General features: G+C 58.5%; 225 protein-coding genes and 4 pseudogenes (2 of these 229 running past the window's edge). 93 read left to right on the forward strand and 136 right to left on the reverse strand.

Annotation, left to right across the window (positions count from 1 at the left end; translation table 11 throughout):
- The 15 genes from nuoG to QF010_RS08760 all read right to left on the reverse strand — a co-directional run.
- Positions 1 to 361, reverse strand: the 5' end (the start) of a protein-coding gene (gene nuoG, locus QF010_RS08690; RefSeq protein ID WP_429532907.1) for an NADH-quinone oxidoreductase subunit NuoG. The gene continues 2,354 nt to the left of window position 1, outside the view; only the first 361 of its 2,715 coding nucleotides appear in the window; the start codon lies at positions 359 to 361; its stop codon lies off the left edge, out of view.
- A 136-nt stretch (positions 362 to 497) separates the two neighbouring features.
- The gene (nuoF, locus tag QF010_RS08695) at positions 498 to 1,853 is read right to left on the reverse strand and encodes an NADH-quinone oxidoreductase subunit NuoF (RefSeq protein ID WP_008146041.1); all 1,356 of its coding nucleotides are present in this window, start codon (positions 1,851 to 1,853) and stop codon (positions 498 to 500) included.
- A complete protein-coding gene (gene nuoE, locus QF010_RS08700) occupies positions 1,850 to 2,347 on the reverse strand; it encodes an NADH-quinone oxidoreductase subunit NuoE (protein WP_008146039.1) in 498 nt (165 codons plus the stop codon). Before nuoE ends, nuoF begins: the two co-directional genes overlap by 4 nt.
- 2 nt (positions 2,348 to 2,349) lie before the next feature.
- A complete protein-coding gene (gene nuoC, locus QF010_RS08705; RefSeq protein WP_008146037.1) occupies positions 2,350 to 4,134 on the reverse strand; it encodes an NADH-quinone oxidoreductase subunit C/D in 1,785 nt (594 codons plus the stop codon).
- Between the two features lie 72 nt (positions 4,135 to 4,206).
- Positions 4,207 to 4,881: a NuoB/complex I 20 kDa subunit family protein gene (locus tag QF010_RS08710; protein WP_008146035.1), complete on the reverse strand. Its 675-nt coding sequence runs from the start codon at positions 4,879 to 4,881 to the stop codon at positions 4,207 to 4,209.
- Positions 4,882 to 4,891: 10 nt separating this feature from the next.
- Positions 4,892 to 5,305: an NADH-quinone oxidoreductase subunit A gene (locus QF010_RS08715; RefSeq protein ID WP_008146033.1), complete on the reverse strand. Its 414-nt coding sequence runs from the start codon at positions 5,303 to 5,305 to the stop codon at positions 4,892 to 4,894.
- A gap of 639 nt (positions 5,306 to 5,944) precedes the next feature.
- Positions 5,945 to 7,270 carry an isocitrate lyase gene (aceA, locus tag QF010_RS08720; RefSeq protein ID WP_033057066.1) on the reverse strand — a complete coding sequence of 442 codons (1,326 nt, stop codon included), beginning with the start codon at positions 7,268 to 7,270 and terminating at the stop codon, positions 5,945 to 5,947.
- Positions 7,271 to 7,779: 509 nt separating this feature from the next.
- On the reverse strand, positions 7,780 to 8,541 hold the full coding sequence (locus QF010_RS08725; RefSeq protein ID WP_429532908.1) for a secretin N-terminal domain-containing protein: 762 nt from the start codon (positions 8,539 to 8,541) through the stop codon (positions 7,780 to 7,782).
- 216 nt (positions 8,542 to 8,757) lie between these two features.
- The gene (locus QF010_RS08730) at positions 8,758 to 9,183 is read right to left on the reverse strand and encodes a GNAT family N-acetyltransferase (protein WP_033057062.1); all 426 of its coding nucleotides are present in this window, start codon (positions 9,181 to 9,183) and stop codon (positions 8,758 to 8,760) included.
- Positions 9,176 to 10,345: a ribosomal protein uL16 3-hydroxylase gene (locus QF010_RS08735; RefSeq protein ID WP_429532909.1), complete on the reverse strand. Its 1,170-nt coding sequence runs from the start codon at positions 10,343 to 10,345 to the stop codon at positions 9,176 to 9,178. Before QF010_RS08735 ends, QF010_RS08730 begins: the two co-directional genes overlap by 8 nt.
- 86 nt (positions 10,346 to 10,431) lie before the next feature.
- A complete protein-coding gene (purB, locus tag QF010_RS08740; RefSeq protein ID WP_027925117.1) occupies positions 10,432 to 11,802 on the reverse strand; it encodes an adenylosuccinate lyase in 1,371 nt (456 codons plus the stop codon).
- 126 nt (positions 11,803 to 11,928) lie between these two features.
- Complete coding sequence (gene hflD, locus QF010_RS08745) at positions 11,929 to 12,552, reverse strand: high frequency lysogenization protein HflD (protein WP_033057057.1); 624 nt, start codon at positions 12,550 to 12,552, stop codon at positions 11,929 to 11,931.
- Positions 12,549 to 13,694: a tRNA 2-thiouridine(34) synthase MnmA gene (gene mnmA, locus QF010_RS08750; RefSeq protein ID WP_008146022.1), complete on the reverse strand. Its 1,146-nt coding sequence runs from the start codon at positions 13,692 to 13,694 to the stop codon at positions 12,549 to 12,551. The genes hflD and mnmA overlap by 4 nt, the downstream gene beginning before the upstream one ends.
- A gap of 59 nt (positions 13,695 to 13,753) precedes the next feature.
- The gene (locus QF010_RS08755) at positions 13,754 to 14,200 is read right to left on the reverse strand and encodes an NUDIX hydrolase (RefSeq protein WP_033057055.1); all 447 of its coding nucleotides are present in this window, start codon (positions 14,198 to 14,200) and stop codon (positions 13,754 to 13,756) included.
- Between the two features lie 197 nt (positions 14,201 to 14,397).
- On the reverse strand, positions 14,398 to 16,623 hold the full coding sequence (locus QF010_RS08760; RefSeq protein ID WP_033057053.1) for an NADP-dependent isocitrate dehydrogenase: 2,226 nt from the start codon (positions 16,621 to 16,623) through the stop codon (positions 14,398 to 14,400).
- A 496-nt stretch (positions 16,624 to 17,119) separates the two neighbouring features.
- Between QF010_RS08760 and icd the strand changes: the two genes are divergently transcribed.
- Positions 17,120 to 18,376, forward strand: coding sequence for an NADP-dependent isocitrate dehydrogenase (gene icd, locus QF010_RS08765; RefSeq protein ID WP_010458895.1), 1,257 nt, complete (start codon positions 17,120 to 17,122; stop codon positions 18,374 to 18,376).
- A gap of 75 nt (positions 18,377 to 18,451) precedes the next feature.
- Here the strand turns inward: icd and QF010_RS08770 are convergent, their stop codons facing one another.
- Positions 18,452 to 18,730, reverse strand: a complete 279-nt coding sequence (locus QF010_RS08770; protein ID WP_429510553.1) for a cold shock domain-containing protein — start codon at positions 18,728 to 18,730, stop codon at positions 18,452 to 18,454.
- Positions 18,731 to 18,955: 225 nt separating this feature from the next.
- Here QF010_RS08770 and clpS point away from each other — a divergent pair, with 225 nt between their 5' ends.
- Both clpS and clpA read left to right on the forward strand, forming a co-directional pair.
- On the forward strand, positions 18,956 to 19,318 hold the full coding sequence (clpS, locus tag QF010_RS08775; protein ID WP_027925124.1) for an ATP-dependent Clp protease adapter ClpS: 363 nt from the start codon (positions 18,956 to 18,958) through the stop codon (positions 19,316 to 19,318).
- Positions 19,319 to 19,348: 30 nt separating this feature from the next.
- Positions 19,349 to 21,619: an ATP-dependent Clp protease ATP-binding subunit ClpA gene (gene clpA / locus QF010_RS08780; protein WP_033057050.1), complete on the forward strand. Its 2,271-nt coding sequence runs from the start codon at positions 19,349 to 19,351 to the stop codon at positions 21,617 to 21,619.
- A 249-nt stretch (positions 21,620 to 21,868) separates the two neighbouring features.
- Here clpA and infA read toward each other — a convergent pair whose 3' ends face one another.
- The 4 genes from infA to trxB all read right to left on the reverse strand — a co-directional run bounded on the left by infA (position 21,869) and on the right by trxB (position 24,668).
- The gene (infA, locus tag QF010_RS08785) at positions 21,869 to 22,087 is read right to left on the reverse strand and encodes a translation initiation factor IF-1 (RefSeq protein WP_002553999.1); all 219 of its coding nucleotides are present in this window, start codon (positions 22,085 to 22,087) and stop codon (positions 21,869 to 21,871) included.
- 111 nt (positions 22,088 to 22,198) lie between these two features.
- A complete protein-coding gene (locus QF010_RS08790; protein ID WP_033057048.1) occupies positions 22,199 to 22,906 on the reverse strand; it encodes an arginyltransferase in 708 nt (235 codons plus the stop codon).
- 57 nt (positions 22,907 to 22,963) lie between these two features.
- Positions 22,964 to 23,644: a leucyl/phenylalanyl-tRNA--protein transferase gene (aat, locus tag QF010_RS08795; protein ID WP_033057045.1), complete on the reverse strand. Its 681-nt coding sequence runs from the start codon at positions 23,642 to 23,644 to the stop codon at positions 22,964 to 22,966.
- A gap of 64 nt (positions 23,645 to 23,708) precedes the next feature.
- Entirely contained in the window at positions 23,709 to 24,668 is a 960-nt protein-coding gene (gene trxB, locus QF010_RS08800; protein WP_033057043.1) for a thioredoxin-disulfide reductase, read from the reverse strand.
- A gap of 295 nt (positions 24,669 to 24,963) precedes the next feature.
- On the opposite strand from trxB, the gene QF010_RS08805 reads away from it, so the two are divergent.
- The 6 genes from QF010_RS08805 to cysG all read left to right on the forward strand — a co-directional run bounded on the left by QF010_RS08805 (position 24,964) and on the right by cysG (position 32,616).
- A complete protein-coding gene (locus tag QF010_RS08805) occupies positions 24,964 to 27,366 on the forward strand; it encodes a DNA translocase FtsK (RefSeq protein WP_033057041.1) in 2,403 nt (800 codons plus the stop codon).
- Between the two features lie 65 nt (positions 27,367 to 27,431).
- Positions 27,432 to 28,055: an outer membrane lipoprotein periplasmic chaperone LolA gene (gene lolA, locus QF010_RS08810; protein WP_008154853.1), complete on the forward strand. Its 624-nt coding sequence runs from the start codon at positions 27,432 to 27,434 to the stop codon at positions 28,053 to 28,055.
- Positions 28,056 to 28,228: 173 nt separating this feature from the next.
- Positions 28,229 to 29,551 (forward strand): replication-associated recombination protein A, encoded by a 1,323-nt coding sequence (locus QF010_RS08815; RefSeq protein WP_008029505.1) that lies wholly within the window; start codon positions 28,229 to 28,231, stop codon positions 29,549 to 29,551.
- Positions 29,551 to 29,925: a fluoride efflux transporter CrcB gene (gene crcB / locus QF010_RS08820; protein ID WP_008154847.1), complete on the forward strand. Its 375-nt coding sequence runs from the start codon at positions 29,551 to 29,553 to the stop codon at positions 29,923 to 29,925. The genes QF010_RS08815 and crcB overlap by 1 nt, the downstream gene beginning before the upstream one ends.
- A gap of 15 nt (positions 29,926 to 29,940) precedes the next feature.
- On the forward strand, positions 29,941 to 31,221 hold the full coding sequence (serS, locus tag QF010_RS08825) for a serine--tRNA ligase (protein WP_033057038.1): 1,281 nt from the start codon (positions 29,941 to 29,943) through the stop codon (positions 31,219 to 31,221).
- A complete protein-coding gene (gene cysG, locus QF010_RS08830) occupies positions 31,222 to 32,616 on the forward strand; it encodes a siroheme synthase CysG (RefSeq protein WP_033057037.1) in 1,395 nt (464 codons plus the stop codon).
- A 169-nt stretch (positions 32,617 to 32,785) separates the two neighbouring features.
- On the opposite strand, the gene QF010_RS08835 is transcribed toward cysG, so the two are convergent.
- The 9 genes from QF010_RS08835 to QF010_RS08875 all read right to left on the reverse strand — a co-directional run bounded on the left by QF010_RS08835 (position 32,786) and on the right by QF010_RS08875 (position 37,685).
- A complete protein-coding gene (locus QF010_RS08835) occupies positions 32,786 to 33,787 on the reverse strand; it encodes a glutathione S-transferase family protein (RefSeq protein ID WP_033057034.1) in 1,002 nt (333 codons plus the stop codon).
- 90 nt (positions 33,788 to 33,877) lie between these two features.
- A complete protein-coding gene (locus QF010_RS08840; protein ID WP_033057031.1) occupies positions 33,878 to 34,879 on the reverse strand; it encodes a glycosyl transferase family protein in 1,002 nt (333 codons plus the stop codon).
- Positions 34,876 to 35,211: a TusE/DsrC/DsvC family sulfur relay protein gene (locus tag QF010_RS08845; protein WP_033057029.1), complete on the reverse strand. Its 336-nt coding sequence runs from the start codon at positions 35,209 to 35,211 to the stop codon at positions 34,876 to 34,878. Before QF010_RS08845 ends, QF010_RS08840 begins: the two co-directional genes overlap by 4 nt.
- Positions 35,208 to 35,501 carry a sulfurtransferase complex subunit TusB gene (gene tusB / locus QF010_RS08850; RefSeq protein ID WP_033057027.1) on the reverse strand — a complete coding sequence of 98 codons (294 nt, stop codon included), beginning with the start codon at positions 35,499 to 35,501 and terminating at the stop codon, positions 35,208 to 35,210. Before tusB ends, QF010_RS08845 begins: the two co-directional genes overlap by 4 nt.
- The gene (tusC, locus tag QF010_RS08855) at positions 35,501 to 35,863 is read right to left on the reverse strand and encodes a sulfurtransferase complex subunit TusC (protein ID WP_033057026.1); all 363 of its coding nucleotides are present in this window, start codon (positions 35,861 to 35,863) and stop codon (positions 35,501 to 35,503) included. The genes tusB and tusC overlap by 1 nt, the downstream gene beginning before the upstream one ends.
- A gap of 1 nt (position 35,864) precedes the next feature.
- The gene (gene tusD / locus QF010_RS08860; protein ID WP_008154829.1) at positions 35,865 to 36,257 is read right to left on the reverse strand and encodes a sulfurtransferase complex subunit TusD; all 393 of its coding nucleotides are present in this window, start codon (positions 36,255 to 36,257) and stop codon (positions 35,865 to 35,867) included.
- 89 nt (positions 36,258 to 36,346) lie between these two features.
- Positions 36,347 to 37,051, reverse strand: a complete 705-nt coding sequence (locus QF010_RS08865; RefSeq protein ID WP_033057024.1) for a YoaK family protein — start codon at positions 37,049 to 37,051, stop codon at positions 36,347 to 36,349.
- Between the two features lie 35 nt (positions 37,052 to 37,086).
- On the reverse strand, positions 37,087 to 37,416 hold the full coding sequence (locus QF010_RS08870) for a DUF6388 family protein (protein ID WP_033057023.1): 330 nt from the start codon (positions 37,414 to 37,416) through the stop codon (positions 37,087 to 37,089).
- Between the two features lie 20 nt (positions 37,417 to 37,436).
- The gene (locus QF010_RS08875) at positions 37,437 to 37,685 is read right to left on the reverse strand and encodes a hypothetical protein (protein WP_008154823.1); all 249 of its coding nucleotides are present in this window, start codon (positions 37,683 to 37,685) and stop codon (positions 37,437 to 37,439) included.
- Between the two features lie 160 nt (positions 37,686 to 37,845).
- Here QF010_RS08875 and QF010_RS08880 point away from each other — a divergent pair, with 160 nt between their 5' ends.
- The gene (locus tag QF010_RS08880) at positions 37,846 to 38,196 is read left to right on the forward strand and encodes a hypothetical protein (protein ID WP_033057021.1); all 351 of its coding nucleotides are present in this window, start codon (positions 37,846 to 37,848) and stop codon (positions 38,194 to 38,196) included.
- A 24-nt stretch (positions 38,197 to 38,220) separates the two neighbouring features.
- Here the strand turns inward: QF010_RS08880 and QF010_RS08885 are convergent, their stop codons facing one another.
- Positions 38,221 to 38,646, reverse strand: a complete 426-nt coding sequence (locus tag QF010_RS08885) for a GNAT family N-acetyltransferase (protein ID WP_033057018.1) — start codon at positions 38,644 to 38,646, stop codon at positions 38,221 to 38,223.
- A 151-nt stretch (positions 38,647 to 38,797) separates the two neighbouring features.
- On the opposite strand from QF010_RS08885, the gene QF010_RS08890 reads away from it, so the two are divergent.
- Together QF010_RS08890 and QF010_RS08895 are read left to right on the forward strand one after the other, a co-directional pair.
- On the forward strand, positions 38,798 to 39,235 hold the full coding sequence (locus QF010_RS08890) for a hemerythrin domain-containing protein (RefSeq protein WP_033057017.1): 438 nt from the start codon (positions 38,798 to 38,800) through the stop codon (positions 39,233 to 39,235).
- Between the two features lie 61 nt (positions 39,236 to 39,296).
- Entirely contained in the window at positions 39,297 to 39,890 is a 594-nt protein-coding gene (locus QF010_RS08895) for an NUDIX domain-containing protein (RefSeq protein ID WP_033057014.1), read from the forward strand.
- A 168-nt stretch (positions 39,891 to 40,058) separates the two neighbouring features.
- Here QF010_RS08895 and QF010_RS08900 read toward each other — a convergent pair whose 3' ends face one another.
- A complete protein-coding gene (locus tag QF010_RS08900; RefSeq protein WP_429532910.1) occupies positions 40,059 to 40,574 on the reverse strand; it encodes a methylated-DNA--[protein]-cysteine S-methyltransferase in 516 nt (171 codons plus the stop codon).
- 151 nt (positions 40,575 to 40,725) lie between these two features.
- Between QF010_RS08900 and ggt the strand changes: the two genes are divergently transcribed.
- On the forward strand, positions 40,726 to 42,453 hold the full coding sequence (ggt, locus tag QF010_RS08905; RefSeq protein WP_033057011.1) for a gamma-glutamyltransferase: 1,728 nt from the start codon (positions 40,726 to 40,728) through the stop codon (positions 42,451 to 42,453).
- A 252-nt stretch (positions 42,454 to 42,705) separates the two neighbouring features.
- Positions 42,706 to 43,239, forward strand: coding sequence for a cysteine hydrolase family protein (locus QF010_RS08910; RefSeq protein ID WP_429532911.1), 534 nt, complete (start codon positions 42,706 to 42,708; stop codon positions 43,237 to 43,239).
- Between the two features lie 30 nt (positions 43,240 to 43,269).
- On the opposite strand, the gene QF010_RS08915 is transcribed toward QF010_RS08910, so the two are convergent.
- On the reverse strand, positions 43,270 to 44,172 hold the full coding sequence (locus QF010_RS08915; protein WP_140894216.1) for a LysR family transcriptional regulator: 903 nt from the start codon (positions 44,170 to 44,172) through the stop codon (positions 43,270 to 43,272).
- Between the two features lie 147 nt (positions 44,173 to 44,319).
- Between QF010_RS08915 and QF010_RS08920 the strand changes: the two genes are divergently transcribed.
- Positions 44,320 to 45,819 (forward strand): purine-cytosine permease family protein, encoded by a 1,500-nt coding sequence (locus QF010_RS08920; RefSeq protein ID WP_429532912.1) that lies wholly within the window; start codon positions 44,320 to 44,322, stop codon positions 45,817 to 45,819.
- Positions 45,816 to 46,646 carry a nitrilase family protein gene (locus tag QF010_RS08925; protein ID WP_429532913.1) on the forward strand — a complete coding sequence of 277 codons (831 nt, stop codon included), beginning with the start codon at positions 45,816 to 45,818 and terminating at the stop codon, positions 46,644 to 46,646. Before QF010_RS08920 ends, QF010_RS08925 begins: the two co-directional genes overlap by 4 nt.
- A gap of 61 nt (positions 46,647 to 46,707) precedes the next feature.
- Here QF010_RS08925 and QF010_RS08930 read toward each other — a convergent pair whose 3' ends face one another.
- On the reverse strand, positions 46,708 to 48,237 hold the full coding sequence (locus QF010_RS08930; RefSeq protein ID WP_429532914.1) for a multiheme c-type cytochrome: 1,530 nt from the start codon (positions 48,235 to 48,237) through the stop codon (positions 46,708 to 46,710).
- Positions 48,238 to 48,624: 387 nt separating this feature from the next.
- On the opposite strand from QF010_RS08930, the gene QF010_RS08935 reads away from it, so the two are divergent.
- Complete coding sequence (locus tag QF010_RS08935; protein WP_429532915.1) at positions 48,625 to 49,551, forward strand: Gfo/Idh/MocA family protein; 927 nt, start codon at positions 48,625 to 48,627, stop codon at positions 49,549 to 49,551.
- Between the two features lie 73 nt (positions 49,552 to 49,624).
- Here QF010_RS08935 and QF010_RS08940 read toward each other — a convergent pair whose 3' ends face one another.
- The 3 genes from QF010_RS08940 to QF010_RS08950 are packed head-to-tail and all read right to left on the reverse strand — an operon-like array spanning position 49,625 to position 54,038.
- The gene (locus tag QF010_RS08940; RefSeq protein ID WP_033059938.1) at positions 49,625 to 50,953 is read right to left on the reverse strand and encodes a TolC family outer membrane protein; all 1,329 of its coding nucleotides are present in this window, start codon (positions 50,951 to 50,953) and stop codon (positions 49,625 to 49,627) included.
- A 1-nt stretch (position 50,954) separates the two neighbouring features.
- Entirely contained in the window at positions 50,955 to 52,295 is a 1,341-nt protein-coding gene (locus tag QF010_RS08945) for an HlyD family type I secretion periplasmic adaptor subunit (protein ID WP_429532916.1), read from the reverse strand.
- A 6-nt stretch (positions 52,296 to 52,301) separates the two neighbouring features.
- Positions 52,302 to 54,038, reverse strand: coding sequence for a type I secretion system permease/ATPase (locus QF010_RS08950; protein ID WP_033059940.1), 1,737 nt, complete (start codon positions 54,036 to 54,038; stop codon positions 52,302 to 52,304).
- A gap of 683 nt (positions 54,039 to 54,721) precedes the next feature.
- Here QF010_RS08950 and QF010_RS08955 point away from each other — a divergent pair.
- The 3 genes from QF010_RS08955 (at position 54,722) to QF010_RS08965 (ending at position 68,684) form a co-directional block, all read left to right on the forward strand.
- On the forward strand, positions 54,722 to 65,656 hold the full coding sequence (locus QF010_RS08955; protein ID WP_429532917.1) for a peroxidase family protein: 10,935 nt from the start codon (positions 54,722 to 54,724) through the stop codon (positions 65,654 to 65,656).
- Positions 65,657 to 66,007: 351 nt separating this feature from the next.
- Complete coding sequence (locus QF010_RS08960; RefSeq protein WP_429532918.1) at positions 66,008 to 67,474, forward strand: ArnT family glycosyltransferase; 1,467 nt, start codon at positions 66,008 to 66,010, stop codon at positions 67,472 to 67,474.
- A 514-nt stretch (positions 67,475 to 67,988) separates the two neighbouring features.
- Positions 67,989 to 68,684 (forward strand): tRNA (adenine(22)-N(1))-methyltransferase, encoded by a 696-nt coding sequence (locus QF010_RS08965; protein ID WP_429532919.1) that lies wholly within the window; start codon positions 67,989 to 67,991, stop codon positions 68,682 to 68,684.
- A 103-nt stretch (positions 68,685 to 68,787) separates the two neighbouring features.
- Here QF010_RS08965 and QF010_RS08970 read toward each other — a convergent pair whose 3' ends face one another.
- Together QF010_RS08970 and QF010_RS08975 are read right to left on the reverse strand one after the other, a co-directional pair.
- On the reverse strand, positions 68,788 to 69,195 hold the full coding sequence (locus QF010_RS08970) for a hypothetical protein (protein ID WP_082459189.1): 408 nt from the start codon (positions 69,193 to 69,195) through the stop codon (positions 68,788 to 68,790).
- A 262-nt stretch (positions 69,196 to 69,457) separates the two neighbouring features.
- Positions 69,458 to 69,883: a DUF2871 family protein gene (locus QF010_RS08975; RefSeq protein WP_429532920.1), complete on the reverse strand. Its 426-nt coding sequence runs from the start codon at positions 69,881 to 69,883 to the stop codon at positions 69,458 to 69,460.
- A 97-nt stretch (positions 69,884 to 69,980) separates the two neighbouring features.
- Here QF010_RS08975 and QF010_RS08980 point away from each other — a divergent pair, with 97 nt between their 5' ends.
- Entirely contained in the window at positions 69,981 to 70,661 is a 681-nt protein-coding gene (locus QF010_RS08980) for a TetR/AcrR family transcriptional regulator (RefSeq protein ID WP_429532921.1), read from the forward strand.
- 8 nt (positions 70,662 to 70,669) lie between these two features.
- On the opposite strand, the gene QF010_RS08985 is transcribed toward QF010_RS08980, so the two are convergent.
- The 4 genes from QF010_RS08985 to QF010_RS09000 all read right to left on the reverse strand — a co-directional run bounded on the left by QF010_RS08985 (position 70,670) and on the right by QF010_RS09000 (position 73,974).
- Positions 70,670 to 71,557: a DUF2950 domain-containing protein gene (locus QF010_RS08985; RefSeq protein WP_429532922.1), complete on the reverse strand. Its 888-nt coding sequence runs from the start codon at positions 71,555 to 71,557 to the stop codon at positions 70,670 to 70,672.
- Positions 71,558 to 71,583: 26 nt separating this feature from the next.
- Complete coding sequence (locus QF010_RS08990) at positions 71,584 to 73,053, reverse strand: DUF3300 domain-containing protein (RefSeq protein ID WP_429532923.1); 1,470 nt, start codon at positions 73,051 to 73,053, stop codon at positions 71,584 to 71,586.
- 162 nt (positions 73,054 to 73,215) lie between these two features.
- Positions 73,216 to 73,791: a riboflavin synthase gene (locus QF010_RS08995; RefSeq protein ID WP_429532924.1), complete on the reverse strand. Its 576-nt coding sequence runs from the start codon at positions 73,789 to 73,791 to the stop codon at positions 73,216 to 73,218.
- Positions 73,792 to 73,833: 42 nt separating this feature from the next.
- The gene (locus QF010_RS09000) at positions 73,834 to 73,974 is read right to left on the reverse strand and encodes a hypothetical protein (RefSeq protein ID WP_429532925.1); all 141 of its coding nucleotides are present in this window, start codon (positions 73,972 to 73,974) and stop codon (positions 73,834 to 73,836) included.
- Between the two features lie 130 nt (positions 73,975 to 74,104).
- On the opposite strand from QF010_RS09000, the gene QF010_RS09005 reads away from it, so the two are divergent.
- Positions 74,105 to 75,238, forward strand: coding sequence for an aminotransferase class V-fold PLP-dependent enzyme (locus QF010_RS09005; RefSeq protein WP_429510530.1), 1,134 nt, complete (start codon positions 74,105 to 74,107; stop codon positions 75,236 to 75,238).
- 98 nt (positions 75,239 to 75,336) lie between these two features.
- Here the strand turns inward: QF010_RS09005 and QF010_RS09010 are convergent, their stop codons facing one another.
- The 9 genes from QF010_RS09010 to QF010_RS09050 all read right to left on the reverse strand — a co-directional run bounded on the left by QF010_RS09010 (position 75,337) and on the right by QF010_RS09050 (position 83,555).
- A complete protein-coding gene (locus tag QF010_RS09010) occupies positions 75,337 to 76,230 on the reverse strand; it encodes a LysR family transcriptional regulator (protein WP_429532926.1) in 894 nt (297 codons plus the stop codon).
- A gap of 80 nt (positions 76,231 to 76,310) precedes the next feature.
- The gene (locus QF010_RS09015) at positions 76,311 to 77,366 is read right to left on the reverse strand and encodes an alpha/beta hydrolase (RefSeq protein WP_033059959.1); all 1,056 of its coding nucleotides are present in this window, start codon (positions 77,364 to 77,366) and stop codon (positions 76,311 to 76,313) included.
- Between the two features lie 65 nt (positions 77,367 to 77,431).
- The gene (locus QF010_RS09020; RefSeq protein ID WP_429533073.1) at positions 77,432 to 78,376 is read right to left on the reverse strand and encodes an alpha/beta hydrolase; all 945 of its coding nucleotides are present in this window, start codon (positions 78,374 to 78,376) and stop codon (positions 77,432 to 77,434) included.
- Positions 78,377 to 78,503: 127 nt separating this feature from the next.
- Complete coding sequence (locus QF010_RS09025) at positions 78,504 to 79,277, reverse strand: carboxymuconolactone decarboxylase family protein (protein WP_429532927.1); 774 nt, start codon at positions 79,275 to 79,277, stop codon at positions 78,504 to 78,506.
- 233 nt (positions 79,278 to 79,510) lie between these two features.
- On the reverse strand, positions 79,511 to 79,996 hold the full coding sequence (locus tag QF010_RS09030) for a (R)-mandelonitrile lyase (protein WP_429532928.1): 486 nt from the start codon (positions 79,994 to 79,996) through the stop codon (positions 79,511 to 79,513).
- 59 nt (positions 79,997 to 80,055) lie between these two features.
- Complete coding sequence (locus QF010_RS09035; protein WP_429532929.1) at positions 80,056 to 81,048, reverse strand: aldo/keto reductase; 993 nt, start codon at positions 81,046 to 81,048, stop codon at positions 80,056 to 80,058.
- Between the two features lie 25 nt (positions 81,049 to 81,073).
- The gene (locus QF010_RS09040) at positions 81,074 to 81,664 is read right to left on the reverse strand and encodes a flavodoxin (RefSeq protein ID WP_429532930.1); all 591 of its coding nucleotides are present in this window, start codon (positions 81,662 to 81,664) and stop codon (positions 81,074 to 81,076) included.
- Entirely contained in the window at positions 81,661 to 82,650 is a 990-nt protein-coding gene (locus tag QF010_RS09045) for an aldo/keto reductase (protein ID WP_429510523.1), read from the reverse strand. The genes QF010_RS09040 and QF010_RS09045 overlap by 4 nt, the downstream gene beginning before the upstream one ends.
- A 500-nt stretch (positions 82,651 to 83,150) precedes the next feature.
- A complete protein-coding gene (locus QF010_RS09050; protein WP_033059970.1) occupies positions 83,151 to 83,555 on the reverse strand; it encodes a RidA family protein in 405 nt (134 codons plus the stop codon).
- A gap of 142 nt (positions 83,556 to 83,697) precedes the next feature.
- Here QF010_RS09050 and QF010_RS09055 point away from each other — a divergent pair, with 142 nt between their 5' ends.
- The gene (locus QF010_RS09055; RefSeq protein ID WP_429510522.1) at positions 83,698 to 84,624 is read left to right on the forward strand and encodes a LysR family transcriptional regulator; all 927 of its coding nucleotides are present in this window, start codon (positions 83,698 to 83,700) and stop codon (positions 84,622 to 84,624) included.
- Positions 84,625 to 84,803: 179 nt separating this feature from the next.
- Here the strand turns inward: QF010_RS09055 and QF010_RS09060 are convergent, their stop codons facing one another.
- Positions 84,804 to 85,226, reverse strand: a complete 423-nt coding sequence (locus QF010_RS09060) for an MAPEG family protein (RefSeq protein ID WP_033059974.1) — start codon at positions 85,224 to 85,226, stop codon at positions 84,804 to 84,806.
- 81 nt (positions 85,227 to 85,307) lie between these two features.
- Positions 85,308 to 86,261, reverse strand: a complete 954-nt coding sequence (locus QF010_RS09065) for a diiron oxygenase (RefSeq protein ID WP_033059976.1) — start codon at positions 86,259 to 86,261, stop codon at positions 85,308 to 85,310.
- Between the two features lie 199 nt (positions 86,262 to 86,460).
- Between QF010_RS09065 and QF010_RS09070 the strand changes: the two genes are divergently transcribed.
- The 3 genes from QF010_RS09070 (at position 86,461) to yiaY (ending at position 89,748) form a co-directional block, all read left to right on the forward strand.
- Positions 86,461 to 87,417 carry an AraC family transcriptional regulator gene (locus tag QF010_RS09070; RefSeq protein WP_033059978.1) on the forward strand — a complete coding sequence of 319 codons (957 nt, stop codon included), beginning with the start codon at positions 86,461 to 86,463 and terminating at the stop codon, positions 87,415 to 87,417.
- A 156-nt stretch (positions 87,418 to 87,573) separates the two neighbouring features.
- On the forward strand, positions 87,574 to 88,320 hold the full coding sequence (locus QF010_RS09075) for a tetratricopeptide repeat protein (RefSeq protein ID WP_033059980.1): 747 nt from the start codon (positions 87,574 to 87,576) through the stop codon (positions 88,318 to 88,320).
- A 279-nt stretch (positions 88,321 to 88,599) separates the two neighbouring features.
- Complete coding sequence (yiaY, locus tag QF010_RS09080) at positions 88,600 to 89,748, forward strand: L-threonine dehydrogenase (RefSeq protein WP_033059984.1); 1,149 nt, start codon at positions 88,600 to 88,602, stop codon at positions 89,746 to 89,748.
- A gap of 108 nt (positions 89,749 to 89,856) precedes the next feature.
- On the opposite strand, the gene QF010_RS09085 is transcribed toward yiaY, so the two are convergent.
- Complete coding sequence (locus QF010_RS09085; RefSeq protein WP_033059985.1) at positions 89,857 to 90,261, reverse strand: DUF6632 domain-containing protein; 405 nt, start codon at positions 90,259 to 90,261, stop codon at positions 89,857 to 89,859.
- Positions 90,262 to 90,638: 377 nt separating this feature from the next.
- Here QF010_RS09085 and QF010_RS09090 point away from each other — a divergent pair, with 377 nt between their 5' ends.
- Both QF010_RS09090 and QF010_RS09095 read left to right on the forward strand, forming a co-directional pair.
- Positions 90,639 to 90,968, forward strand: a complete 330-nt coding sequence (locus QF010_RS09090; RefSeq protein ID WP_033060309.1) for a DHCW motif cupin fold protein — start codon at positions 90,639 to 90,641, stop codon at positions 90,966 to 90,968.
- A 95-nt stretch (positions 90,969 to 91,063) separates the two neighbouring features.
- Positions 91,064 to 91,636: an eCIS core domain-containing protein gene (locus QF010_RS09095; RefSeq protein WP_033059986.1), complete on the forward strand. Its 573-nt coding sequence runs from the start codon at positions 91,064 to 91,066 to the stop codon at positions 91,634 to 91,636.
- Here the strand turns inward: QF010_RS09095 and QF010_RS09100 are convergent.
- The 9 genes from QF010_RS09100 to QF010_RS09140 form a co-directional block, all read right to left on the reverse strand.
- Positions 91,605 to 92,315 carry a class I SAM-dependent methyltransferase gene (locus tag QF010_RS09100; RefSeq protein WP_050482844.1) on the reverse strand — a complete coding sequence of 237 codons (711 nt, stop codon included), beginning with the start codon at positions 92,313 to 92,315 and terminating at the stop codon, positions 91,605 to 91,607. The two genes, QF010_RS09095 and QF010_RS09100, sit on opposite strands and share 32 nt — an antisense overlap.
- Positions 92,316 to 92,364: 49 nt before the next feature.
- Positions 92,365 to 92,961: a cytochrome c3 family protein gene (locus tag QF010_RS09105; RefSeq protein WP_033059988.1), complete on the reverse strand. Its 597-nt coding sequence runs from the start codon at positions 92,959 to 92,961 to the stop codon at positions 92,365 to 92,367.
- A gap of 9 nt (positions 92,962 to 92,970) precedes the next feature.
- Positions 92,971 to 93,456, reverse strand: coding sequence for a nitrate reductase cytochrome c-type subunit (locus tag QF010_RS09110; protein ID WP_033059990.1), 486 nt, complete (start codon positions 93,454 to 93,456; stop codon positions 92,971 to 92,973).
- 11 nt (positions 93,457 to 93,467) lie between these two features.
- Positions 93,468 to 95,972 carry a nitrate reductase catalytic subunit NapA gene (gene napA / locus QF010_RS09115; RefSeq protein ID WP_429532931.1) on the reverse strand — a complete coding sequence of 835 codons (2,505 nt, stop codon included), beginning with the start codon at positions 95,970 to 95,972 and terminating at the stop codon, positions 93,468 to 93,470.
- Positions 95,969 to 96,229: a chaperone NapD gene (locus QF010_RS09120; protein ID WP_033059994.1), complete on the reverse strand. Its 261-nt coding sequence runs from the start codon at positions 96,227 to 96,229 to the stop codon at positions 95,969 to 95,971. The genes napA and QF010_RS09120 overlap by 4 nt, the downstream gene beginning before the upstream one ends.
- 37 nt (positions 96,230 to 96,266) lie before the next feature.
- The gene (napE, locus tag QF010_RS09125; protein ID WP_033059995.1) at positions 96,267 to 96,434 is read right to left on the reverse strand and encodes a periplasmic nitrate reductase, NapE protein; all 168 of its coding nucleotides are present in this window, start codon (positions 96,432 to 96,434) and stop codon (positions 96,267 to 96,269) included.
- A gap of 171 nt (positions 96,435 to 96,605) precedes the next feature.
- Positions 96,606 to 97,298 carry an arsenical resistance protein ArsH gene (arsH, locus tag QF010_RS09130; protein ID WP_429532932.1) on the reverse strand — a complete coding sequence of 231 codons (693 nt, stop codon included), beginning with the start codon at positions 97,296 to 97,298 and terminating at the stop codon, positions 96,606 to 96,608.
- Positions 97,299 to 97,310: 12 nt separating this feature from the next.
- The gene (locus QF010_RS09135) at positions 97,311 to 97,781 is read right to left on the reverse strand and encodes an arsenate reductase ArsC (RefSeq protein WP_008154752.1); all 471 of its coding nucleotides are present in this window, start codon (positions 97,779 to 97,781) and stop codon (positions 97,311 to 97,313) included.
- 65 nt (positions 97,782 to 97,846) lie between these two features.
- Complete coding sequence (locus QF010_RS09140) at positions 97,847 to 98,194, reverse strand: metalloregulator ArsR/SmtB family transcription factor (RefSeq protein WP_033059997.1); 348 nt, start codon at positions 98,192 to 98,194, stop codon at positions 97,847 to 97,849.
- 210 nt (positions 98,195 to 98,404) lie between these two features.
- Here QF010_RS09140 and QF010_RS09145 point away from each other — a divergent pair, with 210 nt between their 5' ends.
- Entirely contained in the window at positions 98,405 to 98,977 is a 573-nt protein-coding gene (locus QF010_RS09145; protein WP_429532933.1) for a hypothetical protein, read from the forward strand.
- A 24-nt stretch (positions 98,978 to 99,001) separates the two neighbouring features.
- Here QF010_RS09145 and QF010_RS09150 read toward each other — a convergent pair whose 3' ends face one another.
- Positions 99,002 to 99,301 carry a hypothetical protein gene (locus tag QF010_RS09150; protein WP_429532934.1) on the reverse strand — a complete coding sequence of 100 codons (300 nt, stop codon included), beginning with the start codon at positions 99,299 to 99,301 and terminating at the stop codon, positions 99,002 to 99,004.
- A 248-nt stretch (positions 99,302 to 99,549) separates the two neighbouring features.
- Between QF010_RS09150 and QF010_RS09155 the strand changes: the two genes are divergently transcribed.
- The 6 genes from QF010_RS09155 to QF010_RS09180 all read left to right on the forward strand — a co-directional run bounded on the left by QF010_RS09155 (position 99,550) and on the right by QF010_RS09180 (position 107,454).
- Positions 99,550 to 100,572 (forward strand): helix-turn-helix transcriptional regulator, encoded by a 1,023-nt coding sequence (locus QF010_RS09155; RefSeq protein WP_429532935.1) that lies wholly within the window; start codon positions 99,550 to 99,552, stop codon positions 100,570 to 100,572.
- Positions 100,573 to 100,721: 149 nt separating this feature from the next.
- Entirely contained in the window at positions 100,722 to 102,590 is a 1,869-nt protein-coding gene (locus tag QF010_RS09160; RefSeq protein WP_429532936.1) for an amidohydrolase, read from the forward strand.
- Between the two features lie 18 nt (positions 102,591 to 102,608).
- Positions 102,609 to 104,351: an amidohydrolase gene (locus QF010_RS09165; protein ID WP_429532937.1), complete on the forward strand. Its 1,743-nt coding sequence runs from the start codon at positions 102,609 to 102,611 to the stop codon at positions 104,349 to 104,351.
- Positions 104,352 to 104,461: 110 nt separating this feature from the next.
- Positions 104,462 to 105,202 carry a TorF family putative porin gene (locus QF010_RS09170; protein ID WP_429532938.1) on the forward strand — a complete coding sequence of 247 codons (741 nt, stop codon included), beginning with the start codon at positions 104,462 to 104,464 and terminating at the stop codon, positions 105,200 to 105,202.
- A 220-nt stretch (positions 105,203 to 105,422) separates the two neighbouring features.
- Positions 105,423 to 106,835, forward strand: a complete 1,413-nt coding sequence (locus QF010_RS09175; protein WP_429532939.1) for a purine-cytosine permease family protein — start codon at positions 105,423 to 105,425, stop codon at positions 106,833 to 106,835.
- A 160-nt stretch (positions 106,836 to 106,995) separates the two neighbouring features.
- Positions 106,996 to 107,454, forward strand: coding sequence for a GNAT family N-acetyltransferase (locus QF010_RS09180; RefSeq protein ID WP_429510500.1), 459 nt, complete (start codon positions 106,996 to 106,998; stop codon positions 107,452 to 107,454).
- A gap of 15 nt (positions 107,455 to 107,469) precedes the next feature.
- Here QF010_RS09180 and QF010_RS09185 read toward each other — a convergent pair whose 3' ends face one another.
- The 11 genes from QF010_RS09185 to QF010_RS09235 all read right to left on the reverse strand — a co-directional run bounded on the left by QF010_RS09185 (position 107,470) and on the right by QF010_RS09235 (position 115,787).
- On the reverse strand, positions 107,470 to 107,937 hold the full coding sequence (locus QF010_RS09185) for a phosphotransferase family protein (RefSeq protein ID WP_429532940.1): 468 nt from the start codon (positions 107,935 to 107,937) through the stop codon (positions 107,470 to 107,472).
- Entirely contained in the window at positions 107,889 to 108,329 is a 441-nt protein-coding gene (locus tag QF010_RS09190; RefSeq protein ID WP_429532941.1) for a hypothetical protein, read from the reverse strand. The genes QF010_RS09185 and QF010_RS09190 overlap by 49 nt, the downstream gene beginning before the upstream one ends.
- Before the next feature lie 107 nt (positions 108,330 to 108,436).
- Entirely contained in the window at positions 108,437 to 109,168 is a 732-nt protein-coding gene (locus QF010_RS09195; RefSeq protein WP_429532942.1) for a helix-turn-helix transcriptional regulator, read from the reverse strand.
- A 15-nt stretch (positions 109,169 to 109,183) separates the two neighbouring features.
- A complete protein-coding gene (locus QF010_RS09200; RefSeq protein ID WP_429532943.1) occupies positions 109,184 to 109,552 on the reverse strand; it encodes a DUF6124 family protein in 369 nt (122 codons plus the stop codon).
- A gap of 414 nt (positions 109,553 to 109,966) precedes the next feature.
- A complete protein-coding gene (locus tag QF010_RS09205) occupies positions 109,967 to 110,323 on the reverse strand; it encodes a DUF6572 domain-containing protein (RefSeq protein WP_429532944.1) in 357 nt (118 codons plus the stop codon).
- Between the two features lie 48 nt (positions 110,324 to 110,371).
- On the reverse strand, positions 110,372 to 110,728 hold the full coding sequence (locus tag QF010_RS09210; RefSeq protein WP_429532945.1) for a DUF6572 domain-containing protein: 357 nt from the start codon (positions 110,726 to 110,728) through the stop codon (positions 110,372 to 110,374).
- Positions 110,729 to 110,747: 19 nt separating this feature from the next.
- The gene (locus QF010_RS09215; RefSeq protein ID WP_429532946.1) at positions 110,748 to 111,941 is read right to left on the reverse strand and encodes an S-type pyocin domain-containing protein; all 1,194 of its coding nucleotides are present in this window, start codon (positions 111,939 to 111,941) and stop codon (positions 110,748 to 110,750) included.
- A gap of 168 nt (positions 111,942 to 112,109) precedes the next feature.
- Entirely contained in the window at positions 112,110 to 112,649 is a 540-nt protein-coding gene (locus QF010_RS09220) for a restriction endonuclease (RefSeq protein WP_429532947.1), read from the reverse strand.
- 127 nt (positions 112,650 to 112,776) lie between these two features.
- Positions 112,777 to 114,321 (reverse strand): endonuclease NucS domain-containing protein, encoded by a 1,545-nt coding sequence (locus QF010_RS09225; protein ID WP_429532948.1) that lies wholly within the window; start codon positions 114,319 to 114,321, stop codon positions 112,777 to 112,779.
- Between the two features lie 402 nt (positions 114,322 to 114,723).
- Positions 114,724 to 115,200, reverse strand: a complete 477-nt coding sequence (locus QF010_RS09230) for a phage virion morphogenesis protein (protein WP_429532949.1) — start codon at positions 115,198 to 115,200, stop codon at positions 114,724 to 114,726.
- Between the two features lie 287 nt (positions 115,201 to 115,487).
- Entirely contained in the window at positions 115,488 to 115,787 is a 300-nt protein-coding gene (locus QF010_RS09235) for a hypothetical protein (protein ID WP_429532950.1), read from the reverse strand.
- A gap of 5 nt (positions 115,788 to 115,792) precedes the next feature.
- On the opposite strand from QF010_RS09235, the pseudogene QF010_RS09240 reads away from it, so the two are divergent.
- A pseudogene (locus QF010_RS09240) lies at positions 115,793 to 116,284 on the forward strand (isochorismatase family protein); the annotation flags it as partial.
- Positions 116,285 to 116,521: 237 nt separating this feature from the next.
- Here QF010_RS09240 and QF010_RS09245 read toward each other — a convergent pair.
- Both QF010_RS09245 and QF010_RS09250 read right to left on the reverse strand, forming a co-directional pair.
- A complete protein-coding gene (locus tag QF010_RS09245; RefSeq protein WP_429532951.1) occupies positions 116,522 to 117,082 on the reverse strand; it encodes a lipid-binding SYLF domain-containing protein in 561 nt (186 codons plus the stop codon).
- Positions 117,083 to 117,337: 255 nt separating this feature from the next.
- Positions 117,338 to 118,240: a LysR family transcriptional regulator gene (locus QF010_RS09250; RefSeq protein WP_429532952.1), complete on the reverse strand. Its 903-nt coding sequence runs from the start codon at positions 118,238 to 118,240 to the stop codon at positions 117,338 to 117,340.
- Between the two features lie 106 nt (positions 118,241 to 118,346).
- Between QF010_RS09250 and QF010_RS09255 the strand changes: the two genes are divergently transcribed.
- Positions 118,347 to 119,726 (forward strand): MFS transporter, encoded by a 1,380-nt coding sequence (locus tag QF010_RS09255; RefSeq protein ID WP_429532953.1) that lies wholly within the window; start codon positions 118,347 to 118,349, stop codon positions 119,724 to 119,726.
- On the forward strand, positions 119,723 to 120,997 hold the full coding sequence (locus tag QF010_RS09260) for a glucarate dehydratase family protein (RefSeq protein WP_046052552.1): 1,275 nt from the start codon (positions 119,723 to 119,725) through the stop codon (positions 120,995 to 120,997). The genes QF010_RS09255 and QF010_RS09260 overlap by 4 nt, the downstream gene beginning before the upstream one ends.
- On the opposite strand, the gene QF010_RS09265 is transcribed toward QF010_RS09260, so the two are convergent.
- The gene (locus tag QF010_RS09265) at positions 120,981 to 121,295 is read right to left on the reverse strand and encodes a DUF7693 family protein (protein WP_429532954.1); all 315 of its coding nucleotides are present in this window, start codon (positions 121,293 to 121,295) and stop codon (positions 120,981 to 120,983) included. The two genes, QF010_RS09260 and QF010_RS09265, sit on opposite strands and share 17 nt — an antisense overlap.
- 49 nt (positions 121,296 to 121,344) lie before the next feature.
- Entirely contained in the window at positions 121,345 to 121,914 is a 570-nt protein-coding gene (locus tag QF010_RS09270; RefSeq protein ID WP_429532955.1) for an acyl-CoA thioesterase, read from the reverse strand.
- 105 nt (positions 121,915 to 122,019) lie between these two features.
- Here QF010_RS09270 and QF010_RS09275 point away from each other — a divergent pair, with 105 nt between their 5' ends.
- From QF010_RS09275 to QF010_RS09285, 3 genes are all read left to right on the forward strand, one after another.
- The gene (locus QF010_RS09275) at positions 122,020 to 122,985 is read left to right on the forward strand and encodes a GlxA family transcriptional regulator (RefSeq protein ID WP_429532956.1); all 966 of its coding nucleotides are present in this window, start codon (positions 122,020 to 122,022) and stop codon (positions 122,983 to 122,985) included.
- 38 nt (positions 122,986 to 123,023) lie between these two features.
- The gene (locus QF010_RS09280; RefSeq protein WP_429532957.1) at positions 123,024 to 123,413 is read left to right on the forward strand and encodes a c-type cytochrome; all 390 of its coding nucleotides are present in this window, start codon (positions 123,024 to 123,026) and stop codon (positions 123,411 to 123,413) included.
- Between the two features lie 98 nt (positions 123,414 to 123,511).
- Positions 123,512 to 124,573, forward strand: coding sequence for a sterol desaturase family protein (locus tag QF010_RS09285; protein ID WP_429532958.1), 1,062 nt, complete (start codon positions 123,512 to 123,514; stop codon positions 124,571 to 124,573).
- 64 nt (positions 124,574 to 124,637) lie between these two features.
- Here QF010_RS09285 and QF010_RS09290 read toward each other — a convergent pair whose 3' ends face one another.
- The 4 genes from QF010_RS09290 to QF010_RS09305 all read right to left on the reverse strand — a co-directional run bounded on the left by QF010_RS09290 (position 124,638) and on the right by QF010_RS09305 (position 128,276).
- Positions 124,638 to 126,353 (reverse strand): amidase, encoded by a 1,716-nt coding sequence (locus QF010_RS09290; RefSeq protein WP_429532959.1) that lies wholly within the window; start codon positions 126,351 to 126,353, stop codon positions 124,638 to 124,640.
- A 181-nt stretch (positions 126,354 to 126,534) separates the two neighbouring features.
- Entirely contained in the window at positions 126,535 to 126,963 is a 429-nt protein-coding gene (locus tag QF010_RS09295; RefSeq protein ID WP_429532960.1) for a nuclear transport factor 2 family protein, read from the reverse strand.
- Between the two features lie 146 nt (positions 126,964 to 127,109).
- Positions 127,110 to 127,682: a chorismate mutase gene (locus tag QF010_RS09300; protein WP_429532961.1), complete on the reverse strand. Its 573-nt coding sequence runs from the start codon at positions 127,680 to 127,682 to the stop codon at positions 127,110 to 127,112.
- 153 nt (positions 127,683 to 127,835) lie between these two features.
- Positions 127,836 to 128,276, reverse strand: coding sequence for a phage infection protein (locus tag QF010_RS09305; RefSeq protein ID WP_429532962.1), 441 nt, complete (start codon positions 128,274 to 128,276; stop codon positions 127,836 to 127,838).
- Between the two features lie 237 nt (positions 128,277 to 128,513).
- Between QF010_RS09305 and QF010_RS09310 the strand changes: the two genes are divergently transcribed.
- Both QF010_RS09310 and QF010_RS09315 read left to right on the forward strand, forming a co-directional pair.
- Positions 128,514 to 130,187 (forward strand): tetratricopeptide repeat protein, encoded by a 1,674-nt coding sequence (locus QF010_RS09310; protein ID WP_429532963.1) that lies wholly within the window; start codon positions 128,514 to 128,516, stop codon positions 130,185 to 130,187.
- 25 nt (positions 130,188 to 130,212) lie between these two features.
- A complete protein-coding gene (locus QF010_RS09315; RefSeq protein WP_429532964.1) occupies positions 130,213 to 131,058 on the forward strand; it encodes a helix-turn-helix transcriptional regulator in 846 nt (281 codons plus the stop codon).
- A gap of 45 nt (positions 131,059 to 131,103) precedes the next feature.
- On the opposite strand, the gene QF010_RS09320 is transcribed toward QF010_RS09315, so the two are convergent.
- Together QF010_RS09320 and QF010_RS09325 are read right to left on the reverse strand one after the other, a co-directional pair.
- On the reverse strand, positions 131,104 to 131,613 hold the full coding sequence (locus QF010_RS09320; RefSeq protein WP_429532965.1) for a YkgB family protein: 510 nt from the start codon (positions 131,611 to 131,613) through the stop codon (positions 131,104 to 131,106).
- A 190-nt stretch (positions 131,614 to 131,803) separates the two neighbouring features.
- A complete protein-coding gene (locus QF010_RS09325) occupies positions 131,804 to 132,166 on the reverse strand; it encodes a winged helix-turn-helix transcriptional regulator (protein ID WP_033060032.1) in 363 nt (120 codons plus the stop codon).
- Between the two features lie 113 nt (positions 132,167 to 132,279).
- On the opposite strand from QF010_RS09325, the gene QF010_RS09330 reads away from it, so the two are divergent.
- Together QF010_RS09330 and QF010_RS09335 are read left to right on the forward strand one after the other, a co-directional pair.
- Positions 132,280 to 133,014 (forward strand): SDR family NAD(P)-dependent oxidoreductase, encoded by a 735-nt coding sequence (locus QF010_RS09330; RefSeq protein ID WP_429510485.1) that lies wholly within the window; start codon positions 132,280 to 132,282, stop codon positions 133,012 to 133,014.
- 70 nt (positions 133,015 to 133,084) lie between these two features.
- Positions 133,085 to 133,684 carry an NADPH-dependent F420 reductase gene (locus QF010_RS09335; protein WP_429532966.1) on the forward strand — a complete coding sequence of 200 codons (600 nt, stop codon included), beginning with the start codon at positions 133,085 to 133,087 and terminating at the stop codon, positions 133,682 to 133,684.
- 149 nt (positions 133,685 to 133,833) lie between these two features.
- Here the strand turns inward: QF010_RS09335 and QF010_RS09340 are convergent, their stop codons facing one another.
- Positions 133,834 to 134,286: a winged helix-turn-helix transcriptional regulator gene (locus QF010_RS09340; RefSeq protein ID WP_033060036.1), complete on the reverse strand. Its 453-nt coding sequence runs from the start codon at positions 134,284 to 134,286 to the stop codon at positions 133,834 to 133,836.
- A 127-nt stretch (positions 134,287 to 134,413) separates the two neighbouring features.
- On the opposite strand from QF010_RS09340, the gene QF010_RS09345 reads away from it, so the two are divergent.
- Genes QF010_RS09345 through QF010_RS09355 form a run of 3 tightly spaced genes read left to right on the forward strand, consistent with a single transcriptional unit; the run spans position 134,414 to position 136,726 of the window.
- Positions 134,414 to 135,082 (forward strand): NADPH-dependent F420 reductase, encoded by a 669-nt coding sequence (locus tag QF010_RS09345; protein ID WP_429532967.1) that lies wholly within the window; start codon positions 134,414 to 134,416, stop codon positions 135,080 to 135,082.
- 52 nt (positions 135,083 to 135,134) lie between these two features.
- Positions 135,135 to 136,082: an SDR family oxidoreductase gene (locus QF010_RS09350; protein ID WP_429532968.1), complete on the forward strand. Its 948-nt coding sequence runs from the start codon at positions 135,135 to 135,137 to the stop codon at positions 136,080 to 136,082.
- Between the two features lie 23 nt (positions 136,083 to 136,105).
- Positions 136,106 to 136,726 carry an NADPH-dependent F420 reductase gene (locus QF010_RS09355; protein ID WP_429532969.1) on the forward strand — a complete coding sequence of 207 codons (621 nt, stop codon included), beginning with the start codon at positions 136,106 to 136,108 and terminating at the stop codon, positions 136,724 to 136,726.
- A 143-nt stretch (positions 136,727 to 136,869) separates the two neighbouring features.
- Here the strand turns inward: QF010_RS09355 and QF010_RS09360 are convergent, their stop codons facing one another.
- Entirely contained in the window at positions 136,870 to 137,364 is a 495-nt protein-coding gene (locus QF010_RS09360; protein ID WP_429532970.1) for a PaaI family thioesterase, read from the reverse strand.
- Positions 137,365 to 137,427: 63 nt separating this feature from the next.
- Complete coding sequence (locus tag QF010_RS09365) at positions 137,428 to 139,026, reverse strand: winged helix-turn-helix domain-containing protein (protein ID WP_429533074.1); 1,599 nt, start codon at positions 139,024 to 139,026, stop codon at positions 137,428 to 137,430.
- A 243-nt stretch (positions 139,027 to 139,269) separates the two neighbouring features.
- Here QF010_RS09365 and QF010_RS09370 point away from each other — a divergent pair, with 243 nt between their 5' ends.
- The 4 genes from QF010_RS09370 (at position 139,270) to QF010_RS09385 (ending at position 143,263) form a co-directional block, all read left to right on the forward strand.
- Positions 139,270 to 140,022 carry an SDR family oxidoreductase gene (locus tag QF010_RS09370; RefSeq protein ID WP_429532971.1) on the forward strand — a complete coding sequence of 251 codons (753 nt, stop codon included), beginning with the start codon at positions 139,270 to 139,272 and terminating at the stop codon, positions 140,020 to 140,022.
- A gap of 42 nt (positions 140,023 to 140,064) precedes the next feature.
- Positions 140,065 to 140,478 carry a cupin domain-containing protein gene (locus QF010_RS09375; protein WP_033060052.1) on the forward strand — a complete coding sequence of 138 codons (414 nt, stop codon included), beginning with the start codon at positions 140,065 to 140,067 and terminating at the stop codon, positions 140,476 to 140,478.
- A gap of 95 nt (positions 140,479 to 140,573) precedes the next feature.
- Positions 140,574 to 141,671, forward strand: coding sequence for an HlyD family secretion protein (locus QF010_RS09380; RefSeq protein ID WP_429532972.1), 1,098 nt, complete (start codon positions 140,574 to 140,576; stop codon positions 141,669 to 141,671).
- Positions 141,668 to 143,263 carry an MFS transporter gene (locus QF010_RS09385; protein ID WP_429532973.1) on the forward strand — a complete coding sequence of 532 codons (1,596 nt, stop codon included), beginning with the start codon at positions 141,668 to 141,670 and terminating at the stop codon, positions 143,261 to 143,263. Before QF010_RS09380 ends, QF010_RS09385 begins: the two co-directional genes overlap by 4 nt.
- An 8-nt stretch (positions 143,264 to 143,271) precedes the next feature.
- Here the strand turns inward: QF010_RS09385 and QF010_RS09390 are convergent, their stop codons facing one another.
- Positions 143,272 to 144,126, reverse strand: coding sequence for a LysR substrate-binding domain-containing protein (locus QF010_RS09390; protein WP_429532974.1), 855 nt, complete (start codon positions 144,124 to 144,126; stop codon positions 143,272 to 143,274).
- Between the two features lie 147 nt (positions 144,127 to 144,273).
- Between QF010_RS09390 and QF010_RS09395 the strand changes: the two genes are divergently transcribed.
- From QF010_RS09395 to QF010_RS09410, 4 genes are read left to right on the forward strand one after another with little or no spacing between them, the layout of a single operon-like run.
- Complete coding sequence (locus QF010_RS09395) at positions 144,274 to 145,326, forward strand: agmatine deiminase family protein (protein WP_429532975.1); 1,053 nt, start codon at positions 144,274 to 144,276, stop codon at positions 145,324 to 145,326.
- 4 nt (positions 145,327 to 145,330) lie between these two features.
- Positions 145,331 to 146,239 (forward strand): N-carbamoylputrescine amidase, encoded by a 909-nt coding sequence (gene aguB, locus QF010_RS09400; protein ID WP_429510474.1) that lies wholly within the window; start codon positions 145,331 to 145,333, stop codon positions 146,237 to 146,239.
- 1 nt (position 146,240) lies between these two features.
- Complete coding sequence (locus QF010_RS09405) at positions 146,241 to 147,344, forward strand: extracellular solute-binding protein (RefSeq protein ID WP_429510473.1); 1,104 nt, start codon at positions 146,241 to 146,243, stop codon at positions 147,342 to 147,344.
- Positions 147,345 to 147,373: 29 nt separating this feature from the next.
- Positions 147,374 to 148,498, forward strand: coding sequence for an agmatine deiminase family protein (locus QF010_RS09410; RefSeq protein ID WP_429532976.1), 1,125 nt, complete (start codon positions 147,374 to 147,376; stop codon positions 148,496 to 148,498).
- 38 nt (positions 148,499 to 148,536) lie between these two features.
- On the opposite strand, the gene phnE is transcribed toward QF010_RS09410, so the two are convergent.
- From phnE to QF010_RS09430, 4 genes are read right to left on the reverse strand one after another with little or no spacing between them, the layout of a single operon-like run.
- On the reverse strand, positions 148,537 to 149,304 hold the full coding sequence (phnE, locus tag QF010_RS09415) for a phosphonate ABC transporter, permease protein PhnE (protein WP_429532977.1): 768 nt from the start codon (positions 149,302 to 149,304) through the stop codon (positions 148,537 to 148,539).
- Entirely contained in the window at positions 149,301 to 150,128 is an 828-nt protein-coding gene (locus tag QF010_RS09420) for a PhnE/PtxC family ABC transporter permease (RefSeq protein ID WP_429532978.1), read from the reverse strand. The genes phnE and QF010_RS09420 overlap by 4 nt, the downstream gene beginning before the upstream one ends.
- Positions 150,122 to 150,919: a phosphonate ABC transporter ATP-binding protein gene (locus tag QF010_RS09425; protein ID WP_033060070.1), complete on the reverse strand. Its 798-nt coding sequence runs from the start codon at positions 150,917 to 150,919 to the stop codon at positions 150,122 to 150,124. Before QF010_RS09425 ends, QF010_RS09420 begins: the two co-directional genes overlap by 7 nt.
- Positions 150,916 to 151,767: a putative selenate ABC transporter substrate-binding protein gene (locus QF010_RS09430; RefSeq protein ID WP_033060072.1), complete on the reverse strand. Its 852-nt coding sequence runs from the start codon at positions 151,765 to 151,767 to the stop codon at positions 150,916 to 150,918. The genes QF010_RS09425 and QF010_RS09430 overlap by 4 nt, the downstream gene beginning before the upstream one ends.
- A 221-nt stretch (positions 151,768 to 151,988) precedes the next feature.
- Between QF010_RS09430 and QF010_RS09435 the strand changes: the two genes are divergently transcribed.
- Entirely contained in the window at positions 151,989 to 152,297 is a 309-nt protein-coding gene (locus tag QF010_RS09435) for a panthothenate synthetase (protein WP_033060074.1), read from the forward strand.
- A 55-nt stretch (positions 152,298 to 152,352) separates the two neighbouring features.
- On the opposite strand, the gene QF010_RS09440 is transcribed toward QF010_RS09435, so the two are convergent.
- The 5 genes from QF010_RS09440 to QF010_RS09460 form a co-directional block, all read right to left on the reverse strand.
- Positions 152,353 to 153,708 (reverse strand): ATP-binding protein, encoded by a 1,356-nt coding sequence (locus QF010_RS09440; RefSeq protein ID WP_429532979.1) that lies wholly within the window; start codon positions 153,706 to 153,708, stop codon positions 152,353 to 152,355.
- The gene (locus QF010_RS09445; RefSeq protein ID WP_429532980.1) at positions 153,684 to 154,349 is read right to left on the reverse strand and encodes a response regulator transcription factor; all 666 of its coding nucleotides are present in this window, start codon (positions 154,347 to 154,349) and stop codon (positions 153,684 to 153,686) included. Before QF010_RS09445 ends, QF010_RS09440 begins: the two co-directional genes overlap by 25 nt.
- A 95-nt stretch (positions 154,350 to 154,444) precedes the next feature.
- On the reverse strand, positions 154,445 to 154,882 hold the full coding sequence (locus QF010_RS09450; RefSeq protein WP_429510466.1) for a hypothetical protein: 438 nt from the start codon (positions 154,880 to 154,882) through the stop codon (positions 154,445 to 154,447).
- Between the two features lie 28 nt (positions 154,883 to 154,910).
- Positions 154,911 to 155,675, reverse strand: coding sequence for a COG4705 family protein (locus QF010_RS09455; protein WP_429510465.1), 765 nt, complete (start codon positions 155,673 to 155,675; stop codon positions 154,911 to 154,913).
- Positions 155,676 to 155,861: 186 nt separating this feature from the next.
- Entirely contained in the window at positions 155,862 to 156,548 is a 687-nt protein-coding gene (locus tag QF010_RS09460) for a response regulator transcription factor (protein ID WP_033060083.1), read from the reverse strand.
- A gap of 296 nt (positions 156,549 to 156,844) precedes the next feature.
- On the opposite strand from QF010_RS09460, the gene QF010_RS09465 reads away from it, so the two are divergent.
- Entirely contained in the window at positions 156,845 to 157,156 is a 312-nt protein-coding gene (locus QF010_RS09465) for a hypothetical protein (protein ID WP_429532981.1), read from the forward strand.
- Positions 157,157 to 157,189: 33 nt separating this feature from the next.
- Positions 157,190 to 157,870, forward strand: coding sequence for a class I SAM-dependent methyltransferase (locus QF010_RS09470; protein WP_033060087.1), 681 nt, complete (start codon positions 157,190 to 157,192; stop codon positions 157,868 to 157,870).
- 138 nt (positions 157,871 to 158,008) lie between these two features.
- Here QF010_RS09470 and QF010_RS09475 read toward each other — a convergent pair whose 3' ends face one another.
- Positions 158,009 to 159,385: a UDP-glucose dehydrogenase family protein gene (locus tag QF010_RS09475; protein ID WP_429532982.1), complete on the reverse strand. Its 1,377-nt coding sequence runs from the start codon at positions 159,383 to 159,385 to the stop codon at positions 158,009 to 158,011.
- A 44-nt stretch (positions 159,386 to 159,429) separates the two neighbouring features.
- Positions 159,430 to 159,501, reverse strand: a pseudogene (locus tag QF010_RS09480) (hypothetical protein); the annotation flags it as partial.
- 719 nt (positions 159,502 to 160,220) lie between these two features.
- Between QF010_RS09480 and QF010_RS09485 the strand changes: the two are divergent.
- The 7 genes from QF010_RS09485 to QF010_RS09515 all read left to right on the forward strand — a co-directional run bounded on the left by QF010_RS09485 (position 160,221) and on the right by QF010_RS09515 (position 167,293).
- Positions 160,221 to 160,445: a hypothetical protein gene (locus tag QF010_RS09485; RefSeq protein WP_082459192.1), complete on the forward strand. Its 225-nt coding sequence runs from the start codon at positions 160,221 to 160,223 to the stop codon at positions 160,443 to 160,445.
- Positions 160,442 to 161,413, forward strand: coding sequence for an NAD-dependent epimerase (locus QF010_RS09490; protein ID WP_033060090.1), 972 nt, complete (start codon positions 160,442 to 160,444; stop codon positions 161,411 to 161,413). Before QF010_RS09485 ends, QF010_RS09490 begins: the two co-directional genes overlap by 4 nt.
- Before the next feature lie 33 nt (positions 161,414 to 161,446).
- On the forward strand, positions 161,447 to 162,190 hold the full coding sequence (locus tag QF010_RS09495; protein ID WP_033060091.1) for a glycosyltransferase family 2 protein: 744 nt from the start codon (positions 161,447 to 161,449) through the stop codon (positions 162,188 to 162,190).
- Between the two features lies 1 nt (position 162,191).
- Positions 162,192 to 162,485 (forward strand): lipid-A-disaccharide synthase N-terminal domain-containing protein, encoded by a 294-nt coding sequence (locus QF010_RS09500; RefSeq protein WP_033060093.1) that lies wholly within the window; start codon positions 162,192 to 162,194, stop codon positions 162,483 to 162,485.
- Positions 162,486 to 162,552: 67 nt separating this feature from the next.
- On the forward strand, positions 162,553 to 164,010 hold the full coding sequence (locus QF010_RS09505) for an ArnT family glycosyltransferase (protein WP_429513077.1): 1,458 nt from the start codon (positions 162,553 to 162,555) through the stop codon (positions 164,008 to 164,010).
- A gap of 16 nt (positions 164,011 to 164,026) precedes the next feature.
- Positions 164,027 to 164,983 carry an SdiA-regulated domain-containing protein gene (locus tag QF010_RS09510; RefSeq protein WP_033060096.1) on the forward strand — a complete coding sequence of 319 codons (957 nt, stop codon included), beginning with the start codon at positions 164,027 to 164,029 and terminating at the stop codon, positions 164,981 to 164,983.
- A 372-nt stretch (positions 164,984 to 165,355) separates the two neighbouring features.
- Positions 165,356 to 167,293, forward strand: a complete 1,938-nt coding sequence (locus QF010_RS09515; RefSeq protein WP_429532983.1) for an LTA synthase family protein — start codon at positions 165,356 to 165,358, stop codon at positions 167,291 to 167,293.
- Positions 167,294 to 167,419: 126 nt separating this feature from the next.
- Here QF010_RS09515 and QF010_RS09520 read toward each other — a convergent pair whose 3' ends face one another.
- The 5 genes and pseudogenes from QF010_RS09520 to QF010_RS09540 all read right to left on the reverse strand — a co-directional run bounded on the left by QF010_RS09520 (position 167,420) and on the right by QF010_RS09540 (position 170,955).
- The gene (locus QF010_RS09520) at positions 167,420 to 168,223 is read right to left on the reverse strand and encodes a 2OG-Fe(II) oxygenase (RefSeq protein ID WP_033060100.1); all 804 of its coding nucleotides are present in this window, start codon (positions 168,221 to 168,223) and stop codon (positions 167,420 to 167,422) included.
- A 62-nt stretch (positions 168,224 to 168,285) separates the two neighbouring features.
- Positions 168,286 to 169,095: a glycosyltransferase gene (locus QF010_RS09525; RefSeq protein WP_429532984.1), complete on the reverse strand. Its 810-nt coding sequence runs from the start codon at positions 169,093 to 169,095 to the stop codon at positions 168,286 to 168,288.
- 277 nt (positions 169,096 to 169,372) lie between these two features.
- A pseudogene (locus QF010_RS09530) lies at positions 169,373 to 169,552 on the reverse strand (integrase); the annotation flags it as partial.
- Positions 169,549 to 169,983: a GFA family protein gene (locus tag QF010_RS09535; protein ID WP_429532985.1), complete on the reverse strand. Its 435-nt coding sequence runs from the start codon at positions 169,981 to 169,983 to the stop codon at positions 169,549 to 169,551. The gene QF010_RS09535 and the pseudogene QF010_RS09530, both read right to left, overlap by 4 nt.
- Positions 169,984 to 170,013: 30 nt before the next feature.
- Positions 170,014 to 170,955, reverse strand: coding sequence for a carbon-nitrogen hydrolase family protein (locus QF010_RS09540; protein ID WP_429532986.1), 942 nt, complete (start codon positions 170,953 to 170,955; stop codon positions 170,014 to 170,016).
- 103 nt (positions 170,956 to 171,058) lie between these two features.
- On the opposite strand from QF010_RS09540, the gene QF010_RS09545 reads away from it, so the two are divergent.
- Positions 171,059 to 171,742, forward strand: coding sequence for a winged helix-turn-helix transcriptional regulator (locus QF010_RS09545; protein ID WP_033060107.1), 684 nt, complete (start codon positions 171,059 to 171,061; stop codon positions 171,740 to 171,742).
- 93 nt (positions 171,743 to 171,835) lie between these two features.
- On the forward strand, positions 171,836 to 172,372 hold the full coding sequence (locus QF010_RS09550; protein ID WP_429532987.1) for a hypothetical protein: 537 nt from the start codon (positions 171,836 to 171,838) through the stop codon (positions 172,370 to 172,372).
- A 343-nt stretch (positions 172,373 to 172,715) separates the two neighbouring features.
- Here the strand turns inward: QF010_RS09550 and chrA are convergent, their stop codons facing one another.
- Complete coding sequence (chrA, locus tag QF010_RS09555) at positions 172,716 to 174,074, reverse strand: chromate efflux transporter (RefSeq protein ID WP_429532988.1); 1,359 nt, start codon at positions 174,072 to 174,074, stop codon at positions 172,716 to 172,718.
- Positions 174,075 to 174,377: 303 nt separating this feature from the next.
- On the opposite strand from chrA, the gene QF010_RS09560 reads away from it, so the two are divergent.
- Positions 174,378 to 175,076 carry an ion channel gene (locus QF010_RS09560; RefSeq protein WP_429532989.1) on the forward strand — a complete coding sequence of 233 codons (699 nt, stop codon included), beginning with the start codon at positions 174,378 to 174,380 and terminating at the stop codon, positions 175,074 to 175,076.
- Positions 175,077 to 175,104: 28 nt separating this feature from the next.
- On the opposite strand, the gene QF010_RS09565 is transcribed toward QF010_RS09560, so the two are convergent.
- On the reverse strand, positions 175,105 to 175,347 hold the full coding sequence (locus QF010_RS09565; protein ID WP_429510454.1) for a hypothetical protein: 243 nt from the start codon (positions 175,345 to 175,347) through the stop codon (positions 175,105 to 175,107).
- Between the two features lie 208 nt (positions 175,348 to 175,555).
- Here QF010_RS09565 and QF010_RS09570 point away from each other — a divergent pair, with 208 nt between their 5' ends.
- On the forward strand, positions 175,556 to 175,891 hold the full coding sequence (locus QF010_RS09570) for a hypothetical protein (RefSeq protein ID WP_429532990.1): 336 nt from the start codon (positions 175,556 to 175,558) through the stop codon (positions 175,889 to 175,891).
- A gap of 133 nt (positions 175,892 to 176,024) precedes the next feature.
- Here QF010_RS09570 and QF010_RS09575 read toward each other — a convergent pair whose 3' ends face one another.
- Complete coding sequence (locus QF010_RS09575; protein ID WP_429532991.1) at positions 176,025 to 176,525, reverse strand: GNAT family N-acetyltransferase; 501 nt, start codon at positions 176,523 to 176,525, stop codon at positions 176,025 to 176,027.
- A gap of 218 nt (positions 176,526 to 176,743) precedes the next feature.
- On the opposite strand from QF010_RS09575, the gene QF010_RS09580 reads away from it, so the two are divergent.
- Complete coding sequence (locus QF010_RS09580) at positions 176,744 to 179,641, forward strand: sensor domain-containing phosphodiesterase (RefSeq protein WP_429532992.1); 2,898 nt, start codon at positions 176,744 to 176,746, stop codon at positions 179,639 to 179,641.
- A 21-nt stretch (positions 179,642 to 179,662) separates the two neighbouring features.
- Here QF010_RS09580 and QF010_RS09585 read toward each other — a convergent pair whose 3' ends face one another.
- Positions 179,663 to 179,938 carry an META domain-containing protein gene (locus QF010_RS09585; RefSeq protein WP_033060116.1) on the reverse strand — a complete coding sequence of 92 codons (276 nt, stop codon included), beginning with the start codon at positions 179,936 to 179,938 and terminating at the stop codon, positions 179,663 to 179,665.
- Positions 179,939 to 180,120: 182 nt separating this feature from the next.
- The gene (locus QF010_RS09590) at positions 180,121 to 180,675 is read right to left on the reverse strand and encodes a TetR/AcrR family transcriptional regulator (protein WP_429532993.1); all 555 of its coding nucleotides are present in this window, start codon (positions 180,673 to 180,675) and stop codon (positions 180,121 to 180,123) included.
- 126 nt (positions 180,676 to 180,801) lie between these two features.
- Between QF010_RS09590 and QF010_RS09595 the strand changes: the two genes are divergently transcribed.
- Positions 180,802 to 181,458 (forward strand): DJ-1/PfpI family protein, encoded by a 657-nt coding sequence (locus QF010_RS09595; protein WP_033060321.1) that lies wholly within the window; start codon positions 180,802 to 180,804, stop codon positions 181,456 to 181,458.
- A 23-nt stretch (positions 181,459 to 181,481) separates the two neighbouring features.
- Complete coding sequence (locus tag QF010_RS09600; RefSeq protein WP_429510449.1) at positions 181,482 to 182,012, forward strand: DUF2867 domain-containing protein; 531 nt, start codon at positions 181,482 to 181,484, stop codon at positions 182,010 to 182,012.
- A 128-nt stretch (positions 182,013 to 182,140) separates the two neighbouring features.
- Here QF010_RS09600 and QF010_RS09605 read toward each other — a convergent pair whose 3' ends face one another.
- The 7 genes and pseudogenes from QF010_RS09605 to QF010_RS09635 all read right to left on the reverse strand — a co-directional run bounded on the left by QF010_RS09605 (position 182,141) and on the right by QF010_RS09635 (position 188,280).
- The gene (locus QF010_RS09605) at positions 182,141 to 182,821 is read right to left on the reverse strand and encodes a polysaccharide lyase family 7 protein (protein ID WP_033060121.1); all 681 of its coding nucleotides are present in this window, start codon (positions 182,819 to 182,821) and stop codon (positions 182,141 to 182,143) included.
- Between the two features lie 440 nt (positions 182,822 to 183,261).
- Positions 183,262 to 184,038 carry a lytic transglycosylase domain-containing protein gene (locus QF010_RS09610; protein ID WP_429532994.1) on the reverse strand — a complete coding sequence of 259 codons (777 nt, stop codon included), beginning with the start codon at positions 184,036 to 184,038 and terminating at the stop codon, positions 183,262 to 183,264.
- A 208-nt stretch (positions 184,039 to 184,246) separates the two neighbouring features.
- Positions 184,247 to 185,896, reverse strand: coding sequence for an arylsulfatase (locus QF010_RS09615; protein WP_033060123.1), 1,650 nt, complete (start codon positions 185,894 to 185,896; stop codon positions 184,247 to 184,249).
- Between the two features lie 335 nt (positions 185,897 to 186,231).
- Positions 186,232 to 186,663: a hypothetical protein gene (locus QF010_RS09620; protein ID WP_429532995.1), complete on the reverse strand. Its 432-nt coding sequence runs from the start codon at positions 186,661 to 186,663 to the stop codon at positions 186,232 to 186,234.
- Between the two features lie 60 nt (positions 186,664 to 186,723).
- Positions 186,724 to 186,912: pseudogene (locus QF010_RS09625) on the reverse strand (dienelactone hydrolase); the annotation flags it as partial.
- Positions 186,913 to 186,986: 74 nt separating this feature from the next.
- On the reverse strand, positions 186,987 to 187,727 hold the full coding sequence (locus tag QF010_RS09630; protein WP_429510445.1) for a Mut7-C RNAse domain-containing protein: 741 nt from the start codon (positions 187,725 to 187,727) through the stop codon (positions 186,987 to 186,989).
- Between the two features lie 127 nt (positions 187,728 to 187,854).
- Positions 187,855 to 188,280: a GNAT family N-acetyltransferase gene (locus tag QF010_RS09635; RefSeq protein WP_429532996.1), complete on the reverse strand. Its 426-nt coding sequence runs from the start codon at positions 188,278 to 188,280 to the stop codon at positions 187,855 to 187,857.
- A gap of 164 nt (positions 188,281 to 188,444) precedes the next feature.
- Between QF010_RS09635 and QF010_RS09640 the strand changes: the two genes are divergently transcribed.
- Both QF010_RS09640 and QF010_RS09645 read left to right on the forward strand, forming a co-directional pair.
- Positions 188,445 to 189,458 carry a response regulator gene (locus QF010_RS09640; RefSeq protein ID WP_429532997.1) on the forward strand — a complete coding sequence of 338 codons (1,014 nt, stop codon included), beginning with the start codon at positions 188,445 to 188,447 and terminating at the stop codon, positions 189,456 to 189,458.
- A gap of 3 nt (positions 189,459 to 189,461) precedes the next feature.
- A complete protein-coding gene (locus QF010_RS09645; RefSeq protein WP_033060128.1) occupies positions 189,462 to 190,415 on the forward strand; it encodes a sensor domain-containing diguanylate cyclase in 954 nt (317 codons plus the stop codon).
- Between the two features lie 75 nt (positions 190,416 to 190,490).
- On the opposite strand, the gene QF010_RS09650 is transcribed toward QF010_RS09645, so the two are convergent.
- The 4 genes from QF010_RS09650 to QF010_RS09665 all read right to left on the reverse strand — a co-directional run bounded on the left by QF010_RS09650 (position 190,491) and on the right by QF010_RS09665 (position 194,058).
- Positions 190,491 to 191,423, reverse strand: a complete 933-nt coding sequence (locus tag QF010_RS09650; protein ID WP_033060130.1) for a transporter — start codon at positions 191,421 to 191,423, stop codon at positions 190,491 to 190,493.
- 42 nt (positions 191,424 to 191,465) lie between these two features.
- Complete coding sequence (locus tag QF010_RS09655; protein WP_429532998.1) at positions 191,466 to 192,479, reverse strand: acyltransferase family protein; 1,014 nt, start codon at positions 192,477 to 192,479, stop codon at positions 191,466 to 191,468.
- Between the two features lie 338 nt (positions 192,480 to 192,817).
- Entirely contained in the window at positions 192,818 to 193,180 is a 363-nt protein-coding gene (locus QF010_RS09660) for a DUF6463 family protein (RefSeq protein WP_429532999.1), read from the reverse strand.
- Positions 193,181 to 193,419: 239 nt separating this feature from the next.
- A complete protein-coding gene (locus QF010_RS09665) occupies positions 193,420 to 194,058 on the reverse strand; it encodes a TetR/AcrR family transcriptional regulator (protein ID WP_033060135.1) in 639 nt (212 codons plus the stop codon).
- Between the two features lie 129 nt (positions 194,059 to 194,187).
- Between QF010_RS09665 and QF010_RS09670 the strand changes: the two genes are divergently transcribed.
- On the forward strand, positions 194,188 to 195,405 hold the full coding sequence (locus QF010_RS09670) for an MFS transporter (RefSeq protein WP_429533000.1): 1,218 nt from the start codon (positions 194,188 to 194,190) through the stop codon (positions 195,403 to 195,405).
- A 267-nt stretch (positions 195,406 to 195,672) separates the two neighbouring features.
- Positions 195,673 to 196,020 (forward strand): cupin domain-containing protein, encoded by a 348-nt coding sequence (locus QF010_RS09675; protein ID WP_429510440.1) that lies wholly within the window; start codon positions 195,673 to 195,675, stop codon positions 196,018 to 196,020.
- Between the two features lie 2 nt (positions 196,021 to 196,022).
- On the opposite strand, the gene QF010_RS09680 is transcribed toward QF010_RS09675, so the two are convergent.
- The gene (locus QF010_RS09680; protein WP_429533001.1) at positions 196,023 to 196,976 is read right to left on the reverse strand and encodes a LysR substrate-binding domain-containing protein; all 954 of its coding nucleotides are present in this window, start codon (positions 196,974 to 196,976) and stop codon (positions 196,023 to 196,025) included.
- 135 nt (positions 196,977 to 197,111) lie between these two features.
- On the opposite strand from QF010_RS09680, the gene QF010_RS09685 reads away from it, so the two are divergent.
- Together QF010_RS09685 and QF010_RS09690 are read left to right on the forward strand one after the other, a co-directional pair.
- Positions 197,112 to 197,852: an AzlC family ABC transporter permease gene (locus tag QF010_RS09685; RefSeq protein ID WP_429533002.1), complete on the forward strand. Its 741-nt coding sequence runs from the start codon at positions 197,112 to 197,114 to the stop codon at positions 197,850 to 197,852.
- Complete coding sequence (locus QF010_RS09690; protein ID WP_429533003.1) at positions 197,849 to 198,175, forward strand: AzlD domain-containing protein; 327 nt, start codon at positions 197,849 to 197,851, stop codon at positions 198,173 to 198,175. Before QF010_RS09685 ends, QF010_RS09690 begins: the two co-directional genes overlap by 4 nt.
- Positions 198,176 to 198,201: 26 nt before the next feature.
- On the opposite strand, the gene QF010_RS09695 is transcribed toward QF010_RS09690, so the two are convergent.
- Positions 198,202 to 198,858 carry an FMN-dependent NADH-azoreductase gene (locus QF010_RS09695; RefSeq protein WP_429533004.1) on the reverse strand — a complete coding sequence of 219 codons (657 nt, stop codon included), beginning with the start codon at positions 198,856 to 198,858 and terminating at the stop codon, positions 198,202 to 198,204.
- Between the two features lie 106 nt (positions 198,859 to 198,964).
- Here QF010_RS09695 and QF010_RS09700 point away from each other — a divergent pair, with 106 nt between their 5' ends.
- A complete protein-coding gene (locus tag QF010_RS09700) occupies positions 198,965 to 199,819 on the forward strand; it encodes a LysR substrate-binding domain-containing protein (RefSeq protein WP_429510436.1) in 855 nt (284 codons plus the stop codon).
- Between the two features lie 114 nt (positions 199,820 to 199,933).
- Positions 199,934 to 200,497: a histidine phosphatase family protein gene (locus tag QF010_RS09705; RefSeq protein WP_429533005.1), complete on the forward strand. Its 564-nt coding sequence runs from the start codon at positions 199,934 to 199,936 to the stop codon at positions 200,495 to 200,497.
- A 414-nt stretch (positions 200,498 to 200,911) separates the two neighbouring features.
- Here the strand turns inward: QF010_RS09705 and QF010_RS09710 are convergent, their stop codons facing one another.
- On the reverse strand, positions 200,912 to 201,184 hold the full coding sequence (locus QF010_RS09710) for a hypothetical protein (protein ID WP_429533006.1): 273 nt from the start codon (positions 201,182 to 201,184) through the stop codon (positions 200,912 to 200,914).
- A gap of 306 nt (positions 201,185 to 201,490) precedes the next feature.
- On the opposite strand from QF010_RS09710, the gene QF010_RS09715 reads away from it, so the two are divergent.
- Positions 201,491 to 202,087 carry a sce7726 family protein gene (locus tag QF010_RS09715; RefSeq protein ID WP_429533007.1) on the forward strand — a complete coding sequence of 199 codons (597 nt, stop codon included), beginning with the start codon at positions 201,491 to 201,493 and terminating at the stop codon, positions 202,085 to 202,087.
- Here the strand turns inward: QF010_RS09715 and QF010_RS09720 are convergent.
- Positions 202,039 to 203,100, reverse strand: a complete 1,062-nt coding sequence (locus QF010_RS09720) for a beta family protein (protein WP_429533008.1) — start codon at positions 203,098 to 203,100, stop codon at positions 202,039 to 202,041. The two genes, QF010_RS09715 and QF010_RS09720, sit on opposite strands and share 49 nt — an antisense overlap.
- Positions 203,101 to 203,328: 228 nt before the next feature.
- Between QF010_RS09720 and QF010_RS09725 the strand changes: the two genes are divergently transcribed.
- Positions 203,329 to 204,687 (forward strand): MATE family efflux transporter, encoded by a 1,359-nt coding sequence (locus QF010_RS09725; RefSeq protein ID WP_429533009.1) that lies wholly within the window; start codon positions 203,329 to 203,331, stop codon positions 204,685 to 204,687.
- A 136-nt stretch (positions 204,688 to 204,823) separates the two neighbouring features.
- Here the strand turns inward: QF010_RS09725 and QF010_RS09730 are convergent, their stop codons facing one another.
- The 5 genes from QF010_RS09730 to QF010_RS09750 all read right to left on the reverse strand — a co-directional run bounded on the left by QF010_RS09730 (position 204,824) and on the right by QF010_RS09750 (position 209,642).
- Positions 204,824 to 205,525, reverse strand: a complete 702-nt coding sequence (locus tag QF010_RS09730) for a VIT1/CCC1 transporter family protein (RefSeq protein ID WP_033060159.1) — start codon at positions 205,523 to 205,525, stop codon at positions 204,824 to 204,826.
- Positions 205,526 to 205,594: 69 nt separating this feature from the next.
- Entirely contained in the window at positions 205,595 to 206,566 is a 972-nt protein-coding gene (locus tag QF010_RS09735; protein WP_429533010.1) for an FAD:protein FMN transferase, read from the reverse strand.
- On the reverse strand, positions 206,550 to 208,730 hold the full coding sequence (locus QF010_RS09740) for a PepSY domain-containing protein (protein WP_429533011.1): 2,181 nt from the start codon (positions 208,728 to 208,730) through the stop codon (positions 206,550 to 206,552). Before QF010_RS09740 ends, QF010_RS09735 begins: the two co-directional genes overlap by 17 nt.
- A 25-nt stretch (positions 208,731 to 208,755) precedes the next feature.
- Positions 208,756 to 209,226, reverse strand: a complete 471-nt coding sequence (locus QF010_RS09745) for a DUF2271 domain-containing protein (RefSeq protein ID WP_429533012.1) — start codon at positions 209,224 to 209,226, stop codon at positions 208,756 to 208,758.
- A gap of 92 nt (positions 209,227 to 209,318) precedes the next feature.
- Positions 209,319 to 209,642 (reverse strand): PepSY domain-containing protein, encoded by a 324-nt coding sequence (locus QF010_RS09750; RefSeq protein WP_033060166.1) that lies wholly within the window; start codon positions 209,640 to 209,642, stop codon positions 209,319 to 209,321.
- A 132-nt stretch (positions 209,643 to 209,774) separates the two neighbouring features.
- Here QF010_RS09750 and QF010_RS09755 point away from each other — a divergent pair, with 132 nt between their 5' ends.
- From QF010_RS09755 to QF010_RS09770, 4 genes are all read left to right on the forward strand, one after another.
- Positions 209,775 to 210,434 carry a response regulator transcription factor gene (locus QF010_RS09755; RefSeq protein ID WP_033060168.1) on the forward strand — a complete coding sequence of 220 codons (660 nt, stop codon included), beginning with the start codon at positions 209,775 to 209,777 and terminating at the stop codon, positions 210,432 to 210,434.
- The gene (locus QF010_RS09760) at positions 210,431 to 211,774 is read left to right on the forward strand and encodes a HAMP domain-containing sensor histidine kinase (protein WP_429533013.1); all 1,344 of its coding nucleotides are present in this window, start codon (positions 210,431 to 210,433) and stop codon (positions 211,772 to 211,774) included. Before QF010_RS09755 ends, QF010_RS09760 begins: the two co-directional genes overlap by 4 nt.
- A 594-nt stretch (positions 211,775 to 212,368) precedes the next feature.
- The gene (locus tag QF010_RS09765; protein ID WP_429510425.1) at positions 212,369 to 213,016 is read left to right on the forward strand and encodes a hypothetical protein; all 648 of its coding nucleotides are present in this window, start codon (positions 212,369 to 212,371) and stop codon (positions 213,014 to 213,016) included.
- Positions 213,017 to 213,208: 192 nt separating this feature from the next.
- Positions 213,209 to 213,916: a phosphoribosyltransferase gene (locus QF010_RS09770; RefSeq protein ID WP_429533014.1), complete on the forward strand. Its 708-nt coding sequence runs from the start codon at positions 213,209 to 213,211 to the stop codon at positions 213,914 to 213,916.
- A 2-nt stretch (positions 213,917 to 213,918) separates the two neighbouring features.
- Here QF010_RS09770 and QF010_RS09775 read toward each other — a convergent pair whose 3' ends face one another.
- Complete coding sequence (locus QF010_RS09775; RefSeq protein WP_429533015.1) at positions 213,919 to 215,355, reverse strand: amidase; 1,437 nt, start codon at positions 215,353 to 215,355, stop codon at positions 213,919 to 213,921.
- Between the two features lie 129 nt (positions 215,356 to 215,484).
- Between QF010_RS09775 and QF010_RS09780 the strand changes: the two genes are divergently transcribed.
- Both QF010_RS09780 and QF010_RS09785 read left to right on the forward strand, forming a co-directional pair.
- Positions 215,485 to 216,390, forward strand: a complete 906-nt coding sequence (locus QF010_RS09780) for a LysR family transcriptional regulator (protein ID WP_429510422.1) — start codon at positions 215,485 to 215,487, stop codon at positions 216,388 to 216,390.
- Positions 216,391 to 216,429: 39 nt separating this feature from the next.
- Positions 216,430 to 216,951, forward strand: a complete 522-nt coding sequence (locus QF010_RS09785) for a hypothetical protein (protein ID WP_429533016.1) — start codon at positions 216,430 to 216,432, stop codon at positions 216,949 to 216,951.
- On the opposite strand, the gene QF010_RS09790 is transcribed toward QF010_RS09785, so the two are convergent.
- The 4 genes from QF010_RS09790 to QF010_RS09805 all read right to left on the reverse strand — a co-directional run bounded on the left by QF010_RS09790 (position 216,935) and on the right by QF010_RS09805 (position 219,912).
- The gene (locus tag QF010_RS09790; RefSeq protein ID WP_033060181.1) at positions 216,935 to 217,486 is read right to left on the reverse strand and encodes an NADPH-dependent FMN reductase; all 552 of its coding nucleotides are present in this window, start codon (positions 217,484 to 217,486) and stop codon (positions 216,935 to 216,937) included. The two genes, QF010_RS09785 and QF010_RS09790, sit on opposite strands and share 17 nt — an antisense overlap.
- Positions 217,487 to 217,523: 37 nt before the next feature.
- A complete protein-coding gene (locus QF010_RS09795; protein ID WP_033060183.1) occupies positions 217,524 to 218,075 on the reverse strand; it encodes a cupin domain-containing protein in 552 nt (183 codons plus the stop codon).
- Positions 218,076 to 218,144: 69 nt separating this feature from the next.
- Positions 218,145 to 219,260 (reverse strand): alcohol dehydrogenase catalytic domain-containing protein, encoded by a 1,116-nt coding sequence (locus QF010_RS09800; protein WP_033060184.1) that lies wholly within the window; start codon positions 219,258 to 219,260, stop codon positions 218,145 to 218,147.
- 70 nt (positions 219,261 to 219,330) lie between these two features.
- Positions 219,331 to 219,912, reverse strand: coding sequence for an amino acid synthesis family protein (locus QF010_RS09805; protein ID WP_150656150.1), 582 nt, complete (start codon positions 219,910 to 219,912; stop codon positions 219,331 to 219,333).
- Here QF010_RS09805 and QF010_RS09810 point away from each other — a divergent pair.
- From QF010_RS09810 to QF010_RS09820, 3 genes are all read left to right on the forward strand, one after another.
- The gene (locus QF010_RS09810; RefSeq protein WP_429533017.1) at positions 219,875 to 220,891 is read left to right on the forward strand and encodes a fumarylacetoacetate hydrolase family protein; all 1,017 of its coding nucleotides are present in this window, start codon (positions 219,875 to 219,877) and stop codon (positions 220,889 to 220,891) included. The genes QF010_RS09805 and QF010_RS09810 overlap by 38 nt on opposite strands.
- A 40-nt stretch (positions 220,892 to 220,931) precedes the next feature.
- Complete coding sequence (locus QF010_RS09815; protein WP_033060190.1) at positions 220,932 to 221,495, forward strand: VOC family protein; 564 nt, start codon at positions 220,932 to 220,934, stop codon at positions 221,493 to 221,495.
- Between the two features lie 100 nt (positions 221,496 to 221,595).
- A complete protein-coding gene (locus tag QF010_RS09820; protein WP_429533018.1) occupies positions 221,596 to 223,233 on the forward strand; it encodes a bifunctional 3-(3-hydroxy-phenyl)propionate/3-hydroxycinnamic acid hydroxylase in 1,638 nt (545 codons plus the stop codon).
- Between the two features lie 79 nt (positions 223,234 to 223,312).
- Here the strand turns inward: QF010_RS09820 and QF010_RS09825 are convergent, their stop codons facing one another.
- Positions 223,313 to 224,002: a GntR family transcriptional regulator gene (locus tag QF010_RS09825; protein WP_033060194.1), complete on the reverse strand. Its 690-nt coding sequence runs from the start codon at positions 224,000 to 224,002 to the stop codon at positions 223,313 to 223,315.
- Between the two features lie 465 nt (positions 224,003 to 224,467).
- On the opposite strand from QF010_RS09825, the gene QF010_RS09830 reads away from it, so the two are divergent.
- On the forward strand, positions 224,468 to 225,690 hold the 5' portion of the coding sequence (locus QF010_RS09830; RefSeq protein WP_429533019.1) for a DUF1302 domain-containing protein. Its footprint extends 430 nt past the window's final position; 1,223 of the gene's 1,653 nt are visible here — the first part of the coding sequence; the start codon lies at positions 224,468 to 224,470; the stop codon falls past the right edge of the window.

The following is a 225,690-nucleotide window of genomic DNA, read 5'->3' on the forward strand; positions in this document are numbered from 1 at the left end:
TCATCACCGTCATGTCTTGCAGGTGGCAGTGACCGCCTTCTTCACAGACCGGGCAGTCGTGAGGGTGGTTGGTCATCAGCCATTCAACGACGCTGGCGCGAAACACTTTCGCTTCTTCGTCGTCGATGGAGATCCAGCTGCCGTCGGTGGCGGGGGTCATGCAGGACATGACGATCCGACCACGCTTGTCGTTTTCGTCGGTGTACTGCTTGACCGCGCACTGGCGGCAAGCGCCAACGCTGCCCAGGGCTGGGTGCCAGCAGAAATAAGGGATATCGAGGCCTAGCGACAGACATGCCTGTAACAGGTTGTCTGCCCCATCGACTTCGAGCTCTTTGCCGTCTACGTGGATAGTGGCCATGGTTCAAAGTTCTTCGTTGGCCCGGTGTCAGCGGGCGTGGCTAATGGAATCTTGTTATTCGCGTGAATCAACACAGCCGCTTGCGGCGTCATCACACGAAAAGCTGCGGGCACGGACCCTTCGCTTTTTTAAGCGTTTACGCGCCGACTACGATCGGCCTTGCCAGAGGCGGGACGACGGCGCTGGTAGGCGCGATGCCGGCTTCGAACTCATGGCGGAAGTATTTGATTGCGCTGCCCAACGGCTCCACGGCGCCCGGTGCGTGAGCACAGAAGGTCTTGCCAGGGCCGAGGAAACCGACCAGACCCAGCAGGGTCTCGATATCGCCGGCTTGCCCTTCACCGTTCTCGATGGCGCGCAGAAGCTTGACGCTCCACGGCAAACCGTCACGGCACGGGGTGCAGAAACCGCAGGATTCGCGGGAGAAGAACTCTTCCATGTTGCGCAGCAGGGAAACCATGTTGACGCTGTCGTCCACCGCCATGGCCAGGCCGGTACCCATACGGGTGCCCACTTTGGCGATGCCGCCGGCGTACATTTGTGCGTCCAGGTGTTCCGGCAACAGGAAACCGGTACCGGCGCCGCCTGGCTGCCAGCACTTGAGCTTGTAACCGTCGCGCATGCCGCCGGCGTAGTCTTCGAACAACTCGCGACCGGTGACGCCGAACGGCAATTCCCACAGGCCCGGGTTCTTGACCTTGCCGGAGAAGCCCATGAGCTTGGTGCCCATGTCTTCACTGCCTTCGCGGGCCAACGATTTGTACCAGTCCACGCCGTCGGCAATGATCGCCGGCACGTTGCACAGGGTTTCAACGTTGTTCACGCAAGTCGGCTTGCCCCACACGCCAACGGCGGCAGGGAAGGGCGGCTTGGAGCGCGGGTTGGCGCGGCGGCCTTCGAGGGAGTTGATCAGTGCGGTTTCTTCACCGCAGATGTAACGCCCGGCGCCGGTGTGGACGAACAGCTCGAAATCGAAGCCGCTGCCCAGGATGTTTTTACCCAGCAGGCCTGCTGCCTTGGCTTCTTCCACGGCACGGTTCAGGTGCTTGGCGGCGGTGGTGTATTCGCCACGCAGGAAGATGTAGCCACGGTAGGTTTTCAGCGCGCGAGCACTGATCAGCATGCCTTCGATCAGCAGATGGGGCAGTTGCTCCATCAGCATGCGGTCTTTCCAGGTGTTCGGTTCCATCTCGTCCGCGTTGCACAGCAGGTAGCGGATGTTGATGGATTCGTCTTTGGGCATCAGGCCCCACTTAACGCCCGTGGGGAAGCCTGCACCGCCGCGACCTTTAAGACCGGAGTCCTTCACGGTCTGGACGATGTCGTCCTGAGCCATGTCGGCGAAAGCCTTGCGCGCAGCCGCGTAGCCGTTCTTGGCCTGGTATTCGTCGAGCCATACGGCTTCGCCGTCGTCACGCAGACGCCAGGTCAGCGGGTGAGTCTCGGCCGAACGCTTGATGCGGTTGGCTGGACCGAAGGAAGTCAGGGTCATACGTAGCCCTCGAGCAATTTGGCAACGCCGGCAGGCTGCACATCACCGAATGTGTCGTCGTCGATCATCAACGCCGGCGCCTTGTCGCAGTTGCCGAGGCAGCAGACCGGCAGCAGGGTGAAACGACCGTCGGCGGTGGTCTGACCCAGGCCGATGCCCAGATTGCTCTGGATTTCGCTGACGACCGATTCATGGCCACCGATGTAGCAGACCATGCTGTCGCAGACGCGAATGATGTGACGGCCGACTGGCTGACGGAAGATCTGGCTGTAGAACGTCGCCACCCCTTCAACGTCGCTGGCCGGGATGCCGAGGATCTCGCCGATGGCGTAGAGCGCGCCATCAGGCACCCAGCCACGTTCCTTCTGGACGATCTTCAGGGCTTCGATCGACGCCGCGCGCGGGTCTTCGTAGTGATGCAGCTCGTGCTCGATGGCCGAGCGCTCGGTTTCGCTCAGGGCGAAACGGTCTGTCTGGATAAGCGTGCTATTCATGCTTAGCGGTCCACGTCGGCCATAACGAAATCGATACTACCCAGGTACGCAATCAAGTCCGCGACCATGCTGCCTTTGATCACCGAAGGGATCTGCTGCAGGTGCGGGAAGCTTGGGGTGCGAATCCGGGTGCGGTAGCTCATGGTGCCGCCATCGCTCGTCAGGTAATAACTGTTGATGCCCTTGGTCGCTTCGATCATCTGGAAGGATTCGTTGGCCGGCATGACCGGGCCCCACGAAACTTGCAGGAAGTGCGTGATCAGGGTCTCGATGTGTTGCAGCGTGCGCTCTTTCGGCGGCGGCGTGGTCAGCGGGTGATCCGCCTTGTACGGGCCTTCCGGCATGTTGCGCATGCACTGCTCGATGATCTTCAGGCTCTGGCGCATTTCTTCGACACGCACGATGCAACGGTCGTAGGCGTCGCCATTGGCCGCCAGCGGCACTTCGAATTCGAAGTTCTCGTAGCCGGAGTACGGACGAGCTTTACGCAGGTCGAAATCGCAACCGGTCGAACGCAGGCCGGAACCGGTGACGCCCCATTCCAGGGCTTCTTTGGTGTTGTAGGCGGCGACGCCGATGGTCCGGCCACGCAGGATGCTGTTGTCCAGTGCGGCTTTCTGGTATTCGTCCAGACGCTTTGGCATCCACTCGATGAAGTCTTTTACCAGTTTTTCCCAGCCGCGCGGCAGGTCGTGAGCGACGCCACCGATGCGGTACCAGGCCGGGTGCAGACGGAAACCGGTAATGGCTTCGATCACCGTGTACGCCTTCTGACGGTCGGTGAACGTGAAGAACACCGGGGTCATGGCGCCGACGTCCTGGATGTAAGTCCCCAGGAACAGCAGGTGGCTGGTGATCCGGAAGAACTCGGCCATCATGATGCGGATGACGTCGACCTTCTCGGGCACCTTGATGCCGGCCAGCTTCTCGACCGAGAGCACGTACGGCAGGTTGTTCATCACGCCGCCGAGGTAGTCGATACGGTCGGTGTACGGAATGAAGCTGTGCCAGGACTGACGCTCGGCCATCTTCTCGGCACCACGGTGGTGGTAACCGACGTCCGGTACGCAATCGACGATCTCTTCACCGTCCAGCTGCAGAATGATGCGGAACGCACCGTGCGCGGAAGGGTGGTTAGGGCCGAGGTTGAGGAACATGTAGTCCTCGTTCGCCCCGGAACGCTTCATGCCCCAGTCTTCAGGCTTGAAGCGCGCGGCTTCTTCCTCAAGCTGTTGCTTGGCCAGGGTCAGGCTGAACGGGTCGAACTCGGTGGCACGGGCCGGGAAGTCCTTGCGCAGCGGGTGACCTTCCCAGGTCGGCGGCATCATGATGCGGGTCAGGTGCGGGTGACCGGCAAAGTTGATGCCGTACATGTCCCACACTTCACGCTCGTACCAGTTGGCGTTCGGCCAGATGCCGGTCACGGTCGGCACGCTGAGGTCGCTCTCGGACAAGGCGACCTTGATCATTACGTCACTATTACGTTCGATCGACATCAAGTGATAGAACACAGTGAAGTCAGCGCCGCTTGGCAGCCCTTGACGCTTGGTGCGCAGACGCTCGTCCACGCCGTGCAGGTCATAGAGCATGACGTACGGCTTGGGCAGGTTGCGCAGGAAGGTCAGGACTTCGACGAGTTTGGCACGGGCAACCCAAAGCACCGGCATGCCGGTGCGGGTAGGCTGGGCGGTGAACGCCTCGGGGCCAAAACGGTTGTTCAGTTCGACGACCACATCCTGGTCGTCTGCCTTATAAGGCGGGATGTACAGAGCACTGCCTGTAGTCATGGTTATTTATCGCTTTCGGTCAACGTAAAGAATGAAGCCAGGTTCTCGTTCTATAAAAGAAGCAGGTCTGGATCAGACTTCGTCGGGGCTGCGCAGGTTGGTGACTGCGATTCGCTGTTCGCGGCGCTGTTCCTTTTGCGAAGGCATCTCGGCGCGGTATACGCCTTGATCGCCGACGACCCAGGAAAGCGGACGACGCTCCTGTCCAATCGACTCTTGCAAGAGCATCAAGCCTTGCAGAAAAGCTTCAGGACGGGGCGGGCAGCCAGGCACGTAGACGTCCACGGGCAGGAACTTGTCCACCCCTTGAACGACTGAGTAGATGTCGTACATGCCACCGGAGTTGGCGCACGAACCCATGGAGATAACCCATTTAGGTTCGAGCATTTGCTCGTAGAGACGCTGAATGATCGGCGCCATCTTGATGAAGCAGGTACCGGCGATAACCATGAAATCCGCCTGACGCGGCGATGCCCGGATAACCTCGGCGCCAAAGCGCGCGATGTCGTGGGGCGCCGTGAAGGCGGTGGTCATTTCCACGTAGCAGCACGAAAGACCGAAGTTATACGGCCACAGGGAGTTCTTGCGCCCCCAGTTGATCGTGCCGTTAAGCACGTCTTCGAGCTTGCCCATGAAAATGTTTTTGTGGACTTGATCTTCTAACGGATCGGAAACGGTTTCCCGTTCGCCAATCGGATACTGCTCGTTAGGAGCATCGGGGTCGATCCTGGTGAGATTGTATTGCATTGCCAAAGCCTCATTGTTTCAGCTTCGCTTGCCGCTTAAGACGAGCTGCCGGAGCCCAGTCAAGGGCGCCCACTCGAAATAGGTAGACAAGGCCTGCCAACAGAATTGCTATGAAAACGAGAGCTTCGACGAATCCGGTCCAGCCGCTTTCGCGGACGGACACAGACCAGGCAAAGAGAAAAAGGGCTTCGATATCGAAGATCACGAAGAGCATCGCGACCAGATAGAATTTTGCAGAGAGCCGCAGACGGGCGCCACCTGTAGGCAGCATGCCGGATTCGAACGGTTCGTTTTTGCTGCGGCCCCAGGCTTTTGACCCGAGGAGGCTGGAGACGCCGAGCATGAAGGCACAAAGGCCGACGACGCCCAGAAGGAAAATGGCAAAGCCCCAGTTGTGGGCCATGAGTCCTGTCGCTTCGGGCATGCTGGTAATCCTTAACAGAGAGCAAAGGTCTCTGAGCTTGAAAAGAAACAAAGCAGTGACGATATGTCGCAGCAATCAATCCCGCTGATTTTATGGCACAACACCGTGCAAGTAAAATTCCTATAGCGAAATTATTTACAGGAATAAGGACATAGCGCACCTCCAAAACCCCGCAGCCCATGCGGTTCGGGCATTAGCCGGCATTTCATCAATTATGTTTTGTAGGGAATGTAACGAACATAGTTTCGGCTAAATGATAATCAATATTGTTTGTGGTGGTTTTTAAACTGTTTAACAGGTTAATGGGTGGGAAGTTGTCTTACATGCACGTAACAACAAGTAGTGAGCGGGGTCGTTTTACCTTCTTTTCCTGATCGAGAAAATGCTCTGGATCAAGGTTTTTCCCGGATTCACCGCTGACCACTGTGGGAGTGAGCCTGCTCGCGATAGCGTCCGGTCAGTCGAAACTGTGCTGCCTGACCGGACGCTATCGCGAGCAGGCTCACTCCTACAGGTTATGTGTTCGCTGAGGAAATCGCAGGCAAAAAAACGCCCCGAACCAGTCGGGGCGTCAGATGTGCGACGCTGCGGTTAGCTTTCTATTCGGTCCGCAACGGCCGTTTGCTCAGGCGAAGCAGATCAGTGGAACTGTTCTTCTTCAGTCGAACCGGTCAGCGCGGTTACCGAAGACGAGCCACCTTGAATCACGGTGGTCATGTCGTCGAAGTAGCCGGTGCCCACTTCCTGCTGGTGAGCCACGAAGGTGTAGCCCTTCGAAGCGTCAGCGAACTCTTGCTCTTGCAGCTTCACGTAGGCAGTCATGTCGTTGCGGGCGTAGTCGTGCGCCAGGTTGAACATGCTGTGCCACATGTTGTGAATGCCGGCCAGGGTGATGAACTGGTGCTTGTAACCCATGGCGGACAGTTCGCGCTGGAACTTGGCGATGGTCGCGTCGTCCAGGTTTTTCTTCCAGTTGAAGGAAGGCGAGCAGTTGTACGACAGCAGTTGGTCCGGGTATTCCTTTTTGATCGCTTCAGCGAAGCGACGAGCCTCGTCCAGATCCGGCTTGGCGGTTTCGCACCAGATCAGGTCGGCGTACGGAGCGTAAGCCAGGCCGCGAGCGATCGCCTGGTCCAGGCCGGCGCGCACTTTGTAGAAGCCTTCCTGGGTGCGTTCGCCAGTCACGAATGGCTGGTCGTACGGGTCGCAATCGGAAGTCAGCAGGTCAGCCGCGTTAGCGTCGGTACGAGCCAGGATGATGGTCGGAGTACCGGCAACGTCAGCCGCCAGACGGGCAGCGGTCAGCTTCTGTACAGCTTCCTGGGTAGGAACCAGTACCTTGCCGCCCATGTGGCCGCATTTTTTCACGGAAGCCAGTTGGTCTTCGAAGTGAACGCCGGCGGCGCCTGCTTCGATCATGCTTTTCATCAGCTCGTAAGCGTTCAGTACGCCGCCGAAACCGGCTTCAGCGTCAGCCACGATCGGTGCGAAGTAGTCGATGTAGCCTTCGTCACCTGGGCCTTTACCGGCTTTCCACTGGATCTGGTCAGCACGACGGAACGAGTTGTTGATGCGCTTGACCACGGTTGGAACCGAATCCACCGGGTACAGCGACTGGTCCGGGTACATCGATTCGGCGGAGTTGTTGTCCGCAGCCACTTGCCAGCCCGACAGGTAGATTGCCTGGATACCGGCTTTGACTTGTTGTACAGCCTGGCCGCCGGTCAGGGCGCCCATGCAGTTGACGAAATCTTTATCAGGACGGAAGGATGGCTTGGCGCCCTGGGTCACCAGGTTCCACAGCTTCTCGGCGCCCAATTTTGCAAAGGTGTGCTCAGGTTGAACCGAGCCACGCAGGCGGACGACGTCAGCAGCGGAGTAAGCGCGTGTCACGCCTTTCCAGCGTGGGTTTTCAGCCCAATCTTTTTCGAGGGCTGCAATTTGCTGTTCGCGTGTCAGTGCCATGGGGATAAACCTCGTCGCGTCTTTAATCGAAAGTGGTTCTGGGTGGACAATTCCTGCGTGCCAATTACGCATTTAAAGGGGCGTAAAAGGCTGCTCGCTGACCAGAAGCTTAGGCGGTCAAGTCGGATTCGGCGGGGGTGGCGACGGGATGAACGATGGGCTCGAGGGGAAGTGAGCAGGTAAGGGCGAACTGGCGAGCGCATTCGGGCGTCGTGGGCCTTGGTACGAACTTCAGTGTGGAGCCGGGTTACCTAATTACGCTTCCGTCCCTCGGGACAACTTCGTTCCAGTCGGCAACCTCGTCAAACACACCTTGTGGGCGGTACAGACACGAAGCGGCTCGCGGGGTAGGTGCGAACGGCGCCTCGAAGGCCCTTGCCAGGGCCCCTGATTAGCGGGAGCGAGGCCATCATGCCTTTGCTTTTTTGTATCGTCAAACGTTTTGTAGTGCTTTTTTTATGGCACTACATCTTTGGTCTAATACGACTAATCAGTCAGTTTTCGGTGGTTTAGTCCAAAGTATCGACTTTCACCCGCAGGGTCATGTCATCGCGGCCCTGAGTCGAGTAGCTGCGGGTCTGGCCCTGTTTATCGGCCTGAGTCTGGCGGTTTACGCCGGCCAGGGTGATCCATTCGCCCAGTCGTCCCGTGACAGTTGTGTCGGTACTTTGCACATTCACTACATCGGGACGTTCCTGGCTCATGCGGTCACGGTTTGTGCTGATCGCCAGGTGAACGATCTCCCCGGTGACGCTGGCGGTGACGTAGAAACCCTGGGTGACGTTGCGGTATTCGGTCTGGCTGCGCAGGTCGCCGTAGGAATCGGTCTGAGTGCTGGTGAGCGGAACGCTCTGGCCGACCTGGATCAGAGCCGGCGTGCCTTCGCTGGCCTGGATCTGCTGAATCCCGCCGTCACGGCTGTCGGTGCTGCGATTGATGATGCGAGTCTGGCTCGGTTTGGCGCCATTTACCGAGTAACCCTGATCGCCCTGGAAGTTGTTTTCGTTGGTGTCGACAGTGATCAACAGGCGTTTGGCGGCGACGTCGAGTTGGGAAATCAGGGCCTTAAGTTCGTCGATCTTGCGCTGATCGGCATTGACGATCAGCTGATTGCCGTAGGCGCTGACTTGGCCTTCCTTGCCGATGAAATTCTGCGCGATGGGCAGCATGTCGTCGCTGGTGCGGTAGTTCAGTGGCACGATCTCGGTGGCTGCAATGGCCGAAAAACTGCAGCTCAGCAGCAGCGTGATGAGCAGGGTGCGTAGGGACATATCCGTTATCTCCGACATCTTGAAGTGTTGATATTGCCAGTTTGTCGGCCCGGCGTGGGGCAAGTTGAATCGTAGACAGCAAAACGCCCCGGCATCCTAGGATGCCGGGGCGTTTCGGGGAGTTCTTCAGGGCCTCATCGCGAGCAGGCTCACTCCTACAAGGTCTGGCGTAATCCTTGTAGGAGTGAGCCTGCTCGCGATGGCCGCGCCGCGGTGTCAGGCTGAGTGACGCACCATGTCCACATGCGGAATCCCGGCTTCCAGGAATTCCTCACTGACCAGGCTGAAGCCCAGGCGCTCATAGAACGCCGTGGCCTGCACTTGCGCGCTCAACATCTGCTGCTTGAGCCCGCGCTTCTCGGCTTCACCGATCACCGCGTGCATCAGCGCATCGCCGACTTTCAATCCGCGCCAGTCTTTCAGCACCGATACCCGGCCGACGTGGCCATCGGGCAGCAGGCGGGCGGTGCCAATCGGAAAGTCGCCTTCGAAGGCCAGAAAATGCACCGCCGTCGCGTCATCAGCATCCCATTCCAGTTCGGGTGGAACGGATTGCTCGGCGATGAACACCGTCTCACGAATGCGCCGGATCTCGGCGTTGTCCTTTTGCCAGTCTGCGACACGTACGTGAATTTTATTCATCGGCAAACCCCAGGCTTCCTTGCTTGATCAGTTCGCACAGCAGGCCGCGACCGTCTTCGTCGGTCAGCCAGTCGCCGAGATTGTCGATGTGCAGCGCGTCTGCGGCGCAAATCATCTTCAGCAGCTCGCGCAGTTTGCCTGGCAGGTAACGGCTCTGGCCGCTGGCGAACAGCAGCAGGTCGTCATCGACTTCGGACCAGGCCAGGCGTGCGCTCGGGTTGCGGATCAGTACTGCGCCTTGCTCAAGGCTGGTGAGCAGGTCGTCTTCTTCGATCTCTTCCGGACCCGCCACCAGTTCCGGGTAGCGCGGCTCGGTCATGAACTGGCCGAACCAGGTCAGCAGCAGGCGCTCGTCGCTCATGTGCTCGGCCAGCAAGGCTTTCAGGCGATCGAGGGCGTCGTGCTGAATCTGATGTGGATCGACGGCAGGCAGCGCGTCGGCATCGGTATAACGCTCTTCGTCCGACAGAAACTGGCTGAGGAAGTCGGTGAAGTGAGTCAGCACTTCAGCGGCGCTCGGCGCACGGAAACCGACCGAGTAGGTCAGGCAGTCATCAACAGCAACACCGCAGTGGGCCAGGCGCGGCGGCAGGTAGAGCATGTCGCCCGGTTCCAGAACCCATTCGTCGGTGGCTTCGAAGTCGGCAAGGATTCGCAGGTCGGCGTGTTGCAGCAGCTTGCTCTCGGAATCGCACATCTGGCCGATTTTCCAGTTGCGCTTGCCGTGACCTTGCAGCAGGAACACGTCGTAGTTGTCGAAGTGCGGACCGACGCTGCCACCCGGGGCGGCAAAGCTGATCATCACGTCGTCGATACGCCAGCTCGGCAGGAAGCGGAAGTTTTCCAGCAGCTCGGCGACTTCCGGTACGAACTGGTCAACCGCTTGAACCAACAGAGTCCAGTCACGTTCCGGCAGCTTGCTGAATTCGTCTTCGGCGAACGGGCCGCGGCGCATTTCCCACGGGCGCTCGCCATTCTCGATGATCAGGCGTGACTCGACTTCTTCTTCCAGCGCCAGGCCGGCCAGTTCGTCGGCGTCGATCGGGCTTTCGAATTCAGGAATCGCCTGACGGATCAGCAGGGGTTTTTTCTGCCAGTAGTCGCGCAGGAATTCGCGCGCCGTGATGCCGCCCAGGAGTTGAAGAGGAATGTCAGGATTCATGTGTAACCTATTGAAAAAAAGCACTTTTCAGACGGGAATAAAAACGCCCGGCGCTGCCGGGCGTCTCAAAAGGGTAAAGCGGTCGATCAGATGCGTTTGGCTTGCTCTACAGCGTTGCCGATGTAGTTCGCCGGGGTGAGCAGTTTCAGCTCGGCCTTGGCGGCGGCTGGCATGTCCAGGCCGTCGATGAAAGTTTGCAGCGCTTCAGGGCTGATGCCCTTGCCACGGGTCAACTCTTTCAGTTTTTCGTACGGGTTCTCGATGTTGTAGCGACGCATCACGGTCTGGATTGGCTCGGCCAATACTTCCCAGCACGCGTCCAGGTCAGCAGCGATTTTCTGAGCGTTGAGCTCGAGTTTGCTGATGCCTTTCAGGCTGGCTTCGTACGCGATCACGCTGTGGGCGAAGCCGACACCGAGGTTGCGCAGCACGGTGGAGTCGGTCAGGTCGCGCTGCCAGCGGGAGATCGGCAGCTTGCTTGCCAAATGCTGGAACAGTGCGTTGGCGATACCCAGGTTGCCTTCGGAGTTTTCGAAGTCGATCGGGTTGACCTTGTGCGGCATGGTCGACGAACCGATTTCGCCAGCGATAGTGCGCTGTTTGAAATAACCCAGGGAGATGTAGCCCCAGATGTCGCGGTCGAAGTCGATCAGGATGGTGTTGAAGCGCGCGATCGCGTCGAACAGCTCGGCGATGTAGTCGTGCGGTTCGATCTGCGTGGTGTACGGGTTGAAGCCCAGGCCCAGCTCGTCTTCGATGAAGGCGCGGGCGTTCTCTTCCCAATCGATCTCAGGGTAGGCCGACAGGTGAGCGTTGTAGTTGCCGACAGCGCCGTTGATCTTGCCCAGCAGCGGAACGGCAGCGACTTGAGCGATCTGACGCTCCAGACGGTAAACCACGTTCGCCAGCTCTTTGCCCAGGGTGGTCGGCGAAGCCGGTTGACCGTGGGTGCGCGACAGCATCGGCACGTCGGCGAAACGGATGGCCAGTTCGCGGATGGCTTCGGCAGTCTGGCGCATCAGCGGCAGCATCACGTCATCACGGCCTTCGCGCAGCATCAGGGCGTGGGACAGGTTGTTGATGTCCTCGCTGGTGCAGGCAAAGTGGATGAATTCGCTGACAGCAGCCAGTTCCGGCAGCTTGGCCGCTTGCTCTTTGAGCAGGTACTCAATGGCTTTGACGTCGTGGTTGGTGGTGCGCTCGATCTCTTTGACACGCTCGGCGTGCTCCAGAGCGAAGTTTTCCGCCAGGGTGTTCAGCACAGCGTTGGCTTCGGCGGAGAACGCCGGCACTTCGCTGATGCCAGGGTGAGCGGCCAGGCGCTGGAGCCAGCGCACTTCAACCAGAACGCGAGCACGGATCAGGCCGTATTCGCTGAAAATTGGGCGCAGGGCCTGGGTTTTGCCGGCGTAGCGGCCGTCAACAGGGGAAACCGCAGTGAGCGAAGAAAGCTGCATGGGGTGTTCTCGGACAGTCGGGCAACGAAATGGGGCGCGTATCATACATGAAAAAATCCGCCGGTCCGTTGCCAACTGACCAGCGTCTTACGCGTTACAAAATACAAAGGGTCTTGCGGGCGCGGTTCAGCTGCTGCGCATCAGCGGGTAAAGCTCTTTCAGCAACTTGCGACGGCTGATCACCAGCTGCCAGCGATGACCGCCCAACTGCCGCCACAGGCGCGCCGAACGAATTCCGGCCAGCAACAGGGCGCGGATTTTCGAAGCGTTGCTCGGTTGCTGCAGGTTGCGCATGTCGCCATGGACCTGAATTCGCTGGCGCAGGGTGCTCAGGGTGTCCTGATACAGGGCGCCGCACGCTGCGATGACGTTTTCGTGAGCCGGGCCGAAGTGCTCGACCTGGGACTGAATCTGCGGCAGACGCTTGCCGATCACATCGAGCATGTCGTTGCGCTTGGCCAGTTGACGCTCCAGCCCGAGCATCGCCAGCGCATAGCGCAGCGGTTCGCGCTGAAGGGTGCTCGGGTCGCGTTCCAGGGCGCCGATCAATGCGCGGTAACCTTCACGCAGATTGATGTCGTCGCCGCCGTAGACTTCCAGAGTGTCCTTGGGGTCGCGAATCAGCAGGCTGCCGAGCATGCAGGTCAGGCCGGCTTCGGCGGTCTGGCCGGTCTTGGCGATCTTGTCGACCAGCACGGCGGCGAGGAACACGCCGCCCAGTGCCGTCAGTTGCTCCTGAGTCGGGCTCATTGCTGCTCGCCTTGAGGAGTGCCTTTGCTGGTCCACGGCTCCGCGACTTCGATCACGCCGCCGCCGAGGCAGATTTCACCGTCGTAGAACACCACGGACTGGCCTGGGGTGACCGCGCGTTGCGGGTCATCGAAGGTCGCGCGGTAGCCGGTGGCGGTTTTTTCCAGCGTGCACGGCTGGTCGCTTTGGCGATAGCGGACTTTAGCGGTCAGCCGGCGCGGTTCGCTCAGGTCGATCGGGTTGACCCAATAGATGTCTGAGGCGAGCAGGGCGCGGGAGAACAGGTATGGATGGTCATTGCCCTGGCCAACGATCAATTCGTTGTGCTCCAGGTCTTTGATCAGCACGTACCACGGCTCGTCACTGGCGTCTTTCAAGCCGCCGATGCCCAGGCCCTGGCGCTGACCGATGGTGTGATACATCAAGCCGTGGTGACGGCCGATGACTTCACCTTCGGTGGTCTTGATCTCGCCCGGTTGGGCCGGCAGGTACTGCTTGAGGAAGTCGCTGAAGCGGCGTTCGCCGATAAAGCAGATCCCGGTGGAATCCTTTTTCTTCGCGGTGGCGAGTTCGTGTTTCTCGGCAATCGCGCGGACTTCGGGTTTTTCCAGCTCGCCGACCGGGAACAGGGTCTTGGCGATCTGTTCGCCGCCGACGGCGTGCAGGAAGTAGCTCTGGTCCTTGTTCGGGTCCAGGCCCTTGAGCAGCTCGGTGCGACCATCGATGTCGCGGCGACGCACGTAGTGACCGGTGGCGATCAGGTCGGCGCCGAGCATCATGGCGTAGTCGAGGAACGCCTTGAACTTGATCTCGCGGTTACACAGGATGTCCGGATTCGGCGTGCGACCGGCCTTGTATTCGGCCAGGAAGTGCTCGAACACGTTGTCCCAGTACTCGGCGGCGAAGTTGGCGGTGTGCAGCTTGATGCCAATCTTGTCGCACACGGCCTGAGCGTCCGCCAGGTCATCCATGGCGGTGCAGTATTCCGTTCCATCGTCTTCTTCCCAGTTCTTCATGAACAGGCCTTCCACCTCATAACCCTGCTCAATCAGCAGGAGAGCGGAAACGGAAGAGTCCACGCCGCCGGACATGCCGACAATGACGCGCTTCTTTTGTGTGTCAGAAGGGGCTGGATCACGCATAGGGATTCAATGAGTGTCTTGAAAAAGGACGCGATTCTAACAGGCCGAAGCCCGCAAGGCTAAAGAGAAGGGCGGATCAGTTCGAGACCGAAGTGTTGGCCGTCCAGATAATCATCGATACAGCGGATGATCAGCTCACTGCGCCAGTTTGCGCGCTGTGCCAGCAGTTCGTCACGCGTCAGCCATTTTGCGCCGACGATGCCGTCGTCCAGCTGGTAGTCGGGGTGATGCTTCAGTGGTTTTGCGGTGAAGCAGACCCGCTGATAAGTCACGCCGTTACTCGGGGCGGTGTAGAGGTAAATGCCCACCACGCCAGTCGGCTCGACGTCCCAGCCGGTTTCTTCGAGGGTTTCGCGTACGGCGGCTTCGATCAGGGTTTCGTCCGGGTCGAGGTGACCGGCGGGCTGGTTGAGCACCGTTCGTCCACCCTTGGATTCTTCGACCATCAGGAAGCGGCCGTTGTCTTCGACGATGGTGGCGACGGTGATGTGGGGTTTCCAGTCCATAAAGCTTCCTCGATATCCAATGTTGAAACACGGTCCAATGTAGGAGTGAGCCTGCTCGCGATAGCGCAATGTCAGTCACCACAGATGTTGAATGGTATACCGCAATCGCGAGCAGGCTCACTCCTACAGGGAATTGTGTGAAGCCCGAAAACAGAAACCCCGGCGCAGGGCCGGGGCTTCTTTGCATCCTTACAACCTTAAACCAGCGCAGCGATCGCGGCGTTGAAAGTGTTGCTTGGGCGCATGGCCTTGCTGATCAGCTCGGCATTGGCGTGGTAGTAACCGCCGATGTCCACTGGCTTGCCCTGAACGGCGTTGAGCTCGGCAACGATGGTTGCTTCGTTCTCGGTCAGGGTCTTGGCCAGTTCGCCGAACTGCGCTTGCAGTGCAGTGTCTTCGGTCTGGGCAGCCAGGGCTTGAGCCCAGTACAGCGCCAGGTAGAAGTGGCTGCCGCGGTTGTCGATGTTGCCGACTTTACGCGACGGCGACTTGTTGTTGTCCAGGAACTGGCCGGTGGCCTGATCCAGGGTCTTGGCCAGAACCAGCGCCTTAGGGTTGTTGTAGGTAACACCCAGGTGCTCAAGGGAAGCGGCCAGGGCCAGGAACTCGCCCAGGGAATCCCAACGCAGGAAGTTCTCTTCCAGCAGTTGCTGAACGTGCTTCGGTGCCGAACCGCCGGCGCCGGTTTCGAACAGGCCACCGCCGTTCATCAGCGGAACGATCGACAGCATCTTGGCGCTGGTGCCCAGTTCCATGATCGGGAACAGGTCAGTCAGGTAGTCGCGCAGTACGTTGCCGGTCACCGAGATGGTGTCCTTGCCTTCGCGAGTACGGCCCAGGGTGAAGGCCATCGCGTCGACTGGCGACATGATGCGGATGTCCAGGCCGGAGGTGTCGTGATCCTTCAGGTAGGCCTGAACTTTCTCGATCACTACACCGTCGTGGGCGCGCATTGGGTCCAGCCAGAAAATCGCTGGAGTGGCGCTTGCGCGAGCACGGTTGACGGCCAGTTTGACCCAGTCCTGGATCGGCGCGTCTTTGGTCTGGCACATGCGGAAGATGTCGCCGGCTTCAACCGATTGCTCCAGCAGCAGGCCGCCTTTACCGTCGGTAACGCGGACAACGCCGTTCGCCTTGATCTGGAACGTCTTGTCGTGCGAGCCGTATTCTTCGGCTTTTTTCGCCATCAGGCCAACGTTTGGCACGCTGCCCATGGTGGTTGGATCGAAAGCGCCGTGCAGCTTGCAGTCTTCGATCACCGCCTGGTAGATGGTGGCGTAGCAGCGATCCGGGATCACAGCCTTGGTGTCGTGCAGCTGACCGTCAGTGCCCCACATTTTGCCGGAGTCACGGATCATCGCCGGCATCGAGGCGTCGACGATAACGTCGCTCGGTACGTGCAGGTTGGTGATGCCTTTGTCGGAGTTGACCATGGCCAGCGACGGACGAACGGCGTAGACCGCCTGGATGTCCGCTTCGATCTGCGCTTGCTGCTCAGCCGGCAGGGCTTTGATGCGAGCGTACAGGTCGCCGATGCCGTTGTTCAGGTTGAAGCCGATCTGAGCCAGCACGTCAGCGTGCTTGGCCAGTGCGTCTTTATAGAACTCGGCAACGATCTGGCCGAACATGATCGGGTCGGAGACCTTCATCATGGTGGCTTTCAAGTGAACCGACAGCAGCACGCCTTTTTGCTTGGCGTCTTCGATCTCGGCAGCGATGAAGCTGCGCAGAGCGTTTTTGCTCATGACCGCGCAATCGAGGATCTCACCGGCTTGCACGGTGGTTTTTTCTTTCAGGACGGTGGTGGTGCCGTCTTGAGCGATCAGTTCGATTTTGACGGCGTCAGCGGCGTCGATCAGGGCAGCTTTTTCGCTGCCGTAGAAATCGCCGGTGCTCATGTGCGCGACGTGGGACTTGGAGTCCGCAGCCCAGGCGCCCATTTTGTGTGGGTGCTTGCGTGCATAGTTCTTGACCGACAGCGGGGCACGACGATCGGAGTTGCCTTCGCGCAGAACCGGGTTCACGGCGCTGCCCTTGATCTTGTCGTAACGCGACTTGGCGAGCTTGTCGGCGTCGCTGGTCACGGTTTCCGGGTAGTCAGGCAGTGCGAAGCCCTGGGCTTGCAGTTCCTTGATCGCGGCTTGCAGTTGCGGAACCGAGGCGCTGATGTTCGGCAACTTGATGATGTTGGCTTCAGGCGTAACGGCCAGGTCGCCCAGTTCGGCGAGGTGGTCGGCTACGGCTTTGTCACCCAGTTGCTCGGGGAAGCTGGCCAGGATGCGCCCTGCAAGAGAGATATCGCGGGTTTCCACGGCGATATCAGCGGAGGCGGTGAAGGCCTCTACGATAGGCAACAGTGAATAGGTGGCGAGGGCGGGAGCTTCGTCGGTGAAGGTATAGATGATCTTCGAGCGGGTGGGCATATTCGGATTAACTCTCTCTTCTTTGCTAAAGCGTGCGCAGAAAAACTCGAGGGGCGCCGGGTAAGCGCGTTCGTTCAAAGTCATCCATGAGCCGAATGTCGAGATTTCTTCGCGGTGATGTTGGGTGCATCAGTCGAGCGTCAAGCGGGTGGGTTGCGGTAACAACCCTGCTTTTTCAGGCCCAAAGCCTCGTAATAGAAAGGTCGGCCGTCGTGACTCTGTGGTCAGCGGGCGGCATTATACATAGGTAGCTGGCAATCTGCCGATGGTTCATACGTAACGATTGTCGTCCATTGGTCTAAAGGTCGCAGGGGCGAGTGGGGCGTAGAGTCTTGCACCGTGCTTGAGTTTGGCGCTTTTCCCTTTGCTTTCAGGCTTGTACGTCGCGAACTGTGCAGCTTTGCGGCAGATGGTTGGAACAGAGGGTTTGCGTGCCGATTTAACTGGGGTACGCTCGAACGAAGCCAGATGTTCAATCCAAACAATGGAGTTCAGCATGGGATACAAGAAGATTCAGGTTCCAGCAGTCGGCGACAAAATCACCGTCAACGCGGACCATTCTCTCAATGTTCCTAACAACCCGATCATCCCCTTCATCGAAGGTGATGGTATTGGCGTTGATATCAGCCCGGTCATGATCAAGGTTGTCGATGCTGCTGTTAAGAAGGCTTACGGCGGCGAGCGCAAAATTTCCTGGATGGAAGTCTACGCCGGGGAAAAAGCGACTCAGGTTTACGATCAGGACACCTGGCTACCTCAGGAAACCCTGGACGCGGTCAAGGATTACGTGGTTTCCATCAAGGGCCCTCTGACCACCCCGGTCGGTGGCGGCATCCGTTCCCTGAACGTGGCCCTGCGTCAGCAACTCGACCTTTATGTCTGCCTGCGCCCAGTGCGCTGGTTCGAAGGCGTGCCTAGCCCGGTCAAGAAGCCAGGCGACGTCGACATGACGATCTTCCGTGAGAACTCGGAAGACATTTACGCCGGTATCGAATGGAAAGCCGGTTCGCCAGAAGCGACCAAAGTCATCAAGTTCCTTAAAGATGAAATGGGCGTCACCAAGATCCGTTTCGACGAAAACTGCGGTATCGGCATCAAGCCGGTTTCGCTGCAAGGCACCAAGCGTCTGGCGCGAAAAGCGCTGCAGTATGTGGTCGACAACGACCGCGACTCGCTGACTATCGTGCACAAAGGCAACATCATGAAGTTCACCGAAGGTGCCTTCAAGGAATGGGCCTACGAAGTGGCGGCTGAAGAGTTCGGCGCGACCCTGCTCGATGGCGGGCCGTGGATGCAGTTCAAAAACCCGAAAACCGGCAAGAACGTTATCGTCAAAGATGCCATCGCCGACGCCATGCTCCAGCAGATCCTGCTGCGCCCGGCCGAATACGATGTGATCGCGACCCTGAACCTGAACGGCGACTACCTCTCCGACGCCCTGGCGGCGGAAGTGGGTGGTATCGGTATCGCACCGGGTGCCAACCTGTCTGACACCATTGCGATGTTCGAAGCGACCCACGGCACTGCGCCGAAGTACGCTGGCAAGGACCAGGTCAACCCGGGTTCCCTGATCCTGTCCGCAGAGATGATGCTGCGTCACATGGGCTGGACTGAAGCGGCTGATCTGATCATCAAGGGTACCAACGGCGCGATTTCGGCCAAGACTGTGACCTATGACTTCCACCGTTTGATGGAAGGCGCGAAGCTGCTGTCTTCGTCTGCGTTTGGTGATGCGCTCATCTCGCATATGTAAGCCGCATATGTAAGCGAATCAGCATTAAAAAAACCGCCTTCGGGCGGTTTTTTTATGACTGGATGACGGGTTGCGTCAGCTTGACACCGTTTCTTGCTGGGGGACAGCGGCCTGTTCGTTCTCGGTCGTGACAGCCCCGATCTTGACCGCGTGCAGCCCTTTGGGGCCCTGGACGATCTCGAAGCTTACGAGTTGCCCGGCCTTGAGAGTCTTGTATCCGTTCATTTCAATGGCCGAATAGTGGGCAAAGAAATCAATAAGATGACCGTCTTCGTCACGGCCTTCTCTGGCGTCGGTGTTAATGAAACCGAACCCCTTGGCATTGTTGAACCATTTCACCTTACCGACTGACATACCCATATCCCTCTGCAACAGACTCCATCACTGGAGTATCATCCAGTTCATCCGCAGTCATTTCCTGGAAATAAGATTGACTCCGCGGACCTTTTTTACCCACTGTGGGCTCTATTGGTTGTAACACCGTTTTCCCGATAGTCAAGGTGACCGGGCAGTCGGAGTTGAAATCGTCCATAGCCGCCCCCACCACTGTATTTGCACAACTGACGAACCTTTCTTTCCATGCATGCAATCAGCCAGATTCGACTAACATTCAATCAGGATCACCCTGATTCACACGACGACGATTCCGCAGGCATTGCTGTTCAGGAGGCAAAGCCTGCTTTACAGGCGCCGCCGATGTACAAGGTGGTTTTGTTCAATGATGACTACACACCGATGGATTTCGTCGTCGAAGTGCTCGAGGTGTTTTTTAACCTGAATCGCGAGCTGGCGACCAAGGTCATGCTGGCCGTCCACACAGAAGGACGGGCAGTATGTGGAGTGTTTACCCGCGACATCGCCGAGACTAAGGCCATGCAGGTCAACCAGTACGCCAGGGAAAGCCAGCATCCGCTACTCTGTGAAATCGAGAAGGACGGTTAATCGCCGACCACTTGGGTATGAGGTGAAGCTATGTTAAACCGCGAGCTCGAAGTCACCCTCAATCTTGCCTTCAAGGAGGCCCGATCGAAGCGTCATGAATTCATGACCGTCGAACACCTCCTGCTGGCCCTATTGGACAATGAGGCTGCCGCCACCGTTTTGCGTGCCTGCGGCGCAAACCTCGACAAACTCAAGCACGATCTGCAGGAGTTCATCGACTCCACCACGCCATTGATCCCCGTTCATGACGAGGATCGTGAGACCCAGCCAACCCTGGGCTTCCAGCGTGTTCTGCAACGTGCTGTCTTTCACGTACAGAGCTCGGGCAAACGCGAAGTGACTGGCGCCAACGTACTGGTCGCGATCTTCAGTGAGCAAGAGAGTCAGGCAGTGTTCCTGCTGAAACAGCAGAGCGTTGCGCGCATCGATGTCGTCAACTACATCGCACACGGCATTTCCAAAGTGCCGGGGCATGGCGATCACTCTGAAGGTGAACAAGATATGCAGGACGACGAGGGCGGTGAGTCTTCTTCTTCAGGCAATCCTCTGGATGCTTATGCCAGCAACCTCAACGAACTCGCGCGCCAGGGTCGAATCGATCCATTGGTAGGCCGTGAGCTGGAAGTCGAGCGCGTTGCGCAGATCCTGGCGCGTCGTCGCAAAAACAATCCGCTGTTGGTGGGCGAGGCGGGCGTGGGTAAAACCGCGATTGCCGAAGGCCTGGCCAAACGCATTGTCGACAACCAGGTGCCGGACTTGCTGGCCAACAGCGTGGTGTATTCCCTCGATCTGGGGGCCTTGCTGGCCGGGACCAAATACCGCGGCGATTTCGAGAAGCGCTTCAAGGCGTTGCTCAATGAGCTGAAAAAACGTCCGCAGGCGATCCTGTTCATCGACGAAATCCACACCATCATTGGTGCGGGTGCCGCGTCCGGTGGGGTCATGGATGCCTCGAACCTGCTCAAGCCGCTGCTGTCGTCGGGTGATATCCGTTGCATCGGTTCGACCACGTTCCAGGAATTCCGCGGGATCTTCGAGAAGGACCGTGCTTTGGCCCGGCGCTTCCAGAAGGTCGACGTGTCGGAACCTTCGGTGGAAGACACCATTGGCATCCTGCGCGGCCTGAAAGGTCGTTTCGAAGCGCACCACAACATCGAATACAGCGATGAAGCGTTGCGTGCGGCGGCTGAACTGGCCTCGCGCTACATCAATGACCGGCACATGCCGGACAAAGCCATCGACGTCATCGACGAGGCGGGCGCCTACCAGCGTCTGCAGCCAATCGAGAAACGCGTGAAACGCATCGAAGTGCCTCAGGTCGAGGACATCGTCGCGAAAATCGCGCGGATTCCGCCTAAGCACGTCACCAGTTCCGACAAAGAGCTGCTGCGTAACCTTGAGCGTGACCTGAAGCTGACAGTATTTGGCCAGGATGCCGCAATCGACTCGCTGTCGACCGCGATCAAACTGTCCCGTGCCGGCCTCAAGTCGCCTGACAAGCCAGTCGGTTCGTTCCTGTTCGCAGGGCCTACCGGTGTCGGTAAAACCGAAGCGGCACGTCAGCTGGCCAAGGCGTTGGGTATCGAACTGGTTCGTTTCGACATGTCCGAGTACATGGAGCGCCACACCGTATCGCGTCTGATCGGTGCGCCTCCAGGCTATGTCGGGTTCGACCAGGGCGGTCTGCTGACCGAAGCCATCACCAAGCAGCCTCACTGCGTGCTGTTGCTCGATGAGATCGAGAAGGCGCATCCGGAAGTCTTCAACCTGCTGCTGCAGGTGATGGACCACGGTACGCTGACCGATAACAACGGGCGCAAGGCGGACTTCCGTAACGTGATCGTCATCATGACGACCAACGCCGGTGCCGAAACGGCCGCTCGTGCTTCGATCGGTTTCACCCATCAGGACCACTCGTCCGATGCGATGGAAGTGATCAAGAAGAGCTTCACGCCAGAGTTCCGCAACCGTCTGGACACCATTATCCAGTTTGGTCGCCTCAGCCATGAGGTCATCAAAAGCGTGGTGGACAAGTTCCTTACCGAGCTTCAGGCGCAGCTGGAAGACAAGCGCGTGCAGCTGGAAGTGACGGACGCGGCGCGCGGCTGGCTGGCAGTGGGAGGCTACGACACGGCAATGGGCGCTCGTCCAATGGCGCGTTTGATTCAGGACAAGATCAAGCGTCCGCTGGCGGAAGAGATTCTCTTTGGCGAACTGGCCGACCATGGTGGCGTGGTTCACATCGATCTCAAGGACGGCGAGCTGACCTTCGACTTCGAGACCACGGCTGAAATGGCCTGACGTTAACCGCGACAAAGCAAAAGGCGCCGAAAGGCGCCTTTTTGCTGTCTGTCAGATCTACATTGATCCCCTGTGGGAGCGAGCTTGCTCCGGGCGGCGTTCCGACGATGGCGGCGGTTCAGTCGAAATCAATGTTGAATGACAATCCGCTATCGCGAGCAAGCTCGCTCCCACATTGTCCGTGTGCGGCATAAAATCACGCGCACACAAAAACGCCCGGCATAAACCGGGCGTTTTGTATTGACTTGATTAGCGAGCGCGGTAAGTGATGCGCCCTTTGCTCAAGTCATAGGGCGTCAGCTCGACGCGCACTTTGTCGCCGGTAAGAATACGAATGTAGTTCTTGCGCATCTTGCCGGAGATATGCGCGGTTACGACGTGCCCATTTTCCAACTCCACACGAAACATGGTGTTGGGCAGGGTGTCGACGACAGTGCCTTCCATTTCGAAGCTGTCTTCTTTCGACATGCAGTAAAGCCCTCGGTGTCCAATGAATGGCCCGGTGCAACTGCGCCAGGCAAAAGCGGCGTGCATTGTGCCCGAAAAATGGGGTTTAAGCCAAGGGGTTTACGGCGTGCTCTAGTTCAGGATGACCCAGCGCTGATTAATCAGCAGTTCGATAGGGCGATATTGAGTCTTGTAGCTCATCTTTTTGCAGTTTTTGATCCAGTAACCCAGATAGACGGCGTCCAGTCCCAGGCGCTCAGCCTCGGCGATTTGCCAGAGAATTGCATACCGCCCCAGGCTGCGGCGTTCTTCGGTGGGCTCGTAGAAGGTGTAGACCGCCGACAGACCGTTCGGCAGCAAGTCAGTGACGGCCACCGCCACCAGTCGTCCTTCGAGGCGGAATTCGTAGAATCGGGAAAACGGCAGGTCACGTACCAGGAACGTCGCAAACTGGTCGCGACTGGGCGGGTACATATCGCCATCGGCGTGACGCTGTTCGATATAGCGCTGATAAAGGTCGAAATACTCTTCGCTGAATTGCGGCCTGGCAGGGCGCACCTGCAGGTCGACGTTGCGTTTGAAGATGCGTTTCTGCTGGCGGTTGGGTGAAAACTGCGCCACAGGGATGCGCGCCGGTACGCACGCATTGCAATTCTGGCAATGAGGCCGGTAAAGATGATCGCCGCTACGACGGAAACCCATTTCAGACAGGTCTGCATAGACATGCACATCCATGGGCTGACTAGGGTCGAGGAACAAGGTCGTGGCCTGCTCCTCGGGCAGATAACTGCAAGAGTGGGGCTGAGTGGCATAGAACTTCAAACGCGCCAACTCGGTCATGATCAACCCTCGGAATAAGGTTTTGAATTAAGTGTAAGCCACACGCGCCAAAGTCGCTCAGCAAACCCAGGTTGCGCGGCTGGGTTGGTCCAGATGCCGCGCCAGGTAGTCGGCAAACTCGCGGCGGGGAATCGCCCCGGCGCCGAGGCTGTGCAGATGGTCGGTAGGCATCTGGCAGTCGATCAGCACAAAGCCTGAGTCTTTCAGATGTCGGACCAGTGTGGCAAAACCATATTTAGAGGCGTTGTCGGCGCGGCTGAACATGGATTCGCCGAAAAACAGTTGACCCATCGCCAGGCCATAGAGCCCGCCGACCAGTTCGCCCTGGTCCCAGACTTCCACCGAATGGGCGTAGCCGCGCCTGTGCAGCTCGAGGTAGGCGTTCTGCATGGCTTCCGTGATCCAGGTGCCGTCTGCGTAGTCCCGTGGCGCGGCGCAGGCGCGGATGACCGCGGCAAAATCCTGATCAAAGGTCACTTGATAGCGTTGCTGACGCAACAGCTTGTTCAGGCTGCGCGAGACATGCAGTTCGTCGGGAAACAGTACGGTGCGTGGATCCGGCGACCACCAGAGAATCGGCTGGCCTTCCGAGAACCACGGAAAACAGCCGTGGCGATAGGCCTGAATCAGACGATCGGCGGACAGATCGCCGCCCGCGGCCAACAACCCGTTGGGATCGCGCATGGCTTTTTCCAGGGGCGGGAAGGTCAGGGTGTTGCGTTGTAACCAAGTCAGCATGGCATCCGGGCTTGCAGAAGGGGAGGGCAGTGGTGGGTGGGTGGGCCCACCGTGAAGTGTGCCGTCAAACGACTGGAATGTCGTCGAGATACTTCTCGGCGTCCAGCGCGGCCATGCAGCCGGCCCCGGCAGAGGTGACGGCCTGACGGTAAACGTGATCGGCCACGTCGCCGGCGGCAAACACGCCCGGGATTTCGGTGCTGGTAGCGTCGCCTTCGCTGCCGCCCTTGACCAGCAGATAGCCGTTACGCATTGGCAGCTGACCTTCGAACAGGTCGGTGTTGGGTTTGTGGCCGATAGCGATGAACACGCCGGTCAGCGGCAATTCACGGGTTTCGCCAGTGTGGCTGTCCCGCAGGCGGGCGCCGGTCACACCGCCGGCATCGCCCAGTACCTCATCCAGATTCTGGTTCCAGTGCAGGCGGATATTACCTTTGGCGGCTTTTTCGAAGAGCTTGTCCTGAAGAATCTTCTCCGAGCGCAACTTGTCGCGCCGGTGAATCAGGTGAACTTCCTTGGCGATGTTCGACAGGTACAGCGCTTCTTCAACCGCCGTATTGCCGCCGCCCACGACCGCAACCACCTGATTTCGGTAGAAGAAACCGTCGCACGTCGCGCAAGCCGAAACCCCTCTGCCGGCAAATGTCTCTTCCGATGGCAGCCCCAGGTATTGCGCCGAGGCGCCGGTGGCGATAATCAGCGCGTCACAGGTGTAAGTGCCACCGTCGCCGATAAGTTCGAACGGGCGCTGTTGCAACTTGGCAGTGTGGATGTGGTCGTAAACGATCTCTGTATGAAAGCGCTCAGCGTGTTTTTGCATGCGCTCCATCAGCACCGGTCCGGTGAGGCCTTCGACATCACCAGGCCAATTGTCGACTTCGACGGTGGTGGTGAGCTGGCCACCTGCCTGTATTCCGGTAATGACAACGGGTTTGAGGTTGGCGCGGGCAGCATAAACGGCCGCGCTGTAACCGGCGGGGCCGGAACCCAGAATGATCAGGCGGGAATGCTTCGCTTCGCTCATAAAAACACCTCATAAGCCTTTGTCACAAAAGAGAATGCATGCTCAAATTGAACCGTGCGTAATGTGCTGTTGGCTATGCTACACCTTGGGTTTCAAGCATGGCATCGGACGAACAAACCCGTACAATGCGTACTTGTTACAGAATATTCGCGACGCGCCGTGTTTATAAAAACCGGAGCGTAGTGTTAAAAGTAGTCCCAGTTACGCCTGTTAACTTTTTTACCTGCCTGGAATGGGCAGTTTTTTATAGTCATTCAACAGATGGACGCGCCATGGGCGCAGGAAAAGAAGCGTTTTGAAGAAATCCACCGCAGCACCAAAAACAGTCGTTCCGCTCTGGCGCCAGCAATTGCACTACCGGCTCAAGGAAGGTGCATTGATCGCCATCGGCGGCTTGTGCCTGTTCCTGATGATGGCCTTGTTGACCTACGGCAAGGACGATCCGGGCTGGAGCCATAACAGCAAGATCGACGATGTGCAGAACTTCGGCGGACCGGTCGGCTCCTACAGCGCCGACATCCTGTTCATGGTGTTGGGTTACTTCGCCTACATCTTCCCGCTGTTGCTGGCGATCAAGGCTTATCAAATCTTTCGCCAACGCCACGAGCAGTGGGAGTGGAGCGGCTGGCTGTTCTCCTGGCGCCTGATCGGCCTGGTGTTCCTGGTGCTCTCGGGCGCGGCCCTGGCCCATATCCATTTCCACGCCGCGACTGGTCTGCCGGCCGGCGCTGGCGGCGCTTTGGGCGAAAGCCTTGGCGATCTGGCCAGGAACGCCCTGAATATCCAGGGCAGCACGCTGTTGTTCATCGCGTTGTTCCTGTTTGGCCTGACGGTGTTCACCGACCTATCGTGGTTCAAAGTGATGGACCTCACCGGCAAGATCACCCTCGACCTGTTCGAATTGTTCCAGGGCGCGGCCAATCGCTGGTGGGCGGCCCGTGTCGAGCGCAAACAATTGGTTGCTCAATTACGTGAAGTCGACGACCGCATGCATGACGTGGTGGCGCCGACCGTCACCGACAAACGCGAGCAGGCCAAGGTCAAGGAGCGCCTGATCGAGCGCGAGCAGGCCCTGAGCAAACACATGTCTGACCGCGAGAAGCAGGTGCCGCCGGTGATTGCCCCTGCGCCGCCCAAGCCCACGGCGCCCAGCAAGCGCGTGGAAAAAGAGAAACAGGCGCCGTTGTTCGTCGACAGCGCCGTCGAAGGCACCTTGCCGCCGATCTCGATTCTCGACCCGGCAGAAAAGAAACAACTCAATTATTCGCCTGAATCCCTGGCTGCGGTCGGCCATTTGCTGGAAATCAAGCTCAAGGAATTCGGCGTCGAAGTCTCGGTGGATTCGATTCACCCGGGCCCGGTGATTACCCGTTACGAAATCCAGCCAGCGGCGGGCGTCAAGGTCAGCCGTATCTCCAACCTGGCGAAAGACCTTGCACGCTCCCTCGCCGTGACCAGCGTGCGGGTGGTGGAAGTGATTCCGGGCAAGACCACCGTCGGTATCGAGATTCCTAACGAAGACCGCCAGATCGTGCGCTTCTCCGAAGTGCTGTCGACCCCCGAGTACGACAACTTCAAGTCGCCGGTTACCTTGGCCCTGGGTCACGACATTGGTGGCAAGCCGGTCATCACCGACCTGGCGAAGATGCCTCACTTGCTGGTAGCCGGTACGACCGGTTCCGGTAAATCGGTGGGCGTGAACGCGATGATCCTGTCGATCCTGTTCAAGTCCGGCCCGGAAGACGCCAAGCTGATCATGATCGACCCGAAAATGCTTGAGCTGTCGATCTACGAAGGCATTCCGCACCTGTTGTGCCCGGTCGTGACCGACATGAAGGACGCCGCCAACGCCCTGCGCTGGAGCGTGGCGGAGATGGAGCGTCGCTACAAACTGATGGCGAAAATGGGCGTGCGTAACCTGTCGGGCTTCAATGCCAAGGTCAAGGAAGCCCAGGACGCCGGTACGCCGTTGACCGATCCGTTGTACAAGCGCGAAAGCATTCACGACGAAGCGCCGCTGCTGACCAAGCTGCCGACGATTGTCGTGGTGGTGGACGAATTCGCCGACATGATGATGATCGTCGGCAAGAAGGTTGAAGAACTGATCGCCCGTATCGCCCAGAAGGCCCGTGCTGCCGGTATCCACTTGATCCTCGCGACCCAGCGTCCGTCGGTTGACGTGATCACCGGTCTGATCAAGGCCAACATTCCGACGCGTATGGCGTTCCAGGTGTCGAGCAAGATCGACTCCCGGACCATCATCGACCAGGGTGGCGCCGAACAACTGTTGGGCCACGGTGACATGCTCTACATGCCGCCGGGCACCAGTCTGCCGATTCGTGTCCACGGCGCCTTTGTGTCCGATGACGAGGTTCACCGGGTGGTCGAAGCCTGGAAACTGCGCGGCGCGCCGGAGTACAACGACGAGATTCTCGCCGGTGTCGAAGAGCCGGGTAGCGGCTTTGAAGGCGGCAGCGGTGGCGACGAAGACAGTGAGTCCGATGCGCTCTACGACGAAGCGGTGCAGTTCGTACTGGAAAGCCGTCGTGCGTCCATCTCTGCGGTTCAGCGCAAGCTGAAAATCGGCTACAACCGCGCCGCGCGCATGATCGAAGCCATGGAAATGGCCGGGGTCGTGACGTCCATGAACACCAACGGTTCGCGTGAAGTCCTGGCTCCGGGCCCGGTACGCGACTGAATTGATTGAAACGCGGTGGCGTAATGACGCGCCATCGCACCCCCACGAATGTTATGAGGACTCCCATGCGTCTTATCCGCATGCTGTTGCTGCCGGTTTTGGCTTTGACCACGCTCTCGGCCCACGCCGATGACAAGGACGTGGCACGTCTGACCCAACTGCTGGAAAAATCCCAGACACTGACCGCGCGTTTCTCCCAGCTGACCCTCGACGGCAGCGGCACCCAGTTGCAGGAAACCGCGGGTGAAATGTCCTTGCAGCGTCCTGGCCTGTTTTACTGGCACACCAATGCGCCGGCCGAACAAACCATGGTCTCCGACGGCAAGAAGGTGACGTTGTGGGATCCGGACCTGGAGCAGGCCACCATCAAGAACCTCGACCAGCGCCTGACCCAGACCCCGGCGTTGCTGCTGTCCGGTGACGTGTCCAAGATCAGCCAGAGCTTCGACATCAGCGCCAAGGAAGCCGGTGGCGTGATCGACTTCACCTTGAAGCCGAAAACCAAGGACACCCTGTTCGACAGCCTGCGCCTGTCGTTCCGCAATGGCTTGGTCAACGACATGCAAATGATCGACAGCGTCGGTCAGCGCACCAACATCCTGTTCACCGGCGTCAAGGCCAACGAGCCGATCCCGGCGTCCAAGTTCAAGTTCGACATCCCCAAGGGTGCCGATGTGATTCAAGAGTAAAACGCAAACCAGTGAGAGCGGGCTTGTGTGGCGAGGGAGCTTGCTCCCGCTGGGGCGCGAAGCGCCCCCAAAAAATGGAACTGCTGCGCAGTCCAGCGGGAGCAAGCTCCCTCGCCACAGGATTTCGCCAGACTTGAGAACTGCGTAATAAAGCGAGGTTTTAACCGCACGTGATGGACCTGTTTCGCAGTGCCCCGATCGCTCAACCTTTGGCAGCACGCCTGCGTGCCGCCAATCTGGACGAGTACGTCGGTCAGGAACACGTGCTCGCTCGCGGCAAGCCTTTGCGCGAAGCCCTGGAGCAGGGTGCCCTGCATTCGATGATTTTCTGGGGCCCGCCGGGTGTGGGGAAAACCACACTGGCGCGGCTGCTGGCGGAAGTCTCGGATGCGCACTTCGAAACGGTTTCGGCGGTACTGGCCGGCGTGAAGGAAATCCGTCAGGCGGTGGAAATCGCCAAGCAGCAAGCCGGACAGTACGGCAAGCGGACCATCCTGTTCGTCGATGAAGTGCATCGCTTCAACAAGTCCCAGCAGGATGCGTTCCTGCCATACGTCGAAGACGGTACGCTGATTTTCATCGGCGCAACCACTGAAAACCCTTCGTTCGAACTCAACAACGCGTTGCTCTCCCGGGCGCGCGTCTACGTGCTCAAAAGCCTCGATGAAGCGGCCCTGCGCAAACTGGTGCATCGCGCGCTGACCGAAGAGCGCGGCCTGGGCAAGCGGCAATTGACCCTCAGCGATGAAGGCTTCCAGATGCTGCTGTCGGCCGCCGATGGCGATGGCCGGCGGCTGCTCAACCTGCTGGAAAATGCCTCGGACCTGGCTGAAGACAACAGCGAGATCGGCGTCGATCTGCTGCAAAGCCTGCTGGGTGATACCCGTCGACGTTTCGACAAGGGCGGCGAAGCGTTTTACGACCAGATTTCCGCGTTGCACAAATCGGTGCGCGGCTCCAACCCCGACGGCGCGCTGTACTGGTTCGCCCGCATGATCGACGGCGGTTGCGATCCGTTGTACCTGGCCCGGCGCGTGGTGCGCATGGCCAGCGAAGACATCGGCAACGCCGACCCCCGCGCCTTGAGCCTGTGCCTGGCGGCGTGGGAAGTGCAAGAGCGCCTCGGCAGCCCGGAAGGCGAATTGGCGGTGGCTCAGGCCATCACCTATCTGGCCTGCGCGCCGAAAAGCAACGCGGTGTACATGGGTTTCAAAGCCGCCATGCGCAGCGCCACCGAACACGGTTCGCTGGAAGTGCCGCTGCACCTGCGCAACGCGCCGACCAAGTTGATGAAGCAACTGGGTTATGGCGACGAATACCGTTACGCCCACGATGAGCCGGACGCTTACGCCGCTGGCGAAGACTATTTCCCGGAAGAACTCGAGCCACAACCGTTCTATCAGCCGGTGCCGCGTGGCCTGGAACTGAAAATCGGCGAGAAGCTCAATCACCTCGCGCAACTGGACCGTCTCAGCCCCCGGCAGCGGAGAAAATAGTGATCCCTTTGATCGTTGCCGTTTCTGTGGGCGGTATCGCCGGAACGCTTTTACGCTTTGCCACGGGTAACTGGATCAACGCTAATTGGCCGCGGCACTTCTATACCGCGACGCTGGCCGTTAATATCGTCGGCTGTTTGCTGATCGGCGTTCTATACGGTCTGTTTTTAGTACGCCCGGAGGTGCCGATTGAGGTGCGCGCCGGGTTGATGGTCGGCTTCCTCGGGGGGCTGACGACTTTTTCATCTTTTTCACTGGATACGGTTCGTCTGCTGGAAACCGGGCAAATACCGCTGGCTTTTGTCTATGCTGCCATCAGCGTATTCGGTGGGCTGCTCGCTACCTGGGCTGGCCTGTCCTTGACCAAACTTTGATAACGAGAGACCGACATGCTCGATTCCAAACTGTTACGTAGCAACCTTCAGGACGTAGCGGACCGCCTGGCATCCCGTGGCTACACGCTGGATGTTGCGCGCATCGAAGCGCTGGAAGAACAGCGCAAGACCGTCCAGACCCGCACCGAAGCACTGCAGGCTGATCGTAACGCGCGCTCCAAATCCATCGGCCAGGCCAAGCAGCGCGGCGAAGACATCGCACCGCTGATGGCCGACGTCGAGCGCATGGCGAACGAATTGAGCGCCGGTAAAGTCGAGCTGGACGCGATCCAGACCGATCTGGATTCGATTCTGCTCGGCATCCCGAACCTGCCGCACGAATCCGTGCCGATCGGTGATGACGAAGACGGCAACGTCGAAGTGCGCCGCTGGGGCACCCCGACTGCGTTCGACTTCCCGGTTCTGGACCACGTCGCCCTGGGCGAGAAATTCGGCTGGCTTGACTTCGAAACCGCCGCCAAGCTGTCCGGCGCCCGTTTCGCCCTGTTGCGTGGCCCGATTGCTCGTATGCACCGCGCCCTGGCGCAGTTCATGATCAACCTGCACACCAGCGAACACGGTTACGAAGAGGCGTACACGCCTTATCTGGTTCAAGCGCCGGCGCTGCAAGGCACCGGTCAGTTGCCGAAATTCGAAGAAGACCTGTTCAAGATCGCTCGCGAAGGCGAAGCCGATCTGTACCTGATTCCGACCGCCGAAGTGTCGCTGACCAACATCGTCGCTGGCGAAATCGTCGATTCGAAACTGCTGCCGATCAAGTTCGTCGCCCACACCCCATGCTTCCGCAGTGAGGCGGGTGCCTCGGGTCGCGATACGCGCGGCATGATCCGTCAGCACCAGTTCGACAAGGTTGAAATGGTCCAGATCGTTGAGCCGTCGACTTCGATGGAAGCGCTGGAAGGCCTGACGGCCAACGCTGAAAAAGTCCTGCAATTGCTCGAGCTGCCATACCGCACCATTGCGCTGTGCACCGGCGACATGGGCTTCAGCGCGGTCAAGACCTACGACCTGGAAGTGTGGATCCCGAGCCAGGACAAATACCGCGAGATTTCGTCGTGCTCCAACTGCGGCGACTTCCAGGCCCGTCGCATGCAAGCGCGTTTCCGTAACCCGGAAACCGGCAAGCCTGAACTGGTTCACACCCTGAACGGTTCCGGCCTGGCGGTCGGTCGTACCCTGGTGGCAGTGCTGGAAAACTATCAGCAAGCCGACGGTTCGATCCGTGTGCCAGACGTGCTGAAACCGTACATGGGTGGCCTTGAGGTCATCGGCTAAATGGACTATCTGCCGCTGTTCCATAACCTTCGCGGCAGTCGTGTCTTGGTCGTCGGCGGGGGGGAGATTGCCTTGCGCAAATCCCGTCTGCTGGCCGAAGCCGGTGCGCTGCTGCGGGTGGTCGCACCTGAAATCGAACCGCAACTGCGCGAACTGGTTGCCGGCAGTGGTGGTGAGTGTCTGGTGCGAGGCTACGTTGAGTCGGACCTGGACGGTTGCGGGCTGATCATCGCCGCCACCGACGACGAACCGCTGAACGCGCAAGTCTCCGCCGATGCCCATCGGCGTTGTGTACCGGTCAATGTGGTGGACGCGCCAGCGTTGTGCAGCGTGATCTTCCCGGCGATTGTCGACCGTTCTCCTTTGATCGTAGCGGTTTCCAGCGGCGGCGATGCGCCGGTGCTGGCGCGGTTGATCCGCGCCAAACTGGAAACCTGGATTCCTTCCACCTACGGTCAACTGGCCGGCCTGGCCGCGCGTTTTCGCAGCCAGGTCAAACACCTGTTCCCGGATGTGCAGCAGCGTCGGGCGTTCTGGGAAGACGTGTTCCAGGGCCCGATTGCCGACCGGCAACTGGCCGGGCAGGGCGCCGAAGCCGAGCGCTTGATGCTGGCGAAAATTGCCGGTGAAGCGCCGAATGCAACGGGCGAAGTCTACTTGGTGGGCGCCGGCCCGGGTGATCCCGACCTGTTGACCTTCCGTGCCTTGCGCTTGATGCAGCAAGCCGATGTGGTGCTGTATGACCGCTTGGTGGCGCCGGCGATTCTGGATTTGTGCCGTCGCGATGCCGAGCGTATTTACGTCGGCAAGCGTCGCGCCGAACACGCCGTGCCTCAGGATCAGATCAACCAGCAATTGGTGGATTTGGCCAAGCAAGGCAAGCGGGTCGTGCGGTTGAAGGGCGGTGATCCGTTCATCTTCGGTCGCGGCGGTGAAGAGATCGAAGAGCTGGCGGCCCATGGCATCCCGTTCCAGGTGGTGCCGGGTATCACGGCCGCCAGCGGTTGCGCGGCGTATGCCGGGATTCCGCTGACTCACCGTGATTACGCGCAGTCTGTGCGTTTTGTCACCGGGCACCTGAAGGACGGTTCCACCGATTTGCCGTGGGCCGACCTGGTCGCGCCGGCGCAAACCCTGGTGTTTTACATGGGGTTGGTGGGCTTGCCGATCATCTGCGAGCAGTTGATCAAGCATGGTCGCGCGGCGGATACGCCAGCGGCGTTGATCCAGCAGGGCACCACCGTTAATCAGCGGGTGTTTACCGGTACGTTGGCTGATTTGCCAAGCCTGGTGGCGGAGCATGAAGTGCATGCGCCGACGCTGGTGATCGTTGGGGAAGTGGTGCAATTGCGCGAGAAACTGGCGTGGTTCGAGGGCGCTCAGGCACAAGTCTGAGCTGTGGCGAGGGAGCTTGCTCCCGCTGGGTCGCGAAGCGACCCCCAATTCCGGTTTTGCGGTCTATCAGAAAGAGTCTGGTGGGGATTTTAGGGCTGCTGCCCAGCCCAGCGGGAGCAAGCTCCCTCGCCACAATGGATCGCGAGCACTCTCAGGTCAGAGTGTGTTCTCAGGCCCTGCGCCAAACCCCTTTCCCGCTCAACCGCTCGCGATCATGCGGTGCTGTGAATTCCTGCGCAGGCCCTTTAGGTACGATCCCGGTCGGATTGATGGTCTTGTGGCTGCCGTAGTAGTGATTCTTGATGTGGGTAAAGTCCACCGTCTCGGCAATCCCCGGCCACTGATAAATCTCCCGCAGCCAGTTCGACAGGTTCGGATAGTCGGCGATCCGCCGCAGGTTGCACTTGAAGTGCCCGTAATACACCGCATCAAAGCGAATCAACGTAGTGAACAGCCGAATGTCAGCTTCGGTCAGGTATTCACCCGTCAGGTAACGATTGGCGCCCAATAGCTGTTCCAGTCGATCAAGCTCCTCGAACAACCCGTCGAACGCCTCTTCATATGCCTGCTGCGACGTAGCAAACCCGGCGCGATACACGCCATTGTTCACCGCCGGATAAATCCGTTCGTTCAGCGCATCGATCTCGCCTCGCAGCGGTGCCGGGTAGAAATCCAGGTCATTCCCCGTCAAATCATCGAAGGCGCCATTGAACATGCGGATGATCTCCGCCGATTCATTGTTGACGATGCGATTCTGCTGTTTGTCCCAGAGCACCGGCACGGTGACGCGGCCGGTGTAGTCGGCGGTATCGGCGGTGTAGCGCTGGTGCATGAAATTGAAGTGATCGAGCTTGTCCCCGGTCGATCCGAGGTTCTGGTCGAAGGTCCAGCCGTTTTCCAGCATCAGCCAACTGACCACTGACACATCGATCAGGCTTTCGAGACCTTTGAGTTTGCGCAGGATCAGCGTGCGGTGAGCCCACGGGCAGGCGAGGGACACATAGAGATGATAGCGACCGGCCTCGGCCGCAAAGCCACCGACACCGGTCGGGCCAGGCTTGCCGTCGACGGTCAGCCAGTTACGACGCTGCGCTTGTTCACGCTGGAACGTACCGTCCTTGCCGCTTTCGTACCACTGGTCATGCCAGCGACCTTCAACTAACAAACCCATGTTCAAGACTCCTCAGCCAATAAGCGTTGGAGAGGAGTCTATTCGCATAGGTTCGATAAAAAAGCGCAAAGGTTTGGCGCTTATGATCGGTTAAATCGATTTGTCCCGAGCATCCCAATACTGCTGGGCGGTTTCGAAGGCTTGCTCACGAGTTTGACCAAGGCCACGCAAGGCCAGGGCCATGGTCGAGATCAGCGCCATTTGCGGATAGCTGTCGACCACGTCACCACGCCACACCGCTTTCAGATGTTCGGGATCGAGGGTGGCCGGTTTGACGTGACGCTGGCTCGACAGCTGCGGCCATTCCTCGTCCCAGCTTTCGCCGCCCGTGGTGCCGTACAAGTGGCTGTCGGCGTCCGGGTTGATCTCGATTTCGCCGCCGTCGCCCTTGACCACGATTGCGGTGTCCCCGAGCAAGCCGCTGGCATCGCGATGCACCGCTTGGTAGCCAGGGTGGAAAATGCTTTGCAGGCCACAGCGAGCGCCCAGCGGATTGAGAATCCGCGTCAGGGAATGGATTGGCGAGCGCAGGCCCAATGTATTGCGCAGGTCGATCATGCGCTGAAGTTGGGGCGCCCAATCCACAAGCGGCATGAAGGCCAGACCGCCGTTATCGAGCGCCTCGCCGACCTGCTGCCAGTCGCGGCACAACGGAATTTTCAACTCATCCAGCAATTGTTCGCTATAGAGCCGACCCGCGGTGTGCGCGCCGCCGCCATGCATGAAAACGCGCACGCCGTTCTGCGCCAGGCACTTGGCCGCCAGCAGATACCACGGCAGATGACGTTTCTTGCCGGCGTAGGTTGGCCAGTCCAGATCCACATTCAACGTCGGTGCCTGCAAACGTTCACGCAACGCTTCGGTGAACCCGGCCATTTCCTCAGCGCTTTCTTCCTTGTGCCGCAACAGCATCAGGAAGGCGCCGAGCTGGGTGTCTTCGACCTTGTGGTCGAGCACCATGCCCATGGCGACCCGGGCTTCCTCGCGGGTCAAGTCGCGGGCGCCGCGTTTGCCTTTGCCGAGGATGCGCACGAATTGGGCGAACGGGTGTTCGGCGGGTGTTTCGAGGGTAAGCGCTGGGTAGTCGGTCATAAGCAATTCGTCGGTTTGGGCAGGCCCGCCAGTTTCGCGGCGAGTTTGGCAGGGGTGCCTTTGAACAATCGGTTCAGGTGCAGGCTGTTGCCCTTGTCCGGGCCCAGCTTCAGCGCGGTGTACTTGATCAGCGGACGAGTGGCCGGCGACAACTGGAATTCGGCATAGAAACTGCGCAGCAGTTCGAGGATTTCCCAGTGTTCGGGGCTCAACTCGATGTCTTCGGCGGCGGCCAGGGCGCTGGCCACCTCAAAGGACCAATCGCTCAGTTCCACCAGGAAACCGTCCTTGTCCAACTCGATGGCGCGGGCGCCGACCGTCAGGGAGTTCATAGCCAACTGTTGACCTTGTCGTAGTGAATCGACAGCTCGACGAAGGCCGGGTAATCGATGGCCGTGACCGTGTCAGGAATCTCCAGCGCGCGAGCCTTGGCGTCTTCGGCCAGTACGAACAGTTTCAGATTGCGGGCGTTCAGCGCATTGAACGGCGCGGTGCCCGGTTGCAACGCATAGGCAGCGTCGCCAGTCAGCAGCAGCGCATCGCCAGCGCCCAACAAGCGCAGGCAACTGGTCAGGCGATCGTCGCCGAACGGGGAATGAGACAACACATGCAAAGTCGACATCAGAGGGTGATCACCTGGTCGTAACGGTCAATAAGTGCGGTGATTTCGTGGGCGGCCAGCACCTGGGCTTCTTCAAGCGATAAACCGACCGGGTCCAGGCCGCGTTCAGCGGCACTGTCGCCACAGACAAACAGCTCGTCGACGCCGAACATCGGCAAGGCTTGCAGGTTGGCGCTCAGGTCCTTCTGCTGGAGGGCCTTGGCATCCTGTTTCGTGGCGAGCTGGAACACCCCGTCATCGAGAAACAGCAAACCGATCGGCAGATCAAAGGCACCGCCGGCCAGCACGATGTCCAGCGCTTCCCGCGCACTCGGCCCGGACCAGGGCGCCTGACGGCTGATAATCAGCAAGGATTTAGGCATCTCATGCGCCTCCGAAACAGATCAGGCGGTCAGCGTCCTGCACCGCGTCATGCAACTGGCCCAGACCAGACAATTCCCACGGCGCGCCCACCGCCACGGCTTCACGCTGATAGCGCCCGGCTTCTTCTTCGTTCAGCACGCCACGACGCAGGGCGGCCGCGATACACACGACACCGTCCAGTTGATGCTCGGTGACGAAGTTGCGCCATTGCTTGGGCAAGTCCTGCTCATCCTGCGGCGTGACCACACTGCCAGAGGCGTTGTAGACGCCGTCCTGATAGAAAAACAGCCGGACAATCTCATGCCCGCCGGCCAGCGCAGCCTGTGCGAACAGCAGGGCGCGGCGCGAGGAGGGCGCATGGGCGGCGGAAAACAGCGCGATGGCGAACTTCATGACGGACTCGATCAGTAAAACTGCGGCCATGATAAAGCTTTATCGCCGGGGCGGCTAAATCGATGTTGTCTGTGCGGGCCACACAAGATTCAGCGTGGCATGTAACCCAGCTGCCAGCGCCGCGGGATTTTCAGCGACAGCAGCCCGACCGCGCCGGCCAGCAGACCGCTGACAAACAACGCCTTGAGCCCCAGGTGATGTTCCAGCACGGCACCGAGTACCGCGCCGGCAAACATTCCGGTCCAGGGGATCAGTTGCACGCGCCAACCGTTGCGCCGTTCGCCGAGCATCCAGCGTCCCAGCCCACGACCGAAGCGCGACAGGGCTCCGGTGACGTAGGTCAGGCCGACTGGCAGGCCGTTCACTTCTTCCACGGCGGCATTGAGCATGCCCATGGCGATGATTGCCGCCAACAGCGCTGGCAATTGTTCGTCGTAGGGCCAGGCGGCGGCACCGCAGAGCAGCGTGGCGATGCACAGCAGCAAGGGCAGCGCGCGGCGACCGCCGAGGCGGCTGACGACAATTCCCAAGGCGTTGCCGACGATGAAGGTGCCGACGAGGATCACCAGGCGCAAGGTCAGGCCCAGGTCGCCGTCGCTGATGGCGACGGCGAGGCGGGTGGTGTTGCCGCTCATGAACGAGACAAAATCGCCGCTGGCCATGAAGCCGATGGCGTCGGTCATGCCCGCGAGCACCGAAAGGCTGGCCACCAGCGACATGCCAATGCGTCCGCGCCATTTGCGGGTATGCAGATGGCCAGGACTGGCGCGTTCAGTTGAGAGGGATGGCAACATCAGCGAAGGTCGTCCTCAGGCAGCGACCGAAATGGTCACTTACTCAATCCATATAACTCGCAATACTCCAGCCAGTCCATACCGGCCATCTCGGCCACTTCCTTGTGCACTTCCAGGCGCTGTGCCTGATAGTCCTCGGCCGTCGCGGCAGTCAGTTGCAGCGTCAGCTCCCAGGCAAACAATCCCAGACGCTCGGCCTCGGCTTCGAAGGCTTCATGCAAGCGCTCCTCGCGGTACTGCGCCGCGGTCTCGCCCTTGGCCTGAGCCAACAGCGGGTTGAGGTTGTCGAGTTCGACGCGCAGTTCCGGGCGCTCATCGAGAAACCTCTTCAACGCTTGCTCGTGTTGCTGTTCGGTTGCCGCCATGGTCGCTCCTTGAGGCTGGGTTACGAAGACTGCTTCTTGCTGGCCTTGGCCGCTGCTGCCAGGCATTCGAGGGCAAACTGCTCGGGATAGGTCATTTGAATCGGCGTGGTTTCACCTTTGACGGTTCTTTCGCCGTCGAGGATGTAACGGATCCGCTTGTCGGTGACGCCAATTCGCTTGGCGATCCAGGATGGCGTCTGACCGATCTGGCTGATCAGCTTGTCGGCATATTCAGCGGTCGGTTTGTAATATTCGGCGTTGGGTGTCATGACCTTTCCAGAAAATGAGCCCGGAAAACGGGCGATGCGGCGTTAATGGCGCGACAGGGTGCGCGAATCGTCACTCGGTGTCGCGGTATAAATGAAGTAAAGCAGAACGATACGCCGTGCCGCGGTGATACAGTCCGCTTTTTCTTGATGAGCGAACGCAATGCGAATTCTGATGGTGGCGCTGGCCGTAACGTTGCTGGCGGGATGCGCGGGCTCGACGATGAACGACGCCCGCACTGGAACCCCGTACAAAACCCTGACGTCGGACAAACCGGAAAAAGTCGTCGCCCAGTGTGTGCAGTTTTCCTGGCAGGACGAGGCGGTGTTCGGTGTCGATGCCGGCGCGTATTTGCAGCCTGGCGAGAAGGGCGGCACCACCGTTTACACGCGCTCGGCAGAGTCCTTTGTGGACGTGAAGACCGACGCTTCCGCCACCGTGCTGAATTATTACGCGCAGCATGACGACTTTGTCGCCAAGCGCCGACTGGCGGCGTTGGCGACCTGCCTCTGAGGCCGATGCAGTATCCCTGTGGGATCAGTAAGTCAGGCGCTTCTGGAAAAAGAAGCGCTTGTGGCCCGGCGGGTAGTCAGCGATCTGGCCTAACTCGCTGTAGCCGAGCTTCTGGTAGAACTCCGGCGCCTGGAAGTCGAAGGTGTCGAGCCAGATCCCCACGCATTCTTTCTCTCGTGCCAGGTCCTCGGCCATCTGCATCAGCTTTGTGCCCATGCCCTGTCCCCGGGCCTGTTCCGGCACCGACAGCAGGTCGATGTACAACCATTGGTAAAACACTCGACCGTGAAGCCCACCGAGAATCTCGCCGCTTTCGTCACGCACCAGCAAGGCAATGGGCTCCTGCGTCGAGACACCGGCCTTTGCGGCGTTATAGGCGCGCAACGGCAGCAGGATCGCCTGGCGCTCTTCATCCGTGGGGTTTTGCGACCGTTCGATTCGCAGGGTCATCAGCTATTTCCTTATGGCCGGGGTGGAAAACATTACCAAGCCTATCGCGTCACCTGGTCGTTGTTCCAGTCGTCAGGTGGAACCGTTGTTCGCGCGCAGATGTCTAGCCTAAACAGCGTCATTCCAGAACGCGGCCTATGAGGACACTTCCGTGAATATTTTCGAAGCCTTGCGCGAAAGCCACGACCGCCAACGCACCTACGCCGATGCGCTGATCCAGACCAGCGGCGACACCCCGGAGCGGGTCGAGGCTTACAAGCAGCTCAAGTCCGAACTTCAGGCCCACGAAACCGCTGAAGAGCGGCATTTCTACATCCCGCTGATGGAGTTCGACAACGGCGTCGACCTCAGCCGTCATGCCATTGCAGAACATCACGCGATGGACGAAATGATGGAAGAACTGGACGAGACCGAGATGTCCAGCCCGGCCTGGCTGGCGGTCGCGAAGAAGCTCGCCGAGAAGGTCAATCACCACCTGGAAGAGGAAGAGCAGAAGTTTTTCCAGATGGCCGGCAAACTACTCGACGACAAACAGAAAGAGACGCTGGCAGGGCAATATGTGAAGGAATACAAGGCTCAGCTTTCTTAGCGCCAGGCTTTCGTTTTCGCCTAACATGGGCGCCTTCTGACGGAAAAAGGGATGCGTTGTCATGTCGAATACAGCCGAGCGGGTCAACCTCATCGAGTCCCAGGTGTTGTCCCACGACTGGTACCTGCTCAAGAAAATCACCTTCGATTACCTGCGCAACAATGGCGAATGGCAACGTCAGACCCGCGAGGTCTACGACCGTGGCAACGGTGCGGCGATTCTGCTGTTCAACCGCGAAAAGAAAACCGTGGTGTTGACCCGGCAATTCAGGTTGCCGGTGTTCGTCAACGGCCACGATGGGTTGCTGATCGAAGTCGCGGCGGGGCTGCTCGAAGGTGCGGCGCCTGAAGAGCGCATCCGCGAAGAAGCGGAGGAAGAAACCGGTTATCGCGTGCACCATGTGCACAAGGTGTTCGAGTCCTACATGAGCCCAGGCTCGGTGACCGAAAAACTGCACTTTTTCATCGCTGAGTACGATGCCGCTTCCAAGGTCAGTGAGGGCGGCGGGCTGGAGGAGGAGACGGAGGAACTGGAAGTGCTGGAGTGGTCGTTTGACGAGGCGCTGGCGGCGTTTGATCGTGGGGAGATCTGCGATGCAAAGACCATCATGTTGCTGCAGTATGCGGCGATGAAAAACATCTTCGCCGCGGGCTAATCAACGTAGCAGCTGTCGAGCCTGCGAGGCTGCGTCCGACTGCGCAGCAGTCGTAAAACCATTCACTGCGCTGTTCCAGATAAACCGTGGCGCCTGAGTTTGCGACTGCTGCGCAGTCGGACGCAGCCTCGCAGGCTCGGCAGCTGCTACAGGTTGCGTTTCGGCTGATCAGAACAAATCGCCCGTCCTGCCGGCCCCTGACCACTCGCAACCTTCCAGCGTCAGCAGCTGCTCCTTCGCCTCAAGCCCACCGGCGAACCCCGTCAATTTCCCCGAAGCACCAATCACCCGATGACACGGCGCAACAATCGAAATCGGATTCTTGCCATTCGCCGCACCCACTGCCCGAACCGCACTGGGATTGCCGATCTGCCGGGCAATCTCGCTATAGCTGCGGGTCTCGCCAAACGGAATGGTCAGCAGCGCTGCCCAGACCTTCTTCTGAAATTCCGTGCCGGCAAACTCCAGTTCCAGGTCGAAACGATTGCGTGTGCCCGCAAAGTATTCCTTCAGCTGCTGAGCGGTGCGCAGCAGGATCGGATTATCCGGCGCCTCGCGCATTGGCCCAAGGCGCACCCGGCCGGGTTTGTCGTTTTCCCAGAGGATGGCTGCCAGTCGTGAGCCGTTCGCGACCAGCTTCAACTCGCCCACCGGGGAGGCCAGGGTGATGTAGGTGAACGTCATGCCGGCGGACTCCGTGGATGGGCTGAGCAGGAGGCCAAGCATACTGCCTCGACGGGGAGGCGCAATACGCAATCCCAGCCATACTTGCCTCTGCTCTTGAAGCCTTCCCTCTGTTTTTTTACAGAACCTAAAAACAAAAAGAGACCGACTCATGAAGTTCGAACCTTTTGCCAAATCGCTGATTGCGACCTCATTGGCGCTCAGTTGCCTCAGTGCTTACGCGGCCTCCGTGGCGCCGGTTGCGGCCGAAAACGGCATGGTCGTCACCGCGCAGCATCTGGCCAGTCACGTGGGCGTCGATGTACTCAAGAACGGCGGCAACGCCGTCGATGCCGCAGTAGCGGTCGGTTATGCGCTGGCGGTGGTTTATCCCGCGGCGGGCAACCTGGGTGGCGGCGGTTTCATGACCATTCAGTTGGCGGACGGGCGCAAGACCTTCCTCGACTTCCGTGAAAAAGCACCGCTGGCGGCCACCGCCGACATGTACCTCGACAAGGAGGGCAACGTCGTCCCTGACCTGAGCACCCGTGGCCATCTGGCCGTTGGCGTGCCGGGCACCGTGTCCGGTATGGAGCTGGCGCTGAAGAAATACGGCACCAAACCGCGCAAGGAAGTGATCGCCCCGGCCATCAAGCTCGCTGAAGACGGCTTTGTGCTGGAGCAGGGCGATGTCGAATTGCTGGAATACGCCACTGACGTGTTCAAGAAGGACATCAAGGATTCCGGTGCGATCTTCCTGAGCAACGGCGAGCCAATGCAAGTCGGTCAGAAACTGGTGCAAAAAGACCTCGGCAAGACCCTGCGGGAAATCTCCGAGAACGGCGCCGACGGCTTCTATAAAGGCTGGGTGGCCGATGCCATCGTCACCGCCAGCCAGGCCAACAAGGGCATCATCACCCAGGCCGACCTCGACAAATACAAGACCCGCGAACTGGCCCCGATTGAATGCGATTACCGCGGCTACCATGTGGTCTCGGCACCGCCACCCAGCTCTGGCGGCGTGGTGATTTGCGAGATCATGAACATTCTCGAAGGCTATCCGATGAAAGACCTGGGCTATCACTCGGCCCAGAGCATGCACTACCAGATTGAAGCGATGCGTCACGCCTACGTGGACCGCAACAGCTACCTGGGCGACCCGGATTTCGTGAAGAACCCGATCGCCCACCTGCTGGATAAAAACTACGCCACCAAAATCCGCACCGCCATTGACCCGCAAAAGGCCGGTGTGTCCCGCGAGCTCAAACCCGGCGTCGCGCCCCATGAAGGCAGCAACACCACCCATTACTCCATCGTCGATAAATGGGGCAACGCGGTTTCGGTGACCTACACCTTGAACGACTGGTTCGGCGCCGGCGTCATGGCCAGCAAAACCGGGGTCATCCTCAACGATGAAATGGACGACTTCACCTCGAAAATCGGCGTGCCAAACATGTACGGCCTGGTGCAGGGGGAGGCCAACGCCATCGCTCCCGGCAAGGCACCGCTGTCGTCCATGAGCCCGACCATCGTCACCAAGGACGGCAAAGTGGTCATGGTGGTCGGCACCCCTGGCGGCAGCCGCATCATCACTGCAACCTTGCTGACCATGCTCAACGTGATCGACTACGGCATGAACATCCAGGAAGCGGTCGATGCACCGCGTTTCCACCAGCAGTGGTTGCCGGAAGAAACCAACCTTGAGACCTTCACTACCAGCCCTGATACGGTGAAGATGCTCGAAAGTTGGGGGCACAAGTTTGCCGGACCACAGGATGCCAACCATGTGGCGGCAATTCTTGTCGGCGCACCGTCGCTGGGGGGCAAACCGGTCGGCAAAAACCGCTTCTATGGGGCGAACGACCCACGTCGTAATACCGGGTTGTCGCTCGGTTATTGAGGCAGGTCGGGGCCATCAAAATTCTTGAGGGTGGCCCCGATCCCGTAGCAGCTGTCGAGCCTGCGAGGCTGCGTTCGACTGCGTAGCAGTCGTAAATCGGTTGACCGCGTTCGTTCAGGTAGACCACATTTGCTGGATTACGATCGCTTCGCGCTCGAACGCAGCCTCGCAGGCTCGGCAGCTGCTACAAGTTAAAAGGGAACGGGTTCTAAATCCGTTGCCGATTCACCGACCTTTCAAGGGAGGAAGCTCATGTCTACCGCACTGCTGATCATCGACGTCCAGCGCGCCCTGTGCACTGGTGAGTACGCATGTTTTGAGATCGAGCGCGTTATCGAGAACATCAACGGCCTCAGTGCCAAGGCTCGCGAAGCCGGCATCCCGGTCATCCTCATCCAGCACGAAGAAAAGGGCGACCAGCTGCAACACGGTTCCGAAGGCTGGCAACTGGCCGAAAGCCTGGAGACTTCACCGCAAGACCTTCGCGTGCGAAAAACCCATCGAGACTCGTTCTACCGAACCCACTTACAAGCCCAATTGCAAGATTTGGGCATCGACCGCCTGATCATCTGCGGGCTGCAAACCGACTATTGCATCAACGCCACTGTCCGCCAGGCCCTGAACCTGGGCTATGACGTCGTGCTCGCCGCCGATGCGCATTCCACCGTCGACAACGGCAACCTCGCCGCCGAAGACATCATCACCGAGCACAACGCAGACCTGGCGCACTTGACGGGCCCCGTGGCGCGGATCGATGTCATGCCGACCAGCGAAATCCGCATCTGAAACGGGTGAGGGGCTTATTCCCGTTGACGCTTACACAGCCCCGAAAATGTCGATCAACTCAGTCAGAAAAGCACTGACCAGATCCCGCTGACGCGCCGAATGCCTGACCGCTGCATGAAAGCCAACTTCATAGCGCAACAGCTCAGGATTCAGCGGATGCAACTGCCCCAGTTGTTCATGCTTCGCCGCATAGTGCTGCGGCAGAAACCCCAAATGCTGGCCCGACAGAATGAGCAGGGCGGCGCCGTCCATGCTGTCGGTGAGTACCGTCAATCGTTCAATCGAGGTGGGCGCCGGCATTTCCGGCAAGGGGTGACTGGGCCATACCCAGTCGTAATCACTGACGTCATCCCGGGTCAGCTCGCCCACTTGCTCGAACAGCGGATGAGTGGGGGCGCAATAGGCGATCTGAGTTTCCTGGAACAACGCAAAGTAATCAATATTGGGCAGGCGGTGCCAAAAATAGCCGATCGCCAGATCGATATGGCCATTGATGATTTTCTCTTCCAGCAGCGATGACGACAGCTCCGTGAAATGGAAATACAGCCCTTCATGTCGCGACCGTAACCGCGCAATGGCCAAGGCGATTTTCTTGTTGGCCACCGGGTCGATTTGACCGAGCAGGCCGATATTGATGTTGCCCGATACCTTGCGATTGATGTGCTGGACTTCAACCCGGAACCCTTCGGCAGCCGCCAGCAATCGGCGCGCCGCCTCGACAAACTGGCTGCCCTTGGGCGTCACCGAAAACCCACCGCGCCCGCGCTCGCAAAGACGAAACCCCACCCGCGCTTCCAGCGTCGCCAATTGCGCACTGATGGTGGGTTGCGTGGTATTGAGCGCCGTTTGCGCGGCCGAGATCCCGCCCGCCTCAACGACGGTCAGAAACACCCGGATCAAACGCAGATCCAGTTCCGATACAGTTCCCAGCATGCGTGCTCCCGATACTCACTTACATCGACGTGGATCTATGTAAACAGTGTGCCTGCGATATTTTACAGCCCTGACCAACGCCCTACATTGCAATGAAACCGGCGCTTTGCCCATAAAAACAACAATTACCAGCATAGGAACACGCATATGTCAGGGTCCCCTCAATCTGCGCAAGCCATCGAGGCGAGCAACGGGTTGGCCATCGAAGGCCACTCGATCGATTACATTCCGGAAAACGAACGTCACGCCAAGCTCAGCAGCCAGGGCCCTTTCTGGTTTCTAGGCAACTTCCACTTCTTCACCATCTCCATCGGGTTTGTCGGCCCAAGCCTCGGTTTGTCGGCGCTGTGGACGATGTTGGCCGGTGCGCTGGGCATTATGTTCGGCACCATATTCATGGCGTTTCATGGCTCGCAGGGGCCGGAAATGGGCCTGCCGCAAATGATCCAGTCGCGTGCGCAGTTTGGTTATCGCGGGGTGATCCTGGCGTTGATGGCGACGATGTTTGTGTTCGTCGGTTTCAACGTAGTGAACATCTCGCTGATCATGAACGGCCTTGAACATGTGTTTGGCATTGACCCGACCATTGTTGCCGTCGCTGTGGTGTTGATCGGCGCACTGCTGTCGATCTACGGCCACGACCTGATGCACAAAGCCTTCAAGTGGGCGTTGCTCGCCACGTTGCCGCTGTATGCGCTGGTCACCATCGCCTTGATGTTCGGCGCGGGCCAGGAGGGTGTCACCCCGGCGACCGACCTGGGTTTCAGCTGGATTGCCTTTGCCACGCTGTTTGCCATCGGCGCGAGCTACAACATTTCCTATGCACCTTATGTCTCTGACTATTCCCGTTACCTGCCGAAAAACACCAGTCGACCAAAACTGATCGCCGCGGTATTCATCGGCGCGTCGTTGTCGGGCGGCTGGATGATCGGCCTCGGGGCCTGGCTTGCGCAGCAGTTGAAAGCGGCGGATGCGCTGGTGGCGCTGAATCAGGTTGGTTCTTCGATGATTCCAGGCCTGGGCAATGTGTTGGTGATCGTCTCGGTGGCGGGCTTTCTGCCGATCATCGCGCTCAACACCTACAGCGCCATGCTGACTTTACTGACGGGTGTGGATTCGATCAAAAAAATCACACCGACACCTCGTGCCCGAGTGATGTCGATCTCCGCGATCAGCGTCATTCTGTTGACCTGTGTGCTGTCGATCAAAGGCGATGGCATCGCCCTGTTGAACACCTTCCTCGTGCTGCTCCTGTACTTCCTCGTGCCGTGGACCGCGGTCAATCTGGTGGACTACTTCTTCGTGCGCAAAGGCCGCTACGCGATCCCGCATTTCTTCACGCCAAAGGGCATTTATGGCGCCTGGCAATTTCGCGGCATCGTCTCTTATCTGATCGGCTTCGCCGCCATGGTGCCGTTCTTCTACATCTTTGATGCGGCGGCCGGCAAAGAGGTATTCGTCGGGCCGTTGGCCCGGATGCTTGAGGGCGTGGATATCGCCTGGCTGGTGGGCCTGCTGGTCTCGGGCCTGACGTATTACCTGCTCAGCCGTTCGATAGACCTTGAGTACGAACGCCGGATTATCGACTCGATTACCGAGAGCGACATTGTTTCCATGGCTCATCAGCCTGTGGAGGAGGGGCGTTGAAAAGCACCAAAAATACCGTGGTCGCCTGCTGCCAACTGGCGCCGAAAATAGGCGACCTCGCTTACAACCGGAAGCTGACCGAACGGGCGATTCGCTCGGCGGCTTACCAGGGCGCCCAGGTGGTGGTGCTGCCTGAGCTGGTCCAGAGCGGCTACTTGTTTGCCGACCGCAGCGAAGCCCTGTCCCTGGCGGAAACCGTCGAAGGGCCGACCTTGCGTCTGTGGACGGCGCTGGCCCGGGAATTGAGCATCGTCGTGGTGGGTGGATTCTGCGAGCGGTTAGCCGGCGATGAACTGGCCAACAGCGCGGCGATGATCGATGCCCAAGGCCTGCGCGCCGTGTACCGCAAGGCGCACCTCTGGGATGGCGAGAACGAAATCTTCAGTGCCGGAAACGACGCGCCGCCGGTTGTAGAAACCGTTCATGGTCGGATTGGCATGCTGATTTGCTACGACCTGGAATTCCCCGAATGGGTGCGACTGCCGGCGCTGGCCGGTGCGGACCTGCTCTGCGCACCGGTCAATTGGCCCGATGGGCCACGGCCGCAAACCGAGCGCCCGGCCGAAGTGGTGCGGGTCCAGGCCAACGCCTCGGTCAACCGAATGTTCATCGCCGCGTGTGATCGGCATGGTCATGAACGCGGGGTGAGTTGGGTGCAGGGCTCAGTGATCGTCGATGCCGATGGCTACCCTGTGGCCGGGCCGGCGGAGCAGGGGGGCGAGCAGATTTTGTTGGCGACGCTGAACCTTGCCGAGGCGCGGAACAAGCGAATCAGTGCGCGTAATGATTTGCATCGGGATCGGCGGTCGCAGTTGTATCTCCCGTAAGGCGTAAATAGACGGCGCACCCGCAATGATCGAGTTCAGCCTGAACGTCGACACTGCGCAGCTAGAAGTGCGCAGTGTTTGCACCGACGACGGGCAGGCTTGTCGACAGGGGGACGCTCTGCGTGACTTTGGCCATCTGGGTGATTTCCACCTGCAACTTATCCTTGCCAAGCAGGTAGTCGGCCAGCTTCTGCGAAAACGGCCAGTAGTTCAGTTCGGCAGTCAACGAGAGCGGCCCGACGGCATCGGCCGGCACCAGGAAAGTGAACACTCCAATATCGTAGCCCTTGGGCAGAATGCGGTTGTCTGAGAGAATTTGTGTGGCATTCCAGACCTCGACGTCCAACGGATTGCCGTCCTTGTCGCCGATGTGCACTTTGAAATTTCGGGTGTTGTCCTCAGTCTTGCCGTCCTTGATCGAGCCCAACCGATAGAGCTCGCGACCACTGGCATCCAGCACCCGGAAATCGATCCACATCTCCCGTCCCTCCGGAAAGCCGGTCGGCAGCTTGTGCCCGGCGCCGACATTGGCAACTTTGACGGCGACCGAGGTGTATTGCCCGGGAATGATGGTTGCCGGCAATTGCTGGAACGTTATTTCCCCCGCGCGTGCGAGCATGTCGCGCCCGCGTTGCGCGCCCGCGTCCTGACCGAGATGCTGGAGCATCATCGCGTTGGCTCCGCTGAACCAATGCGAGGCGACCTGTTCGCGGTCTGGCCCCATGATCGCGGCCTTACCCGCAAAACCCGGCATATGGCAGCTCTGGCAGGTAATGTCGTTAAGGCTGTAGGCGCTCTCCTGCCATTCGTCATAGGTTCGCTCGACCGCCACACCGCTGAACGGGTGCGTGACGTTGTGGCAGGTGCCGCAAAAGTCAGAGCGCGTGTGCAGAGCGGAATAAACGGTGTCGTGATAGGGCGAAACGGCATCTTTGCGCGGGCCGAACTTGGTCGGTTTACCGTGCGCTCGAGGGCTCAGGACATAGGCGCCGTTATCGAGGCCTGTGCGGGCACTAATGTTGTGGCAGGTCTCGCAATCGACCCCAGGCATCGGATGATTTTTTTCGCTGTCTTCAATCGAGGAACGGTTGAGTTCCGAATTGATCTGCCCGGTCGTGAGACCAATCGGGGTATGGCAGCCAGTGCAGAAGTTATCGACCTTCCCCTCGGTGGCCGAACTCGCACGTTTGAGCAAGGCCCGATAGATGGGTTCATCCCAGGCTTGGGACATCATCGACGAACGCCACTGCTTGTAGATCTCCGTATGGCAAGCACCACATACCTGGGCATTGTCGAAGTCTTTTACATTCAAAACCAGGTTGCCGGTGGTATTGGCCCGATGCGGAAAGAACGGCATCCCGCCAATCACATGCATGAGCCTGGAGCGTGCCGGCTCCAGCCACTTCTCATTATCCTGATTGTCATTGCCCTGAGGTTCGTCGGCCGCCACCAGCGTTACCGTAAGCAGGCAGGCCAGCAAGCATAAAAAACGGCGAACAAAAGGTTTGATCACCCGGTAGATCAGGGTGTGGACAAAGGCGGCCAGTAATTCATCTGGCCTGGGCGCGTGTTTGCAGGTGGGGTGGTTCATAAGCGTTTCCCCAGGACGGTTGCAGAGGATGACTTCAGCACTTCCATTGAATTGACAGGGTTACTTCATCCTGCAAGCCAATGGTGATAGGTACGGCTCCTCGACTCTCCACCTTTCATGAACGGGAGAAGCTCACTCGGTCATCACGTTGCAAGGACTGTGACAAAAGATGTGCAATGACCTGAAGGCCCGGAAAACAGTGGTCAGAGGCTGAAATTTTGTGCTGGTCGAGGCGGGGATACTGCGGGGGAATGGCACCCAATAGTGGGGAGTTCACTCCGGAATCGGGGGCACATCCGAAAGCACGCCATCAATGACTTCCCCGCTATACAAACGTAACCTTGCCAGTTCGCTTCCCTAGACAAGAAAAAAAACCAGGAGTCATTGATGCAACCGATCCGTCTCGGTCTGGTGGGCTACGGCAAGATTGCCCAGGATCAACACGTCCCCGCTATCAACGCCAACCCCGCGTTCCAGTTGGTCTCTGTCGCAACACAAGGTCCGCCCTGCGCCGGGGTGGCGAACTTTCAGTCCCTGAGTGAGCTGCTCGAAAACGGCCCGGCCGTCGATGCGATTGCGTTTTGCACCCCGCCGCAAGGACGATTCGTTCTGGTGCAACAAGCGCTGGCCGCTGGCAAACACGTGCTGGTCGAAAAGCCGCCGTGCGCCACGTTGGGTGAAGCGATGGCGTTGGTGAATCAGGTCGATGAGCAAGGCGTCAGCGGTCTGTTCGCCTGGCATTCACGCTACGCGCCCGGCATCGAAGCCGCCCGCCACTGGCTGGCCACCCGCACCCTGCAAAGCGTACAGATCGACTGGAAGGAAGACGTGCGCAAGTGGCACCCAGGCCAGGCGTGGATCTGGCAACCCGGAGGCCTGGGCGTCTTCGATCCCGGCATCAATGCCTTGTCGATTGCAACCCATCTGCTGGCGCTGCCGCTGTTTGTTGAGTCTGCCGAACTGCGAGTCCCCAGCAACTGCCAGTCGCCTATCGCCGCTTCCATCAAAATGTCTGACGCGCGCCACCTCGATGTTCGCGCGGAGTTCGATTTCGACCACGGTCACGATGAACTTTGGAGCATCGAGATTCGCTGTACCGAAGGCATCCTGAGACTGGACAACGGTGGCGCTCTGTTGAGCATCGACGGCGTGCGCCAAGCCGTATCGGAGGAAGGCGAGTACGCAGCGGTGTATCGGCATTTTCAACAGCTGATTGGCGACAAAGCCAGTGACCTGGACCTCCAGCCGCTGCGACTGGTTGCCGACAGCTTTTTCGTCGGCAGTCGGGCGTTGGTTGCGCCGTTCTACGATTAGCGTCCGTTCAGAAACGCAGAGGTGGGTGAAAGGCACGCTGTTGCGTGCCTGGGTTTTGCCGCGCAGGTGAACGTCAGTTGGTGACCAACAGTTCCGGGCCGAGGTAGTCGTTGATGTGGTCGATGTCGTCGTCGCCCAGACTGCCCACCGAAGAGGCCAGGCGCAGGCGCGACATCAAGTAGCGCAGCTTGGCCTCGAACAGATCGTGGCGCGCAACGAAGAGCAATTCTTCGGCATTGAGGACGTCCGCATTGGTGCTGGTGCCCCCCTCCTTGAAGCCCTTGCGTGTCGAATTCAGTGAGCGTTCGTTGGATTCCACGGCCCTCTCCAGCGCGTGAATACGTTGGGCGCCGCTCTCTACGCCGCGATACTCACGGGTGGTACCGGTGATGACTTCCTGGCGCGTGGCGTCGAGTTCGTCCTGGGCCTTATAGCTATTGGCACTCGCCTGGCGTGTCAACGCGGTGGTGCCGCCACCGCTGTACAACGGAAAGTTTACTTCCAGCCCGACTGAGCCGTAGCGGTTGCGTTGATTCAACTCGGAGATTGATTGGCTATCCCCCGCGGTGTAGCCGGCCACGAAATCCAGTGTTGGCCAGTGACCGGCCTTGGCGCGTTTCACTTCTTCTTCGGCGAGGTCACTGCTATGACGGCGCGCATGGATCAGCGGGCTGTCGGCCTGAGCTTTGACCAACCAGTCTTGCAGGTTGCCCGGTAGCAGCGGTGGTGTATCGAAGGTCGGACGCAGGGTGGTCAGCGATTCGGGGGTTTCACCGATAAATTCCTCAAGCTTGCGGCGCGAGTTCACCAGGTTGTCCTGCGCTTCGATCAGCTCAACCGCGGCGAGGTCGCGGCGAGCGGCCGACTCGTCGATATCGGTGACGGTGCCGGCCCCCAACTCCATGCGCCGTTTCGCCGAAGCGAGTTGCTCGTCGAAGGCGTTCAGTTTGGACTTGGCAAGGGTGATGGTTTCGCTGGCCAGGAGCACGTCGAAATAGCTTTCAGCCAGGCGCACTGCGGCGTCCTGACTCTTGGCATCGAACACCGCGACGCTGTAGTCGGCACGCTGCTTGCCCTGGCGGTACTCGGCCATCTTCTGCTTGTTGAACAGCGGCTGACGCAGGCGCACGTTAGCGCCTTTGGAGGTGTAGTCGAGATCTCTTTCGACGCCGCCTTGGCGTTGGGTGCCATTGACCTTGTTGTCGTAGGCCGAGGCACTGATTTGCGGTAGCAGGCCGGCCCTGCCGATGTCGCGGTTTTGCGCGCCGGCCTCCTTTTCATGCACGGCGGCGCGATAGACGGGGCCTTGATACTGCAACAAATCCCAGGCTTGTTTGAGATCCATGGCACTGGTCGGGAGGGACAGCGCCAGCAGGCAGAAGAACAGGCCATGACGTTCCATTTCATTGTTCCTTGAATGAGCTGTCAACACGCTCGAGCATTGGTTTGAGAAGATAGCTCATCATGTTGCGCTCGCCAGTCTTTATGGTGACGCTGGCGGGCATACCGGGACGAATGTGATTGCTGCCAAGAAGGCTCATACCATCGGGCGTGACTTCTACCTGAGCCAGATAGAACGGTTGCTTGCTTTCCTCGTCGAGCAGGCGGTCGGCGGAGATGGTCTTCACACGACCGGGTATGTTAGGCGTCCGGGCATGGTTGAAGGCCGGGAAGGCGATGTCCACGGGCAGGCCGGGGACCATCTTGTCGATGGCCTGTACGGGAATCATCGCGTCGACCTGCAGCGGTTCGTTGTCCGGAACGATTTCCATGATCTTGAAGCCGGGCTGAATGATCCCGCCGATGGTGGCGATGCTCAGGGACTGGACCATGCCATCGATGGGCGATCGAATCACCGTGTGGGTCACTTCATAGTCCAGCGCACGCAAGCGGTCGGCCAGGGTGGTGTTTTCCTTGGCGGTGTCGGTGAGCTGCGATTCGACTTCCTTCAGGTAATCGTGCTGGCGCTGCAGGATGCGCAGCTTGATTTCGGTGGTCTGGCTACGCACACGAGCAATGTTGTTGAGGTTCTCGGCCTGGCCGGCGGAGAGGTCGGCATTGCTGCGTTCCAGCTCAAGCAGGCGGTTGCGCGGGACATAGCCTTCGGCCGCCAGCGTGCGGGTGCCTTTCAGTTCCTGATTGAGGAAGTTGATCTGCGAGGCGCGGGCGCCATAGACCTGCTGCAGACCCTTGAGCTGCACTGACGACGCCGCGAGGTTCTCCTGCAGGATGCTGATCTCGCCCGCAAGGCCGGCACGCCGGGTGTCCAGCAGGCGTTGTTGCAGATCCATGGCGGCCAGCAGGCGCGGGTCATTCCCGAAGCGCTTGAACAATTCGGGATCGAAGTTCACCACATCGCGGCCGTCACGCTCCGCTTCCAGGCGGTTTTCCACCGTCTTGCTGACGATGTACTGGGCGCTGACTGCACCCTGTTCGGCCGCGGCACGCAGCGAGTCGAGGCGGACCACCTCCTGGCCCTTTTTCACTGTATCGCCTTCGCGAACAAGAATGGCCTCCACGGTACCGCCGCTCAGGTGCTGCACGGCTTTGCGATTGCTGGTGATTTTTACCGTGCCTGTCGCGACCACGCCGGCATCCAGCGGCGCCATCCAGGACCACAGGAGGAAACCGCCGAAGCCGGCGAGCATCAGCAGCATGCCCCAGCGCACGGGTTTGCCGACGTCCAGATCCACCACGTTCCTGGGATCGCTGAGAATCATGTCGGTGTGTTGGCTCATTTGCATGATCGGTTACTCCCGTGCTTTGACGGAGGCCAGCGGAGTTGACGCGCCTGCAGGCATCACACTGGCCTTGCGCAGCGCTGCGAATACTTCGTCGCGAGTGCCGAGCATCTGCACGCCACCGTCTCGCAGCATCAGCACCTTATCGACGGCGCAGAGCACATTGGGACGGTGGGAAATCAGAATGACGGTGGCGCCGCGGTTTTTGAGTTGGGCCAGCGCATCGACCAAAGCCTTTTCACCGACGTCGTCGAGGTTGGCGTTCGGCTCGTCCAGCACGATCAGATTGGGTTCTCCATACAGCGCGCGGGCCAAGGCGATGCGTTGTTTCTGGCCACCGGAAAGCGGGCTGCCATCGGTGCCCAGACGGGTCTCATAACCCTGCGCCAAACGCAGGATCATCTCGTGCACCCCAGTAGTCCTGGCGGCGCGGATGACCGCGTCGCTGTCCACTTCGCCAAAGCGCGCAATGTTGTCGGCGATGGTGCCCTCGAACAGCTCCACGTCCTGTGGCAGGTAACCGAGCCAGGGGCCAAGTTCGCCCTTGTTCCAGGTGAATATGTCTGCGCCGTCCAGGCGCACCTTGCCGGCCTGTGCCGGCCAGACGCCGACCAACAGGCGGGCGAGGGTGGATTTGCCCGAGGCGGATGGGCCGATGATGCCAAGGCTTTCGCCGGGGGAAAGGTTGAAAGTCACCCCGCGCAGAATCGTGTTGCTGGTGCCGGGGGAACCGGCATACACATTCTCCACCGCCAGCATGCCCAGCGGCCGTTGCAGCGACATGCTCGGTGGCCGGCGTGGATAGTCGTTGAGCATTTCATTCAACCGGCCCCAGGCCGAACGGCAGCCAAGCAGCTGCTTCCAGGACGCGATGACTTGTTCCACCGGGCCCAGCGCGCGGCCGGTGAGGATCGAGCAAGCAATCATCATCCCGGGGGTGATCTTGCCTTCGATCGCCAGCAGCGCGCCGGCGCCGAGGATCAGCGACTGCAACGTGATACGCACGAAGCGCCCGGTGCTGCTGATCAGGGCGGCACGGTCGGAGGCCAGGGTCTGCATTTCCAGGATGCGCAAATGGCTTTGGTACCAGCGCTTGCCGATCGACGGCAGCATGCCCATGGCCTCGATGACCTCGGCGTTGCGCAGATTGTTGTTGGCGTAACTGGCGGAGGAGAGGGCGGCCTGATTGGCTTCGGCCAGCGGCTTTTGCGTCGCCTTCTCGGTGAGATAAGCCAGGGCCACCAGAATCAGCGAGCCGATCAGCGTGACCAGTCCGAGCAGCGGATGGATCAGGTAGGCGACCAGCAGGTAGATCGGCGTCCATGGCGCATCAAAGAAAGCGAACAGGCCATTGCCGGTGAGGAATTGACGCACCTGTGCGAGGTCCTGCAGCGCCTGGGCCGGATTACCTCCGGCGCGGCTCAGGTTGCGCTCGAATGCTGCGGTGAAAATGCGTCGATTGAGGTCCATGTCGAGGCAGTTGCCGACCCGGATCAGCACGCGGGTACGGAACATTTCCAGCGTGGCCATCAGCAAGAACAGGCCTATCACCAGAATGGTCAACATCGTCAACGTTGTGACGTTGCGACTGACCAAGGCCCGATCGTAGACCTGCAGCATATAAATAGCTGGCGTCAACATCATGACGTTGATGACGCCGCTGAACCCTGCCAGCGAGTAAAAACTGCGACGAAGTCGAAAAAGCGCGTCGGCCAGCTCTGATCGGGTGCTCGACTGTTTGTGCATTTTGGGTGACCCCTCTTCGAAAAGCCGTTTGCCCTTGCGGCGCAACAGCAAACAGATCTAGTTCCGCAGGTAGCTGGTTGATTCGCAGGTTGGTCGCTCTAGGGGCGCATCACCTGAAAATCTCTGCGTCGCTCTCATGGCAGCAGCGTAGGTGTCGTCGAAACAATCTGAAATAACATTTCGCTCTAATGTCGCGAATGATTTTCTATAAGTCTCATAAAAACAGTCAGTTATGAGGTCAATCACCGGTCGTCTGTTTTGCGTGTCGTAAAATTGACAATTTTTCGCTATGCAACTTTAGTCTCAGTCATTGAGGGAGCCGCTCGCCTGAAGCCTGTCAACTTTTTGGCAACGCAAGGTGTGATGATTTTCCCGATGGAGCACACCATGTCGATGATTTCGTTCTACTGCGCAGTGAAGGGGATGTTCAGGAAGTTCGCTGTTACTTCAAGTTTCCATGGCCCACCCAGGGCTAGGGTTCGCTCTGCCTAATCGCTCAGCGAGCCATTCTTTGCGAATTCCAGGCGCGCATCCCGGAGGGGCCGTGTAACGGCTCTGCCTTCCCGAGCCAACGCTCGCCCAAAAAAAAGAACCAACACACTGCGCAAGCCAGCACCGGACTGGGCGTGGGCGGATTCTTATCGTCCCGTGTCCTTTCCCCAAAGAGATCGAGGGCAATCAAAATGGCCAATTTCAACAAGTCGGACCTGGAGTTCATCCTTAAGCAAATCTTCATCGCAGAAGCGCATGCCGATGGCGCCAGCCTCAGTGATTTGCTACCCAACAGTCAGGTGCCATTCGGCCTGCGCACCGTCGATGGCAGCTACAACAACCTGGTCGCCGGGCAAAGCGAGTTTGGCGCCGCGGACAATTCCTTCCTGCGCGTGCTTGATGCCCAGTATCGAGCGGCTTATGCCGCGTCAGGGAATGTGGTCGACCCGCAGCCACGGATTATCAGTAACCTGATCGTTGACCAGACAGCCAACAACCCGGCCGCAGTAGCAGCGAACGGCGGTGCAGACCCGGTGATCAGCCCCGGTCTGGATGGCGTGTTCGGCACGGCCGACGACAAGGAAGTGTTCTTCATCCCCAACGTGTCGCCGGACGTGGGTCTGACCGCCGGCTTCAACTCGTGGATGACCTTCTTTGGCCAGTTCTTTGACCACGGCCTCGACCTGGTCACCAAGAGCAGTACCGACTTCGTGTTTATTCCGCTGCAGCCGGATGATCCGTTGTTCGTGCCGGGCAGCCCGACCAACTTCATGGTGCTGCCACGTGCCGTGCATACCCCCGGCGCGGACGGAATACTCGGCACTGCCGATGACGGCCAGCCCAACACCACCTCGCCGTTCGTGGACCAAAGCCAGACTTACAGCTCGCACCCCTCGCATCAGGTGTTCCTGCGCGAGTATGTCCTCAACGCGGCAGGTGACCCTGTTGCAACGGGGCGCTTGATCACCAACCGCGATCTCGGCGCCGACGGCAAGTTCGGCACTGCCGATGATGGCGACGGCACAAATGGCGGCATGGCGACCTGGGCAGTGGTCAAGGCGCAGGCCCGTGACATTCTCGGCATCAACCTGACCGACGCCGACGTGCACAGCGTGCCGCTGCTGGCAACCGATGCGTATGGCAACTTCATCCGCGGGCCGAGCGGCATGCCGCAGGTGGTGATGCGCGTCAGCAACGGTGCTGACGGGATCGCCGGAACAGCGGATGACATCACTCAACTGGTCGAAGGCAACCGGGATGCTCCGATCAGTCTGGCCAGCGCCGTGAGCGCCGGGCATGGCTTCCTCGACGACATCGCCCACAATGCCGCGCCAGTAGTGGTTGGCGGGGTTCTGCAGGCGGATGCTGACACCGATATCGGCAATGCACAGCCGGTGGGCGCGGGCGGCAACAACCTGACCTACGACAACGAACTGCTCGACGCTCACTACATTGCCGGCGATGGCCGGGTGAACGAGAACATCGGCCTGACCACCGTGCACCATGTGTTCCACTCCGAACACAACCGCCTGGTCCAGCAAACCAAGGACACCCTCCTTGCCGCCGGCGATCTGGCCTTCCTCAATGAGTGGCTGGTGGACGACGTGGCCGCGATACCGACTACACCCGCCGGAATCGCGGCGTTGGTGTGGGACGGCGAACGCTTGTTCCAGGCCGCCAAGTTCGGCACCGAGATGCAGTACCAGCACCTGGTGTTCGAGGAGTTCGCACGGACCATTCAGCCGCAGATCGACGGGTTCCTTGCCCCCAACGGCTATGACACCTCGATCAACCCGGCCATCCTCGCCGAGTTCGCCCACGTGGTGTATCGCTTCGGTCACTCGATGTTGACCGAGACCGTCGATCGCTTCGACCCCGAGTTCAATCCGCTCCTCACTGACCCGAACAATCCGGACTCGCAAATGGGGCTGATCGCAGCCTTCCTCAACCCGCTGGCGTTTGCCGGCAGCGGGGCGACGGCGGACGAAGCGGCAGGGGCGATCATTCGCGGTGTGACCCGTCAGCTCGGCAACGAGATCGACGAGTTCGTCACCGAGGCGTTGCGCAACAATCTGCTCGGTCTGCCGCTCGATTTGCCGAGCCTGAACCTGGCGCGTGGTCGCGACACTGGCATCCCTACGTTGAATGAAGCACGCCGTGAGATGTACGCATCAACCGGCGACAGCCAACTCAAGGCGTACATCAGTTGGGCTGACTTTGCGGACCACCTCAAGCACCCCGAATCCCTGGTCAACTTCATCGCCGCCTTCGGCACCCACGGGGCATTGACTGCGGCCGACGTGGATACGCTGGTGGAGATGCGTGCGATTGCCGCTGCCCTGGTGTTCGGCGGCAGCGCGGTGATCAACGCTGGCACTGCCGATGAGCGTACCTTTACCGCCACTCAAGCGGATCGTCTGGACTTTCTTAACAGTTCGGGCATCTACGCCATGGTCAACGGCGTCACCACCACCGGTGTGGACGACATCGACTTCTGGGTCGGTGGCCTCGCCGAGCAGAAAATGCCGTTCGGCGGCATGCTCGGCTCGACGTTCAACTTCGTGTTTGAAACCCAGTTGGAGGCGTTGCAGAACGGCGACCGTTTCTACTACCTGTCGCGTACCGCGGGACTGCACTTCGGCACCGAGTTGGAGAACAACTCCTTTGCCAAGCTGATCATGCTCAACACCGATGTCACCCACCTGTCGAACACCGTGTTCCTGACACCGACGTTCAGCCTCGAAGTGAATCAGGCCAATCAGTTCACTAACCTTGGCGTGGACGGCAAAGCCGATCCGACGGGCGGCATCATGATCAACGGCGTGGAAATCGTGCCGCTGGTGATCCGCGACAACCCCGACACCGTGGGTGCAGACAGTAACTATCTGCAATACACCGGTGAAGACCATGTTGTCCTGGGCGGCACGGCCGGCAATGACATCATCATCTCCGGTGACGGCGATGACACCCTTTACGGCGACGGCGGTAACGATCGCCTCGAAGGCGGCGCCGGCAACGATGCGGTACTGGGTGGCGCGGGCGATGACATCATCACCGACTCGTTCGGCGACAACCGTCTGGAAGGTAATGCCGGTAACGACGTGATCGTGGCCGGTAGCATGCTGGTTGCAGGCAACCTGATTCTGGGGGGCGATGGCCAGGATTTCATCGTCACCACCGAAGACATCACTACGACCTTCGGCGGTCAGGGTGACGATTTCATCCTCGGCGCCAAGACCAACCTGCCACCTACCGGCAACGAAGGTGATGACTGGATCGAGAAGGGCACGCAGGACGGTGCGCCTGGCGATAACTTCTCGCCGTTGCTCAATGACGATGTGGTCGGCAACGATATCTTTGTCGGTGGTGGTGGCTTCGATGAAATGATCGGCGAGGGTGGCGATGACATCTTTGTCGGCAGCGATGCCCAGGACAAGATGGACGGTATGTCCGGTTTCGACTGGGTGACCTACAAGAATGACAGGGTTGGTGTGACCGTTGATCTGTCCTTGGCCGCGCTGGCGCAGCCACACGGCAATGCGCCAAACCAGAACGCCGGGGTGTTCAATCCGGTCGGCGCCTCGCCGGCCTCGATTCTCGACCGTTTTGCCGAGGTCGAAGGCTTGTCCGGTTCGAAATACGGCGATGTGCTCAAAGGCGATGATGTTGATGCGGTCACTATCGTCAACCACGGTGGTGCCACGGGCGGTGCGCTGACCAATGTGGCGTTGATCCACGGACTGGAGCAGTTTCTGGCCGATGCCGGTTTGCCGACCACCGGCTTTGCCACGGGCAACATCATCCTCGGTGGCAATGGCAGTGACCTGATCGAGGGCCGGGGGGGCGATGATCTGATCGATGGCGACAAATGGATCAACGTCAGAATTGCGGTGTATGCCGCCGACGACGTCAACCATACCGGTCCCGAGATCGCCTCCTTCGACAGCATGGTCGATATGATCCCGCTGATGCTGGACCGCACGTATAACCCGGGTCAGCTCAAGGCCGTGCGGGAAATCATGTCCGGCACCTCGACGGGCGGGGCGGCCTTCGACACCGCCATTTTCTCCGGGCTCCAGTCCGAGTATACGGTGACACGTGACACCCGCGGCACGCTCAATGTGGCGGACGATGTCTGGACGGTGGCCGATACCGTAGCGGGCCGCGACGGCACCGATACCTTGCTGCATATCGAACGCCTGCAATTCGCCGATACCCAGCAAGTGCTGGTGACGGGGCTGAACGCACAACCGGTGGGCAGGCCGACCGTCACGGACGGAAACGGCGGCGCGATCACCGTGGGCGACACACTGACGGTGAGCATGGCTGGTGTGCGCGATGCCAACAACATCGCGGTGGGTAATCTGCAGGGTACGGTCAACAACACCTCGGTTTCCTACTATTGGCAGTTCGAGGCAAATCCAGGCACCGGCGTATTCGAGGACATCATCCTGTTGCCGGCCGGCGACCTGGCGTTCCAAAGTGCCGACGGCACCTCGTTCAAGGTCTCCCCGGACCTTGCCGGGCTGTCACTGCGGGTCAAGGCGATCTACCAGGATGGTCATGGCACGACTGAAATAGTGTTCTCGCAGCCGACGGCCGTGGTGGTTCCCGGCGCGCCGGTTGTGCCGACGGCGCCGACACCTGTCGTCGATGCCACGGCGGGTGGCGAGGGCCTTCACATGGTCCGCTCCGACCTCAACTTCATTCTTGATCAAATCAAGATTGCCGAGGCAGACGCGGCCGGTCAGGACATCCTCTCGCTGATCCCGAATATCCGCGCACCCTTGGGCCTGCGTGCGGTCGATGGCTCGAACAACAACCTGATGAACCTCAACGGCATTAACAACACCGAGTTTGGTGCCGCCGATAACACCTTCCCGCGTTTGAGCACTCCGGTCTTCAATCCGGCGGAAGGTGCACCTGCCGGATTCTTTGGCCCCGGCTCGCCGGCCATTCCGGGATCGTCGTATCAGCAGACCAGCGGCTCTGTGTTTGACTCGCAGCCGCGCACCATCAGTAATCTGATCGTCGACCAGACGTCGAATAACCCGGCGGCCTATGCCACGGCTTACGACCCGGGTGCGGATGGTGTGCTCAACTTCGGCGAGGTGGGTAACGACGACGTGCTTAAGGATGGCGTACGGATAGTCGCCAGCCCGGGCATGGATGGTCAGTTCGGTACTGACGACGACCACGATGTGTACCTGTTCGAGAACACCACGGCGGATGCGGGGTTGTCCGCGCCGTTCAACGCCTGGATGACCTTCTTCGGGCAGTTCTTCGATCACGGTCTGGACCTGGTGACCAAAGGCGGTTCGGGCACCATTTTCATCCCGCTGCAACCGGATGATCCGCTGTATGTGGAAGGCGGCAACGCCAACTTCATGGTGCTGACCCGCGCGACCAACCTGCCAGGGGCGGATGGTGTTCTCGGCACGGCCGACGACATCCATGAGCACACCAACACCACCTCGCCGTTTGTGGATCAAAACCAGACCTACAGCTCGCACCCGTCGCACCAGGTTTTCCTGCGCGGTTATGAGCTGACCGACAACGGCCCCATCGCGACCGGCAGGCTGATCACTAACGTTGACCTGGGATTGGATGGCAAGTATGGCACCGCGGACGACACCGAAATCGGTGGCATGGCGACCTGGAAGGTGGTCAAGGCGCAGGCCAACGACATCCTGGGTATCCACCTTACCGATGCCGACGTCGGCAACGCCCCGTTGTTGGCGACTGACGCCTACGGCAATTTCATCAAGGGGCCGAACGGCTTCCCGATGGTCGTGATGAAGGGTGCGGACGGTCTGGGTGGCACGGCTGATGATGTCCTTGTCGAAGGCAATCCGCTGTCTCCCATTAGCCTGACCAATGCGGTGCGCACCGGTCACCAGTTCCTCGTCGACATCAACAACAATGCAGCGCCGGTCATCGTCGGCGGGGTTCTGCAGGCGGATACTGACACTGATGTCGGCAATGCGCAGCCAGCGGGCCCAGGCGGCAACAACCTGACCTATGACAACGAACTGCTCGACGCTCACTACATCGCTGGCGACGGCCGGGTCAACGAGAACATCGGCCTGACCGCGGTGCATGCGATCTTCCACTCCGAGCACAATCGGCTGGTCGCACAGACCAAGGACACCGTGCTCGATTCGCATGACGTGGCCTTCCTCAACGAATGGCTGCTCAACCCGGTGAGTGCTTTGCCGGTCAACCAGGCTGAGATCGATGCGCTGGTGTGGAATGGCGAGCGCTTGTTCCAGGCTGCCAAGTTCGGCACCGAGATGCAGTATCAGCACCTGGTGTTCGAGGAGTTTGCGCGGACCATCCAGCCCAGGGTCGACCTGTTCTTCGCACCGACCCAAGTCTATGACGTCGACCTCGATGCCTCGATCGTCGCCGAGTTCGCCCACACCGTGTACCGGTTTGGCCACTCGATGCTGACCGAGACCGTCGATCGCTTCGACGCCAATTTCAACGTGATTGGCGATCCGAACAACGGTGATCCGAATCAGCAAATCGGCTTGATCGCGGCGTTCCTCAACCCGTTGGCGTACGCCGCCAGTGGGGTGACGCCAGAGGATGCGACCAGTGCGATTATTCGTGGGGTGACTCGCCAGGCCGGTAACGAAATCGACGAGTTCGTCACTGAGGCGCTGCGCAATAACCTGCTGGGTCTGCCGCTCGACCTGCCGGCGCTCAACCTCGCCCGTGGCCGTGACGTGGGGATTCCCTCGCTCAATGCGATCCGCCGCGACATCTTCAGCCAAACCGGTGATACCCAACTCAAGCCGTACAGCAGCTGGGTCGACCTGGTGCAGCATCTCAAACATCCGGAGTCGTTGATCAACTTCATCGCGGCCTATGGCACGCATGAGACGATCACGGCGGCGGACACGCTGGCAGAAAAACGCGCTGCAGCCATGGCGCTGGTATTTGGTGGTGCTGATGCGCCGTCTGACCGCCTGGCCTTCCTCAACGGCAGCGGTGACTGGGCCAACGTAACGCGCGCCGGCAAGGATGGGGTGATGGGGACTGCCGACGATCTGAAGGGAGTGACGATCACGGGCGTCGATGCCATCGACCTCTGGATCGGCGGCCTGGCCGAAGAGAAAACTCCGTTTGGCGGCATGCTCGGCACGACCTTCAACTTCGTGTTCGAGAACCAGCTGGAAAAACTGCAGGACGGTGACCGCTTCTACTACCTGGAACGTACCGCTGGTCTGTCGATGAACGCCGAACTGGAAAGCAACTCGTTCGCCAAGTTGATCATGGCCAACACCTCGGCCACGCACTTGCCGGGCCTGGTGTTCTCGGACCCTGCGTTCTATCTGGAAAGGGACCAGAGCAAGCAGTACAACGATGGCCTGGGCAACGCCGATCCGCTTTCCGATAACAACGATCAGGTGGTGTTCCGCGACAATCCGCTGACCGCGGGGCCGGACGCCAACTACATCCGGTACTCGGGTGACGAGCACATCGTGATGGGTGGCACCAACGGCGCAGACATCCTCGTCTCGGGTGGTGGCGATGACACGGTCTGGGGGGATGCCGGCAACGATCGCATCGAAGGCGGTAACGGCAACGACCAACTGCGCGGTGGCGCCGGCGACGACATCATCACCGACCTCGGTGGCGACGATAACATCCAGGGTGGCGACGGCAACGACGTGCTGCATGGAGGCAACGGCGTCAACCTGATCATTGGCGGGTTCGGCAATGACTTCATCATCACCGGTGAAGACGCTTCCGAGGCCATTGGTGGCCAGGGCAACGACTTCATCCTGGGCAGCAAAGCCAACGAACAGGACATGGGTAACGAAGGCGACGACTGGATCGAGAAGGGCACTTCGGACGGTGCACCTGGCGACAACTTCGACCCGGCTGGCAATGACCCGGTGATCGGCAACGATGTGTTCATCGGCGGCAACGAGAACGACAAGTTCAATGCCGAAGGCGGCGACGACATCATGGTCGGCAGTCTTGGCATGGGTGACCGCTATATCGGCGGCTCCGGCTATGACTGGGCAACCTTCAAGGACCTCGCCCAGGGCGTGACCATCGATTACAGCGACCGCTTTTTCGATGTTCCACCGGTGCCGGGTTCGGGTGCTTCAGCGCTGGTGCGCTTCGACATCGTGGAAGGTCTGTCGGGTTCATCGCACGGTGACTTCCTGCGCGGTGATAGCGAAGATGCCACATCGCTGCCCACTGCGGGTGCAACCGGCAGTGTGTTGACCAACATCAACCTGATCAACGGCCTGGCTGATTTGCTGCCAGCCGGAGCGACGTTCTACGACGGCGGCAACATCATCCTCGGCGGTAGCGGTAGCGACCTGATCGAAGGTCGCGGTGGTGACGACATCATCGATGGTGACAAGTGGCTGAACGTGCGCATCAGCGTACGGGCGAACGCTGATGGCACTGGCCCGGAAATCGCCACGTTCGACAGCATGGAGCCGATGGTGCCGTTCATGCTGAACGGTACTTACAACCCGGGCCAGCTGGTCATTGTGCGGGAGATTAAGAGCGGCGATAACAGCTTCGACACCGCGTTGTTCACCGGTAATTTGGGCGAATACGGTATCGAGATCGATGGCAACACGGTCATCGTGACCGACTCGGTGGCAGGGCGTGATGGCGTCGATCGTCTGACGGGCATCGAGCGTCTGCAGTTCGCTGACGGTGCGCTGCCGTCCGGAGTGGGGACCGCCCAAAACAACGACCCATTGGGTCATCTGGCAATCCTCGATGCTGCCACCGGTGTGCGTGATGAAACGCCTGTGGCCGGCCAGTTGCTGCGTGTCAGTGATTCGGCGGTACGCGACGCGGACAACCAGAGTGTGGCCAATCCGACCGGTGCTGTGACCGGCGGAGTGGCTTACTACTGGCAGGTCGAAAACATTCCTGGATCGGGCGTCTTTGAAGACATCACCTTTGTCGCCGCTGGCGAGGTATCGCGGGCGATCGGCGCCACCTACCGGGTGGCGGACGATGTGGCGGGGCTGAACATCCGCGTCCGTGCGGTGTATCAGGATGCCAAGGGCACGCTGGAGATCGTCGAGTCGTCCGGGAACAGTACACCGACCGAAGGGCCGACCGTTCTCGGGCTTGCAGTGCAGAACCAGGTGTTGACCGCTGACCCGTCGACCATCGTCGACCTCGATGGCGTGAGCACTACGCAGTTCACCTACCAGTGGCAGGCGAACGACGGGCTTGGCTTCGTCAACATCGCCGGCGCTACCGGTAGCACGTTCGCGCTTGGCCAGGCTCAGGTCGGCCAGGAAGTGCGCGTGGTGATGGGTTACGTGGATAACTTCGGTGTAGCCGAAAGCGTTTCGTCCAACATCCTCGGGCCGGTGGACAACGTCAACGATGCACCGACTGCAGGGCCGACCGTAACCGGGCTTGCAGTGCAGAACCAGGTGTTGACGGCTAACCCGGCGAGCATCATCGACATTGATGGCCTCAGCAATCCGCAGTTCACCTACCAATGGCAGGCGAACAACGGGCCTGGCTTCGTCAACATCGCCGGCGCTACCGGCAGCACGTTCGCGCTTGGCCAGGCTCAGGTCGGCCAGGCAGTGCGCGTGGTGGTCAGTTACGTGGATGACTTCGGTGCGGCCGAAAGCGTTTCATCCAACGTCCTGGGGCCGGTGGCCAACGTCAACGATGCACCGACAGGCGTGTTGCTGATCAGCGATACGACACCGGATCAAGGGCAGGTGCTGACCGCGCTGACGGCCGGGATTGCCGATGCCGATGGGCTGGGCACCTTCAGCTTCCAGTGGCAGCAAGGTGTCGGTACGTCCTTCACTAACATCAACGGCGCGACTGCTGCGACCTTCACCCCTGGTGCGGCGCAGGTCAATCTGCAACTGCGAGTGATCGTGCGCTACACCGATGGCTTCGGCACGCTGGAGTCGGTGACCTCGGCGGCGACGGCGGCGGTGGTGATACAGGGCGTGGTACTGCAGGGCAACGCTTTGGCGAACACCCTCACCGGCACCGCGGGTAACGATGTGCTGTCTGGCCTGGGCGGGAACGATACGCTGAATGGCCTGGCCGGTAGCGACCAGTTGTTTGGCGGCACTGGCAACGACATCCTCAACGGCGGAGACGACAACGACGTCCTCAATGGCGAGGACGGCAACGACACCCTCAACGGTGGGCTCGGCGCGGATGCCATGAACGGCGGTGCCGGCAACGACACCTTTGTGGTCGACAACGTCGGTGACTCCGTCACCGAGGCGCTGGGTGGTGGTACCGATCTGGTGCAAACCAGCCTGACGAACTACCTGCTCGGTGCCAACGTCGAGAACCTGACCTATACGGGCGCCGGTAACTTCACCGGTACCGGTAACGCGCTGGCCAACACCATCACCGGCGGGGTGGGTAACGACTTCCTCGATGGCGGTGCAGGTGCTGACCGGTTGGTGGGGGGAGCCGGCAACGATACCTACGTTGTCGATTCAGCCGCAGACGTGGTGGTCGAGGTGGCGGGTGCCGGTACGGACACCGTGCAGACTTCGCTGGCCAGCTACACGCTGGGCGCTGATGTCGAGAATCTGACCTACTCCGGAGCCGGCAACTTCGTCGGCAACGGTAACGGGTTGAATAACGCCATCACCGGCGGGGTGGGTAATGACACCCTCAATGGTGGCGGCGGTAACGATATCCTCACCGGCAACGGCGGCAACGACACACTGAATGGCGGTGCAGGCAACGACTCGCTGCTCGGGGGTGACGGTAACGACACATTGTTGGGTGGTGCCGGCAATGACGTTATCGATGGCGGTATTGGCAACAATACGGTCACTGGCGGTGCCGGCAACGACGTGATGGTTGCCAGCAGTGGCAACGATATCTTCATGTTCGCATCGGGCTTCGGGGTCGATCAGATCATCGGCTTCGATGCCAACGCGGTGGGAGGGCAGGACCTGCTCGATATTTCCGCGTTCGGCGTCACGGCTGCGACCTTTGCCGGCACCGTCGTCATCACCGATGTCGGTGCGGATACCTTGATCAGCGCCCCAGGAATAGCTGATTCCATCCGCCTGGTCGGTGTGGCCGATGCAACAACCGTCACTGCCGCAGACTTCATTCTCGCCACTTGAGGTCCTGATCAGTACTGTCGCAGACGCGTGAAAAGAGGAAGGGAGGGCATGAATGCCCTCCCTTTTTTTATTTAAAAAAACGGGCTGATTGTTGAACTGAAAATGGGGTGAAACACCCTGGAAGTATCAGGTGTTGGGGTGAAACAGGTGTAAACCCATTTTTGGACTAGACAGTGATTAGCGTACGTTAACTTTTCTACAGCCTTGGCTACACTTCGTGTTCCGTTGGAAACCAGCGGGAACTTACGTGAAGGCGCAATGCGTTGTTATTCGTTCACGAAAACACGATGAGCTGACCCGTTGGGCAGACTCACGTATTTTCGTGCATCTTGGGAAAGGGGTAAGGCGGGTATGAGTAAAGAAGGCGAGGCATTCCTGCCGACGCAAACCGCGCGGCGCGCGCTGGACTGGCAAACCCTGGGCGTGGCGGTGTTGCTCCTGTTGTTGTTTTACTGGGGACTGGGGAGTTTGCCGTTCATGAGCGTCAATGAAGCCCGGCGCGCCGTTACGACACGGGAAATGCACGAGGCCGGCCAATGGCTGCTGCCGTACATGAACGGCGAGCTGTACCTGTCTAAACCGCCGCTGTTCTATTGGCTGGCCCTGGTCAGCACGTCACTGCTGGGCAGCCTCTCCGAATGGAGCGTGCGCCTGCCTTCGGCGCTGTTTGCGACGCTGTGTTGTCTGACCTTGTATCGCCAGGCTTGTGCATTCGCCGGGCGACAAGTGGCGCTGCTGGCTGTGGTGTTCCTGGCGGCGAATGCCGGGTTCAGCCTGTTTGCCCGCCGGGCAGAAATAGAAATGCCTTTGACCGGCCTGTGCCTGCTGGCGCTCTTTTGCGCATGGCGCTTTCTGTTTGAGCAAGGCGGTCGCGTCTGGGTCTGGCTCAGTTACGGGCTGCTCGGCTGTGCCTTGCTGACCAAGGGACCGGTCTGCCTGTTGTGGGTGACCGCACCGATACTGGTCTATGCGTTGATCAGCCGCGATCGTCTGGCTCGCGCTTTTCTGTGTGACGGCTGGGGCTGGATGCTTGCGGTGCTGGTCGGGACTTCCTGGTATCTGGCTGTGTCCATGCAGGAGGGCTGGGGCATCTGGTCGGCCATCCTCAACGAAGACATCGTCAAGAAAATCCATGGCCAGGGGGCAGAAGCCTGGTATGCCTATCTGTTGTATCTGGGTGGGGATTTCTTTCCCTTCTGGCTGATATTACTGGTGCGGCCGCGGCAACTCTGGCGCGCCATCCGTCTGAGCCCGCAGCTGACCCTGTTGCTGTGTTGCATTCTGGTGCCGCTGCTGCTGTTCTCGCTGTTCACCGAAAAGCACGCCAAGTACCTGTTGCCTATCTACCCGGCCATTGCCCTGCTGTTGGCCTGGCACTGGAGCCAACTGCTGACCCAGGCCCGGCACCCTTGGCAGCGCTGGAGTCTGCGAATTGTTCCTGCCGTGGTACTGGCGGGATACACGCTGTTCTACTTGGGTCTTGAAGGGCGGGTGTTCGCCCATCGGATCGATGGATTTCCGCAGATAAAGGCCGCCACCGACGCATACCCAAACTTCCCGACCTATAGCTTGGGATCTGCGGACATTCGCCTGGTCTATTACATGGGGCGGCCCGTCAGTTCGATCACCGAGTCGCAGGCCAGCAGCGTAGCCCATACGCCGGGCCTGCTGTTTGTCCAGGAACCGCTTCCTGCGGCATTGCAAGCCCTGGCGCCTTGCACCCTGACGCGGATCGAGTCGTATCTGAAACCCAAGCGTTCGGCCCTGCTGCTCGGGCTGGGCTCTTTGTGCGCCAATCAGGGCCAGATCAACCTTTGAAACTGCGTCAAACGTGATGAGTGCTTCCCACGGACTCTTAACTGCTGAACAAGCTGATAAGACTCCAGGCTGCCCCTATCGCAAAAATGAAAAGAATGAGTACCAGCGTGAGGATTAGCGGCTCGATGCGCATGAAAGTGACTCCTCAGAAGGTCTGGCATTGCTCGCCTGATCTGCGGCGCAGGTGTTTTTCAAGGCAACGGTTGCATGTATAAGGAGTGCCCCCGGGAAAGCTGTTTTTCCAGTGGAAAAACAGCTTCAAACTCTCGATTAATGCGCTAGTGAACTCCCAGCATTCTCTATGCCAAAAAACTAAACAGCCTATAATTCCCCGCCAGCGGGGCAGCCTGATTCTGTGGGTCAGTTCTCCATCGAAGAGGTTGAAACAGGATGCGGGTAATACGACCCATTTATGGGGGATTTCTCACACTGGGTACGGCAATATCCCAGGTGCTTGTGCCTTTCGCCGCCTGCTGATATCGACCTGATGCGGACACTGAAAAAGGAACTGCGGTTGAACGAACACACATTGTCCATGCGCCTGGAGCGCGTGGCGGCGCATGTGCCAGCAGGTGCTCGCCTGGCCGATATCGGCTCGGATCACGGCTACCTGCCGGTGGCGTTGATGCGCCGTGGCGCCATCACGGCGGCGGTGGCCGGCGAGGTGGCAATGACGCCGTTCCACTCGGCCGAACGCACCGTGCGCGAGAACGGCCTGGACCAGCGGATCACCGTGCGCCTGGCCAACGGTCTGGCGGCGATCGAGCCGGGAGACGGGATTACGGCGATCAGCATCTGCGGCATGGGCGGCGAGACTATCCGCGACATCCTCGACAGCGGCAAGGCGCGCCTGAGTGGCCAGGAACGCCTTATTCTGCAACCCAACGGCGGCGAGCAGCCACTGCGCCAATGGCTGATGGAAAATGGCTACCGCATCCTCTTTGAGGAACTGCTGCGGGAAAATCGCTTCGACTACGAAATCATCGTCGCCGAGCGCGCCGGGCCGGTGATGTACACCGCCGAGGAGCTGTACTTCGGCCCGCTGCAGATGCAGGCACGCAGCCCGGCGTTCCTGATCAAGTGGCAGCGCATGCTGCGCGAGAAGCAGAAGACCCTGTCCCAGTTCGCCCGTGCGCGGCAGGCCGTGCCCGAGGAGAAGGTGCAAGACATCGCCCGGCAGGCCCGGTGGATCACCGAGCTGCTGGCTTGAATTCGGTCCAGGGTATGTACGAATTCAACCGGTCGATGCAACGCAACTAAATTCTGTTTCAGCAGAAGGAGTGTTGCAGGCGGGTTGATCCCATGGCTTCGCACTAGCGACGATAGTAGCGGCGATCGTCCTCGTAGCGGTACCGCATGGCCCGATCATCCCGATCATGGTGGCGCTCCCAATAACGATGGCGTTCAGCTTCTCGGCGGGCTTGCTCTCTACGCCACTGCTCTCTACGCCAGTCGTCTCGGCGCCAATCGTCTCTACGATCATGCCAACGGTCGTCACGCCAGTATCGGTCGTCATGGGCAAGCAACGGCCCTGGCTGCTTGCCGGCCATACTGGCCAAGGTCGGCCATGGGTTGCCGGCGGCCTGGACAGGCGCCTGAACGACTGAGACTTCAGTTGCGAAAACAGGGGTTGAGGTCTTCATCTGAGTTGCTGATGCCGAGCCCACTGCCGCGAGCGCGAACAGGCCGAAGAGCATCATTCGTGGGTCATGGAATTTCATGAGCGAAGACAACCTCTGATTGACAATCGGACGTGTGGCCATCTGCCTGCGGGAAGCCTGCGGGTTCGCGCTTGCCGAGTGGATATGCCTATCCACATAGACAGATAAATAGGGAAAAGTTCTAGGGAGCCGCTGCTTAAATAGCGACCGGCCTCCGTGTTCCGCACCCTTGAGGTTTGCTGGCGAAGGGCAGCAATCGATCCGAAGCAGATCTCACCCCCGCACCGATACGCTGCCCAAACGCTGCTACTGGTTTTGCGCGTTATGACAGGCGCGATTCGCGTGTCGCGCGGCTCAAGCGCTCGGCCGTCATACCGATGCGCGAAAACACCAGCCACACAAAAAGCAGGACGCTGCAGCCAATGAGGATTGATGCGACGGCAATCAATGGCTCGACGGATGGGAAGCCCTTGAGGCGCAGCGTCAGTGCGCCGAGCATCACCGGGACGCCAACGTTGTACGTCCAGAACTGTGCAGCAGCAGTGCGCCCTTCGGTGATCGACGGGTGCGCAGTGCCGATGAGTCCGAACAGTGCCATCGATACCCATCCCAACAGATTGACATGGGCATGTACCGCGAAGAGCGAGTGGTCGCCGGAAGCGCCCATCGCCACGCCCAACACGACGCCAATGGCAAAGTAGAGGGCAGCGAGCCGAAACCAGGTCCGCGAACGGGGTGTGTGATTCATGGCATTCACCTCATGCGCCCTGAGGCGCGCTCAGTTGCTGAGAAATCGTCTATCATGAGACTTGAGTCTCATTACAAGACAGGATCTCATTTATCCCATGACGACCTCGAAGTCAAGCCCGTCTATCCGTGATGGCGATCAGGGCCGCGCCAACCAGCGGGGCCGAACGCGCCAGGCACTTATCGATGCCGCCGCCGCATTGCGCGACGAGGGCCATAACCCAACTGTTGCGCAAGTGGCCGAGCGCGCGATGGTGTCGCGCGCCACGGCGTATCGCTACTTTCCTTCGACTGAGGCGTTGATAAGCGAGACGGCGGCCGATCGTGAAATGACGCCGCTGGAGCACATCTGGCGGCAGGGAGATGATCCGGTAAAGGGCATCGGTCTGGCGGCGAACGCGTTGAACAAACTCTTGATCGACGACGAGATCGGCCTGCACGTGATGGAACGTTCGTTCATGACCGTGTGGCTCGACAGTGAGTCCCACGAGCCCCTGCGGCCGGGTCGGCGCATGAGCTACATTGAGCCGATTGTCGACTCGCTGAAGGACGTGCTCTCACCTCGGGCGCGCAAACGACTGAAGCAGGCCCTGTCGATCGTCATGGGCACCGAGGCTTTGATCGCCGTGCGCGATATCAGTCGCGCGAGCGTCGAAGAATCACTCGACACCGCCGCCTGGGCGGCTCGGGCGCTCGTTCGTCAGGCACTGACGGAGGAAGAACAAGCGCGACGAAAGCGCGACACTTTGCATAAGAACTCGCGGTCTTCTCCTCCATGACACCGATGTTACGGCTTCTGATCTGCGGTGACCTCGTGCCAGCTGTCATCGGGATCAAACCGCTTCATCGACAGCGCCAGTTTATAACCCTCGGGTCCCAGGTCTTTCTCAAACACTTGGCCCTCATGGCTGATCATGAAACTCATCACCCCGGTGTCATCGTATTTCGCCGGCCAGGCGATGAGGGCAAAGCCGCGGCTCATCTTGTCGCCGATGAGGTAACTGTAGGCGCCGCCAGGTGCCGATGGACCTTGTCCGTCGAGGATGCGGAAGTGGTAACCATGCCAGTCTTCATCGGCGATGGCGTTGCCGAACATCGGCCCCAACGGGCTGATTTGACTGCTGTCGTCGTCCGCCCAATAGAGTCCGTCGTGCTTGCCCGGAGTGCTGAAGAATTTCTGCGCATATTCGAGGGCGCCGTCGCCGTCACGGTCCTCTGACGCATAGTCCATCTGGGCGTCGTGATAGGTCAGCGCCGATTGCACCGCGGCCAGTTCGTTGCTGCCGATTCGCCGCGTACGGATTTCGGCGCTTCCCGCCTTGATGTCGAAGCGCCAACCCTTTTCGGCTTTTACCAGGGGTATCGGCAGTGTCCAGTGGTCACTGCCGACCGACAGGACCGCTTTGCGCTCACTGGTTTTTTCGATGGCATGTTGCTCGCGGTAAAGCTTCAAAAACGCATCCACGTCGCTGCGCTGGACGCCACCTCGCGGGATGAAACTGCGCCACTCTTCACCCAGCAACTGCGTCAGGCGTGCCTGATCGGCGTGTTCGGTACCCAGTGCTTCGACGAACGCCTGAGCAGCCTTTTCCGGGGTTGGAAAGGCCTGCTGTGCCGTCGCCACGCATGACCATGCCAGGCTGCTGATCATCAGGATACGAGGTAGCAAGCCCATGAATGCTTTCTCTCGAGGATGGTTTTTCAACGCCGGCCCCCCCCTCTTTGGCGCGCGGGAGGACTGGACGGTCTGCTGATCTGTTGACCGGCGGATCGCGCAGCACTGGGGCGCGTGGCGGATGCCTGGCTGGTTCGACCACGGAGGGCCTGGGCGTTCGATTGGGACGGGGATCGTGCGCCCGCGAAAGCGTTATTGCGTGCGCTGCCGGGGCTGGCGGTCGGGCGCGTTTGCGTTCCTTGGCGCGCCTGAGATAACTCCTGGCGCCGCTGACCCGTCTGAGCGGTCTGTTGTCTGGGCTGCTGATTTTCCCGGATATTTCTGCCGGTGCCTTGGCTTCTGTCAGACGCCTTCGGTCTGTCTGCCCCGGCTTGCATGCGATTACCGACCGAAGGTGCGGACTCCGCTCTGCGCGCTTGATCACGGGCCTGGCGATTGGTGGTGGCCGGTCGTTCGATACCGTGCCTGTCCATTGAACTGCGGGCCTTTTCACGCGCCTGGGCGCGTTGGGCATTATCCCCGCGAAAGGCCTCACGTTGATTGGCACCGTCCAGTTGTCGGCCGTACTGCTCGCGGCTCCTGCTGTCCCGATAGGGAACGCCATCGCGATGAACGGAGTTGTGCTGCCACTTGTTCTGGTTCCTGTTGATCTGGGTGTTGCGATTGATGTTGTTGTAGCGGTCGACGTCGATGTCGATGTCGTTGTTGTCCCAGTCACAGTCGCCCCACAACGAGGCGACGATCGCCACGCCGGTCCCGAACGCCAGCCCGGCCATCAAGGCCGATCCGGGGTAATAAGCGGGGGGCGGTGGATAGTAAACGGGCGGCGAAGCAGGGTAGGCCCAGGTGCCATAGGTGGTGGTCGGATTGTACGTGGGGACGTACACCACCTGCGGGTCGGCAGGTTCGATGACGATGGTAGTGGAGCTGCTGGCAGGAGCAGCGGCAGGGGCCTGAGCGGCCGGTGCAGGTGCAGCCTGAACCGTCACGTTCTGATATTGGTTGCTCTGCAGGTTGCCTGCTGCCTGCGCCTGATGCCGCAAGCGTTGCACGCCGTCCATGACATCGTCGGGTTGCGCCAGAAAGGCATCGCCCAGGCGCTGTACCCAGACGGGGTCCTGTCCCAGGGTTGCCAGGACCTGTGGGAAGGCAACCAGCGCCTGTACGCTCGGGTCCCAGGTTTGGCTCGACACTTGTTTGACCGCATCATCGCCCTTGGCGTCCGGATGGGCTTTGGACCAGGTGACCGCCTCGGCGATTTCCCCGGGGTAGGTGCTGGCCATCAATACCTGTGCCAACAGTGGGTCCGGGTACAGCGCAATGGGCGCCAGCATTTGATCCAGCTGCTCCTGGGTAAACACGACATCTTTTTTCGCCGGGGCCGTCAGGGACGCCGTGTCGGCAGCGTTTGCGGGCGCTGCTGGCGTCTGCGCCAGGCAAGAAAATCCACTTAGAACCAGTACAGCGGACACCGCGTAAAGTAATGAAGTGCGCATCGCCCCATCCCTTGTGGTCAGACAGGCTTGAGAGGACTGGATCAGCGTCAGGGAGTGAAAACAGCCGACTTTAATGACTCCAGTAAGGGTAGCAGACACCCCTGTTTTAGCCTCCCGTAGCGTGGAGCAGTACGGGGATGAAAAAGACATGGAGCGAAGTCGTTAGCGTGAGGTTTTGATTTTCATGACCTCGGTGTAAATGGCGTTGATCGTCTGACCCACCTGGAGCTTCTTCATTCGGGCCTGACGCTGCGGGTCCTCGACCTTCAGGACGGTCAGTTCGCCTTCCGGTGGAAGCAAGGTCACTTCATGCTTTTTCAAGTCAATGTGCGTGATCTTTGAAGTGACCTTGACCTTGCGAACCGCCTCACTCCCCGGATCAGGATTGTCCTGGGTAGCACGGACAGTCATTGATTCGTTGCCGCCCCCTGGTGCAGCGTCGACATTCGTGTCGAGCACATACGCAACCGAGCGAACAACGTGGATATCGACCTTGTCGCCGACCTTCAGATTGTCCAGTGTCTTGGCTTTTTCCGTGAGCTGGATGGAGACCGGGCTTTTGTTGGTGTCTTCTATGGTGACCTGATGATTCACCGGATCAACGGCCAGCACCCGCGTAACGATGTGACCCTTCATTGAATGGCTACCCAGCGGCACCTCGGCTGCATGGGCCGTAAAGCCGATAGCGGCCATGATCGAGGCAAGGGCAACAACGGCAAGGGAGGGGATCGGTTTCATGGTCTGTTTTTCTGGTGTTGGCGGGTAGGGCAGCGCTATGGATTACAGGTCGGAGCGGTTTGCATACAGTTCAAAGCATAGACATTGATTGCCGGGATGCCCGATCACAGTGTCGATTGGGTTGTTCGCCTGTTTCGTCAGGTCTTCGATCAGCAGGCTGGAGTTGAACTTGATGTGTTGCATCGACCGGTTGAATCCGCAGGTGATACCAGCCGCTCGACAGAAGTCGCAATTCAATCCCGAGCAATCTTGTCATTTGCCAAGGCTTAGGGCAGGGTCGATACCACTGACATCTCTGCCAAAGGAGTCACCCATGTCAAAGCTATATCCCAGTATCGATCCCGAGGGGCTGGTCGAGTACTCAGTGGTCTACACCGACCGCTCGCTCAACCACATGTCGCAGTCGTTTCAAGGCGTGATGAAAAACATTTCCAAGACCCTGAAACAGGTCTACAACGCCCAGGCTGTGGCGGTGGTCCCGGGCAGCGGCACATTCGGCATGGAAGCGGTGGCGCGACAGTTTGCCACCGACCAGCAATGCCTGGTGATACGCAACGGCTGGTTCAGTTATCGCTGGAGCCAGATCCTTGAGATGGGCAACATCCCGGCGGCCACCACGGTGCTGAAAGCCCGACCGGTCGACACGGGTCGCCAGGCGGCCTACGCCCCACCCCCTCTGGACGAAGTGCTGGCAGCCATTCAGGTGCAGAAGCCGCAGATTGTCTTCGCCCCCCACGTTGAAACCTCATCAGGGATTATCCTGCCCGACGAGTACCTGCGGGCCGTCGGCGACGCCGTGCATGCGGTGGGTGGCCTGTTCGTGCTGGACTGCATCGCCTCGGGCACGCTTTGGGTTGATATGCACAAATGCGCAGTCGACCTGCTGATCAGCGCCCCGCAGAAAGGCTGGAGCGCTTCTCCTTGCTGCGCCCTGGTCATGCTCAGTTCCTTGGCCCTCGAGCGCATCGAACAGACGCAAAGCAGCAGCTTCGCCTGCGACCTGAAAAAGTGGCTTCAGATCATGCAGGCCTACGAACAGGGCGGACATGCCTACCATGCGACCATGCCCAGCGATTCCCTCGCGCGATTTAACGAAGTGATGAAAGAGACGCAAGCCTACGGTTTCGAAAAGGTCCGCGGCGAACAACAGGCGCTGGGCGATCGGGTGCGCGCAATGTTGACCGGCAAAGGCATCAAAAGCGTAGCCGCAGCCGGCTTTCAGGCCCCTGGCGTCGTGGTGAGCTACACCGATGATGCCGACATCAAGAACGGTAAGAAATTTGCCAACCACGGCCTGCAGATCGCCGCCGGAGTGCCGTTGCAATGCGACGAGCCGGCGGACTTCCAGACCTTCCGCATCGGCCTGTTCGGACTCGAAAAGCTGCAGAATATCGAGCGCACGGTCAGCACCCTCGAGCAGGCACTGGACGAGGTGATGGTTAACTAAGCCCACATCGTGCCCGCAGCAGATAGCGAACTTGTGAATTCTGGATCGCGACGATCTGCTCATTCCTGTAACGCTGAGGCGTCGTGCTGTTTGGCAATTCAGCGTTTATAGAGCAGTGCATCAACCACAACGCCAAATGCTGACGAATGCTCACGGCGATTTGGATAGTAGAGATGGTAGCCCGCAAAGGGTTGGCACCAGTCCTCAAGTACTCGCACCAGACTGCCGTCAGCCAGCTCCTTCGCGACCATATCTTCCGGCAGAAACCCTAAACCGCATCCCGCTACAGCCGCACGCAGGATCGGCACGCTGCTGTTGAACGTCCATTGTCCCTCGACGCGTGCCTTGAGTTCGTGACCGTCCTTCTCAAAATCCCACTGCATCAGGCTCCCATGGGTGGGCAGGCGCAGATTGATGCAGTTGTGCGCAGCCAGATCTCCTGGTTCCCTGGGAACTGGTCTCTGTTTGAAATACTCGGGAGATCCTACGACCGCGATGCGCAACGACGGGCCGATTGGCACGGCGATCATGTCTTTGGCCACCTGATCCCCCAGCCGCACGCCGGCGTCGTAGCGCTGTGCGACGATGTCGGAAAGGGCGTAGTCGACGGTGATTTCGACCTTGATATCCGGGTAGGCGGGAAGCACCTTCAACAGTTTGGGCCAAAGAATGTTGTTTGCCGCATGTTCGGAGGCTTGAATCCGCACGTTGCCGGCAGGGGTGTCGCGAAACTCGCTGACCGCCGCCAGTTCAAGTTCAATCTCGTCGAACCGCGGCGCCATGGACTGATACAACCGTTGACCGGCCTCGGTGGGGGAGACGCTGCGTGTGGTTCGGGTCAGCAGTCGAACGCCGAGCCGTGACTCAAGAGCACGCATGGTGTGGCTCAGCGCGGACTGCGAGACGCCCAGCTGCGCGGCAGCGCGAGTGAAGCTGCCTTCGCGGGTAATGACCACGAAGGCTTGCAGATCGTTGAGATTGGCGCGGGACATTGATGAGAACCTCTCATGCGGAGCGCGGGATTATTCTATGTAATCAGGTTCCGCATGGATGCGCGACCCCGACGAACCAATCACAAGGTTCTTGCGTAGAACGGCGTCAACTTACCGAGTGCAGCGTCCACATACTTGGGAACCCAGTAGGTTTCGATGTGCGTGGCGCCGTCGATAATGAACAACTCCTTGTCCTTGGTACCGGTGGCCTTGGGGAACGCATCCTGGGTCATGTACAGGCTGTCGGCGTTGCTGCCCGCGATCATCAGCAATGGCTGATTGATCAATTCGATCTGATTGGTGGCGTCGAAGCGCATCAGATCCAGCAGGCTGCTCGTGGTGTATTTGAAGGTCGAGTTGGGGTGGGCATGGGTCTTCCAGTAGTACTCGTAACCCTGGCGATACAAGGCGAACGGCAGTTTGGCGATCTGCTCGTCGGTGAGGTTGGCATCACCCGAATAAAGGACCTCGCCGCCGGCCGCTTCCTGAGCGCGGGCAGCGGAAGCCTGTTGCAGTCGTTGCTGGATGGTGTCCAGTTGCGAGTCGTTGTAGCCATTGCGACGAACCCGCCCAGAGTTGAACATGCTAATCGTCGCCACCGACTTGAATCGCTTGTCGGTTTGCGCAGCGGCCAACGAGTAACCACCGCCACCGCAGATGCCGAGCAAGCCCAAGCGTTTGCCATCGACTCCAGCGTACTGAGTGATGAAGTCCGCCATGCCGTGGATATCCTCAATGCGGTAAGCAGGCTTGTCGATGCTGCGCGGCTGTCCGCCACTTGCGCCCTGATACGCGGCATCTGCGGTGATGGTGATGTAGCCTTGTTCAGCCAGTCGCTGCGCATACAAACCGGCCACCTGTTCTTTCACTCCACCATTCGGGTGCGCTACCACCACCGTTGGATAAGCCTTCTTTGCATCGTAGTTGGCAGGGGTGTAGACGTTGGCAGCGATGTCCAGGCCATTGAGCTTGTAGCTGACCGGGTGGATGTTGACCTTGCCGGGCTCGTTCTTAGTAATGGCGCCGTCGTAAGCCAACGTAAACGGGTTCTTTTTGTAGTCGGCGGCCAAGGCCTCGCCAGCCGAAAGGCCGACCAATGCCGACATGAAGGTGGCTTTGAGAAAGATGTTTTTCACGTGAAGCTCCTGAGCAATCAAAAGGGCGGCAGTTCAAAAGGCCGACAGTGCAAAAGGGGGGCGGGTCAATCCAGTTGTTTTTCTTTGAGGAATTGCGACACAAGGTCGGCGATCTGCACGTTGTTCAGATCCGACATGGGAAAGTGGGTATTGCCGTTGATGCCGATCTCCGGCAAGTGGATCAGCCGTACGTCACCGCCGTGCCGATTGACTGCGTCACGCCATAGCCGGGCCATCTTCAGCCGAGCGCGCCAACTGTCCTGTGCGGGCAGGTCTACTGCTTGTTCCGGGATGTTGTCGCCGTAGAGGATCAGGATCGGAATGCGCGTGAGTGCCATGAATTGCTCCATTGGCACCGCCGCGCCTTGCACCGTGTCGAACGCACTGGGTATCGGTGCCGGCACTTCACCCTCGGCAAACACGAAGCTGCTGCCAGGCTCGAACGCCACAATGGCCTTGACCTTGTCGTTCTTGATCGCCGTCAACCAACCCGACCCGCCACCCTGCGAGTGAGTGAACAGGATGCCGGGGCCGATTTTGTCGAAGACTGCTGACACACCATCGGAGACCACGCCCATGTCGAACGGCCCGGTGTTCGGCGTCATCGCGCGGAAGAACTGGTCGCGCGTTTGCGCATCCCGGGCAACCTGTACGCCATTGAAATAGTTGGGCCACAGGCCGATGCGAAACTGGTTGAACCAGAGTTGCTCGTCCGGGGTGGGCTTGATCGTCGCCTCGACCATGCTCCGTCCGGCATCGCCACGGCGCGGCTGATCGATCAGATACACGCCGTAGTGGCGGCGCACGAAGATGTTCTGGAAACCTTCGCGGCCATCGGCAGTGGTTTCCCAGGTCTTGGAAAACTGCCCCGCGCCGTGCCACATGACGATGGGCAGTTTTCGTGCATCGACCGGGATCTGGTAGAACGCGTAGGCGTGGTCACCGTGGTAGGTCTGGCCTTCCGGCGACATCGGCTGGCGCGGGTTGAAAGTGCCCGGCGCGGTGGTCATCGTTCCACCTGCGGCGAAGCTGCCTTGTGCCTGAATCAGCAATGGGCCTGAGCCATCGGGCTGGTTCGCACAGGCTGCCAACAGGCACAGCAGGGTGATGCTCAACAGGCTTTTTGCACATTTCATATCATTTCCCCGAAGCCGCGAGTGCCTGGGTCAGCGCAGTGTTGGCACGTTCGGCAGTCTGTGCATCGCCGTGCGCCTTCAGCACTTCAATCACCTGACGCAACTGTGCCGCGCCAAGCCCCACGCGCAGGCTCGCCAGCATGTGCGAGCGCAATTGCGATTCCACCCCCGGCGTCGCCGCCAGCGCCCCGACGGTCGCCAGTTCGCGGCTTTGCCAGTCGAGGTTGTCGCGCTCGAAGATGTCGCCGAACAAGTGGGTTTGCAGAAACCGGTTGATCACCGGGGCGAACTCGAACACCGGCCCTTTGACCAGGCCACCCGAAATCGTCGTTTGATTCGCCTTGCCGACCGCCAGCAGATCATCGCCGGTTGGAATGCCTCGGCCCGGCTCACGCCCCGGTGCATCCTCGATGCCGCGTAGTTTGCGCGCTTGCACCACCGTCATCAGTTCGTTCAAGGCATTGAGGCTGCGCGGGAAGCCAACGTAGGCGTAAAGCTGCACCAGAACTTCCCGGGTTTCGCTGATGGTCAGGCCGGCATCGAGACCTTGGTTGAGCGCCTCGTTGAGATTGGGCATGTCGCTGGTCGCCATGAACGCGGCGATCAGGGGAATGCCCTGTTGTTTACCCGACAGCGTTTCTGCGGTGGCTTGCGTGCGGGTCATGGCTGGCGATGCCTCGGCTGTTTGAGTGGTAACGTTGAACATCGCCCCAAGGCTTAAACACAGCGCCATCAGCGCGTGGAGAGGACTGGTCTTGCGTACGTCAGTGGTCATCGTGAAAGGCTCCGTCCGTTGCTGGTCACTGCGATGTCGCTGGATCGTACGGAGGATGGTTGTGGCGATTAACCCCGATATTGCGCAAGGACTCCTGAGTAGAACTCATGAGTCGGCTTTTCAATTACCGCTGAAAACCTCACGCCGAGCAGCAGAAACGGGGGCTTGATGGTTTGTGGTGGCATACCTCGAACGTGCCGGGCGAGAGGCGTCGACACATTCCGTAACCTCATTTACCGGTCTTGTGCGGGCGATTGACCGGCGTATTGCGCATCGGAGACTTTATCCGCCCAAGTCACAGTCTTGCCGTTCTCGGCTTCAGCGATCGCGATATGGGTCATCCCATTGCTGGCTGTGGCGCCATGCCAGTGACGGATGTGCGACGGAATCCAGACAATGTCGCCCGGACGGATCTCCTGACGCGGGCCACCCTCTTGCTGCACATAGCCGACCCCCGCGGTGACGATCAGCGTTTGCCCCAGCGGATGGCTATGCCACGCGGTGCGCGCACCGGGTTCGAAGGTCACCGTGCCGCCGCCGATGCGTGCCGGCAGATCCCCCTTGAACAGGCCATCAACGCGTACCGTGCCGGTGAAGTTTTCCGCCGCGCCCTTGATTGAGGGCTGAGCGCCATTCTGGGTGATGCGGATGTCGCTGGCGGCTTGGGCCTCTGCGTTCAAGAGCGATAAGGCAATCAGTGGCGCGATCAAACGGTTCATCGGATGAACTCCGGTCAGACAGTGAAGCTGCTCCGCAAGCGGGACAGTCGGGGGACGGCTCAGAGCCCGGTCATCTTCAGCGCCGATTCCGGCAGGCGTTCACCGTGCACCTGGATCTGCGCCATCTGCTCGTTGATCTCGCGCAGATCCTCACCGGTCAACGCCAGCGCAACAGCGCCCATGTTCTCTTCCAGCCGATGTTGTTTGGTCGTGCCGGGGATCGGCACAATCCAGGGCTTCTGTGCCAGCAACCAGGCCAGCGCTACTTGCGCAGGTGTCGCGTGCTTGCGCTCAGCGACGGCCTTCACCACGTCGACCAATGCCAGGTTGGCCCTGCGCGCCTCGGGGGAAAAACGCGGGACGACGTTGCGGAAATCGCTGGCGTCAAACTGCGTGTGCTCATTGATCTGGCCGGTCAAGAACCCGGCACCGAGCGGACTGAACGGCACGAAGCCGATGCCCAGCTCTTCCAGCACAGCAAGCAGTTCATGCTCCGGGCCACGCCAGAACAGCGAGTATTCGCTCTGTACCGCCGTTACCGGTTGCACGGCGTGCGCTCGGCGAATCGTTTCCACACCGGCCTCGGACAGACCGAAATGCTTGACCTTGCCCTCGGCGATCAGATCCTTGACGGTGCCGGCAACGTCCTCGATCGGCACCTGCGGATCAACCCGATGCTGATAAAACAGATCGATGCAATCGGTGCGCAAGCGTCTCAACGACGCCTCTGCCACGGCGCGGATATGCTCCGGGCGGCTGTTGGTGCCGCTGCCGCGCGCGCCGGTGATCAGGTCAATATCGAAGCCGAATTTGGTGGCGATGACCACCTGCTCGCGGATCGGCTGCAAGGCCTCGCCCAGCAACTCTTCATTGGCGAACGGGCCGTACGCCTCGGCGGTATCGAACAAGGTGACGCCTTGATCATGGGCAGAACGAATCAGCTTGATCATGCTCGGTATGTCGGCGGCCGGCCCATAAGCCGAGGTCATGCTCATGCAGCCGAGGCCCAGAGCGGAAACTTCCAGGCCATTGCCCAGCGTGCGGGTTTTCATGGTGTTGCTCCCGTGCAGAAATCGATTAGCGCGTGAGGTGGCTATCGCTCAACCATTCATTCACGCATTCCATGGTCTTGCGCTCTTGCTCACCCTCCATCACAAAACCTTCCATCAGTCTGGACTTCGGCGCATGTGTTTCGAGGACGCGGCGGCTATTGCCCAATCCGTATCCGCCGTGGGTGTTGAAGGGGATGAGGGTTTTGCCGGACAGGTCGTGGGCGCTTAGAAACGAACGCACGATCGGCGGGGCGGTTTCACCCCAGATCGGGAAGCCGAGATACAGCGTGTCGTAGTCGGCCAGTGCGCGAACTCTGCTTTCCAGCTCGGGTTCAAAGCCCCTGTCGCGCTCCTGGCGTGCCTGCTCCACGGTTTGCAGATAATCCTCGGGATAGGCTTTGGCCGGACGGATCTCAAAGAGGTCGGCACCGAGTCCGCGCTGGATAAGTCCGGCAACCACGCGGGTATTGCCGGAGCGCGAAAAGTACGCCACCAGAATCCGCGACCCTGAACGCGGCGCTTCGCTGTCGGTTTGCGTGTCGGCGAGCGACAGCAGCGGGGCGCTCGCAAGCGCGGCAATGACCGTGCGCCGCAGCGGATCGTGATCGTTGCTCATCGCCCGACGCGCGCCTTGAGGGACTCGGGATACCGCTCGCCTTCGATGCGGATTTGTGCCAGTGCCGTATCGATAGCTTTGAGTTCGGCCGCGTCGAGTGTGATGTCCGCGCCACCGAGGTTTTCTTCCAGGCGATGCAACTTGGTCGTCCCGGGAATAGGCACAATCCACGGTGCCTGGGCGAGTAGCCAGGCCAGCGCGATCTGCGCCGGTGTGGCCTGCTTCTGCGCCGCGATCTGGCGGATCAATACCACCAATCCCTGATTAGCTAGCAGCGCCGGCTGGCTGAAGCGGGGCACGATGCTGCGAAAATCGTCGCTGCCGTAAGTAGTCTCTGCCGACACGGTGCCGGTGAGAAAACCCTTGCCCAGCGGACTGAACGGCACGAAGCCGATCCCCAGCTCCTTGAGCGTCGGCAGAATTTCCTGCTCAGGCTCACGCCACCACAACGAGTATTCGCTTTGCAGCGCCGTGACTGGCTGCACCGCATGAGCACGGCGAATGGTTTGCGCACCGGCTTCCGACAGGCCGAAGTGCTTGACCTTGCCTTCGTCAATCAATGCCTTCACTGCACCGGCGACTTCCTCGATAGGCACGTCCGGATCAACCCGATGCTGGTAAAGCAAATCGATGAAATCGGTCTTCAGTCGACGCAATGAACCCTCGACGGCGACCCGGATGTGCTCGGGGCGGCTGTTGAGAGTCTGCTGTTTATTGTCGGCACCGAAGGTAAAGCCGAACTTGGTGGCGATGACCACTTGATCGCGAACCGGCGCCAATGCCTCACCCACCACTTGCTCGTTCAGGTAAGGGCCGTAAACCTCGGCGGTATCGAAGAACGTGACGCCTCGGTCAACCGCCGAGCGGATCAACGCAATGGCTTGTTGCGTGTCCGTCGCCGGGCCGTAGCCATGGCTCAAGCCCATGCAACCCAAGCCCAGGGCTGACACTTCGAGTGAACTGTTTCCGAGTGTGCGCTTGTGCATTTGGATCTCCCGACATTTGGCGTTGGGAGAACAGTAAGCGAGCTAACGAGTGTGGACTAGACGGGTAAATCGGCAAGGGTTCATGAAGTTTGCTCATCAGTCCAAAAAGAGGGGAAAGTGGTGACTGTTTCTTCACTAATGCGCAGGCGCTCCATGTAAGGGCAGCTCATTTCCACATGCAAAATTATGTTCCAGGCAGAGAAATAGGCCTAACGTTCACTTCCATAGGAAATAATCGAGCGTCCGCTTCTGGCTGATGTCGGTCAGTCGTGACAGGCAAAAAACGGCCAAAGCGGACGGTGAACTCGGTAATGGTAAGTAAGTAAAGCAAACACGGGCGAGCTGGCGATACGTCAGATCTCAGTGCTTTCTCCGGAAATCCTGATACTAGAAGCGGAGGCCGTTACAGACGGTTTCTAGGTTTCTCACTCGCTTGGTTGCAGATTGAACAAACAGATCTAATCGACCCAAACCGGTCCCTTACGTAATCGCTGGTCAGATCATCCCCTGGTGGTTTCTGGAAGCTTGGCGATCACCTTGATCTCGAACTGGTAACCATAGAGCCACGTGACGCCGACGCCGGTCAGCGTCGGGTGCGGCGCGTTACCCCAGAACTCTGGCACAACCTTCCAGATCGTCTCGAACTTTGATTCGGGATCGACGATGAAGACGGTGACGTCAATCACATCGTCGAAGGTGCAACCGGCAGCGACCAGGATTGCATTCAGATTGTTGAACGCGAGTCGGACCTGGGCCTCCAGATCGGGTTCGGGCGAGCCGTCTTCGTTACTGCCGACTTGCCCCGACACGAATAAGAAGCCATTGGACTTGATAGCCGGCGAATAGCGATTGCGCTCATAAAGCGCTTGGCGTCCAGGCGGAAAAACAACATCACGCTGCGTCATAGGTGCCTCCATCAATGGGTCGAAGCTGACCCGAAACAAACGATGGAGAGACTGTAAGGACTTGTGCCTGGGCGATAAACAAGCAACCTTAGCTATCACTGTTTGTGAAATCCAAACAATCTGATCGATAGCTGGGGCAGCAATGGACCGTTTTGATGCAATGCAGGCATTTGCTCGAGTGGTGGAAGCGGGCAGCTTCACCAAGGCGGCCGAAACACTGCATATGAGCAAGACCACCGTGACACAACTGGTACAGCAGCTGGAGGCACGGTTGCGCGTTAAGTTGCTTAACCGCACGACTCGCAAAGTCAACGTCACTGCCGATGGTGCCGTCTATTACGAGCGAGTGCTTCGGCTGCTGGCCGACATGGACGACGCTGAGACTAGCCTGTCCGGCGCCTCGACGCTGCCCAGGGGCCGGTTGCGAGTGGATGTGCCGAGCCCGCTGGCCAGCATGATTCTCGTACCCGCATTGCCTGCGTTTTACGAGCGGTACCCAGACATACAGATCGACATGGGCGTAAGCGATCGTATCGTGGATATGATCGATGAGAACGTCGATTGCGTGGTGCGCGGCGGCGAGCTAACGGATCAGTCGTTAATGGCCCGACGGGTAGGCGACCTCCAGCTTGGCGTTTTTGCAGCGCCGAGCTACCTGGCACGCGTCGGTATGCCCGCGCATCCGCGGGAGCTGGAAGATTCGCATCATCGTATCGTCGGTTTCTTGTGGGCGCGCACCGGCAAAGCCGTGCCCTATGCCCTGCACAACCACGTTGAGAGTGTCCAGATCAAAGGTCGCTACGCGCTGGCAGTCGACGATGGCAATGCCTACCTTGCGGCCGGCCTTGCCGGACTGGGTGTGCTTTGGCTGCCAAAGTACATGTCCAAGACCTTCGAAGCGCGCGGCGAGTTAGTGCCCCTGTTCGAGAACTGGAGCCTCGATCCGATGCCCATCTACGTGGCATTTCCCCCGAACCGGCATATCAGTATCAAGCTGCGCGTGTTCATCGATTGGGTCGCTGAGCTGATGGCACAACATGCGCCTGTCAGCGACCGACATGATTCGTGACTACAGCGTTGGGGAGTTCGCTATTGAGGTCGCTTTGTCCAATGACCGCTCCTGGCCGTTTTCTGCCGGTCGCGCCAAAGATAGTCTGGATCGAATCCAGCCACTGACTCACCAGGGCGCGTCCGAGCGAAATGTTGATTTACAGGACCAGACCTGAACTCATCCCTCCATTTGAGTATTCATGCGCCGTAACTAGCGGCTATAACAATGAGTGCGAGAAAACAGACCAACTGCACGCAAAAGAAGGTAAATCGAACCGCCACGAACCTATCGGTTTGCACATGGGATACGTGAACCAGAGACTGGCACACGCGAGCGATCAGGACGATTGTCGACAAGTGGTTCACTGCTGGGCCATCGACACCAAGGGCTGAAATCACGAACACGATGACGCCAAAGACAGGCAGATTTTCCACGCAGTTCGCGTGGGCTCTTGTCCCGCGCTGATACCAATCCTCGCCTTCGAGCTGATCGCTTCGGAAAGAAGCAATCGGAACATTCGAGAACAGGATTCTGACCCAGCGATACACCCCGACGGTTGCCATCAACAACAGTAGAGTCCAGGTTGCAAATCCAAGCAGCATCCACATCGGAATCGTCATGGCTGGCATCCTCAAACAATCATTTTCAGCACGTCGTCCCACAGCTGCGCGACCGACGCGCGGTCGGTCGCGCCCTGTCGATCAATTGCTCATGATGGGTGCCAGTGCGGTCTGAATCCTGGACATCTGTGCTGGTGTTGTCATGCGCGTAAGCAGCCGGCCGAAGTGTGGATGCTGCACACCCGAGATAATGTATTGCCAGCGGTAGGCGTTCAGTACGGAGGCTTTGATTTGCCCGGTCTCATCGACACTGAACGATCGTGAAGCATTTCGAATAAAGTAGTCGGCATCGGATGCCGATTGTGCCTGCAGGATTGCGTCGACGGCCGCCACCAGTGCAATCAGATCGTTCACGGCCTGGTCGCGCTCGGCTGAGGAGAGTTTCGCGTGCTCCGCCTCCCACTCGAGTTCATCGAGTACGACGTGCCGGCTTTCATCCTTCCAGTGAAATTTGAAGACATCCTTGAACAGTGGGCACAACTCCTCGCGCGGCGCGATGCTTTGGACGTAGTGCGTCTGAACAAACAGCTCGATATGACAGGTCAGCGCCAGTACCGACCAGGTGCTGGCCGCCAGAACCGCGCGCGCCACATCGTTGGGATCGGCAACTTGACGATATCCCGCTGGCAATTGCGTACCCATCATCGTCTCAATGCGCCGGAACAGCTCCTGATGCTTGATCTCGTCGTTGGAAAAGCGCACCAGCGCTTCGAGTGCGAGCTGATCGTCAAATACATGGTCCCGACCTTGATCGAGCATTTTGGCACTGATAAAACGCTCGACCAGGCCAAAAATATACGCATAGGTTCGGCCCTGAATCTGACTGAGCAGGCGCGCCTCGTCCGCGGCGAGAAAGGTCAGGCGGTCGATCCGCGATAGTCCATCGGGCAAGAATTTGCGCGAGAAGTCGAAGCGGCGGTCCTGTAGCAAATCGCGATCGATCTGCCATTCCGCTTTCTTCGATGATCTGACGATTTGAGCATAACGGGCGGCGTTGCCCGAATCTGAGCGGGGTAGGGTAGCGGCGGTGTTCATAGTGATCTCCGGCTTCCGTGGTCGAGTTGGAATGGGCCAATTACGGTTAACGCGGAAGCCAATGACCCTCGTTGAAGCGTCTGGGGATCGTCTCGATCACTGAATCCGCGTTGGTGCTAATCTAGGCCTCGCAGGTCAGGCGGCGAATGACCAGTGCGCCTGATTACATGCTCCGGACTCCGGAAAGGAGGGCTGGCAATTGCTGGATGCGCTATCTGATGTATTGCGTGTGATTCGGCTGTCTGGAGGGGTCTTCCTCGAGGCGGAGTTCACTGCGCCCTGGTGCATCAGCGGAAGAATCTCTGCAGACGATTGCAAACCGTTCCTGGCGGCACCTCGACATATCATTGCGTCGCATTTTGTCGCGGCGGGGCACATGCAATTACGAATCGACGATGGCGCCACTCTCGACGTAGGGGCAGGCGAACTGATTCTGCTTCCTCGCAATGACGTTCATACTTTTGGCAGTGATCTAAGCATTGCACCCATGTCGGCGCGCGATGTTATTCAGCCGCCGGAAGTCGGCGGCATTTCACGAATCAAGTACGGCGGGAGCGGCGAGACCACACAGTTATTGTGCGGATTCCTCGGCTCTGAAACACCATTCAGTCCGCTGCTTTCGTCGCTGCCCTCCTTATTGAAGCTGGACGTCCGCGCGACAGCTTCGGGGGCCTGGATTGAAAGCTCATTCCGTTTCGCTGTCAGTGAGATCGCGGCGGGGCGTGTCGGCTCGACAACGGTCATCGCCAAGCTATCCGAATTGCTGTTCGTCGAAGCCGTCAGCCAGTATGTCGCGAACCTCCCCGCTGAACGGCGCGGGTGGCTGGCGGGTTTGCGCGATCCGCATATCGGGCGCGCATTGGCGCTGCTCCATGCTCGTCCAACCGAAGGCTGGACGGCAGAAGCCCTGGCGCTTGAAGTGGGCATGTCGCGCTCGGTATTCGCGGAGCGATTCACGACATTGGTCGGGCAGCCACCGATGCAATACCTGACGCTCTGGCGTATGCACGTGGCGGCTCAACAGCTGCGCGAAGGTCGCGGTAATGTGGCGCAAATCGGCTTTGCAGTGGGCTACGAATCCGAAGCCGCGTTCAGTCGCGCATTCAAACGCCAGTTCGGCACATCACCCGGCACCTGGCGCAGACAATCAGCATGAAAAGGCTGCGGATTCCACGCCATCCGCAGTGGCCGTTGCAGCGGGAACTTCAGGGTACTGCCCAGGTCCATAGGGGCCCTGTATCGGCGATGCCGAGCAGTGCTGGTGGCCTGTTTTACGGCAGCGCCGTCCGAGATCAGCCGAGTCCGCCCCCTGATGCCAACCAAGAGTTTTCTGCCAGGTCTGATCCTGGCGTTCTGCGCCGTCGCGTCGCTTTGCTCGGTTGCTGCCGAGCGAAGAGCGCCCTCGCAAAGTAACAGCGCATCAACCACGCTCATCGAAACCGCCTCGCGGCAGTATGAAAATGGCCAGTTGGACCAAGCCGCTGCCACGCTGGAGCGTGCCCTGCATATCCAGCCAAACAATCCCGCGACGTTGCATTACCTCGGTGTGTTGCGTCTTCAGCAGGGGCAGTACCAGCAGGCAGAAACGTTGGCGGCACGCTCGAACATGCGGGTGGGTCCTAACGTCGAGTTACGCAACCGCAACTTCCAATTGATCCAGGCGGCGCAGCAGGCCAAGGCTTCCAGTACCACACCCAACACCAAAGAGGACCAGGTCGCAGTACAGAAGGGGCTCGAAGAGGAAGCCAAAAAGCGCCGCGAAGCAGAACTGGCCGCTGCCGAACAAGCCGACGCTGGCAACTTCACTAGCGCAAAGGCAGAGAGCGTCTCGGATTCGCCGACGGCTGGCGCGCCACGGCCCGAAGGAGAGTTGCCAGTGGCTTCCGTCGAGCCAGAGCCCGCGTACGATGAGGTTGCGATTCCCCGCGGCCATTGGCCGCCTCCGGGTAAATGCCGAATCTGGTTCCCTGATCGCCCGCCCGGGCATCAGCCCAAACCCGGCAAATGCAAGAAGTTGCGACATCGGGTTCCGGCAGGAGCCTATCTGGTGCGCGGTTGAGGGGCATTACCTCCCAGTACTAAAGGAGGTGCCAATGAAAGCTAAAGGACCATTCCAGTCTGGCGTCATAGGGTTAGGCTCAACCCCATGATCAAAAGCTGCCGGCTGCGATGGCCCATCCACCTCTGCATCTTAAAACACTGTTCGCCTGAACACTTGATGCAGCACGTCTCCCGCTGAACGTCGTCAATGATGACAATCAGCCCCGCCTCACAGCCTGCGATATGAGTAGAAAACCTCACCTGATTTCCGGGTTTCCAGAATAAAAGAGGATTTATCATGAGCAGCACCTTCTTCATTCCATCCGTGAACATGATGGGCATTGGCAGTCTCGACGAAGCGATGCTCGCAATCCGCAAATATGGTTTCCGCAAAGCCTTGATCGTCACTGATGCAGGCCTGGCCAAAGCCGGCGTGGCCGCCAAGGTAGCCAGCCTTCTGGCCCAGCAGGACATCAACTCCACCCTGTTTGACGGCGCCAAACCGAATCCGACGGTCAGCAATGTCGAGAAGGGCCTTGAGCTGCTTGGTCGCAGCGACTGTGATTTCATTATTTCCCTGGGTGGCGGTTCACCCCATGACTGCGCCAAGGGCATTGCCCTGTGCGCCGCCAACGGCGGGCACATCAGTGATTACGAAGGCGTGGATCAATCCGCCAAGCCACAGATGCCGTTGATCGCGATCAATACCACCGCCGGCACGGCGAGTGAAATGACTCGTTTCTGCATCATTACCGACGAAGTCCGGCACGTGAAAATGGCCATCGTCGACCGTAACGTCACCCCACTGTTGTCGGTCAACGATCCTTCGCTGATGGCCGGCATGCCCAAAGGCCTGACTGCTGCCACCGGTATGGACGCGCTGACCCACGCTGTTGAAGCCTACGTGTCGACTGCGGCAACGCCGATCACCGATGCCTGTGCACTCAAGGCCGTGGAATTGATCTCGGCCAACCTGCGCACTGCCGTTGCCCAGGGTGACGACATGACCGCCCGGGAAAATATGGCCTACGCGCAATTTCTTGCCGGCATGGCCTTCAACAATGCATCGCTGGGCTATGTCCACGCCATGGCGCACCAACTCGGTGGGTTCTACGACCTGCCTCACGGCGTCTGCAATGCGATCCTGCTGCCCCATGTCGCCAGCTTCAACGCCAGCGTATGCCCGGCCCGGTTCAAAGACATCGCCAACGCAATGGGTGTCGACACCCAGCATCTGGATGCGGAAAAAGGCGCCGCCGCGGCCATCACCGCCATCCGTAAACTGTCTTCGGATGTCGGTATTCCGAGCGGACTCGCCGAACTGGGCGCCAAGGCCGACGATATCCCGATCCTGGCAACCAATGCCATGAAGGATGCCTGCGGCTTTACCAACCCGCGTCCTGCCAATCAGGACGAGATCGAGCAGATTTTCCATACCGCGATGTAACCGATGTGAAGTGACACCCGCCAAATCAAAAGCCCCGCCTTCGGTTGAAGTGCGGGGCTTTTTTTGGGTTCTTTACGGATCACTCGATCCTGACAGTCAAACCTGCTCTTAGGCCCCTTTGTGTGTCCGGGGCCGAGCGACCAATTGCGAGTGGGGCGTCAAGATGCCCAAGGCAACCGCCACGATGAAAAGCGCCGGCACGTCACCTGCCAAGTGCCCCATTTGCCCCGGCTGGGTGAACGCCTGGACGGCCATGATTCCTCCGTGTACGGCGCTAGACCACACGGTGAACCAGATCAGGCTCAGATTGGCTAATGGATCACGTGCGGCCAGGATCAAGAACACGCCAAGTGTGGCGTAGATGCCAACGATCATCATCGGGTAGTCCGAGTGACCGACGTGCCAGGCCCAGCCGGATGGCCAGAACAACATAAGTGGGTAGAGAGCAAGGCACGCGAGGCCAGCCAAAACCAGAACGACGCGCAAATACCTGAGGCGATCGACTTCGGTCATGGCGGGCTCCTCTTTGGGCCTAACTCTAAATTGACCCCAAGTGGGGTGATAACACCTTCACGGGCTTGGTGGATAACATTCCTTGTTCTGTCGTCTAGCCCTGACTAGACCGGGCATTCTGACAGTCGGGTGACCGCTGAACGGGCTTATACACCATGGATGGAAAGCCCAATCTGCTCAATTAGTTCCGGCAGTAGACCAAGCATAGCTACTCATTAGTTATCGCTCCGTCCACCGGCTGTTTCTGGCCGAAAACCGCCCCTGGCTATCAGGCTTGAGTGGGCGCCTGTATCTCATAAATGCGGGGCATCTGTGTCTATCGAAAGGAGTACTGGATGGGTACGGTCCACAGACATTCCTTCATTGATGAGGCAACGATGGATCTGACGGCTGTTCCCTTTGGTACGACCGATTGGTCGACTGTCGAACCTGTGCAGCATGTTGGGCAGACGGGTACCGCCTATTGGCGAACCTGCCAGTTTGGTTCAACGCGTGTACGGATGGTTGAATACAGTCCCGGATATCTGGCCGATCACTGGTGCTGGAGAGGTCATATCCTGTTGTGCCTGGAAGGCGAGTTGCACACGGAGCTGGAGGATGGTCGTCAGTTCACGCTCACCGCCGGGATGAGCTATCAGGTGGGCAGCAACGCTGAGGGGCATCGATCTTTCAGCACCACCGGTGCCAAGTTGTTCGTCGTGGATTAACGCTGGGGCGTCTGGTTCGGGACTACGCTAAAGCGATGCGGATCGTCGATCAATGGTGACCCCTGTTCGCGTTGCGTCCGTTCTTGGAGCGCCCAATGCCGCCCATCATCACGCGCCTGGTGGCGCTGTCTGTTCTTTGCCTGACTCTTGAGGTGCCAGCCCAGACCAACGCCTGTCCGGCTGGCGAGACACAAGTGTGCCTGGACGGCTGCATCTGTCTGCCAGTGCCTGATGGCATCTACCAGATCGCGACACCTGCCCTGGCGCTGTGGCTGACCCAAGCCCGCGCTGAAGCAGCCAGTGCTGGCGTGCAGCCCATTCCACCGCACATCCGGGAGCAACTGCTGCGCTGGTACGACCCCAGCGTCCTCGATACCGCGCGCTACAAAGTGAGCGACAACGGCCAATTCAGCGCCGCCAATGCCATGCTGCAAAACCCCGATGTCGGTGCCGTGACGCTGATCGACATCATCCTCTTCCGGGACGCTCAATCCGCAGAACAGGACGTCGCGCTTTGGGCTCACGAGTTAAAGCATGTGCAGCAGTATCAGGAATGGGGGGTAGACGGATTTGCCCAGCGGTATACACAGGATTTCAATGCTGTGGAGGCGCCGGCTTATGCCATACAGGCTGAGGTCAGGCGGTGGGTGCGGGAAGGGGCTGACTGAAGGGTAGCGAACCCCGCTGCTCGGCCACCAACAGCAATGACTGCGGCACAGGACTTTGCGGGTGCTGCGGTTCTTGCAGGGCGGTCAGCTGAAAACCGGCCATGTCCAGTGCATTGAACCAACTGGACAAGGTGCGCAAGTACCACGGCATGGGTTGCCACTGCCCCTTGAATCCGGTGAAGGTCTCTTCCCGCCAGCCATCCTGATAGTCGCCCGCCGCCGCGGTCCATGGATGCAGCGTCTGGATCACCAGCGCGCCGCCAGGGGCGAGCAGGGCGTTCATGGCGGCGAGCAGCGGGATGATGTCCTGGTGCAGCAGGGCGAAGTTGGCGCAGATCAGGTCGTAATCGCGGCCGATGTCCACCTTCGCTTCCACCAACGCTTCATAGCTCGCCAGATGCACCGGCGAAGAGCCCGCCGCCCGCGCCGCCTCGACCAGCGTCGCATCGCCATCTACACCGACCGCCCCGATGCCCCGTTCAGCCAGCGTGCGCAACAGCCAGCCCTCGCCGCAACCCAGGTCGAGCACGCGCTCGGGCTGGCGGCCCAGCACCGCCAGCAGGATTGCCTGGTCGGTGACCTTGAGGCGGCTTTCGATGGCGCCGGTGCGGATGGCTTCGATCCAGGATTGGGCGTTGTGGTGCCAGCTGTCGAGGAGGGTGGATTCAGGGGCGGGCATGTCGTTGTCCGGAGTGGGTGGTTGGATGGAAGGATAGGACAAGATAGCCCTACCAGCCTTTCACTCCACTCATATCGGGCAGCTTGTGAGCGATGCCCTTGTGGCAGTCGATACAGGTGGCCTCCCCGTTAGCCAATGAAGTCGAGTGCATGGCAGAAGCGCGCTTGCTCTGGCGGGTAAAATCCATGAACTCGAAGTTGTGGCAATTACGGCATTCGCGAGAGTCGTTGGCCTTGAGCCTTGCCCACTCATGTTCGGCCAGTTCGCGACGCAGCGTGAGGAATTTGTCGCGCGTATCGATGGTGCCGAAAATCTTGCCCCATACCTCCTTCGAAGCCTGCATCTTGCGCGCGATCTTGTGGGTCCATTCGTGGGGGACGTGGCAGTCCGGGCAACTGGCGCGCACGCCGGAGCGGTTGGTGTAGTGGATCGTGTCTTTGAGCTCGACGAAAACGTTGTCACGCATCTCATGACAGGAGATGCAGAATTTCTCGGTATTGCTCAGCTCCAGCGCGGTGTTGAAGCCACCCCAGAAAATGATCCCGGCGATAAAGCCCCCCAGCGTCAGAAAGCCCAGGCTGTAGTAGAGGCTCGGACGACGCAGGATGCCCCAGTAATCCTTGAGCAGGGCGAACAGTGCTTTCATGTTGCCTCCTCAGGGTTTCTGCGCGGCGTTGGCGTCGTCTTGCAGTATTTTGTCGATCGTCTCGAAACTGTTGCCCACCAAGGGTTGCACTTCTGTTTGCGGCACGTGGCATTGGTTACAGAAGTACCGGCGCGGTGACACCGCCGCCAGCGCCTGGCCGTCGCGGTCCATGTAGTGGGTGATGCTGATCATCGTCGCCTGGGTCCGCGCGCTGTTGGCACGGCTGTGACAGGACAGGCACTTGTTGCCGTTTTGGTCGATCTGATAACCGCGAATGGTATGGGGGATGGTGGGAGGCTGGTCCGGGTAATTGCGTTCGCGCTTCAGGTCTTTGTTTTCTTCATTGGCAATGGGCGGGGCCGGCAGGCTCTGGGTCAAGGTGCCACCGGGCCGGCGCCCATCCGGTCCCGGTGCATCGAGGGGGTAATTGACTTCTGCAGCCATCACCACACCAATTGCAGCGAGCAGGAGCAACGGCAGGATTCGCAAAGGCATGACGGTTCTCCTCAGGCCACGCTGATCAACTCGATTCGTATCGCGCATTTTTTGTAGTCGGTCTGCTTGGAGATCGGGTCGGTGGCATCGAGCGTGACTTTGTTGATCAGCTTGTTGGCATCGAAAAACGGCACGAACACCAGTCCTTGCGGGGGCTTGTTACGCCCGCGGGTCTCGATGCGCGCACGGATTTCACCGCGTCGGCTGATCAACTTCACTTCACTGCCACGCCGCGCCTTCAAGGCCTTGGCATCTTCGGGGTGCATGTAGACCAAGGCGTCCGGCACCGCTTTGTACAGTTCCTCGACGCGTTGGGTCATCGTGCCGGTGTGCCAGTGTTCGAGGACGCGTCCGGTGCTCAGCCAGAACGGGTAATCGGCATCCGGGGCTTCGGCTGGCGGCTCGTAGGGGAGGGCGAAGATGATCGCCTTTTTGTCCGGGTGGCCGTAGAACTGCACCTCGCTGCCTTTTTCCACGTAGGGGTCCAGCCCTTCGCGGTAACGCCAGCGGGTTTCCTTGCCGTCCACCACCGGCCAGCGCAGGCCTCGTTCGCTGTGGTAGCGGTCGAACGTGGCAAGGTCATGCCCGTGGCCGCGACCGAACTGGGCGTACTCCTCGAACAAACCTTTTTGCAGGTAGAAGCCAAACGCTTTGGCTTCATCATTTTTGTATCCGGCTTCCATTTGCTCGACCGGAAACTGGTCAACCTGGCCATTCTTGTAAAGCACTTCAAACAGGGTTTTGCCCTTGTGCTCAGGAGACGTGGCCAGTAACTCGGCGGGCCAGGTTTCATCGGTGGTGAAGCGCTTGGAAAACTCCAGCAACTGCCACAGGTCCGACTTGGCGTCCCCCGGCGCAGTCACCAACTGATGCCAGAATTGCGTACGCCGCTCGGCATTGCCGAAGGCGCCTTCCTTTTCCACCCACATGGCGCTGGGCAGGATCAGGTCGGCGGCTTGCGCGGAAACGGTGGGGTAGACATCGGAGACAATCACGAAATTATCCGGGTTGCGCCAGCCCGGCAGGACTTCCTGCATGATGTTTGGCCCGGCGTGCATGTTGTTGCTGGCCTGGGTCCAGTAAACGTTGAGCACGCCGTCCTTGAGCATGCGGCTCTGTTCCACCGCGTGAAAACCGGGCTTCTCCTGAATGGTGCCGGCGGGCAGCTTCCAGATTTTTTCAGCGATGGCGCGATGTTTTGGGTTGGTCACCACCAGGTCGGCGGGCAAGCGGTGGGAGAAGGTCCCGACTTCGCGCGCCGTACCACAGGCCGACGGCTGGCCGGTGAGTGAGAACGGACTGTTGCCCGGTTCGCTGATCTTGCCGGTGAGCAGATGGATGTTGTAGATCAGGTTGTTGGCCCAGACGCCGCGAGTGTGCTGGTTGAAACCCATGGTCCAGAACGACACGATTTTACGCTTGGGGTCGGCATACAACTCGGCCAAAGCCTTGAGCCTTTCAGCCGGAACGCCTGTCTCCTTGGCGGTTCGTTCCAGCGTGTAGGGTTTGACGAACGCGGCGTATTGTTCGAAGGAAATATCCGTCCAGGTGTTGGCCTTGGCGGCATTTTTCGCCTTCATTTCCCTAGGATCGTCAGGGCGCAGGCCGTACCCGATGTCGTCGGTACCTTTGGCAAACCGGGTGTGTTTAGTAATGAAATCCTGGTTCACCGCGCCGCTTTCAATGATGTGGTTGGCGATGTAGTTAAGGATCATCAGGTCAGTTTGCGGCTTGAACACCATGGGGATGTCGGCCAGCTCGAAACTGCGATGTTCAAAGGTCGACAGCACCGCCACTTTCACGTGAGGCTGGCTCAGGCGGCGGTCGGTGACCCGGCTCCAGAGCACCGGGTGCATCTCGGCCATGTTCGAGCCCCAGAGCACGAAAGCATCGGTGGCTTCGATGTCGTCGTAGCACCCCATCGGCTCATCCATGCCAAAGGTGCGCATAAAACCCATCACCGCCGAGGCCATGCAATGGCGGGCGTTGGGGTCGATGTTGTTGCTGCGAAAGCCTGCCTTCATCAGCTTGTTGGCGGCATAGCCTTCCCACACGGTCCATTGCCCGGAGCCGAACATGCCGACCGACCCGGGACCTTTGCTCTTCAAGGCCTCCTTGAATTTCAGTTCCATGATGTCGAAGGCCTTCTCCCAGCTGATCGGCTGGAATTCGCCTTGCTTGTCGTACTGGCCATTCTTCATGCGCAAAAGCGGTCGGGTCAGGCGATCAACGCCGTACATGATCTTCGACAGGAAATAGCCCTTCACGCAGTTCAGTCCGCGGTTGACCTCTGCCTTGACGTCGCCGTGGGTGGCGACCACGCGGTTGTCCTTGGTCGCGACCATCACACTGCAACCAGTGCCGCAGAAACGGCAGGGCGCCTTGTTCCAGTCCAGTGTGACCATGTCCGCTTCGGTCACCAGATTACTGGCGTCGGTAATAATCGGCAGGCCAGCAGCGGCGGCTGCAATGGCGGCGGCCTGGGCTTTGACGAACTCGCGGCGCGTCATGCTCATTCGATATCTCCTTCGGGTTCGAGGAGTTCGTGATAGATCAACGCCGCGTTAAGTACGCCCGGCAAGTTGTTGATCTGTTCGATGCGTTGAAGGATCTGACTTTCGTGTACGGCCTCAAGGACCACCACCAGTTTTCCCGCCGCACTTTCCTGATGCAGTTCCAGGCCGTCCAACAGACGCAGGTTGGCTTTAACGGCATCGAACAATTCAGGCCTGGCAAGTACTACAAGACTGGCAATATGCAGAGCTTCGTCCATGCGCTGGCTCCAATAGGCTTTCAGAAAAAGCTATTAGTTAGTTGGGTGGTCCCGGTGGGCCGTACAGCATCTGGAAAAACCAGACGATAAAACCGTAGCCGCCGACGATAGCGACCGACAGCAGCGGAAAGAGGCAGACGACAAGAAAGAGAAACAGCCGGGTTTCCTTGCGGCGCTGAGGTTTTCGTTCTTCAGCCAATGACATGAGTAATCTCCTGCCGAACGTGCAGTCAGACTAGATCACGAAGTTTTTGCAGGTTTTCTGGCGGGGTTTTTACAGACCGACGGTAGTTAACCCGTGCTCCGATGTCGCAACGGGTTATAACCTTTTAAATCATTACTTCATTTAGTTACCAAGTTGCGGACATCCCTGCTTTCAAATCGACCGTTGATTCACACGCTGAGTCAGTTCTTCCGCTGACTCCTTGCGTTCCGAGTAGCGGTCAACCAGATCCGGGCGCTCGCGCAGCAGCAGCGTGAATTTCACCAGTTCTTCCATGACGTCTACCACCCGGTCATACAGCGAGGACGGTTTCATGCGGTTGCCTTCGTCAAACTCCAGATAAGCCTTCGGCACGGAAGATTGATTCGGGATCGTGAACATCCGCATCCAGCGTCCCAGCACGCGAAGCTGATTCACCACGTTAAAGGATTGGGAACCGCCACTGACCTGCATGACGGCGAGCGTTTTTCCTTGGGTCGGACGAACAGCGCCCAGGGCCAGCGGCACCCAGTCAATCTGGGCCTTGAATACGGCAGACATGGCGCCGTGGCGCTCGGGTGAACACCAGACCTGTCCTTCAGACCATTGCATCAGCTCAAGCAATTCCTGAACTTTCGGGTGATCGTTGGGTGCGTCATCCGGTAGCGGTAATCCCGATGGATTGAAGATCCGCGTCTCTGCACCGAAGTGTTCGAGCAGCCGCGCGGCTTCTTCGACCAACAGCCGACTGAATGACCGTGCGCGGGTCGACCCGTACAGCAACAGGATTCGTGGCTTGGGTTGGCCGTCGTCACTGGCAATGGACTGAATCAATGACGCGTCGAGATTAGGCAGTGAGGGGTTCATGGGGGGCTCCAGTTACAGGGTGCTGATGCGGTCGAGTTCGCGCTTCAGAGCATCGCGATCAAGTTGGGCGAAGGGCAGGGCGAGGAATGCCCGGCAGCGTGTTTCGATGCGCGCAAGCGTCGAGTGGAATGCAGCGGCGACGACCGTCTCATCTCCCTTCACCTCTGATGGATCTTCCAGCCCCCAATGGGCTTTCAACGCCGGCCCGAAGTAGACCGGGCACGCCTCACCGGCGGCCTTGTCGCAGACGGTGATGACAATGTCCGGCGGGTTGGCCTCGAAGGCGTCATTGCCTTTGCTGCTTAACCCGTCGATCGCAATCCCGGCCTCTTGCAACGTGGTCAGGCTGCGTGGCAAAACCTGTCCTTTGGGGAAGCTGCCGGCGCTGATCGCCTGGAAGCCTTGCGGTGCGAGATGATTGAACATCGCTTCGGACAGAATGCTGCGACAGCTATTGGCGGTACACATGAACAGAACGCGCATGGCGACTTCTCTTTCCAGATGGGCAGGTGCTAAACGCCCAGGCGCAAGGCCAGGGCAGTGATGGGTCAGCAGCAGGCGGCAGTGTTGATAGGGCGGTCGCCCATCACTTTGAGTCGAGTGCTGTTTTCCTCAAGCCAGTCGGCGTTGGCTTCGAGGGTTGTCTCAAGAATGGTGCGAACCCACTTTGGCAGTTCGGGGTTGAGCCGGTAATACACCCACTGACCCTGGCGGCGGTCCAGAAGCAGGCCACATGCCCGGAGCTGCGCGAGGTGACGGGAGATTTTCGGCTGACTGTCGTCCAGGGCGCAGACCAGTTCGCAGACGCATAACTCTCCCTCACGGGTGATCAGTAAGGTGGCCCGCGTGCGAGTTTCGTCGGACAGGCATTTGAATACGGCGGCAGGGTTCAGCATGGAGGCGTCTTCAATACATGTGGTTAGCCGAATATACGGATATCCATATGTATTGAGCAAACCAAAACAGATGAACGTCAGTAAGACGACCTCTCGGAAGTGACTTTGCACAGGGGCTCATCTTGAAAATGCAATTGCTAATTTGTATCATTCGTTTTCAATTCAGCGAAGCAGGGAACGCAGCGCCAAAACAATAATAAGGTCAAGGCAATGCTCAAAATGCTTCTCGTATACGGTCATCTGCTCGCTACGTGTATTGCCCTGGGGAGGGTGTTGCAGGCGGATCACAAGCTTTGGAGTTGGCGCAAGGAAATACTGGATCAGGCGAGGCTTGAGTACCTTGATGAAACTCAGAAGATCGTCAGCCTCGCGCTGCTGGCCCTTTGGGCAAGCGGGCTGTTGCTGGTGCTTGAGGGGTATCTCAATGAAGGCGACGCGTATCTGCTCAATCAGAAACTCTGGGCCAAGGTAACTGTCGTCGCGCTGCTTAGCCTCAACGGTGCATTGTTGCATCGAGTCGGCTTCCCATTGCTGCAAAAGGCTCCATTCGTCGCACTGCGCAGTGCAGGCCGCACGCGACTCGCCTTATTGGGTGCGCTGTCCATGAGCGGTTGGCTATTCGCCGCTTTCCTGGGGGTGGCTCGCGCCTGGAATCACGTGTTGCCTTATCTACATGTGATGGGCGCTTTCGCCGCATTCTCGTTACTGGCTTGTTGCGTGGCACTTGCCGTCGCCGGTAGGGCGGGCAGTGTCAGTGCGCAAAAATCCTCGGTACCGGGGTAGCTATCAATCTTCACTGCCTCACTATTAATTTTTGCACTCCGCCAACACCACTTTGCAGGTGTCGGGCGTGCCACCGGATCGACCGGCATAGCGTATGCAATTATCCAGGGATTTTTTGCGAGCCATGTTCAAGGTGGTGCCCCAAGCCAGACCGCCTTCGCCGGCAGTGGGTAGCGCTTTTGCATAGCAACTGTCGCCTATGCTTGAGACCGAATAGCGGGCTGTCGCAGCTTTGCCTGCACATCCCGCTGCCAGCGCCAGGTTGATGGCGAGCAGGGAAGGCAGGATCCATGACGAGCATTGGCGTGCTGTTTTTCCGATCATCCCATCTCCCCTGCAGCAAGAGGCTAGAGGCATGTTTGTGGTCGTGCTTCATTCAGATTAGACGGTGTTGTGCCTGCCCCTGAGTCGGTTTAGCGGAATTAGCGCATTTGCAGACAGCCGGAGTAAACCGTACGACAGCGAGCGGCGATTCTCCCGCAACAGCTACAACAACACCGCTCGCTGGACGCCATAACCGCGCCTATGGCATCGTCGAAAAAATACGCCATGTAGTAAACAGGATAAAAACAATGGAGGAGGGTGATGAGGTCGGCGCCAAGGCGTCGATGGCGACGCTGATGGCGTTCAATCGTTGCGTGTTGCACCTGGGGCGCCTTGCCCGAGATCGCGGCGCCTCCCAGTTTATTGCCGACGGCCTGCAGGCCTTCCGCCAACTGGTGCCCTTCGCTTCGGCATGGTGGGGCGAGATGTCGACGTCAGACGCCAGTACTCCCCCTCAAAGCTGGATGCACGGGCGGATCAATCTGCCTGAGTCGTTTGCCGTCGAATGGCACAAAGTGGCGGTCAGCGACAGATTTTCCCAGGAGACCTTAAGTCAACCCGGGGAAGTTGTGCGCGACAGTGGGTTCAACGATCCCTGCGAGGAGGTGAACGACTTCGCCCGGCGTCACGACCTCTACCACCTGATGTGCATCTCCTTCGAATTACCCGAAAGCGGCTTGATGTTCTTCGTCTGTCTTTACCGTGGCAGTGATGCCTGTGCGTTCAATGACAATGAGGCCGGGTTGTTTTCGGCGTTCTGCGACCATCTGTTGCAGCAGTGGCGGTTCCAGGTGCAGGACATGATTCGCTGCGACACGGGCAACGGGGCGAGTGACTTCGGGGTCGCCCGGATGGACGGCAGTTTGCTGTATGTAGGCGCAAGTCTGTGCGCCGCCATTCAGCGCGAGTTACCCGGGTGGAGCGGTTCAATGCTTCCCGCGGAAGTCATCGTACAACTGCAAAAAGCGCCGTGTGTGATTCGCCTCGGTCGTTGTGCGCTGACGCTGAGTCCTAACGCCGAGCACGTCATCCTGTCACTCGAATCACAGTCGCGCGGGGCGGTGCTGGCGCCACGCGAGCGCACGGCGGCGATGCTGTTCGCCGCCGGTCATTCCTATAAGGAAATTGCCAAAATCCTTGCCCTGAGTCCGGCCACCGTGCGCACCTATCTGCGCAACTGCTACTTACAGCTCGGCGTGAAGAGCAAAGTGGAGCTGGGCTCTGTCCTGCGGTCATCGACTTCGCTTACTGAGGCAGCGCGCCGCGATTAACCCCCTGTATTTCAACTAATTGCCTTACCCCTCCTCATTTGTGGAGGTCCATCCGACCGCCGCGCTCTATAGGGTATGCCCTGCATATCAGGGGCTTGCGACCGTCCGTTCGGGCCACTTCCACAACTATAAAAATAGAGGTGAGGCAGTTGAAATTTTCCAGGCTATTTATCGCCGTTGCCGCGACAACGGCATTTTCCTGTGTGGCGCTGGTGGGGTGTCAGACACACGCTTCGACAGGCGCCGACATGGTCATGCGCAACGGCTATGTCTACACCGTCGATGGCAAGAATTCCGTGCAGCAGGCGATCGCCGTCACGGGCGGGAAGATCGTTTATGTCGGCAGTGATGCAGGGGTCTCGTCGTACATCGGCACGCAGACACAGCTGATCGATCTGGCCGGCCGCATGTTGATGCCGGGCTTCATCGATGCGCACATGCATCCGGGGGATGGCGGCCGCGCCATGACCTTGTGCGACCTGAAATACCAGACGATGACCCGCAAGGTTTTCCAGGAAACCATTCAGGCGTGCCTGGATGCCGACAAGGACAAAGGCCCCGATGTCTGGCTCGAAGTGGGCAGCTGGGACCGCATTGGCATGACCGGACTCGACGGCGATCCCGACAAGTCGACACTGGACGCGCTCAAGACCAACCGTCCAATTCAAGTCCGTTCCACCGACTTCCATACGGTGCTGACCAACTCTCGCGGCCTGGCGGTCGCCGGCATCAACAAGCACACGGCCAATCCCGGTGACGGCAAGTACATGCGCGACAGCGCCGGCAACCCGAATGGCATCTGCGAGGACGGAGCCGCCGAGGCCATGGCTGCCGTGGTGCCGCCCGCCACCGACGCAGAGAAACTCAATCAGACCCGCGCGGCGCTCGACGCCATGCGCCAGCAAGGCATCACCAGTTTCTTCGATGCCTTGTCGGGGCCGGAAAATGGCAAAGCGTTTACCACCCTGCAACAGTCGGGTGAGCTGACGGCCCGGGCCTTGCTGGCGATCAAACTCGACCCTGCGGCCGCCGCTGCCGACCCGGACAAAACCATCGCCGAGGCCAAGGCAATGGCCACTACCTACGACCAGGGCGAAGCGAAACCGGCACCGGGCGTGAGCATGCGTCACGTCAAACTGTTCATGGACGGCATCATCAACGCGCCGGCGGACACGGGTGCAATGTTGACGCCGTACCTGCGCAATGCCGGCACCGATACGGCACCGAAGTGGACCCCCGGCAAGAACACCGGCGAGCTTTACTTCCCGCCGCAAGTACTCAACCCGCTGCTGCTGAAAGCCGTTCAGGCCGGCCTCGATCCGCACCTTCACGCTACCGGAGACCGCGCGGTGCGTGACTCACTGAACGGCATCTCATACGTGCGCCAGCAACTGCCCGGCAATGACTTCCGCCCGACCATCACTCACAACGAGTCGGTGGACCCTGCCGACTATGCGCGCTTCAAGGCGCTCGACGTGACCGCCAACATGTCCTTCCAGTGGGCCCAGCAGGCGCCGTCTACGGTCGACGGTACTAACGAGCATCTGGGGGCTGCGCGATTTGCCCGCATGGAGCCGTCCGGCAGCATCGCCCGTGCCGGCGGCCGCGTTGCGTATGGCAGCGACTGGCCCGTCGACCCGCTCGACGAGTTCCTGGCGTTGAAAATCGGTGTCACCCGCTCAGGTGATCCGCTGAACCCGCACAGCTACGGCCCCAAGTATGCGGGCAGGCTGAATGCCGACCCGGCGCTGTCGCGCACTGAAGTGTTGCGCACCATCACCATGAACGCTGCCGAGCAGCTGAAACTGGACGCTGTCGTCGGTTCGGTCGAGGTCGGCAAGTTCGCTGACTTGATCGTACTGGACAAGAACTTCATGCAGGTCCCCGAGGAGGAGTTGGCTCGAAATAACGTGCTGCTGACGGTCGTGGGCGGCCAGGTCGTGTGGGCCAAGGCGCCGTTCGTTGGCCTTGATCCGAAGGCGTTGTCCCAGGCATCAGTCGCCCGTCCTGCCCAATAAAAACAAGAGAGTGTTCCGATGCAGCGATTTATTCCAAACCTGTTGGCCGCAGCCCTGGCTTTTTCTTCGGTGCAAGCCATGGCCGCCGCTGACCTTGTGTTGTTCAACGGCAAGGTATTCACCGCCGAACCCGGTCAGGGACTGGTCCAGGCAGTGGCCGTGCAAGACGGCAAGATTCTCAAAGTGGGCAGTAATGCCGAGATCAACGCCCTGGCTGACACCGGCACGCAACGGATCGATCTGGCGGGCAAGGTACTTATGCCGGGAATGATTGATACCCACAGTCACCCGGTGGTTGCGGCCTTCGACAGCATGGGAGCCAACCTGCTGGATGAAGTCAAACCGTTGCCGGAGCTTGAACAGTGGATTATCGAACAGGATCAGGCGGGCATTGCGCGGGCCGGTGATGTGATCAGCATCGCCGGGGTCAGTTCGGCCTATTGGGACAAGAGCCGTGAGCTGGGCCAGCGCTTCAATCAGGGACGCTGGGCGGATCAACCGGTGGTCCTCAGCGGGATCGACGGGCACACCGGCTGGGCCAATAACGCCATGCTCAAGCGCCTGAAGATCGACGCGGCGCTGGTAAAAGGTCTCTCGGAACAGGACCGCAGTTTTGTGGGGCACGACGCGGACTTCACCCCCAATGGTTATTTTGCCGAGTCGCGCTGGGACCAGGTACGCAGCCAGATCCCCGCGCCCAGCGACGAGATCATGTTGAAAGCCGCCCGCGAGGCGGTGAAGGTCAACAATCAATACGGCGTCACCGCCTGGATGGACGCGGCGGCGAATGCGGGCAGTGGCGATTCGCTGTTCGATTTCAAGGCAACCGAGCAGAGTTACGGCGTGCTGCCGCTGTACCGCGAACTGGCAGAGAAGGGCGAGCTCAATGCGCACGTCGCCGCGTTGCTGTTGGTCAACCCGAAAAGCCGACCTGCCGACCTGGAAGTGCTGGCCAAGGTGATGAAGAAATTCGAGGGTGTGCCCAACCTGAGTTTTCCTGGCATCAAGGTATTCGCTGACGGCGTTCTGGAGTTTCCGGGGCAGACCGCCGCAGTCATCGTTCCCTTCAAGAACAGTCATAAAAACGGTCAACTGCTGATCGACCCCGCGCACTTCGGTGAGTTGGTGGTGGCAGCGGAGAAGCGCGACTGGATCGTGCACATGCATGCGGTCGGCGACCGTGCGGTGCGTGAATCACTCAATGGTTTTGCCTACGCGCGCAAACTCAACCCGACACCGGTGGCTCATAGCATCAGCCACCTGCAACTGGTCAACCCGAAAGAGTTTCCGCGCTTCAAGCAACTGGGCGTGATCGCTTCCATGCAATTGCTGTGGGCCACCGGCGAGAGTTACACCGTCGAGCTCGTCAAACCCTATATCAGCGCATTTGCTTACGGTTATCAGTATCCCGCCAGGTCCCTGCATAACGCCGGTGCGGTCATCGCCGGTGGCAGTGACTGGCCGGTGTCCAGCCCCAATCCATGGAACGCCATCGCTCAGGCCAGCACGCGCAAAGGGCCATTGGGCGTGTTGAATGCCAAGGAAAGCATCGATCGCCAGACCATGTTCTACGCCTACACGCTCAATGCCGCCAAGGCCCTGCGCCTGGAGCAGCAGATTGGTTCGCTGACACCCGGCAAACAGGCCGATCTGATCATCCTCGATCGCGATGTCTTCAAGGTCAGCGATGACGAACTGTTCGACACCAAGGTCCTGAAGACCTTCTTCGCCGGCAAAGAGGTGTACGCACCCGCGTCCTGACCCTCCGTTCACCCGCACCACGCAAAAGAAGCCTGGTTCCTCGCACGACGAGGGGCTCGGCATCGCCATGCCTGAAATTACCCGCACCTCCATAACAATAAGAGACTTGTATGAACGCACGCTCAGTATTGACCCTTGCCACTCTTGTATTGGCGCCCCTGACCACCCACGCACTGCCACTCAACGATGACTTCAGCCTGGACATGACCCTGGGAGTCTTCAGCGACTACCGCACCCGGGGCATTTCGCAAACCCTGGGGGATCCGGCGGCTCAGGCCGGCGCCACGCTGATGCACAGCAGCGGCCTGTACGTTGGCGCCTGGACCTCGAATGTCGATTTCGGCGGCGAGTTCAAGACGCGGCAGGAGCTTGAGTATTACGCGGGCTACTACTGGCAGGCGACCGAGGCCATCAGTCTCGACCTGGGGTACATCAAGTACGACTATCCAAAGGAAGGCCAATTCAACCTGAGTGAGGTCTACGCCGTCCTTGATGTTTATGGCGTGAAGCTTGGCGCTTACTACTCAAACGATACGCCGAACTTCTTTGGCGAGGACCAGGACACTCTCTACACCTACCTCAGCTACAAAATCGAATTGCCGGCCGAGATCGGCCTGGACCTGCGCGTGGGTCGCAACGATGTCAAGGACCCGGCGTTCTGGTCCGCCAGCGGCGAAAGCCGTGATGCCTACAGCGAGTGGGAAGCCAGGTTGACCCGTGACTTCGTGGGGGTGACCTGGGGCCTTAGCTACATTGATACCGACCTGTCGAAAAGCGAATGCACGAGCTGGTACGGCTATGGTGACCTGTGCACCGCCACTGTGGTTGCCAGTGCCAGCAAGGCGTTCTAAACGTTAAGAGCCCTGCCAGTCAGTTAACAGAAACCCAGGGTCGAGCGATCAATTGTGGCGAGGGAGCTTGCTCCCGCTCGACTGCGCAGCAGTCGCAAAATCGCATTGTTGTCAGAATTTTGGGGCCGCTTCGCAGCCCAGCGCGAGCAAGCTCGCTCGCCACAAAACTGTATTCGACTTGAGACCCTTTACCCGTTTGCCCTCAGAAGAGAACAGCGTAATGACCAAGGTCAGCGATAGTCAGCAGCGAAGTCCCCTGATCGAGACACGTTCGATCGATTACATCCCCGAGGCCGAGCGTCATGGCAGCCTCTACAGCCAGTTCACCCTGTGGCTCGGCGCGAACCTGCAAATCACCGCGATCGTCACCGGCGCCCTGGCCGTGGTGCTGGGCGGCGATGTGTTCTGGTCGCTCATCGGCTTGCTGATCGGCCAGGTACTCGGCGGTGCAGTGGTTGCCCTGCACGCGGCGCAAGGGCCGAAGCTTGGGCTGCCGCAGATGATCTCCAGTCGTGTGCAGTTCGGGGTCTATGGGGCGGCCATCCCGATTGTGCTGGTGTGCCTGATGTACCTCGGTTTCAGCGCCACTGGTGCGGTGTTGTCGGGGCAGGCGATTGCCCAATTGATCCATGTCAGCGACAGTGCCGGCATCCTGATTTTTGCCTCCTGCATCGCGTTTCTGACGATCTTCGGTTACCGGGTCATCCACCTGGTCGGCCGGGTGGCCAGCGTGCTGGGCATCATCGCCTTCGTCTATCTGTTTACCCGGTTGATGACCCTCAACGATATCGGCCTGTTGCTGGAAAACCGTCACTTCGGCTGGAGTACTTTCCTGCTGGCGGTGTCGTTGTCCGCGTCCTGGCAGATCGCCTTTGGCCCTTATGTGGCGGACTACTCACGCTACCTGCCGAGCAAAACCTCCTCGTGGAAGACGTTCGCTGCCGTAGGTCTTGGAACAGTGCTGGGCGCCCAGGCGTCCATGGTGCTGGGGGTGTTTGCCGCGGCGTTGGCCGGTGCGAACTTCCGCGGTCATGAGGTGGCGACCATCGTCGGATTGGGCAGCACCGGTGTGATGGCGTCCTTGCTGTACTTGAGCGTGGTGTTCGGCAAGGTCACGGTGTCCACGCTCAACGCTTATGGCAGCTTCATGTGCGTGGCCACCATCATCAGCGGCTTCCGCAGTCGTCTGGAGATTTCCGCCCGGCAGCGGATGGTGTTTGTGTTGGTGATTGTCGCGGCATCGACCACGCTCGCGCTGTTGGGGCAGTACTCGTTTCTCAACACCTTCAAGTACTTCATCCTGTTTTTGCTGACTTTCTTCACACCGTGGAGCGCGATCAATCTGGTGGATTACTACTTCATCAACAAAGAGCGCTATGACATCCCGGCACTGTCCGACCCGGCGGGTCGCTATGGCCGCTGGAACACGCGCGGGATCAGCGTGTATGTCACCGGTGTATTGATCCAGCTGCCCTTTGTCGATACGCACTTCTACTCCGGGCCGATGGTGGCGGAGCTCGGCGGTGTCGATATTTCCTGGATCGTTGGTCTGGTGGTGCCGGGGATTCTTTATTACGCGCTGGCCAGGACATCTATGCCGGCGGTGGCCCTGAGTGGAACTGAAAGGCCTTAAGGAGGAAACCGGAAGTTTGGGTGAACGCAAAAATATCGCAGCCTGCGGCAGTTCCTACAGGTGTACGCCGTCCCTTGCAGGCGCTACCGCAGGCTGCGATCTTTTGATCTACATTTCCCTTTTCCTGCTCATCAAATCAACCCGTAAGGAGACGATCAACATGGACATCCAGGCCCTGCGCGCCAACGCATCCCACCTCGATAAAATCGCCAGCCTGTTCGACGCCTATCGAGGCTTCTACGGCCAGCCATCGAACCTGCCGCAGTCTCGCGCCTTCATCGCCGAGCGCATTGCCAGGGACGAATCCGCGATCTTCTTCGCCCAGGCCCCCAGCGGCGAGGCGCTGGGTTTCGTCCAATTGTTCCCGACGTTTTCCTCCATCGACGCGCACCGCACCTGGCTGCTCGGCGACCTCTTCACAACACCTGCCGCCCGAGGGCAAGGGGTCGGCACGTTGCTGATGAACACCGCGCGAGCCTTCGCAGTGTTGACCGGGGCCAAAGGCCTGGTGCTGGAAACGGCCACTGACAATGTCGGCGCGCAACGGTTGTACGAATCCTTGGGCTATGTGCGCGATACGGGTTACTACACCTACTGCCTCGATTTGAAACAAGGCTGAGCCAACCGCTGCCGGTTACCTCAACTCGTGCAGGAATGCAGCTTGGGCCTTGGGGCAGGTGAGGATGCGGTAACGCGTGCTGCGTGAAACATCACGGTCCCGAAAGCGCTCATACACCGGTTGGAAAACCTCACGGTTCAATGCTGGGTGCTGATGCTTCAGGTAGCGTTCACAGCACGCGTTGTAGTGTTCAACCGAGATGAACTTGTTGAACCAGAAGCGATAGAAGTAACCCAGCAGAAAACCCAGGCTGAAGTCGTGATCCAGCACCGAATGCGCGCAGCATTCGAAATCGATCAGGCGCAGCCTGCCATCGGGGCCAATCAGGATGTTCTTGGGGTGCGGGTCCATGTGCACAAACCCCTCGACCAGCGTCTGCCCAAACAGTTGGAAAATGTCCGACAGCAGCGTTTGCGCCTGCTCGGGTTGGGCGATCAGTCGTTCATCGACGCTGCAATGGTTGTCGAAAAAACTGACCAGCAAATACTCTTCCTTGAGAAAAGGAAAACGCCCGACGTGGCCGAATGCAGCGACTCTGGGCGATGACTCCGACTTTCGGACACAACGGACAGATTGATGAATTCGTTGGTCAGGTCATGCAGCCCGAACACACGCTTGAGGCCCAGGAAATTCTGCAGCTGCTTTTTCCAGTGGGTCAGGCGATTGTGTTTCAACACCCATTTGCGCTCACCTTCGAGCAGGAACACGCTGCGGGTTTCCTCGGGAATATCCAGCAAGGCATGTTGATCCGGCGCGGCAAAAAAACGCTGAAGCACCGTCACCAGTTCGTTCTGATCAGACGGATCAAAATGGAAGGTGACGTCAGCGATCTTTTGCTGATTCAGAGGCGAAGTAAGGTGTCTGAGGTGACGCATGTAAAGTCCCTGCTAATGCTTTGCAGTCCATAAAACGCCGGCAATGAGCGCGACGCTTTGTCGTTATCGGCAGGACGCTGCAGACCCTTACACACAGAGTTGATTTTTTACCGCTGGGTTGGCTGCACATACGCCGTGATCAGCGGCATATCCCTGCCCGCATCGCGTTTCAGCCATTCGGCCGGAGGCCAGCCCACCACGTTGAGAAAGGTTCTGGAGAAAGACGCTTGCGAGCTGTAGCCGACCGAGGCGGCGATCACTTTGATCTGCACCCCGTCACGGAGCATGTCCTGGGCCACTTTCATTCGCCAGGCGGTGACGTAGCCCATCGGTGAAATGTCCATGATCTGGGTGAAGCAGGCCGAGAATTTCGACCGGGACATATTCGCCAGGCCAGCAAGCTTCTCCACTGTCCAGAGCGCCTCAGGTTCCTGGTGGATCCGGTTGAACACCGCACCCAGGCGCCCGTCCTGAAGGGCATACAGCAGACCGCTGGAAATCTTTTGCTCGATGACTGCATGCCGCACCAACACCACGAACATGTATTCGAGCAGCAGATTGAGCGCCTTGGCTCTGCCGGGGGCCTGATCCTGGAATTCGGCGAGCAGGGCGCCGATCACGGGGGTGAGGTTCTCCAGTTCCTTGAACGGGAAAACCAGTGTTTCCTTCAGGCCTAGGGGGAAGGGGTGCAGGGTGTTGCGCCCGAACTGGAACGAGGTGACGCCGAGCGCGAAAAACTTGGGCGCTGGTGCGAGGTAAATGGAGTTTAGGTTTGTTGCGTATTGCTTCGTCCGCTTTAAGCACGAACATAAGTGCAGTGAGGGAGCGAGCCCCCTCACTACTGCGCCTGGCTGCTACCCAGGATTGTGGTTATCCAGTACGCGATTGACCGCTAACTCCCCCAACATGATGACCCGTTGCAGCACCAGCATCGTTTGGCGTCGTGGGCCGTCCGTTAAGTCGGTGAGATCGTTGACTATGGCGCTGGCTGCTGCCAACGATTCGCAGGCCTCGACGAGCAACGTTTCGTCATCCACCGCTGCGTCGATGGTGAAAATGGTGCTGGGCTTGCGGGGCGGTATCTGCGTTTTCGACGCCCCGGGGTCGAGGTAGAAGCTGAGTGCGCGGTCGGCCGCCTCTTTCATTTTCTTGGGGTCAAGATCGAGAAAGGCGTCGTAGGGTAGCGGACTGGTATTCGGGGGATTAGGTGTAACTTTGAACATAGTTGCTTTCTCTCATAGTGAGGCGGCAACCATCTCGCTACTAAACAAGAGGGTGGCAGCTGTGCGCGAGTTAGTAGACCGGATAAGCAACAAAAAACCGGCGCGCCCTAGGGCGCCAAGCGCACAGCCACCATGAAGAACAGGCGAATGCCTGTCTGGATGATACTTGTGCAACCGTTATCGCTTAATCCGGGCTACTAAACCCGACCACTGATGGGCAGTGGTAGGGAAACAATAGAGGCCAGGGGCAAGGCGCACAAGCCGGCGGATTCTGGCTTAACCGTAGGCAACGACGCAAGTCGTTGTAGCCTCTTATGACGTAACACTGAGTGTCCTTAAACGTTCTCGCAAAATCTGTTTAACTGCGGCAAAAGCCGATCGACATCCAACCCAGCGTCTTTGCCGCGACTTCGGTCACATGTTGCGTATTGCTTCGTCGTCTTTCAGCACGAACTCAAGCCCGATGCCCACGCCCTTCAGTACCTCGGTTACGCGATCAATGAAGAACTCGCCTTGCTCGGGTAACTCGTACAGGCCATTGATACGGATCTTCGGATTTTTGCCTTTGGCCGGTGGATAGCTTTCCAGCAATTCACCGCTCTCAATGAAGGCTATGTAGGTGTTGATTTTCTCTTGAAGCAATAGCAGGTGCTCGCCCTCTTGGGCCTTGTCGCCCCATTCAAGGTGGTCGGTGATGACCAGCACCACGTCATCGGGCTCCCACTCGGGTACTGCAATAATATCGACAACGTTCGTTTCTGCGATGGACATGTCTGCGCCTTCAGAAGGGCGGTCAGCTTGCAGATGACGTCGCCCCTGTCACTCGTTGCTTTTTTCTTTGTCCGCTTTAAGCACGAACTCGAATCCAATACCCACTTCCTTCAACGTCTCGGCAACGCGATCAATGAATATCTCGCCTTGCTCGGGTAGTTCGTATTTGCCGTGAACACGGATGACAGGCGATTTGCCCAGCGCGCCGGGAATCTCTGTGTACATTTCACCGCTTTCGATGAAGGCGATGTAGGTGTTGATCTTCTCTTGAAGCAACAGCAGGTGCTCGCCTTGTTGGGCTTTGTCGCCCCATTCGAGATGATCAGAGATGCCGAGAATTATCTTGCTGTTGTCCCATTTTGGGATGCCCCACATATCAATGATTTTGGCGTCTGCTACTGACATGACAGCTCCTTTAATTGCGTTAGTTTTGCGGCGGTCGCAAGATTTCTACTCGGGTCGGCGGGATTGTAGTGCCGCCGGGGAAACCGGGTTTACCTTTGCCGACAATGCGCCCACCGCTCTGTTCGATTTCCGGGAATGCCTGCTTTTGATTGCGCGTCAGTGGTGCGGTGTCGGAGGCTTTGCATTCGACGCAGGCGATATCGCCATTGGCGTCTCTACCGATCATATCGAGGCGGGTTCGGGTACCGCTCTCTGTTTTGATTGTGACCTGTTGACCTGATTCTTCCATTTCTTCGGAAAACCCTTCGTAGGATTCTTCCTCAAACGCAGCGCCAGCCACCTTGTTTTTCTCTAGCTGCGTGCTGAGCACGATGTAGATGGGCTGAATGCCCGACTGAGGGAACCAGATGATTGCATCCTGGAACTCTGGAGGATGCGCTGGGTTTTCCAGCAGCGTGTCAGATTGCGGCGTGGGTGGGTACACCCATACGGGGGGTAATTGTGGCGCGCCTTCGAGTGCCGGAATACCCAGGACACCGTCTGGGCTTGCTGCTGGTGTCCAGGTAAGGCCAATGCCGTTGCCTAGGTCAGCAATGTATTTCTCGCCGTCCTTATCCGCCTTGATGACAGGGACCTTTTCCCAGTCCTTTTTGCCACCGGTGTAGAACCCGTAAGCGTTAACGGAACCATCGGGCAAGGTCTTTACGTTGATGCGGACGCGTGTACGGCCCGCTTCAAGCGTTGCGTACTGTTCGTCTTTGTAGAAGGCACTGTCGGGTGCAAGGCTGGTGTTGGGCATTAACAGGGCAACGGTGCCTACGGCAGCCCCCGCCGCCACAGTGCCAGCCCCGGCCAACAAATTGAGTGCCAGTGAGCCGCCCAGCCGCTGGGCAATGGCGCTACCGGTTGCGGAGCCGCCTACCAGTTGGAGTGAGGTGCCTTGGGCGGTGATTGCAGCCCCAGTGCCCAACACGGCCCATAGTCCGTAGTCGGCCAGCTTTTCAACGGGCACAAACCCTGCCGGGTTGGTGTGATTGATTTCGCCGTCCGACAGGTTGCAACTTTTGGCGAAGACACAGCCTAGCGGGTCAGGCGTTGCGTCTGGCTTGGGCGGGAGGTCTTTGTATTGCGCCCAGTGCTGAGCGCTAGTATCGACGGGTTCGACGCCGCTGTTGCGAAAACCCTTGGGCGGGTTGGGTACGTAGCCACTCAATCCTTGATTCCTTGTCCTGATCCTTTGAACGGGGCGCAGGGTGACAGGTGGGGTTTTGGGTGGCAATGAGTGGCACTTTGACTCTATATGGTGATGTCCACACTTTAGGCGTTACCTTTACTTCCTAATCGAGTGGTGCGTTGGGCTCGAAGCAGATCGAAACTAAGTCTAAATGTCAGTAAAAAGGTAACGCTCAAGAAACTCCCCGTGCTCCTCAGAAACGATTGAGAAATGACTGCCGTCTATTAGCCAACCGGAAACAGGTGGAATATTCGCCCATGGCGGCGGTTCGATCAGTTGGGCCCCGAACGCCTTGGTGAAATATGTACTCCGACCATCCACGACCTTAACCGTGGCAATCTTGTGAATTTCTGCATATCTCAATGCGCCGGATTGAAAACCAGACGTCGTGAACAAAGCACATTTCTGAGCCCCCACCGAACGCATCTTGTCGTACAGTGCTTGAAGCGTCTCCCGCTTCACGGGATTCTTGTAATGTTTACACTCTACAAGAATCAAGAATTCCATACCTAGGTAATGGAATCGGGCAGATACGTCAATTTCATATTCACCATCTACCCCTTGAATAACTTCCCGATGCTCTGATCGGTACTCGAGAATGGAGTTCCCCATCGCATCGAGCATGGAGCGCACATGACGCTCAAACTCAATAGGCTTAAGCGTTAGTTGTGGGTACCTGTCGTCCATTGGCATTCACTCCAGCGGTTTGTAACTTTTAAAATAAAGGACTTTCCCACCCGTCGACTAGAGTGCGTTGTACTCCAAAAGGAGGGGGGAGGCACTATGCACAGTCTATCTCTGGCTCTGAAAGAGGTTACTTAATTAATCCTAAGGTGCAACTCCTTACGACATCCACCAACCTCTTGCCGAATGTAATGTGCAAACTGTAAAAATCACTTATTGTGAGTGGGGCTTTCTCAGAAAAGGTTCTAGAAATAGCGCCTCCGTCGTTGAGTGTGATTAAGTAGGTGGCTTGTTCATTACTTCCTGGATTTATAACCTCATAAATAGAATATTGTAGTCCGAGACCTTCGCACGCTAAATCCTCGTTTGAGTGCTGCTCACCAAAGGCATTCATGAGAAAGTAGTCCTCCAATGAACCATATGAGTTCTCGATCCACCGATCAGCATCAGTGTTTACTGTGATGCCATTCCAAGTTAGCTGGCCTAAATAAAAGGTCGTCTGCTTTTCTCCGGAGATAACTAGCTGGAAGCTTGGCAGGTATCTGAAATCTTTTTCACCAAAGGCCTTTGAAAGACCCAGCAATATGTTTGCTGGGTTGTATAGACCAATTGATACAGTCGAGTCGGGGAAATTGATCTCTAAGTCTTCTGTTAATACCTTGAAAAAAGACTCCCATCTTTCGCTTCCCATGAGAATCAATAACACATCTTCTTTGAATTTGGTCCAGCTTGGCAGGTACTTGGGGGAGGATGTACTTTGTAGATAGTAATTAGCACCGCCTTCTGTTTTTGTGAACTCAGATACAAGCTGGTCATCAGGTAGAAGCTCAATGTTGTTTTGATAACGACCACTACGAAGAGCTACGGATATTGACCATCCTGATTCGTCCATTAGCTTTAATTTTTCGGGGTAACCTATTTCCGCGGTGTCATTTCCGCTAATGTGATCCATCAGTGCGCAGAGAAAGTTCTCATCAGGATCATCTAAATACTCATCCCATTGTAATATCTGCATGATACGTTTTGATTCTTCGTTTTCAGGATCTGAAATCGGTGAGGAAAAGCCAAAATATATACCAAATGGATAAATTACCTCGTCGCCCCCTCCTGTGTAATCGGCTGTCAAAATTACAAAATCTAATAATTGAGACTGAGTAGCAGCCCTTGCAACAATCTTAATTCCGTCATTTCTTTTTTTGATATCTTTATATAATAAAAGGCTTTGTTGTCTGCTGATAGAAAGCCCTTGCTCTACATGCACAGGAATAAATTTGGTGCAATTAACGACCTCGCCAGATTCAACTGCTGATATCGTATATCCTTCCGTCGGAGCTTCGCATATTTTCTGGTATTCAGAAAATGGAACTGATAGTTCTTTCCATTCTGTAGATACTAATAAGGCCCGTATTTTTTCGGCGGGCACACCCAAAGAAGACCTGAGCAATGCCACATATTTTGTCAGTTCGTGCAAAGCCGCTCTGGCAGCTTGATTGCTTCTTTTGATTTCTATAATGACATAATGACCAAGATTGTCCTTTGCAAGTATATCTATACTCCCATCTGAGCCGAGATGATTGGCCAATCGATATTCTTTACGGATAATAGTTAAGTTTGGCTCGATCATACTGAGATTGTTGGCTAAAAAATCCCTAATTCTTTCCTCAAATCTGTTCACTATTTTTCCCTATTTTTTTTGACATGATTGACAGGTTTTTATTGGCGGATCACCTGTCTTGAATACCGTAACCAACAGAAATCCCGCTTCCCCAACTCACTCGAATTTCACCACATTCAAGAGGTGCGCATCCGCTCACTCAGCCTTTGAAGATAGCTTGTTTGGAGGTCCTCAAGGTTACGTTTTGAAAGCTACGAAACCTAGGCCTGTGATCCCTTTTTTGGGAGCCTATGGGTGGCCCTAGCGGGAGCAAGCTACCTGGCTCATGGGTTGTACAGTTATTACTGTAAGAACCCTTTGCCCTTGATGGGTGCTTAATACGCCGTTGCCCTGAAGACGATCCTCCTCTCTGCACTGTGTCTGGCTATCCGTTGAGTGACCGGGTGCACCTTGCATTTGGCATTAAAGGCCGGCCGCCTGTTTTGGATGTGATAGCGCTAGCTCAAGTAGGGCTTGCTCTGTTTCGGGTGGCAATGCGCCTTCTGCATCCATCGGTAGATATGGTCGTTCCGGTATGTCACCCCACAGGTGCGGAAAATCCACCTGTTCCCCACCGAATAGCATCATCGCCGCATAGGGTTTGTTGCTGCCGACCATGGCTGAGTTGTCGGTGGCGTAGGTGGTGATGGAGGCCGCCAGGCCGGCGGTGCTGACTTGCAGGATTTGGCCGGGCCAGTGGCCTCGTTTGGCGCGGTGTTCGGTGGTGGTGTCGGGGAGTTCGGGCCATTGGGGGCGGCCTTCTTGTTCGAAGTTTTCTTCAGTTTGGGGGGCAAGTTCGGTGGCGATGGATTGCATGAGGGGTTTGAGGTTGCCGGTGGCTTGTTCTATTTCGTGCAGGGTTTGTTGTAGGGGTGGGTGGTTTAGTTCGATGGTGAGCATTGGGGGCCTTTGTTCTGGGTGGTGGGGTGTCAGGAGGATGTGGGGGACTGGTTTGGGGCTGCTGCGCAGCCCAGCGGGAGCAAGCTCCCTCGCCACAGGGGGAGTGTTTGGTTTTGGGTTTGTAGAGTTTTTTGGTGAGCCAAGATCAAGATCGCAGGCTTCGCTAGCTCCTACGGGGATGTGGCTGAAAGTCTGCTTTCGCGAGCAGGCTTGCTCTCATAGAGGGGTTGCGGTGGGTCAGCCCGTGTGGCGTTGGGCGGTGGCCTCTTTTTGTTTTAGGGCTTCGGTTAGGCCTGCGCCTGGGGCGTGGTTGAAGCCGGGGTCGGTTCGGAAGGTGATGGGTTGGCCTTGGGCGTTGTGAGTCGGACGCCGGTGACGGTGGCTGTTCTGATTTCACCGGTGCGTTTGTCGGTGCCGGTCTCTACGGTTTCCTTGAACATCCTTCCTTCGCTGGAGACGACAGCTAGCCCGCGACGTCTGACGGCGGCTTCGCTTAGGGCGATGACGCGGCAGCGGCAGTTGAAGCCGTTGGGTTGGTAGATGGCTGACCAGATGGGGTCGTCGTGGCGGATGACTTGACTGTGCATTGCGCGGTGACTGGGTCGCTGTCTCTCCGCATTATTACTATCCGTGTGATCACGAATGGCATTTCGGCGGGCCGCTCGAGAAAGTCATGCACAGCATCTGCATGTTTGATCGCAAGGGGCCGTTGACCCTCGACGGTTTCGAGAACTCTGGTGCCGACTTCATGCCCGAGTACAAGCCCTACATCCTCGACGGCAAAACCATCATCGCTTCACCGCACAAGGTTTACGGCCCGGAAACCAATGACCTGGCGCTGCAGCTGCGCAAGCACGGTGTGTCGCAAATCATATTGGCGGGTATGGCGGCAAACCTGTGCGTCGAGTCGCACCTGCGCGAACTGCTGGAGCTTGGCTTTGAAGTGGCCGTGGTTCGGGACGCGACCGCCGGCCCGACGACCCCCGAAGGTGATGGCTACCTTGCCGCACTGATCAACTATCGCTACATCGCCAATGCCCTGTGGAGCACGGCGCAAACCGTTGAGTTTCTACAGGCCAAATAGGTCAAGCGCGACCAGGCTGTACCTCGCAATACGGGGCACAGCCTTGCCAATACGAGACAGTCTTCGACGCTATGCAAACCCGAGAAACGACAGGATAACCACGACAATCACAACTACCCCGACGATGTAGATGATGTTGTTCATGAATTCCACCTCTCAACCTGAATGGATTGCGAAACGTGGGAGGACACCCACGCGGCATGCTTCAAAAGATCAAACCCCCTGAAGGGCAGGCTTTCAGCGCTTGATCAGGGAAATCTTGGTTCCCTCGATGCTGACCCCGGCCATTAACCCTTGCTGGTCGAATATGAACGCGTAGGCATCGTCCTTGAGTGTAGAACTCGACAGATTCTTCGCGACCCCTTCGTCAACCACGACAACGGTTGGCCCCACGCCGACTTCCCAGCCCTTGGTCTCACGAACATAGTTCACGGCTTTGTCAGTCATCAGGAACACCGCATAACCGTACGATTGGGCGCCAGCCTGCAGCCCCCATGACCCCGTTACGGAGTTGTAGTAACTATCCACCTTCGAGCCCTTCATCAGCACGCCTTCGCCATAGCTGCCACCAAACACAAGGCCGGCCTTGATGATTTTCGGGAAGACCAGCACCGCTTTGGCATTCTGCGAAATGGTTTTGGCAAATGGAGTGGCCTTGTAAAGCGTTTGCAACGCTTGGTGGGAGTCGGCATTCAGATCCTCGGCGGTTGCCGCACCTGCCGTGTTCAGGAGGCTTGCTGATGCCAATGAGGCTGTCGCGAGGAAGATCGATAGGAAGAAGCGCATTGACTGAGTCATTTTCGTACTCCGCTAAGGGAGCAGGGGATGGGAGCAGCAGTCAGCGCCTGCACCAGACAGGATCCGAACCTACTGAACGTTATCCGGCGCACCCTGATGTGTGTGAGTTGCAAAGCGTCGCTTTTGAATGAACCAGGCCCAAGGCCTTGATCATTCGCGATGCCGTCAGAAGTTTGGACCACTGTGCAACGGCCGGGTTCGTCGCCAGAGGCAAAGTGGTCGATGACCGCAAAGAAACGCCAGGCAACGACAAACTCAAACGCCCCATCCCTCCCGCACAGCCCTTCGAATGCCTTCCAGCAACATCGCAAACGCCGGGTTGTCGTTGTTCTCGCGCCAGATCAAATGCAGCTCGCTCTGCACACCTTCACCCAGATCGATATCGCGAAACACCACGTTCTTGAACACCACGCTGGTGGCGCAGCGAGGCACCAGGGCCAAGCCCATGCCGGCGTTTACCAAGGCCAGGATGGTCAAGGATGAACCGAGCCATTGCACGTATTCCGGGGCGACGCGTGCAGAGCGGAGCATGCCGGTCAGCAGTTCGTTGAACGGCGGGTAGGCGGCGTGGGAGTACATTAGAAACGGTTGCGCATCGAGGTCTTTGACCGAGACGGTTTCTGCGCTCGCCAGCCGATGACGGCTCGGCACCGCCAAGACAAACGGCTCGCGCACCAGGCATTCGGTGGCGTATCCCGGCTCCAGCAACGGTGCTCGAACAATGCCCAAATCGATACGACGGGCACGCAGGGCTTCATGCTGCTGGTAGGTGTTCATCTCCGTCAGGTCGATTTTCACGTGCGGTTGTTTGAGCCGCGCTTCGGCGATGACCTTGGGCAGGAATTCATACACCGCGCTGCCGACGAAACTGATGTTGACCGAGCCGATGTCGCCCTCGGCAAAACGGCGGGCGGTGACGGCGGCTTGCTGGGCGCGCTCCAGCAGGTTTTGCGCTTCGATGAAGAAGGCGCGACCGGCGGCGGTCAGGGCGACGCTGCGGGTGGTGCGGGTGAGCAGCTCGACGCCCAGGTGGTGTTCCAGCAGTTGAATCTGCCGACTGAGGGGCGGTTGAGTCATGTTCAACCGTTCGGCGGCCCGGCGGAAATTCAGTTCGGTCGCCACCGTGGTGAAACAGCGCAGTTGAGTCAGTTCGAACATTGATCTAATCCAGGTATCAATCGAATGCCAAGTTAGATTAGACGGGATCAATGAGCGCGTCCATGATCGGCTCGTCCCTAAAAAAACAATGAACGGGAGTTGCCCCTTGAATACCCTCCAGAGTCCGCCGGACCCGAACGTGCTCGCCCGCGCAGCGGCCAAGGTCAAGCGCCATGTGCTGCCGCTGTTTGTGGTGATGTTCATCGTCAACTACATCGACCGGGTCAACATCGGCTTCGTGCGCAGCCACATGGAAACCGACCTCGGCATTGGCGCAGCCGCCTACGGCCTGGGCGCCGGGTTGTTCTTTATCGGTTATGCGATCTTCGAAGTCCCCTCCAACATGCTGCTGCAACGTTACGGCGCTCGCGCCTGGCTGACGCGCATCATGTTCACCTGGGGCGCGGCGGCGATGGCCATGGCGTTCGTGCGCGGCGAAACCAGCTTCTATGTGCTGCGTTTTGTCCTCGGTGCAGCCGAAGCAGGCTTCTTTCCCGGCATCATTTATTACTTCACCCAATGGCTACCGTCGACTGAACGTGGCAAAGCCATGGCGATTTTCCTCAGCGGTTCGGCCATTGCCTCGGTGATCTCTGGTCCCGTCTCCGGCGCGCTGTTGAATGTCAGCGGTTTCAGCCTGCATGGCTGGCAGTGGATGTTCCTGATTGAAGGCTTTGCCTCGATCGTGCTCTGTGGATTTGTGTGGTTCTGGCTGCAATCCCATCCGCACGAGGCGAAATGGTTGAGCGCCGAAGAAAAGGACGCACTGGTTGACGCCATCGCACTGGAACAACAGGCCCGCGAAGCCACACAGACAGTCAAGCCATCGATGTTCAAGCTGCTGGCCGACAAGCAAATCGCACTGTTCTGCTTCATCTACTTTTCCATCGCCCTGACCATCTACGGCGCCACGTTCTGGCTGCCGAGCATGATCAAGAAAATGGGCAACCTCGGCGACTTCCAGGTGGGCCTGTTTAACTCGATTCCGTGGATCATTTCGATCATCGCGATGTATGGCTTCGCCGCCATGGCCAGCAAATGGAAACACCAGCAAGCCTGGGTGGCCTTGACCCTGGTGATCGCCGCGTTCGGCATGTTCATGTCCACCACCGGCGGGCCGATCTTCGCCTTCGTCGCCATCTGTTTTGCCGCCATTGGTTTCAAGGCTGCCTCGGCATTGTTCTGGCCGATTCCGCAAGGCTATCTGGACGCTCGCATCGCCGCCGCAGTGATCGCCTTGATCAACTCCATCGGCAACCTCGGCGGTTTCGTCGCCCCGACGGCGTTCGGTTTCCTGGAGCAAAAAACCGGCTCCATCGAAGGCGGCTTGTACGGTTTGGCGGCCACGTCACTGGTGGCGGCGGTGGTGATCTTTTTCGCCCGCACGGCACCGAAGGGCGATGCCCGCCAGGTGCTGACCGCCACATCCCCAACCTCTTTAAGTCACCCCGCATTGAAACCTGATCCAAAGGGAGCAGCCTCTTGAAAATCACCCGAGTCACCGTCACCCCAATCGCCTTTCGTGATCCGCCGCTGCTGAATGCCAGCGGGATTCACGAACCCTTTGCGCTGCGCTCGATCATCGAGATTGAAAGCGACAACGGCTACATTGGCCTGGGTGAGAGCTACGGCGACGCTCCGGCGCTGTTGATCCAGCAGCAACTGCAAGACCAGTTGATCGGCCTCGACCCGTTCAACCTCAATCAGCTGCGCCGCATCGTGCAGGCCACGGTGGCGGCGAACAAACCGGCGAGCATTGCCGGTGCGGAACTGGCGCCCGGCTCCCACGCCAGCAAAGCGGTGAGCAATGCGTATTCGGCGTTCGAAGTGGCGTTCCTGGATTTGCAGGCGCACTCCTTGAACGTGCCATTGGTGGACTTGCTGGGCGGTGCGATTCGCGACGAGATTCCGTTCAGCGCCTACCTGTTCTTCAAGTACGCCCAGCACGTCGACTCACCTTACAAACCCGACAGCTGGGGCGAAGCGCTGAACGAAGAACAGATCGTCGCCCAGGCCCGGCGCATGATCGAGGCCAACGGTTTCAAGAGCATCAAGCTCAAGGCCGGCACGCTGCCACCGGAGCACGAAGTGTCGTGCATCAAGGCGCTGAAAAAGGCTTTCCCCGGTTACCCGTTGCGCATCGACCCGAACGGCAACTGGTCGCTGGAAACGTCGATCCGCATGGCCGAACTGTTGGGCGATGACCTGCAATATTACGAAGACCCGACGCCGGGCCTCGACGGTATGTCCGAACTGCACAAGCGCACCGGCCTGCCGCTGGCGACCAACATGGTGGTCACCGATTTCGATGAATTCCGCCGCAGTGTTGCGTTGAACAGCGTGCAGATCGTCCTCGCCGACCACCACTACTGGGGCGGCCTGCGCGACACCCAGGCGCTGGCGAAAATGTGCGACACCTTTGGCCTTGGCGTATCGATGCATTCCAACTCGCACTTGGGCATCAGCCTGATGGCGATGGCGCATGTCGCCGCCGCGGTGCCCAATCTGGATTACGCCTGCGACACGCATTACCCGTGGCAGGAACCGGATGAAGAGGTGATCAAGGGCGGCAAAATACCCATCGTCGATGGCTGCGTGAAGATCACCCGCGCGCCCGGATTGGGCTTGGAGTTGGATCACGATCAACTGGGCAAGCTGCACGATCAATACCTGACGTGCGGCATTCGTCAGCGCGATGACGTGAAACAGATGCAGCGCTACAAGCCGGAGTGGAAGGCGGTCAAACCGCGTTTTTGATGGCTTGTTCGCTGCACAGCCGTTCTATCTGCGCCAGTTCCCAAGTGCTGAGCAAACTCACCGGGTCGGTGCCGTAACGTTGCCAACTGTCGAACACGCCCTCGCGACCGTCCGGGCTTTGGCAACGTTGGCAGTGGCGCAGGCGAGTGCCGTCGAAGTCGAGGGTCAGGCGCCAGCCTTCGATATCGACTTGCACGTGGCCGGGCTCGGGTTGTTCGTCCAGTCGCTTCAGCAGCCGGACTTCCAGCGCAGCGTCACGCAATTGCTGGTAAACCTCGCGGGCGGTCAGGGACGGCACGGGCGTCTCCGGTGAGTTCGGGGTGCACAGGATAGCGGGAGCGCTGAATTTATTCGACGGTCTGCGGGCGTCGGGCAGGCTGTCCTTCTTCCTCTCGAAGCTCACGGCTCATGTCATTGCAGCTTTGCGACCAGTCAGTCAGCCACGCCGGCATCGGCGGCGACTGTTCAGCCAGTCCCAGTTCCCGGGCGTACTCGCCAGGTGCAACCGTGCCTTTGGCAGAGCGGAACAAACCCCGCATCACCACGACACCGACCACGCGTCCCTTGCTCATGAAGCGGTGCTCCATAAAGCTCCACTTATCGTCCCAGCCAAGCATCCTGGTGTGAATCTCGAACGCTTCGAACAGCTTCAGCTCACGACGAAACTTGCCCCAGGTGTCCCCAACGATAGGCACGGCCTTATTACGCAGCGCCACCCGGAATGCACCGCTGCGCAACACGTAGTCCATGCGTCCTATATCGGCCAGGGTGAAATACCGGCCATTGGTAACGTGTCGGTTGAGGTCGAGGTCAAGCGGCCAGACGCGCATGTGGACGACGGTAGTGGCCAGGGCGTCAACCGGCTTGCGCCACGGACGACGAAACAGCATGAGGAAAAGTCGGAACCAGAGATTCATAAGTACGCCGATGATTGAATGACGCGTGCACTTTAGGGAGGAAGGATCGGGTAAGGTAGGTGCGCAAATGACTTTTTTCATGCGAAATGCGCAATAGGATCATTTATGCACGTCACGCTTTTACTGGCGGATCAATGTTCCGCCGCCAGCGCCACGATGGCCCTGGAAGTGCTCAGCGCCGCCAACCTGTTTGCAGATACTGCTGACGCGCCTTTTGAAGTGGTCATCGCCTCGCTTGATGGTGGTGATGTCGCCGCGTGGGGAGGGCAGACGTTGCGCGTGGACCTGTCCGCCGTCGAGATCCCGCGAACCGACCTAGTGCTGATCCCCGGATTCCTCTTCACCTTGAAGGACGCTTTGCCGACCTTTTCAGCTTATGGGCCATGGCTGCGTCAACAGCATGCGCAGGGTGCCGTGGTGGCGTCGATGTGCACGGCGGCGTTCATGCTGGCCGAAACGGGCCTGCTGGATGGCGATCGTGCTACCACGCACTGGGCCTTTGCAGACCTGTTTCGTCGTCGGTATGCCGAGGTCTGTCTGGAGGAGACGCAGATCCTCTGCGAGGACAACCGCGTGATCACGTGCGGGGGCGCGAGTGCTTCCATGGATCTTCTGCTGCACCTCGTGCGCCGGTTCGCTTCACTGGAACTGGCGCAAAAGTGCAGCAAATACTTGCTGGTCGACGCTGTGCGCAGCGAGCAATCGGTGTATGTCATGTGGTCACTGCCGAAGAACCATGGGGATGGTGACATCCTGCGGGTTCAACACTGGCTGGAGGATCACTTCGAACAGCCGCTGTTGATTGATGACGTCGCCCAGCAATTCGGGTTCGGCGTCAGGAATTTCAAACGGCGTTTCAAGGAGGCCACTGGTTACACGCCCATTACCTACCTGCAAACCCTGCGTCTGGAGAAGGCAAAACAGCTTCTTGAATCCACCCGCATGACACTCGACAGCATTACTTACGCCGTGGGCTACGAAGACGGTAATTCGTTCCGTAGACTGTTCCGCCAACGAGTGGGTTTGCTGCCGGCTGCTTACAGGAAGAAGTTTCAACCGGGTGCGAATTGATTCACTTGCGTCAAGCCACAGATGATTGGGAGCAAAAATTGCAGAAAGCCGCCGTACTCATCTTCGCCCTGATGCTCAATGCAGGGGTGTTCAGCACGCAAGCACACGCGGCCGGCGATGCTGAAGCGGGTGCGACACTGTTCAAGCGGATATGCGGTGGCTGCCATCAGGTCGGGGAGTCGGCACGCGGTTCATTCGGGCCGCAGCTCAATGGCATTTTTGGACGCCCTTCGGGCAGTACCACGGATTACCAGTATTCCGATGCGATGAAATCAGCCGGTATTGTCTGGACCCGCGAAACGCTGACGGCGTACCTCGAAGCTCCAAAAGACGTGGTGCCCGGCACTCGCATGATTTTCTGGGGGCTCAGCGACCCGGAAAAGATCGACAATCTGTTGGCGTACCTTGAGACGTTTCAGCCGCAGTAGGACTTTGCGACTTTCGAGGGCATTCGCCAGGCGCGGAACACTCGGTGGTTCTGATCTGATTTACAATTCCCCCTTTTTGACGGAGGGGGCAGCCGTTCATGGATGTACTCGCGTTTCTGTATGACAACCTGATCAAGTGGGTGATCGAGCCTGTCACGAATCAGTTTCTTGGCATTTTCGATCTGAACGGCCGCTTCAGCATCGTGTTTCTCTGCGTGTCCTACAGCATCGCCTACAGCCTGTACCGCTTCAGACAATATCGCGGGCTGACCGACGCAGGTTCTTTCTGGCAGTTCATCGGCGGGCACCGGGTTCATTTTCATCCCTCGGCGTTGCTGGATTACCGGTACTACTTCGTGCGGGCCATCCTGAAGGTCGCGCTGGTGCTGCCCATTGTTGGCCTGGTCGATCCGTACGTCCTGCGTTCCGGCGACTACATCTCGTTTTTCAACAATCTTTGGGGCGCGCGCGTGCAGGTGGAGGAGAACCTCTCACTGTCCTTGCTCTACGGGCTGGGCGTGTTCCTGGTGCAAGACTTCATCCATTACTGGGGCCATCGCGCCTTTCATTCCCGGTATCTGTGGGCGTTCCACAAAGTCCACCATTCCGCGCCCGTCCTGGTGCCGGCGACGGCAAGCCGGATTCACTTTGTGGAAAAAATGGTCGAAAAACTGACTGACACCATCTTCCTCGGCGCTTTTGCCGGTGTCTTCTGGTACGCCTGTGGCGGGGAGGTCAGTCGGTACACCCTGTTCGGCGTGACGTATATAGTCCTGATCCTCAATGCCTTGGCGGCCAACCTGCGTCACAGCCATGTCTGGCTTTCTTTCGGGCCGGTGGTCGAACATGTGCTGAACAGCCCGGCGCAGCATCAGATTCATCACAGTGACGCGCGGCGACACTTCAACAAGAATTTCGGTATCAACCTGTCACTCTGGGACTGGATGTTCGGTACGCTCTACGTCACGCACTCGACGCCCGAGCCTATCCAGTTCGGCACGGGCGAACAGGATCAGGACCGTTACCTGACACTCTATAGCCTGATCGTCACGCCCTTTGTGGACATCGCCCGCAAGTTCCCCGCCAGGCGTGCCATGGAATGGCCGTCGCGTTTCGCCGAAAAACTCTCGTTGGCATTCTTCCGTCGACGTTGGCGCTGAATTCCGGGGCTACGTTCAATCAGTGGGCGGGATTGGAGCGTGTAGAGCTCCAATCCCGTCCTTTCTATTGTTTGCCAGCCGGCAAGGGTGGGGTGCGAGGCGGGATCATTCGTTTTGACCCCATCGATTCGAACGCCGAAGCCAGGCGCAACAGCGTCGAATCGTCATAGGCACGACCGGCAAATGTCAGCCCGACGGGCATGCCGATGTCCGGCATGACGCCCATCGGCACCGTGACAGTGGGAACGCCCAGGTGCCGGATGGCGAGGTTGCCGTTGGCGACCCAAACGCCATTGCTCCACGCGATATCCGCAGACTTCGGATCGACATCGGCATTCGCCGGACCCACGTCGGCCACGGTCGGGAATAGCACCGCATCGAGCCCGAGCCGATCCATCCAGTGCTCAAGATCGATTCGACGCGTTTGTTCAAGTCCGCGCAGTCCATCAGGAACGGTGGTGATCTGGTCCCACGGTGTGATGCCGCGCTCGGCCATCTTCACGTACTCGTCCATGCCTGCGGCAAGGTCGTCCTCGCGATTGGGGAGAGTGCCCGGGTCGTGGGGGAAGATCAGCGGTCCGTCGACATCGGCCAGGCGGTTCAACTTGGGATCGCCATTGGCCCGCAGAAAATCATCGAATGCCCAGGCCGACAGGTCCCACAACTCATGGTGCAGGAACTCTTTGGACACCAGGCCCCGCGTGAATACGGTCGGCGCACCCGGACGATCACCCTCGCAATTGGTGACCAGCGGGAAATCGACTTCGATGACTTCGGCACCAGCGGCTTCGAGTGCTTTGCGAGCCTCTTCCCAGAGCCCAATCACGGAAGGACGGGTGATGATTCGCTGCCCCGTCGGACCACCGATGCCAGGCGCATCGCTGGTGCCCGCTTCGGGATCTGCGTTGATGTACATACGGGGCACGCCGAAGCGCTTTCCTGCCAGTGCATCGGACTTCACGGCCAACTCGGCATAGGAAGCGGGGCGCACCGAGGCGACACTCGGAATCGGCACCCAGGGCTGCATCCGCCACAGATCGCCACGGGTGTCGGGATCATCGGCCACCACCACGTCGAGCACCTCGAGCAGGTCGGCCATGGTTCTGGCAAACGGCACGACAACGTCCATCGTCGGCGTCAACGGCCAGTTGCCGCGCACCGAAATTACCCCGCGCGAAGGTGTATAGGCGCACAGACCATTATTTGATGCAGGACCGCGTCCGCTCGACCAGGTTTCTTCCGCGAGACCGAATGCCGCGAAGCTGGCGGCAGTTGCGGTACCGGCGCCGTTCGATGAACCCGAGGCGAAGGGCGCAGTGAGATAGTCAGCGTTATACGGGCTCTCAGCACGGCCATAGACCCCGCGCTGCATGCCGCCGTTTGCCATGGGCGGCATGTTGGTTTTGCCCAGGCAGATCGCGCCGGCAGCGCGAAGCCGTTCGATCGTGAATGCATCGCGATAAGCAATCAGGTTCGCGAAGGCGGGACTGCCGGAGGCGGCAGTGAGCCCCTTCACCAGGTAACTGTCCTTGGCCGTATAAGGAATGCCATCGAGCGGACCCAGCGTCTCGCCCTTGGCCCGACGAGCATCGGACGCCTGGGCCTCGTTCAGCGCCTCGGGGTTTGGAACCACCACCGCGTTGAGGGCGGTGGGCGTGTCGGGACCGTCGTAGGCATCGATCCTGGCGAGATAGGCCTGGACCAGCTCAACCGCAGTGGTTCGACCAGATTCGAGCGCAGCACGCAGTTCGGCAATGGAAACTTCGGTGACCTCGATCATGCTGTTACCACCGTCTGCTGATGGGCGTCGCGATGAATGTTGCCATCGCGCTGAAGGTTGGGCTCAGGGACATCACTAATCTCAAAATGGGTATTCATCGGTGCTCTCGTTGCACTGCTTTTCGCGCTCTATTTAACACCAAGCCGGGAGCAGAGGCATCGCCCAAAGCGAAACAACGTCTTCAGGCTTTGCTGGCCGCCAGGTAAGCGCCAAGGCGTTGTCCCATTCGCTCGCCCAAGGCTTGCAGGCCACTCAAGGGTCGGACCATCACTTCAAACTCGACGATTTTTCCTTGTTCGTTGAACCGGATCATGTCGATGCCCTTTAACTCTTTTTCGCCGACTTTGGCGCTGAACTCCAGGACGACGTTCAGCCCGTCTGCGGTCGACAGTTCGCGGTGGTAGACAAAGTCTTCAAATACCCCGACAACCGTGTTGAGAATCATCGATACCACGGCTGCACCCGGGTAAGGCGTGTGAGCCATCGGGGAGCGGAATATTGCCTGGGGGTCCAACAAACCGGGCAAGGCGCTCAAGTCTCTCTTGCTGATCATGTCGTGCCACTGGTTCAGGGATTCTGCGGCTTTGGGATGCAGTTTAAGTTCGGACACTTTCAACTCCTGTATTTTTGTTGTTTTGCAGACGCTTCGGTGTTGCATATGCAGTGTTGCCAAAATCGACTGGCGACCCTGCGGATGCAATAAAAGTAGCTCACAAAGAAAAGCCCGGCTGATCAGGCCGGGCTTCTTTTTCCCTGTCACTGATTGGCGACACACAGCTCCCCGGTGGCGCGGATCAGTGCTTGACCATGCAGACCGTCCTTGATCAGGCTGGATCGTTCTTTGGCTAGCCAGTCCGCGCATTGCGGGTCATCGCGGTAGGGCGCGAAGGCGGCGTATTGCTGCAACAAGCGGTTTTGCAGCTCGTCGAGCTGCGGCCGGATTTGCTTGGCGAGGTCTGGCCGTGGCGTATCAGGCGCCTTGCCAGCCGCTCGCCATTGGGCCACCAGTCCGTACTGCACCAGCTTGTTGGCTTCAATTTGTGCGGCGATTAATTCGGCGACTTCATCCGGGTTCAGTTTGCGGTCAACGGCCAGCTTCCTGGCGTTGGCGATGACTTGCGCTTCCCGGGCACTGTCCTGAATCGATTTGCCACTGTCCCACTTGGTCAGCGCCACGAGATCAGCAATGTTCAGGCGTTCGTTCAACGTTATCAGCAGCGGTTGCAAGCTCTCCGGCGCCGGGGAGGGTGCGCTGGCCTGTGCACTGCAGGCGAGTAAACCGAGGACGACGCAGCTCAGCAGTTGCGGTAAGCGTGGGGAGTGGAGCATGGGCAAACCTCATTGGGTACAGGACTCACAATCAGGTGTTATGTATCACAGGTGCGGCGGAGGCATTAAGCAGGGATCGATTTATTTTGTGCACGAAAAAGCCCGGCTTGTCAGGCCGGGCTTTTCGTTGAGTGCTTCGGTAAAGCCATTCATTTATACAGCGCGGTTTTCGATCAGACGATCCGAACCACCTTCAGCAACGCGGTTTTCGATCAGACGATCCGAACCACCTTCAGCGACGCGGTTTTCGATCAGTCGGTCGGAGCCACCTTCAGCGACGCGGTTTTCGATCAGACGGTCGGAACCACCTTCGGCGACGCGGTTCTCGATCAAACGATCGGAGCCACCTTCGGCAACCCGGTTTTCGATCAGACGATCCGAACCACCTTCAGCCACACGACTTTCAATCAGTCGGTCGGAGCCACCTTCAACGACGCGGTTCTCGATCAAACGATCCGAACCACCTTCAGCCACACGACTTTCAATCAGACGATCCGAGCCGCCTTCGGCGACAACCGGGTGAACAGAGGTAGCGGCGAAAGCGTTAATTGCAAAAACCGAGAAAGCGATGCTGAGGATAGTTTGGCGTTTCATGATGGTGTGCTCCGGGGTGTAGTTGTTGGGTATGGAGCTGATGTTACGCCGCGGATTTTTTATGAGAACTTCATTGAATTGATGGTGACTATCGACGCCGGCAATGATCCTCCTGTCGTCGGCTCTGCCGCTCAGCCAAAGCCGCAGGGGTATGCTGGACCTCTTGAACTGTCGAGGCTCTCCAGGTTCGCAAGAATGTCCTGCGAGGTTCCCTGCTCTGGTCGAGAGGATAAATCGATGCACGACTATTACGATTTGGGCACCTACAGCCGCCCGGTGACGACCCGTTCGCCCCAGGCCCAGCGCTGGTTCGATCGTGGCTTGGTGTGGTGCTACGGCTACAACCACGACGAATCCATACGCTGTTTCCAAAAGGCGATCGAACACGACCGCGATTGCGCGATGGCCTACTGGGGCATCGCCCACGCTTCGGGCCCCAACTACAACAAGCGTTGGGATGCCTTCATTGAACAGGAATTGAAAGAAGCCGTGGCCCAGGCCCGACGGGCGACGCAAACCGCGCTGGCGCATATCGACGGTGCAACGCCGGTGGAACAGGCGCTGATCCGTACGCTGGAGCAACGCTACCAGGCCGACCAGGCCACCAGCCTCGAACAACTCTTCGCCTGGAACGATGCTTATGCAGCGTCCATGCGCGATGTCTACACAGCCTTTCCTGAAGATCTCGATGTTGTTGCGCTGTTTGCCGAAGCGATGATTGACCGCACTCCCTGGCAATTGTGGGACCTGAAAACCGGTAAACCGGCGCCGGGCGCCGACACGCTTGAAACGGTGGCCGTGCTGGAACGGGCGCTACGGCGGATGGAGCAGCACGGCGATGCGCCGCACCCCGGCGTGCTGCACATGTACGTCCACACCCTGGAAATGTCGCCCTACCCGGAACGGGCGTTGCGTGCCGGCGACGTCCTGCGTGACCTGGTGCCGGATGCGGGACATCTGCGCCATATGCCGTCGCACATCGACGTGCTCTGCGGTGATTACCGTGGGGCCATGGTCACCAATAGCCAGGCGATACTGGCCGACAGCAAATACCTGGAACAGGAAGGGCCGCTCAACTTCTACACCTTGTATCGATGCCACAACTACCACTTCAAACTCTATTCGGCGATGTTCCTCGGGCAGTACCAGCCGGCCCTGGAAGCCGCCGATCAACTGATGTCGACCATCAGGGAAGAACTGCTGCGCGTGGAGCAACCGCCCATGGCCGACTGGCTGGAAGGCTTCGTGTCGATGAAGGTCCACGTGCAGATACGCTTCGGAAAATGGCAGGACATCCTCGCCACCCCGCTGCCGAACGACCAGGCGCTGTACTGCGTGACCACGGCGATGCTGCATTACGCCAGAGGCGTGGCGCATGCGGCCACCGGGTATATCGCCGCCGCCGATGCCGAACAGCGACTATTCCTCGAAGCCTGGACCCGAGTGCCGGACACGCGCTACGTCTTCAACAATAAATGCACCGACATTCTGGCGGTTGCCGCAGGCATGCTGCGCGGGGAAATCGAGTACCGTAAAGGCAATTACGACGATGCCTTCACCCACTTGCGCCAGGCACTGTCTCTGGACGACAACCTGCCTTACGACGAGCCATGGGGCTGGATGCAACCGGTCAGGCATGCATTGGGTGCGTTGCTTTTGGAGCAGGGCAGGGTAGAGGAAGCGTTGCAGGCCTATCGAGCCGATCTGGGACTGGACAACACCCTCAGCCGTGCGTCCTGGCATCTGGACAATGTGTGGAGCCTGCACGGTTATGTGGAATGCCTGAAACGACTGGGCCTGGATGCCGAAGTTGCTGCTGCCAAGACGCGCCTTGATCTGGCCATGGCCCGGGCGGATGTGGAGATTAAAGCCTCGTGTTTTTGCCGTGTCGGGGCGGGGTGTTGTCAGTGATGCCCGAAAGCGCCGGAGATTGCCTATGGATCGCTTGTCTACGTTGTTGTCGCAGTTCGGCGTGCGCGCAAGCCTGTTTTACAACGGCAATCTTTGCGGCATGGCGTCATACGATGGCGCTGACCAGCGCGGGCATATTCACCTGCTGCAGGCAGGTAGCGTCACTTTGCAGGGGATCGACCGGAAAGACTTGCTGCTCACCCAGCCCAGTCTGATTTTTCTGCCACGCCCAAGTCGGCATCAACTGTTCGCCGGTGAGCCCGAGGGCGCTCAACTGTTGTGTGCGTCGATGGAGTTTGAGGGCGGGGTCGATAACCCGTTGTCCGCCTCGTTACCCGATTGTCTGGTGCTGTCCCTGGATGAGCTACCGCAGCTGGCCGATACGCTGAAATGGATGTTCAGAGAGGCGGCAGGCGGACATTGCGGCAGGGAGGCGGCGCTGGATCGCTTGTTCGAACTACTGATCATCTTGTTGTTTCGGCATCTGCTCGACCACCACCAGTTGCGGACCGGAATGATGGCTGGGCTGGCCGATGTGCGGCTGGCGCGCTCGCTGGTACAGATGCACAACGCACCGGATCGTGCCTGGTCGGTTGCAGAGCTTGCGAGCGAGTCGAACATGTCGCGCGCTGCCTACGCCGTGCATTTCCGGGCCGTTATAGGGCAAACCCCGGCAGATTATCTGTTGAGTTGGCGTATCAGCCTGGCGCAAAAGCGCCTGCGTGAAGGGCGGCCGATTACGCTCATCGCGGCCGAGGTCGGTTATGAAAGCCCTTCGGCACTTGCCCGCGCGTTTCGTCGCAAAACGGGTTACAGCCCTCGGGACTGGATGAAAGATTTGGCAGGGGAGAATGATGGGGCAATGGCCTGAATGCATCGGATTGCTTCAGGCCATTGCGAGAGGAGAGTCATCGGTTTAACGGTTTTCCAACTCAGTCAGAGAGTGGCCGGCCACGAATACAGACGCGGCAAGCAACCCGATGTCTTTGAGGAGAAACTGGCCTGGCGCAACCGTAATGGCTGGAAAGCCGAGGCCGGGTTCAATCACGCCTGGCGTCGAAAACATAAAGCTCAATGTGGTGAAAAACAATCCGGCCGACAACACGCCACCGACCAATGAAAGCTTCGGCGACAGCAGGCGACCTGCAATCAGAACACCGATCGAGACCTCCAGAACGCCGAGCAAACTGGAGAAGGTGTCGACGCTGAAAATGTCATAAACCCACCCCAGGAAAGGGCTGTTGCTCACCAGCGGAACCAGTCCCTGTGCCTCGTAGTGCGTGAACTTCATGCCGCCGAACCAGAAGTAAATGACGGCGAGCGCAAAGTAAGCACCGTAGGTTCCAAACGCCATGGTTTTAATCCCGAGCGTTGAATGGTTATGTGCGTTGTTGGTTCTGTGGTTCTCAATGCTTAAGGTTTTCATGATCAAGGCTTCCAGGAGAGTGGTGACGAACGCTGTTCAGCAGCCCAACGCGGTTGACGTTGGGAGTGAAGACAGTGTTGCCTTTGATTCCACGCTCGTGGCTTCTGAACGTATTGCGTTCAGTGCAGATCGTCTTGATTCACTGCGGGTCGCGCAGGGTCGCCCGACGCATCGGTTCTTCAGCATCCCGCTAGGGCAACGCGTCGCGCTTGGCGAAGATGCTTGCCATTTCCGCCATGTTCTCGGTTCCCCAAGTGCACAGCGGGATGATCGCGTCAGCCAAGCTGCGACCGAGCGGGGTCAGCGCGTAGTCCACGCGCGGTGGTACCTCCTTGTAGTCGGTCCGCGCTAGCACGTGATCGGCCTCCAAATCCTTCAATTGCTGGATCAGCACCTTGTCACTGACGCCCTGGACCAAGCGCTTTAGTTCGCCATAGCGTTTTGGGCCGTCGCGCAGGAAAAACAGGACCAGCGGTTTCCACTTGCCCGAGATGATGCGGAGCGTGGCGTTGAGCCCACAACCGGGGTCGCAGGTTTCAGAAGTCGTCGTCATTTTTTGGTACTTACCTAAAAGTGCATACTTGTCCTTAGGTTATCAGAACCGCATCCTTCGTCTCAAGCAAGCAGCTCCCTGCTTCCATACAACGATTAGGAAGGATGCACGACATGACCAGACTGAATGGAAAGACCGCGGTGATCACCGGTGGTGCTACCGGCATCGGCCGCGCCGCCGCAAAACGCTTCATCGAGGAGGGCGCCTTCGTCTTCATCTTTGGCCGCCGGCAGGAAGCGCTCGACGCTGCTGTAGCCGAACTCGGGCCCAATGCCCGCGCGGTGAAGGGCTCGGTCTCCGATCTGGCCGACCTCGACCGACTCTACGCGGCGGTGAAAGCCGAGCGCGGAACCCTCGACATCGTCTTCGCCAATGCCGGGGCGGGAAGCCAGCTTGCGCTCGGCAAGATCACCGCCGAGCACATTGACGAAACCTTCGACACCAACGTGAAGGGTACGATTTTCACGGTCCAGAAAGCGCTGCCGCTGATGGGCGAGGGCGGTTCGATCATCCTGACCGGATCGAGCGCCGGCACCACGGGCGCCCCGGGAATGAGCGCCTACAGCGCGAGCAAGGCGGCAGTGCGCAACCTCGCGCGGACCTGGGCCGAGGACCTGAAAGGCACCGGCATTCGGGTAAACGTGCTGTCGCCCGGGGCGACGGCGACCGAACTCGCGAAGGAAGCGCTGGGCGAGGAGGGCCAGAAGGTCTACGCCGCGATGACTCCGCTTCAGCGCATGGCCGATCCGGCGGAGATCGCGGCAGTAGCTGCCTTTCTCGCGTCGCCGGACAGCAGCTTCATGACTGCCAGCGAAGTCGCCGCTGACGGCGGTCTTGCGCAACTCTGACGCCCCACACCCAGGCGCTCCATTCGATTATTCGGAGCGCCGTAGAACTCGGTAAACCTCAGGAGAATTTATGAGCTACGCAATTATCGGCTTCGGCAATATCGGCCAGGCACTGGCCAAGGCTTTTGCCCGCAACGGCATCGAAGTGTCCGTTGCAACCACGCGCAACCCGGAAAGCTTTGCATCGGCCGCGGCCGCCATCGGACCCCAGATCATTCCCAAAAAACTGGCGGACGCGGTCAAGGCGGACATCGTCTTTTTGGCTGTCCGGTTCGAGTCGCACCCGGATGTCGCGAAGGCGCTGCCGAACTGGAAGGGAAAGACCATCATCGATGTGACCAACGCCTACGGTGTACCCCCTGAGGAACTGGGGGGACAGCCGTCTTCCAAGGTCGTCGCGCAGGCCTTCGCTGGTGCAAGACTGGTGAGAGGCTTCAACCATTTGGGCGCTGCCGTCCTTGGCCAAGACCCGGCCGTACAGGGTGGCAGGAGAGTCGTGTTCCTGGCGAGCGACGATGACGACGCCGCAGCGGAGGTTGGTGCGCTTGCAGAAATTCTCGGTTTCTCGCCGATCAAGCTGGGCGGGCTTTCGGAAGGTGGACTGCTTGTACAAGCGCGCGGAAATAGCTGGGGACAACTGATCTTCAAGGACTTGGTGAAGTTCGACTGATGAATCGTGATCGTCAATTTTGATGCGATCTCCCTCGTGGAAAAGGGCAGCCACAGTCTGATCGAAGCGAGGGCGACGCTGGCATCACGACCTCGCCGGCAGTGTGCCTATAGTTTGTGCGCCGTGACAGGGCGCGCTTGCCATCTTTCTCATTCATCGCTCTGAGGAAAAATACATCCGCCATTGCGGACCAGCGCCTTCACCTCTTCGCTCACCTGCATGGGGTTTTGACTTAATCGAGCAACAAACTCCTCGCGGCGCCGCACGTACGACTCCGAATCGTGCTTTGCACTCCAAAGGACGATGTTAAGCACGATGGGAATGAGGTCCAGGCCCTTCTCGGTCAGCGTGTAGAAGTCCTTGCGCCTGTCGTCGGGGCTGGGTGCCTTCGAGAGAATCCCTTGCGCCTCAAGAAAGGCAAGGCGGGAAGCAAGAACATTGGTCGCGATTCTCTCTTCCGATTTCAGGAACCCGCCATACGTCTTCTTTCCAACAAAAACGATGTCGCGAATGATCAAGAGCGACCACCGGTCGCCGAAGATCTCCACGCCATAGTTCACTGCGCAATGGGACCGAACGTCTTCTTTAGATGTTGTCTTCATGGCTGGATCTTACATCGCTTGCATGCCGCAAGTAAATTTCTGTAATTCACTTGCTTTATGCAAGTGATGCGACCAGCATAGCTCCTACATTGAGCGCGGTCGCCGGATTTGCGGCGGCACTCCATGAATGATCAACCTCAAATCTGCAAGGAAACTGCGCATGAGCACTATCAGCATCATCGGCTCAGGTGGCATGGCCGCAGCGATCGGCGGCCTTGCCGCCAAGGCTGGATACACCGTCGAGGTGATGAGTCGAGATGCCGCCAAGGCGCTGGCGCTGGCCGAACAGATCGGAGCCGGCGCGACCACAGGAACGTTCGGCGCAGCCCCGGCCGGGGATATTGTCATCCTGGCGGTTCCTTACTCCGCCGTTCTCGACGTGGTGAAGCAGTACGGCGAAGAACTGGCAGGCAAGCTTCTTGTAGACATCACCAACCCTGTGGCCCCGGACCTCACGAGCTTTGAGACTCCTGAGAACAGTTTCGGCGCGCAGGAGATCGCCAACGCCGCCCCGGCCGACGCCGAAATCATCAAGGCGTTCAACACCCACTTCTCCCACGTCCTGGCTGCCGGTCCTGTCGAGGGCCACCCGCTGGACGTGTTCATCGCCGGGGACGGCGCGCTGGCGAAAGCACGCGTCTCGGCGTTCATAGAAAGCCTCGGACTGCGGCCGATGGACACCGGGCCGCTGCTCATGGCGCGAACGCTGGAGCACGTCTGCCTGCTGTCGCTGGGCCTCATGACCCACTGCGTCAAACACACCAACTTCTCAATCGGCGTTAGCCATCTCGGCTGAGCGTTTGCGTATCACCACTTCTCGCATCACATCACTTACAAGGAACATCAACATGCGCGTTTTCGTTACTGGAGGGACCGGCCATTCTGGTCCGTATATCATTTCTGACCTTATTGCAGCCGGTCACGAGGTCACTGCGCTTGCCCGGTCGGACAAGTCCGCAGAGGCGGTGTCTGCGCTTGGCGCCAAGGTGCGTCGCGGCGACCTCGATGATCTCGACGGGTTAAAAGCGGCGGCAGCGGATTCCGACGGTGTCATTCACGTCGCGCACAGGCAAGACCTGCTTCCCACCGGAGGCCTCGACGCGGTGGCTGCCGCGGAGCAGGCGATCATGCTCGCATACGGCGAGGCGCTGAAGGGGACCGGAAAGCCGCTGGTCACGTCTGGGAGCATCGGCTCGCCGGGTTGGGAACATCTTGGCCGTCCAGCAACCGAGGAGGATCCCACCCTCTCTGGCGGCGAGAAGTTCAAGGGCACCTTGCGAGTTCGTAACATCGTCGAAACGACCGTACTCGGTCTCGCCAATCAAGGCGTGCGGTCCTCGGTCGTGCGGATTCCTACCATCATGCACAGCACGACCGACAACGCCGGCTTCCTCCCGATACTGATCGGACTTGCGAAGGAGAAGGGCGTCGTAGGCTATCCCGGTGACGGCAAGAACAACTGGTCGGCCGTGCACGCCCGCGACCTCGCCGCTGTGTTCCGTCTGGCACTGGAGAAGGGCCCTGCCGGCAAAAATTGGCACGCGGTTGCCGACGAGGCTATTTCGTTCCGCGCCATCGCCGAGGCCATTGGCAGCCGTCTGGGCCTGCCGGCCGTGAGCATTCCCGCGGACGTACTGATGCTGCCGGGATACTTTGGCTTCCTCGCGAATCTGGTCACGCTGGACCTCCCGGCATCCAGCCTCATCACCCGCCAGACCCTCGGTTGGGAGCCCGCTCAGGCCGGGCTGCTCGAGGACCTGGACAACGGTCATTACTTCCCTGCCGACGAGCAATAATCCAATTCACGAGGAAACTGCACATGAACACCATCAGCATCATCGGTTCAGGAGGCATGGCCACGGCAATTGCCGGTCGTACCGCCAAAGCGGGATACACCGTCGAGGTAATCAGCCGCGACCCCACCAAGGCGCAGGCGCTGGTCGACAAGCTCGCAGCCGGAGCGACCACAGGGATATACGGGGCGGTGCCGGTCGGCGACATCGTCATCCTCGCCGTGCCTTACACCGGTGCGGCGTCGGTGGTGGCCGAGTTCGGGGACGCGCTCGACGGCAAGGTGATCATCGATATCACCAACACGGCCTCCCCGGATCTCACGGGCCTCGTCTCTCCCGCCGGCAGTTCTGGTGCGCAGGAGATCGCCAAGATCGCCCCCGCCAGCGCGCATGTAGTAAAGGCATTCAACACCCTCTTTGGCCACGTGCTTGCCAAGGGTGGACCCCTCGACGCGTTCATCGCCGCCGACGATCCGGAGGCGAAGGCGCGCGTCTCGACGTTCATCGAGAGTCTCGGGCTGCGTCCGTTGGATGTCGGCGGCCTTCACATGGCCCAGACGCTCGAGGCCCTCGGCCTGATGATGATCGGCCTGGCCAAAAACGGCGCCGGCACTTGGGACATCGCCTTGAACGTCGATATCGGCTGAATCACCGACACCCGTCAGTCTCATAGAGGCCAAACAAGGACGCTTGGTCAGTGAGGCGATGCAGACGGAAATAGTGATAGAAGGCTTGACCCAGGCGCGGGTCCTGCCAAACCGCCTACTGGTGGTGCTTGTGTGGAAGCAACCTACCGACTATGAGCAACCGCTGCCAGTTGCTCGGTATCTACGCGAACAAAAACGGAGTCTCCAATAGCCGTCAGCACATCCCCCGCGTAGACCTCGCAGATGACGCGAGTTTTGCGCCCGACTTCACCTTCGACTTTCGCACGCAGGGTCAGCGGTACACCCATCGGTGTCGGCTTGATGAACTTGATGCCAAGGTTGCCCGTGACGCAATTGATGCGGGGGAGGCTTGCGACTTCGCGGTGTTCCATACGGTAGTGATAAGCCATCGCCGTCCAGTTTGAATGGCAGTCAACCAGCATCGCAATCAGCCCGCCGTAAACCAGTTCCGGCCAGCCGCAATACTGGGCATCAGGCAAGTGCTCGGCCATGACATGCACGCCGTCCTCATGCCAGAAGCTCTTGATGTGAAGCCCATGCGGATTGCTGCTGCCGCAGCCGTAACAAACACCTTCGGGCGCGGCGGTGTCTTGCAGGGAGGTATCGAGCCTGGACATACGGTGGTCATCCTCAAAAATGTGAACCAAACCGTCGGATTTTAACGCTGCAATCGGCCGCGGTCACTCGGGCAACCCGGCCAGCCGCAGTCCATCCGCGAGGCGCGCGAGATCCTCGGGCCGTTGGATTGGCAGCCAGTCCTTCAGGTTGGAGATGCGCAACGAGGGTTCCAGCTCGTGCAGGCGTTGTATCGCCTGCTTGGCTTTGTCCATTTGCCCGGTGAACGCATGACTGGCCGCCATCAGGGCAACCGAGGGCAGGAGAGTGGGCAGGTTCCCCAGCGCCTTCTCCGCCCAGGCCGAAGCGGCGTCGAAGCGCCCGGCGAAGAAATACGCGATCGCCATACCTACCTGCATCCGGAACATTTCCGGGTCCAGCGGACTCAAGCGAACGGCATGGCTCAAATGCTCGATCGCTTCGTCTGTTTCACCGCGCAGTGCGCGCAGGATACCGCCCAGGTACCAGGCGGGGGCGAGGTTGGGATTGAGCAGGCGTGCCCTGTCGAGCAGGGCAATGCCGCCATCGACATCGCCAGCGAGATGGGCAAGCGCATGTCCGCCTCGCGTCAGTGCCACTGCATCATCCCGGCCGAGTGCCACCGCCAGCCGCGCAAGCCGTATGCCTTCGGCGATCTCTCGAGGCCGATCGCTCATCCAGCCATTCAACTTGCGCCAGAAGTGACACCAGGCTGCCATGCCATAGGCCGATGCAAATTCCGGATCGAGTTCGATGGCTTTGTAGAACAGCGGCGCCGCCACGTCGATGGCTTCCCGAGTGCCGCTGTGCAGTTTTGCCATGCCGCGCAGGTAGTAGTCGTAGGCGTCCAGGCTTTCCGTCGGTTTGCGCTTGGCGCGTTCGATTTCCGCCCGTTCCAGCTGCGGCGCGATGGCGCCGACGACGCTTTCGGCGATTTGATCCTGCAGGTCAAAGATGTTGTCGAGCAGGCCTTCAAAGCGCTCCGCCCAGATATGCGCCCCGGTTGTTGCGTCGATGAGCTGCCCGGTGATGCGTACCTTGTTCCCGGACTTGCGCACGCTGCCTTCGAGCACGTAGCGCACGCCGAGCTCCTGGCCGACGCCCTCGGCGTCCACCGCACGGCCCTTGTAGGTGAAGCTCGAATTGCGGGCGATGACGAACAGCCAGCGGATACGCGACAGGGCGGCAATGATGTCCTCGACCATGCCGTCGGCGAAATACTCCTGCTCCGGGTCGCCGCTCAGGTTGTGGAAGGGCAGGACGGTAATGGAGGGCTTGTCCGGGAGAGCGAGCGAGGAGGGCGGTGTTTGCTTCGGGTCCTCGGGTGCGATTTCGCCGATGCCAGGTCCGCCAGGCTGTCGTGCGCCGTCGATCTCGTCGATCTTTATCTCGCCTACGAAGCGGTAGCCCTTGCGAGCGACTGTGCGCACCAGCCGCTGTTCCTCGCCGGTATCGCCGATGGCTTTGCGCACCGCATTGATGTGGCTGGTGATCGTCGATTCCGAGACGATCCGGCCGTTCCACACCGCCTTGAGCAGGTCGTCTTTGCTGACGACGCGATCGCGGTTGTTGACGAGCTGCAGCAATAGATCGAAGGCCTGTGGCCCGACGGCCACGACTTGCCCGCGCAAGGTCAGTTCCCGGCGCTCCTGATCGAGCACGTAGTCTTCAAACACGAATGGCAAGGTGTGTATCCCCTGGTCGAGCGCCCTCGACTCCGTGTCCGAGCTGGCGATTGGTACATGGTGCCGATAATACGGCAGCACGTAGCCCACTGCACCGTCCAGCAAGCGACTTCTTTGGACGAAAAACCAAGCTTGCCCGAAGACAAACTCAAGGTCGGCACAAGGACTTCCCTCACGCACGCGGGCACTCTCTTTCTACCTCGACAGCAATGGTTGCCGTCGAAAAGCGTAGGAAGAGAACCCATGAAGATCGTCGTCATCGGAGGCACCGGCCTCATCGGATCGAAACTTGTGAAGAACCTCCGCGAGCGCGGCCATGACGTGCTCGCCGCCGCCCCCAGCACGGGCATCAACAGCGTCACCCGCGAGGGCCTGGCCGAAGCGATGGATGGCACCGATATCGTCGTCGACGTGGCGAACGCGCCTTCGTGGGAAGACCAGGCCGTCCTCGATTTCTTCGAAACGTCGAGCCGTAACCTGCTGGCTGCGGAAGCTGCCGCCGGTGTTCGTCATCACGTTGCCCTGTCGATCGTCGGTAGCGAACGGCTGCCCGAAGCAGGCTACTTCCGCGCCAAGGTCGCGCAGGAAAACCTTATCAAGGCGTCCGGAATTCCTTACACCCTGTTGCGTGCCACGCAGTTTTTCGAGTTTGTCAGCGGCATTGTCCAGTCGTTCGCCGTCGGCGAGGAGTTTCACGTTTCGCCAGCGCTGATCCAGCCGATAGCGTCCGACGACGTGGTGGCGGCGCTGACCGATGTCGTGCTGGCAGCGCCGGTCAATGGCACGGTTGAAGTCGCAGGTCCTGAAGCCATGCCCCTCGACGATCTGGCCAGGCGCTTTCTGCGGGTAACCCAGGACAACCGTAAGGTCGTGCCGGACGTGAATGCGCGCTACTTCGGCGCTGTGCTCGACGATCAATCGCTGACCGGCGGCAAGAACGCGCGCCTGGGCGCGATCCGCTTCGAGGACTGGCTCGCTCAGTCGACGGTCCGGTAACGATTCGCGCCATCACGTCCCCATCCACCAAGGAGCAATGTCATGGTCACTCGATTTGTATTAGCCGCGCTCTTCGCAGCGCTCTCGATCAGCGCAGTGTCGGCCGCTGAGCCGCCCGCCGGAAAGGTGACGGTCGTGTTTGACCGTCCCATTCCCAATATCCCTGGCAAGAGCATGAAGGGCGTAGTCGTCGAGTATGGGCCGGGCGCCGCGTCGCCATCCCACACCCATCCGAAAACGGCCTTCATCTATGCAACGGTCCTGGAGGGCTCGTTTCGCATCAAAGTCAAAGGCCAGCCGGAAAAGATCTACCACGTCGGCGAAAACTTCGTAGAGGAGCCGGGCTCCGTACACGAAGTCAGCGCCAATGCCAGCGACACCCAATCCGCACGCCTGTTGGCCGTGTTCGTCCTCGACAGCGATGAAAAGACGCTCGTTACACCTATCAAAAAGTGAGCTGATCACCCGCTCATGAATGCTCGACAGCCCGGCGGCAGGTCACTGCCGCCCGTGGCTGCTGCAGTCCCAGGCATTGAACAGGAAATGACAACATGAACGCGCTTCAGGACAAGGCCGCCATTGCCACCGGGGCAAGCGCCGAGATCCCTGTCGTGGTGACACGGCAAAGCAAGAGAAAGAAGATCGGCATCCTGCTGTGCATCGGTGCCGTGGTGGTCTTGGCGGGCGGGTGGGCCCTGGCGCTTACGAGCGGTGCAACCTCCACCGATAACGCTTACGTGCGCGGCGACGTCACCTCGCTCGCCGCAAAGGTTGCCGGCTATGTCACTGCGGTCGAGGTCGAGGACAACCAAACCGTGCGGGCCGGTGACGTCCTGTTCCGTATCGATGATCGGGACTATCGCGCACGGCTGGCGCAAGCCGTGGCCAATGTCAGCGCTGCCCAGGCTCGCCTGAGCCATGTCGATGCAGAAACCCAGCTTCAGCGTGCCCTGATTCGACAGGCAGAAGCCCAGAGACGCTCGGGTGTGGCCGAGATGAATCTGGCGAACAAAACCCATGATCGCAGCCGCAAACTCATTCTCAGCAACGCGGTCAGCCAGGCCCTCGTCGATGAAAGCGACGCGGCACGATTGCGAGCCGAGGCGACGGTATCCGGCGCTTCCGCAACGGTCGAGGCGCAACAGCAAGGCATCGCCGTTCTCGTGGCGCAGCGCGAAGCTGCCGTGGCTGCGGTGACGCAGGCGCAGGCCGCGCGCGATCTTGCCCAGATCGATCTCGACAGCACCGTGGTACGCGCGCCGGTTGATGGCGTGGTCGGTAACCGTCAGGTTCGCGTCGGCCGCTTTGTTACGACAGGCGTTGCCTTGCTCGATATCGTGCCGGTCAACGACGTATGGGTGGTGGCGAATTTCAAGGAAACCCAGCTCGAACAAATTCGCCCCGGTCAGCGTGTGCGAGTCACGGTCGACGGCTACCCCAGCGGGGCACTTGAAGGCGTGGTCGACAGCTTTGCACCGGGTAGCGGGTCGGCGTTCAGCCTGCTCCCCACCGACAACGCGACCGGCAACTTTGTGCGTGTCGTGCAACGCGTTCCGGTGAAGATCCGGCTGGTCCACAACCCTTTGCCGGGCCGTATCGTGCCGGGCCTGTCCGCCCGGGTCGAGGTTGCGCACGGGGAGGGATCATGAACGCGGAGGCCAGTGCGATGCGGAGCAATACCCGCGTTACGACCGGTGTCTTGCTCATGGTGGGCATCGTCCTGGCCACGCTGACGGAAGCGATCGCCAGCACCGTTCTGTCGCTCGGACGCGGCGACATCATTGGCGACACCTATGCCACGCCTGATGAGTTCGCCTGGCTGGATATCGGTTACACCGCGCTCAAGCTGATCGGGTTCATGACCGCGCCTTGGTTGCTGACGCGTTTTAATCCGCGTCATGTGATCATCGGCTCAACCCTGGCCATGGGCACGGCATGCGGGATTGCCGCCCTCACGGCTCGGCTGGACCTGCTGATCGCGCTTCGAATTATTCAGGGCTTCGCTGGCGGCACCCTGCTGGTCGGGGGGCAAACGATCATATTTCGCTCCTTTGCGCGATCTCGCCAACCCATCCTTCAAGCCCTGTTTGCCATGGGCGCCGTTGTCGCGTCCGCGACGCTGGCCCCGGCGCTTCAAGGGTGGTTGATCGATAGCCAGTCCTGGACATGGATTTTCTTCTGCGTTGTTCCGGCGGCCCTGGCGGCGACTGGATTTCTGCTGATCGCAGACAGCCCGATGCCAGCCAAGGTCCGACACCATCCGTTTGACTGGGTCGGCTTCGCGCTGATGTCTGCGACGCTGTTCTGCTTCACTTACGTTCTCAGCCAGGGCAGCCGATGGGACTGGTTCGAAGAGCCACGCATCTTCTGGCTGACCGTGATCGGCGCAGCCGCGCTGCTGGCATTTCTCGGCCAACAAGTGTTGGCCAAAGGCCAAGGTCTGCTCGACTTCACCCTGTTCAAATCGAGCGATTTTTGCTTCGCCTTTATCGTCAGTTTTGTCGCCGGTGCCGCGTTGTTCGGCAGCGCGTTTTTGATCCCGGCGTTCGCCCTGTCGGTCCTCGCGTTCACGCCTACCGATGCCGGCCTGCTCCTGTTGCCCAGTGGCGGGTTGTTTATCGGCGGACTCCTCATCTGCGCCTGGCTGATGCAGGTCCGCCGCGTTCCGCCGGTTGCCACAGTGCCCTTTGGCATCCTGATGATCATGGTTGCGATGTGGATGCTGTCCGGTTCGACCAGCGAAAGCGGCACAGACGACATGATGGCCGCCATCCTGTTGCGCGGTCTGGGCCTTGGCTTCCTGTTTCTGTCGATCACGCTGATCGCGTTCAGCGACCTCAACCGCCGCAACCTCGCCTATGGAATAGGTCTCTTCAATACGGGGCGCCAGTTGGGTGGTCTGATGGGCGTCGCAGGGCTCCAGACACTGATCGACCATAACGTCTTCGCCAATGCCGTGGTGCTCGGCGCCAATGTCACCCCCGGAGGGGCCGCGGTCATCGAACGGCTCACGACCACGACAGCCATACTGTCGGTGAAAGGGATGGATGCAGCGGCCGCTGGCCGGGCAGCGGTGAGCCTCCTGGGCCGGGTCGTGTCAGGTCAGGCCACGGTGATTGCCTTCGACACCGCGTTCATCGCTGTCGCCCTGCTTTTTGTAGTCGCCGCACCCATGCTGGTTGGCATCAAGATCGGACTCTCGAAATACGCGAAAGCACGCGCTGCGCGAACCGTAGCGTGAGGCTTCACTCAGTCCAGGTTACCCAGCAGCCACTCACTGAAGCTTCGCGCCAGCGCATTATTCTCACTGTCACGATGGGTCAGCATGGCCCAGTTCGGGCCGCGAATGGTTTGTTCCACCAAGGGTTGCAACAATCCTTGGTCGCGCGCCTGCCGACTCAATAACTGGCTGACCAGAGCGATACCGAGCCCCGCGCATGCGGCGTCCAGCAGCAGGCCGGGGTCGGAGAAATTCAGCCCCTGATCTTTCTGGCCGACATCGATGCCAGCTTCCACCGCCCAGTGACTCCAATCCATTTCCCGCTCGCCATGAAGGGTGGTGCGCTGTTCCTGTGGCAGCGCCAACAGGCTCGGGTGACACGCCGGATAGAGGCGGTCGGCGTGCAACACCTTGAAGCTGCACTCGGCTTGGGAGCTGATGTCATCGCGCACGGCGAGGTCGATGGTCTGGGTGGTCATGTCCGGGACTTCATCGGTACTGAAAATCCACAGATCAACGTCCGGGTGCTCGCGGCGAAAATCTCCCAGGCGTGGCAGCAGCCAATGGCGAGCGAACGCCGGGGTGGTGTTGAGGACCAGTTGGTTGGGTTTCTGGTATTGCCCCAAGCGGCGAATGCCGACGGCCAGTTGTTGCAGCAATGCCTGGGTGGTGCTGAGCAGGTCGTGACCGGCATCGGTCAGGCTGACGCTGCGTCCACTGCGAAAGAACAAGGGTTGTTCGAGGTACGCCTCAAGGCTGCGGATCTGCTGACTGATCGCCGATTGGGTGAGGTGCAACTCGTCGGCCGCCTTGTGGAAACTGCCCAGCCGGGCGGCGGCTTCAAAGCCGCGAAGGGTGCTGAGTGGCGGCCAGTGCTTGAGCATATTGATAAGTTCCTCTAATCATTTGTCTGCAAAATCCATCGTTTGTTTGCCTGATTTTACGGCCGTAGCATGCATGCCAGGACCACCAAAGCAGTTTTGTTGAACACAATGGCTTAACTAAAAGGGCTTTTTATCATGCAGCATGTCATGCAGCAGAATGAAATTCGAAACAGCGGTTGGATGATGCCGGCCGAGTGGGTCAGGCACGCCGCCACCTGGATGGTCTGGCCGCACAACACGGCACTCTGGGAGTCCGGTTGGGGCGTGACATTGCCTCTGGTGCAAGAGGACTTCGCTCGCGTCGCCAACGCCATCGCCCGTTTCGAACCGGTGAAACTGGTCGTCGACCCTTCTGCGATCGCCAGTGCCAAAGCGCTATGCGGGCCGAACATCGAATTGATCGAGCTGGCGGTGAACGACAGCTGGTGCCGGGACTCCGGTCCGAGTTTCGTCTGCCATCCGCAATATGGCCTGGCCGGCGTGAGCTGGCGCTTCAATGCGTGGGGCGGCAAGTCGGCCCATGATCTGGACGAAAGCCTGGCTCGTCGCGCACTCAATCACTTGGGCGTGGAGTGCTTTGGCACACCGCTGAGCAATGAAGGCGGGGCCATCCATGTGGACGGCGAGGGCACGCTGATCACCACCGAGTCGGTATTGCTCAATCCCAATCGCAACCCGGGCATGAACAAGGCGGAGATGGAGGACATCTTCACGCGTCTGCTGGGCGTGAAGAAGACGATCTGGCTGCCGGGCGATCCGGACTATGTGACCGGCGACATGACTGACGGCCACGTCGATGGCGTGTGCGCGTTCGCCCGCCCTGGCGTGTTGCTGGTGGACGCCACCCACGACCAGCACTCGGTGTATGCCAAAGTGGCCCGCGAGAACCGTCGTGCCCTGGAGCTGGCCACCGATGCCCGAGGCCGACAGTTCGAGCTGATCCCCTTGTATGAAGCCACCGATGCCGTGGACACCGAAGCTGAAGTGTTCTGCGCCTCCTACACCAACTTCTACATCGCCAACGACGCCGTCATCATGCCGGCCTACGGCATTGATGCCGACAACGTCGCGGCCGCCGTACTGCGGCAGGCATTTCCGGGACGCGAAGTGGTGCCGGTGCGGATCAATCACCTGGCCCATGGCGGTGGCGGTGTGCATTGCATCACCCAGCAGCAACCCGCCTGGCCGGTGGAGGGTTGATGCCATGACGCTTCTGACCATCGCCACCACCCAGATGCCCTGCACCTGGGACCTGCAACACAACCTCGATCAGGCCGAGCAACGGGTGCGCGAGGCCGCGGCCAAAGGCGCCCAGGTCATCCTGTTGCAGGAGCTGTTTGCCACGCCGTATTTCTGCATCGAGCAAAGCCACAAGCACCTGGAGCTGGCCGAGGAATATCGATACAGCCACGTGCTCAAGCGCTTTGCCGCATTGGCCAAAGAGTTGGGTGTGGTGCTGCCGCTGAGCTGGTTCGAGAAGGCCGGCAATGCCTACTTCAATTCCTTGAGCGTGGCCGATGCCGATGGGCGCTTGCTGGGGGTGTATCGCAAGACCCACATTCCCAACGCCATTGGCTATCAGGAGAAGGAATACTTCAGCCCCGGCGATACCGGTTTTCGTGTCTGGGACACGGCGTTCGGGCGCCTGGGTGTCGGGATCTGCTGGGATCAGTGGTTCCCCGAAACCGCGCGTTGCCTGGCGTTGATGGGCGCTGAAGTCTTGCTGTTTCCCACCGCCATCGGTTCCGAGCCTGGCTGCGCGACGCTGGATTCCCGTGACCACTGGCAGATGACCATGCGCGGCCACGCCGCCGCCAACCTGCTGCCGGTGGTGGCCGCCAACCGCATCGGTCGCGAGGTGGCCACCACCGATCCTGCGCTGCAAATGAGCTTCTACGGCTCGTCCTTTATCTGCAACCACAAGGGCAAGTTGCTCGCCGAGGCCGACCGCGACAGCACCGGCGTGCTCGTGCACAGCCTGGATCTGGCGGCCATGGCCGAAGAGCGCTTGAGCTGGGGCATTTACCGCGATCGCCGTCCGGACATGTACGGCGCGCTGTTGACTCAGGACGGTCGTCACACCCATGCACGCTGGAAGACTCAAGAGGTTTGATATGCACTCGATCAATAAACTGTTGAGCGGCGCCTTGGGCCTGGCGCTGGGCTGTGCCTTGCCAGCGCTGCACGCGGAAGAGAAAACCCTCCGGCTATACAACTGGGCCGACTATTTTGCCGAGGACACGCTGGCCAGATTCACTGCCGAAACCGGGATCAAAGTGATCTACGACGTCATGGATGGCAGCGAGACGCTGGAAGCCAAAATGCTCGCCGGCGGCAGCGGTTATGACCTGATCTTCCCGGGTGACACCGTCGCCGAACGCTTGATGCGCGCCGGCAGCCTGCAACCGCTGGACCGGTCAAAACTCACGGCCCTGAATGACATCGAACCTGGCTTGCAGAAGCTGCGAACGCATTACGAGTTTTCGCGCCAGGCCACCGTTCCCTACACCTGGGGCACCATCGGCCTGACCTACAATGCCGAGCAGATCAAACAGCGTTTGCCAGATGCTCCCGTTAACAGCCTCGACATGTTGTTCAAACCGGAGCTGGCAGCCAAATTTGCCGACTGCGGCATTTCGATGATCGACTCGCCGGACGAAGTGCTGGCCGTCGTGCTCAATTATCTGGGCCGGGAGCCACGCAGCGCCAAGCCCGAAGACCTGGCAGCGGCGAGTGAGCTGCTGCTGAAACTTCGGCCGTACATCCGCAAGTTCCAGTCGCAGCCGGTCACCGATCTGGTGAACGGCAACCTGTGCCTGTCGCTCGGTTACAGCGGGGACATGACACAGGCGCAACGGACGGCGGATTCCGCCGGCAAGAACGCCATGTTCCAATACCGTATCCCCCGTGAAGGCACCACGGTGTGGATGGACACCATGGCGATTCCGGTCGACGCCAAACATCCGGAATACGCCTATGCCTTCATCAACTTCGTCATGCGCCCGCAGAACATGGCCGCCATCAGCAACTTCACCGGCTACCCCACCTCCAATGCCAAGGCGCGTGCGAGTGTCGATGCGACCATGCGCAACAACCCGGATATTTACCTCGACGAAGCCACTTACGCGCGGCTGATCCCGGGCAAGGACATTCCCCAGCCCGATATGCGGGCGCGCATGCGCACCTGGACCAAGTTCAAGACGGCCACCGCGAAATGACTTCAGACACACATTCCAGGGACCAACACATGTCGACGCGTCGTGAGTTCATCAAGCAAGTATCGGTAGTCGCCGGTTTGGGCGTGGCAGCGTCTATCGGGCTTGGCCTGACACCCCTGCGCGCGCAAGCGGCGACCTCCGGCAATTGGCGTATGCCGGATGAGGGCGACAAGCATCAGCGGGCCTTCATCGCCTTTGGCGCGCAGGAAGCGATCTGGGAGGATTTCACCCCCGACGTACAAGCAGCCATTGGCCTGATCGCTCGCACCCTCGCGCGATATGAACCGGTGACCGTGTTCTGTCGCGAGCGAGAACGGGAGATGGCCGAAGAGCACTGCGGCACAGCTGACATCACCTACGTCACCACCGAACTCGACGACATCTGGATGCGCGATATCGGCGCCAACTTTGTCATCGATGGGGACGGCGGGCTCGGCGCCGTGGATTTCAACTTCAACGGCTGGGGCAACAAACAACAGCACGGCGAGGATGCGCAACTGGCCGCTCTGGTTGCGAGCACTGCGGAAGCCCGTCATATCCGCAGCGAGTTGGTGGGTGAGGGCGGTGGTATCGAAGTGGATGGTCACGGCACGGGGATCATGACCGAAAGCAGCTGGATCAATGCCAACCGCAACCCCGATTGGAGCAAGGCCGAAATCGAGCAAGAGCTGAAAGCGCGCCTGGGCTTGCGCAAGATCATCTGGCTGCCGGGGATCAAAGGTAAGGACATCACGGATGCCCACGTCGATTTCTATGCCCGTTTCGTCAAGCCAGGCGTTGTGATCGCCAACCTCGACAATGACCCTCAGTCATACGATTACAGCGTCACGGGTGCCCATCTGGACATTCTCAACAAGGCCACGGATGCCGATGGTCGCAAGCTACAGGTGCATACCGTGTCGCCACCGCTCAACCCGCGAAAGAGCAGGTTCAACCGCAACAACCCGGACTTTGCCGCTGGCTACATCAACTACTTCGTGATCAACGGGGCGGTCATTGCGCCCGAGTTTGGTGACCGGGCGGCAGACTCCAAAGCCTTTGATTTGTTGTCCGAACTCTACCCGGACCGTGAAGTGGTACAGCTCAACATCGACGCGATTTCTGCCGGTGGCGGCGGTATCCACTGTGTGACCAGTCACCAACCGTTGGCGTAGTCTGGGTCAACGCTTTGCCCTCCGGTTTTGCGAAGCCGTCAGGCCTTGACCCAGCGTTGACGGCTCCAGCTGCTCAATGTGTCGACGGCCAATACCAGCAACAGCATCGCCAGAATGACCGTGCTGGCTTGAGCTTCCTGGAACAGGCTGAGGCTCACATAGAGCATTTGCCCCAGGCCACCGGCGCCGACGAAGCCGAGCACACTGGCCATGCGGATATTGTTTTCCCAGCGGTACAGGATGTAGGCCAGTAGTTGCGGCAACAGATTGGGCAGTGATCCGTAACAGAACGCCCATACGGCATTGCTGCCCTGCAGGCGGATGGCTTCGGCCGGTTCGGGTGGGGTGTTTTCCAGCGCTTCGGCGAACAGCCGACCGAGCACGCCGGTGGTGTGCAGGGCCAAGGCCAGGGTGCCGGCATTGGGGCCGAGCCCGGCGGCCAGGACCATCAGCGCAGCCCACACCAATTCCGGAACTGCGCGCAAAGCGTTGAGCACCAGACGCGACGCGCTCTGCAAAGGCCAGCCGAAGCGCCCGGCCGCGGGCAATGCCAACAGCAGGCCGAATACCGCCGCGAGCAGGGTGCCAAGGGCGGACATGGCAAGGGTTTCCAGGGCGCCATGGCCGATGGCTTGCAGATGGCTCGCGCTCAAGTCCGGGCTGAGAAAGCGTTGTGCATAGGCGCCCATTTGCTTCAGGTTGCCGCTGCCACCCAGTTCGCCGAGGTCGATGCCCAAGTAGATGAACGAGGCGACCACCGCTGCGCCGATACACAGGAGCAGCATCAGGTTGATCAGGCGATTCATGCCAGCCTCCAGCGCAGCAGGCGGCTGAGTTGATCGGCGAGCAGCACCAGGGCGAGAAACGTCAGTAACAGACTGGCCACTTCACCGCCGGCGAACATGCGCAACGACAAATCCATTTGCTGGCCCAGACCGCCGGCACCGACGAAGCCCATCACCACCGAGGCACGGATGGCGCACTCCCAGCGGTACACCGTGTACGACAGCAATTCCGCAGCGACATTGGGCAGGATCCCGTAGAAAAAGGCTGAGAGCCGACTGCTGCCAGCTTGCAGCAGCGCGTGGGCCGGGCGCTGATCAACCGACTCGAAAATTTCCGCGTAGACCTTGCCCAGCATGCCGCTGTAGGTAATGGCGATGGCCAGCACCCCGGCCGTCGGGCCGAGGCCGACGGCACGCACGAATAAAAGCGCCCAGACGATTTCCGGCACGCTGCGCAGGAAGATCAGTAAACCGCGTACCGGCCAACGCAGCAGTTGACCCCAATAGCCCGGGTGGCCGGCACGGGAGGCGGCAGACAACGACAGAGCCCGACTGGCCAGCAGGCTGGCGGGGACGGCTAACAGCAACGCCAGGGCCATGCCCGCCGTGGCGATGGCCAGGGTTTGAAAGGTGGCTTGCACTAACAGCTCAATGAATTCCTCGCCATGGGCCGGTGGCCAGAAGGCTGAGACAAACCGGCCCATTTCGCTCTGACTGTCACTCGCCACCAGTACACGGAGGTCCAGCTCGCTGAAGCGAATGCCCGGCCACAGCAGGGCAAGGGCCAGCAAGGTGAGCAGCAAGCGGGGCCAGGTGGCCGGATCTCGGGTATCACGGGTCAGCATCGGGGAATCTGCACACTCAAGGGCGCCGGAGTAATCGGTGGCGATTGCAGCTGCTCGTTGGCGTAGAGCTTGTCGAGCAACTCGCGGTCGACTTCGCTGGCCGCAAGGTCGAACAGGATCTGTCCGTCACGCAAACCGATGATTCGCGAAAAGTGCGCCAGGGCCAGTTCCACCGCATGCAGGCTGGCGACCAGGGTGACGTTGTTCTGCCGGGCATGGCGGCAGAGCACTGACAGCGTGTGCTGGGCCAACACCGGGTCCATGGCCGACACCGGCTCATCGGCCAGCAACACCTCGGGCGCTTGATACAACACGCGGGCAATGCCCACGCGCTGTAGCTGTCCACCGGACAGTTGCTGACATAGCGCGAACAACTTGTCGCTGAGGTCGAGCCTGGCCAATGCCGCGCGTGCGCCCGGAATATCCACCGGATGCAGCAAGTTCAGCAGGCTTTTGCCCAGCCCCCACTGACCCAGCTTTCCAGCCAGAACCGCGGTGACCACGCGCTGGCGCGGTGGCAGCGGGGGCGCTTGATGGATCAGGCCGATGCGCGCGCGCAGACGCTGACGCTGACGGGCAGACAGCTGCCAGGCATGCTCGCCGAGCACCTGCAGCTCACCAATGTCCGGTCGCAGGGCGGTGGCCAGCAGGTTGAGCAGGCTCGACTTGCCCGCGCCGGACGGGCCGATGATGGCGACCTGTTCGCTGGCGCCGATGTGCAGGTCCACGCCGCGCAGCGCCTGGACGCCGTTGGTGTGGGTCAGGCTGACCTGGGTCAGATGCAACGTCATTTGAGCAGTTCGGCGGCGCGTGCGGCTTCCTCGATGCCCTTGTAATTCTCAGGCTTGGTTTCGATGAATCGGCTGGCGGCCTGCAGATCCAGAATCTCCTTGTCCTTGGGGCTCGCCGGATCGAGCGCCAGAAAGGCTGCCTTGATCTTGGCCGCCAACGCCGGGTCTAGAGTCCCGCGCACCGTCCAGTTGTAGTCGTAGTAGGCCGGGGTGGTCGCAAACACTCTGACCTTGGTGGTGTCGACCTTGCCGGCGGCGACCAGTTTTTCCCACACGCTGGCGTTCAGCACCCCGGCGTCCACCTTGCCGGCCTGGACCCAGGCGACAGTGGCGTCATGGGCGCCGGAATAGCCCACGCGACTGAAGTAGGTTTCCGGCTTGATGCCATCCTTCAGCATGAAATAGCGCGGCATGAGACTGCCTGACGTGGAGGACACCGAACCGAAGGCGAAGGTCTTGCCCTTGAGGTCGGCGAGGGAGTTGACGGCCGGGTCGGCGGTGATGAATTTGCTGGTGAACTGGGCGTCCTGTTCGCGCTGTACCAGCGGAATGGCATTGCCGGTTTTCAGGCGTGCCTGCACGAAGGTGAAGCCGCCCAGCCAGGCCATATCGATTCGGTCGGTGGCCAGCGCCTCGACCACGGCCGGATAGTCGCTCACGGGAACGAACTCGACCTTCATGCCCAATTGCTGTTCCAGGTAGGCACCCAGCGGCTTGAACTTGCGCAGCAGTTCGGTCGGGGCTTCATCAGGAATGGCGCTGACTTTCAGGGTGTCGGCGGCCTGCGCCAACAGGCTGCAAAAAGACAGCGTCACGCCGACAGCCAATGCCAGGGTACGGTTGAGCATGAAAATTCTCCGGTGCATTAAGGCAAAATGTCGATACGCCGAGCGCAAGCTGGTTGCCGCATGGCGCATTGTGAGGGTAGACGAAATGGAGCGAAATTGACCGCTTTTGGCCTGGCATCATCATGTTTCATGACCGCCCGTAACCCGGCACGAGGGTTCGCTCACGCTTAGCTATTCTTTAAGACACTACAAGTGTTGCACGTTGAACAGAGGATTGAGTGATGAGGATGTTACTGATGGTCGAGTGCCCTAACGAACCCTTCAACTCCCTTGTCAAAACCGGGAAGGTGGGCGAGGTCATTGAACGCATCCTGACCAGCATCAAACCGGAGGCGGCGTACTTTACCGAGCAAGATGGCAAGCGTGGTGGGATTTTTGTGGTCGACGTACAAGACCCCTCCGACATCCCCGCTTTTGCGGAACCCTTTTTTCTCAACTTCAACGCCACCTGCAAATTCCGTATTGTGATGAGCGCTCAGGATCTGCAAAAGTCTGGTCTGGAGACGCTCGGGCAAACGTGGGCGTGCTGAGAGGCCATTTGGGGTCGCTGCTGGCGACCCCGATGAGTCCCGCCATTACAGGGTTTCAACACTGGCCTGTTTTCAGACAAACCAAGACACACAGACCCCTTTTTCTCTTCGGGTCGCAGAAGCCCAAACGAACCTCTGCTCCCGTACGATCGGCTATCGCCTTGACGATTGATAACCCCAACCCAGAGCCTGCTTCATTGGTCCCAAGGCTGCGATAAAACGGATCGAACACCCGCGTGTGTTCCTCTGAAGAGATTCCTGGGCCTGAGTCTTTGATCTGCAGGATTGCAGTCTCTTGCACCCGCTCAACCGCAAGGTCAATCCGTCCGCCAGGCGGTGTATAACGGATCGCGTTATCCACCAGATTCTTGATCAGGATTAACAGGTCCATCTCGTTGATGAGGACATGCACGTCCTCGATACTCTCAACACCAATATCGATGTGTTTGCGTTCTGCCAGTGGTAATAAATCCTCCAATACACGTCGATAGATGTCATGGACTGAAACGGCTGTCTGTGGTCGATTGGAGCTCGATTGTGCGGCAGCCAGGGTCAGCAGTTGATCGATCAGATTTCTACCGCGCTCTATCCCTTGCGACAACGGCAACAGACGTTCACGGGCCAGCGCCGGCATCTCAGTGGCGGCCAGTCGCTCAGCTTGCAGGGAAAGGGCCGTCATGGGTGAACGCAGTTCGTGGGCAGCGTCAGCGACGAAACGACGCTGGTTTTCCATGGACTGCGCAACACGCGCGAGCAAGCGATTGATCGCCACGACGAAAGGCCGAATCTCGGTTGGCAAATGGCGCTCGTCGATAGGGTGCAGTGCCTGTTCGTCGCGTCGATCGATGTCAGCCGAAAGGGCGGCAATCGGACGGAACAGTTTGCGCACCAGGTCGCTCACCACCAGCAATAGCACCGGAAACAGAATGAGATACGGCAGCAAACTTCGCCAGGCGCTCTCGCGGGCTTCTTTGTCGCGGACGCCGGTTTCTTGGGCGACGACGATGCGTTCACCGCGGGCTGTGGTTCTGACCAGCACACGAAAGTCTTCGCCGGTGACCTTCAAGGTTGAGAGGCCATCGGCAAGCGTGGTGGGGAAGGGCAGTGGTATCAGGGCGTCATCGTTGCCGATTGCTTTACTGCCATCGGCCAGGTATTGCACGATGACCCTGGATTCTTCATTGTCGCCATCGACTTCCCGGGAGGCGGGATAGCGTAGGGACATCTGCTGTCGATCAAACAGGACGGCCACCTGACGCAAGGTATCGTCCTGCATTTCGTGGGCCTCGTCGAGCGCTGAGACAAACGCAAAAATCCCGGCCAGCACCGCAACGATCAGGATGGCCAGCGATAGCGTCACGGACAGGCGTAGTTGTACCGAGTCCCTCAAACGCTTTTTGAAACCATCCATCCCATACCCCTGACGTTCTTGATGATATGGCCGCCCAGCTTGCGTCGCAGGGAGTGAATCAAAAACTCCACCGCGTTGCTTTCCACTTCATTGCCCCAACCATAGAGGCGGTCTTCGAGTTCACTGCGCGAGAGAATTGCGCCTGGCCGAATCATCAATGCCTGCAGCAGGGCGAACTCACGACTGGACAATTGGATGTCGCGATTTTCCAAGGTGGTGGCTTGTTTGGAGATCAAGTCCAGCGACACCACGCCATTGTCCAACACGGACAGGGCAGCGCCACCTTTACGACGAAGCACGGCTCGTATACGGGCCAGCAACTCCGCCATATCGAACGGTTTGAGCAGGTAGTCGTCAGCGCCGCCGTCAAGGCCGCGCAGGCGATCTTCCAGGTTGTCCCGTGCGGTGATGATCAGCAGTGGCACCGGGTTGTCGCGCCCGCGAATGCTGTCGAGGACATCCAGTCCATCCATCCCGGGCAACCCAAGATCCAGGAGCACCAGGTCATAGTGTTGGGTGTCCAGCGTTGCAAGCGCGGTGAAACCGTTTTTCACCCAGTCAGTGGCATAACTCGCATCGTTCAGGGCGCCCTGGGTCGCATCGCCAATCATCGGGTCGTCTTCAACCAGCAATATCCGCATTTGCCGCTCCGGAAAAAGGCGCGACCGTTATGACCGTCGCGCCAGTATTGAAGCATCTGTACAAATGTTTGTCCGCTGCGGGTTCACCTTCGGGATCAGGATGTGCCCTTCATCGAATCGAAGGCCTTCAACAGCTCATCCATCATAGCCTTGCAGTCGTTCTGTTGCGGGTTACTGGCGCGCAAGGCATCGAGCGCGCGGTCGATCGCCTTGTCCACGACGTGCCAGTCGCTGGCGGCGCGAGGTTTGATCCCGGCTTCGGCCGAGTCCCAGGCAGTTTCCAGATCCTTGATGCGGGCTTTCGCACCGGGCAGATCATTTTTGTCGACGAGCACGGCTACGTCGGCGGCTATGTTGCGGAACTCGGACAGATCTCCCAGTTTTGAACCCGAATGGGATTGAGTGCTTGCCGAGCTTGAGGTCGTACCTGTATTGGGTTTGTCGGCAGGTTTCGAGCACCCGGCGGCGACGCTGAGCAAAAAAATCGACGAGACGATGGCAACGTGGCGAATGATGTTTTGAATCTGGCGCATGACGATTCCTTCAATGACTTTTGGGCGTTTACTGAGTAACTGTTTTGCGATTGCCGACGGTGATTTGCGCGACCGCAACCAGAATGACAATGACGCACAGGAAGATGGCACTGGTCCAGGTGGCACCCATTCCGAGACCACCGTAAGTTTTGGCTTGGGTCAGCAAGTCGCCGAGGGAAGCGCCGAACGGGCGCGTCAGGATGTAGGCGATCCAGAACGTCAGCACCATATTGCCTCCCATGCGCCAAGCCATCAGGGTGGCAGCGATCAGCGCTCCGAAGATCACGGCACCGAGGGTGAAACCCAGCCCCAAGGCTTCGGTAGCCAGGTCACCGGCGGCGGTACCGAGGGCAAAGGTGCAGAGCACGGTGGCCCAGTAAAACAACTCTCGCCGCGGCGTGATAATTTCCCGGATCGATACGTTGTGTTCGGTCCGGTACCAGACCAGGAAGTTAATCGCCAACAAGGCGGAAAATACTGCCGTGCTGGTGTACAGACTGACGTCCAGTACGTCGGTCAAAATGTCGGTGATTTGTGTCCCGACGATGCTCACCAACACGACGGTCAACCAGTAAATCCAGGGCGTGTAGGCTTTGGTGCGCAATTGGTAGAACATCGCGATTGCCAGTAAAACCGCCATGCCGATACTGGTCGGGCCCGCGCCGAAGCCGGCATCGACGGCAAGAAAGTCAGCACCCGTTTCACCCACGGTCGTGGACAAGATCTTGATCACCCAGAATGACAGCGTCACTTCGGGTACTTTGTTGAGCCAGCCGGCTAGTGCGGGTTTCATAGGCGGGTAGCCTCTCCTGAGCAGCGCGGAATGTGCGCGAGGAGGAAGGTACGCAGCGAAACTTAGCTGAGCCTGAGGGGAGGTCAATTGGCAGGGGCGAGGGATAAGCAGGATGAGTTGGAGGCATTACTAACGAAAGGAGTTTCGTCAACGCGGCAGGAGGCTCGCACGGACGATTTGCAGGGGCTATAGATGCGTATTATTCCGGGCACAGAGCTTGTACCCAATCCCATGTACGGTATGCAGCAGTGGTTCATCAAAGGCTTTGTCCAACGCCCGTCTCAACATGTGGATGTTACTGCGAAGGCTGTCACTGCTAGTAGGATGACGCCCCCAAATGAGATCTTCCAGTTCAGTCCGTTTGACAACATGCGGGCTCCTGCGCATGAGGGTTTCCAAGAGTTTCATGCAGGTAGGATTCACCTTGATGGGGATCCCGGCGCGAGAGATTTCCAGGGTGTCTAAATCAAACTTCAGATCGGCTACAACCAAAGTCCGATTCATTTTGCCAGCGCGGCGCGATACGACGGCTTCGATCCTGGCAAGAATCTCGGACATGGCAAAGGGCTTGGTGACGTAGTCGTCAGCACCGACCTTAAAACCAGCCAGGCGATCTTCCAGTTGGTCCCGTGCACTCAACATCACAATGGCAATGTCAGATTTGGAATTCTCGCGCAAGCTGCGGCAGATCTGGTTGCCATCGATGCCTGGGAGCATGACGTCCAGAACAATCGCATCAAAGTCTTTCGAGGCAGCGAGATGAAGCCCGCTCAATCCATCCAGTGCTCCCTCGACGTAGTGGCCCTTTAGCGTGAAAAACTCCATCAGGTTGTCGTGGATGTCACGATTGTCCTCGATAATCAAAATATTCACTGCATAGCCTTTATGCTTCTAATCAAGTTAAACAAACTCCGACGGTCGTGCAGGGAGGATCAATCTTCTCTCTCGGCTAACTGCATATTCGATACCCGAGCGAAAGCCTGATTTTTGTATTCTGCCGCGTTCAGCGATTGCGCACGAATGATTCGTGTAGTCTTTTCGCGCTTGCGTTAGATGGAACGCCGTTATTCAGCAGAGTCGGCTACGCTTGAGCGGTCAGCAGAGAAAGCTCGATTCAAAAAGGAGATAGGGGAATGCATGGATGCGGATTGGTAGGGGACTTGCTCCACTTGGCCCTTTATTTGATGACCATTGCCTTTTGGGTGTTGTTTTGGATGGTTTGCATTTTCAATGCAAGGGGCCGTCTGAAAAGCCTCTTGGGTGCCCACGCATTGATGATTTGTGTTCTGTTGTTCCCAATGTTGCCCGCGACATTTATTGGCGGGGCGTTGATTGCTTTTGGTGTTGAAGGCCTGATCTGGAGTCTGTGTATTACAGGGATAGGATTGCCCATTGCTGGCATGCAATGGGTCCAGCCTTACGTTAAAAATCGATCTACAGAAAATTCACATCACGTTGACCTTTCAGCGACAGGTGGATGATTAGCCTACAATTCTGGCCACTGGAGAACGCCAATGAGCGCCCCTGTCAAACTTAAATTTTCCGAAAAATACGATAAAGATCACGCAAAACAATACTACCTGAAGCATCAGGATGGTCTATCGCGGAAACTGTCCCATTATCGGGACGTACAGATGGCGCGAGATGCGTTACACAAGGCGGGAGACCCGGGGCTGGTTCTCGACCTTCCATGCGGTGCGGGGCGGTTCTGGCCTTTGCTTGCAGAAAATCCTAATCGAATCATCATCGGCGCAGACAATTCGCCGGATATGATTAACACCGCTCTTGAGAATCAACCTGCCGATATAGTCAAACGCGTAAAGACGCTCGAGACTTCAGCGTTTGCCATCGATCTACCTGGTAATTCGGTCGACAGTATTTTCAGCATGCGGTTGATTCATCATATCGGTGAATCTGCGCATCGATTGGCGATGCTGAGAGAGTTTCATCGGGTGACGCGAGACACCGTCATCTTGTCGATGTGGGTCGATGGCAACTTTAAGTCATGGAAGCGCAAGCGCCACGAACAGCGGCGTAAGGCAAGGGGCGAGCAGAGTGGATACCAGAACAGGTTTGTTATTCCTCGATCCGTCGCAGAAGCTGAGTTCAAGCAAGCCGGATTCGTCATCGATAGCAAGTCTGACTTTATCCCGTTTTATGCAATGTGGCGTGTTTACGTGCTACGCAAAATTTAAACCCTGATCAACGTGTCCAGCGCTGGCTCGGGGATTCGAGCCGGCTAAACAAACCTTCCGTGAATCCCCTCAACTTTGCCTGATAAACCCGGTGCCGTGAACGTTGCGCCACGCAACACTGGCCCCGGGTTTCAGTAATCACAGCGCGACGTTGGCCTTCCACTTTTGGTGTGGAATAGGCAACTTGCACGAATCACCTCGCCCCATCGGGAAGTACTGAAACCCCCGGTGTGTGAGACGCTCTGCGTCGTACAGGTTGCGGCCATCAAAGATCACGGGGGCTTTGAGTCGTTTGTGGATCAGGTCGAAGTCCGGCGCCTTGAATTGTTGCCACTCGGTGCAAATGATCAGCGCATCGGCTCCACTGAGCGTCGCTTCCGGTGTGCCCATCAGGCTCAGGTTGGGGTGGTCCCGATACAACGATTGGGTCTGCTGCATCGCCTCTGGATCGAATGCCCGGACCTGTGCGCCTGCTTCCCACAGAGCTTCCATGAGCACCCGGCTGGGGGCATCGCGCATGTCATCGGTGTTGGGTTTGAATGCCAGGCCCCACACGGCAAAGGTCCTGCCGCGCAAATCGCCCTTGTAGAACGCGTTGATGCGCTCGAACAGCTTGTGTTTCTGCCGCTGGTTGATGGCTTCCACTGCCTGCAATAAATCATTGGAGCATTGAGCTTGCTGTGCACTGTGGATCAGCGCGCGCATGTCCTTGGGGAAGCATGAGCCGCCATAACCGCAGCCAGCATAAATAAAATCGTAGCCGATGCGTGAGTCGGCGCCGATGCCCAGGCGCACCGATTCGATGTCTGCACCGAGGTGTTCGGCCAGTTCGGCGATCTGGTTGATGAAGCTGATCTTGGTCGCCAGCATGCAGTTGGCGGCGTACTTGGTCAGCTCGGCGCTGCGCAGGTCCATGAACATGATGCGGTCATGGTTACGATTGAACGGCGCATAAAGCTCTCGCATCACGTCGCGCACATCATCACGCTCGCAGCCAATGATGATCCGGTCCGGGCGCCGGCAATCGGCGACGGCCGAACCTTCCTTGAGAAACTCTGGGTTAGAGACAATATCGAAATCCAGTGTTTGGTCGTAACGCCGCAGGGCTTCAATAATCCGATCGCGCAGGGCGTCACCCGTGCCCACCGGCACTGTGGATTTCTCAACGATAATGATGGGTTCGCTACGATGTCGAGCGATGGCTTCGCCCACCGAGAAGACACTACTCAAATCCGCTGAGCCGTCCGGACGTGAAGGCGTGCCCACAGCGATAAACAAAACCTGGCAATGCTCCACGGCTAACTTTTCTTCGCAGGTGAAACGTAGCCTTCCGTTATCCAGGTTGTCCTTGACCAACTCAGCCAGGCCAGGTTCAAAGATGCTGACTTGACCCTGATTAAGGGCTGTCACTTTTTCGTAGTCGATGTCCATGCAAACAACATCATGACCGACCTCTGCCAGGACGGTTGCCTGGACAAGACCGACATAGCCGCTACCGAATACGCTGATTTTCATGGGGCACGACCACTAACTTGGCGATGAGCACCGGGTTGAATGTGAACTTGCTCTACGGCGGCAATTTCTTCATCACCGATACTGGGGCGGGAGAACGGAAGAAACGCTTGACTCATGGGGGCCTCGGGGCTGAAGAATGAATAGCCTTGGATGCTAAAAAACATCGATGCAATGACAGCGTAGACGCTAAAACGAAAGCTGCATCAATCAGTTACCTGAAATACTTGATCAAACGCTCCAGTAAATTTTTTGTGCCAGGGTGGGTAAGCGAGTGGTCGCAATGGGGCTGCCTGCATTCATTGAGGTTAATCGCGGTTTTGTGAAAGGAGCATGAAAAACCGGTTGGCGAATCGTTCATCTGCAAACAAGACACACACTATTAAAACTTTGATCGCACTCACGCCTTAATGGGCAAAGTCTTACAGCTGTTGGTGGTTTTGTATTACGTCCAAGTCATTTTGGTTTTTATTGCTCTCTAATTGTTCGAGATTACTTTGATTAAATGATTTGCCAGCTGCCGACACGATTAGTTGCCAGAGTGTGCCGGTCGAAGGATCGGTTTGATTTTTGAGCGCTCAAGGTTTGCTGCGAATGTGGGCATGGCCGATGGATTCCCGGCAGTGGTCCGCCGACTATCGAACCGCCATTGGCCAGCGGCTCGACCTGACCTTGGTGGACGGCTCGCAGATCAACTGAACACGCTTGGTGCCCTTTAAAAAGGCTTGTTTGTAGCCCCTTTTCATTACCATCTTTCGCCGCTCACAAAATTTTCATTTCTTTTTTATTATAAGCCTCTGTAGGTACAGAAAAACCTTGCGATCAAGCAGAGTGATTTATGGAAGTGACTGTTGTTGGTAGTGGCTATGTCGGTGCGGCACAGCCAACCCGTTTAGCAGAATTGTGTCGTCGGATGTGTGGTAAAGATGTTAACGCCAGCCATGTTGCCGACGGAAAAAACGCCATTGCGTTTTCTGGACTCATCCTCGCCGAAGACATCAACGGGACGCAGGAACTGTCTTACTACGCCGTTGGGGCAGATGCGAAAGGACGAGGCCTATGAGAATACTGATAACCGGCGTCGCAGGTTTTATCGGGTTCCACACTGCGAAGCGCCTGTGCAGCGACGGCCACCAGGTTGTTGGCATCGACAACCTCAACAGCTACTACAGCGTTGAGTTGAAACAGGCTCGGCTTTCGCAGCTGGCTGAATGCCGCAATTTTCAGTTCCAGTTGCTGGATGTGGCAGACAAACAAGCGCTGCTGGATTTGTTTGCTGAAAAGGAGTTCGAGCAAGTCATCCACCTGGCTGCCCAGGCCGGTGTGCGTTATTCCATCGACCACCCGGACACCTACGCGCAAAGCAATCTGGTGGGATTCCTTAACGTGTTGGAAGCCTGTCGTGCTCATATGCCGGCGCATCTGATTTACGCCTCAAGTAGCTCGGTGTACGGATTGAACGAGCACTTACCGTATGCCACGACCGACCCTGTCGATCGGCCGGTGTCGTTCTATGCCGCTACCAAGCGCGCCAATGAACTGATGGCCCACGCCTACTCGCATCTCTACGGCATTCCCACTACCGGTCTGCGTTTTTTTACCGTGTATGGGCCTTGGGGTCGACCCGATATGGCGCTGTTCAAATTCACTGACGCCATTCTTAACGGTCGCACCATTGACGTGTACAACGACGGCGCGATGTCTCGCGATTTCACCTATATCGACGACATCGTCGAGGGTCTTGTGCGATTGATACCGCTGCCACCTACCGATGAGACCGGCGCGCGAAACAAGGTTTACAACATCGGCTTTGGCGCGCCGGTAAAGCTTCTGGAATTTGTCGAGTGCATTGAAGAGGCGCTGGGAATCCGCGCAATAAAAAATTTCATGCCACTGCAGTCAGGCGACGTCGTCAACACCTGGGCGGACACTCGCGAGCTGGAGGATCGTGTGGGTTTTCGCCCACAGATCACGGTGTCTACCGGCGTGCAGTCGTTTGTCGATTGGTACCGCAATTATTACGGCGTTTAGCCACTCACTTCTCAGCTTTCTTACGGAAACGTCATGCAAGAAACTCCTTATGTGTCGGTCTTGATTCCGGCAAAAAACGAAGCAGGTAATCTCATTCCACTTTTGGAGGAAGTGCGTGCCGCGTTAGTCAACGAGACCTTTGAAGTCATCGTGGTTGACGATGGGAGCACCGACGCCACCGCCACCGAATTACGAACGTTACAAAGTAGTGGTTACAGTCAACTGAGGGTGCTCAGTCATGCTCGTTCGCTCGGGCAGAGCACCTCGATTTACCACGCGGCTGAAGTGGCGCGTGGGCATTGGTTGGCAACCCTTGATGGTGATGGCCAGAACGATCCGGCCGATCTACCGAAAATGCTGGACCTGGTTCGTGGTTCGGAGGGTAAACCCGGAGGCGTAAAACTGGTGGCGGGTCACCGCGTAAATCGCCGGGATACGGCGAGCAAACGCTGGGCTTCGCGATTTGCCAACAATCTGCGCAGTAGCCTGTTGAAAGATCAAACTCCCGACACCGGTTGCGGTATCAAATTGATTGAACGTGAAGCTTTTCTGCGCCTGCCATATTTCGATCACATGCACCGCTATATTCCTGCCCTGATCCGCCGTCACAACGGCCGAATGTTGGTTCAACCGGTGAACCACCGTGAACGTGGCACAGGGGTTTCCAATTACGGAAACCTCGACCGAGCCCTCGTGGGCATTGTTGATTTGTTCGGGGTGTGGTGGCTGATAAAACGCACCCGCCTGGAAGTCAACGCACAAGAAACCGAGGTTTGACATGGGCAGAGAATCTTTGTGGTTGGCCATTGGCTTCGCTGGCCAGTTGGCATTTACCGGGCGTTTTGCTCTGCAGTGGCTGTACAGCGAATACAAAAAACGCAGCGTTATTCCTGTCGGGTTCTGGTACCTGAGCATCGTCGGCAGTGCACTGCTGTTGGCGTACGCAATCTACCGTGAGGACCCGGTTTTTATTGTCGGCCAGTCCTTCGGTTTCATTGTGTACCTGCGCAACTTGCAGTTGATCGCCAAGTATCGTGAGCGGGAAAGCCACGAACTGGAAAAAAAGGACTGAGACGGTGCGGATACGACTATCTTCTTCGCGGTTAGAGCTTTTGGCTTTTGTGGTGTTGACGTTGGTCATGGTGGGCGCCGGTCTTGGCTGGCGCCAGCCGTTGAACGTCGATGAAGAGCGCTTTCTCGGCGTAGCCCTGGAAATGATGCAGAACGGTTCGTGGTTTATTCCACATCGTGCTGGCGAAATTTACGCAGATAAACCTCCGCTTTTCATGTGGGCTGTGGCGCTGTTCGTGCAACTTACCCACCTCCCAAAAGTAGCCCTTTACTTGCCCGCGCTATTAGCGAGTGCCGTGACTACGGCCTGTTTGTATGACCTGGGTCGTCGCTTGTGGGGGCGGCGTGTAGGTGTGATTGCAGCGCTATTGTTTCTTGCGACCTACCAGACTTACAGCATTTTACGGACTGGGCAGATTGATGGTTTTCTGGCCCTTTGGATAATTCTGGGGATCTATGGTTTATGCCGGCACTTGCTGCTCGGCCCGGCTTGGCGTTGGTATTACGTTGCCTGTGCAGCAATGGGGTTTGGCATCATCAGCAAAGGTGTGGGCTTTCTGCCGGTGTTGATGCTGATCCCCTACGCGTATGCGGTACGTAAAGGCTGGAAAGGCGTGGTGCCCATGCCTGGCAAAGCGAAAGCCTGGTGGTTGGGGCTGCTGGTAGCGTTAGCTGCAATCTCGGTATGGCTGGCGCCTCTGTTGGTGATCGTGCTACAGGGCAGTTCCGATAGCCTGGCTTACGCCCAGGAAATCTTGCTGAAGCAAACAGCTGGCCGTTACGCCAACGCTTGGGAACACCGCGAACCCTTTTGGTATTTCTTCGTCAAGGTTATCCCGAAGTATTGGGTGCCGATTTTCTTCATGCTCCCATGGCTGGTGCCCGCTTGGCGCAAGCAACTGGCCAAGCACGACGGTCGAGTGTTGGTGCTACTCGGTTGGGTCGTCCTGGTGTTGTTGTTTTTTAGCCTGAGCAGTGGCAAACGCAAGCTGTATATCTTTCCTGCGTTACCCGCACTGATTCTGTTAGTGGCGCCGCTCATTCCCTGGATGCTGCGCCGTTGGTTCAGCAAGCGTCCGAAGGGCAGAACGGTATTTGTTGTACTGACCGCCGTGTGGTTGTGCGCGTGGTTTGTCCGCGGCTTCATCGAGCCCCATAAAGAAGGCATTAACCCTCACGAAACCATCATGCGTGAAGTGGCGCGACTGACCGGAAATTCCGAGTTGGTGCTGGTCAGCTGGCGTGAGGGGCACTGGTTATTCGCGCAGCAACCTATTGTGCATTTTGGTTTCTCGGACCACGGCTCTCTGGAGCAATCTGCCATGTGGCTTCGTAGCCACCCGCAGGCCTATGCCTTGGTGCCCGCACGCGATTTGGCCCGCTGTTACGACCCGGAAAAAGCTCGCAGCGTTGGCGATACCTCAAGAGCCGAGTGGTTCCTGGTGGGGGCGGATGCGGACAACCATAGTTGCCAGGCCTCCGCGCCAGACAAGGTTTATCAATTCGTGTGGAAGCATTCCCTGTGACGGCCGGAGTTGTTTTATGAATATTGAATCGAATGTGGCTCTGGTCTTGCGCAGAGCTCAGCGACGACATCGGCTGCGCATTGTGATTGTGCTGTTGCTGTTATCAGGGGTGCTTGGGACTGCTTCCTATCGCTTCTACTGGCACCAACAGCTGTACCACTTTGTTTTGCAAACCTGGGGCGGCCCCGCTGTAGTAAAGCCAGGTTTGTGGTTGCCGGGGTTTACGCCTGATGTGGTGGCTAAGCCAATAGAGGGCATTGTAGAAGACCTCTCAGGCATCACCTACGACTACGACCATGACCGGTTGCTGGCCATTACCAATGGCGGGGTCATGCAAATTGTCGCTCTCGACCGCGCGGGTAATGTACTTGAGCGTTATCCGCTTGAAGGTTTTGACGATACCGAAGGATTGGCCTACATGGGCAATGGTCGAGTCGTTGTCTCTGAAGAGGGAGATCAACGTCTGACCTTTATTCAGCTACCCGAGAAGTCTGCGACCCTTCGAAAGGGAACAGAGCCGTTCATCACCGTAGGCGTCAATCTGAGCACAAACAACAAGGGCTTTGAAGGGGTGACCTATGACCCTGTAGGGGACCGGTTATTTGCGATCAAGGAGCGCGACCCGCGACAGTTGTATGAGATTGATGGCGTGTCGAAGAGCCTGAATGGAAACCTGTCCATCAACCTGATCGATCGAACTGAATGGGTGAACCATAGCGTTTTTGGGCGTGACCTGGCCGACGCTTATTACGATCCCGGCACTGGCCATCTCGTTTTACTCAGCGAGCAGTCCAAATTATTGATTGAGCTGGATAAAGAAGGGCGCTTTGTCAGCTACAAAAGTCTGCTCGAAGGCGTGAAGGATTATTTCTCGCCCAAGGTGTATCCAGAAGGCGTAACCATGGATGCGCAAGGGCATTTGTATGTCGTGGCGGAGCCGAATTTGTTCTATTCGTTTAGTCGTAAACCCTGAAGTTGCTTTCCCAACGATGCTCTTCGGGTGCGCCGAAGAGCATCTTTGGGTGGTCCGCCTGTGCTTTTCCTCAGCGAGAAGCTGCCGCTGAAAGGGCGCTTAAACGAGCGCCATACAGGACATGATTTGTCTCAATGGTGAGGCGAACCAGCCCTGGAATCATTGTATCTATATGTTTCTCCTCAGCTTTGACTGCCTGAACTCCTCATCGCTTTGACGACATTTTGCTAATTTGTCGTGTAGATTTAACTCCCCTCCAAATGAGTCGTAACTCAGCGTATTCAAAGACAAGAATGTCTCAATGCTGATGACTTGTCGGCCAATCGGCACAGCAATTTGCAATCTGGAGGGAAGCACAACAAGGAGTTTTCAATGCGTTTGCCCGCTTCATCCCCGCTGCGTTTCCTACGGATGATCACAGGCCTGTGGCTCGTGATCTTTTTCCTCACCCGCCTGGTGTTACTCGCCACTCATCTTTCAGAGTCGGGCACTGCATTTGCGTCGATCTTTGGGATCGGCGTCTTATACGACCTGAGTTTTTTACTGTACGCCGCACTGCCGATGAGCCTGTATGTGCTGCTGTGCCCACCGTCGCTGTGGCGTTCACGTGGTCACCGCTGGTTTTTACAGGGGCTGCTGACGCTCAGCGTTTTCGCCATGTTATTTACCGCGGTGGCTGAATGGCTGTTCTGGGACGAGTTCGGCGTGCGCTTCAATTTTATTGCCGTGGATTATCTGGTGTACTCCGACGAGGTGTTGAACAACATTCTGGAGTCCTACCCCATCGGCAAATTGCTTGGCGGGCTGGCGGTTATCGCGGTTGTTATTTGTATTGCCCTGCACAAACCTCTACAGCGGATAATGGGTGCGCCGTTGCCTACCTGGCGCCAGCGTTTGCTGAGTGTCGGTGTGATTTTCGCAATGACTGCTGTTGTTCTGTTGGTCGTTGACCAGGACACTCCACGGGGCAAAGGCGGCAATACCTATCAACATGAGCTGGCCAGTAATGGTCCATATCAGTTCTTTGCCGCATTTCGCAACAACGAGCTGGACTACGATCAGTTCTATGGCACCTTGCCGGCCAACGTGGTTGGCCAGCACATCCGCCAGGAGCTGGCGGAAGGTGACGTGCAATTCATCGGTAAGGATTCTCTCGATGTCCGCCGTACCGTGACCCGGAACGATAAGACCCCGCGACATAACATTATTCTGGTGACTATCGAAAGCTTCAGCGCCAAGTACATGGGCAGCAACGGGAACCCCGACAACCTGACACCCAACCTCGATCAACTGCGTAAAGAGAGCCTGTACTTCAACAACTTTTATGCCACTGGCACCAGGACGGACCGCGGCCTGGAAGCCATTACGTTGTCCATCCCGCCGACGCCGGGACGCTCTATTGTCAAACGGGTTGGCCGTGAAAGTGGTTTCGCAAGCCTGGGCCAACAGCTGAATCACGTCGGTTACGACAGCGTGTTTGTGTATGGCGGCCGTGGCTACTTTGACAACATGAATGCGTTCTTCGGCGGTAATGGTTATCGGGTCGTGGATCAAAGCAGTGTCGATGAAGCGGAGATCCATTTCAAAAATGCCTGGGGTATGGCTGATGAAGACCTCTACCAGCAAACGTTGAAGCTGGCAGACGAGAATTTTGCCAACCAAAAACCGTTCCTGCTGCAACTGATGACGACCTCCAATCATCGTCCATACACTTACCCTGAAGGCAGGATCGATATTGCATCCGGTGACGGTCGTGATGGCGCGGTGAAATACACCGACTATGCAATCGGCAAGTTTCTTGAAGCAGCCCGAAAGAAAGCCTGGTTCGACGACACTATCTTCGTCTTTGTCGCTGACCACACCGCTGGCAGCGCGGGTAAGGAAGATCTCCCGATTCGTAACTACCAAATCCCTTTGTTCATCTATGCGCCCAAGCTCATTCCTGCGCGTGAAGACGGCCAGCTTGCGAGTCAGATCGACCTGGCTCCAACCCTGCTGGGTCTGTTAAACCTCAATTACGAATCGACATTTTTCGGTCGTGATTTGCTTCAGCCTTCCACCTTGCCGCCTCGCGTGTTGGTAGGCAATTACCAACACCTTGGCCTGTTCGATGGTAAAGATCTGGCGATTCTCAGCCCCCGAGCGATGTTGCGACGCCACGATGACGCGCTGGGTGCCAGCAATGAGGTGACGGTTCAGCTCGACGATCCCTTGGTCGCACGTGCGATTACCTACTACCAGGCCGCGAGTTATGGTTTCACCCATCGCTTGTTGAATTGGCCCGGCAGTGAAAGCATCACCAAGCAATAACTCCCGCCACTAATCGCCCCCGTATACCAGTCTATTGGTGCGGGGGCTGACTCGCCGCCGTGGCTTTAATTGTACGGTTCGACTCTTCAGACCGGCCAGTATCAGCCGATTGCTGCCTCTGGCAGTCTAGTTTTTCTTCTTGATGAGTTTATTCATGTAGTACTTCAGGCTGAAACGATCTTTGGGCCTTGGTTTGTAGTGGGTTTTGTTTCTTTGCGCGGGATCGATCACCAGGGTCCCAGCGGTGTAGTAATAAAGCGCTATGGACCTGCGCGTGATGTGCTCTGGCGTTGTTAAAGGCTCTGGGTGCCCATGATTGCTGTCTTTGTCGGTGTTGAAAATCACACATCGATTGTAGATGGGCAGGACTTTTTTAAGGCAGTTCTTCATGCCGACATCCCAAAGTTCAAGGTTGCCGCCGTATTCCTCTCGCCAGTCTTCATTTAGATAAATGATGATATTCAGTCTGCGCTCGACATTAAGCTTTTTGTTGAGCCTGAAGTCCGAGTGTACCCCCAGGAAACCACCACTTTTCGTTTCATGCAGACCGCCACCCGCAAAGTAGGGATCGGGTATCAAACCTTCGATGCCGGTGAGCTTTTCAAGAAACTGCAACATGGGGGCCGAGTTAAAGGCGTTGAAAATAGTCTTCAAATGGGGGCCGCATTCGTTGGGGCTGATTTGACGTTTTCGTTGACCTTTATAGCCGCGCTCGTAGAGCATTTCGTTGTTGGTTGGCTCGACTGGGAAGTGCGAGCAGATACTCGCAATCAGCGCTTCATCCAGGAAATTATCGATGACGATGTGCGGAAATGGCGTGGCCTGAATATAGCGACTGGCCAACGAGGAACCCAAGGCGCTGGCGGCGTTCTGGTCGAAATCAAGCGCCGGGGAGAGGGTCATGGGTAGTGCTTGAGTGATGGGGGCCATTGCCGCTCCAATAACTTGATATAAAGACGTGTGGGTGACTTCAAGCAGTGTCTCTTCGACGCTTAACTTTTGCTGTCTTCTTTTTTCAGGCGCTTAAGGATGTCGTTGTACATTTTGGTTCGTCTATGCGTCTTTTCATAGCCGCCAGCCGCTGCGACAGTGCCGGACTGCATGTGATCCAGATAACTGAAGATTTTACGCGGTGATAACATTTCAACGACATAGCCCAGCTCGGTCATGCGGTCTTGGAGGGTGTAGCCAGGCACGCGATCGTCCATCGAAAAATGCATGTTGTGCTGCTTGATAAGTTTGCAGTTCCACAACGTACAGAAACTCTTCAAGTACACTTCTCTGTACGGTTTCGGTTCTCTGGAACGTAATCCCATGGAGATTTTCAGGTGCCTGAAATGGTGTTTGAACAGGCGTGAGCTAAAGCGCCAAAGCGTTCTCGTGGTACCGCGGTTTAATTGCTCAACACAACCGACGGCTACGACTTTCTGGTTTTTCAAACATTTATTCAGCATCATCGGGAAAACATTTTTATCGAAAACAAATGTGTCGGTGTGCATCAGGAATAAATAGTCAGTGTCAATTCGCTCCAGAACCAGGTCTAGTGCTTTGCCATGCGCGATATGGCCCGGTTCTGGTTCAGAAACAGAACGCTCGATCAAATTGATCCAGTCAAGACTTCGTAAGTACTCGGTGCTTTCATCAGCGGAATAGTTGTCAACTACCCATATCGGGACGCCGTGACTGCCCAGATGCTGGTGCAATAAGTCCAGGCAAATCTTGGTGATTTCGGGTGTTTTGTAATTGACTATAACGATGCTGAAGGTTTTAGAGTTGTCAGCCAGGGAACTTGTGTTATTCATCGTTCAGGTGCCCAATGATATTGCATGTTGTTGTTGGGATAATTGAATCTGTATACAGCTTTCGCTTATTTGTTTGCGCAAAGTTTAGCGTGGCTATAGAGCGCAATTTGTTAAGCTGCTTTGTCATACATAATAACCATAACTTACTTGGGCCTGAAGGAGAGCAGTAGATGCGGACTTCATCGTATAAGGATCTGCGCTGTAGGTAAACATCCGTGACTTAATTCGTTACACGTCCCCCCGCCAGCGATCTCCCGAGCAAGCATCCTGCTGGTTAGTCGCAGGCACGGAGATTACTGTCGATGGCCAAATTAAAGAGCGTCAGATCCCGTGTCTTTTCTGCGAGCTGGAGTCTTGCCCGTATGGCCCGGACATCTCTGACTCGGAGTGGGGCTTTCTGCCCGAGCTTGCTGTAGATACGTCGAGCTGCTGCCGAACAGGTGGCAACCAGCGCTATTCGTCCACGCTGATACCCGATCCCCCCAATTCGTTGGGGACGTCCTTCAGCTTGGGCAAGCCATCCTTGATGCGCAGCACGGTCTCCTGATAGTGGACGTGAACGCCTGGCGAATACGCAAGATCCGGGATGACCGCGGCATACACATCGATGAGCCCCATCCCTGGGTGTTCAGTGAAGATGTGCCCGCCACACGTCTTGCACCACTTGCGGTAACTGCGCGGTGTCTTGTTGTAGGTGCCGATGTTGTCTGCACCGCGAGTGACTTGCACTGCCTCGGGTTTCCACAGCGTGAAGGCATTGACCGGCCCCGCTGACCAATGCCGACACGACTCGCAATGGCAGTAGTCCATTCCGACCGGCTCGCCACTGACGGTGAACTCGACTGCGCCGCAAAAACAACTGCCCTTGTAAGACTGTTCAATGCTCATGGCATGACTCCTTGATGATACCGCCGGACTTCATTCGTCGATGTAACGCACCGCTGTCGCCGGCGTGCGCCGCACTTGCAGTTCGAAAATGTCAGGGCGCGCGTAATGCCCGGTGACGTCGAGCGCCCGCCGCGCTGGTGCCACGAGTGCGACGTCGATGTCCGCATACAAAATGCCTGCCTCTCGGTGTAACGGACCGGCCACGATCCGGCCTTGAGGGCTGACCACCACCGAGTCGCCGTCGTTGATCCATTCATCCGGATCGGGAAACAGTTGCGCACGAGCCGGGAAGTCGTCGGGGATATCACTGCCGCGCAGCACGGTGCCGCTGCCGAGCACCCAGCAGCGGCCCTCGAGAGCAATGTGACGCATCGTGCTGATCCAGCCCTCGCCGGTGTCGTACGTGGGGGCGATGTAGATTTCCACCCCTTGGGCATACAGAGAATAGCGTGCCAGCGGCATGTAGTTTTCCCAGCAGATGAGCGTACCCACGCAGCCGACCGGTGTATCGACTGTGCGCAACCCGGATGCATCACCGAAGCCATGCACCATGCGCTCGGGATTGGTTGGCATCAGTTTGCGGTGGCGGTTGAGCACTTCGCCGTTAGTGCCGATAACGACTACGCTGTTGTAGAGCGTGCCGCCACCCTGTTTTCGGTCGCATTCATCAATGCCGCACACGATCGTCACGGCGTGAGTTCTGGCGGCCTCGCACAATTCGCTCAGGTCTCCGTTCGCGATATCGACGGCGTTGGCCAGTAGCCGCGTGTGCAACTGGCCCATTACCGCCCCGTCCTTTCCCGCCGCCAGCCGCCAGATCCACGACGGGTAACCTGGAATGTACGATTCGGGCAAAACGATCAGCGAGGTTCCCGCTGCCGCGGCCTCCGTGACCGATTGCACGGCCCGGGCGATCGTCGCGCTGCGGTCGAGCAGAACGGGCGGGCGCTGAATGATGGCGACCTTGGTCATGGCGTGCTCCTTTGGTCTTTGGCTTTCGAGGTTTCAGCGTGCGCGTAGCGAAGTGGCGGGGCTAGTTCAGAATCTGAAGCGTTGTAATGGCGGAGCCAAGGCAATGGACGAAAGCTACGGTCAGTTCTGTACGGTCGCGCGCGGTGCTGAAGCCCTGTGCGAACGCTGGACACCTTTGGTCGTGCGCGAGTTGCTGTGCGGCAGCAAGCGCTTCAATGAACTGCACCGCGGCGTGCCCCGGATGTCCACCAACCTGCTGGCACAGCGGCTGCGCCATTTGCAAGAAATCGGCGTCGTGCACCGCACGGCCACCGGCAAAGTCTGGGAGTACAGCCTGACCGAGGCGGGCGAGGAGTTGCGCCCCATCATCATGGCGCTAGGGCATTGGGGCGCGCGCTGGATCGGCAGTCGCCTTCGCGATGACGAACTCGATGCGGGCCTGCTCATGTGGGACGTGCGCCGGTTCGTGCGCATCGAGACGTTCCCGTCCCGACCGGTGGTCATCCAGTTCAAGTTCCGCGACGCGCGACCCGGCGAGCAAGCGTGGTGGCTCGTGGTTGAACAGGGCGTGGCAGACCTCTGCCGCGACGATCCCGGACGCGAACTGACACTCGTCGTGGACTCCAGCGTGCGCGCGTTGACCGAGGTGTGGACGGGCGACCGCACACCGCGGGAGGTTCTTCAATCGCGAGAGCTGCGTGTAGATGGCGCGGTGAAGGATGCGGAAAGCTTGTGGCGCTGGCTTGGCACAAGCGCGTTCGCGGGTACCCGGAGCGCTGCACGCTAGCGCTGGCAGCCTCCGTCGGTCGCAGGACTTGAACTGTCTGGGTCTTAATGCGTCATAAGACTCGCTATATCAACCAACCTTATGGAAGCAATCATGCTTTTAAAGAATAAGAGTCTCGTTGCCGTAATGACCTGCGCCCTGATGCTTGCAGCCGCCCCATTACTCCCTGCTGACCTGTCCATCATGAACTCCGCCTATGCGAAAGAAGGTGGTGGTGGTGGTGGTGGTGGTGGTGGTGGTGGTGGTGGTGGTGGTGGCGGTAACGGAGGCGGTAATGGGGGAGGTAACGGAGGTGGTAATGGCGGTGGCCACGGCGGCGGTATAGGCGGCGGTCACAGCGGTTCAGATCACTCCGGCGGCGCTAACAGTAATGGCCGCGGCAATGGACTGAGCAGCGATCATGCCGGCAAGGCTGTTCGCGACCATGGGGAAAGCGGAAACCACTACGGCAATGATCGAAACAGTGATCGCGGTCATGGCCAAGCGACTTCTGGCATCGCCCATTCCAAAGATACTCACGGCGTAGCCAAAGCCAGAGCAATCTCGGACACGACGCCAGGCGATCACAACACGAAAGGGTTGAGCAAGGCCGGGACATCGGTATCGAAAAGTCGCACTGATCGGCCATAAAGGCTGATAAAGAAGTACAACAGACTCCATTGCAAAGCCTGCCGCACGCTTGGGCTCAATGGGACTTCTTCGGTGGGTGGTTACCGCGCAAGTCCCCGGACGGGGTGCCTGTTTTACTGGGTAGGGCAGGCACTACCGGGCGAGATCTGGGTTGGGGGTTGGAGCGGCTCCGGGGTTGAGGTTGTTTGCTCATTGTTTGCCTCCCTACTTTTCAGGTTTCGCGAAGGCCTCCTGATAAAGCTTAGCTGCTGGTTGCGATGGTCTAAAACGGGCGCCCGACAAGGCGCCCGTTTTCGTTTATTCCGCTGCTTGAGTCCGTAAGCGTCGACCGATCACGTCCTCTCTAGCGCAGCAGATGCACCGCCAAGCCGACAAGCGCGCAAGCCATCAGCACCTGAATGACGCCCCGTTTGAAGCGGAACAAGGCTATTGCCGCCAAAATGGCGATCAGTGCAGACGGCCAGTCGAGGTTGCCGCTGAAGCCTTGCGGCCACAGCACGTGATAGCCGAAGAAACAGGCCAGATTGAGGATCACTCCAACCACCGCCGCGGTGATTGCGGTAAGCGGTGCAGTGAACTTGAGTTCGTTGTGGGTCGATTCCACCAGCGGGCCACCGGCGAGGATGAACAGGAACGAGGGCAGGAAGGTGAACCATGTCACCAGGGTGGCTGCGACAGCCCCGGCCAGAAACACCTGATCGGCGCCGAACACTTGTGAGACGTACGCTCCAACAAAGCCGACGAAGGCCACCACCATGATCAGCGGCCCCGGTGTGGTTTCACCCAGTGCCAAACCGTCGATCATCTGGGTCGGGGTCAGCCAGTCATAGTGACCGACCGCACCTTGATAGACATACGGAAGGACCGCATAGGCTCCGCCAAAAGTCAGCAACGCGGCCTTGGTAAAGAACCAGCCCATCTGGGTCAAGGTGCCGTCCCAGCCAAAAAGCGTGGTCAGGATTCCCATCGGCAACGCCCACAGCGCTGCGCCGATGAGGGCCAACAGCGCCAGTTTCATCCAGCTGAACCGGGCATGTTCGGGGGGCGGGGTATCGTCATCGATCAAGGCTGGGCCGAAGGACTTTTTGGCCGCGCTATGGCCCCCGGCTCTGAACTTCTCAGGCGCCAATCGCCCTCCGACATAGCCGATTAACGCTGCCCCCAACACGATCAGCGGGAAAGGAACATTGAACGCGAAGATCGCGGTAAATGAAGCGGCTGCTATCGCCCACAGCCAATTGTTCTTCAGCGCCCGAGTGCCGATCCTGTGTGCCGCCTGCACCACGATGGCCGTCACGGCAGGCTTGATCCCATAGAAGAGGCCGGCCACCACAGGCACTTCGCCGAACGCGATGTACATCCACGACAAAGCGATGAGGATGAACAGTGAGGGCAGCACAAACAACACTCCGGCGATCACTCCGCCCCAGGTTCGATGCATCAGCCAGCCGATGTAGGTCGCCAATTGCTGAGCCTCAGGCCCAGGCAGCAACATGCAATAGTTGAGCGCATGGAGAAAGCGTCGTTCGGAGATCCAGCGCCGACGTTCTACCAATTCCTGGTGCATGATCGAAATCTGTCCTGCCGGCCCGCCGAAACTGATGAAGCCGAGCTTCAACCAGAACCAGAATGCCTCACGCAAGCTGATCGCCTCCGGCCTCGATAGATCCTCTTCAGCCGTTGATGCCACCACCTTACTCATTGGGTTGTTCCTCTTTACATACACTCGGCGATCAGGCCGTCGAAGATGGCGCTGGCAGCAGCCAGCAAGTGCTACGCAATGGCCAGAAGTCTGGAATAGTCCGACAGCACATACCGTGTCGCAACCGATCTCGGCGCACAAGGCAATGTTTTCCCGTACCTGCTTAAGGCCGTTGATTACTGGTCAGCCTCTTACATGCATTCACGACTAGAATTTCACTGCCGACTCTTATCTAAAGCCAGATCAGATTTCAACCGTGCAATGTCAGGTATCGAGCGTTATTTCAATCTCTGGGAAACCGGTATGGCAAATCCGCAAGATAAAACCGAATCTGACGAGGATTTAGCTCAGATGGTAATAGGGCGAGGGCCCTGCACCTATCTATTGCTGCTCTTACTAGGATTGATCCTGCTGTTTCCCTTTCTTGAGGAAGGAATATTTGCTCGCACGTTGCTCGGCATTCTGTTTTCAACCGTGCTGCTCGTGGGCGCTTTCGCCACCCGGCAGACACGGCGGGGGTTCATCCTGAAACTGGGTCTGGCGTTACTTGGGGTTGGCCTTCAATGGACGGCGTTGTGGACTGAGAGCATCGCGATTCTTGACCTTGCCGGGATATCTTATGCGGCGTCTCTTGCCGTCTCGTTTAGCGGAGTGCTTCGCTATATTCTCAAGCGCGGGCCCATTACAGCCGACAAGCTACATGCAGCGCTTGCGGGTTACATAATGCTGGCTTTCGCTTGGTCCTTCGTCTATGCCCTGGTCGAGATGTCCAGCGCTGGCTCATTCGGTCCTGCCCACCTCGACTTCGGACAACCCGGCACTTTCTTCAAGCTGATCTATTTCAGCCTCACGACGCTCACGACCACGGGTTACGGCGATGTTCTCCCGTTGACCAACCACGCCCGCTCACTTGTGATGGTCGAAGAATTCTCAGGCGTCTTTTACGTGGGTGTTGTGATCGCGCGGATTGCCGGTCTTTATCCATCGAATCAGGCTAAGTGACTGCTTCTCTGTACAGGGGAAGCGTCGGTCAGGACGAAAGCCACGTATTCACTACCCGCCGATCCAGCTCTTCCCAATCCGCCATGCCCAACACACGCGTGGTATTCAACCCACGCAAATAACCGCGCAACTGATTGGCGGTGTCCCGCGCAAGCTCTGGGTCGGGCGCGTGTTCGCCCAACAATACGGTTTCGTACTGGACCAGGTACTCGGCCACCCGGTCACGAAAATCGGGCAGAACGGCGTCGCGGATAAAGTCAAAAGTTCTCAAGGAGCGATCCTCATCCATCTTTTCCAGTGGTGATTGAGTGTGTATCCGTCAGCGCGGCGCACAACTATTGCTAGAGGTAATAGTGACCATCATGAAACGCAAGTTCTACTTTGATGGCAATAGCCGGAAAATCCCCCTCCAACGACACACCACTCACGAACATTCGGGTGATGTGATGAACGAACCTTTTATTTTCAGGATGAGACCGATGCGTCTTTTATTCGTGCCTGCCCTGGCGTTTGGTGCTTTGTTGCTCGCCGGTTGTGCCTCCGCGCCGAACGACCCGACCCTGACCTTGCAGACCCGTAAGACCCCGGCCCAATACGCTGAGTGCGTCGTACCGAAATTGCAAGGCATGAACCCGACCGTCACGCAGACCCAGCGCAGCTACCGGATCGTGGTACCGAGCAAAGTCTCGACGGACAACGTGCTGGAAGCCTACAAGGCCGGGAACGGCGGCAAGGTGTTCATCTACGAGCGGCACTTGCTGGTCTCGAACTTGTTGCCTTCAAGTTTTGAGCGCGCCGCACAGGAATGCATCTGACCCCGGCCCGTAAACGTTTTCTACAGAGCTCCTTTGGTTGGCCGCAACCAACCAATTTTTTTGCCCCGCACCGTATTCGGTAGCGGGGCTTTTTTTTGTCTGCGTGACGCGTATCGACCCCTCTTTCAAACATCTAAATTGAAAGGCCAAACCGATACTCCTGGTCAGTCCCTGCTTGCCGGGATACCTGTTCGATCAGGAAGCCACAGCGCTTGAGGACTTTTGCCGAGCCGATATTTTCAGCGTACACGTTGGCAACCAGCTGTTTAAGGTTCCAACGCAACTGCGCCTGCTGAATCAGATGCTTCACCGCCAGCGTTGCCAGTCCTTGCCCGCCAGCACTTTGAGCAATCCGATAGCCGACTTCTGCCGACCGCGCGGACGTGTCGATGTCTTTCAGGTTCGCTCTGCCCACTATTTGCCCGTCAGCGTCTTCGATGACAAAGGGGTGCCAGATGCCGGCGGCATGATCAGCTAAATAGGCAGCAATGTGCTCGGTGACACCCTGCACCGAGTAAAAAGCAGCACCACGCGCGTCAATGTGGCGCTCGAACCACTCGCGATTGTCCACTTCAAAAGTCAGCAACGCCTCGGCATCAGTGCTTTGCAGGGTACGAATTGTGACGGGCTCCATAAGGATGCTCCTTTTCCTGGTGGAACTGCTTGGAACTGTGCGCAGGCACACTTGTCAGTCGTTAGCTGAGTTGGCGCTCTTACAGGATGACCTGATGAGGAAGCCACTCACAATCCGAAAAAACCGATTGAATAAAAACACTATAAACGTGAAGCTCACTGGCGCATTGCGCGCAACCAGTAAGTCAGTATTGCCAGTTTTTGGCTCAGGGAGCGCTGATGAGTTTTCGTCCATTGACCGACTTCCCGCGGCAATCGAGCGATTGCGACGTTGTCGCATCTCGGCTTGAACAGAATTCGGACACTGTCTGCATGGCTGATGCTGGCAACGAGAGCACGATCGATCAATTGCTGGACTCAGCGCGCAACTGGGCGCACACCACGGCGTGGGTGGTTTATCGTGCCGGTGAACAAATGCATTTGGTGGGGCAGGGCGACCCACTGGCGCAGTGGCCGTCAAGTGTTGCGAATGAGGAGTTCGACACCTTTTGTCTGACCCGGCACTTGCACCGCTGGCCGACCGGTAAAGGTGAAAGCGTGCTGGGTTGGCTACTCGCGCCAGTCGACGCTGCCGCGGAACCGGCGCTCGCCGGGTTTGCGCAGCGCCTGGGCATTCAGCTGCAGACGAATACCCTTGCCCGTGCGCAGATTACTCAACGCGTGCTGTATGAAATTACCTACCTGGCCAGTTCGACCCGCGACCGGTCAGTGTTTCTGGTGGGGGTTCACCAGCTGCTGGCTAGCCTGATCGACGCCGAGAACTTCTATCTCGCGCTGTATGATCCGCACAGCGGCAAGATTGACTACCCGTATTACGTCGACATCATTGATGTTGATGCCGTGGAGTCCTCGCACTACGAATACCTTGACCTTGCGCACCTGTCGTTGACCGGCCAGGTATTGACCACTGGCCAGCCGTTGCTGATCGACGCCGCCGGCATTCTCGCGGCTCAGGCCGAGGAGCGTTTTTACTGCGTGGGTGATCGTCCCGAGTTCTGGATGGGCGCACCGTTGAAAAATGCCTCGGATGACGTGTTTGGCATGCTCGCGATGCAGGTCTATGACGTTTCTCGCACCTACAGCGCCGAGGACCGCGCGCTGTTTCTGGTGGTAGCTCGCCATGTGGCCATGGCGCTGGACCGGATTCTGCACCGAGAGGATCTGGAGGCGACAGTGATGCGTCGCACCCTGGAGCTGTCGGCACTCAACGACGCGTTGAGGCAGGAAGTGGCAGAGCGAGAGCGCGCCGAACATCTGCAGAGCGCGCTGTTCCAGATCGCTGAACTGTCCAGCCAGCCTGGTGACATGGCTGAGTTGTTCAAAACCTTGCATGGCATCGTCGGTGATCTGCTGTTCGCGCGGAACTTCTACATTGCGCTGTTCGACGACGCGACCCGTGAAGTGACCTTTCCGTATTACGTTGATGAGCGGCAAACGACCTGCCCGGTGGCGCGGCGTGGGAGCCGGGGCTTGACCGAGTACGTGATCCTTCAGCGCCGACCTTGCCTGATTGACGCCGACGAAGCTGAGCGATTGACTGCGCACGGTGAAATCGAAGTTGCCAATGTGTATTACCGATCCTATTCCTGGCTGGGCATCCCCTTGTTCGATGGCGATGTGGTGCGTGGCGTGCTTGCGGTGCAGAGCTATACCTCGCAGGTGCGCTATACCCTGCGTGACCAGGAACTGCTGACGTTCGTGTCGCGGCACATCGACACCGCGTTGTCGCGACGCACGGCCGCCGAAGCGATCCATGTCGCCAATCTCAAGCTGGAAGCCCGGGTGCAGAGCCGCACCCGCGAGCTCGATCACGCCAATGCCAAGTTGCAACACGAAAACTCCCACGATGCGCTGACCGGGCTACCGAATCGCACCTACCTGCAACAGCGCCTCAATCTGGCCTGGTCGCAGTTCGGCAGCGAAGGCGGACACCTGGCGGTCATGTTCATCGACCTCGACCGTTTCAAACTGGTCAACGACAGCCTCGGCCACCATTTTGGCGACCTGCTGTTGATGCAGGCCGCCCACCGTTTGCGCGGTTGTCTGCGCGACACCGACATGCTGGCGCGCCTGGGGGGCGATGAGTTTTCCGTGCTCGCTCCCGAGGCGCCGCTGGACGTGGTGATCGACATCGCCGAACGGATTCTGGTGGCGTTTGACCTGCCGTTTGTCATCAATGGCTATGAGGTTTTTTCGTCCTGCAGCATCGGCATCGTCAGCGCCGACAGTCAGTTCCATCAGGAGCCAGCCGACTTGCTGCGCGACGCCGACGCGGCGATGTACCGGGTCAAGAGTGGTGGGCGCGACAGCTACGCGGTGTTCAATCAGGAAGTGCGTCGTGAAGTCTCGGACCAGGTTGAGCGGGAAGGGGCCTTGCGCAATGCGCTCAAGCGTACCGACGAATTGCTGCCGTATTTCCAACCGATTGTCAGCGTCGAAAGCGGCGAACTGTTGGCCCTTGAAGCGCTGATCCGTTGGCATCAGCCGGGCGGCCGGGTGATCGCGCCGGGCGAGTTTTTGCCGGATGTCGAGGGGCTGCGTCTGATCGGTCGACTGGACCTGTACATGCTCAACAGCATTGCACTGATCCTCGCACAGCCCGAGCATGCCAACTGGCCTGCGGTGCACGTCAATTGCTCCAGCTACAGCATGACGCGTCCCGACTTCGCCAGTGACGTGCTTGCACTGTTGGCGCGGCATGGGGTTTCGCCGTCGCGGATCTGCCTGGAGTTGACCGAAGGTGCGCTGGTGGCGGAGCCGGCGATTGCCCGACTGACCATGCAGCAATTGGCCGACAACGGCATGTCGGTGGTGCTCGATGACTTCGGTGCCGGGTTTTCATCCCTGAGCTATGTGCATCAATACCGTTTCAGCGGCTTGAAGATCGACAAGTCGTTCATCCTCGAATTGACCACCAGCGCTCGCAGTCGCGCGATCGTCCGGGCGATTGTGCGTATGGCTGAATCGCTGGACCTGAGTGTGGTGGCCGAAGGTGTCGAGGATGAAGCGACGCTGGTCTTGCTGCGCGAAATGGGCGCAGGGCAGGCCCAAGGTTATTATTTTTCCAAGCCGATGGGGTTGGAGGCGTTGTTGGCGAGTCCGCTGATGGGGCGTTAGGGGCGCAACCCAATACGTGTCTTATTTCAGTTCCGTTCTTATTTCGGTTCCGGGCACGAAATATTTGCTGGGATCATCGACCTTCTTCAGGTCAATCAAGGCTCGGCAAATGCAGTGTGAGAATTGTTTCTGCAACGTGTCGGGGTCTTTCCACGCCATTTGTGATGCTTGCACTTGTTGTCCCTCGGCCGATTTATAGCAGACACAATTATCAAGTCGGGTGACGCCGTTATCATTTGTGCTCTGACAGGCAGTGGTCAGCAAAGAGATCGCGATGAGCATGACGAAACGTTTCATTGGCTCCCCTCCGAGGCTGTTGTGAAGGGCTAACTCTAAGTAGACCGCTCAAGGCGGTTATACGCCATGGACGCAAAGCCCAATCTGCTCAATAAGCCCGACAGTAGAAGGAAGCTTAGCTCTCATTTTCAATCGCTGGCACGCGAACTCTATTTATCCAGTTACCCAATTTAGCTCATGACTTAGGCCCGCCACGGTGGAAGAGCGCCGTCGAAAAGTGAAAAGGCTCGATGCAGGAAACTGTTGAAGCGAGCGGCATCACGCCGCAGCCCTGCCTGTTGACCACCAATCAGGCACAGATGGGCCACCTGACCAATCACTTCTGCCTGGCCTGGCATAGGGACCAAGCGGCGGCACGTGCGTATCGCGAACTCCAGTCGTCTTGTGTCAACACGCTGCTGAAACTCGCCTACCAACGGATCGTGCAGCGACCAGGCCCGGATGGAAATTTCCCGCCCAGGTTGTTTCTCAGCAGCAATACTCAAGTAGCGTTTCAAGGTTTCGCCCGCGCTACGACCCTGCGCCGCATAAGCGAGCATGCGCTCCGTGTAGTCTTCTTCCCAAGCGGCCAGCAAGGTGCGGACAAAGTCTTCGCGATTGCGGAAATGGTGATAGAACGATCCGCGGGTCACATTCAATCGGCGCGATAGACTCTCGGCCGAAACGCCTATATGCCCAATTTGGTCGAGGGCCTCAAAACCAGCCGCGATCCAATGGTTACGAGTTAGTTTTCTCACCCGTTATTTCGCTCCCTATTTAGCGCCATACAGGCTGTGTATGGTGTGCAACCGATTGATACGCTGCGAACACCAGCAAAGATGGCCGTTGCGTTTTGCACGCCAGCACTTTTCATGGAGATCGCCTTGAAGAAAATCGTTCTGGTTGCTTTCGACCAATTCACTGATATCGACCTGTTCCTGATGTGGGACATCTTAGGCCGCAACACTGAGGACTGGCACGTCCGAATATTGGGTTCCAGCTCTATCGTGCGATCGGCGCACGGCCTGCCTGTTTCGGTGCACGGTCCGCTTTCCGAGGCCAATAGTGCCGACGCGGTATTGTTCGTCAGCGGCAAGGAAGGGATACCCGCTGCAATTGCCGCCCCAGATTTCCTGCCGTCGTTTGAACTTGACTCCAGACGCCAGCGAATCGGCTCCCTATGCGCCGGAGCTTTCATTCTCGAACGGCTTGGGCTGCTCAGCGGCCAGGCAACTACACACCCGGATGCACGATCGAGCTTGCAAGCTCTGGGACTTGAGCCCGTGGACCAGCCTCTTGTCTGCCAGGGGAACGTTGCAACCGCTGGCGGATGCCTTTCGGCGCTCTATCTGGTGGGATGGTTGGTTGAATCCTGGTTCGATGTCGACAAGCGCCGTGCGACGTTGCTCCCTGTTCTGCCCGCTGGGCAGCAAGAGCTCTATGATGCCTTGATCGGGCTCAGTATCCGACAAGGAGAAGTTGGCGCCTCAACAACATCATCGCAACAAGAAACGCGACATGGCATATCGTCTAATTGGTAGTTAGCACTCAGGAGAGATCCCCGATGCCCCGAGAATTTGAGCTCATTATGTCCGTGCCAGTCCCCTCGAGGTCCGGTATCACCCACCTTTACAAGTCGATGAACCTGGCGGACGCTTTTGCGATTCGGCTCCCTGCGGGCACATCCAGCAATCCGGATTTGCTAGCTCGATTCATCCTTTCCCATCAGCCATCCTGGATCGGATGGCTCTTGAAAGTCCGAGACACTATCGTTGCCTGTTTTGGTCTCAAGACAGCCAAATATTTGGCATCACTGGCTGATCGGGTTGGAGTCTTCAAGGTCTACAGCACGAACCAGACCGAAATCGTTTTGGGAGAGGACGACAAGCACCTCGACTTCCGGATATCGATCCTATGTTCTGGAGAGGCAGAGCCAGAAGGCAGTCGCCAACTCGTTTTTTCAACCGTGGTCCAGTGCCACAACCGTCTAGGCCGGGCCTACATCTTCGTGATTGCGCCATTTCACCGCTTGGTTGTCAAAGCCAGCCTCCTGCGTGCAGCGCGCGTCGGTTGGCCTCTGGCTACCTGCCCCTGAGGTCTAACCCTTCCATCGAAAAGCTGTTCTGGCAGGCTTGGCCAAATCTCTCAGCCACTGGGTAGCCGATCGACGAGGAAATCCACTTAAGTCTTCACCCTTCGGATCGGCGTACCAACGGTAGTTACCTAAAGAAGCGACTTAATGTTGTGTTGGACCTCCAGCATCTTGAACGTTACTTTTCCGCCCTCGGTGGGATAGCCGGTGTTGTCCTGCACATAAACCCCCGCTTTGAAATACAGTGGTTTGGTCTTCCAGCTCGGGTCGATGGTGGTTCTCCAGTTGTTTCCTGCTGCGCTGATGCCCAGCGCGCCCTTCGGGCTGAGGTGGATCTGGTAGGTAAAGTTGCGGTCGAGCGGGACACCCGTCGCAATGGTAATGACCAGGGGCTCTTCATCGTCGGGGCGCATGCGCACCTTGACGACAATGTTTCCCGTCGAAGCCGACGTTTTGTATTGGTATTCCAGCTTCACCATGGGGTCGTTGCTGTCCTTGTTGTGAATCTGGCCAATCACGATCTTGCCGGTGCTGGGCACCTGATTGACGGTCAGACTCGCCCGCAGAATGTTATCCGCCGCTGAATACTGCCAGTTGCGCAGCTTTCCATCGCTATAGGTTTCCCGCAACTCGCTGCGCGGGTAAATAGCGTTGGCCGTCTTGGAACCGGTCACAGGTGCCCAGAAGGAGAGGGTCGCGGCTTCAGAACTGAAATACTGGTCCTTGAAGCCGTGCGCGAGTCGAGGCGTTTCTATGGTGGCCGGTGGGCTGCCTTCAGGGATGCTCAAGTTCCAGGTGGCGAGGTCGATCATGTCAATAATCCTGTATGCGGGGGAATGTTGCGGCCACAGTCGCGCTCGAACCGACGCTATAAAGCTGTGTCAATTGGGTCTGCTGATCAGGAAAACCGTATGGCGGTAGATTGACGTCAAATGTTCGTCCGGGTAGTTATTGCAGGCTTTGTGCCTGCGTGTATGACCGTTAGTCGGTTATTTTTGGAGTTGATGGAACTAATCCTGATTTGCGTCGTTGCGCGATGGCCTGGAACGTCAGCAGGCGTCATGACGGGTTGTGCGGGGGGGGGACGTTTGCCGATGGGGGATTTGAGGCGGCAACCAGTGACCGCTAATGGCCGGTTTCTGCCCCTCAAAGAGGGCCGCTATGGGTCGATAGCTACCGGCGAGTGTGGAAGTCCGGTTGAGCCATTCCCCGCCCGGCGTATTACCTATCCCGGGTTATGCGCCCTACGGTCCTAGCGATGGTTGCGATAGCGCTCGGTCAAGGACTGCACGAGGGTGACGTAGGATTGCGTCTCGGCGTAGGGAGGCACCCCGTTGTACTCGACCACGGACGCTTCGCCGGCGTTGTAACCTGCCAACGCCAGCATCTGGTTGCCGTTGAAGCGCTTGAGCAGCCAGGCCAGGTAGCGCACGCCGCCACGAATGTTCTGTCGTGCGTCGAATGGATCGTCCACGGCGAAGCGCTCGGCCGTGGCTGGCATCAACTGCATGAGCCCTTGGGCGCCGTCTTCGGAAATGGCGTTGGGGCGAAACGCCGATTCGGCATGTATTACTGCGCGGACCAGCGCCCTGTCGACACCGTAATGACCCGAAGCGGCTTCGATCTCCCGCCGATAGGATTGGGTGTCCAGGCGCAGTGAAGCGACCTTGAAATCCTTCGGCGCCCTGCACAGATAGCAGCCCTTGATGTAATAGAGCTCAAGGACATCGACCCGTGCGGAGATCCCGACAGGGCGCCGGCTCACATATTGACGAACTCCCTTGTGGATGAAGGTCCACACCCGAACCCGCACCGCGCCTGAATTGTCGTCCGGCACAAGCTGTGGCAGGGCCATGCCATTCAGGCGAGTGCAGTGAGCGCTGGCGATGGCTTGGCTGGTGTAGCTGATGGCTCCGTCCGTGGCTTGGCACTTGAACATGGCGCTGGCGCACAGAGGGGCGACCAGCAAGGCCAGCTCGATGCAGCCAAGAAGGCTCTTGCGAGCCCATCGCCATGCTCTGGAACTCATCACATCGCTCCGCGCCGCAGGCGCCGTTCAGGCCTTGGGGCGCCTGGCCCGGGCGCTCCTTTGGCGGGCCTATTCCGGGTGGCCCGCCTTTTGTTCTGATAGTTATACCCCTTGTAACCGGCCTTGGAACTTGCGTTGACGTACGGGCTGACGGCGTTCTATGAGGCGTGGGGAAGCGGCAGCCGCAAACGAGGCTGCCGCCCGACTGCTAGTTAGGTATTGGAATGTTCACACCTTCCTTCTGCAGGTCTTCGCGCACCGACTGGAATTTCTGGTACCTGGAAATTTCCACCGGGCCGTCGTAGGTCATGCTTTGCATTTTGCGTGGCGGGTACTTGGCGTAGGTTTTCATCAGGTTGTTGATCGCGATGCTGATGGGAACCATCGACCAGGTGCGTTCGGTGAAGTTGTTCATGAAAATGTCGTAGCGCTCCTGCGGATCCTGCAACAGGTCGAAGACCTGCGGAACGGTCGCCACGTACTTGCTCTCACCTTTCCAGCCCAGGTTGGAATCGACTGCCAGGCCACCGGTCTGGGCGCCGTTATCGCCGCGCAGGTTGAACACGGCCTTGAAGTTGCCGACACGGGCGGCGCCCGGCGACAGTTCGTTCTCCGTGAAGTAGAACCATTCCTTGCGTGGGGATGGGCCGGTGCCAAGCAACACCGGGGTCATGTCGTAGCTGTCGAACATGATCGGCTGACCTTCGCGGTCTTTCTCCGGCAGTTTGATGCCGGCCACCGCGGCAAACGTCGCCATCAGGTCCAGACCACCGATGATGTCGTGGTTTTTCACCGCTGGTTTGATTTTGCCCGGCCAGACCATGATCGCCGGTACCCGGTTGCCACCTTCACGTACCGTGCCTTTGGTGCCGCGGAAGGGCGTGTAGCCGGCGTCCGGGTAAACGTCCTGCCAGGCGCCGTTATCGGTGGTGTAAACCACCAGGGTGTTCTTATCCATTCCCAGCGCTTTCAACTTGTCCATGATGCGGCCAATACGGGTGTCGAGTTCTACCACCGAGTCGGCGTACTTGGATTTGGAAATTGATTTGTGCACGAACTCTGGTGCCGGCAAGTTCGGCTGGTGCACTTTCATGAAGTTGATGTTGATGAAGAACGGCTTGTCGGATTTGGCGGCCGTGTCAAGGAACTCCATTGCGGCTTTCTCGACATAACCGTCAAAGTAAGGAATCCCGACCACGCCGGGTTTTCCATCAATGACCGGCGTATCAACATACTCGCCATTGATCTTGAATTCCTCGACCGGTTTTTCACTGGCCTTGCCGGACAACGCGCCCTTGGTCACCTGGGCGAACATGGCGCGAGTCTCCGGGTCCATGTCCGGGAACCATTCGGGATCGGCGTAGGTGTAGGCATTGAGATGATAAAGGCCGACGTATTTCATGACGTCGTAACCCTGTGCGTTGGGCATTGCATAATCGGCTTCGCCCAGGTGCCACTTGCCGGTGAAGTAGGTGTCGTAGCCACCGGTTTTCAGCACGGAGGCCAGGGTCCATTCCGCTGCCGGCAAGCCGCCGCCCTGGCCCTGGAAGGCCACGGTGGTCATGCCGCTGCGGTTGGGAATGCGCCCGGTCTGCATGGCCGCCCGACCCGGCGTGCAACTGGGTTGGGCATAGAACGAGAAGAAGGTTGTGCCTTCGGCCGCCAGTTCGTCGATGCTCGGCGTCGGCATGCCGCGACCGACACCGCCGCCATAGGGGCCCAGGTCACCGTAGCCGGTATCGTCGGATACGATAAACAGGATGTTGGGTTTTTCTGTCTGCGCTGCCTGGGTAAGGTTAATTGCCATCAGGAGGGAACATGCCAGATACAATCTAGTGCGTTGCGAGAGCCGGTTCATATGGATTTCCTTTCTCAAGTTCCGATCCTTGTTGCAGCCGCTCAAACATCGAGAGCAATACAACAAGGAACTTCGTGAGTAATCCCCCCAACTTTTAGCCTGGACGGTTCAAGGAAACGGCGTAACGATTGGATCGAATCCCTTTTACCGTTCAACGCGCTCGTGAAGCCTAGTACGAAAAATTTCTGTCTGTCTTGTTTGGGTGGCGCAATTAGAGTCATTCGTCGACTTTTTCGGCCAGCAGGCCGCTGCGGTGCGAGCCCGTAAACCTCAGTAATGCACCCGAAGAACGCTGAAAGATGTTTCGCCTCCACTTGCCGCGATGGTGTCTGGGCTCAACGACCCTCTTCAATGTAGGGGCCCAAGGAGAAACCTTGCGTATCCCAGTTGATTCGATAAATCACTTCTTTCCCTGGCTTGATGTTGGCCGCGACAGTTTTGATCGCGACACCCGTACATAACCCAGACTCGGCGAGCCCGGTGCCGAGGTTCACTTCACCGGCAGGCAAAACGAAAGATGCCTTATGACCGGGACCTATCTTGGCTGCGCGCTGGCCATCAATGTAGAACACGGCGTCACATGCCGCACCGAAAAGCCCGTCATCACGGAGAACGGTCAGGCGACCCGGATCGTTCGTGCCCTGGCTTTTGATCGCGTACATATCATTGGCTGGCACTGGCCGCGCTTCATAAACCCGCATAGGTGATGTTGCGCACCCGCCCAAAGTCAGCAAGAGCGCTCCTGTTGCGATAATCCTTCGCATCATTTTACCCTCCTGAAAAAGGGCGACCGCTTCCGACCCCGAGCGCTCATCCCTGGCACGATTTTACAAACTGCCTTCTTTGAAGATAGATGACTGAAGAAACTCTGCTATCAGCGATGTAACCTGCTGTTGAATCAGCTCTCGCGGGCGAGCGCTGTCGCCATCCCGGCAAATGATGCCATCGCCGGGTGCGTCTTCTTCGAGCAATACCTGCGCACCAGGTTTGCACACCGACAAAAAGCTGGAGTGCGATGGTCGTCAGACAGGTCAATAACAGGGCGCCGAAAGCTATTTTCAATGTCGTTTCTTCCTTGATTAGACAAGTGTTATCGGTCCAGCAGAGGGGCGAGCAGTGCACACATGCCGCGCCAGTGCGAACCCTCCCAGTAAATCCGTTGGCAGGCGTCGCAGCGCACGAAGTGCGAATAGAGGATGCCAACGTGTGGCGGCACCTGCGACCGGGCCAGTTCCGGGCTGATCTCGTGCAGCGGCAGGTTGCAATGAAGGCACAGGCTGAATGGCCGCGCGCTACGCGCCAGGTCGAGACGCTCGTACAACTCGCGCAGCTGCAGCGACGGTTTCAGGGCATGCACGTAACAGCCGTGGCTGATGATCCGTCGCTTGAGCAGTTCGCGGTCACGGGTTAGCACGATGCGTCCTTGCTGCGCAGCGATCTCGGCGATCTCGCCATCCTCGAAGCCATTGTCGTAGAGGGTGTCGAAGCCGCTCATGCGCAGCAGGTTGGCCAGCCCGCCCAGGTGCGCATCAGCGACGAAGCGCAGCACCCGCAAAGGTTGCGCCCGAACCTTGAGCTGCGGGCTGATGTCCAGCGCTTCGAACTTGGGATACACCGCCAGCCGGTCACCGTCGAAAATCACCCGCTCGAAGCCCACCGACTCGCCGTTGAGCAGCACCAACTCGACCTCGGTGTGCGGTACCCCGAGCGCCTCGATCATGTGCTTGACCGTCGCCGCTCGCGCGCACTCACAAGTAAAGGACTGCCGCCGCCGTTCAGCCGGCAGGAAATCGTTGAGCTCTTCGTAGAAGCGGAAGGTTGCACTGGTCATGTTGAACAGTATGGCAGGGCTGTAAGGATGAGCGAGTCTAGGCCGGGCTAATCGCCGCGCAAACGACCTATACCGCATGCCAAGCACGAGATGCTTTCGACGCGCTGCGCCTTAACAAGTAACGCTGCTAGCACAGCGTCTTTTGGTAATAGAGTCGAGTATGTCCTGGTGGGTAATCTGCCAAGCGTCCGAACTCGGAGTACCCAAGTTTTCGATAAAACCCCGGCGCTTGAAAGCTGAAGGTCTCTAGCCATATGCCAATGCAGTTCTTCTTTTGCGCGATCTCTTCGGCCATGCGCATTAACCGCTCCCCGATACCCTGGCCCCGCATCTGTTCAGGAACGCTGACAAGATCGATGAGTAGCCATCGATAGGAGATCTTCCCGTACAGCCCGCCAATGACTTCGTCACTGTCGGGGGCTCGTAGCAGCAGAGCAAATGTTTCATGCGCGTCGTCTCCGCCGTTAGCCAGATTATGGGCCAGCAGTGGGGTCAGAATGGCGAGGCGTTCTGCTTCAGTTACATTTTCTGATAGTTGGATTTGTGCAGGCATGGTGCTCTCCCTGAGCGTTTTGCAACCGGGTCAAAAGAGTATCCCATTCGAGTCAATATTCATTGGCTCGGACGTCGCTCTCAATAAAACCCTGATTATAAGGTGGTCTTTGTAGGCTTATGGGGCATGATGGGCCGTAGTGCTTTCCCTGATGTACAACGCCGATGAGTGCCTATCTTTTGTCAGTGATTCCCCTACTGGTATGTGACGACTCCAACATGGCCCGTAAGCAGGTGCTACGGGCACTGCCGGCGGACTGGCCGGTTTCGGTCACCGAGGCCGGTAATGGTCGCGAGGCAATGGATGCCATACGCCGGGGGTTGGGGCAGGTGGTGTTGCTCGACCTGACCATGCCGGAGATGGATGGTTATCAGGTATTGAGCGCCTTGCGCGCCGAAGGATTGAAGGCGCAAGTCATCGTGATCTCCGGTGACATTCAGGAAGAAGCGGTGCGCCGCGTGCGTGAGCTGGGCGCGCTGGCGTTCCTGAAAAAGCCTTTCGACGAAAACGAGTTGCGTCAGACACTCAGTCAGCTGGGGCTACTGACGGAACCCGGCCAGGCTTCGCTGGGGAGTCGTCCGGCAGCGAACACGGTCATCAGTTTTCACGATGTGTTCCGCGAAACGGTCAACGTTGCCATCGGCCGGGCGGCCGCCCTGATAGCCAAAGTGTTGGGCGTCTTTGTGCAGTTGCCAGTACCTAACGTGAACATCCTCGAAGTCGGCGAGTTGCACATGGCGCTGACCGATGCCAGCAGTTGCAAGGAACTCACGGCCATCTGCCAGGGGTTTATCGGCAGTGGCATCGCTGGCGAAGCCCTGCTGATGTTTCACGACTCGGAAATCGCCGACATAGCGCAACTGATGCAGCGTCAGAACACCGATTATTCGGACCTGGAAATGCTGCTAGACCTCTCCAGCGTTCTGATCGGTGCTTGCCTGAGCAGCATTGCCGAACAGATCGATGTGGTGTTTTCTCAAGGCCACCCGCAGATCCTCGGCCAGCACGCGACCATCGATGAGCTGATCCGGGACAACCACAAGCACTGGAAAAAGACCCTGGCAGTGGAAATCAGCTACAGCCTGGAAGGGCATGATATTCGTTTCGACCTGTTGTTGCTGTTCACGGAAGACTCAATCGAGCGATTGACCCACAAACTCGCCTACTTGATGAACTGAGCCATGAACGATCCTATCGATCTGAACGAATTTCACTGGTTGCTGGCGATTGTCCAGAACATCGACGTCGGTGTCGTAGTGCTCGACCGTGACTATTGTGTGCAAGTCTGGAACACCTTCATGGAGAACCGCTCCGGGGTGCAGCCCAAGGACGCCCAAAATCAGAATTTCTTAAATCTGTTTCCTGAAGTCGACCGTCAATGGTTCAGCCGCAAGGTGGAAAGCGTCGTTACCCTGGGCACGCCAGCGTTCACTATCTGGGAGCAACGTCCGTATCTGGTGCGGTTCAAGAACTACCAGCCGATCACCGGCCAGGAAGAGTTCATGTACCAGAACACCACGCTGTTACCGCTGCGCTCCACCGACGGCAAAATCAACCATATTTGCCTGGTGATCTATGACGTCACCGACGTCGCCACCAACCGTCATCAGCTCCAGGCCGCCAATGCGCAATTGCAGCAACTCTCCAGAACCGATCGGCTGACAGGCCTGTACAACCGCGGTCATTGGGAAGAAAGCCTGAAAGTCGCCTATGCCCGGCACCAGCGTTATGGCAATGCCACCAGCCTGGTGATGCTGGATATCGACCACTTCAAGCGGGTCAACGACACCTATGGTCACCCGGCGGGCGACAAGGTCATCGAGGAAGTCGCCAGGCTGATCCACGAGCATGTGCGCGAAACCGATGTGGCGGGGCGTTATGGCGGTGAAGAGTTCGGCGTGGTGCTTTCGGACACCGACAAGGCCGGTGGACGGGTTTTCGCCGAGCGTCTGCGTAAGGCAGTCGAAGGGCTGGAAGTGCTGTACAACGGCCAGAGCATCCGTTTCACCATCAGTCTGGGGGTGGCCGACCTGAGCCAGCCCTCGATCAACCACGCCGACCTGATCGCCTGGGCGGACCATGCGCTGTTTGTGTCGAAGAAGGCCGGGCGCAATCGGGTGACGGTGTATGAGTAGATAGATCGTAGTGCCTGGTTTTACGACTGCTGCGCAGCCGAACGCATCAATGGAATGTAGCGTAAGTCCTGAGTTTCAAAGCCCTCCGCCGAAACGATACTGCCAGACGATGCCAATCGCATCGTATTCGCTGCCGGTACGGGTATGCGCACTTTCACTCGCAAACAGCTTTAGCGAGTTATTTCGATTCAACGGCAGCGAGAGCGTCCCCCCATAGCGTGTATTTTCCTGAAAGTCGTGGTTCCCGACCCCATCGACTGAGGTACTCCCGCCAGCGGAGTAGGTCCCATCCAGCGAGGCCCAGACACCGTTGCTAAAGGCATAGATAAGATGCACCTGTGTCTGGTAAGTCGGGTTCTGGGAAAATGTACGGTCGCCAAGGTACTGGTCATTGTCGGTGTAAAAAGTTGCCGCACCGGATAATTCCAGGGTCACGGCTCCCAGGCGCTTGGAAATCCCAAGTTCAGGCTTGAATGACCAGCGGTTGTTGCCGAGATTTACCAGCTTATTGGAGTCGTATTGGCCAAGTGGCGCCGTAATTGCCAGGCTGGCGCCGATAATCACATCCTGTTGATAGCTGGGGAACTCAGCCAGGGACATCGCCGGGGCGCCATATAAGTTGACCGAGAACCGGAATCTTGGATCTATCAACCCAGTAACATTTCGCTCCCTGGGTTCACCCGCGAACAGCGCTGAGCCCGTCAATCTGGCTTCAGGCACGACGATATCGAACTTCCCGGAGCGGCCCCAGACGTCCAAAGACCTTGCAAAGGCAAACACGACAGTCTTGATGTTGAGCTTGGCATCCTGGAGTGGGACTGAGGGGTTGGCGGTCACGCTACCCTGGAGATCGCTGTAGCCCATGAGCAGGAAATTGATACCGACCGGCGTATTGGCGTAGGACCTGGGTTCGAGATCCTCTGCGACTGCACAGGGGGCTACTATGATCAGCGAAGCGGATGCGAACCGGGCCAGCCTGACGACGCAGAGTGTGTGTTTCATCCGCATTCGCTCGCTTCCTGTCGTGCAGGGCCGCAATCAACTGTGGATTCAACCGACCGATGTAACAGATTGGCTAGCCACTTTCTTGGCAAATCGCTTACCAAAAGCAATCCACCATTTTTCATAATAGAAGGTGGAGATATGCGCGGTGATAAAAATGGCGGCGAACAACAAAGGGCGTTTCAAATATTTTATGACGGTATCTCCGCTACCCAGCCAAGTGTGTATCAGCATCGGATGAACAACGTAGAGAGCGTACGAAATGGTGGCGATATAAAATAGAATTCGATTATTCAGAAGCACGGCAACTCGTGTCCGGCTATTGAGTAATGTGCTTCCCACCATGGCTGCGGCAAGATAGGGGCGGAAGTAGTTCATGAAGCCCGCATCGGGATGGCAGGACAAGACAAACAGGAGAAATAAAAATATTTGTGTGATCGCCGTTTGTGTCGGAAGTTTGGCAAGGATGTTGCCCAGTCTATTGTTGTAGATCAGTGCAAGTATGCAGCCGGAAAGTATTTCATCAATGCGGTAATAAGTGTTGATTGCGACATGGACATCATTCATGACTCGGTACATCGTGACGGCGATGCAGAGACAAGGGATTAGCATTACCCACTTGTTTCTCATCAGAACGACCAGTAAAGCGATGGCGAAATAAAACTGGACCTCCATGCACAAACTCCACAGGTGGCCATTGACACTGCCAAGCCACATAGGCGGCCAGTTGGCAACGAACAGGAAGTTTGTGATGTAGAAATCCGGAGTGCTGTTCATGACAGGCAAAGCAATGAGCATGTACAACCAGGCGAGCGGCACAACCCGAAAGATTCGGCGGATTAAAAAATCAACGACGCTGCTGTTGTTGAGCAGAAAGTTTGTTATCAGGAAACCCGATAGCGTAAAAAATATAGCCATTCCCATAACGCCTGCGGCGGCATTAAATTGCCAAGGCTTTGGGCCAAGTGGTAGCAGGTGGCACGCCAAGACAAGCAAGATGCTTATGCCGCGCCATCCATCAAGTACGTTGAATCGAGAGCCCTCTCCGGAAACACTATTCATATTGGCATCCCGCTCTTAGGTCGATAGAGGGCATTCTATAAAGGCAGCGCTGCGACTGAAGACTGTCTGAATTCATATAAAAACCCAGTAGTTACAGCGGTGAACAATTCATGAAATCAGACCATTTAAGCCTGAAGTCTAGGACACCTTTTGCGCTTTACACTTCACGCCATGAAAAAATTCCAGGCGCGAGGAATTCGCTAAATGACCGGGTTTTTGACGTTGCTTGTTTGACGTTGCTTGATGGCATGGCGCTAAGTGAATCGCCCACTTTTTGGTAGATACCCTACCGGCGGCTTTTGGCCGATTGTTGCCTATCGTGAAGGATGAACCGTTTGTCAGGCGTACAAGCCATACCCTGCCGCGATGATCAGCGGAGAAATCAGCAGCGTTGCCCAGAACCCCGATTTTGGAACAGCAATGACGCAAATGATCGAGATCATAAGCACATAGATGCCAACCATTTTAAGTAGCGCGAGATCGCCAACGGCTACGGCGTGAATCGCTGTCTGCCCTGCGAGCATAAAAAGCGGCCCCAGCATGGTAAACCAGAGGGCAGTACGCCGATCTTCGTGCGCTTTGAATTGGTCAACGAAGCCAGAGTCTACAGCGGCGGCGAATGCTGTTTTGAACTTGATAATACCGAACGGAATATGGAGGACACCCAGGGCGAACAGGGTCCATGCGACGATGTTGGACATGTCTTATATGCTCCGTAACGGCGAGGTTGGCTTAGAAGTGGTCACGGCAAATGCGACATTGCTCAGGGAGAAACGCAACATGGGTGACGGCAAGGGCTGCTGCCCGCGAATGAAGCTACCCATTTGCCATCACCGTGTCCACCGTCGACTTTTTGACCGTTCTCTACCAGTCATCACCGGCATCAATCGACTGTGGATTCAACCGATCGACGCAGATTGGCTAAATCGATCAGCCCCTTTTAACCATTGCAATAGGTGGGCGGCACAGTAGAGGCAGCCATGTCCCACGTCAGCATTATCTGGGTGATGGCCGCATCAATGACCCCATGCTGCGTGTTATCCCGAGCAAGGATGGAAACACCCTGCAAGAAACTGTCGAACACCGTAGCCATCGCGGGCGCGTAAATATTGCCCGGCAACTGACCGGCACTGACACCCCGCTCAACACACGCCAAAATCCCCGCGCGAGTGCGGGCGCGAGATTGGGTCAGGGCATCGACCACCCGCGCATTCTCTGGGCTGGGCGCGCTCATCATGCCGAGGGTCACCATGCAGCCCTTGGGATGGCCTTCTTCACACTGCATGCGCGCCGACTGGCGCAGCGCTGTCTCGATGGCCTGGCGTGGCGGCAGGCTCTCGTCCCACAGGCATTCGGTGACCTGGGCGAAGGTCGCCAGGTAACGCTGCACACACTCATCAAACAACGCTTCCTTGGAACCGAACGCCGCGTAAAAACTCGGCGCGGAGATCCCGCCACCGAGTCCGGCTTTCAACTGAGCGAGGGAGGTTGCGTCGTAGCCTTGTTGCCAAAACAGGTGCAAGGCCTGTTCCACGGCGTGGTCGCGGTCGAAGGTGCGGGGGCGGCCCATTTGCGCCATTTAAAGGCTCCTCTGAATAACGAGATAAATACTAGTCGATACATAAGTCGTTGACAACAAGCGCTGGCTGCCCTCAACATTTGTATCGATCAGTATTTAAATCTGAAGTCCTCGCTCAAGGAGTCTCCCGTGACACCCTCAATCACCTTATCGGCAGCACCCGACCGCCTGCCCATCGGCGCGTTGCTTGCTCTGGCCATGACCGGCTTCATCTGCATCGTCACCGAAACCCTGCCCGCTGGCCTGTTACCGCTGATCAGCGAAGGCCTGGCGATTTCCCCCTCCATGGCCGGCCAGATGGTCACCGCTTACGCTCTGGGTTCGGTGCTGGCGGTCATCCCCATGACCATCGCCACCCGCGACTGGCGCCGCCGTAACGTGCTGCTGCTGACCATCGTCGGTTTCTTGCTGTTCAATTCCATCACTGCGCTGTCATCCCATTACGGCGTGACTCTGGTGGCGCGCTTCTTCGCCGGTGTCGCGGCGGGGTTGGCCTGGAGCCTGCTGGCCGGCTACGCACGCCGCATGGTTGCGCCCCATCAACAGGGCAAGGCGCTGGCGCTGGCCATGGTCGGCACACCGATTGCTCTGTCCCTGGGCGTGCCCCTCGGCACCTGGCTCGGCGGCCTCGTGGGTTGGCGCACCACCTTCGGCATCATGTCGGCCCTGACTCTGGTACTGATCGCCTGGGTACTGGTGAAAGTCCCTGACTACCCACCCCAAGCTGCGCACCAGCGCATGTCGCTGCGCGCCGTGTTGACCACGCCGGGCGTACAACCTGTGCTAGCGGTGGTGATCAGCTGGATGCTGGCACACAACATTCTCTACACCTACATCGCACCGTTTGTGGCGTCGGCGGGGCTGGGGGATCAAGTGGATTTGGTGTTGTTGGTGTTTGGTATTGCGGCGTTGGTGGGGATTTGGGTGACTGCCAAATTGGTTGAGCCATTGTTGCGCAAGACTGTGTTGGTGAGCTTGGCAGCGTTTGCGGCGGTTTGCGTGATGTTAGGTTTTTTGGGTAGCGTGCCTGAGGTGATCTACATCGGCGTAGCGGTTTGGGGGTTGAGCTTCGGTGGGGCGGCGACGTTGCTGCAAACGGCACTGGCGGACGCGGCCGGGGAGGGGGCGGATGTGGCGTTGTCGTTGAATGTGGTGGCCTGGAATAGTGCGATTGCGGGGAGTGGTGTGGTGGGTGGGGTGTTGCTGGATAGGTGGGGCGTCGCCTCTTTTCCATGGGCAATGGTGGTGTTGGTGGGCGTGGGGTTTGCAATTGTCTGGAGCGCTCGGGTTCACGGCTTCAAATCGGGCCCGCGTGCGGCTGGCAGGCCTGGGGTTGCGGGGCACTGAACCCCATGAAAAAACGGCTATCTGAGGGGGCGGCCTTAAATCGATGGTAGGTTTTCATCTGGTAAAGCTCCCTTGTAAAACCCAGTCACTTAAGCGATGCGATCTTAGTCTCAGGGTACCGCTTTCTGTTGGTTACGTATGTCCGCCTCTGGCCGATAACGGCCTGTTGCGAAAGGCGACAATCAACCCTTTGTCGCCTCCCCACTGATCACACCTTTTATCGTCTCTACTTCTAGTCAGGCTCGTACATACAGAGGGGAGCGCGCGATGAGCACCGAACAGGCGGCACCTGAGACGAAAGGCGTTACGGTGACGTTACTGGCAGCCATTGACCTGGGGCCTGAGATCGAGGGTATGGCAGGGCGCCAACTTAGAATGCGCAGGGTGACCATCGAGCCTGGAGGCGTCTTCGGGCCGATTCACAACCATATAGACAGACCCGGCACCGTCTACATTCTGCAAGGCACGATCACTGACCATCGAAATGGCGTCGCCACGGATTATGGGCCGGGAGTGGGCTGGCCCGAGGACAGGAACACCACACACTGGCTTGAGAACAGAGGCACGATTGCGGCGGTGGAGATCTCGGTCGATATTGTCAGTATCCAGTCCTGACTTCACTTGAACTGAGCAACCAGCCAATCCTTCAAACGCCCACACGCCGGATCCTCTGCCTTCGTCTCATTGATCATCAGATACTGAACCGATTCCCTGAGCGTCAGTTCTTCCGTCACCGGCCGAACCAGGCGCCCCTGCTGCACCAGATGCCTCACCAAATGATCCCAGCCCAAGGCGATGCCTTGATCATCCAGCGCCATTTGCACGAGCAGGCTGTAGTCATTGCTGCTGAAGTAGTGCGGGTTTTCCGAGGCCGGGATCTGTAGATCGTGGGACTGGAAAGCGAACCACACATTCCAGTCGACCTGTTCTGACAGTTGGGAACGTCCATAAGGGTTCAAATCCAGCAGTACGCTGTTGCGCATGCCCTCCAGGGTTTTCAGTTCTGGATGCGCCTCCAGATAACGAGGCGTGCACACGGGATAGACGACTTCATGGAACAAGGGTATCCGCAGATAGCCGGGGCGCAGATCACTGTTCTTGGTGATGAATATATCCGGATTTATCCCAGGCTCCATCACCAGAAAATGCTGGGTGGTGATGATATTCAGGTCGACATCGGGATGGGCGCTGAAGAAGTCTTTCAGTCGGTGGGATAGCCAAAGCGCCGACAAGGCGGGTGAGCAGCAAAGGGTCAGCGTGCGCTTATCGCTTTTTTCCCGGCGGATTCTTTCAGTCGCTTGAAAGATGTTGAGCAGAGACAGCTGTGCAGCATCGAAGAGTGTGGTGCCCGATGCCGTTAGCCTGACTTCCCTCCCGGTACGGGTGAACAACTCGGTCCCCAAGTAGAGCTCAAGCTCGCGAATCTGACGGCTGATCGCCGCCTGCGTGACGCACAACGCCTCGGCGGCCCTGGTGAAGTTCCGATACTTGGCGGCGGCCACGAAGGATCTCATGGCCTTGAAGGACGGCATTGAGAGCAGGGCCTGATCAGGCTGGGAGCTTTTAGCCATAACAAAAACTACCTGTATTCTCGAAAAAAAAGTCGGTTCTGCCCATTGGGCTCCGGGTCCACACTCTACCGCACGATGGGCTGCGGACCACGGCCAATCGAACCCGCGCCGCGCACACAAAAACAAGGAGACGACATGCCGTACCAATCAGGAAGGGAAGCGTTCATGCAAGGTGTCCGGGCGCTCATTCCATTGAGTCCCGGTGTCGTTCCTTTCGGTTTGCTGACGGGGGTCATGGCGATCAACATGGGCATGTCGCCCGGCACGACCATGGGCATGACGCTGCTGTTCTACTCCGGGTCCGCCCAGATGGTTGCACTGCAACTGCTCCATACGGGCGTTGTGCCGCTGGCGATTGTGGTGACGGCCCTGGTCATCAACTTGCGCTTCATCATGTACAGCGCCTCATTGGCACCCCATCTGCACCACTTGCCCCGGCGCTGGACGTGGCCGCTGTCCTACATGCTTTCTGACCAGTCCTACGCACTGTGCAGTCTCAAACTTTCCTCTGGCGAGCTGGGTCAATTCGCACACCACTACTATGCCGGCACTGCCTCTGCCATGTGGCTGTCGTGGCAATTGTCGGTATTGGCGGGCATCTACCTGGGCGCAAGCATCCCTGAGACCTGGTCATTGAGCTTCGCCATACCGCTTTCGTTTCTGGCGCTTCTGGTTCCCGGCATCCGTAGCGCGGCTAGCCTGGCCGCTGCCTCGGCCGGCGGGCTGATCGCCGTGTTGGCGGTCAATATGCCCTATAACCTCGGGCTGATAACCGCTTCCATCGGCGGTGTCATGGCGGGTCTGTTGATCGAGAGTGTTCGCAAGCGCCCATTGAGCGATGCGCTGACCCATGACGTCGAGAGGGAGACACCATGAGTGATCTAGCCTTGTGGGGGGTGTTCCTGGCGGCTGGTTTGGGAACGTTCGCGATGCGCCTTTCTTTTGTCGAACTGTACGGCCGGTTGCGCATCCCGTCAGTGCTGAGCCGGGCCTTGCTTTACGTACCGGCGAGTGTGCTGGCGGCCCTTGTACTGCCCGCCGTGGTGTACCCCAACGGGCAGGGTGAATTCGTGTTGAACAACCCCCAGATACCCGCCGCCATAATTGCAGCCTGGGTCGCCTGGCAGACTCGCAATACGGTCCTGACGCTGGCGGTCGGTATGGGAGGGTTGTGGCTATTCAGGTTTTTCGGTGTGTAATGAGTCGATGAGCAGCCGGGACGGCCTCAACAGCAGGGGGCCGTCAGCGACAAATTGTCTGCCAGGCACCTGGCCTGCCGAGTTGCGTCCTCACGTGCGCGCAGATCAACGTCTTCCCCCAGGATGGTTTTCTCCACAATCACCGAATGCACATCCGTGATGCCGATAAATTTCAGCCAGGCCTCCACGTAGGGCTTCTGGAAGTCGAAGCGCGCCGCCGATGTGCTCGACTGCGCCGAAAAATCCAGACCACGGGCGTACATCACCACGGCGAGTTTATTGTGCAACATGCCTTCCAGACCGCGTTCCGGGTCAACGCTGAACAGAATGTCTTTCTGCGATACCAGGTCGATGAAGTGCTTGAGTTTGTACGGGATGCTGAAATTCCACAGCGGTACGGACATCACCAGTACATCCGCGCGGTGCAGGTGACTGGCCAACTCTTTCAGCGTGTTCCAGGCGTCTTGTTGTGCGGTCGTCAACGGCGTGCCATTGAGCCCGGCGTATTTGGCCTCCATGGCCAGATCATCGAATTCCGGCAGCGCCATGTTCCAGAGGTCGAGGGTGATGATTTCGGTGTCTGGGGTGTTTGCTTGATAACGTGCAATGAAGCTGCGGGCGACTTCAAGGGAAGCCGAACGCTGCTTGCGTGGAGAACATTGAATATGGAGAAGAGTCGTCATGGCACACCTTGAATGATGGGGGAGCAGGGCAGGTGTGAGCATTGCAACATAGCTGTATTTGAAATATAAATCGTAAAATCCTACTTGATTAATCACGTATAAAACTATGTTCGATGCTCTGCTGCTCAAGACATTTGTCACCGTCGTCGATGAAGACGGCTTCAGCCGTGCCGCCCAGAAGCTGCACCTGACTCAGTCGGCGGTCAGTGGCCATGTGCGGCGACTGGAAGAACAGATTGGTAAACCCCTGCTGACGCGCACCACCCGTTCCCAGCAACTGACGGCCGATGGCGAGCGCCTGGTCTCCTATGCGCGCACGATCCTCGCGCTCAACCGTGATGCCTGGGCAGACCTGACACGCACGCCGTTTCACGGGCGACTGCGGATCGGCGTGTCCGAAGATTTTGTCGAGTCTCGATTACTGCGCACCGTTCAGGATTTCGCAGCGCAGTACCCTGGGATGGAGATCGAGGTGCAGGTGAACATTCCCGGTACGTTGCTGGCGCTGATGAAGCAAGGGCACCTGGAAGTGGTCATCGGTTCGCTGTGCGAAACCAGCGAAGCGGGGCTGTTGCTATGGCAAGAACCGCTGGTGTGGGCCTGGTCCGCGCAACCCGTCGCCCGGTTACCCACGCCGTTGCCGCTGGCCCTATTCCCCGAGCCGTGCCCTTATCGCGAGGCCGCGCTGACAAGGCTGGCCCAGGCGGGGATCGCCCAACGCACGGCGATGTTATGCAGCAGCACCGCCGGGTTACGGGCGGCGGCGCTGGCAGGCTTCGCGGTAGCGCCCATGCCACTCAGTCAGTTGGGGCAAGGATTGGCGGTTGTTGGGGTAGAGCATGGGTTGCCGGATTTGCCGGATGCGCAATGTCGGCTGTTTACATCGCCTGACGCGGATCGGGGGATTGTGGCTGCGGTTATTCAGGTTATTTTGGAGTATTGCTCTACGCGGAGGGCTTGATTGTCATTTCAAGGGCTTGCTTGAGCGTCTCGGGTAGCGGTTATTATTGCGCTCCGTTAAACAGGATTGCTCAGGCACGAGCATTCCGTTCGCTAAATCAAGGACGTGATTCCAGTGGGCAAAGAAATTATCTTAATGCGTCATGGTCAGCCGAATCTGGCTACGCTCGACAAGGTTTCAGCACTTGGTATGAAGCGCTGGATTGAGCAATACGACTTATCCGAAATTGCGAACCAGCCTGCCCCTAAAGCGAGTTTGGAACTGGCCGCTACCGCCAAAGTAATTGTCTCAAGCAGCGCGCCCCGTGCGCTCACATCTGTCCGGGCCTTGGGCCTTCAACCCACCACCGTGGATGAGATTTTTTGCGAGGCACAGTTACCCTATGGACGATGGGCACTGCCACGACTTTCACCATTCACGTGGGCATTTATTCTTCGTATTTTATGGTTATGCGGTTTCTCCGGGAATGTTGAGTCTGCCCGCAAGGCGAGGGTGCGGGCCATTGAGGCAGCACAACGACTTCAGTCCCTTAGCTGTGAAGGTTCAGTTCTTCTGCTCGGTCATGGATTCATGAACCGAATGATCGCAAAGCAGCTGGAAGCTGCTGGGTGGACTCGCCATACAAGTACCGGCAATCGATACTGGAGCGCTGCGACCTACCGAACGAGTCATGGTTGAGGCATATATTTTGATTAACCAAATGACGGATATTGCCTGGCGCGTATTCGCCAGACGCTGACAGTTCGGTGGATGCTGGCGCAGCTCTTTGTTTGCGGACACAAAAAACGGGCGCCTTGATGGCGCCCGTTTTCATTTCATCCATTGCCCTAACCATGGCCGACCGCACATAGCGGCTTTGCCGTATGAAAGGCTTCACATTTTATTTCACATACTGACTTGATGAAGAGGCGCTAATTTACTGGCCTCCAGAGATTTTGTAGGCTCTTAAAACAAAATTATCTTCACATTTTATTTCACATATTTTTTGTGAAATGACTTCGGTCAATGGGCTCACGAAAGGCTCTGTCAGCAGCGTTTATGCACAGATCGCAATTGCAGAAAACGGGCGCCCATTGAGGCGCCCGTTTTTACTTACTCCTTCACCTGCGCTCGTAAGCGTCGACCGATCACGTCCATCAAGTCACAGCCGTCACGTAACGGAATGACTAACAGCTGAGAAAAGTCTTTCAACACCACCGTGTCGCAACCGAGTTCGGCGCGGTAGGCGATGTTTTCCAGCACCTGCGTGACTGTGCGAATGCGGTAATCGGCCATGGCTTGCAGGACGTCGAGTGGGGCTTGGGTGTCGATGAGCAGGGAGGCCGGGCTCAGGTCGATTCCGGTGAGGGGCATGTATCTTTCCATAGGTGAAACTCCGAATCAGATTTATGAGGACTGACTCGATCAGCAGGTCGCCAAACCTGGTCGCTGGTGAGCGACGGGGGACTATAAATCCTGTTGCTGTGGCTATCTAGGTCGCGATTGCTGATATTCGTGTAAGACATGTAAGTGGATGTAAATTGGAGAAGCATTCGATGACCTTTAGCGAAGGTAACGCCCTAGCCAAGGAAATTTTGATGGCCTCAGATACTTTTTTTGGAAGCTATCACTCCTCAGATCGAGCTCCACGCGCATAGGCTTCGAAGGGGAGAGAAGCTATACTCCTTCGCCATGCACAATCCAGAACATATCCGCGAATTACTCAAGACATGGGTCGCCAAGACCATGCCTCATGCCGAAGACGATGTTTTCATCGGAGAGCTTTGCTTCGTTAATAAATCAAGGCGTGCAGACCTCGTACACGCGAACGGTCAGCTAACGGCATTTGAAATTAAATCTGCCGCAGATAGCCTGTCCAGATGGGAAGGCCAGCAAGATGCCTACCTCAGTTGCTTTGATCAGGTTTGGCTCTGCTGTCATTCCAAACATATAGAGAAAGCATTCGGCATCACTCACAGAAGTGTCGGAATTCTCGTAATTGACGACCTTGGATCTATCGCTGTTGTTAGGAAGGCTGCACCCAATAAATTTGGCGATAAATTTACCCTTACTGGGCTTTTGTGGCGAACGGAATTAGATGAAATCTGTAAGGAGTTTCAGCTTAAAACGAAAAGTACTATGAGGATAAAGGAAGTGCGCCTCGAAGTGGCCGAGGCGCTAGAGTGGGAGCTTATTCGAGATAAGGTTTTAAGTAGACTTAAGGTTCGATACTCTGAGTGTCAGAATATGTCGTCGATGGAGATGCTGTCGCCATTATCTTCATGCTGAAGAAACTGAAGCGTTGCACAAATATGTTGGTTCGCTCTTAGACCGTTCCATACTCCATTATTTCCATACTTTTCATTTGTTTGATTGATCCGTCCGTATTCTCTGTTTGCCCAGCAAAAATCATCGCCGTGGTAGTCGGGTAACTGGCGAATGTCTCTTGCTAGCTGAACGTAGTTTTCAAATTCTTTATCTCTTCCTAGTCTCTTCAGCCACCATTCATTAGGTGCGTAATAACTGGCGAAAGGTATGACAGCCATGCCTGGAATATATTCTATAGCGGCGCCAGGATTTGTGCCTGCATAGTCGCCGTAGATTAAATTTATAGAGGTGTTCAGTTGTTTTGCTTCAGTTTGCCAAACTATGTCGTGACAAGTTGCTGTGCTGGAACTTCCTGATTGAGGCTTCTGACTCGGGAAGGATGAGCTAATTAGAGACGCGCTGTGAACCCCGTAGAGATCCAAGGTAGATAAGATATGGTCAAGTGTGCCGCCGTTAATGGTGGATACCGGAGATTTGTCCCCAAAGTCCAGTATTACAATTATTTTTTCTGGGGTGGCTATGGCGTCAAGAATACTTATTGCTCTGTCCCAGCTGGCGCCTGTTATTTCTGCAGAGCAAATAACTCTGATGGCTATGGTTTCAAAGTCTATTAGTAGTAGTCTGGCTTGTTGTATTACGTCTCGCGAGTTGTCCGTGTCGAGCCAGGACACAACTGGTATTAGTGAGTTATTTTTAGCTTTTAATTCGGCGAGCCAGACGCGTTTTTTTTCGAAGTGATTGGTAGGGTTGTGTAGATCCCTTTCTGCTATGACTTCCTCTGCGATATCTTGTGGCGATCTGGACACGTCCATCAAATATGGATGATCGCCCCAGCTCACAAGAAAGTCGTTAAGATTGCGTTCTTTACCTCTCATGTTGAGAAGTGGTGACACTAATTTCTTACGATCCTCTTCCAGATTTATCAGTGCCTTTACATCGTTTTGACCTACCTTCATACACGGTATGTAAAGCATGCGTACCTTCCTTTGGTGGTGGAGCGAAGCTCGACTAGAGCTGGGTTGAGCGTAGATGCCTTTCTCGAAACCGTTGACTAAGTGATGTATCTTCGTATTTCTTGATTCTCTACACGCATTCCCAAATACAATTTCAAATCATTAGTTTTATTCATTTATGCTTGCGTAAATCCATTTAAAATCCCCCGTTTGCGTAGCGACCTACCCTCATCCGAGATTTTTCTACTCATGCAAGCCTCCACCCAATCCCACCCCCTCTGGAAAACCTACCTCCTTTTCCTGGCCCCCATGGTCCTCTCCAATTTCCTCCAATCCATGTCGGGCACCATCAACAGCATCTACATCGGCCAAATGCTCGGCACCCAAGCCCTGGCTGCCGTCTCCGGCATGTTCCCCATCGTCTTCTTCTTCATCGCCCTGGTCATCGGCCTCGGCGCGGGTGCTGGCGTGCTCATCGGCCAGGCCTGGGGCGCGCGTGAGCCGCATCTGGTGAAAACCATCGCCGGCACAACCTTGCTGTTAGGCGCAATGATCGGCCTGACAGCAGCCGTACTGGGCAGCGTGTTCGCAAGGCCAGCCCTGGAAGGCTTGGGCACGCCGGCCGACGTTATCGACGACGCCGTGTCCTACGCCCACGTGATGATGTGGATCATGCCGTCGCTGCTGGTCTACGTGCTCTTCACCCAACTGCTGCGCGGGGTGAGCGATACGGTGTCGCCGTTGATTGCGTTGGTGGTGTCGACGTGTATCGGGTTGGCGCTGACGCCGGCGTTGATTCGGGGTTGGTTCGGGTTGCCGATGATGGGGATTCAGAGTGCGGCGTATGCGGGGTTGGCGGGTAATTTGTCGGCGATGGGGTGGCTGGCGTGGCGGTTGATTCGCAAGGGGCATCCGTTGGCGCCGGATCGGGAGATGTTTGCGGCGATGCGGCTGGACCTGGTGATTCTCGGCAAGGTGCTGCGCATCGGGTTGCCGACCGGGTTGCAGATGGTGGTGTTGTCGGTGTCGGAGCTGGTGATTCTGGCGCTGGTGAATCAGCACGGTTCGCAGGCGACGGCGGCGTATGGCGCGGTGACGCAGATCGTCAATTACGTGCAGTTCCCGGCGCTGTCGATTGCGATCACGGCGTCGATCCTCGGCGCTCAGGCGATTGGGGCAGGGCGCCTTGAGCGCATGGGGCCGATTCTGCGCACGGGGTTGTTGATCAACGTGTGCCTGACCGGTGGGTTGGTGGTGTTGGGTTATCTGTTGTCGCACTGGTTGTTGGGGTTGTTCCTCACGGATGATTCCACCCGGGCGAAGGCGGAGCATCTGTTGCACATCATGCTGTGGAGTCTGTTGGTGTTTGGCTTCCAGGCGATTGTCGGCGGCATCATGCGCGCCAGTGGCTCGGTGCTGGTGCCGATGGCGATTTCGATTGTGTGTGTGGTCGGGGTGCAGTTGCCGGTGGCGTATGTGCTGGACGGGCACTTCGGGTTGCAGGGTGTGTGGATGGCGTTTCCGGTGGCGTATCTGGGGATGCTGGTGTTGCAGACGGCGTATTACAAAATGGTCTGGCAGCATCAGAAGATCGAGCGGTTGGTGTAGGCGGGCAGGATGCGTGCTGAACCTGCCGTTGATTAGGTCGGCGATGGCCTTTGCTTCAGCAGGTCGGCCAGCAGTTCGCAAACCGGTACCGATATTTTGACTCGCGGGCGCCCGTTGTTTTTGGAGGACGCACCCGCTAGACCACTGCGCCAAACAAATGCCCCACCAGCGCCGTAATACCCATGGCCAGAGCTCCCCAGAATGTCACCCGCCAGGCGCCGGTTATGACATTGGCTCCGCCTGTCTTGGCAGCAATGGCGCCCAAAGACCCCAAAAACACCAGCGACATGACCGATATCCAGGTCCCGACGCTGTGCTGCGGCGCGAAAAAAGTCACGGCCAGAGGCAACGCGGCACCCACCACGAAGCTGGCGGCGGAGGCCAGGGCGGCCTGCAAGGGCTTGGCGGTGAGGATGGCGCTGATGCCCAGCTCGTCCCGGGCGTGAGAGCCCAATGCGTCGTGGGCCATCAATTGATCGGCCACTTGATGCGCCAGTTCCGGTGATACGCCGCGATGCATGTAGATGTTGGCGAGCTCGATGTGTTCGGCTTTCGGGTCGCTCGCCAGTTCTGCCCGTTCGCGGGACAGATCGGCCCGCTCGGTATCGGCCTGGGAGTGCACGGAAATGTACTCGCCTGCGGCCATGGACATGGCGCCGGCCATCAGCCCCGCCATTCCGGTGACCAGCAACGTAGCGTGGCTGGCGTTGGCGGCCGCGACGCCGATCAGCAGACTGGCGGTAGAGACAATCCCATCGTTGGCGCCCAGGACGGCGGCGCGCAGCCAGCCGATACGATCGCTTCGGTGTGCCTCGGTGTGCCTGTGCATGAATTTCATTGTTTAACGGGACTCACTGTCATTAGGCGGTTCAAGTCGGACGGGCTCCGAGTGGTCCGGCAATCGGCGTCAACGGGTTTCAATCTGCGCCTGCAACTGGCCGCCGACAATGGATATTTCTTTGAACTGTTCACCCTCGCGCAGCACGAACAACGCGTCCATCCCGCGTTCCTGAGCCAGGCGTGGGCCCTCGGTTTCGCCCAGAACCATCAGCGCCGTGGCCCAGGCATCGGCGAGCATGCACGAGGCCGCCACCACGGTGACGGCGGCGAGCGGGTTGCACAGCGGTGCGCCGGTGGCCGGGTTCATGGTATGAGCATAGGATTGACCGGCCACGTCAACCCAGTGTCGATAGTCCCCGGAGGTTGCGATTGCGGCATCGCTAAGTTCCATCACTCCCATGACTTCACGCACGCCCCGGTTGGGCTTTTCCAGGGCCACGGCCCAGCACTGGCCGTCAGGTTTGACGCCCCGGGCGCGCATCTCGCCATCGATGCCGACCAGGTAGCAAGTAATGCCCAAACCCTCCAGGCAACGAGCCAGTTCATCAACGCCAAAACCTTTGGCGATGCCACTCAAATCAAGGTTCAGCGGCACGCGCTTGCGCACCTGATTGCGTTGCGGCTCAACCACCAACGCGGCGCTGGCTAACAGCCGGACGTGCGGCGGCATCGTGCCAATCGCCTGCTCTGTGATCGTCTGCTCCCCGGGACCGAAGCCCCAGGCGTTAACCAGGTCACCGACAGCGATGTCGAAAGCGCCGCCGGATTGCTGACTGACGCGCAATGCAGCAGACAGCACCGTCGCCAGTTCCTTGGGCACGGACACCCATTCGTGCTCGGGGGCGGCGTTGAGGCGGTTGAGGTCCGAGTCGGGTTTCCAGGTGGACATTTGCTGGTCCACCCGGGCCACAGCGCGCGCCAGGTGATGACTAACTTCGTCGGTATCGATCCCGGCCCCGGCATAAAACAGGGCGGTGTAGCGGGTGCCCATGGTTTCGCCGTTCAGGCTATAACGCTGCAACTCAGTAGACGTCTTCACGGTAGCGTCCTTGTGCCTTGAGGGTCAGCACACTCAGGTTGAGAGGCGCCAACACTTCATCGAGGGCTTGCATCACGCCTTTGGCCATTTCGCGGCTGCCACACACCAGCACCTGGGCACCTTTTTCAATCAGTCGGCGCAAGGCCAGGGCATCGCTGATCAGCCGGTCTTGCACGTAGCTGCGGTCCTGTACCTGAGAGAAGGCGGCGCGCAGTGCCGTGAGGCGTCGGTCCGACAAGTATTGGTTGAGCTCCGGTTCATAGAGGAAATCCGAGGCCGGGTTGCGCCCGCCCCAATACAAGTGCATCGGGTGTCGAGCCTTGTTGTTGCGGATAAAACCAGCCAGAGGACCGATACCGGTACCGGCGCCGATCAGGATCACCGGGTGCGTGCCCGATGCCGGACGAAATTGCGGGTTGGGCTGGATAAAAGCTTCGATTTGCGCGCCGATGTTCAGGCCATGAAGGAGTTCCGAGCACATGCCACCGCTGTGTTTACGCACACAGATCTCCAGCTCGCCGTCCTGCGAACCGCTGGCCAGCGAGTAGAAACGTGGGATCGGGCTGCCCGGGGGCAGAATCCCGACCAGGTCACCGGCCAGAAAGCCCGGCAGCTCGTTGGGTGCTTTGAAGCGCAGCACATGGGTCGGCGCATTCACCTGTTCGCCATAGGTAATGCGCTCTGTCAGCTGCAATTGATGCGTACGCGGCTGCTGCGGGGTGTGAACCAACGTCAGGTCCTGCCCCAACACTTCGCCCAACGCGAGGCCCCAGCGCGCAAACTCCTGAGAGGATTGGCGGTTGACGGTTTCCAGCTCCAGCAATGGCGAGCCACCGGCCTGCAACATCGCGTCCTGCACCTGATGGGCGTACTGACAGAATTGCGCAAACTGGCGGTCGCCCAGGCCCAGCACAGCAAAGGGCAGGCCGGGTTTGAGGCCGGTGTTGGCCAGCCGCGCCAGGAACTGCGAAGCCGAGACCGGTGCATCGCCGTCACCGTGGGTCGCGGTGAGGATGAACACCCGTTGGGCATTGCGGTAATCGCCGACCCATTCATTCATCGCCGCGCTATGCACCTGATGGCCACTCTGGTGCAAGGCGTCGTGCAAGGTTTTGGCAAAGCCCCAGGTGCTGTTGTTTTCACTGCCCACCAGAATCACGCTGTCGGCGGAGTGGGCAGGGCTGTTGTGGCGGATGTTCGGGCCAGCCTTGCGGCGGCGCCACCACAACAGGATGCCGGTCACGCTCATCAGCGGCACGCAGAGGGCGCAGAGCCCAAGCGGCAGGCCCAGCCACCAGAGGCCTTCGCCGGTGTGCAGCTGATAGGTCCATTCGTAGAGGTTGTGCATCGAGTCGTGGGCTTGATAGGACAACAAGGCGCCGCTGGCCTGATCCACGTAGCCGTCGCCCTGGGCCGTGCGCAGGGAAAACACATCGCGCGGGTTGCCGGGGCTTGGGTAGACCAGTTCGCGCAAGTCGTTCAGGTCGGTGGCCTGCAAGGCTTGCAGGTTCGCCACCGGCAAGGCCGGGCCGACGCTGATGTGGGCGGGGAAGGCGGGTTCACGTTGACTGCCGTCGGCGATAAAACCAAAGGTGGTGGCGGACATGTAGAGCCCGCTCAATGCCGACAGCAGCAGCCCGAGCAATGCCAGTCGCCCGACTTCAGCATGCCAGCGCTGGCTGAAGGTGCCCCGCAGTGGCCGCAGCAGGTTGCGCCAGCCACCCAGGCGCCGGGCCAGCAATAGCGCACCGGACACCGACAGCATCAGCATGAACAGCGCGCCGACACCCGAAACTCCATGGCCCGGCGTGCCAAGGAACAGCGATCGGTGCAGGTCTTTCACCCAGCGGGAGAACGCGGATGGCTCGTAAGGGGCGAGGCCTTGGCCGGTCAATGGGTCGACCTTTTCCGCCCCGGCCTGGCCGTTCTGGTTGTAGTAGACGATCACCGTGCCGGACGCTGAGCGCTGGATCTGCTCCACGCCCGGAAAGTGGCTGGTAACGCGCCCGGCCAGTTGGCCGACGTTGAGTTGTCCGGCAGGAGTGGACGTGCTGTGCAGGTGTTCCAGCGCCGGGTCGACAGACAGGATCGCGCCGCTGATGGCCAACAACATGACCAACAGGGCGGCGATCAGGCCAGGAAGGGAATGGAACTGACGAAGCATGTTCAGCCTCCAGAGATGGCGGGTGCTACAGATCGTAAGTAAAGGAGTCGACGTAGGCACTGCCGGTCGCCGGCTTGCCTGCGCCCTTGGACGTCAGGGGCACGCTGACATCGCCGCGGGCGTCACGTTTGTCCTCGACGGCGCTGTCGATGCGGATCTGATACCCGGCATCAATCAGGGTGTCTGCCAGTTCGACGCTGACTTTGAGCGTGCGCCCACTGCCGACACTGGCGCCGCTAACCCCATCGAATTCGCTCGGGTTTATCCCGCTGCCACGGGCCCAGTCGCCCAGGTGCTTGTAATATTTGGCCTTCTTGCCGGCCACCCAGAGGGTTTTCTGGTATTGGCCATTTGCGTCGGTGACGTAGATCGCCAGGTAGGCATCATTGCCGCTGTAGTCCTTGAGCTGTGTGGTCAAGGTCACTTCACGGGCCTGGGCCAGCCCCGGCAGGGTAATGGCGCCGACGAGGCAGGTTGCTGCGATGATCTTTTTCATGGCGGTGTCCTTTTGATCGTTAGGTCGAGAGCCTGGACCTGCTTGCTGACAGCAACCTGAAACGCAGGAAAAACTCATCGACAGGTGAGGCGTCATTCGGTGAGCGGGCTGCCGAGGTAGTCCCTGGCATCGCCGTCATCCCGGAAATGGATCTCGAGTGTGTGCAGGCGCAGCGATGCCGGTGAATAGCTGGCTTCGATGGCATTGCCTTTGCGGTCCAACCCCTTGAGCTCGTAACAACCGTCGTCGACCTTGATGCGCTGCACGCTCCAGCCGTACTGCCGCTCGACCTGCTGACGCAAGGTTTCGCGCGGTTGCCAGTCGCTCACCGGGTCGCTGCAGTCGTCATCGGCCAGGGCGTAACCGCTGAGCAGCAGGCTCAACAGCGCGGCATTGGCAATAAAACCTGATTTCATGATCTGTCTCCTGCCGAGGTCGGCGTCTGTGGCATACCCTAAGGTGCATTCCTGACAACCAGCTGAATCTTCAGATTCACGTCAGGTAAGGCGTTTAAGGTGCTGCACGACAACCATCGCAGGAGGTGCCAGATGCGGGTTTTATTGGTCGAGGACGCACCAGGTTTGGGGGAGGCGGTGCGCGAGCAGATCGCCGATGACGGTCACGCAGTCGATTGGGTGCAGCGCCTGGACCATGCGCGCAACAGCGTGCGCACCACGCCTTACGACCTGATCCTGCTGGACCTGATGCTCCCGGACGGTCGCGGGCTGGATTTTTTGCGTCAGCAACGCTCGGCAGGGGACGTGACCCCGGTGATTATCCTGACCGCCCAGGATCAGATTTCCGATCGTATCGCTGGCCTCAACGCGGGCGCCGACGACTACCTGGTCAAACCGTTCGACCTGTTTGAGCTCTCGGCCCGTGTGGCGGCGGTGGCCCGGCGTTATAGCGGCAACCCCAATCCGCAGATCAAACTCGGTGATTTGCAGGTCGACATGAGTGCCCGTACGGTGCAGCGGGGCGGTGCGACGGTAGACCTCACGGCGCGGGAATGGGCGCTGTTCGAGGCGTTTGTGCAGCGCCCCAGCGCGCTGCTGTCCAAGTCGCAGCTAGAAGAACGGCTGTATGCCTTCGGCGCCGAAATCGAGAGCAATACCATCGAGGTCTATATCAGCCGTCTGCGTAAAAAGCTCGGGCGCGACCTGATTGAAACCGTGCGGGGCATGGGCTATCGGTTGATGTCCGCATGAAGCCGTCATCAAGCCTGCAAAAACGTCTCGGCCTGGGATTGACGTTGGGCACGACCTTACTTTGGCTGGCGGCGACCGTCGGCGCTTGGCTGGTGGTGCAACATGAATTGAACGAGGCGTTCGACAGCGCGCTGGAAGAGACCGCGCAGCGCATCCTGCCCCTGGCCGTGCTGGAAATCAGCAACCGGGAAAACCCCAGTGAGGCACAACATGTCGCCACCCTGAAAATGCACAAGGAATACCTGACGTATCTGGTGCGCGATGCCAAGGGCGAGATCCTGATGCAGTCCCACGACGCCAACCCGAAGATCTTCAATCAACAACCGGCCGAAGGCTTTTCAACCACTCAAAAATACCGTCTGTATGGCGCCAGTGCGCTGCGCGAGACGGTATTCATCGAAATCGCCGAACCTCTGGAACATCGCCGTGAAGCCGCGCGGGAAGCGTTGCTTGCCTTGTTGTTGCCGTTATTGGCGCTGATTCCCATCAGCCTGTTTGGCACCTGGATGTTTGTGCGCATCAGCCTGCGCAGTGTATTGGCGTATCGTCGTGCTGTGGAAGCTCGCGGCGTGGGTGATCTGTCGCCGATCCACGTGGCGCGACTGCCGGCGGAAATCGCCCCGTTGGCCGAGGCGGTCAATCATCTGCTGGAGCGCTTGCGCAAGGCCTTGGAGACCGAGCGCAGCTTTACTGCCAACAGCGCCCATGAACTGCGCACGCCGCTGGCCGCGACCCTGGCGCAGATCCAGCGTTTGCATCACGAAGCGCCTGAAGGCCCGTTGCGGTTACGCGCGGCTAAAATCGAAACCTCGTTGCGCGAACTGACGCGGCTCTCGGAAAAACTCATGCAGCTGGCCAAGGCCGAGGGGGGTGGGCTGTTGTCCGAAACGCCCCAGGACCTCATTCCGTTGCTGGCTCATGTGGTCGATGAGTGGAACCACAGCAGTGGGCACCGGATCGAGTTGCACCTGCCAACCCAGACGAGCGTGTACTCGACGATTGATCCGGACGCCTTCGCCATCCTGTTGCGCAACCTGATCGAGAACGCGCTCAAGTATGGCGCCGCGGATCAACCGGTCGAAGTCAGTCTTACCGACCAGGCGCTGCTGCGTGTGGTCAATGGTGGCCCGCCGGTGCCCGAGCCGGTGTTGCAGCGGCTCACCGAGCGCTTTGTGCGGGGCAACAGTGAAACCAGTGGTTCAGGGTTGGGGTTGGCGATTGCCCAAACCATTGTGCAGGGCGTCAACGCGAAAATACGGTTGGTATCGCCGGCGACAGGTCGGACGGATGGATTCGAAGTCTGCGTCTGGTTTGCGCTCGCGTCGACGGTCGAAGACTGAGGGCGGTGCCGGACAGTGACATTAACGTGCTGTCCGGACCCTCGATAAAGTCAGTGGGCTTTTTATGCGAAAGGTATGACTATTAGTTGGCGTGTCAGTCATGAATGAGAGTGGATCGCTATTGCACTTGTTGTGAGCATCGTCACAACTCATGGATCCAATAAGCACTGTTTTATGCTTATGTTATTCACCAGGCTAGTTACCATGGGCGTTTCGGAGAAGTGCACGAGTTACTGTGGTGCGAAGGTCTTTCACATAACCACCGTTTGTCGGTAGTTTGCTCAAAAAATGAACATTCCAGGATCCCCGGCCTCTGATCCTGCAGCACGTCACCCAAGACCTGCTCCTGCAGCCGCAGAAAAGAAGTGGACAATTAACCTCATGTGCATTGAATGCTAATGGGGATTTTTTTACCCGAAATTCAGGAGGCAATACATAAGCCGGTCATTGATTTGCCGGGCAAATCAATGGGCTAAGCAGTGCCAGGTCTATGAGTTGGCATATCTTATAAAAGTAAGATCGCGCAGGGTTTTGAAGAGTTGAATGCCCTGTTGAATATTGATCTGTACTATCGAATAAGGTGGAGAAAGTACCGTGGCGATAAATACAATTATGAGCCTGCTCGAAAATAAAGAGTGCATGGAATTTTTGCGATTGGGCGTTATTTACGTTCATTTAGTATCGTGTTGTGTGGCCATTGGTTTGGTATTGACCAGTGATATTGCGATGGTTAGGGACTTGTTGAAACGGAAAACATTCACTGAGCATGATAATGCTCATATGGAAAGTCTTCAGAAGTCTGTCATCGCTGCATTGATAGCGTTGTGGGTGACGGGTGCCGCTGTCATCGGTATCGATTACCTGGAAAAAGGTATGAGTTACTTTATGAATCCAAAGCTGCACGCCAAAGTGATTATTGTCGTGTTGCTGAGTTACAACGGCATCTTGTTGCATCGCCTGGTATTGCCTGCGCTGCAAAAGGCCGGCTCGTTGCTCAATCTTGGCTTCAGCGCACGGATGCTGGCGCTGTTCTGCGGCTCGCTGTCGGCCGTGTCCTGGATGTATGCGGCCATGCTGGGTGTCGGGCGGCCGTTGGCCTGGAAATACTCCCTTTCCGAACTGTTGATGGCGTATCCGGTACTGATTGCACTGGGTTTCCTGACGATGCTGGTGTTGACTCAGCGTTTGAAAACACAGGACTCCGTCGTTATTTCTCCACGGACAGTAGCGAGCGCATGTTAGGCCTTGCCTAGTCCTGAAACAGGTTTACACCTGTTTCACCCTAACGCCCGATGCACTGCATCGGGCGTTTTGTATTTTAAGGACAGGCGCGTGCATCATGGCTGAGCTTGATGTCAGCCACCGTCAGACCGACAATTCTGAGTGACCGTGTGATGCGAACCGACAGGCGTGATCGCCTGAGGAGGTTTTCAAATGAGTCCCTCATCGCCCACCCTCCTGCAGGACCGGGCCGCTGCCGGTCGACGGCTGGTGGAGCCGTTACTCCAATACGCGCATCGACCCGATGTCATCATCCTCGCCTTGCCCCGTGGCGGTGTGCCGGTGGCCTATGAAGTGGCCGCGGCACTGGACGTTCGTCTGGACCTGATGCTGGTGCGCAAGCTGGGCGTTCCGTCTCATCAAGAATTTGCCATGGGCGCCATCGCCAGCGGCGGCATCCAAATCCTCAATGAACAGGCGCTGCGGGTTCACCCGATTGCCCCGGCCACGTTCGATGACGTGGTCGCACGGGAAACCCGGGAGCTGCTACGCCGCGAGCAGGTTTACCGGGGAGCGCGTGCGCCTGTGCAACTCAAGGACCAGGTGGTGATCCTGATCGACGACGGCCTGGCGACAGGCGCCTCGATGATGGCAGCGATCCAAGCAGTGCGTGTGCACGCGCCGTCTCGCATCGTCGTCGCCGTGCCCGTGGCACCGATTGAAACGGCGGAGGCGCTGCGCCGTGAGGTGGATGAGCTGATATGCCCGATCCTTCCCGACTGGATGATGTCGATCAGTCGTTGGTACATGGACTTTACCCAGACCTCGGATGCCGAGGTCATCAAGCTGTTGCAGCGGGCGTGGCAGCGAGAGTCCAGTTCCGCGCAGCAACGCTCCGGCGGATCAGGCCACGATCTTTGATCTCAAGCGTTGCCGACCCAGACCTCAGGTCTGCGTTGATTCCACGGCAGCGCCTGCTCCAATTGCCCCGCCAATCGCAACAACACCTCTTCCGCCCCGAATCGCGCGGCGAATTGCAGGCCAATGGGCAGTCCTTGCGCGTGGGACATGCCCAACGGCAACGATATCGCCGGCGTCCCCGCCACGTTGAACACTGGCGTGAACGGCGAGTGCTCGAACACCCGGGCGGTCCATTGCAGACCGTCCATGGCTGCTGCGCCGACGCTGTAGGTGCCGAGGGCCTGGGGCAGGCGCGGCAGCGTCGGGGTCAGCAGCACGTCGAAGTCGTCAAACCAACCCGCCACACTGCGAGCAATGAGGTTGCGCACTTCCAGCGCTCCGGCGAACGCCGTCGCGCGGGCGTGTTGGCCGTAGGCGTAGCAGGCGAGGGTGGCGGGTTCCAGGGTGCTCAGGTCGATGGGCCGTTGGGTGGCTGCAGACAAACCATCGATCCAGCGCACGAGCGTTGCACACCAAATGTGAGCATTGGCTTCGACAAACGATTCCCACGAGGTGCCCAGTGGTGCTTTGACGCGTTCAACGTGATGGCCGAGGGTTTCCAGTTCACGGGCGACAGTCTGTGTCGCCTCGGCGATCTCGCTGTCGAGCGCGGCGCCATTCCACGGTGTGTCGAGCAACCCGATGCGCAACCGTCCCGGATCACGGCCCACCTGTGCCAGAAAACCCTCGGCGGGTGCGGCGGTGTAGTAAGGATCGCCCGGCGCATAGCCCTGGACGACGTCCATCAGCGCCGCACTGTCGCGCACGGTTCTCGACAGCCCGAGTTGCACGCCGAATCCGGCAAACACTTCATCCAGCGCCGGACCGTTCGAGGTGCGCCCACGGGTGGGCTTGAGCCCGACCAGACCATTGAAGGCGGCCGGCACGCGGATCGAACCCGCAGCGTCGGTGGCGTGGGCAATCGGCACGATGCCGGCAGCGACCGCTGCACCGGAACCACCGCTTGATCCACCGGCCGAGCGTCGCGTGTCCCACGGGTTGCGGGTCGGGCCTTGAAGAGCGGATTCGGTCTCGGTGCTGAAGGCCATTTCCGGCGTCGTTGTGCGTCCGAGGGTGGCGAGGCCGGCCGCATTGAAGCGCTGCATCAGGAACGAGTCCGACTCCGCCACCAGACCTTGCGCGAGACGGCTGCCCAGTTCGACGCGACGTCCGGCCGAGGTGATCGCCAGGTCTTTGATCAGAAACGGCACGCCGGCCAGCGGGCCAATGCCCTCCGTCACGGTGGGCGTCCAGTGTTCGATGACCGCGTTGATCTGCGGGTTGACCCGTTGCACGGCTTTGATCGCGAGGTCGGCCAGTTCCGCAGCAGTGACTTCACTGTTCGCTACCAGTCGGGCCAGGCCGATGGCGTCGTAGGAAGCGTATTCATTCAAGTTCATGGGGGGACTCCTGTTGAGAGACCCGATCATAGGTGTGTGCAGTCGCCACGATTAGCCCATAAAAGCGGTTTGGAATGTACCGTTGGTGGCACAATCGCGCTATCTCCCCTTTACCTCGCAGGCGGCCCGATGATCAGGGACTTGAATGACACGTTGGTGTTTGTGCGGGTGGTACGCCTGGGCAGTTTTACCGCCGCGGCCCATGCCTTGCAGATTCCCAAGACCACCGTTAGCCGGCGGGTGCGCGAACTGGAGCAGGCCATCGGCGTGCAACTGCTGCGCCGCACCACCCGCCAGTTGAGCCTCACCGAGGCGGGGGCGGTTTACTTTGATCAATGCAAGGACATCGCCACCACGCTGGAGCACGCCGAACTGGCGGTGCATCAACTGCGCGACGGTCCGCGCGGCTGGTTGCGGGTGACGGTGCCGTACTCGTTCGGGGTCAGTTGGTTTTCACCGCTGGTGGCCGGTTTCTGCCAGGCGTATCCGGAAATCAAACTGGAGATTCTGGCGTCCCATGTGCCGCTGGATCTGGTCGGGGAGGAGATCGACGTGGCGTTGCGTTTGGGGGCTTTGCCGGACTCAAGCCTGGTGGCTCGCCGATTGGCCAGTTACGCGACAGGCATCTACGCAGCGCCTGAATACATCGAGCGTCACGGCCAACCGACCACACCTGACGAGCTGATCCAGCACCGTGCGTTGGTGTTGCACCAGGCCAGGCGGGACGTCGGCTATGTCTGGCCGATGCGCAAGGCCGGCGCCAAGCTGCGGCAATATCGGGTCGAGCCGTCGATCATCGCCAACGACCCGGCGTTGTTGAAAGAGGCGTTGTGCGCCGGGGAAGGGCTGAGCCTGGGGATGGATCAAAGCATGCAGGCGGACGTGGAAGCAGGGCGGTTGTGCCGGGTGTTGCCGGAGTGGATCGGCCCGCCCCAGGACCTCAACGCCGTGACGGCGCGCGAGCATTTGCCCTCGCCCAAGGTCACCGCGTTTATCGGGTATCTGAAGGCGCGAATACCCGCGTTGGGGCCGTGAGCTAAGCTTCCAGTCAGCTCAGTCCAGAGGTCTCTTGCCATGGGCAGCACCTTGGAAAACGTCTTTATTTCATTCGGCAGCGCGGCCTTTGGTGTTGTGCTGACGCTATTGCTTCCTATGCTTTTGAGCCACTGGCAATACTCGCGCCGGGACGATCTGCTCGGCTTCTGGGAATCTACCTGGCAGGATGCCGACGACCCCAATCAATGGGTCATTGAGACGGTCGATGTCGATATCGACAGTGGACGACTTCGACTGCGCAACGCCAACAATATTGGCGGTTACCTGTGGCAGGGCTCTTGTGAACTGTATGACGGTCACTATCTTTACGGCACATGGAAGTCCATCAAGAAAGGCGCGACCTCTACGGGGGTGTTCAGCTTCCTGATTCTTCCTCAAGCCGAAGTGTTGGTGGGTCAGGCCCTGGGCCAGGACAAGCATGGCGTCCCTCGGACGTCGGACTGGATCCTGGCCAGGCGCAAAGAGGATATCGAGCTCGGGAAGCAGTGGCTGGCCAAACACGCCACTTACTACCGCGGTGACGTTAAGCCAGGCGCTTGATTTCAGCGATCAAATGATCGACCCCCGCCAGCATGAACTCGATCGTTGTTTCGTCGACGAAGTGGCCGTTCTGGATCTTTTGATTCACGCCGGGAATGACGATCTGAGGGCCGCAAATGACCCTGGACAGCGTGGCCGACAGCGTTTCCCGCAGTTGAGACTGGGCACGCACTCCGCCAAGCACGCCGGGTGAAGAGGTCATGATCAGCACGGGTTTGTTTTTCAGCGGTGAATTGAAGCCCGGGCGGGAGGCCCAATCCAGCGCATTTTTCAGCACGCCGGAGGTGCCGTAGTTGTATTCAGGCGAGCAGATGATCAAACCGTCGGCTTGTGCGATGGCCTCTTTCAATGCCGCCACGGATGCCGGAAGCGCTTGCGTTTCGATATCTGCGTTGTACAGGGGGATGTCATTCAGCGCGAAGAGACTCATTTCTGCCTGATCGCCCAATCGAGCGCCAAGGGACTTGAGTACCGCTGTGTTCGTGGACTGTGAACGCAGGCTGCCTGAAATACCGAGCAGACGATGAGTGGCCATAAAAATCCTTCAATCCGAGAGATGAGTAATCAAACAACTACACAGCCTGTTTCTCTGCGGGTGACACTCCGATCATCACAAACAGTGCCCGGGCAATCCGCTCACTTTTGTTGCGCCACGCGTGTCGCGTGCCATTTTGAATAACGATGTCGCCGGCCTTTACCAGACGGCTCTGACCGTTATCCAGCTCCAGCCACATTTCACCTTCCAGAATGATTCCGTAATCAATGGTGGCAGTGGTGTGCATGCCCGGATGGCCCGGCTCGAAGCTTTCGATCAAGCCCGGCAGTGCAGCGCTCAACTCGCTAAAGGCCTGGACGCCATCGGCGAGGTTCTGCATGACGGTGTCGGGTGGGAAATCGAACATGGCGATGCTGGTGCCGCCCTGAGGAGGAATCAGCGAGGCGTGATCAAGCGTCGGGTCGCGTTCTTTTTCGAGGAGTGTCGGCTGGGCAGGCGTCGTCCACAGCTGTGCCATCGCGTGCCCCGGGATTGAGGCAAAGGACTGGGCTCTTGGGGCAAAGTCATCTGAAACGAACACGGAATTGCCCTGTTCGTCGTGGCCGGTGACGATTCTTCTTATCTTCATAGGGGTTACTCAACGGGCAGTCAAAGAGTCAGCGAGGGGCGGTTGAACCGCTCCACTCGCTGAGTTTAGTCAAGGACAGATGACGTAGTTGCTGAAGCCGCCATGGCGGTTTTCGATACCGGTAATCGCGCTGTTGACGTCCTCCAGACTGAAGGCCGTGTTTTCGAAGAACGAGAGGTCAAGCACCCCGGACTCAACCATGTCCGCCATGGCTTGGCCTTGTCCGGTGGTGAACCAGGCCGATCCGCTGATCTGGATGTCGTTGTCCATGATCCAGTGCAGATCAATCGGCACTTCGCCGGCGATGGCGCCGACGTTCACCAGATGCCCACCGCGATGGAGGGATTTAAGCGCCTGGGTCAGGCTCTCGTGGGGGGCGCCCGGGCCTAGGGCATCAATGACGACATCGACCCCTTCGCCATGGGTCACTTGATAGGCCCATTCGTGGGTGGGAATCGTGCCGAGGGTGTGAATTTCAATCCGGCCCGGGGCCGCCAGGTCTTTCACCTTCTGGAACAAGTCCTGGTTTCGGGCGGTGCCGAGGATTTTACGAACGCCCATGGCCAGCGCCAGTGCTACGGCGCCCAGGCCGAGTGTGCCGCTGATTCCGTTGATCAACACCGTGCTGCCAGGACCTGCGTTGGCCTTGAGCAATGCTTTGTAGGCGGTGCCCAGATAACCCAAGCGTGCAGCGGTTTCGAAACTGATGTTGTCCGGCAGTTTGACCAGGCTGTATTGCGGGGCAGGGATGTACTCGCAAAGGCCACCGTAGGGGTAGTCTTCGAACATGCGTGGGCTTTTCGGAGTGAAGCCGAAGTAACCGTTGAACGTATAGGCGGTGCACGCGATGGTGTTGCCCGCGCGGCAGGCCCGGCATGAACCGCAGTGCCTTCCCGGATTGACGTAAACCCGGTCACCGACCTTGAAGTCGTAGACCTGGGCGCCGACAGCTTCGACGACACCTGAAGGGTCCAGTCCGAAAATGGCAGGGAGTTTCGGCAGGGGGTTATGCGGGAACCATTTGACCCAGTTGGTGAGGATGTTGTGCAGGTTCGGGACGATCCCGCAGGCCTTGATCTTCACCAGTACTTCGGTCGGACGAATCTCGGGGACGGACACTTGCTCGATGACCATGGGTTTACCGCCTTCATACAGACGTGCGGCGCGCATAGTTTTTGCAGTCATGATGTTCTCCAACACACATATTGTTTTTGTAGTGGTATGTAACCCTGCAGCACGCTTCAAATCTTCGGCACTAACGCAGCCCGTCTTCGCCCTTCACCTCGCTGGCAGCCAGACCACCGAGTCGCGCATGAATCCGTCCGCCCGTGGCCATGGCCAGGCCAAAAGCGATTTCGCCGCGACGAGGGCCGTCCCATACGGTCATTTCAGCCACGCCGAAGTGGCTGCGCACATAGGCCGCCTGGATGTGCCCGAGCGGGATCATCACCCGGCAACCGGGGCCACCGATGGTCTTCGCCGCCGGCACGATCGCCTTCGGATTGCCGAGGGCTTCGCGCATGGCCCAACCACCGGCTTCGTGCCAGACCGCACCGTGTTCCAACTCGCCGTCTTCGCCGACGATTGCACCCTTGCCATAGGCTTGTACATGCCTGGCGCCGCCCAGTGCATGGATCAGTTGCTCGGACAGTTGCGCGCCTAACCCTCTCAGTTCCTGCATGAACGGCAGCAGGTCCTCTACATATTGACCTGCGTAGGGATTGGCGACCACGGCGGTGGCGACCGCAATCCTGAGCGGGACCGACGAGCGAGGCCCGCCTTCGTGGAACACTTCTTCGATGTCCAGTTTTACCTTGCGAACCATCACTAGCGACATGCCTAACCTCCAGAACCGAGAGCCTCAAGCGGCTCGTCATTTTTTTAAAACCGGCCTTTTGCATTATGCATTTTATGATGTATGGTGCAAGAAATTAGTTTTTGTGCATAAAAAACAGGAGAAGAACATGAAGCTGATTTCGTACCGCAAAGAGGGGAAGGCCCATTTCGGCGCCGTGTCCGGTGACGGGGTGGTCGAGCTGACCCGCCGTTTTACCCAGGTTCCGGACCTTGCATCGTTCCTGGCCGACCCGGCCTTGATGCAGGAGGCTCGCCAGATCGTAGAGGCCGCGCAACCCGACTACCCGTTTTCAAGCGTTGAACTGGAAGCCGTCATCCCCAATCCCGGGAAGGTGATTTGCGTCGGCATTAACTATGTGGCGCATGCCGAAGAAGCCGGCAGAAAGGTCGGTGAATTCCCGGTGATTTTTCAGCGTTTCGCCGAAACGCTGCTGCCTCACGGAGAACTGCTGGTAAGGCCTCAGGTATCAGAGCAATTTGATTTCGAAGCTGAACTGGCCGTGGTGATCGGCAAAGGAGGGGCGCATATCGATCCGGCCGATGCGATGGATCACGTCGCGGGTTACACCTGCTTCAACGACGCCAGCGTTCGCGACTGGCAGTTCCATACGCACCAGTACGGCATGGGCAAGACCTTCAGAAAAACCGGTGCGCTGGGCCCATGGCTCATTCCCGCTTCGGAAATTTCCGATTACCGTAAGCTGGTGGTACGCGGGGTACTTAATGGTGAGCAGTTGCAGGAAGGCAGTCTTTCAGAGTTGGCCTTCGACATTCCGCATTTGATTTCGTACGTGTCGAAGGCATTGGCATGGAACCCGGGCGACATTCTGGCCACCGGTACGCCGAGCGGGATCGGCTTCAAGAGGAATCCACCGATTTTCCTTAAACCCGGTGATATTTTCGAAGTAGTGATCACGGAGATCGGGACGCTATCGAACGGCGTTATTGACGAAGCCTAAGCGTTGTCCTCTACACAATCATAAAAACTGGAGGTTCCACATGCCCGCCTTACCGACTATCAATTTCACCCACTCCGGCGTGTTTTGCGCAGACCTCGATCGCATGGTCGATTTCTACTGCCGTACCTTAGGCTTCATCGTCAGTGACAAAGGTGTCGCCTCAACGGGTCATCGGCTGTTTTTCATGACCCAGAACCCGGAGTTGCATCACCAGGTCGTGCTCTTTGATGGCAAGCCTGTCGACCTGCCGTTCAACCCGATCAATCAGTTGTCGTTCCTGCTGAACACGCTGGATGACTTGAAGACTTACTACCAGTTCGCCAAAAGCAGCGGCATTGAAGGGATCGCTCAGGTGGACCATGGCAACGCCTGGTCGATGTACTTCAAAGACCCAGAAGGCAACCCCATCGAAATGTACGTCGATGCGCCGTTCTACACCGCACAACCCTGCAAGGAACCCCTCGATCTGGAGCTGCCGAGCGAGGTCATCCTGGCCCAGACCGAAGCCATGTGTAAGCGCCGTCCTGGCTTCCAGACGCGAGAAGAGTGGAAGAACTCTATCCGCGCGAAGATCGAAGAACAGCGGGTTCGAATCGGCTTATAACTTGCCGATTTGTGGATGTTGAAGCCTGGTTGATGGGCACGCACACGCCTGTTCATCAACCAGACGTCGCACTGGATAAAAACAAAAAGCGGAGTAGACGATGGACTACGATGTCATCATTGTTGGAATGGGTCCGGTGGGTGCTCTGTGCGCAAATCTGGCCGGCATGTGGGGGCTGAAGGCCCTCGTCGTGGACAAGTCCGAAACGGTGTACACCAACCCCAGGGCGATGGGGTTTGACCACGAAGTGATGCGTGTTTTCGGCAACATCGGCCTGGCCAATGAGATCGCCGAACATGTCATGCCATATCGCCCCTCGGAGTACCGAACCACCGGCTCTGCGCTGATCAAGCGCATTGATGCCGCCAAGCCTCCTTTTCCGCTGGGTTGGGCACCGAATTATGTGTTCTCGCAGCCGCCCGTCGAGCGTGCACTGCGCGGCAAAATTGCCGATTTGAAATCAGTCACTGTAGAGCTCGGTTCAGAGGTTCTGTCGGTCGATTCCACAGGCTCGCAAGCGGATGTGCGGATTCGGGCCAAAGACGGCACCGAGCGCACGGTCACGGCGGACTATGTGCTGGCGTGTGATGGCGGCACCAGCCCGATCCGCACCCGACTGGGCCTGAAGATGGAGGACCTGGCGTTCGATGAACCGTGGCTGGTGGTCGATGTGATTCTCAATGAAGGGGCGGGCGAGCATCTGCCGAAGACCAACGTGCAGTTTTGCGAACTGGCCCGGCCTTGTACTTTTGTCGTCGGACCGGGTCAGCATCGGCGCTGGGAGTTCATGATCAATCCTGACGAACAACCGACGGAAATCTCACAACCCGAAGCGATCAAGAAGCTGATCTCCCGCTGGTTGCCGGAGGGTGACTATCAGCTATGGCGGGCGTCGGCTTATCGATTCCACGCACTGATCCTTGAGCAGTGGCAGTCCGACCGGGTGTTCTTCCTCGGGGATGCGGCGCACATGACGCCGCCCTTCCTGGCGCAAGGCATGTGCCAGGGGATTCGCGATGCATTGAACCTGGTCTGGAAGCTTGCGCTGGTGAAAGAAGGGCTGGCCGCCCCGGCGTTCCTGAATACCTACCAGACTGAACGCGTGCCTCATGTTCGCCAAACGACGATGGCGGCCAAGGAGTTCGGTGGCGTGATTTGCGAACGCGACAGCGAGAAAGCCGCAATCCGCGATGCGCGGTTGATCCGCCAGATGACAGAGAACCCGGCAGGGACCATCAGGCAATCGCTGATTCCGGGGTTGTCTCAAGGATTTGTCGCGCAGATCGCGCCTGCCGGTGAGCTGTTTCCGCAACCGATGGTCATCAACCATGCCGGCAAGACCGCGCTGCTGGATGAGTTTACCGGCCAGTCCTTCCGAGTGGTCATTGCCCCCGGGTTTGATGCCAGCGCTTTGTTGAGATGCCTGCGCAGCAGTCAATCGCTCAAAGGTCTGCCCATCCATGTCGTGCGATTGGTCGACCCTCAACAGTCAGGCCCACGCACCGTGGATGATTATCAGGAAGTCGATGGGGTGTTGGCGCAATGGCTGGAGAGCCGAGGCTGCAATGTCGTCATCGTGCGGCCGGATCACTACGTGTACGGCGGGGCGGTTACGGTTGCCTGGGCGATGGAGTTGCTGGAGGGGATGGAGCTTGCGCTGTGGTGCAAGAAGCCTGAACCGAGTGATGGCGGCGCCATTGACCCGATGATCAAATTTGCCCAAGGGCTAAGTCAGTAGAAAACAGAAAGCCCTTCGCTTTGCACTGTCCACGAAAGCAGTTGCATGGCGAAGGGCTTTTTTTGCAATCCCGGTTGATCTATTGAAGCGTCGCCTGTTGGCGCTCGATCGCTTCAATGGTTCGCTCCAGGGTGTCCTGAATGTGGTTGCGCAACAGCGTCACCGCTTTTTCAGAGTCCCGTGCCAGCGCAGCATCCATCAAATCCTGGTGCTCATTGCCCTTGTGGCGTTGGCGGATTCTCTGCTTGGCAGAGAAGCGTCTGTAGCGCTCAGCCCGGTCAAACAGGGAGTCGATCATCTTCAGCATCAACGGCGATGGGCACGCCGCGAACAGCGCGAAGTGGAACGCCTTGTGCCGGGTCGACCAATCATCGTCGAGCACCAGCACGCCAGTCCCGAGTTTTTTCTCAACCAGATTCAAGCGATGAAACGCGCCCAGTACATCGGCTTCCCAGGCGTCATCGCCAAATTTGATGGCGTCGCCTAGCGCCTCGCATTCCAGCAAGCAGCGCATCCGCGTGATGTCGCGGAAATCCGTGGTGGAAATCGGGGCAACCCTGAACCCTTTGTTATCGCTGGCTTCGACAACGCCGTCCTGCGTCAGGCGATTGAGCGCCTCACGAATGGGCGAGCTGCTGAGCCCATAGGTCTTGGACAGTTCGGCGACTTTGAGTTTTTCGCCGGGGGCCAGCTCGCAACAAACAATCGCTTTTTTCATCTTGGTCAATGCGACTTCGATCAGCGGACTGTTGGGGGAGGAGGGGATCATGATGGGTCATCCTGAAATTTGCACTAAACGGATTTTATGCGCAAAAAGTTGTTTGGTGCAAAGGATGAATGTCGCATTGCGCATAAATTTTCCTTCGTCGCAAGGGGGAAATGGACGAGCCGTCTTTCGGACGCTCTAGACCGGCCCTTTGCCTCCAACCTCCTTCCCACCATCCATTTCAACACGCATGCCTCTGCTGTCCTCACGGACTTCTCGCCTGCCGTAATCCCCGCCCCCAGCTATCCGAATGACCTCCCGAATGTTCTTGACATTGAATTTGTGCAGGATTACGTTTTGTGCACAAAGTGATATTGAATGCAGCAAATCATGTTTTGCGCATAAGTGGTCGGGCTCGTAAATCTGACCAGAACGGACAGGGAAGAAACGCCGCCGCACCCGTGGTATTCGCAGCCAATGCTGCGAGTGGATGACCTTTTACAAAAACAAAAAAACAGGAACATCTTCATGAAAACAGCCAACCAGCGGCTCTGCCCGTTGCCGGTTTCCAGCATCGCCTGCGCGGTCAGCGCAACGGTGCTGCTGAGCCTCTCAACGCCCTCGCACGCCTTCCAGATCGACACGGGTAATCCCGATCTTTCGGCCACCTGGGACAACACGATCAAGTACAGCAACGCCTGGCGCGTGAACAAACTTGATCACAAGGTCGCGGTCGGCCCAGGCACGTCCAACAGCAATCCCAACCTGGACGATGGCGACCGAAATTTTGATCGTGGGCTCATCTCCAATCGCGTGGATGTCCTGTCCGAATTCGACATCAAGTACAAAGACGTCGGTGCTCGCCTGAGTGCCGCCTCCTGGTACGACAATGTCTACGCCCACGACAACGATAACGACTCTCCCGGCACCGCCAACTCGTTGAGTGTCGAGCACGACGAGTTCACCAGCGACACCCGCCGCATCCACGAACAGCACACCGAAATCCTTGATGCGTTTGTCTATGGCTCGAAGGAAATCGGCACGACCTCGCTGTCCGGGCGACTCGGCCAGTTCACGCAAATCTATGGTGAAAGCCTGTTCTTCGGGGCCAACGGCATCGCCAATGCTCAGTCCACCGTTGACCTGGTGAAGCTTCAGTCCGTCCCGAGTTCCCAATTCAAGGAAATTCTGATGCCGACCAAACAGGTGTCAGGCAACTGGCAGCTGAACGACACGGTCAGCGTCGGCGCCTACTACCAATTCGAGTGGAACAAGACGCGCCTTCCCGCAGCGGGTAGCTATTTCAGCGGCGCGGATTTTGTCGGCGAAGGCGGGGAGCGGGTGTTCTTTCCTACCGGCGAACTACGCCACGGCAAGGACATTGATGCCAAAGATTCCGGGCAGTTTGGTGCGCAACTGAAGTTTGCCGTCGAGGACTGGGAATTCGGTCTGTACGCCGCGAAATATCACGAAAAGACCCCGGTGTTTTACTTCCGTCCGGCCGCGCTGGTCCCCGGTGCTGATGACACGTTCGTCAACGTTTACCCCGAGGACGTCAAAGTATTCGGCGCAAGTTTCAGCACCCTGGTCGGCGAAGCCAACATCGCCGGTGAAACGTCGATTCGGCTCGACACGCCGTTGGCGGGTGTCGGCGGAACGATCATTACCGGTATGGATTCCGACAACGATTCGAACCCGGCGTACCCCATCGGCAAGTCGTGGCATGCCCAGGTGTCGATGGTCAACGTCTA

The sequence above is a fragment of the Pseudomonas silensiensis genome, assembly GCF_050434865.1.
Taxonomy (GTDB): Bacteria; Pseudomonadota; Gammaproteobacteria; order Pseudomonadales; family Pseudomonadaceae; genus Aquipseudomonas; species Aquipseudomonas fluorescens_W.

Coding starts and splice junctions, on each gene's coding strand:
- nuoF (WP_008146041.1), bottom strand. CDS start 1,853: ATGACCCTGACTTCCTTCGGTCCAGCCAACCGCATCAAGCGTTCGGCC.
- nuoE (WP_008146039.1), bottom strand. CDS start 2,347: ATGAATAGCACGCTTATCCAGACAGACCGTTTCGCCCTGAGCGAAACC.
- nuoC (WP_008146037.1), bottom strand. CDS start 4,134: ATGACTACAGGCAGTGCTCTGTACATCCCGCCTTATAAGGCAGACGAC.
- QF010_RS08710 (WP_008146035.1), bottom strand. CDS start 4,881: ATGCAATACAATCTCACCAGGATCGACCCCGATGCTCCTAACGAGCAG.
- QF010_RS08715 (WP_008146033.1), bottom strand. CDS start 5,305: ATGCCCGAAGCGACAGGACTCATGGCCCACAACTGGGGCTTTGCCATT.
- aceA (WP_033057066.1), bottom strand. CDS start 7,270: ATGGCACTGACACGCGAACAGCAAATTGCAGCCCTCGAAAAAGATTGG.
- QF010_RS08725 (WP_429532908.1), bottom strand. CDS start 8,541: ATGTCCCTACGCACCCTGCTCATCACGCTGCTGCTGAGCTGCAGTTTT.
- QF010_RS08730 (WP_033057062.1), bottom strand. CDS start 9,183: ATGAATAAAATTCACGTACGTGTCGCAGACTGGCAAAAGGACAACGCC.
- QF010_RS08735 (WP_429532909.1), bottom strand. CDS start 10,345: ATGAATCCTGACATTCCTCTTCAACTCCTGGGCGGCATCACGGCGCGC.
- purB (WP_027925117.1), bottom strand. CDS start 11,802: ATGCAGCTTTCTTCGCTCACTGCGGTTTCCCCTGTTGACGGCCGCTAC.
- hflD (WP_033057057.1), bottom strand. CDS start 12,552: ATGAGCCCGACTCAGGAGCAACTGACGGCACTGGGCGGCGTGTTCCTC.
- mnmA (WP_008146022.1), bottom strand. CDS start 13,694: ATGCGTGATCCAGCCCCTTCTGACACACAAAAGAAGCGCGTCATTGTC.
- QF010_RS08755 (WP_033057055.1), bottom strand. CDS start 14,200: ATGGACTGGAAACCCCACATCACCGTCGCCACCATCGTCGAAGACAAC.
- QF010_RS08760 (WP_033057053.1), bottom strand. CDS start 16,623: ATGCCCACCCGCTCGAAGATCATCTATACCTTCACCGACGAAGCTCCC.
- icd (WP_010458895.1), top strand. CDS start 17,120: ATGGGATACAAGAAGATTCAGGTTCCAGCAGTCGGCGACAAAATCACC.
- QF010_RS08770 (WP_429510553.1), bottom strand. CDS start 18,730: ATGTCAGTCGGTAAGGTGAAATGGTTCAACAATGCCAAGGGGTTCGGT.
- clpS (WP_027925124.1), top strand. CDS start 18,956: ATGCATGCAATCAGCCAGATTCGACTAACATTCAATCAGGATCACCCT.
- clpA (WP_033057050.1), top strand. CDS start 19,349: ATGTTAAACCGCGAGCTCGAAGTCACCCTCAATCTTGCCTTCAAGGAG.
- infA (WP_002553999.1), bottom strand. CDS start 22,087: ATGTCGAAAGAAGACAGCTTCGAAATGGAAGGCACTGTCGTCGACACC.
- QF010_RS08790 (WP_033057048.1), bottom strand. CDS start 22,906: ATGACCGAGTTGGCGCGTTTGAAGTTCTATGCCACTCAGCCCCACTCT.
- aat (WP_033057045.1), bottom strand. CDS start 23,644: ATGCTGACTTGGTTACAACGCAACACCCTGACCTTCCCGCCCCTGGAA.
- trxB (WP_033057043.1), bottom strand. CDS start 24,668: ATGAGCGAAGCGAAGCATTCCCGCCTGATCATTCTGGGTTCCGGCCCC.
- lolA (WP_008154853.1), top strand. CDS start 27,432: ATGCGTCTTATCCGCATGCTGTTGCTGCCGGTTTTGGCTTTGACCACG.
- QF010_RS08815 (WP_008029505.1), top strand. CDS start 28,229: ATGGACCTGTTTCGCAGTGCCCCGATCGCTCAACCTTTGGCAGCACGC.
- serS (WP_033057038.1), top strand. CDS start 29,941: ATGCTCGATTCCAAACTGTTACGTAGCAACCTTCAGGACGTAGCGGAC.
- cysG (WP_033057037.1), top strand. CDS start 31,222: ATGGACTATCTGCCGCTGTTCCATAACCTTCGCGGCAGTCGTGTCTTG.
- QF010_RS08835 (WP_033057034.1), bottom strand. CDS start 33,787: ATGGGTTTGTTAGTTGAAGGTCGCTGGCATGACCAGTGGTACGAAAGC.
- QF010_RS08840 (WP_033057031.1), bottom strand. CDS start 34,879: ATGACCGACTACCCAGCGCTTACCCTCGAAACACCCGCCGAACACCCG.
- QF010_RS08845 (WP_033057029.1), bottom strand. CDS start 35,211: ATGAACTCCCTGACGGTCGGCGCCCGCGCCATCGAGTTGGACAAGGAC.
- tusB (WP_033057027.1), bottom strand. CDS start 35,501: ATGTCGACTTTGCATGTGTTGTCTCATTCCCCGTTCGGCGACGATCGC.
- tusC (WP_033057026.1), bottom strand. CDS start 35,863: ATGCCTAAATCCTTGCTGATTATCAGCCGTCAGGCGCCCTGGTCCGGG.
- tusD (WP_008154829.1), bottom strand. CDS start 36,257: ATGAAGTTCGCCATCGCGCTGTTTTCCGCCGCCCATGCGCCCTCCTCG.
- QF010_RS08865 (WP_033057024.1), bottom strand. CDS start 37,051: ATGTTGCCATCCCTCTCAACTGAACGCGCCAGTCCTGGCCATCTGCAT.
- QF010_RS08870 (WP_033057023.1), bottom strand. CDS start 37,416: ATGGCGGCAACCGAACAGCAACACGAGCAAGCGTTGAAGAGGTTTCTC.
- QF010_RS08875 (WP_008154823.1), bottom strand. CDS start 37,685: ATGACACCCAACGCCGAATATTACAAACCGACCGCTGAATATGCCGAC.
- QF010_RS08880 (WP_033057021.1), top strand. CDS start 37,846: ATGCGAATTCTGATGGTGGCGCTGGCCGTAACGTTGCTGGCGGGATGC.
- QF010_RS08885 (WP_033057018.1), bottom strand. CDS start 38,646: ATGACCCTGCGAATCGAACGGTCGCAAAACCCCACGGATGAAGAGCGC.
- QF010_RS08895 (WP_033057014.1), top strand. CDS start 39,297: ATGTCGAATACAGCCGAGCGGGTCAACCTCATCGAGTCCCAGGTGTTG.
- QF010_RS08900 (WP_429532910.1), bottom strand. CDS start 40,574: ATGACGTTCACCTACATCACCCTGGCCTCCCCGGTGGGCGAGTTGAAG.
- ggt (WP_033057011.1), top strand. CDS start 40,726: ATGAAGTTCGAACCTTTTGCCAAATCGCTGATTGCGACCTCATTGGCG.
- QF010_RS08910 (WP_429532911.1), top strand. CDS start 42,706: ATGTCTACCGCACTGCTGATCATCGACGTCCAGCGCGCCCTGTGCACT.
- QF010_RS08915 (WP_140894216.1), bottom strand. CDS start 44,172: ATGCTGGGAACTGTATCGGAACTGGATCTGCGTTTGATCCGGGTGTTT.
- QF010_RS08920 (WP_429532912.1), top strand. CDS start 44,320: ATGTCAGGGTCCCCTCAATCTGCGCAAGCCATCGAGGCGAGCAACGGG.
- QF010_RS08930 (WP_429532914.1), bottom strand. CDS start 48,237: ATGAACCACCCCACCTGCAAACACGCGCCCAGGCCAGATGAATTACTG.
- QF010_RS08935 (WP_429532915.1), top strand. CDS start 48,625: ATGCAACCGATCCGTCTCGGTCTGGTGGGCTACGGCAAGATTGCCCAG.
- QF010_RS08940 (WP_033059938.1), bottom strand. CDS start 50,953: ATGGAACGTCATGGCCTGTTCTTCTGCCTGCTGGCGCTGTCCCTCCCG.
- QF010_RS08945 (WP_429532916.1), bottom strand. CDS start 52,295: ATGCAAATGAGCCAACACACCGACATGATTCTCAGCGATCCCAGGAAC.
- QF010_RS08950 (WP_033059940.1), bottom strand. CDS start 54,038: ATGCACAAACAGTCGAGCACCCGATCAGAGCTGGCCGACGCGCTTTTT.
- QF010_RS08955 (WP_429532917.1), top strand. CDS start 54,722: ATGGCCAATTTCAACAAGTCGGACCTGGAGTTCATCCTTAAGCAAATC.
- QF010_RS08960 (WP_429532918.1), top strand. CDS start 66,008: ATGAGTAAAGAAGGCGAGGCATTCCTGCCGACGCAAACCGCGCGGCGC.
- QF010_RS08970 (WP_082459189.1), bottom strand. CDS start 69,195: ATGAAATTCCATGACCCACGAATGATGCTCTTCGGCCTGTTCGCGCTC.
- QF010_RS08975 (WP_429532920.1), bottom strand. CDS start 69,883: ATGAATCACACACCCCGTTCGCGGACCTGGTTTCGGCTCGCTGCCCTC.
- QF010_RS08980 (WP_429532921.1), top strand. CDS start 69,981: ATGACGACCTCGAAGTCAAGCCCGTCTATCCGTGATGGCGATCAGGGC.
- QF010_RS08985 (WP_429532922.1), bottom strand. CDS start 71,557: ATGGGCTTGCTACCTCGTATCCTGATGATCAGCAGCCTGGCATGGTCA.
- QF010_RS08990 (WP_429532923.1), bottom strand. CDS start 73,053: ATGCGCACTTCATTACTTTACGCGGTGTCCGCTGTACTGGTTCTAAGT.
- QF010_RS08995 (WP_429532924.1), bottom strand. CDS start 73,791: ATGAAACCGATCCCCTCCCTTGCCGTTGTTGCCCTTGCCTCGATCATG.
- QF010_RS09000 (WP_429532925.1), bottom strand. CDS start 73,974: ATGCAACACATCAAGTTCAACTCCAGCCTGCTGATCGAAGACCTGACG.
- QF010_RS09005 (WP_429510530.1), top strand. CDS start 74,105: ATGTCAAAGCTATATCCCAGTATCGATCCCGAGGGGCTGGTCGAGTAC.
- QF010_RS09010 (WP_429532926.1), bottom strand. CDS start 76,230: ATGTCCCGCGCCAATCTCAACGATCTGCAAGCCTTCGTGGTCATTACC.
- QF010_RS09020 (WP_429533073.1), bottom strand. CDS start 78,376: ATGACCACCGCGCCGGGCACTTTCAACCCGCGCCAGCCGATGTCGCCG.
- QF010_RS09025 (WP_429532927.1), bottom strand. CDS start 79,277: ATGACCACTGACGTACGCAAGACCAGTCCTCTCCACGCGCTGATGGCG.
- QF010_RS09030 (WP_429532928.1), bottom strand. CDS start 79,996: ATGAACCGTTTGATCGCGCCACTGATTGCCTTATCGCTCTTGAACGCA.
- QF010_RS09035 (WP_429532929.1), bottom strand. CDS start 81,048: ATGAAAACCCGCACGCTGGGCAATGGCCTGGAAGTTTCCGCTCTGGGC.
- QF010_RS09040 (WP_429532930.1), bottom strand. CDS start 81,664: ATGAGCAACGATCACGATCCGCTGCGGCGCACGGTCATTGCCGCGCTT.
- QF010_RS09045 (WP_429510523.1), bottom strand. CDS start 82,650: ATGCACAAGCGCACACTCGGAAACAGTTCACTCGAAGTGTCAGCCCTG.
- QF010_RS09050 (WP_033059970.1), bottom strand. CDS start 83,555: ATGACGCAGCGTGATGTTGTTTTTCCGCCTGGACGCCAAGCGCTTTAT.
- QF010_RS09055 (WP_429510522.1), top strand. CDS start 83,698: ATGGACCGTTTTGATGCAATGCAGGCATTTGCTCGAGTGGTGGAAGCG.
- QF010_RS09060 (WP_033059974.1), bottom strand. CDS start 85,226: ATGACGATTCCGATGTGGATGCTGCTTGGATTTGCAACCTGGACTCTA.
- QF010_RS09065 (WP_033059976.1), bottom strand. CDS start 86,261: ATGAACACCGCCGCTACCCTACCCCGCTCAGATTCGGGCAACGCCGCC.
- QF010_RS09075 (WP_033059980.1), top strand. CDS start 87,574: ATGCCAACCAAGAGTTTTCTGCCAGGTCTGATCCTGGCGTTCTGCGCC.
- yiaY (WP_033059984.1), top strand. CDS start 88,600: ATGAGCAGCACCTTCTTCATTCCATCCGTGAACATGATGGGCATTGGC.
- QF010_RS09085 (WP_033059985.1), bottom strand. CDS start 90,261: ATGACCGAAGTCGATCGCCTCAGGTATTTGCGCGTCGTTCTGGTTTTG.
- QF010_RS09090 (WP_033060309.1), top strand. CDS start 90,639: ATGGATCTGACGGCTGTTCCCTTTGGTACGACCGATTGGTCGACTGTC.
- QF010_RS09095 (WP_033059986.1), top strand. CDS start 91,064: ATGCCGCCCATCATCACGCGCCTGGTGGCGCTGTCTGTTCTTTGCCTG.
- QF010_RS09100 (WP_050482844.1), bottom strand. CDS start 92,315: ATGCCCGCCCCTGAATCCACCCTCCTCGACAGCTGGCACCACAACGCC.
- QF010_RS09105 (WP_033059988.1), bottom strand. CDS start 92,961: ATGAAAGCACTGTTCGCCCTGCTCAAGGATTACTGGGGCATCCTGCGT.
- QF010_RS09110 (WP_033059990.1), bottom strand. CDS start 93,456: ATGCCTTTGCGAATCCTGCCGTTGCTCCTGCTCGCTGCAATTGGTGTG.
- napA (WP_429532931.1), bottom strand. CDS start 95,972: ATGAGCATGACGCGCCGCGAGTTCGTCAAAGCCCAGGCCGCCGCCATT.
- QF010_RS09120 (WP_033059994.1), bottom strand. CDS start 96,229: ATGGACGAAGCTCTGCATATTGCCAGTCTTGTAGTACTTGCCAGGCCT.
- napE (WP_033059995.1), bottom strand. CDS start 96,434: ATGTCATTGGCTGAAGAACGAAAACCTCAGCGCCGCAAGGAAACCCGG.
- arsH (WP_429532932.1), bottom strand. CDS start 97,298: ATGAACCCCTCACTGCCTAATCTCGACGCGTCATTGATTCAGTCCATT.
- QF010_RS09135 (WP_008154752.1), bottom strand. CDS start 97,781: ATGCGCGTTCTGTTCATGTGTACCGCCAATAGCTGTCGCAGCATTCTG.
- QF010_RS09140 (WP_033059997.1), bottom strand. CDS start 98,194: ATGCTGAACCCTGCCGCCGTATTCAAATGCCTGTCCGACGAAACTCGC.
- QF010_RS09145 (WP_429532933.1), top strand. CDS start 98,405: ATGCTCAAAATGCTTCTCGTATACGGTCATCTGCTCGCTACGTGTATT.
- QF010_RS09150 (WP_429532934.1), bottom strand. CDS start 99,301: ATGATCGGAAAAACAGCACGCCAATGCTCGTCATGGATCCTGCCTTCC.
- QF010_RS09155 (WP_429532935.1), top strand. CDS start 99,550: ATGGAGGAGGGTGATGAGGTCGGCGCCAAGGCGTCGATGGCGACGCTG.
- QF010_RS09165 (WP_429532937.1), top strand. CDS start 102,609: ATGCAGCGATTTATTCCAAACCTGTTGGCCGCAGCCCTGGCTTTTTCT.
- QF010_RS09170 (WP_429532938.1), top strand. CDS start 104,462: ATGAACGCACGCTCAGTATTGACCCTTGCCACTCTTGTATTGGCGCCC.
- QF010_RS09175 (WP_429532939.1), top strand. CDS start 105,423: ATGACCAAGGTCAGCGATAGTCAGCAGCGAAGTCCCCTGATCGAGACA.
- QF010_RS09180 (WP_429510500.1), top strand. CDS start 106,996: ATGGACATCCAGGCCCTGCGCGCCAACGCATCCCACCTCGATAAAATC.
- QF010_RS09190 (WP_429532941.1), bottom strand. CDS start 108,329: ATGCGTCACCTCAGACACCTTACTTCGCCTCTGAATCAGCAAAAGATC.
- QF010_RS09200 (WP_429532943.1), bottom strand. CDS start 109,552: ATGTTCAAAGTTACACCTAATCCCCCGAATACCAGTCCGCTACCCTAC.
- QF010_RS09205 (WP_429532944.1), bottom strand. CDS start 110,323: ATGTCCATCGCAGAAACGAACGTTGTCGATATTATTGCAGTACCCGAG.
- QF010_RS09210 (WP_429532945.1), bottom strand. CDS start 110,728: ATGTCAGTAGCAGACGCCAAAATCATTGATATGTGGGGCATCCCAAAA.
- QF010_RS09220 (WP_429532947.1), bottom strand. CDS start 112,649: ATGGACGACAGGTACCCACAACTAACGCTTAAGCCTATTGAGTTTGAG.
- QF010_RS09230 (WP_429532949.1), bottom strand. CDS start 115,200: ATGCTCACCATCGAACTAAACCACCCACCCCTACAACAAACCCTGCAC.
- QF010_RS09235 (WP_429532950.1), bottom strand. CDS start 115,787: ATGCACAGTCAAGTCATCCGCCACGACGACCCCATCTGGTCAGCCATC.
- QF010_RS09245 (WP_429532951.1), bottom strand. CDS start 117,082: ATGACTCAGTCAATGCGCTTCTTCCTATCGATCTTCCTCGCGACAGCC.
- QF010_RS09250 (WP_429532952.1), bottom strand. CDS start 118,240: ATGTTCGAACTGACTCAACTGCGCTGTTTCACCACGGTGGCGACCGAA.
- QF010_RS09270 (WP_429532955.1), bottom strand. CDS start 121,914: ATGAATCTCTGGTTCCGACTTTTCCTCATGCTGTTTCGTCGTCCGTGG.
- QF010_RS09275 (WP_429532956.1), top strand. CDS start 122,020: ATGCACGTCACGCTTTTACTGGCGGATCAATGTTCCGCCGCCAGCGCC.
- QF010_RS09285 (WP_429532958.1), top strand. CDS start 123,512: ATGGATGTACTCGCGTTTCTGTATGACAACCTGATCAAGTGGGTGATC.
- QF010_RS09290 (WP_429532959.1), bottom strand. CDS start 126,353: ATGATCGAGGTCACCGAAGTTTCCATTGCCGAACTGCGTGCTGCGCTC.
- QF010_RS09300 (WP_429532961.1), bottom strand. CDS start 127,682: ATGCTCCACTCCCCACGCTTACCGCAACTGCTGAGCTGCGTCGTCCTC.
- QF010_RS09305 (WP_429532962.1), bottom strand. CDS start 128,276: ATGAAACGCCAAACTATCCTCAGCATCGCTTTCTCGGTTTTTGCAATT.
- QF010_RS09310 (WP_429532963.1), top strand. CDS start 128,514: ATGCACGACTATTACGATTTGGGCACCTACAGCCGCCCGGTGACGACC.
- QF010_RS09315 (WP_429532964.1), top strand. CDS start 130,213: ATGGATCGCTTGTCTACGTTGTTGTCGCAGTTCGGCGTGCGCGCAAGC.
- QF010_RS09320 (WP_429532965.1), bottom strand. CDS start 131,613: ATGAAAACCTTAAGCATTGAGAACCACAGAACCAACAACGCACATAAC.
- QF010_RS09325 (WP_033060032.1), bottom strand. CDS start 132,166: ATGACGACGACTTCTGAAACCTGCGACCCCGGTTGTGGGCTCAACGCC.
- QF010_RS09330 (WP_429510485.1), top strand. CDS start 132,280: ATGACCAGACTGAATGGAAAGACCGCGGTGATCACCGGTGGTGCTACC.
- QF010_RS09335 (WP_429532966.1), top strand. CDS start 133,085: ATGAGCTACGCAATTATCGGCTTCGGCAATATCGGCCAGGCACTGGCC.
- QF010_RS09340 (WP_033060036.1), bottom strand. CDS start 134,286: ATGAAGACAACATCTAAAGAAGACGTTCGGTCCCATTGCGCAGTGAAC.
- QF010_RS09345 (WP_429532967.1), top strand. CDS start 134,414: ATGATCAACCTCAAATCTGCAAGGAAACTGCGCATGAGCACTATCAGC.
- QF010_RS09350 (WP_429532968.1), top strand. CDS start 135,135: ATGCGCGTTTTCGTTACTGGAGGGACCGGCCATTCTGGTCCGTATATC.
- QF010_RS09355 (WP_429532969.1), top strand. CDS start 136,106: ATGAACACCATCAGCATCATCGGTTCAGGAGGCATGGCCACGGCAATT.
- QF010_RS09360 (WP_429532970.1), bottom strand. CDS start 137,364: ATGTCCAGGCTCGATACCTCCCTGCAAGACACCGCCGCGCCCGAAGGT.
- QF010_RS09370 (WP_429532971.1), top strand. CDS start 139,270: ATGAAGATCGTCGTCATCGGAGGCACCGGCCTCATCGGATCGAAACTT.
- QF010_RS09375 (WP_033060052.1), top strand. CDS start 140,065: ATGGTCACTCGATTTGTATTAGCCGCGCTCTTCGCAGCGCTCTCGATC.
- QF010_RS09380 (WP_429532972.1), top strand. CDS start 140,574: ATGAACGCGCTTCAGGACAAGGCCGCCATTGCCACCGGGGCAAGCGCC.
- QF010_RS09385 (WP_429532973.1), top strand. CDS start 141,668: ATGAACGCGGAGGCCAGTGCGATGCGGAGCAATACCCGCGTTACGACC.
- QF010_RS09390 (WP_429532974.1), bottom strand. CDS start 144,126: ATGCTCAAGCACTGGCCGCCACTCAGCACCCTTCGCGGCTTTGAAGCC.
- QF010_RS09395 (WP_429532975.1), top strand. CDS start 144,274: ATGCAGCAGAATGAAATTCGAAACAGCGGTTGGATGATGCCGGCCGAG.
- aguB (WP_429510474.1), top strand. CDS start 145,331: ATGACGCTTCTGACCATCGCCACCACCCAGATGCCCTGCACCTGGGAC.
- QF010_RS09405 (WP_429510473.1), top strand. CDS start 146,241: ATGCACTCGATCAATAAACTGTTGAGCGGCGCCTTGGGCCTGGCGCTG.
- QF010_RS09410 (WP_429532976.1), top strand. CDS start 147,374: ATGTCGACGCGTCGTGAGTTCATCAAGCAAGTATCGGTAGTCGCCGGT.
- phnE (WP_429532977.1), bottom strand. CDS start 149,304: ATGAATCGCCTGATCAACCTGATGCTGCTCCTGTGTATCGGCGCAGCG.
- QF010_RS09420 (WP_429532978.1), bottom strand. CDS start 150,128: ATGCTGACCCGTGATACCCGAGATCCGGCCACCTGGCCCCGCTTGCTG.
- QF010_RS09425 (WP_033060070.1), bottom strand. CDS start 150,919: ATGACGTTGCATCTGACCCAGGTCAGCCTGACCCACACCAACGGCGTC.
- QF010_RS09430 (WP_033060072.1), bottom strand. CDS start 151,767: ATGCTCAACCGTACCCTGGCATTGGCTGTCGGCGTGACGCTGTCTTTT.
- QF010_RS09435 (WP_033060074.1), top strand. CDS start 151,989: ATGAGGATGTTACTGATGGTCGAGTGCCCTAACGAACCCTTCAACTCC.
- QF010_RS09440 (WP_429532979.1), bottom strand. CDS start 153,708: ATGGATGGTTTCAAAAAGCGTTTGAGGGACTCGGTACAACTACGCCTG.
- QF010_RS09445 (WP_429532980.1), bottom strand. CDS start 154,349: ATGCGGATATTGCTGGTTGAAGACGACCCGATGATTGGCGATGCGACC.
- QF010_RS09450 (WP_429510466.1), bottom strand. CDS start 154,882: ATGCGCCAGATTCAAAACATCATTCGCCACGTTGCCATCGTCTCGTCG.
- QF010_RS09455 (WP_429510465.1), bottom strand. CDS start 155,675: ATGAAACCCGCACTAGCCGGCTGGCTCAACAAAGTACCCGAAGTGACG.
- QF010_RS09470 (WP_033060087.1), top strand. CDS start 157,190: ATGAGCGCCCCTGTCAAACTTAAATTTTCCGAAAAATACGATAAAGAT.
- QF010_RS09475 (WP_429532982.1), bottom strand. CDS start 159,385: ATGAAAATCAGCGTATTCGGTAGCGGCTATGTCGGTCTTGTCCAGGCA.
- QF010_RS09485 (WP_082459192.1), top strand. CDS start 160,221: ATGGAAGTGACTGTTGTTGGTAGTGGCTATGTCGGTGCGGCACAGCCA.
- QF010_RS09490 (WP_033060090.1), top strand. CDS start 160,442: ATGAGAATACTGATAACCGGCGTCGCAGGTTTTATCGGGTTCCACACT.
- QF010_RS09495 (WP_033060091.1), top strand. CDS start 161,447: ATGCAAGAAACTCCTTATGTGTCGGTCTTGATTCCGGCAAAAAACGAA.
- QF010_RS09500 (WP_033060093.1), top strand. CDS start 162,192: ATGGGCAGAGAATCTTTGTGGTTGGCCATTGGCTTCGCTGGCCAGTTG.
- QF010_RS09505 (WP_429513077.1), top strand. CDS start 162,553: ATGGTGGGCGCCGGTCTTGGCTGGCGCCAGCCGTTGAACGTCGATGAA.
- QF010_RS09510 (WP_033060096.1), top strand. CDS start 164,027: ATGAATATTGAATCGAATGTGGCTCTGGTCTTGCGCAGAGCTCAGCGA.
- QF010_RS09515 (WP_429532983.1), top strand. CDS start 165,356: ATGCGTTTGCCCGCTTCATCCCCGCTGCGTTTCCTACGGATGATCACA.
- QF010_RS09520 (WP_033060100.1), bottom strand. CDS start 168,223: ATGGCCCCCATCACTCAAGCACTACCCATGACCCTCTCCCCGGCGCTT.
- QF010_RS09525 (WP_429532984.1), bottom strand. CDS start 169,095: ATGAATAACACAAGTTCCCTGGCTGACAACTCTAAAACCTTCAGCATC.
- QF010_RS09535 (WP_429532985.1), bottom strand. CDS start 169,983: ATGAGCATTGAACAGTCTTACAAGGGCAGTTGTTTTTGCGGCGCAGTC.
- QF010_RS09540 (WP_429532986.1), bottom strand. CDS start 170,955: ATGACCAAGGTCGCCATCATTCAGCGCCCGCCCGTTCTGCTCGACCGC.
- QF010_RS09545 (WP_033060107.1), top strand. CDS start 171,059: ATGGACGAAAGCTACGGTCAGTTCTGTACGGTCGCGCGCGGTGCTGAA.
- QF010_RS09550 (WP_429532987.1), top strand. CDS start 171,836: ATGCTTTTAAAGAATAAGAGTCTCGTTGCCGTAATGACCTGCGCCCTG.
- chrA (WP_429532988.1), bottom strand. CDS start 174,074: ATGAGTAAGGTGGTGGCATCAACGGCTGAAGAGGATCTATCGAGGCCG.
- QF010_RS09560 (WP_429532989.1), top strand. CDS start 174,378: ATGGCAAATCCGCAAGATAAAACCGAATCTGACGAGGATTTAGCTCAG.
- QF010_RS09570 (WP_429532990.1), top strand. CDS start 175,556: ATGCGTCTTTTATTCGTGCCTGCCCTGGCGTTTGGTGCTTTGTTGCTC.
- QF010_RS09575 (WP_429532991.1), bottom strand. CDS start 176,525: ATGGAGCCCGTCACAATTCGTACCCTGCAAAGCACTGATGCCGAGGCG.
- QF010_RS09580 (WP_429532992.1), top strand. CDS start 176,744: ATGAGTTTTCGTCCATTGACCGACTTCCCGCGGCAATCGAGCGATTGC.
- QF010_RS09585 (WP_033060116.1), bottom strand. CDS start 179,938: ATGAAACGTTTCGTCATGCTCATCGCGATCTCTTTGCTGACCACTGCC.
- QF010_RS09600 (WP_429510449.1), top strand. CDS start 181,482: ATGCCCCGAGAATTTGAGCTCATTATGTCCGTGCCAGTCCCCTCGAGG.
- QF010_RS09605 (WP_033060121.1), bottom strand. CDS start 182,821: ATGATCGACCTCGCCACCTGGAACTTGAGCATCCCTGAAGGCAGCCCA.
- QF010_RS09610 (WP_429532994.1), bottom strand. CDS start 184,038: ATGAGTTCCAGAGCATGGCGATGGGCTCGCAAGAGCCTTCTTGGCTGC.
- QF010_RS09615 (WP_033060123.1), bottom strand. CDS start 185,896: ATGAACCGGCTCTCGCAACGCACTAGATTGTATCTGGCATGTTCCCTC.
- QF010_RS09620 (WP_429532995.1), bottom strand. CDS start 186,663: ATGATGCGAAGGATTATCGCAACAGGAGCGCTCTTGCTGACTTTGGGC.
- QF010_RS09630 (WP_429510445.1), bottom strand. CDS start 187,727: ATGACCAGTGCAACCTTCCGCTTCTACGAAGAGCTCAACGATTTCCTG.
- QF010_RS09635 (WP_429532996.1), bottom strand. CDS start 188,280: ATGCCTGCACAAATCCAACTATCAGAAAATGTAACTGAAGCAGAACGC.
- QF010_RS09640 (WP_429532997.1), top strand. CDS start 188,445: ATGAGTGCCTATCTTTTGTCAGTGATTCCCCTACTGGTATGTGACGAC.
- QF010_RS09645 (WP_033060128.1), top strand. CDS start 189,462: ATGAACGATCCTATCGATCTGAACGAATTTCACTGGTTGCTGGCGATT.
- QF010_RS09650 (WP_033060130.1), bottom strand. CDS start 191,423: ATGCGGATGAAACACACACTCTGCGTCGTCAGGCTGGCCCGGTTCGCA.
- QF010_RS09655 (WP_429532998.1), bottom strand. CDS start 192,479: ATGAATAGTGTTTCCGGAGAGGGCTCTCGATTCAACGTACTTGATGGA.
- QF010_RS09660 (WP_429532999.1), bottom strand. CDS start 193,180: ATGTCCAACATCGTCGCATGGACCCTGTTCGCCCTGGGTGTCCTCCAT.
- QF010_RS09665 (WP_033060135.1), bottom strand. CDS start 194,058: ATGGCGCAAATGGGCCGCCCCCGCACCTTCGACCGCGACCACGCCGTG.
- QF010_RS09675 (WP_429510440.1), top strand. CDS start 195,673: ATGAGCACCGAACAGGCGGCACCTGAGACGAAAGGCGTTACGGTGACG.
- QF010_RS09680 (WP_429533001.1), bottom strand. CDS start 196,976: ATGGCTAAAAGCTCCCAGCCTGATCAGGCCCTGCTCTCAATGCCGTCC.
- QF010_RS09685 (WP_429533002.1), top strand. CDS start 197,112: ATGCCGTACCAATCAGGAAGGGAAGCGTTCATGCAAGGTGTCCGGGCG.
- QF010_RS09690 (WP_429533003.1), top strand. CDS start 197,849: ATGAGTGATCTAGCCTTGTGGGGGGTGTTCCTGGCGGCTGGTTTGGGA.
- QF010_RS09695 (WP_429533004.1), bottom strand. CDS start 198,858: ATGACGACTCTTCTCCATATTCAATGTTCTCCACGCAAGCAGCGTTCG.
- QF010_RS09700 (WP_429510436.1), top strand. CDS start 198,965: ATGTTCGATGCTCTGCTGCTCAAGACATTTGTCACCGTCGTCGATGAA.
- QF010_RS09710 (WP_429533006.1), bottom strand. CDS start 201,184: ATGGAAAGATACATGCCCCTCACCGGAATCGACCTGAGCCCGGCCTCC.
- QF010_RS09715 (WP_429533007.1), top strand. CDS start 201,491: ATGCACAATCCAGAACATATCCGCGAATTACTCAAGACATGGGTCGCC.
- QF010_RS09720 (WP_429533008.1), bottom strand. CDS start 203,100: ATGCTTTACATACCGTGTATGAAGGTAGGTCAAAACGATGTAAAGGCA.
- QF010_RS09725 (WP_429533009.1), top strand. CDS start 203,329: ATGCAAGCCTCCACCCAATCCCACCCCCTCTGGAAAACCTACCTCCTT.
- QF010_RS09730 (WP_033060159.1), bottom strand. CDS start 205,525: ATGAAATTCATGCACAGGCACACCGAGGCACACCGAAGCGATCGTATC.
- QF010_RS09740 (WP_429533011.1), bottom strand. CDS start 208,730: ATGCTTCGTCAGTTCCATTCCCTTCCTGGCCTGATCGCCGCCCTGTTG.
- QF010_RS09745 (WP_429533012.1), bottom strand. CDS start 209,226: ATGAAAAAGATCATCGCAGCAACCTGCCTCGTCGGCGCCATTACCCTG.
- QF010_RS09750 (WP_033060166.1), bottom strand. CDS start 209,642: ATGAAATCAGGTTTTATTGCCAATGCCGCGCTGTTGAGCCTGCTGCTC.
- QF010_RS09755 (WP_033060168.1), top strand. CDS start 209,775: ATGCGGGTTTTATTGGTCGAGGACGCACCAGGTTTGGGGGAGGCGGTG.
- QF010_RS09760 (WP_429533013.1), top strand. CDS start 210,431: ATGAAGCCGTCATCAAGCCTGCAAAAACGTCTCGGCCTGGGATTGACG.
- QF010_RS09770 (WP_429533014.1), top strand. CDS start 213,209: ATGAGTCCCTCATCGCCCACCCTCCTGCAGGACCGGGCCGCTGCCGGT.
- QF010_RS09775 (WP_429533015.1), bottom strand. CDS start 215,355: ATGAACTTGAATGAATACGCTTCCTACGACGCCATCGGCCTGGCCCGA.
- QF010_RS09780 (WP_429510422.1), top strand. CDS start 215,485: ATGATCAGGGACTTGAATGACACGTTGGTGTTTGTGCGGGTGGTACGC.
- QF010_RS09785 (WP_429533016.1), top strand. CDS start 216,430: ATGGGCAGCACCTTGGAAAACGTCTTTATTTCATTCGGCAGCGCGGCC.
- QF010_RS09790 (WP_033060181.1), bottom strand. CDS start 217,486: ATGGCCACTCATCGTCTGCTCGGTATTTCAGGCAGCCTGCGTTCACAG.
- QF010_RS09795 (WP_033060183.1), bottom strand. CDS start 218,075: ATGAAGATAAGAAGAATCGTCACCGGCCACGACGAACAGGGCAATTCC.
- QF010_RS09800 (WP_033060184.1), bottom strand. CDS start 219,260: ATGACTGCAAAAACTATGCGCGCCGCACGTCTGTATGAAGGCGGTAAA.
- QF010_RS09810 (WP_429533017.1), top strand. CDS start 219,875: ATGTCCAGTTTTACCTTGCGAACCATCACTAGCGACATGCCTAACCTC.
- QF010_RS09805 (WP_150656150.1), bottom strand. CDS start 219,912: ATGTCGCTAGTGATGGTTCGCAAGGTAAAACTGGACATCGAAGAAGTG.
- QF010_RS09815 (WP_033060190.1), top strand. CDS start 220,932: ATGCCCGCCTTACCGACTATCAATTTCACCCACTCCGGCGTGTTTTGC.
- QF010_RS09820 (WP_429533018.1), top strand. CDS start 221,596: ATGGACTACGATGTCATCATTGTTGGAATGGGTCCGGTGGGTGCTCTG.
- QF010_RS09825 (WP_033060194.1), bottom strand. CDS start 224,002: ATGATCCCCTCCTCCCCCAACAGTCCGCTGATCGAAGTCGCATTGACC.